Source organism: Chryseobacterium camelliae, assembly GCF_030818575.1.
Lineage (GTDB): Bacteria > Bacteroidota > Bacteroidia > Flavobacteriales > Weeksellaceae > Chryseobacterium > Chryseobacterium camelliae_A.
The window spans coordinates 3,459,906-3,690,591 of record NZ_JAUTAL010000001.1 but is presented as its reverse complement, the minus strand read 5'-3'; the positions used below and the strand labels follow the sequence as shown (position 1 = coordinate 3,690,591).

226 protein-coding genes, 6 tRNA genes and 4 pseudogenes (2 of these 236 only partly in view) are annotated in these 230,686 nt (G+C 41.9%); 135 read left to right on the top strand and 101 right to left on the bottom strand.

Going from position 1 to position 230,686, the window contains the following annotated elements; translation table 11 throughout:
- From secA to msrA, 10 genes and pseudogenes are all read left to right on the top strand, one after another.
- On the top strand, positions 1–1,943 hold the 3' portion of the coding sequence (secA, locus tag QE404_RS17000; protein ID WP_307452497.1) for a preprotein translocase subunit SecA. 1,132 nt of this gene lie to the left of the window's left edge; the window shows 1,943 of its 3,075 coding nt (coding positions 1,133–3,075); its start codon lies beyond the left edge, outside the window; it ends in the stop codon at positions 1,941–1,943.
- 149 nt (positions 1,944–2,092) lie between these two features.
- Positions 2,093–3,226 carry a PepSY-associated TM helix domain-containing protein gene (locus QE404_RS16995; protein ID WP_307452495.1) on the top strand — a complete coding sequence of 378 codons (1,134 nt, stop codon included), beginning with the start codon at positions 2,093–2,095 and terminating at the stop codon, positions 3,224–3,226.
- Entirely contained in the window at positions 3,223–3,399 is a 177-nt protein-coding gene (locus QE404_RS16990) for a hypothetical protein (protein ID WP_307452494.1), read from the top strand. The genes QE404_RS16995 and QE404_RS16990 overlap by 4 nt, the downstream gene beginning before the upstream one ends.
- Entirely contained in the window at positions 3,396–5,570 is a 2,175-nt protein-coding gene (locus tag QE404_RS16985) for a TonB-dependent siderophore receptor (RefSeq protein WP_307452492.1), read from the top strand. Before QE404_RS16990 ends, QE404_RS16985 begins: the two co-directional genes overlap by 4 nt.
- A 24-nt stretch (positions 5,571–5,594) precedes the next feature.
- Positions 5,595–7,793, top strand: a complete 2,199-nt coding sequence (locus QE404_RS16980; protein WP_307452490.1) for a TonB-dependent siderophore receptor — start codon at positions 5,595–5,597, stop codon at positions 7,791–7,793.
- A gap of 43 nt (positions 7,794–7,836) precedes the next feature.
- Positions 7,837–9,042 (top strand): PepSY-associated TM helix domain-containing protein, encoded by a 1,206-nt coding sequence (locus tag QE404_RS16975; RefSeq protein ID WP_307452489.1) that lies wholly within the window; start codon positions 7,837–7,839, stop codon positions 9,040–9,042.
- On the top strand, positions 9,039–11,156 hold the full coding sequence (locus tag QE404_RS16970; RefSeq protein WP_307452487.1) for a TonB-dependent receptor: 2,118 nt from the start codon (positions 9,039–9,041) through the stop codon (positions 11,154–11,156). Before QE404_RS16975 ends, QE404_RS16970 begins: the two co-directional genes overlap by 4 nt.
- 50 nt (positions 11,157–11,206) lie before the next feature.
- Positions 11,207–12,419 (top strand): annotated as a pseudogene (locus tag QE404_RS16965) (PepSY-associated TM helix domain-containing protein).
- A gap of 82 nt (positions 12,420–12,501) precedes the next feature.
- Positions 12,502–13,473, top strand: a complete 972-nt coding sequence (locus QE404_RS16960; RefSeq protein WP_307452484.1) for an ROK family protein — start codon at positions 12,502–12,504, stop codon at positions 13,471–13,473.
- Between the two features lie 694 nt (positions 13,474–14,167).
- A complete protein-coding gene (gene msrA, locus QE404_RS16955; protein ID WP_307452483.1) occupies positions 14,168–14,719 on the top strand; it encodes a peptide-methionine (S)-S-oxide reductase MsrA in 552 nt (183 codons plus the stop codon).
- 48 nt (positions 14,720–14,767) lie between these two features.
- On the opposite strand, the gene QE404_RS16950 is transcribed toward msrA, so the two are convergent.
- The 3 genes from QE404_RS16950 to QE404_RS16940 form a co-directional block, all read right to left on the bottom strand.
- Complete coding sequence (locus tag QE404_RS16950) at positions 14,768–16,759, bottom strand: BCCT family transporter (RefSeq protein WP_307452482.1); 1,992 nt, start codon at positions 16,757–16,759, stop codon at positions 14,768–14,770.
- Between the two features lie 217 nt (positions 16,760–16,976).
- On the bottom strand, positions 16,977–18,734 hold the full coding sequence (locus QE404_RS16945) for a RagB/SusD family nutrient uptake outer membrane protein (protein WP_307452480.1): 1,758 nt from the start codon (positions 18,732–18,734) through the stop codon (positions 16,977–16,979).
- Between the two features lie 14 nt (positions 18,735–18,748).
- Positions 18,749–21,793: a SusC/RagA family TonB-linked outer membrane protein gene (locus QE404_RS16940; protein ID WP_307452479.1), complete on the bottom strand. Its 3,045-nt coding sequence runs from the start codon at positions 21,791–21,793 to the stop codon at positions 18,749–18,751.
- A gap of 321 nt (positions 21,794–22,114) precedes the next feature.
- Here QE404_RS16940 and QE404_RS16935 point away from each other — a divergent pair, with 321 nt between their 5' ends.
- Positions 22,115–23,122: a phosphatidylinositol-specific phospholipase C1-like protein gene (locus QE404_RS16935; RefSeq protein ID WP_307454021.1), complete on the top strand. Its 1,008-nt coding sequence runs from the start codon at positions 22,115–22,117 to the stop codon at positions 23,120–23,122.
- 844 nt (positions 23,123–23,966) lie between these two features.
- Here QE404_RS16935 and QE404_RS16930 read toward each other — a convergent pair.
- Positions 23,967–25,757, bottom strand: a complete 1,791-nt coding sequence (locus tag QE404_RS16930; RefSeq protein ID WP_307452475.1) for a metallophosphoesterase family protein — start codon at positions 25,755–25,757, stop codon at positions 23,967–23,969.
- A 75-nt stretch (positions 25,758–25,832) separates the two neighbouring features.
- The gene (locus QE404_RS16925) at positions 25,833–26,606 is read right to left on the bottom strand and encodes a hypothetical protein (protein ID WP_307452473.1); all 774 of its coding nucleotides are present in this window, start codon (positions 26,604–26,606) and stop codon (positions 25,833–25,835) included.
- Positions 26,607–26,976: 370 nt separating this feature from the next.
- Between QE404_RS16925 and QE404_RS16920 the strand changes: the two genes are divergently transcribed.
- The 17 genes from QE404_RS16920 to QE404_RS16840 all read left to right on the top strand — a co-directional run bounded on the left by QE404_RS16920 (position 26,977) and on the right by QE404_RS16840 (position 37,173).
- On the top strand, positions 26,977–27,189 hold the full coding sequence (locus QE404_RS16920) for a hypothetical protein (protein WP_307452470.1): 213 nt from the start codon (positions 26,977–26,979) through the stop codon (positions 27,187–27,189).
- Between the two features lie 66 nt (positions 27,190–27,255).
- Entirely contained in the window at positions 27,256–28,914 is a 1,659-nt protein-coding gene (locus QE404_RS16915; protein ID WP_307452468.1) for an ATP-binding protein, read from the top strand.
- Between the two features lie 11 nt (positions 28,915–28,925).
- On the top strand, positions 28,926–29,588 hold the full coding sequence (locus tag QE404_RS16910; RefSeq protein ID WP_307452467.1) for a response regulator: 663 nt from the start codon (positions 28,926–28,928) through the stop codon (positions 29,586–29,588).
- A gap of 100 nt (positions 29,589–29,688) precedes the next feature.
- On the top strand, positions 29,689–29,856 hold the full coding sequence (locus QE404_RS16905) for a hypothetical protein (RefSeq protein ID WP_307452465.1): 168 nt from the start codon (positions 29,689–29,691) through the stop codon (positions 29,854–29,856).
- Positions 29,857–30,016: 160 nt separating this feature from the next.
- The gene (locus QE404_RS16900) at positions 30,017–30,682 is read left to right on the top strand and encodes a response regulator (protein WP_307452464.1); all 666 of its coding nucleotides are present in this window, start codon (positions 30,017–30,019) and stop codon (positions 30,680–30,682) included.
- A gap of 120 nt (positions 30,683–30,802) precedes the next feature.
- Entirely contained in the window at positions 30,803–31,066 is a 264-nt protein-coding gene (locus tag QE404_RS16895; protein WP_307452463.1) for a hypothetical protein, read from the top strand.
- Positions 31,035–31,319, top strand: coding sequence for a membrane protein insertion efficiency factor YidD (gene yidD, locus QE404_RS16890; protein WP_307452462.1), 285 nt, complete (start codon positions 31,035–31,037; stop codon positions 31,317–31,319). The genes QE404_RS16895 and yidD overlap by 32 nt, the downstream gene beginning before the upstream one ends.
- Positions 31,320–31,323: 4 nt before the next feature.
- Complete coding sequence (locus QE404_RS16885) at positions 31,324–31,662, top strand: YegP family protein (RefSeq protein ID WP_307452460.1); 339 nt, start codon at positions 31,324–31,326, stop codon at positions 31,660–31,662.
- Positions 31,663–31,665: 3 nt separating this feature from the next.
- Positions 31,666–32,733, top strand: coding sequence for a type I restriction endonuclease (locus QE404_RS16880; protein WP_307452458.1), 1,068 nt, complete (start codon positions 31,666–31,668; stop codon positions 32,731–32,733).
- 11 nt (positions 32,734–32,744) lie between these two features.
- On the top strand, positions 32,745–33,257 hold the full coding sequence (locus QE404_RS16875) for an SH3 domain-containing protein (protein WP_307452456.1): 513 nt from the start codon (positions 32,745–32,747) through the stop codon (positions 33,255–33,257).
- A 5-nt stretch (positions 33,258–33,262) separates the two neighbouring features.
- Entirely contained in the window at positions 33,263–33,715 is a 453-nt protein-coding gene (locus QE404_RS16870) for a PH domain-containing protein (protein ID WP_307454019.1), read from the top strand.
- Positions 33,645–33,887 (top strand): SHOCT domain-containing protein, encoded by a 243-nt coding sequence (locus QE404_RS16865; protein WP_307454017.1) that lies wholly within the window; start codon positions 33,645–33,647, stop codon positions 33,885–33,887. Before QE404_RS16870 ends, QE404_RS16865 begins: the two co-directional genes overlap by 71 nt.
- Positions 33,884–34,114 carry a TM2 domain-containing protein gene (locus tag QE404_RS16860; RefSeq protein WP_307452453.1) on the top strand — a complete coding sequence of 77 codons (231 nt, stop codon included), beginning with the start codon at positions 33,884–33,886 and terminating at the stop codon, positions 34,112–34,114. The genes QE404_RS16865 and QE404_RS16860 overlap by 4 nt, the downstream gene beginning before the upstream one ends.
- Complete coding sequence (locus QE404_RS16855; RefSeq protein WP_307452451.1) at positions 34,111–34,509, top strand: DUF6804 family protein; 399 nt, start codon at positions 34,111–34,113, stop codon at positions 34,507–34,509. Before QE404_RS16860 ends, QE404_RS16855 begins: the two co-directional genes overlap by 4 nt.
- Positions 34,510–34,513: 4 nt before the next feature.
- Positions 34,514–34,921 carry a hypothetical protein gene (locus tag QE404_RS16850; protein ID WP_307452450.1) on the top strand — a complete coding sequence of 136 codons (408 nt, stop codon included), beginning with the start codon at positions 34,514–34,516 and terminating at the stop codon, positions 34,919–34,921.
- 27 nt (positions 34,922–34,948) lie between these two features.
- Complete coding sequence (locus tag QE404_RS16845; protein WP_307452448.1) at positions 34,949–36,268, top strand: coiled-coil domain-containing protein; 1,320 nt, start codon at positions 34,949–34,951, stop codon at positions 36,266–36,268.
- Positions 36,269–36,279: 11 nt separating this feature from the next.
- Positions 36,280–37,173 (top strand): hypothetical protein, encoded by an 894-nt coding sequence (locus tag QE404_RS16840; RefSeq protein WP_307452447.1) that lies wholly within the window; start codon positions 36,280–36,282, stop codon positions 37,171–37,173.
- Between the two features lie 50 nt (positions 37,174–37,223).
- Here the strand turns inward: QE404_RS16840 and QE404_RS16835 are convergent, their stop codons facing one another.
- The 3 genes from QE404_RS16835 to QE404_RS16825 are packed head-to-tail and all read right to left on the bottom strand — an operon-like array spanning position 37,224 to position 39,114.
- Positions 37,224–37,676 carry a GNAT family N-acetyltransferase gene (locus QE404_RS16835; protein ID WP_307452445.1) on the bottom strand — a complete coding sequence of 151 codons (453 nt, stop codon included), beginning with the start codon at positions 37,674–37,676 and terminating at the stop codon, positions 37,224–37,226.
- Positions 37,669–38,292, bottom strand: coding sequence for a ribosome biogenesis GTP-binding protein YihA/YsxC (gene yihA, locus QE404_RS16830; protein ID WP_307452443.1), 624 nt, complete (start codon positions 38,290–38,292; stop codon positions 37,669–37,671). The genes QE404_RS16835 and yihA overlap by 8 nt, the downstream gene beginning before the upstream one ends.
- A gap of 60 nt (positions 38,293–38,352) precedes the next feature.
- Positions 38,353–39,114, bottom strand: coding sequence for an alpha/beta fold hydrolase (locus QE404_RS16825; RefSeq protein ID WP_307452442.1), 762 nt, complete (start codon positions 39,112–39,114; stop codon positions 38,353–38,355).
- A gap of 267 nt (positions 39,115–39,381) precedes the next feature.
- On the opposite strand from QE404_RS16825, the gene mraZ reads away from it, so the two are divergent.
- The 17 genes from mraZ (at position 39,382) to QE404_RS16740 (ending at position 57,822) form a co-directional block, all read left to right on the top strand.
- Entirely contained in the window at positions 39,382–39,843 is a 462-nt protein-coding gene (mraZ, locus tag QE404_RS16820) for a division/cell wall cluster transcriptional repressor MraZ (RefSeq protein ID WP_307452440.1), read from the top strand.
- Positions 39,844–39,875: 32 nt separating this feature from the next.
- Positions 39,876–40,769 (top strand): 16S rRNA (cytosine(1402)-N(4))-methyltransferase RsmH, encoded by an 894-nt coding sequence (gene rsmH, locus QE404_RS16815; protein ID WP_307452438.1) that lies wholly within the window; start codon positions 39,876–39,878, stop codon positions 40,767–40,769.
- Positions 40,770–40,808: 39 nt separating this feature from the next.
- Positions 40,809–41,174 carry an FtsL-like putative cell division protein gene (locus QE404_RS16810; protein WP_100076206.1) on the top strand — a complete coding sequence of 122 codons (366 nt, stop codon included), beginning with the start codon at positions 40,809–40,811 and terminating at the stop codon, positions 41,172–41,174.
- Entirely contained in the window at positions 41,158–43,149 is a 1,992-nt protein-coding gene (locus QE404_RS16805) for a penicillin-binding transpeptidase domain-containing protein (RefSeq protein WP_307454015.1), read from the top strand. The genes QE404_RS16810 and QE404_RS16805 overlap by 17 nt, the downstream gene beginning before the upstream one ends.
- A 66-nt stretch (positions 43,150–43,215) precedes the next feature.
- Positions 43,216–44,676, top strand: a complete 1,461-nt coding sequence (locus QE404_RS16800; RefSeq protein WP_307452435.1) for a UDP-N-acetylmuramoyl-L-alanyl-D-glutamate--2,6-diaminopimelate ligase — start codon at positions 43,216–43,218, stop codon at positions 44,674–44,676.
- A 31-nt stretch (positions 44,677–44,707) separates the two neighbouring features.
- Positions 44,708–45,067, top strand: coding sequence for a four helix bundle protein (locus QE404_RS16795; RefSeq protein ID WP_307452433.1), 360 nt, complete (start codon positions 44,708–44,710; stop codon positions 45,065–45,067).
- 52 nt (positions 45,068–45,119) lie between these two features.
- Positions 45,120–46,361 (top strand): phospho-N-acetylmuramoyl-pentapeptide-transferase, encoded by a 1,242-nt coding sequence (mraY, locus tag QE404_RS16790; RefSeq protein WP_307452431.1) that lies wholly within the window; start codon positions 45,120–45,122, stop codon positions 46,359–46,361.
- 82 nt (positions 46,362–46,443) lie between these two features.
- Positions 46,444–47,772: a UDP-N-acetylmuramoyl-L-alanine--D-glutamate ligase gene (murD, locus tag QE404_RS16785; protein ID WP_307452429.1), complete on the top strand. Its 1,329-nt coding sequence runs from the start codon at positions 46,444–46,446 to the stop codon at positions 47,770–47,772.
- Between the two features lie 74 nt (positions 47,773–47,846).
- Positions 47,847–49,088 carry an FtsW/RodA/SpoVE family cell cycle protein gene (locus QE404_RS16780; RefSeq protein WP_307454013.1) on the top strand — a complete coding sequence of 414 codons (1,242 nt, stop codon included), beginning with the start codon at positions 47,847–47,849 and terminating at the stop codon, positions 49,086–49,088.
- 34 nt (positions 49,089–49,122) lie between these two features.
- Entirely contained in the window at positions 49,123–50,220 is a 1,098-nt protein-coding gene (gene murG, locus QE404_RS16775) for an undecaprenyldiphospho-muramoylpentapeptide beta-N-acetylglucosaminyltransferase (protein WP_307452424.1), read from the top strand.
- 18 nt (positions 50,221–50,238) lie between these two features.
- Entirely contained in the window at positions 50,239–50,715 is a 477-nt protein-coding gene (locus tag QE404_RS16770; RefSeq protein ID WP_307452423.1) for a hypothetical protein, read from the top strand.
- A 15-nt stretch (positions 50,716–50,730) separates the two neighbouring features.
- Positions 50,731–52,110, top strand: a complete 1,380-nt coding sequence (gene murC / locus QE404_RS16765; RefSeq protein WP_307452421.1) for a UDP-N-acetylmuramate--L-alanine ligase — start codon at positions 50,731–50,733, stop codon at positions 52,108–52,110.
- 61 nt (positions 52,111–52,171) lie between these two features.
- Positions 52,172–53,137, top strand: a complete 966-nt coding sequence (locus QE404_RS16760) for a cell division protein FtsQ/DivIB (RefSeq protein WP_307454012.1) — start codon at positions 52,172–52,174, stop codon at positions 53,135–53,137.
- 54 nt (positions 53,138–53,191) lie between these two features.
- A complete protein-coding gene (ftsA, locus tag QE404_RS16755) occupies positions 53,192–54,574 on the top strand; it encodes a cell division protein FtsA (RefSeq protein ID WP_307452417.1) in 1,383 nt (460 codons plus the stop codon).
- Positions 54,575–54,673: 99 nt separating this feature from the next.
- Positions 54,674–56,509, top strand: coding sequence for a cell division protein FtsZ (gene ftsZ, locus QE404_RS16750; RefSeq protein ID WP_307452415.1), 1,836 nt, complete (start codon positions 54,674–54,676; stop codon positions 56,507–56,509).
- Between the two features lie 87 nt (positions 56,510–56,596).
- The gene (locus tag QE404_RS16745) at positions 56,597–57,043 is read left to right on the top strand and encodes a GatB/YqeY domain-containing protein (protein WP_307452413.1); all 447 of its coding nucleotides are present in this window, start codon (positions 56,597–56,599) and stop codon (positions 57,041–57,043) included.
- A gap of 368 nt (positions 57,044–57,411) precedes the next feature.
- Positions 57,412–57,822 (top strand): BrxA/BrxB family bacilliredoxin, encoded by a 411-nt coding sequence (locus QE404_RS16740; RefSeq protein ID WP_307452412.1) that lies wholly within the window; start codon positions 57,412–57,414, stop codon positions 57,820–57,822.
- 140 nt (positions 57,823–57,962) lie between these two features.
- Here the strand turns inward: QE404_RS16740 and QE404_RS16735 are convergent, their stop codons facing one another.
- Positions 57,963–58,844, bottom strand: a complete 882-nt coding sequence (locus QE404_RS16735; RefSeq protein ID WP_307452410.1) for a cupin-like domain-containing protein — start codon at positions 58,842–58,844, stop codon at positions 57,963–57,965.
- Between the two features lie 607 nt (positions 58,845–59,451).
- Between QE404_RS16735 and QE404_RS16730 the strand changes: the two genes are divergently transcribed.
- The 10 genes and pseudogenes from QE404_RS16730 (at position 59,452) to QE404_RS16685 (ending at position 71,430) form a co-directional block, all read left to right on the top strand.
- Positions 59,452–62,169, top strand: coding sequence for a TonB-dependent receptor (locus tag QE404_RS16730; RefSeq protein WP_307452408.1), 2,718 nt, complete (start codon positions 59,452–59,454; stop codon positions 62,167–62,169).
- Between the two features lie 205 nt (positions 62,170–62,374).
- Positions 62,375–63,133 carry a GEVED domain-containing protein gene (locus QE404_RS16725; protein WP_307452407.1) on the top strand — a complete coding sequence of 253 codons (759 nt, stop codon included), beginning with the start codon at positions 62,375–62,377 and terminating at the stop codon, positions 63,131–63,133.
- A gap of 82 nt (positions 63,134–63,215) precedes the next feature.
- Positions 63,216–64,151, top strand: coding sequence for a GLPGLI family protein (locus QE404_RS16720; protein WP_307452405.1), 936 nt, complete (start codon positions 63,216–63,218; stop codon positions 64,149–64,151).
- A 134-nt stretch (positions 64,152–64,285) separates the two neighbouring features.
- Complete coding sequence (locus QE404_RS16715; protein WP_294209521.1) at positions 64,286–64,540, top strand: FeoA family protein; 255 nt, start codon at positions 64,286–64,288, stop codon at positions 64,538–64,540.
- Positions 64,540–66,574: pseudogene (feoB, locus tag QE404_RS16710) on the top strand (ferrous iron transport protein B). Before QE404_RS16715 ends, feoB begins: the two are co-directional and overlap by 1 nt.
- On the top strand, positions 66,574–66,726 hold the full coding sequence (locus tag QE404_RS16705; RefSeq protein WP_307452399.1) for a hypothetical protein: 153 nt from the start codon (positions 66,574–66,576) through the stop codon (positions 66,724–66,726). Before feoB ends, QE404_RS16705 begins: the two are co-directional and overlap by 1 nt.
- A gap of 76 nt (positions 66,727–66,802) precedes the next feature.
- Complete coding sequence (gene glmM, locus QE404_RS16700) at positions 66,803–68,185, top strand: phosphoglucosamine mutase (RefSeq protein ID WP_307452397.1); 1,383 nt, start codon at positions 66,803–66,805, stop codon at positions 68,183–68,185.
- A gap of 41 nt (positions 68,186–68,226) precedes the next feature.
- Positions 68,227–68,802, top strand: a complete 576-nt coding sequence (locus tag QE404_RS16695; protein ID WP_307452395.1) for a Crp/Fnr family transcriptional regulator — start codon at positions 68,227–68,229, stop codon at positions 68,800–68,802.
- A gap of 67 nt (positions 68,803–68,869) precedes the next feature.
- Positions 68,870–69,844 (top strand): quinone oxidoreductase family protein, encoded by a 975-nt coding sequence (locus QE404_RS16690; RefSeq protein ID WP_307452393.1) that lies wholly within the window; start codon positions 68,870–68,872, stop codon positions 69,842–69,844.
- Between the two features lie 206 nt (positions 69,845–70,050).
- Entirely contained in the window at positions 70,051–71,430 is a 1,380-nt protein-coding gene (locus tag QE404_RS16685; protein WP_307452391.1) for a tetratricopeptide repeat protein, read from the top strand.
- A gap of 45 nt (positions 71,431–71,475) precedes the next feature.
- Here the strand turns inward: QE404_RS16685 and QE404_RS16680 are convergent, their stop codons facing one another.
- The 3 genes from QE404_RS16680 to QE404_RS16670 all read right to left on the bottom strand — a co-directional run bounded on the left by QE404_RS16680 (position 71,476) and on the right by QE404_RS16670 (position 73,437).
- Positions 71,476–72,357 carry a DMT family transporter gene (locus QE404_RS16680; protein ID WP_307452389.1) on the bottom strand — a complete coding sequence of 294 codons (882 nt, stop codon included), beginning with the start codon at positions 72,355–72,357 and terminating at the stop codon, positions 71,476–71,478.
- Positions 72,344–72,997, bottom strand: a complete 654-nt coding sequence (aat, locus tag QE404_RS16675) for a leucyl/phenylalanyl-tRNA--protein transferase (RefSeq protein ID WP_307452388.1) — start codon at positions 72,995–72,997, stop codon at positions 72,344–72,346. Before aat ends, QE404_RS16680 begins: the two co-directional genes overlap by 14 nt.
- 62 nt (positions 72,998–73,059) lie before the next feature.
- Positions 73,060–73,437 carry a DUF3127 domain-containing protein gene (locus QE404_RS16670; protein WP_307452386.1) on the bottom strand — a complete coding sequence of 126 codons (378 nt, stop codon included), beginning with the start codon at positions 73,435–73,437 and terminating at the stop codon, positions 73,060–73,062.
- A 175-nt stretch (positions 73,438–73,612) separates the two neighbouring features.
- Between QE404_RS16670 and QE404_RS16665 the strand changes: the two genes are divergently transcribed.
- The 4 genes from QE404_RS16665 to QE404_RS16650 all read left to right on the top strand — a co-directional run bounded on the left by QE404_RS16665 (position 73,613) and on the right by QE404_RS16650 (position 74,259).
- Positions 73,613–73,694: transfer RNA gene (locus tag QE404_RS16665), tRNA-Leu, on the top strand.
- Between the two features lie 6 nt (positions 73,695–73,700).
- Positions 73,701–73,776, top strand: a tRNA-Gly gene (locus QE404_RS16660).
- A gap of 6 nt (positions 73,777–73,782) precedes the next feature.
- Positions 73,783–73,866: transfer RNA gene (locus tag QE404_RS16655), tRNA-Leu, on the top strand.
- A 310-nt stretch (positions 73,867–74,176) separates the two neighbouring features.
- Positions 74,177–74,259, top strand: a tRNA-Leu gene (locus QE404_RS16650).
- Positions 74,260–74,399: 140 nt separating this feature from the next.
- Here QE404_RS16650 and QE404_RS16645 read toward each other — a convergent pair.
- Together QE404_RS16645 and QE404_RS16640 are read right to left on the bottom strand one after the other, a co-directional pair.
- A complete protein-coding gene (locus QE404_RS16645) occupies positions 74,400–74,894 on the bottom strand; it encodes a GNAT family N-acetyltransferase (RefSeq protein WP_307452384.1) in 495 nt (164 codons plus the stop codon).
- A gap of 124 nt (positions 74,895–75,018) precedes the next feature.
- Complete coding sequence (locus QE404_RS16640; RefSeq protein ID WP_307452382.1) at positions 75,019–76,704, bottom strand: hypothetical protein; 1,686 nt, start codon at positions 76,702–76,704, stop codon at positions 75,019–75,021.
- 210 nt (positions 76,705–76,914) lie between these two features.
- Between QE404_RS16640 and QE404_RS16635 the strand changes: the two genes are divergently transcribed.
- The 10 genes from QE404_RS16635 (at position 76,915) to QE404_RS16590 (ending at position 86,114) form a co-directional block, all read left to right on the top strand.
- Complete coding sequence (locus QE404_RS16635) at positions 76,915–77,625, top strand: response regulator transcription factor (RefSeq protein WP_307452380.1); 711 nt, start codon at positions 76,915–76,917, stop codon at positions 77,623–77,625.
- Positions 77,626–77,627: 2 nt separating this feature from the next.
- The gene (locus tag QE404_RS16630) at positions 77,628–79,031 is read left to right on the top strand and encodes a sensor histidine kinase (RefSeq protein WP_307452378.1); all 1,404 of its coding nucleotides are present in this window, start codon (positions 77,628–77,630) and stop codon (positions 79,029–79,031) included.
- A gap of 169 nt (positions 79,032–79,200) precedes the next feature.
- Positions 79,201–79,695: a hypothetical protein gene (locus QE404_RS16625; RefSeq protein WP_307452377.1), complete on the top strand. Its 495-nt coding sequence runs from the start codon at positions 79,201–79,203 to the stop codon at positions 79,693–79,695.
- Between the two features lie 34 nt (positions 79,696–79,729).
- Positions 79,730–80,560: a YoaK family protein gene (locus QE404_RS16620; protein ID WP_307452375.1), complete on the top strand. Its 831-nt coding sequence runs from the start codon at positions 79,730–79,732 to the stop codon at positions 80,558–80,560.
- Between the two features lie 204 nt (positions 80,561–80,764).
- Entirely contained in the window at positions 80,765–82,543 is a 1,779-nt protein-coding gene (gene mutL / locus QE404_RS16615; RefSeq protein ID WP_307452372.1) for a DNA mismatch repair endonuclease MutL, read from the top strand.
- A 3-nt stretch (positions 82,544–82,546) separates the two neighbouring features.
- The gene (locus QE404_RS16610) at positions 82,547–83,284 is read left to right on the top strand and encodes a rhomboid family intramembrane serine protease (RefSeq protein ID WP_307452371.1); all 738 of its coding nucleotides are present in this window, start codon (positions 82,547–82,549) and stop codon (positions 83,282–83,284) included.
- An 11-nt stretch (positions 83,285–83,295) separates the two neighbouring features.
- Positions 83,296–84,309, top strand: coding sequence for an endonuclease/exonuclease/phosphatase family protein (locus QE404_RS16605; RefSeq protein ID WP_307452369.1), 1,014 nt, complete (start codon positions 83,296–83,298; stop codon positions 84,307–84,309).
- Between the two features lie 57 nt (positions 84,310–84,366).
- Complete coding sequence (locus tag QE404_RS16600) at positions 84,367–85,341, top strand: endonuclease/exonuclease/phosphatase family protein (RefSeq protein WP_307452368.1); 975 nt, start codon at positions 84,367–84,369, stop codon at positions 85,339–85,341.
- Between the two features lie 5 nt (positions 85,342–85,346).
- On the top strand, positions 85,347–85,694 hold the full coding sequence (locus QE404_RS16595) for a hypothetical protein (protein ID WP_307452366.1): 348 nt from the start codon (positions 85,347–85,349) through the stop codon (positions 85,692–85,694).
- A 42-nt stretch (positions 85,695–85,736) separates the two neighbouring features.
- A complete protein-coding gene (locus QE404_RS16590; RefSeq protein ID WP_307452364.1) occupies positions 85,737–86,114 on the top strand; it encodes a hypothetical protein in 378 nt (125 codons plus the stop codon).
- 32 nt (positions 86,115–86,146) lie between these two features.
- Here the strand turns inward: QE404_RS16590 and QE404_RS16585 are convergent, their stop codons facing one another.
- From QE404_RS16585 to lepA, 17 genes are all read right to left on the bottom strand, one after another.
- Positions 86,147–87,661, bottom strand: coding sequence for a GH3 auxin-responsive promoter family protein (locus QE404_RS16585; RefSeq protein WP_307452361.1), 1,515 nt, complete (start codon positions 87,659–87,661; stop codon positions 86,147–86,149).
- A gap of 171 nt (positions 87,662–87,832) precedes the next feature.
- Entirely contained in the window at positions 87,833–89,563 is a 1,731-nt protein-coding gene (locus QE404_RS16580; protein ID WP_307452360.1) for a hypothetical protein, read from the bottom strand.
- A gap of 213 nt (positions 89,564–89,776) precedes the next feature.
- On the bottom strand, positions 89,777–90,529 hold the full coding sequence (locus QE404_RS16575; protein ID WP_307452358.1) for a metallophosphoesterase family protein: 753 nt from the start codon (positions 90,527–90,529) through the stop codon (positions 89,777–89,779).
- Entirely contained in the window at positions 90,526–91,074 is a 549-nt protein-coding gene (locus QE404_RS16570; protein ID WP_307452356.1) for an RNA 2'-phosphotransferase, read from the bottom strand. The genes QE404_RS16575 and QE404_RS16570 overlap by 4 nt, the downstream gene beginning before the upstream one ends.
- A 6-nt stretch (positions 91,075–91,080) precedes the next feature.
- Positions 91,081–91,551, bottom strand: coding sequence for an ADP-ribosylglycohydrolase family protein (locus QE404_RS16565; protein WP_307454119.1), 471 nt, complete (start codon positions 91,549–91,551; stop codon positions 91,081–91,083).
- A gap of 52 nt (positions 91,552–91,603) precedes the next feature.
- Positions 91,604–92,023 (bottom strand): ADP-ribosylglycohydrolase family protein, encoded by a 420-nt coding sequence (locus QE404_RS16560; RefSeq protein WP_307454010.1) that lies wholly within the window; start codon positions 92,021–92,023, stop codon positions 91,604–91,606.
- Positions 92,023–92,709 (bottom strand): SIR2 family NAD-dependent protein deacylase, encoded by a 687-nt coding sequence (locus tag QE404_RS16555; RefSeq protein WP_307452352.1) that lies wholly within the window; start codon positions 92,707–92,709, stop codon positions 92,023–92,025. The genes QE404_RS16560 and QE404_RS16555 overlap by 1 nt, the downstream gene beginning before the upstream one ends.
- Positions 92,706–93,293, bottom strand: a complete 588-nt coding sequence (locus tag QE404_RS16550; protein WP_307452350.1) for an SMI1/KNR4 family protein — start codon at positions 93,291–93,293, stop codon at positions 92,706–92,708. Before QE404_RS16550 ends, QE404_RS16555 begins: the two co-directional genes overlap by 4 nt.
- Entirely contained in the window at positions 93,293–93,799 is a 507-nt protein-coding gene (locus QE404_RS16545) for an O-acetyl-ADP-ribose deacetylase (protein WP_307452348.1), read from the bottom strand. The genes QE404_RS16550 and QE404_RS16545 overlap by 1 nt, the downstream gene beginning before the upstream one ends.
- 9 nt (positions 93,800–93,808) lie before the next feature.
- On the bottom strand, positions 93,809–94,444 hold the full coding sequence (locus tag QE404_RS16540; RefSeq protein ID WP_307452347.1) for a DUF4291 domain-containing protein: 636 nt from the start codon (positions 94,442–94,444) through the stop codon (positions 93,809–93,811).
- Between the two features lie 219 nt (positions 94,445–94,663).
- Positions 94,664–94,849, bottom strand: coding sequence for a hypothetical protein (locus QE404_RS16535; RefSeq protein ID WP_307452345.1), 186 nt, complete (start codon positions 94,847–94,849; stop codon positions 94,664–94,666).
- A 10-nt stretch (positions 94,850–94,859) separates the two neighbouring features.
- A complete protein-coding gene (locus tag QE404_RS16530; protein ID WP_307452343.1) occupies positions 94,860–95,066 on the bottom strand; it encodes a hypothetical protein in 207 nt (68 codons plus the stop codon).
- Between the two features lie 30 nt (positions 95,067–95,096).
- The gene (locus QE404_RS16525) at positions 95,097–96,095 is read right to left on the bottom strand and encodes an adenylosuccinate synthetase (RefSeq protein WP_307454009.1); all 999 of its coding nucleotides are present in this window, start codon (positions 96,093–96,095) and stop codon (positions 95,097–95,099) included.
- Positions 96,040–96,189 carry a hypothetical protein gene (locus QE404_RS16520; RefSeq protein ID WP_307454007.1) on the bottom strand — a complete coding sequence of 50 codons (150 nt, stop codon included), beginning with the start codon at positions 96,187–96,189 and terminating at the stop codon, positions 96,040–96,042. The genes QE404_RS16525 and QE404_RS16520 overlap by 56 nt, the downstream gene beginning before the upstream one ends.
- Entirely contained in the window at positions 96,186–97,043 is an 858-nt protein-coding gene (locus QE404_RS16515) for a hypothetical protein (protein ID WP_307452340.1), read from the bottom strand. The genes QE404_RS16520 and QE404_RS16515 overlap by 4 nt, the downstream gene beginning before the upstream one ends.
- A 403-nt stretch (positions 97,044–97,446) precedes the next feature.
- The gene (locus QE404_RS16510) at positions 97,447–98,142 is read right to left on the bottom strand and encodes an NUDIX hydrolase (protein WP_307452339.1); all 696 of its coding nucleotides are present in this window, start codon (positions 98,140–98,142) and stop codon (positions 97,447–97,449) included.
- Positions 98,143–98,284: 142 nt separating this feature from the next.
- Entirely contained in the window at positions 98,285–100,081 is a 1,797-nt protein-coding gene (gene lepA, locus QE404_RS16505) for a translation elongation factor 4 (RefSeq protein WP_307452337.1), read from the bottom strand.
- A 274-nt stretch (positions 100,082–100,355) separates the two neighbouring features.
- Between lepA and QE404_RS16500 the strand changes: the two are divergent.
- Positions 100,356–102,646, top strand: a pseudogene (locus QE404_RS16500) (GH92 family glycosyl hydrolase).
- Positions 102,647–102,679: 33 nt separating this feature from the next.
- On the opposite strand, the gene QE404_RS16495 reads toward QE404_RS16500, so the two are convergent.
- From QE404_RS16495 to QE404_RS16480, 4 genes are all read right to left on the bottom strand, one after another.
- A complete protein-coding gene (locus tag QE404_RS16495; protein WP_307452333.1) occupies positions 102,680–103,699 on the bottom strand; it encodes a hypothetical protein in 1,020 nt (339 codons plus the stop codon).
- A 113-nt stretch (positions 103,700–103,812) separates the two neighbouring features.
- Positions 103,813–104,319 (bottom strand): hypothetical protein, encoded by a 507-nt coding sequence (locus QE404_RS16490; RefSeq protein WP_307452332.1) that lies wholly within the window; start codon positions 104,317–104,319, stop codon positions 103,813–103,815.
- A gap of 7 nt (positions 104,320–104,326) precedes the next feature.
- A complete protein-coding gene (locus QE404_RS16485) occupies positions 104,327–104,860 on the bottom strand; it encodes a hypothetical protein (RefSeq protein ID WP_307452330.1) in 534 nt (177 codons plus the stop codon).
- A 17-nt stretch (positions 104,861–104,877) separates the two neighbouring features.
- Entirely contained in the window at positions 104,878–105,429 is a 552-nt protein-coding gene (locus QE404_RS16480) for an RNA polymerase sigma factor (protein WP_307452327.1), read from the bottom strand.
- Between the two features lie 292 nt (positions 105,430–105,721).
- On the opposite strand from QE404_RS16480, the gene QE404_RS16475 reads away from it, so the two are divergent.
- From QE404_RS16475 to porW, 4 genes are all read left to right on the top strand, one after another.
- Complete coding sequence (locus QE404_RS16475) at positions 105,722–106,471, top strand: Rossmann-like and DUF2520 domain-containing protein (protein WP_307452326.1); 750 nt, start codon at positions 105,722–105,724, stop codon at positions 106,469–106,471.
- Entirely contained in the window at positions 106,461–106,979 is a 519-nt protein-coding gene (locus QE404_RS16470) for a KdsC family phosphatase (RefSeq protein ID WP_307452324.1), read from the top strand. The genes QE404_RS16475 and QE404_RS16470 overlap by 11 nt, the downstream gene beginning before the upstream one ends.
- A gap of 3 nt (positions 106,980–106,982) precedes the next feature.
- Entirely contained in the window at positions 106,983–107,537 is a 555-nt protein-coding gene (locus QE404_RS16465; RefSeq protein WP_307452322.1) for a Maf family protein, read from the top strand.
- Positions 107,538–107,622: 85 nt separating this feature from the next.
- Complete coding sequence (gene porW / locus QE404_RS16460; RefSeq protein WP_307452320.1) at positions 107,623–110,229, top strand: type IX secretion system periplasmic lipoprotein PorW/SprE; 2,607 nt, start codon at positions 107,623–107,625, stop codon at positions 110,227–110,229.
- 52 nt (positions 110,230–110,281) lie between these two features.
- Here porW and tsaB read toward each other — a convergent pair whose 3' ends face one another.
- The 8 genes and pseudogenes from tsaB to rpiB form a co-directional block, all read right to left on the bottom strand.
- Complete coding sequence (gene tsaB, locus QE404_RS16455) at positions 110,282–110,968, bottom strand: tRNA (adenosine(37)-N6)-threonylcarbamoyltransferase complex dimerization subunit type 1 TsaB (RefSeq protein ID WP_307452319.1); 687 nt, start codon at positions 110,966–110,968, stop codon at positions 110,282–110,284.
- Between the two features lie 50 nt (positions 110,969–111,018).
- Positions 111,019–111,774: an SDR family NAD(P)-dependent oxidoreductase gene (locus tag QE404_RS16450; protein WP_307454005.1), complete on the bottom strand. Its 756-nt coding sequence runs from the start codon at positions 111,772–111,774 to the stop codon at positions 111,019–111,021.
- 93 nt (positions 111,775–111,867) lie between these two features.
- Positions 111,868–112,239 (bottom strand): YraN family protein, encoded by a 372-nt coding sequence (locus QE404_RS16445; protein ID WP_307452315.1) that lies wholly within the window; start codon positions 112,237–112,239, stop codon positions 111,868–111,870.
- Between the two features lie 115 nt (positions 112,240–112,354).
- The gene (locus tag QE404_RS16440; protein WP_307452313.1) at positions 112,355–112,705 is read right to left on the bottom strand and encodes a DoxX family protein; all 351 of its coding nucleotides are present in this window, start codon (positions 112,703–112,705) and stop codon (positions 112,355–112,357) included.
- 2 nt (positions 112,706–112,707) lie between these two features.
- Entirely contained in the window at positions 112,708–113,643 is a 936-nt protein-coding gene (locus QE404_RS16435) for a S66 peptidase family protein (protein WP_307452312.1), read from the bottom strand.
- Complete coding sequence (locus QE404_RS16430; RefSeq protein WP_307452310.1) at positions 113,603–114,325, bottom strand: LysE family translocator; 723 nt, start codon at positions 114,323–114,325, stop codon at positions 113,603–113,605. Before QE404_RS16430 ends, QE404_RS16435 begins: the two co-directional genes overlap by 41 nt.
- Positions 114,326–114,532: 207 nt before the next feature.
- A pseudogene (gene rnr, locus QE404_RS16425) lies at positions 114,533–116,690 on the bottom strand (ribonuclease R).
- Between the two features lie 401 nt (positions 116,691–117,091).
- Complete coding sequence (gene rpiB, locus QE404_RS16420; protein ID WP_307452308.1) at positions 117,092–117,526, bottom strand: ribose 5-phosphate isomerase B; 435 nt, start codon at positions 117,524–117,526, stop codon at positions 117,092–117,094.
- A 558-nt stretch (positions 117,527–118,084) separates the two neighbouring features.
- On the opposite strand from rpiB, the gene QE404_RS16415 reads away from it, so the two are divergent.
- A complete protein-coding gene (locus QE404_RS16415) occupies positions 118,085–119,275 on the top strand; it encodes a phosphoglycerate kinase (protein ID WP_307452306.1) in 1,191 nt (396 codons plus the stop codon).
- Positions 119,276–119,636: 361 nt separating this feature from the next.
- Here QE404_RS16415 and QE404_RS16410 read toward each other — a convergent pair whose 3' ends face one another.
- The 6 genes from QE404_RS16410 to QE404_RS16385 all read right to left on the bottom strand — a co-directional run bounded on the left by QE404_RS16410 (position 119,637) and on the right by QE404_RS16385 (position 128,385).
- Complete coding sequence (locus tag QE404_RS16410; protein WP_307452305.1) at positions 119,637–120,458, bottom strand: class I SAM-dependent methyltransferase; 822 nt, start codon at positions 120,456–120,458, stop codon at positions 119,637–119,639.
- A 101-nt stretch (positions 120,459–120,559) separates the two neighbouring features.
- Entirely contained in the window at positions 120,560–122,422 is a 1,863-nt protein-coding gene (gene mnmG / locus QE404_RS16405) for a tRNA uridine-5-carboxymethylaminomethyl(34) synthesis enzyme MnmG (protein ID WP_307452303.1), read from the bottom strand.
- A 149-nt stretch (positions 122,423–122,571) separates the two neighbouring features.
- Entirely contained in the window at positions 122,572–122,976 is a 405-nt protein-coding gene (ybeY, locus tag QE404_RS16400; protein ID WP_307452301.1) for an rRNA maturation RNase YbeY, read from the bottom strand.
- Positions 122,977–122,980: 4 nt separating this feature from the next.
- Positions 122,981–125,140, bottom strand: a complete 2,160-nt coding sequence (locus QE404_RS16395; protein WP_307452300.1) for a patatin-like phospholipase family protein — start codon at positions 125,138–125,140, stop codon at positions 122,981–122,983.
- Positions 125,141–125,142: 2 nt separating this feature from the next.
- Positions 125,143–127,587, bottom strand: coding sequence for a bifunctional UDP-N-acetylmuramoyl-tripeptide:D-alanyl-D-alanine ligase/alanine racemase (locus tag QE404_RS16390; protein ID WP_307452298.1), 2,445 nt, complete (start codon positions 127,585–127,587; stop codon positions 125,143–125,145).
- 204 nt (positions 127,588–127,791) lie between these two features.
- Positions 127,792–128,385 carry a thymidine kinase gene (locus QE404_RS16385; protein ID WP_307452296.1) on the bottom strand — a complete coding sequence of 198 codons (594 nt, stop codon included), beginning with the start codon at positions 128,383–128,385 and terminating at the stop codon, positions 127,792–127,794.
- A gap of 60 nt (positions 128,386–128,445) precedes the next feature.
- Between QE404_RS16385 and QE404_RS16380 the strand changes: the two genes are divergently transcribed.
- From QE404_RS16380 to fabG, 3 genes are all read left to right on the top strand, one after another.
- Positions 128,446–129,873 (top strand): hypothetical protein, encoded by a 1,428-nt coding sequence (locus QE404_RS16380; RefSeq protein ID WP_307452294.1) that lies wholly within the window; start codon positions 128,446–128,448, stop codon positions 129,871–129,873.
- Between the two features lie 2 nt (positions 129,874–129,875).
- Positions 129,876–130,550 carry a 16S rRNA (cytidine(1402)-2'-O)-methyltransferase gene (gene rsmI / locus QE404_RS16375; RefSeq protein WP_307452293.1) on the top strand — a complete coding sequence of 225 codons (675 nt, stop codon included), beginning with the start codon at positions 129,876–129,878 and terminating at the stop codon, positions 130,548–130,550.
- Between the two features lie 207 nt (positions 130,551–130,757).
- Entirely contained in the window at positions 130,758–131,501 is a 744-nt protein-coding gene (gene fabG, locus QE404_RS16370) for a 3-oxoacyl-[acyl-carrier-protein] reductase (protein ID WP_307452291.1), read from the top strand.
- Between the two features lie 55 nt (positions 131,502–131,556).
- Here fabG and QE404_RS16365 read toward each other — a convergent pair whose 3' ends face one another.
- From QE404_RS16365 to QE404_RS16355, 3 genes are all read right to left on the bottom strand, one after another.
- Positions 131,557–132,597, bottom strand: coding sequence for a GMP reductase (locus QE404_RS16365; protein WP_307452289.1), 1,041 nt, complete (start codon positions 132,595–132,597; stop codon positions 131,557–131,559).
- Positions 132,598–132,748: 151 nt separating this feature from the next.
- Positions 132,749–134,089 (bottom strand): hypothetical protein, encoded by a 1,341-nt coding sequence (locus QE404_RS16360; protein WP_307452287.1) that lies wholly within the window; start codon positions 134,087–134,089, stop codon positions 132,749–132,751.
- 12 nt (positions 134,090–134,101) lie between these two features.
- Entirely contained in the window at positions 134,102–135,451 is a 1,350-nt protein-coding gene (locus tag QE404_RS16355; RefSeq protein ID WP_307452285.1) for a hypothetical protein, read from the bottom strand.
- Between the two features lie 289 nt (positions 135,452–135,740).
- On the opposite strand from QE404_RS16355, the gene QE404_RS16350 reads away from it, so the two are divergent.
- The 3 genes from QE404_RS16350 to QE404_RS16340 all read left to right on the top strand — a co-directional run bounded on the left by QE404_RS16350 (position 135,741) and on the right by QE404_RS16340 (position 138,214).
- The gene (locus QE404_RS16350) at positions 135,741–136,529 is read left to right on the top strand and encodes a prolipoprotein diacylglyceryl transferase (protein WP_307452283.1); all 789 of its coding nucleotides are present in this window, start codon (positions 135,741–135,743) and stop codon (positions 136,527–136,529) included.
- Positions 136,501–136,743, top strand: a complete 243-nt coding sequence (locus QE404_RS16345) for a hypothetical protein (RefSeq protein ID WP_307452282.1) — start codon at positions 136,501–136,503, stop codon at positions 136,741–136,743. Before QE404_RS16350 ends, QE404_RS16345 begins: the two co-directional genes overlap by 29 nt.
- 67 nt (positions 136,744–136,810) lie before the next feature.
- A complete protein-coding gene (locus tag QE404_RS16340; protein WP_307452280.1) occupies positions 136,811–138,214 on the top strand; it encodes a radical SAM protein in 1,404 nt (467 codons plus the stop codon).
- A 74-nt stretch (positions 138,215–138,288) separates the two neighbouring features.
- Here the strand turns inward: QE404_RS16340 and QE404_RS16335 are convergent, their stop codons facing one another.
- The 3 genes from QE404_RS16335 to QE404_RS16325 all read right to left on the bottom strand — a co-directional run bounded on the left by QE404_RS16335 (position 138,289) and on the right by QE404_RS16325 (position 139,980).
- Positions 138,289–138,945 (bottom strand): GNAT family N-acetyltransferase, encoded by a 657-nt coding sequence (locus QE404_RS16335; protein WP_307452278.1) that lies wholly within the window; start codon positions 138,943–138,945, stop codon positions 138,289–138,291.
- Positions 138,935–139,714 carry a 5'/3'-nucleotidase SurE gene (surE, locus tag QE404_RS16330; protein ID WP_100076122.1) on the bottom strand — a complete coding sequence of 260 codons (780 nt, stop codon included), beginning with the start codon at positions 139,712–139,714 and terminating at the stop codon, positions 138,935–138,937. The genes QE404_RS16335 and surE overlap by 11 nt, the downstream gene beginning before the upstream one ends.
- 71 nt (positions 139,715–139,785) lie before the next feature.
- Complete coding sequence (locus QE404_RS16325) at positions 139,786–139,980, bottom strand: hypothetical protein (RefSeq protein ID WP_307452275.1); 195 nt, start codon at positions 139,978–139,980, stop codon at positions 139,786–139,788.
- A 171-nt stretch (positions 139,981–140,151) separates the two neighbouring features.
- On the opposite strand from QE404_RS16325, the gene QE404_RS16320 reads away from it, so the two are divergent.
- Positions 140,152–142,281 carry a carboxy terminal-processing peptidase gene (locus QE404_RS16320; protein WP_307452273.1) on the top strand — a complete coding sequence of 710 codons (2,130 nt, stop codon included), beginning with the start codon at positions 140,152–140,154 and terminating at the stop codon, positions 142,279–142,281.
- Between the two features lie 55 nt (positions 142,282–142,336).
- On the opposite strand, the gene QE404_RS16315 is transcribed toward QE404_RS16320, so the two are convergent.
- Positions 142,337–142,840, bottom strand: a complete 504-nt coding sequence (locus tag QE404_RS16315) for a superoxide dismutase family protein (protein WP_307452271.1) — start codon at positions 142,838–142,840, stop codon at positions 142,337–142,339.
- A 175-nt stretch (positions 142,841–143,015) separates the two neighbouring features.
- On the opposite strand from QE404_RS16315, the gene QE404_RS16310 reads away from it, so the two are divergent.
- The 9 genes from QE404_RS16310 (at position 143,016) to QE404_RS16270 (ending at position 151,238) form a co-directional block, all read left to right on the top strand.
- Positions 143,016–143,918, top strand: coding sequence for an AraC family transcriptional regulator (locus QE404_RS16310; protein ID WP_307452269.1), 903 nt, complete (start codon positions 143,016–143,018; stop codon positions 143,916–143,918).
- 213 nt (positions 143,919–144,131) lie between these two features.
- The gene (locus tag QE404_RS16305; protein WP_307452267.1) at positions 144,132–146,354 is read left to right on the top strand and encodes a TonB-dependent receptor; all 2,223 of its coding nucleotides are present in this window, start codon (positions 144,132–144,134) and stop codon (positions 146,352–146,354) included.
- A gap of 93 nt (positions 146,355–146,447) precedes the next feature.
- Positions 146,448–147,095 (top strand): hypothetical protein, encoded by a 648-nt coding sequence (locus QE404_RS16300; protein ID WP_307452266.1) that lies wholly within the window; start codon positions 146,448–146,450, stop codon positions 147,093–147,095.
- A 139-nt stretch (positions 147,096–147,234) separates the two neighbouring features.
- Positions 147,235–148,548, top strand: coding sequence for a 2TM domain-containing protein (locus QE404_RS16295; protein ID WP_307452264.1), 1,314 nt, complete (start codon positions 147,235–147,237; stop codon positions 148,546–148,548).
- An 18-nt stretch (positions 148,549–148,566) separates the two neighbouring features.
- Complete coding sequence (locus QE404_RS16290; protein ID WP_307452262.1) at positions 148,567–148,887, top strand: 2TM domain-containing protein; 321 nt, start codon at positions 148,567–148,569, stop codon at positions 148,885–148,887.
- A 12-nt stretch (positions 148,888–148,899) separates the two neighbouring features.
- Entirely contained in the window at positions 148,900–149,469 is a 570-nt protein-coding gene (locus QE404_RS16285; RefSeq protein ID WP_307452260.1) for a methyltransferase family protein, read from the top strand.
- 378 nt (positions 149,470–149,847) lie between these two features.
- The gene (locus QE404_RS16280) at positions 149,848–150,141 is read left to right on the top strand and encodes a 2TM domain-containing protein (RefSeq protein ID WP_307452258.1); all 294 of its coding nucleotides are present in this window, start codon (positions 149,848–149,850) and stop codon (positions 150,139–150,141) included.
- A 25-nt stretch (positions 150,142–150,166) separates the two neighbouring features.
- Positions 150,167–150,442: a 2TM domain-containing protein gene (locus tag QE404_RS16275; RefSeq protein ID WP_307452256.1), complete on the top strand. Its 276-nt coding sequence runs from the start codon at positions 150,167–150,169 to the stop codon at positions 150,440–150,442.
- A gap of 52 nt (positions 150,443–150,494) precedes the next feature.
- Positions 150,495–151,238 carry a LytR/AlgR family response regulator transcription factor gene (locus QE404_RS16270; protein ID WP_307452254.1) on the top strand — a complete coding sequence of 248 codons (744 nt, stop codon included), beginning with the start codon at positions 150,495–150,497 and terminating at the stop codon, positions 151,236–151,238.
- A 97-nt stretch (positions 151,239–151,335) separates the two neighbouring features.
- On the opposite strand, the gene QE404_RS16265 is transcribed toward QE404_RS16270, so the two are convergent.
- Positions 151,336–152,229, bottom strand: coding sequence for a hypothetical protein (locus tag QE404_RS16265; RefSeq protein ID WP_307452251.1), 894 nt, complete (start codon positions 152,227–152,229; stop codon positions 151,336–151,338).
- Positions 152,230–152,342: 113 nt separating this feature from the next.
- Here QE404_RS16265 and QE404_RS16260 point away from each other — a divergent pair, with 113 nt between their 5' ends.
- Entirely contained in the window at positions 152,343–153,071 is a 729-nt protein-coding gene (locus QE404_RS16260; RefSeq protein WP_307452249.1) for a glycine-rich domain-containing protein, read from the top strand.
- A 15-nt stretch (positions 153,072–153,086) separates the two neighbouring features.
- Entirely contained in the window at positions 153,087–153,431 is a 345-nt protein-coding gene (locus QE404_RS16255) for a hypothetical protein (RefSeq protein WP_307452248.1), read from the top strand.
- A 191-nt stretch (positions 153,432–153,622) separates the two neighbouring features.
- Here QE404_RS16255 and mnmA read toward each other — a convergent pair whose 3' ends face one another.
- Both mnmA and QE404_RS16245 read right to left on the bottom strand, forming a co-directional pair.
- Positions 153,623–154,810 carry a tRNA 2-thiouridine(34) synthase MnmA gene (gene mnmA, locus QE404_RS16250; RefSeq protein WP_307452246.1) on the bottom strand — a complete coding sequence of 396 codons (1,188 nt, stop codon included), beginning with the start codon at positions 154,808–154,810 and terminating at the stop codon, positions 153,623–153,625.
- A gap of 229 nt (positions 154,811–155,039) precedes the next feature.
- On the bottom strand, positions 155,040–157,571 hold the full coding sequence (locus QE404_RS16245) for an ATP-dependent Clp protease ATP-binding subunit (RefSeq protein WP_307452244.1): 2,532 nt from the start codon (positions 157,569–157,571) through the stop codon (positions 155,040–155,042).
- A 151-nt stretch (positions 157,572–157,722) separates the two neighbouring features.
- Between QE404_RS16245 and QE404_RS16240 the strand changes: the two genes are divergently transcribed.
- From QE404_RS16240 to QE404_RS16220, 5 genes are all read left to right on the top strand, one after another.
- A complete protein-coding gene (locus QE404_RS16240; RefSeq protein ID WP_307452242.1) occupies positions 157,723–157,953 on the top strand; it encodes a uroporphyrinogen decarboxylase in 231 nt (76 codons plus the stop codon).
- Positions 157,946–159,037: a glycosyltransferase gene (locus QE404_RS16235; protein WP_307452241.1), complete on the top strand. Its 1,092-nt coding sequence runs from the start codon at positions 157,946–157,948 to the stop codon at positions 159,035–159,037. Before QE404_RS16240 ends, QE404_RS16235 begins: the two co-directional genes overlap by 8 nt.
- 124 nt (positions 159,038–159,161) lie before the next feature.
- Positions 159,162–159,584: a SufE family protein gene (locus QE404_RS16230; RefSeq protein WP_100076103.1), complete on the top strand. Its 423-nt coding sequence runs from the start codon at positions 159,162–159,164 to the stop codon at positions 159,582–159,584.
- 6 nt (positions 159,585–159,590) lie between these two features.
- Positions 159,591–160,565 (top strand): glycosyltransferase family 9 protein, encoded by a 975-nt coding sequence (locus QE404_RS16225; RefSeq protein WP_307452239.1) that lies wholly within the window; start codon positions 159,591–159,593, stop codon positions 160,563–160,565.
- A complete protein-coding gene (locus tag QE404_RS16220) occupies positions 160,562–161,446 on the top strand; it encodes a glycosyltransferase family 2 protein (protein ID WP_307452237.1) in 885 nt (294 codons plus the stop codon). The genes QE404_RS16225 and QE404_RS16220 overlap by 4 nt, the downstream gene beginning before the upstream one ends.
- A gap of 32 nt (positions 161,447–161,478) precedes the next feature.
- Here the strand turns inward: QE404_RS16220 and QE404_RS16215 are convergent.
- From QE404_RS16215 to QE404_RS16205, 3 genes are all read right to left on the bottom strand, one after another.
- A tRNA-Val gene (locus QE404_RS16215) sits at positions 161,479–161,553 on the bottom strand.
- A gap of 33 nt (positions 161,554–161,586) precedes the next feature.
- A tRNA-Val gene (locus QE404_RS16210) sits at positions 161,587–161,661 on the bottom strand.
- Between the two features lie 42 nt (positions 161,662–161,703).
- Positions 161,704–162,948, bottom strand: coding sequence for a bifunctional folylpolyglutamate synthase/dihydrofolate synthase (locus QE404_RS16205; protein ID WP_307452235.1), 1,245 nt, complete (start codon positions 162,946–162,948; stop codon positions 161,704–161,706).
- A 98-nt stretch (positions 162,949–163,046) separates the two neighbouring features.
- Between QE404_RS16205 and QE404_RS16200 the strand changes: the two genes are divergently transcribed.
- The 5 genes from QE404_RS16200 to QE404_RS16180 are packed head-to-tail and all read left to right on the top strand — an operon-like array spanning position 163,047 to position 167,272.
- Positions 163,047–164,393, top strand: a complete 1,347-nt coding sequence (locus QE404_RS16200) for a TolC family protein (protein ID WP_307452233.1) — start codon at positions 163,047–163,049, stop codon at positions 164,391–164,393.
- Position 164,394: 1 nt separating this feature from the next.
- Positions 164,395–164,985, top strand: coding sequence for a SprT-like domain-containing protein (locus tag QE404_RS16195; RefSeq protein ID WP_307452232.1), 591 nt, complete (start codon positions 164,395–164,397; stop codon positions 164,983–164,985).
- A gap of 2 nt (positions 164,986–164,987) precedes the next feature.
- Complete coding sequence (locus QE404_RS16190; protein ID WP_307452230.1) at positions 164,988–166,070, top strand: mannose-1-phosphate guanylyltransferase; 1,083 nt, start codon at positions 164,988–164,990, stop codon at positions 166,068–166,070.
- Between the two features lie 28 nt (positions 166,071–166,098).
- Complete coding sequence (locus QE404_RS16185; RefSeq protein ID WP_307452228.1) at positions 166,099–166,770, top strand: hypothetical protein; 672 nt, start codon at positions 166,099–166,101, stop codon at positions 166,768–166,770.
- Positions 166,730–167,272 carry a GNAT family N-acetyltransferase gene (locus tag QE404_RS16180; protein WP_307452227.1) on the top strand — a complete coding sequence of 181 codons (543 nt, stop codon included), beginning with the start codon at positions 166,730–166,732 and terminating at the stop codon, positions 167,270–167,272. The genes QE404_RS16185 and QE404_RS16180 overlap by 41 nt, the downstream gene beginning before the upstream one ends.
- Before the next feature lie 24 nt (positions 167,273–167,296).
- Here QE404_RS16180 and bcp read toward each other — a convergent pair whose 3' ends face one another.
- The gene (gene bcp, locus QE404_RS16175; RefSeq protein ID WP_307452226.1) at positions 167,297–167,746 is read right to left on the bottom strand and encodes a thioredoxin-dependent thiol peroxidase; all 450 of its coding nucleotides are present in this window, start codon (positions 167,744–167,746) and stop codon (positions 167,297–167,299) included.
- 33 nt (positions 167,747–167,779) lie between these two features.
- Here bcp and nth point away from each other — a divergent pair, with 33 nt between their 5' ends.
- Entirely contained in the window at positions 167,780–168,400 is a 621-nt protein-coding gene (gene nth, locus QE404_RS16170) for an endonuclease III (protein ID WP_307452224.1), read from the top strand.
- A 314-nt stretch (positions 168,401–168,714) separates the two neighbouring features.
- Here nth and QE404_RS16165 read toward each other — a convergent pair whose 3' ends face one another.
- Together QE404_RS16165 and QE404_RS16160 are read right to left on the bottom strand one after the other, a co-directional pair.
- A complete protein-coding gene (locus QE404_RS16165; protein WP_307452222.1) occupies positions 168,715–169,167 on the bottom strand; it encodes a DinB family protein in 453 nt (150 codons plus the stop codon).
- Positions 169,168–169,230: 63 nt separating this feature from the next.
- A complete protein-coding gene (locus QE404_RS16160) occupies positions 169,231–171,027 on the bottom strand; it encodes a DUF885 domain-containing protein (RefSeq protein ID WP_307452220.1) in 1,797 nt (598 codons plus the stop codon).
- A 166-nt stretch (positions 171,028–171,193) separates the two neighbouring features.
- On the opposite strand from QE404_RS16160, the gene QE404_RS16155 reads away from it, so the two are divergent.
- The 4 genes from QE404_RS16155 (at position 171,194) to QE404_RS16140 (ending at position 173,870) form a co-directional block, all read left to right on the top strand.
- Positions 171,194–171,655 (top strand): hypothetical protein, encoded by a 462-nt coding sequence (locus tag QE404_RS16155; RefSeq protein WP_100076089.1) that lies wholly within the window; start codon positions 171,194–171,196, stop codon positions 171,653–171,655.
- A gap of 144 nt (positions 171,656–171,799) precedes the next feature.
- Entirely contained in the window at positions 171,800–172,507 is a 708-nt protein-coding gene (locus tag QE404_RS16150) for a MotA/TolQ/ExbB proton channel family protein (RefSeq protein ID WP_307452218.1), read from the top strand.
- A 57-nt stretch (positions 172,508–172,564) separates the two neighbouring features.
- Positions 172,565–172,963 (top strand): ExbD/TolR family protein, encoded by a 399-nt coding sequence (locus tag QE404_RS16145; protein WP_307452216.1) that lies wholly within the window; start codon positions 172,565–172,567, stop codon positions 172,961–172,963.
- 28 nt (positions 172,964–172,991) lie between these two features.
- On the top strand, positions 172,992–173,870 hold the full coding sequence (locus tag QE404_RS16140; RefSeq protein WP_307452214.1) for a ferric siderophore ABC transporter substrate-binding protein: 879 nt from the start codon (positions 172,992–172,994) through the stop codon (positions 173,868–173,870).
- A 14-nt stretch (positions 173,871–173,884) separates the two neighbouring features.
- On the opposite strand, the gene QE404_RS16135 is transcribed toward QE404_RS16140, so the two are convergent.
- The 10 genes from QE404_RS16135 to QE404_RS16090 form a co-directional block, all read right to left on the bottom strand.
- Positions 173,885–174,277, bottom strand: a complete 393-nt coding sequence (locus QE404_RS16135; protein ID WP_307452213.1) for a hypothetical protein — start codon at positions 174,275–174,277, stop codon at positions 173,885–173,887.
- Between the two features lie 11 nt (positions 174,278–174,288).
- Complete coding sequence (locus tag QE404_RS16130; protein ID WP_307452211.1) at positions 174,289–175,020, bottom strand: ATP-grasp domain-containing protein; 732 nt, start codon at positions 175,018–175,020, stop codon at positions 174,289–174,291.
- Between the two features lies 1 nt (position 175,021).
- On the bottom strand, positions 175,022–176,425 hold the full coding sequence (locus QE404_RS16125; RefSeq protein ID WP_307452209.1) for a nucleoside recognition domain-containing protein: 1,404 nt from the start codon (positions 176,423–176,425) through the stop codon (positions 175,022–175,024).
- Between the two features lie 149 nt (positions 176,426–176,574).
- Positions 176,575–177,087, bottom strand: coding sequence for a DUF6973 domain-containing protein (locus QE404_RS16120; protein ID WP_307452207.1), 513 nt, complete (start codon positions 177,085–177,087; stop codon positions 176,575–176,577).
- 54 nt (positions 177,088–177,141) lie between these two features.
- Positions 177,142–177,996: an acetyl-CoA carboxylase, carboxyltransferase subunit beta gene (gene accD / locus QE404_RS16115; protein ID WP_307452205.1), complete on the bottom strand. Its 855-nt coding sequence runs from the start codon at positions 177,994–177,996 to the stop codon at positions 177,142–177,144.
- Positions 177,997–178,074: 78 nt separating this feature from the next.
- Complete coding sequence (gene fbaA, locus QE404_RS16110) at positions 178,075–179,145, bottom strand: class II fructose-bisphosphate aldolase (protein WP_307452204.1); 1,071 nt, start codon at positions 179,143–179,145, stop codon at positions 178,075–178,077.
- A gap of 70 nt (positions 179,146–179,215) precedes the next feature.
- Positions 179,216–180,082, bottom strand: coding sequence for an NAD kinase (locus QE404_RS16105; protein ID WP_307452203.1), 867 nt, complete (start codon positions 180,080–180,082; stop codon positions 179,216–179,218).
- 1 nt (position 180,083) lies between these two features.
- Positions 180,084–180,734, bottom strand: a complete 651-nt coding sequence (locus tag QE404_RS16100; protein WP_307452201.1) for a CBS domain-containing protein — start codon at positions 180,732–180,734, stop codon at positions 180,084–180,086.
- 186 nt (positions 180,735–180,920) lie between these two features.
- On the bottom strand, positions 180,921–181,451 hold the full coding sequence (locus tag QE404_RS16095) for an RNA methyltransferase (RefSeq protein WP_307452199.1): 531 nt from the start codon (positions 181,449–181,451) through the stop codon (positions 180,921–180,923).
- Between the two features lie 74 nt (positions 181,452–181,525).
- A complete protein-coding gene (locus tag QE404_RS16090; RefSeq protein WP_307452197.1) occupies positions 181,526–182,404 on the bottom strand; it encodes a bestrophin family protein in 879 nt (292 codons plus the stop codon).
- 368 nt (positions 182,405–182,772) lie between these two features.
- Between QE404_RS16090 and QE404_RS16085 the strand changes: the two genes are divergently transcribed.
- The 3 genes from QE404_RS16085 (at position 182,773) to QE404_RS16075 (ending at position 186,772) form a co-directional block, all read left to right on the top strand.
- Positions 182,773–183,642 (top strand): cupin-like domain-containing protein, encoded by an 870-nt coding sequence (locus tag QE404_RS16085; protein WP_307452196.1) that lies wholly within the window; start codon positions 182,773–182,775, stop codon positions 183,640–183,642.
- Between the two features lie 148 nt (positions 183,643–183,790).
- A complete protein-coding gene (mutS, locus tag QE404_RS16080) occupies positions 183,791–186,382 on the top strand; it encodes a DNA mismatch repair protein MutS (protein WP_307452194.1) in 2,592 nt (863 codons plus the stop codon).
- Between the two features lie 18 nt (positions 186,383–186,400).
- Entirely contained in the window at positions 186,401–186,772 is a 372-nt protein-coding gene (locus tag QE404_RS16075) for a ribosomal maturation YjgA family protein (protein ID WP_307452193.1), read from the top strand.
- A gap of 6 nt (positions 186,773–186,778) precedes the next feature.
- Here QE404_RS16075 and QE404_RS16070 read toward each other — a convergent pair whose 3' ends face one another.
- Positions 186,779–187,696 carry a YARHG domain-containing protein gene (locus QE404_RS16070; protein ID WP_307452191.1) on the bottom strand — a complete coding sequence of 306 codons (918 nt, stop codon included), beginning with the start codon at positions 187,694–187,696 and terminating at the stop codon, positions 186,779–186,781.
- On the bottom strand, positions 187,693–188,331 hold the full coding sequence (locus tag QE404_RS16065) for a DUF2306 domain-containing protein (RefSeq protein ID WP_307452189.1): 639 nt from the start codon (positions 188,329–188,331) through the stop codon (positions 187,693–187,695). The genes QE404_RS16070 and QE404_RS16065 overlap by 4 nt, the downstream gene beginning before the upstream one ends.
- A gap of 89 nt (positions 188,332–188,420) precedes the next feature.
- Between QE404_RS16065 and QE404_RS16060 the strand changes: the two genes are divergently transcribed.
- A complete protein-coding gene (locus QE404_RS16060) occupies positions 188,421–188,570 on the top strand; it encodes a hypothetical protein (protein ID WP_307452187.1) in 150 nt (49 codons plus the stop codon).
- A gap of 94 nt (positions 188,571–188,664) precedes the next feature.
- Here the strand turns inward: QE404_RS16060 and QE404_RS16055 are convergent, their stop codons facing one another.
- Positions 188,665–189,888 carry an NAD(P)/FAD-dependent oxidoreductase gene (locus QE404_RS16055; protein WP_307452185.1) on the bottom strand — a complete coding sequence of 408 codons (1,224 nt, stop codon included), beginning with the start codon at positions 189,886–189,888 and terminating at the stop codon, positions 188,665–188,667.
- Between the two features lie 215 nt (positions 189,889–190,103).
- Between QE404_RS16055 and QE404_RS16050 the strand changes: the two genes are divergently transcribed.
- Both QE404_RS16050 and thiL read left to right on the top strand, forming a co-directional pair.
- Entirely contained in the window at positions 190,104–190,595 is a 492-nt protein-coding gene (locus tag QE404_RS16050) for an acyl-CoA thioesterase (RefSeq protein WP_307452183.1), read from the top strand.
- A 98-nt stretch (positions 190,596–190,693) separates the two neighbouring features.
- A complete protein-coding gene (gene thiL / locus QE404_RS16045) occupies positions 190,694–191,755 on the top strand; it encodes a thiamine-phosphate kinase (protein ID WP_307452181.1) in 1,062 nt (353 codons plus the stop codon).
- A 68-nt stretch (positions 191,756–191,823) separates the two neighbouring features.
- On the opposite strand, the gene QE404_RS16040 is transcribed toward thiL, so the two are convergent.
- Together QE404_RS16040 and pepT are read right to left on the bottom strand one after the other, a co-directional pair.
- Positions 191,824–192,111: a hypothetical protein gene (locus tag QE404_RS16040; RefSeq protein WP_307452179.1), complete on the bottom strand. Its 288-nt coding sequence runs from the start codon at positions 192,109–192,111 to the stop codon at positions 191,824–191,826.
- A gap of 361 nt (positions 192,112–192,472) precedes the next feature.
- On the bottom strand, positions 192,473–193,720 hold the full coding sequence (gene pepT / locus QE404_RS16035) for a peptidase T (RefSeq protein ID WP_307452177.1): 1,248 nt from the start codon (positions 193,718–193,720) through the stop codon (positions 192,473–192,475).
- A gap of 186 nt (positions 193,721–193,906) precedes the next feature.
- Between pepT and QE404_RS16030 the strand changes: the two genes are divergently transcribed.
- Entirely contained in the window at positions 193,907–194,755 is an 849-nt protein-coding gene (locus tag QE404_RS16030; RefSeq protein ID WP_307452175.1) for a hydroxymethylglutaryl-CoA lyase, read from the top strand.
- A gap of 75 nt (positions 194,756–194,830) precedes the next feature.
- Positions 194,831–195,667 (top strand): sulfurtransferase, encoded by an 837-nt coding sequence (locus QE404_RS16025; RefSeq protein WP_307452173.1) that lies wholly within the window; start codon positions 194,831–194,833, stop codon positions 195,665–195,667.
- 57 nt (positions 195,668–195,724) lie between these two features.
- On the opposite strand, the gene QE404_RS16020 is transcribed toward QE404_RS16025, so the two are convergent.
- The 5 genes from QE404_RS16020 to QE404_RS16000 form a co-directional block, all read right to left on the bottom strand.
- Positions 195,725–196,051 carry an SUF system Fe-S cluster assembly protein gene (locus QE404_RS16020; protein ID WP_307452171.1) on the bottom strand — a complete coding sequence of 109 codons (327 nt, stop codon included), beginning with the start codon at positions 196,049–196,051 and terminating at the stop codon, positions 195,725–195,727.
- A gap of 1 nt (position 196,052) precedes the next feature.
- A complete protein-coding gene (locus QE404_RS16015; protein ID WP_307452170.1) occupies positions 196,053–196,757 on the bottom strand; it encodes a 3'-5' exonuclease in 705 nt (234 codons plus the stop codon).
- Positions 196,758–196,791: 34 nt separating this feature from the next.
- A complete protein-coding gene (locus tag QE404_RS16010) occupies positions 196,792–197,139 on the bottom strand; it encodes a tRNA-binding protein (protein WP_307453423.1) in 348 nt (115 codons plus the stop codon).
- Positions 197,139–197,642 carry a hypothetical protein gene (locus tag QE404_RS16005; protein ID WP_307452168.1) on the bottom strand — a complete coding sequence of 168 codons (504 nt, stop codon included), beginning with the start codon at positions 197,640–197,642 and terminating at the stop codon, positions 197,139–197,141. The genes QE404_RS16010 and QE404_RS16005 overlap by 1 nt, the downstream gene beginning before the upstream one ends.
- A gap of 80 nt (positions 197,643–197,722) precedes the next feature.
- Entirely contained in the window at positions 197,723–198,484 is a 762-nt protein-coding gene (locus tag QE404_RS16000) for an MBL fold metallo-hydrolase (protein WP_307452167.1), read from the bottom strand.
- A gap of 99 nt (positions 198,485–198,583) precedes the next feature.
- On the opposite strand from QE404_RS16000, the gene QE404_RS15995 reads away from it, so the two are divergent.
- The 4 genes from QE404_RS15995 (at position 198,584) to QE404_RS15980 (ending at position 203,203) form a co-directional block, all read left to right on the top strand.
- Positions 198,584–198,913 (top strand): winged helix-turn-helix transcriptional regulator, encoded by a 330-nt coding sequence (locus QE404_RS15995; RefSeq protein ID WP_307452165.1) that lies wholly within the window; start codon positions 198,584–198,586, stop codon positions 198,911–198,913.
- 615 nt (positions 198,914–199,528) lie between these two features.
- On the top strand, positions 199,529–199,750 hold the full coding sequence (locus QE404_RS15990; RefSeq protein ID WP_100076060.1) for a hypothetical protein: 222 nt from the start codon (positions 199,529–199,531) through the stop codon (positions 199,748–199,750).
- Positions 199,751–199,926: 176 nt separating this feature from the next.
- On the top strand, positions 199,927–201,459 hold the full coding sequence (locus QE404_RS15985) for a YifB family Mg chelatase-like AAA ATPase (protein ID WP_307452162.1): 1,533 nt from the start codon (positions 199,927–199,929) through the stop codon (positions 201,457–201,459).
- 127 nt (positions 201,460–201,586) lie between these two features.
- A complete protein-coding gene (locus QE404_RS15980) occupies positions 201,587–203,203 on the top strand; it encodes an AMP-binding protein (protein WP_307452161.1) in 1,617 nt (538 codons plus the stop codon).
- A 59-nt stretch (positions 203,204–203,262) separates the two neighbouring features.
- Here QE404_RS15980 and QE404_RS15975 read toward each other — a convergent pair whose 3' ends face one another.
- Positions 203,263–203,739: a YdeI/OmpD-associated family protein gene (locus QE404_RS15975; protein WP_307452159.1), complete on the bottom strand. Its 477-nt coding sequence runs from the start codon at positions 203,737–203,739 to the stop codon at positions 203,263–203,265.
- 73 nt (positions 203,740–203,812) lie between these two features.
- Complete coding sequence (locus QE404_RS15970; protein WP_307452157.1) at positions 203,813–206,020, bottom strand: S46 family peptidase; 2,208 nt, start codon at positions 206,018–206,020, stop codon at positions 203,813–203,815.
- Positions 206,021–206,105: 85 nt separating this feature from the next.
- Between QE404_RS15970 and QE404_RS15965 the strand changes: the two genes are divergently transcribed.
- The 7 genes from QE404_RS15965 to QE404_RS15935 all read left to right on the top strand — a co-directional run bounded on the left by QE404_RS15965 (position 206,106) and on the right by QE404_RS15935 (position 212,018).
- Positions 206,106–206,540: an META domain-containing protein gene (locus QE404_RS15965; RefSeq protein ID WP_307452155.1), complete on the top strand. Its 435-nt coding sequence runs from the start codon at positions 206,106–206,108 to the stop codon at positions 206,538–206,540.
- A 141-nt stretch (positions 206,541–206,681) separates the two neighbouring features.
- Positions 206,682–207,908 (top strand): GTPase HflX, encoded by a 1,227-nt coding sequence (gene hflX / locus QE404_RS15960; protein WP_307452153.1) that lies wholly within the window; start codon positions 206,682–206,684, stop codon positions 207,906–207,908.
- Positions 207,905–208,534: a DUF4919 domain-containing protein gene (locus QE404_RS15955; RefSeq protein ID WP_307452151.1), complete on the top strand. Its 630-nt coding sequence runs from the start codon at positions 207,905–207,907 to the stop codon at positions 208,532–208,534. Before hflX ends, QE404_RS15955 begins: the two co-directional genes overlap by 4 nt.
- 13 nt (positions 208,535–208,547) lie before the next feature.
- Positions 208,548–209,825, top strand: a complete 1,278-nt coding sequence (locus tag QE404_RS15950) for a cation:proton antiporter (RefSeq protein WP_307452149.1) — start codon at positions 208,548–208,550, stop codon at positions 209,823–209,825.
- Between the two features lie 2 nt (positions 209,826–209,827).
- Positions 209,828–210,547, top strand: a complete 720-nt coding sequence (locus QE404_RS15945) for a DNA alkylation repair protein (protein WP_307452147.1) — start codon at positions 209,828–209,830, stop codon at positions 210,545–210,547.
- 2 nt (positions 210,548–210,549) lie between these two features.
- Positions 210,550–210,882, top strand: a complete 333-nt coding sequence (locus QE404_RS15940) for a DUF6122 family protein (RefSeq protein WP_307452145.1) — start codon at positions 210,550–210,552, stop codon at positions 210,880–210,882.
- Positions 210,883–210,947: 65 nt separating this feature from the next.
- The gene (locus tag QE404_RS15935; RefSeq protein WP_307452143.1) at positions 210,948–212,018 is read left to right on the top strand and encodes a calcium:proton antiporter; all 1,071 of its coding nucleotides are present in this window, start codon (positions 210,948–210,950) and stop codon (positions 212,016–212,018) included.
- Here the strand turns inward: QE404_RS15935 and QE404_RS15930 are convergent.
- Positions 212,015–212,395 carry a group III truncated hemoglobin gene (locus tag QE404_RS15930; RefSeq protein ID WP_307452141.1) on the bottom strand — a complete coding sequence of 127 codons (381 nt, stop codon included), beginning with the start codon at positions 212,393–212,395 and terminating at the stop codon, positions 212,015–212,017. The genes QE404_RS15935 and QE404_RS15930 overlap by 4 nt on opposite strands.
- A gap of 120 nt (positions 212,396–212,515) precedes the next feature.
- Here QE404_RS15930 and QE404_RS15925 point away from each other — a divergent pair, with 120 nt between their 5' ends.
- The 3 genes from QE404_RS15925 to QE404_RS15915 all read left to right on the top strand — a co-directional run bounded on the left by QE404_RS15925 (position 212,516) and on the right by QE404_RS15915 (position 214,403).
- Entirely contained in the window at positions 212,516–213,484 is a 969-nt protein-coding gene (locus QE404_RS15925; RefSeq protein WP_307452138.1) for an ion channel, read from the top strand.
- Positions 213,484–213,972: a YkgJ family cysteine cluster protein gene (locus QE404_RS15920; RefSeq protein WP_307452136.1), complete on the top strand. Its 489-nt coding sequence runs from the start codon at positions 213,484–213,486 to the stop codon at positions 213,970–213,972. Before QE404_RS15925 ends, QE404_RS15920 begins: the two co-directional genes overlap by 1 nt.
- A gap of 116 nt (positions 213,973–214,088) precedes the next feature.
- Positions 214,089–214,403 (top strand): hypothetical protein, encoded by a 315-nt coding sequence (locus tag QE404_RS15915; protein ID WP_307452134.1) that lies wholly within the window; start codon positions 214,089–214,091, stop codon positions 214,401–214,403.
- 169 nt (positions 214,404–214,572) lie between these two features.
- On the opposite strand, the gene gdhA is transcribed toward QE404_RS15915, so the two are convergent.
- From gdhA to QE404_RS15900, 3 genes are all read right to left on the bottom strand, one after another.
- Positions 214,573–215,931 carry an NADP-specific glutamate dehydrogenase gene (gdhA, locus tag QE404_RS15910; RefSeq protein ID WP_307452132.1) on the bottom strand — a complete coding sequence of 453 codons (1,359 nt, stop codon included), beginning with the start codon at positions 215,929–215,931 and terminating at the stop codon, positions 214,573–214,575.
- A 190-nt stretch (positions 215,932–216,121) separates the two neighbouring features.
- Positions 216,122–217,138, bottom strand: coding sequence for a DNA-processing protein DprA (gene dprA / locus QE404_RS15905; protein ID WP_307454003.1), 1,017 nt, complete (start codon positions 217,136–217,138; stop codon positions 216,122–216,124).
- Between the two features lie 128 nt (positions 217,139–217,266).
- Positions 217,267–218,034, bottom strand: coding sequence for a rhomboid family intramembrane serine protease (locus QE404_RS15900; RefSeq protein ID WP_307452128.1), 768 nt, complete (start codon positions 218,032–218,034; stop codon positions 217,267–217,269).
- Between the two features lie 254 nt (positions 218,035–218,288).
- Between QE404_RS15900 and QE404_RS15895 the strand changes: the two genes are divergently transcribed.
- Positions 218,289–219,215: a DUF3078 domain-containing protein gene (locus QE404_RS15895; protein ID WP_307452125.1), complete on the top strand. Its 927-nt coding sequence runs from the start codon at positions 218,289–218,291 to the stop codon at positions 219,213–219,215.
- A 65-nt stretch (positions 219,216–219,280) separates the two neighbouring features.
- Here QE404_RS15895 and sufD read toward each other — a convergent pair whose 3' ends face one another.
- The 6 genes from sufD to QE404_RS15865 form a co-directional block, all read right to left on the bottom strand.
- Positions 219,281–220,588: a Fe-S cluster assembly protein SufD gene (gene sufD, locus QE404_RS15890; protein ID WP_307452122.1), complete on the bottom strand. Its 1,308-nt coding sequence runs from the start codon at positions 220,586–220,588 to the stop codon at positions 219,281–219,283.
- A gap of 147 nt (positions 220,589–220,735) precedes the next feature.
- Positions 220,736–221,479, bottom strand: coding sequence for a Fe-S cluster assembly ATPase SufC (gene sufC, locus QE404_RS15885; protein ID WP_307452119.1), 744 nt, complete (start codon positions 221,477–221,479; stop codon positions 220,736–220,738).
- 116 nt (positions 221,480–221,595) lie between these two features.
- Complete coding sequence (gene sufB / locus QE404_RS15880) at positions 221,596–223,044, bottom strand: Fe-S cluster assembly protein SufB (RefSeq protein ID WP_307452117.1); 1,449 nt, start codon at positions 223,042–223,044, stop codon at positions 221,596–221,598.
- Positions 223,045–223,075: 31 nt separating this feature from the next.
- Positions 223,076–223,219: a hypothetical protein gene (locus tag QE404_RS15875; protein ID WP_307452114.1), complete on the bottom strand. Its 144-nt coding sequence runs from the start codon at positions 223,217–223,219 to the stop codon at positions 223,076–223,078.
- Positions 223,220–223,274: 55 nt separating this feature from the next.
- Positions 223,275–223,457, bottom strand: coding sequence for a four helix bundle protein (locus tag QE404_RS15870; RefSeq protein WP_307452111.1), 183 nt, complete (start codon positions 223,455–223,457; stop codon positions 223,275–223,277).
- Positions 223,458–223,499: 42 nt separating this feature from the next.
- Positions 223,500–223,829 (bottom strand): HesB/IscA family protein, encoded by a 330-nt coding sequence (locus QE404_RS15865; protein WP_307452108.1) that lies wholly within the window; start codon positions 223,827–223,829, stop codon positions 223,500–223,502.
- Between the two features lie 147 nt (positions 223,830–223,976).
- On the opposite strand from QE404_RS15865, the gene QE404_RS15860 reads away from it, so the two are divergent.
- Entirely contained in the window at positions 223,977–224,813 is an 837-nt protein-coding gene (locus tag QE404_RS15860) for a GLPGLI family protein (RefSeq protein ID WP_307452105.1), read from the top strand.
- A gap of 59 nt (positions 224,814–224,872) precedes the next feature.
- On the opposite strand, the gene ypfJ is transcribed toward QE404_RS15860, so the two are convergent.
- A complete protein-coding gene (gene ypfJ / locus QE404_RS15855) occupies positions 224,873–225,721 on the bottom strand; it encodes a KPN_02809 family neutral zinc metallopeptidase (RefSeq protein ID WP_307452103.1) in 849 nt (282 codons plus the stop codon).
- An 87-nt stretch (positions 225,722–225,808) separates the two neighbouring features.
- Here ypfJ and QE404_RS15850 point away from each other — a divergent pair, with 87 nt between their 5' ends.
- Genes QE404_RS15850 through QE404_RS15840 form a run of 3 tightly spaced genes read left to right on the top strand, consistent with a single transcriptional unit; the run spans position 225,809 to position 227,607 of the window.
- Positions 225,809–226,135, top strand: a complete 327-nt coding sequence (locus QE404_RS15850) for a hypothetical protein (protein WP_307452100.1) — start codon at positions 225,809–225,811, stop codon at positions 226,133–226,135.
- A gap of 2 nt (positions 226,136–226,137) precedes the next feature.
- A complete protein-coding gene (locus tag QE404_RS15845) occupies positions 226,138–226,470 on the top strand; it encodes a hypothetical protein (RefSeq protein ID WP_307452099.1) in 333 nt (110 codons plus the stop codon).
- Between the two features lie 3 nt (positions 226,471–226,473).
- The gene (locus tag QE404_RS15840) at positions 226,474–227,607 is read left to right on the top strand and encodes a glutathionylspermidine synthase family protein (protein ID WP_307452096.1); all 1,134 of its coding nucleotides are present in this window, start codon (positions 226,474–226,476) and stop codon (positions 227,605–227,607) included.
- Here QE404_RS15840 and QE404_RS15835 read toward each other — a convergent pair.
- The 3 genes from QE404_RS15835 to QE404_RS15825 form a co-directional block, all read right to left on the bottom strand.
- Positions 227,597–229,675 (bottom strand): LTA synthase family protein, encoded by a 2,079-nt coding sequence (locus QE404_RS15835; RefSeq protein WP_307452093.1) that lies wholly within the window; start codon positions 229,673–229,675, stop codon positions 227,597–227,599. The genes QE404_RS15840 and QE404_RS15835 overlap by 11 nt on opposite strands.
- Positions 229,676–229,849: 174 nt before the next feature.
- Positions 229,850–230,368 carry a 6,7-dimethyl-8-ribityllumazine synthase gene (gene ribH / locus QE404_RS15830; protein ID WP_307452090.1) on the bottom strand — a complete coding sequence of 173 codons (519 nt, stop codon included), beginning with the start codon at positions 230,366–230,368 and terminating at the stop codon, positions 229,850–229,852.
- 4 nt (positions 230,369–230,372) lie between these two features.
- Positions 230,373–230,686, bottom strand: the end of a protein-coding gene (locus QE404_RS15825) for a tetratricopeptide repeat protein (RefSeq protein WP_307452087.1). It continues 394 nt past the right edge of the window; the window shows 314 of its 708 coding nt (coding positions 395–708); its start codon lies off the right edge, out of view; its stop codon occupies positions 230,373–230,375.

Below are 230,686 nucleotides of genomic sequence, written 5' to 3'. Positions count from 1 at the left end.
CTAAAAACAGGCAGCTGATTAAATTCCTGTCTGAAAGCGGGAACCGTGCGTTGCTTCAAAAAGTGGAGGCACAATACATGCAGGATAACAACCGGGACATGCCGATTGTAGATAAAGACCTTTACTTCGTGATCGAAGAAAAGAATAATCAGGTAGACCTTACCGATAAAGGGGTTGAATATATGTCTCAGGGGAACTCTGACCCTAATTTCTTCGTTCTTCCGGATATCGGGACAGAAATCGCCGAAGTAGAGGCAAAAAACCTTTCCAAAGAAGAGGAATTTGAAGCAAAAGAAAGATTATTTGCAGAATTTGCAGAAAAATCTGAGCGGGTTCATACCATGAGCCAGCTCCTTAAAGCCTATACCCTTTTTGAAAAAGATGACGAGTATGTGGTGATTGACGGAGAAGTGAAAATCGTGGACGAGCAGACAGGACGTATCATGGAAGGAAGACGGTACTCAGACGGTCTTCACCAGGCGATTGAAGCGAAAGAAAACGTAAAGATCGAAGCAGCTACCCAGACTTTTGCTACCGTTACCCTTCAGAACTATTTCCGTATGTACAACAAGCTTGCCGGGATGACCGGTACGGCTGAAACGGAAGCCGGTGAGCTTTGGGAGATCTATAAACTGGATGTAGTAGTAATCCCGACCAACCGCCCGATCCAGAGAAATGACAAGCAGGATCTGGTTTTCAAAACCAACCGCGAAAAATATAATGCCGTAATTGAAGAAATTGAAAAGCTTACTGAAGCCAAAAGACCGGTACTGGTAGGTACTACATCAGTGGAGATTTCCCAGTTACTGTCCAAAGCACTTCAGCTGAGAAAAATCCCACACCAGGTACTCAACGCTAAGCTTCACAAGAAGGAAGCGGAAATTGTTGCCGGAGCAGGACAACCTGGCGTAGTAACCATTGCTACGAACATGGCAGGCCGTGGTACGGATATCAAGCTTTCCAAAGAAGTAAAAGAAGCAGGAGGTCTTGCCATCATTGGTACGGAACGACATGATTCCAGGCGTGTGGACAGGCAGTTAAGAGGTAGGGCCGGCCGTCAGGGAGACCCGGGAAGCTCTCAGTTCTATGTATCCCTGGAAGATAACCTGATGCGTTTATTCGGTTCTGAACGTATTGCCAAAATGATGGACAGGATGGGCCATAAGGAAGGTGAAGTAATTCAGCATTCCATGATTACCCGATCTATTGAAAGAGCCCAGAAAAAAGTGGAGGAAAACAACTTCGGGATCAGGAAAAGGCTGCTTGAATATGATGACGTTATGAACAAGCAGCGTGACGTGATCTACAAGAGAAGAAAGAATGCATTGTTCGGGGATCACCTGAAATATGACATTACCAATATGATCTTTGACGTGGCTAATTCTATCGTAGCCAAAGGAAAAGCATCCGGAAGTTATAAGGATTTCGAATTTGAGATCATTAAGAATTTCACGATGGAATCTCCGGTTTCAGAAAATGATTTCGGTAACAAGAACGTAAAAGACCTTACAGAAATCGTGTTTAAGGCTGCTCAGGAAGATTATCAGATGAAACTCAACCTTCTGAAAGAAAAATCATTCCCGATTATTGAGAATGTATATCAGAACCAGGGATCGATGTTTAAGATGATTCAGGTTCCTTTTACAGACGGACATAAGACCCTGACTATCGTAACAGATCTTAAAGAGGCTTATGAGACGCATTGTGACAGCCTGATCAATGATTTTGAAAAGAATATTACTTTATCCATCATCGATGAAAACTGGAAACTGCACCTGCGTGAAATGGATGATCTGAGAAGATCTTCGCAGGGAGCTGTTTACGAGCAGAAAGATCCGTTGGTTATTTACAAACAGGAATCTTTCCATCTGTTTACAGATATGATCGATAAGATGAACAAAGAAATTATTTCATTCTTGTACAAAGGTGAAATTCCCGCGTAAGAAATAACTTTAAATAAAAAAACCGCTTCAGTCTTTACTGAAGCGGTTTTTTTTATCCTGACCCCAATATTATTTATTATGATAAATATCAAGGATTTTATTTATTTAGAACAGTTAAAAATAATATATTTGCAAAAAAATAAGGATTCATGAAGCTAAAAACAGCAAAACGCTGGTTTAATTGGCATAAATGGACAAGTCTCATCTGTACCGTTTTTCTGCTGTACCTCTGTATTACAGGGCTACCGTTGATTTTTCATGAAGAAATTGAACATCTTTTACAGGGCAATAAAGAAGCCGTAGTACAAAACCACGCAAAAATGAGCCTGGACAAACTTGCTCAGATTGCGGAATCCAAATATCCCGGAGAGAAAGCAAGATATGTTTTCTGGGATGAAAATGAAAAGAATAAAGTCCTTTTTGATATTGTAGACAGGCCGGATGCACCGTATGAAAAAAGCAAATACCTGGTGCTGAATGAATATACCGGAGAAATTCTGGGAGCTCCGAGAACAGACGGAATCATGAATGTTATTCTTAAGCTTCATACCGATATGTTCCTAGGCATTCCTGGAAAACTTTTCCTGGGCATCATGGGCATTTTATTTATGATTTCCATTATTTCAGGCATTGTGCTGTATGGTCCTATCATGAAAAAGTATGACTTCGGAATGGTCCGCAAGAACAGATCCAGCAGACTCAGGTGGCTGGATACCCATAACCTATTGGGGATTGCCATTACTGCATGGATGCTTGTGGTGGGGTTTACAGGGGTCATCAATACCCTTTCAGATGTTATCGTTGGATTATGGCAACAGGGCCAGCTGGCCGAAATGACAGCTCCTTACAAGAATCAGAAACCTATTTCAGGAAAACTGAGTTCTTTGGATGATGCCAAAAAATCCGCAGAGAATGCCATTAAAGATATGAAGGTAGCCGTGATCGCATTTCCGGGTACCGATTTTACCAGCAAACATCACTATGCGGTCTTTATGAGAGGAAATACAGAGCTGACCTCCAAATTACTGAAGCCGGTACTTATAGATGCCGCAACTGGTACTGTAACTGATTCAAGGGATATGCCGTGGTATGTTAATGCCCTTTTCATTTCGGAGCCTTTACATTTTGGAAATTATGGTGGTATGGTCCTTAAAATTATCTGGGTGATATTTGATGTATTCACCATTCTGGTACTCATTACAGGCCTCTATCTATGGATTGCCCGCAGAAAAGCGGAAAAACAGCAACTCCAGCTCCTCATTCCAAAAAATTCCAAAGCATGAAAAATACATTCCTGAAACTCTGGGGCATGCCTATTCTTCTGGCTCTGTTATCTGTGTTCGGATTGGTTGCAGCCCTGAATGGTGACGGGATCTGGGACCTGTTAGGATGGCTGTCGCTGTCCGTCCCTTTATTTTTAATTATTAAACATTATTATAAAAATCCTATACGATGAAAAAGATGGTACTTAGTGTGGCGATGCTTTCGGGTATTGCCGTTGCAGCGCAGGTAAAAGATACTGTAAAATCGAATGATATCGAGGAAGTTATTGTAGATGCCTACATCAAGAAAGATACAGAATATACCAATAAAATGCCTCTGAAGGCTATTGAAAACCCTCAGGTATATTCGTCAATTGATAAAACAGTCCTGGAAAACCAGCTTATCTTCACAGCGGATGACGCATTGCGTAATGTTCCCGGGGTACAGAGAATGTGGAGTGCTACCAACAGAGCCGGTGACGGAGGTGCCTACTACAGCATGAGGGGGTTTGTTTCCAACAATTCTTTAAGAAACGGCCTGGTAGCTCCGGTGACTACTTCTATGGACGCAATCAACCTGGAGAAGATCGAAGTGCTTAAAGGACCATCAGCTACACTTTTCGGAAGTACGGTTACTTCCTATGGAGGGCTTATTAACAGGGTGACAAAAAAACCATACGAAAATTTCGGCGGAAATGTATCGCTGATTGGCGGAAGCTATAATTATTACCGGGCACAGGCAGACATTAATGCTCCTGTCACCAATGATAAAAAACTACTCTTCAGAGTCAATACTGCCTATACCAACCAGGGAACATTCCAGAAGAAAGATGCTAAAAATTCCTACTTTGCATTTACACCGTCATTAACATACAAACTTAATGATCAACTGAGCTTCAACCTGGAATATGAAATGTTTGAAACCAGGGCAACTCCTGAACAATCCTTCTTTTATCTTTCAAAAGCCAGTACAGGATTCGATAATATGAAAGACCTTGAAAAAGCCGGCCTGGACTATAAGCAATCCTATACAGGCGATGACCTTTATACCACTGCCAAAGTAAGGAACCTGTTCGGACAGATCAATTATCAGATTAACAAAAACATCCGTTCGACCACTGCTGTAAGCTCAGCGTACAGTTACTCAGACGGGTTCAATCCTTATTTTTCCGTAATAATGAATCCTGCAACAGCAGCACTGAATGTCGTGAGATCTGACCAGTCTACTGTAGACAGTAAGAAAAAATTCTTCCAGGTACAGCAGAACTTTAATCTGGACTATTCCTTTGGCGGAATGAGAAACAGAACCGTGGCAGGATTCGATTTTATGCAGACCAGGGACCGCCAGATGTTCATTTTCCCTGCATCGGGCAGCTTTGATATGGTGCCGTTAACAGGATTTGATTATTCAAATATGAACGGCCAGACGGTTGGAAATTTTTACCAGACAGGAAATGTCAGTGATTATGCCATTACAGGAGACCTTAATACCTACAGCGGTTATATTTCCAATGTATTCACCCCGGTTTCCGGGCTGAACATTATGGCTTCCGTGCGGTATGAAAACAATGACTTCCAGGGCGGCAAAAGCGGAACCCTGGATACAGATCCTTACAAACAGTCAGCATGGTCTCCTAAATTCGGGATCGTGTATGAAATTGTGAAGGACAGATTCTCCGTTTTCGGGAACTACCAGAACAGTTTCAGGAGCAACGGGTACTATATGACCGATGCAGCAGGAAATATGGCATTATCTGCCCCGGAAAGAGCGAACCAGTTTGAAGGAGGATTCAAAACCAATCTTATCAACGGAAGGATCAATGCCAGTTTAAGCTATTATAATATTGATGTAAAGAATACTTTGCTAACGCTGGGTTATGTAGGAGCAAGAGCCATACAGACCCAGGCTGGAGCACAGACCAGCAAAGGTGTGGAGCTTGAAGTGAATGCATACCTCGTAAAAGGTTTCTCAGTGATCGGAGGAATCAGCTATAACGATTCCAAATTTACCGAAATGGACAGTGCACAGCAGAATAGAATAGGTTTAAGGCCAGATACTGCAGGATCACCATGGCTGGCCAATTTCAATGCCAGCTACCAGTTCCTTGAAGGCAACCTTAAAGGTTTAGGATTCGGTATCGGAGGAAATTATGCCAGCGGCAATAAAATATTGAATACCCCGGACTCAAGCTTTACCCTGCCTAAATATTTTGTGCTGAATGCCAACGCTTTTTACGATGCTAAAAAATTCAGGATCGGAGTAAAAGTGGACAACTTTACCAATCAGCACTACTGGATAGGATACACCACCGCAAACCCACAGAACTTAATCAATGCACTAGGAAGCATTACTTATAAATTTTAGACTACACTACAAAGGACTACCTGAATGAGAAAAATTACAATAGCCGCTGCATTTCTTGCAACGACTCTGGCATGGGCCCAAAACAATGACACCATTAAATCGAATGACATCGAAGAAGTTGTTGTAAATGGCAAATACTATAAAAAATACGTTGAAAAAGAAGGTTCTTCCTCCATGCGACTGGATGAGGAACTGATTAAAATTCCTCAGAATATTTCCATCATTACCAACAGGGCACTGGAAGATCAGCAGGTAACCACTATGAGTGACGGTGTGCTGAGAAACGTAGCCGGAGCACAAAGGCTGGAACACTGGGGAGATATGTATACCAGGGTCAATATGAGAGGTTCAAGGGCAGCTGCTTTCATGAACGGAGTCAACGTTACGTCCAACTGGGGACCGTTAAGCGAAGATATGTCTTTTGTAGACCATATTGAATTCATCAAGGGACCGTCAGGATTCCTGATGTCCAACGGGGAACCGAGCGGGATTTATAATATCGTTACCAAAAAACCGACCGGGCAGTCCCTGAATGGTTCCGCAAGGGTAACCCTCGGCAGCTTCAACATGTATCGCGGTGAAACGGACATTGATACCAAAATCACCAATAAAGTGGCATTCAGGCTGAACCTGATGGCACAGAACAGAAACAGCTTCAGGGATTATGAATTCAATGACCGCTATATCATCAATCCTTCCCTTAAAGTAAATCTTACGGATAAAACTACTTTAACGGCTGAGTACATTTATCAGAAAGCTAAAATGTCTGAAGTAGGCTCTGCCTATGTTTTCAGCTATGACGGATATGCTACCCGGCCGGTATCATACACCGCGACCGATCCGAGCATTGAACCTACCAAAGTGGACAATAATACGGTGAACATCAATTTGCAGCACAAATTCAATGAGAACTGGAAACTGACATCCCAGCTGACCTACGTGAATGAATACACCATGGGGAGCAACCTCTGGCCAAGTAGCTTCGTCGGAAACTACATGATACGCCGCCTGGGCTACTGGGAAGCAGATAATACGATGAAATTCGGACAGATTTTCCTGAACGGATATGCTAAGACGGGCATCGTTTCCCATAAAATCTTAGCCGGACTGGATTTAGGAAGCAAAAAATACATGGCAGACTGGTCCCAGGGATATAATCTGGACAAATACAATGCTACTGACGATTATAGTGCGCCCGCTGATTACAGATACTGGTATAATCTGAATACCAATAATTACGATATCAATACGGGAGCCTATTACGGTTACAATAATACCCAGGCCTTCGTTTCTTTTGACGGAACGACTAAAACGCTTACAGAAAGAGCCGGGACAGGCAGCATGCTGAATCAGAACTATACTGGTTTATACTTACAGGATGAACTCGGTTTTCTGGAAGACCGTCTAAGGCTGACTCTTGCTGCACGATATACTACTGTGAAGGAAAGCAATTACGGGACTAAGATGGAAGCCGATAAAATAACACCTCGGGTGGGGATCAGCTATTCCATAGATCAAAACCTGTCTGTTTATGGTTTATATGATCAGTCATTTGTGCCGCAGGCAGCCATTTTCAGGGATGGCAGTACCGTAAAACCAATTACGGGGAACAATATGGAAGTGGGTGTGAAAAAAGACTGGCTCGGAGGAAAGTGGAACACTACTTTATCCGTATATAATATCATTAAAAATAATGCAACCACCAATGACCCTACCAATACAGGGAATGAACAATTCTCTATCCTGCTTGGAAAAACAAGGGTACAGGGAGTAGAGTTTGATCTGAAAGGGGAAATTGTAAAAGGATTCAATGCTATTTTTAATTATGCCTTTACCGAGAATAAAGTGACAGAGTCTAATGACCCTGTAAACAATCCTGTAGGGATGAGAGTTCCCGGGTACGCTAAGCATACCGCCAACGGATGGCTTAATTATACATTCACAGGGGGGACCCTTGAAGGTTTCGGTGTTTCTTTCGGAGGGACGTACCTGGGTGACAGAAGCACCTGGAACTGGGCCAACACCGGGACACAGAAGAATATGGGCGATTATGTAAAATTTGATGCCGGCCTTTCCTGGGAGGATACTAAGTTCAGGGTAGGCTTAAATGTATTCAATGTATTTAACCGGTACCTGTATTCAGGCTCACCATACGGAAACTACTACTATTATCAGGCAGAAGCTCCGAGAAACTTCAGGTTATCCATCGGATATAAATTCTAACCCTATATTACCAAATAGCCAGCCTCAAGGCTGGCTTTTTTTCATGAGAAAAAAACATCTTCATAAAAAGAAACCTTCATGGGGCAAACGATGGTCTGCAAAGCTGCATCTGTGGCTGGGCCTTTCTGTGGGTAGTATTATTTTCATCGTTTCGCTTACAGGAACCCTGTATGTTTTTAAAGACGAAATTCATGATGTCATGAGAAAGGAGGCCATGTATGTGAAAGCGGAAACCATAACTCCGGCTCCTCTATCCATTGAAGTACTGAAGGGCAAAATTTCATCGGAAATCCGTGAAAAAGTTCCCATTAGTTCCGTAGAGATTTACCTGGATAAAAACCGCTCTTACGAATTCCTGTATTATGAAAGAAATAAAAAAGCATGGAACTATTTTGATGAGGTAAAAGTCAATAAGCTGGTCTATGTCAATCAGTATACCGGAGAGATCCTGGGGGTGTACAATGAAAAATATGACCTCTTCCCTATCCTGAAAGCCATCCACTGGAGTTTGCTCCTTCCCACAGACTGGGGTAAATATGTGGTGGGGATCCCGACTGTACTCTTCATCATCATGCTGATCACCGGGATTGTATTATGGTGGCCAAAGAACAAAAATGCCAGGAAATCACGCTTCAGCTTCAGCTGGAAAAACGTAAAGGGCTGGAAGCGGAAAAATTATGACCTTCACAATATTTTAGGGTTTTATGCCTCATTCATTGCCCTTATTGTGAGCTTAACCGGGATTTATTTTGCTTACCCATGGGTAAAGAATGCATTTAACTATTCCCTCTCCGGAACTGCAGAACTTCCGAAAGACAAAGAGATTAAATCCCCGGACTCGCTGACAGCAAGAAAAGAATATCTATTTGACCTTACTGCCCAGCAAACTCAGAAATTATACGGAACATCCTCCAGCTTCAGAATTTCGCTCAACGGAAAAAACAAAAAGGGCAAGGAGCTGAAAAATATTCCGGTAACCGTCTATGGTGAAGACGGCAGGTATGCTATCAGGCACCAGCTGGTTTTTGATCGGTATTCAGGAAAAATATTATCCAACAAACCTCACCATACCTTAACCAACGCAGAACAGTATGCCCATGCCAATTATGATATCCATACAGGATCGTATTTCGGGCTCTTGGGTAAGATCCTCTGGTTTGCCACAGGACTGATCTGCACCTCACTGCCTGTTACCGGATTTCTGGTATGGCAGGGCAAACAAAAAAAACAAAGAAAAAAGAATCAATGAAAAAAACATTTACAGCAATATCTTTCCTGGCCGCTACCATGGCTTTTGCCCAGTCGAATGACAGCTTAAAAGTAAACAATGTGGACGAGGTAGTGATGACAGCCTCCCGGAAAAAGGAAAGCATCAAAGAAATTCCGAGCTCAGTAACTATCGTCGGCGAAAAGCAGATCCAGTCGCAGCTGACCATTAATTCAGATATCAGCAATATCCTCCAGTATACGGTACCCAGCCTTGCTACAAGCTCGGGAACCACCACCAACAGCGGCCAGACGCTGAGAGGGCGCCAGGTCCTTGTCCTGATTGACGGGATTCCTCAATCTACCCCTTTGAGAAACGGAGCCAGAGACATCCGCTCCATCGATCCTTCGGTAATCGAAAGGATCGAGGTGATCAAAGGAGCGTCATCCATTTACGGGAACGGTGCAGACGGGGGAATCATCAATTATATTACCAGAAGGAGCCGAACCAATCAAAAGATTTCGGGTATTTCTCAGATCGGTATAACCGGTCAGCCTTATGGCGGTACCCTGGGTATCAGGGCTACACAGCTTTTATCAGGTAAGCTATCCGATAAATTTGATTATGTGGCATCCCTGACCTATGAAAGGACAGGCTATATGAAAGACGCAGATGGCGTTTACCTCAGCCCTACCTACAGTACTGCAAAAATGGATAACTACAACGGCTTGCTGAAGTTGGGATATAATATCAACCAGAATCAAAGGATTGAAGCATCCTATATCGGGTACGCCTCAAAGTCTGATCTTGATCTTGGCCTGAAGACGGGAAAATACGGCATCACGCCTACCATTGCAGATGGGGCAGGAAAAAACCTGGCTACCACACCGCAGGGAACGCCCAGGAACCACAACTACAAATTAAGCTACGACAATAAAAACCTGTTCTGGAATACAGCCCTGAATGTCAATCTTTATTATCAGGATTTCAGGACCGTTTACGGATACAGCGATACGTTCCTGAACGGCGGACAATCCAATGTTATATCAAAAAAATCCGGGTTGAGAGCCAATCTTGACACCCAGCTGTGGAACACACAAAATTCCCAGGGAGAGGTGATCTACGGCCTTGACGTGTTGAATGATAAGACCGCCCAGAAACTGGAGGATGGCCGCTACTGGACACCAGATATGGATATGACCAACATTGCTCCTTTTCTGATGGTAAAAGTAGACCTGCTTAAAAAGCTGACGCTGAAAGGAGGCTTACGGTATGAAAACATCAAGGTAAAAGTGAGTGATTTCAATACGCTGTCCACGATTAAAAATGACGGCACATTTACCAAAAGTATCTTTGTGAAGGGAGGCGACCTGGAATATAATGCCCTGGTAGGAAACATTGGACTTAGATACAACATCCAGCCTTACTTGAATCTTTTCGCAAGCTTTTCACAATCATATTCCATTAATGAGCTGGGAAGGATTCTGAGGACCTCTACTTCAGAAACCATTGCCAACCTGGAGGCCAAGCCGATTATTGTGAACAATTATGAACTCGGAGCTACAGGACAGATCGCTAAATGGCTGAACTATGAAATGACGTCCTATGTAAGTACATCAAAACTCGGTGCCTCTTTCGTACAGAGCCCGGACCGTTCCCTGACGATCCAGCGGGCTCCGGAAATAGTTTATGGCGTGGAGGGATACCTGAACTTCACTCCATTAAGATGGCTGAATTTCGGAGGAAGCTACAGCTGGATGGAAGGGCTTACGTCCCTGAATGATAACGGGGATTATTCAGCCAAGATCAATAACAGCAGGATTTCAGCGCCGAAAGTTCTTGCTTATGTGCAGCTAAGGCCGGTACAGGCACTTTCCATTGGGATTGATATGCTGCATGGCTTCAGGCAGAACCGCTTTGACCCGAATCCCAAAACCGGATTGTATTCATATGGAGAAGGAACCGTACCTGATTATACCGTATTCAATTTCAGGTCTTCTTATGATCTTAATTCCAACTGGAAGCTGTCCCTCGGCATCGAAAATGTCTTTAACAAAGTGTATCAGCCGGCGATTGCCTGGTGGGCAGCCCGTGACAGTGATTTCGTGAATGCATTAGGGATGAGAGGAACTTTTATGGTGGAATATAGATTTTAATTAATCTAAATAAAAACATTACACTTATCTTTGTAAAACTTTTCAGAGACATGAGGAAAAAACATCATCATAAAAAAAAGCCGGGTGTATTTAAAAAATGGACCGGAAAACTGCACTTGTGGCTGGGGCTTGCTGTAGGCTTCCTGATCTTTATTATTTCCATTACAGGAGCACTGTATGTTTTTAAGGATGAAATAGAAAATTTCACCAGAAAAGATGTCATCTACCATCATGAGCAGGGCATTGACCGGAAAGAAGTTCTTCCGATCCGCATGCTCGAAAAAGCTGTTGTGGAACAGGTGAAAGAGAAATATCCTGTCCACTGGGTCAATATCCCGGTGGACAAGAAGCTTTCCTACCAATTCTACTGGTATGAGCATAATCCGGAAGGCTGGAACTATTTTGATGAATTTCCGATTTATAAAGTTGCGTATGTAAATCCGTATAATGGAAAAGTCCTGAGGACGTATGACGAGAAGAACGGCTTTTTCCAGATCGTCAAGATGATCCACTGGAGCTACCTTCTGAAACAATCCTGGGGAACGTATCTGGTAGGGATCCCAGTGATTATTTTTGTGATCATGCTGATTTCCGGAATCATTTTATGGTGGCCCAAGAACAAGGCTGCCAGGAAACAGCGCCTTTCCTTTAAATGGAAAAACGTAAAAAATTGGAAACGGAAAAATTATGACCTCCACAATATCCTGGGCTTCTATTCTTCCATCTTTGCGCTGATTTTCGCCATTACAGGCTTGTTCTACGCGTTTTTCTTCGTACAGGCGGCAATTTATTTCACGTTCTCCGGAGGAGAAACGAAATATCCCGATTTTTCATCCATCACGACAAAAGCTCCGGCATCAATGAGGACGGAAGGAACACTGGATAAGATCAGCAATACGGTAAAGGCAAAATACCCTGATGCCTATGGATTTTCCATTGATCTGGGACATGAGCGATATGGATGACCATGCCCATCCGAATTTTGAAGTATACGTAAAGCATCTTTCCTACTCTTATCATAAAAGCAGCAGCCTTATATTCGATGAAAACTCCGGGGAACTGCTCCATACCCACGACCCGAAAGACAAAAACCTGGGCGAAAAAGCCGTAGCGGCCAACTATGACATCCATGTCGGGGCTATTCTCGGGCTTCCTACCAAAATCATCGCCTTCGTAGTCAGCCTCATTTGTGCTTCGCTGCCGGTGACCGGATTTATGATCTGGTGGGGCCGAAGAAAAAAGAAGACGGCAAAAGCAGCATAATTATTCAAATAAATGTTTCGTTAATAATCCATTAATACAATCTTTTTTATAATTTAGACCTTTAGAATTTTTTACAAAAGAAATGTCATTAATAGATTTATCAAAAAATGTTGCCTTAGGAATTGATATTGGCGGCACCAACACTAAATTCGGTGTGGTAAACCACAGAGGAGAGGTTCTTGAAAAAGGCAGCCTTCGTACGGATGCTTACCCTACTGTTGAAGGATTCATTGACGCATTGCATGAACAGGTCTACCCTTTCATCGAGCGTTACGGAAAAGAAAAAAACTTTGACGGGATAGGAGTAGGTGCTCCTAACGGAAACTATTATAAAGGGACCATTGAACTGGCCCCAAACCTGCCCTGGAAAGGTATTGTACCTTTCGCTGAGCTCATGACGAATAAATTCGGCCTTCCGTGTACCGTGACCAATGATGCCAATGCTGCTGCATTAGGCGAAATGCTCTTCGGGGCGGCCAGAGGCATGAAGGACTTTATCATGATTACCCTGGGAACAGGGGTAGGAAGCGGAATTGTAGCCAGCGGAAGCCTGATCTACGGACATGACGGATTTGCCGGAGAACTGGGACATACCATTGTAAAACCGGGAGGAAGAAAGCACTGGAGCACAGGCTCTGAAGGGAGCCTGGAAGCCTATGCCTCGGCAACCGGAATTTCAATTACGGCTAAAAAAATGAGGGCTGAATTTGCTGAATCCATGCTGAACCAATACCCTGAAGAGGAAATCAACTCCAAGACCGTCCATGAATGTGCCCTGAAAGGAGATCCCATCGCCATCGAGGTATTCCGGTATACCGGACAGAAATTAGGTGAAGCCCTAGCCAACTTTGTGATGTTTTCTTCCCCGGAAGCGATCCTGCTTTTCGGAGGCGTGATCAAAGCGGGTGAATTTATCCTGAAACCTGCCAAGCTGCATATGGAAAGAAACCTGCTCCCGATTTTCAGGAACAAGGTAAAACTGGTTTTCAGCGAGCTGGATGAAGCCGATGCGGCGATCCTCGGTGCCAGTGCCTTAGTGTGGGAGAAAAAATAGACAATACCATCTATACCATTAATACAAAGCATCCTTTTCGGATGCTTTCTTGTTTGATTTCTTAGAGAACTTCAAATTCAGCAGTTTATTTGGTCATGGATCTATCAACCTTATCAGGGTTTGAAGCCCTGACAAGGTTCAGGCTTAAAACAAATTTAGAAATGAAAGAAATGATATGCAGCATCAAATGAAAATCAAAGATTTTCATAAATTTATGTGCTCTTTTGTTTTCAAAGCGCTTCTCTTCATACTTCTAATGTGTCAAAACTTTTGCGACTATTGTGGTTAAACTATCTGACATGCATATTCTAATTGTGCCAGAGCTATAGAATCACCCCTATTTTATTCTCGTATATCAGCAGATCACGCAGATCTTTTTTCAAGCATTCAAAAATCGTAGATTTTTAAAAAACTTATGTGTCCTTCTGTTTTCAAAGCTTTTATCTTCATGATTCTAATGTGTTAAAAAATTTTGTCATTGTTGTGGTTAAAACCTGATCCATACAATACCCTTCCTTCAGCGATCAGAATTGGTACAGATCATGGTTTCATGATTGGCAAAAACAATCAATGTGATTTATTTTTGAATGCCTGTATACTGTACAGACTGCAAAACTTTTCCTATTTTTGATTGGTTTTTCTCCTGTTCCATTTCCGGGAGAGATCAGAATTTTAATACAATAATCAATTTACAATGGATAACAATAATTTAGAACAGATTACCTTTGGTGGAGGCTGTTTCTGGTGTGTGGAAAGCTGTTTTAATATGCTGAAGGGAGTGGTTTCCGCCGTATCGGGGTATTCCGGAGGGCATACAGATAATCCTACCTACAAAGAGGTCTGCACCGGGGAGACCGGGCATGCGGAAGTCGTGCAGATCACTTATGATCCGTCGGTCATCTCATATGAACAGCTGATGGATGTTTTCTTTTTTCTTCATGACCCAACCCAGCTCAACCGTCAGGGAAATGATATTGGCACCCAGTACCGTTCTGTCATCTACTATAAAGATGATGCGGAAAAGGCCAAAGCGGAGGCAGCGGTCAAAGCTTCACAGGAATCCGGCAGATGGCAGGGAACCTATGTAACGGAAGTAACGAAATTCGACAAGTTCTGGCCGGCTGAGCAGTACCATCAGGGATATTACCACGAGAACCCTGACCAGCCGTATTGCAGCGCAGTAGTAGGGCCTAAAATACAAAAGTTCAGGAAGCATTTCGGGGAACTGGGAATGCTAAATGCATAAGCAATAAAAAAGCGAAGGAACAATTTTTCTTCGCTTTTTTAATCGTGTTTATCTTTTTCCAGCATTGATGCTGATGAACATTTCATTGCCTTCATCTGAAATGATTTCCAGGAACCTTTCATAATGCTTCAGGACATCCGAAATCAGCTCATCTTTGGTGAAGTACTGAACATCGTACCCTTCACGGGCATCCCCGAAATAGGCTTTGGGATAATAGGTTTTACTTTCATCAATATCGGGAAGGTTATCATCCTTTATTACAGACTCGGATATGGTTTTTGAGTGACTCTTGACTCCGTACACAAAGTTGTTGACCACATCATGCCGGATTTCGATCTCAACAGCTGCCGGATCATCCCAGGTATTGAGCTTCGCTTCAATCCCGTTATTCATGAATTCGTCTTTGAGTTCCGTAAATGCGGACTTTACAGTATGATGTATAAAATGTTCCACGGCAGGCAGGTCCTTAAAGGAAACAATCTGCTTGAGCCTCTGTTTCCAGATGACCCCCGTCCAGGGAATGGAGGAAGCGGAAAAATCCTTTTCATAATAATTCCGGTCGATTACCAGCGCTTTCATCAGGCTGACAATAAATACAATCATGATAAGGGCAAAAGGCAGAGCTGTGATCAGTGTCATGGTCTGAAGGGCTTTCAGTCCTCCGGCATTCAGCAGGAGGAGCGCCAGTGCAGCCAGCAATATACCCCAGAATACCATCTGCCATTTCGGGGATTTCGGCGCATTTTCAGTGGCAATGCTGTTCATGACAAAAATTCCTGAGTCTGCGGATGTCACGAAAAATATGATGATGATCCCAATTACGACGAAACTGATCAACGTCGTGAGTGGTAAATAATCCAGGAACCTGAACATCAGCATGTCCGGATTGGAAGCCAGTTGGCTGAGTGCCCCCTTAGCTGTGGTAAGATCAAACCAAATGGCACTGTTCCCGAAAACCGACATCCATATAAAATTAAATACCGTGGGCAATACCAGGACAGCCATGATAAACTCACGGATAGTCCTCCCCTTTGAGATCTTGGCAATAAACAGCCCTACATAGGGCGACCAGGAGATCCACCATGCCCAATATAAGATCGTCCAGTCATAAAACCAGGGCAGAGTATCCTTTTCATAGATATGCGTATTGAACGTAAGGCTGAAAAAACTGTTGATATAGTTGCCCAGTCCTTCCGTAAAGCTTGCAATAACATACACGGTAGGCCCCAGAAACAAGACAAAAAGCAGAAGGCATATCACACTGATGATATTAACATTGCTCAGGATTTTAATGCCTTTATCTACCCCGCTTACGGCTGAGAGGACAGAAAGCGAGACCAGGACGGCAACAATAATGACCTGATAAGTGAAGCTGTTTTCGGGAATCACATGCAGGATCTGCAAACCGGAATTGATCTGAACGACGCCGAAACCCAGCGTGGTGGTAATCCCGAAAAAAGTACTGCATAAGGCAAACACATCGATAGCATTGCCCCAGTTTCCGTTGATCTTATTTTTCAGCAGAGGATAAAAACAGCTTCGGAGTGACAACGGAAGACGGTAACGGTAGGTAAAGTACGCCAGCGACAGTCCTACAACAGCGTAGATAGCCCATGCATGGATGCCCCAATGGAAAAAGGTATACAGCTGGGCATTCTTGGCGCGATTGATATAATGTCCTGAGGCAAAAGCTTCGGAAGAATAATGCTGCATGGGTTCCGCAACCCCGAAATACATCAGCCCGATGCCCATTCCTGCAGCAAACAGCATGGACATCCATGAAAAGAAAGAGTATTCGGGCTTGCTGTCATTCCTGCCGAGTTTTATTTTTCCATAATCACTGAAGGTGAGGTAGACCAGGAAAATAACAAATATTGTTACGGACCAGATGTAAATCCAGTTCAGGTTGACAAATATGAATTGTTTAATGCTGTTCAGCAGCTGCTCAGTTACCTGAGGAAAAAAAACGGATATGAATGAAATCCCCAGAATAAAAATAAGACTTGGAAAGATAATGCCTTTTTTTAATGTTGTTACCATAGTGTCACGTCATTTCTTTTATGTGCGAATGTGTTTTCCCGGAAGCAGTTCTCTCATCCGGAAATGCTTTTCAGGAAAATAAACCTACCTAAGATAATAAAAAAACGGGGAAGTCCTATTCTGCAGCTGATACAATGAAAGCATGCAAACATAAAGCGGAGCACAAATGCGCTCCGCTTTTCAAATAATAATAATCAATTGTAAGTATGAAGATTTTCTAGTATCCGGGATTTTGTGAGAATTCTTTCGACGCGTCCAGTGTTGCCTGTGGAATCGGGAAAATCCTCCTGTAAGGCTGTGAAGCAGGTTTTGCTGTTCCTGCAAGATCAAATTTCCCAAACCTGATCATCGCCTTTCTGCGGTACATTTCCCAATAAAGCTCGTACCCCGATTCTTTAAAAAGCGTATTCGCATCAAGAGAAGCAATGGCTGAGCCAGGTGCGTTGTTGAACAATGCTTCACGGGTCCTGCTGGTCCTCAGCTTATTGACATCTGCCAACGCTGCCGCTACATTTCCGCTTCTGAAGAAAGCTTCAGCCCTCATCATATAGATTCCGCCGAGCCTGTACAGGGGAACGTCCATCCCGCTGGTTCCGTTATTGCCATACCCGGGATCGAATTCAAACTTGAAATTTCTCACGCCACGATTGATCTGGGCCTGCGTGAATACTGCTTCCGAGGGATTGTCAAAATTCAGTTCAGGCGTAAAGTCTGCGGCGAGTGTAGTATTTTTTTCCGTGAATAATTTATACACTTTAATCCTTCCGTCAGCAGTCATGTCAAAGTTTCCGTTTACGATTTTAGGGCCATACTGCTGTCCTACCTGGAGTCCTCTGTTGAAATGGAACCATGGTTTACCTGTCCCTCCCACTTTGCTGGTAGAGGGTACACTTACATCCGTTCCGTTATTTCTGAACCAGGTTCCGTCATCATACTGATAGTACCGGTGAAAACGGGGATCATCGAAATTTCCATTCCAGGAATAATAGAATTCAGGAGTGATGCACGAAGCATTGGTACCCCTGTTGTCCGGTGATGGCTTCTGGATCCTCTCCATCGACATATACGCCAAATCATTATCCGCATTTCTGTTGGAATTCTTTTTCTGTACGATACTGAAGATCATTTCCTTGCTGTTATCGTTATTGATATCAAAGTTGTGGAAATAATTGGATTCCAGGCTGAAAAGAGGATTATTGATCAGCATATTGGAATACTGGATTACCTTGTCCATATCCGTTCCGCTTCCGTTAACAGCCTGCTCGGTAAAGTTGAAGGTTCCGGCCGTTTTGTTTTTGATCACGGCTCTGTTCAGGTACATATCTGCCAGCAGCGCATAAGCAGCCTGTTTGGTAAACCTGCCGGCATGGGTATTCTGGGTTTTGAGGTCTGCCAGATTCGGGATAATGCCTTCTACTTCAGTGATCAAAGCATCAATCGTAGTTTCCGCTTTCCTGATTTCGATGGGTGCATTGAGGTTATCCGGGTTCCTGTACGGCGCCTGCCCGAACAGGTCGATGGTCGTGTAGGTATAGTATGCCAGTAGTCCTTTGGCTTCTGCCAGGAACAATGCTTTATTATTAATGTTGCTTTTGTTGATGCTTCCTATCGCAAACAGGGATTTGGTAATCCCGAAATTCAGCTGGTTCCAGGTATTTTTCACCACATCGCTGTTGGCGTCCCAGGTAAACTCGTGCATCGCCCTCCATTTTCCTCCGTCTCCCCAGTCGCTTCCGCGGGTGGGTAATATGGCTTCATCGGTAGAATACTCCTGCAGGGCAAAAACACCTCCGTGATCCACAAAAGTACCGTCACCCAGCTGCCCGTATGCTGCGGCAAGGGAGGCCTCAGGATCTGCATTTTCGGTGGAAGGGACTTCGTCCAATAGTTTTTCATCCAGGTTGGTGCATCCCACTAAAGCTAAGGCTGCTGCGGATAAGATGATGGTATTGAGATTTAAAAAACTGATTTTCATAACTTTTTACTTGATTAAAATTTAACGGTAGCTCCCAGAATAAAGGTTTTTGCAGACGGATAGGTAGTGTAATCAATTCCCAGTGACTGGTTTCCGCCCACAGCCTTGCTTGTATCGACAAGCGGATCATAACCGGTGTAGTTGGTAATGGTGAACACATTCTGTGCACTGACGTACAGGTTAAGGCTCTTCAGGAATTTAAGCTGGTTCATGTCAAAAGTATAGCCCAGCCTTAGATTATTAAGACGGATAAAGTCAGATTTTTCCAGGTACAAAGAAGACAGTTGTGGCTGATTGGTAAAACTCGCGCCGGAATCGTAGAAGTTTTTCAATACGTTCCTGTCTGAAGCCAGGTTATTGATATTCAGATCGAGTGCCGTATTGTTCACGAGGTAACCGCCGGTCTGGCCGATGAAGGAGAATGCAAAGTCAAACTTTTTGTATTTCATATAGGAATTAATCCCGAATGTAAAATTTGGAATGGCTCCCTGAAAGACCTTCCTGTCACTAGGATCAATTTTCCCGTCGCCGTTCAGGTCCTCATAGATGTATTTCCCGTTGGCATCAATCCCCTGGTAATTGTACATATAGAAAGAGCCGGCTTCATATCCGTTGGCATAAATATTAGCGGTAACCCCTGAGAATCCTGGCCCCGAAACCTCTCCGGAGTAAATGGCTGAAACCGGAAGGCCTTTCACCACATTATTCACGGTGGCTCCGTTTACATCTAAATTCCAGGTAAAATTTTGATTTCTGATAATTTCCGAGCCTAAAGTGACTTCAAATCCTTTATTGACGATCTGTCCGTCAGCATTCCTCCACATCATGGCGGTAGAACTCAACGCCGGTGCAGGAATATACAGAATGGCATCTTTGGTTGTCTTATAATAATATTCCACTGAACCATACAGCCTGTTCTTCCATAAACTGAAATCAGTACCTATATTGGATTGTTCTACGGTTTCCCATTTCAGGTCCGGATAGGGAGTCCTGTTGATCAGGATCCCGTTGATCAGATTCAGGTTGTCATACATATAATATCCTGCGGACTGTGCCAGGGAATAACTTGCCTTGGTAATTTTATTCGGCACCTCCTGATTACCGGTCTGTCCCCAGCTTCCCCTGATTTTCAGTTCATTGATCCAGGGTAAATCCTGCAGGAAATTCTCATTGGAAACGGTCCATCCTACGGCTACGGAAGGGAAATATCCGTATTTGTTGTTATCTCCAAACCTGGTGGAACCGTCCGCCCTTAAAGAAGCGGTCATCAAATATTTTTTATTGAAGTTGTAATTGACCCTTCCGAAATAGGATTGCAGCTCATTTTCCTGAGCGAATCCCGGTGCAGGAATAAATGGATCCCCGGAAGAGCCCGGATTGATATCTGGGGTAATGGGTGATCCCTGGTCAGCAATATTCCTTACGCCGAAATATGTTCCTGAATTTTTGAATTTCTGATAGGAAAATCCTCCCAATACGCTGAAATTATGCTTATTCAGACTGAAATCATAGGTCAGATAATGTTCGAGAAGCACATTATAGGAATCCAGGTTCGCCTGTACGTAAGCTCCTTTGGGTGTCCGGTCGGTAAGATTGGGGAACATGGTGGTATTCCTTTCAGACATCGTTTTATCAATTCCCAGATTGAATTTATAATTCAGTCCCGGTAAAATCCTCAGTGTTGCTTCAGTATTACCCAGCACCCTGAAAGTGCTGGTTTTATCATTATAAACGCTTAGCAGGTACAAAGGATTATAGTGAGCATTCATATTGAAATTTGTGTAATTTCCGGTATCATCGTAAACGGAACGGGTTGGGTTAGCCATTAAGGCATGAATAATCACCTGTCCGTCTGATCCGGCATTGGCACCATTAGGAATCCCGGTTTCCTTGATGTCGCTGGCGGTAAGGTTCAGCTTTACCTTCAGCCTTTTATTATCGAAGAAAGATTCTTCAGCATTAAGGCGCGCTGTCGTTCTTTTAAAGCTGCTATTCAGGACGATCCCGTCCTGGTCCATATGGGAAAGCGAGGCGAAATAATTTCCGGTTTCAGTTGCTTTCGAAAAGGAAACGGCATGATTGGACGATACGGCATTTCTGTAAATCTCATCCTGCCAGTCGGTATTTCCACCGTGGTCATATAATTTGTTGATACCTGCATTCCTGTACTCATCCGCAGTAAGAAGATCCAGCTTTTTGATGACCGAAGAAAAACCTAAATAAGTATCATAGGTGAACATCGGTTCTCCCCTTTTCCCTCTTTTTGTGGTAACCAAAACAACCCCGTTAGATCCCCTGGCTCCGTAAATGGCAGCAGCAGAAGCATCTTTAAGTACTGTGATGGATTCTATATCAGAAGTATTTAGAAAGTTCAGCGGGTTTTTAGCCTGGGTATTCCCCAGTCCGACATTCGGGCCGGATGCACTCACCGGATCATTACTCAAAGGTACTCCGTCTACAACGAATAAGGGTGTGCTTCCGCTTCTAATGGATCCGATCCCACGAATAGAAACATTCACTCCTGCTCCCGGCTCTCCGCTCGTCTGAACGATCCGCACACCGGCCACTTTCCCCTGCATCAGGTTATCTACGGAAATATTCATCCCTTCCTTGAAATTCTCCGCCTTCAGCTGGCTGATTGCTCCGGTAAGATCAGATTTTTTCTGTGTCCCGTATCCCACCAGGGTTACTTCTTCAATGGAAGTTGCTCCTTTTTTTGATTTAAGGCTGACGGCAACAGGAGATCCCGTTACTTTTATATTCTGTGTCTCATATCCGTTATAGGAAACCGATAAGGTCTGCCCTGCAACTGCCTGTATGGTAAAATTTCCGGAATCATCGGTCGTCGCTGTAGTTCCGGTTTCCACCACGGTTATGGTAGCTCCTGCTACAGCTGATCCGTCCTGATCCGTTACCGTCCCCGAAATAGGCTCCTTCACCTGTGAAAGCGAAACATGCACAGGACGGATGTGTTCTGCGGAAACCTGGCCGGCCATCAGGAAAATAATGGCTACCGGAATAAGCTTTTTAAATGTAAATGCGTTAATTTTGTGGTACATATCATTAAGTAAAATAAGTCAGTTTTGCTTGAAGAAGAGCCGCTGTTGTTGCCGCAACAGTGGTTTTATTTTGTCCTTCAGGCTTTTATTTTAAGCGCTACAAAGTAACTTCATTTACTTTCTAACTACTTTAACATAATATTATGTTAAAATCAACACTATATAAAATATACTGTAAGCAGAGTGCACACCTACTATTCATTATCAACAACTTACAAACGCATCCAATTCAGGCTGTTCACAAACGTTTAAAGGACGCTTAATACAACAGATACGGTCCGGAAGCAGCGGTTTTTTAATTTCGCTCCACAATTCTTTCCTATGTACAAACTGTTTTCAACCATTGCGGTATCTTTTACCTGTTTAGTATCTGCCCAGAATCTCGGCACATCCAAAATCAATGAAATCCAGGTGATTGGCTCGCACAACAGCTATAAAAAAGCCATACTTCCGGAAGTCTACGCCTACCTTTCCAAGAAAGATACCCTCAATCTTCTTCCCAGAATTCAATATGAACACATTCGGGTTCCTCATCAGCTGGATCTCGGCCTGCGCAATCTTGAAATTGATGTATATGCCGACAGCAAAGGCGGGAAATACGCCCATCCGAAAATCCTTGATCTTGTACCCACCACTCAGCCATTCGATCCTGAAGGGAAAATGAAAAAACCCGGCTACAAGATGATCCACATCACGGATATCGATTATCAGACCTGGTACTATACGCTGGAAGACTGCCTGAAAGATCTCAAGAAATGGTCTGATGCACATCCTGACCATGATCCCGTATTCATTACGCTGGAACCTAAAGACGGAAAAGCCAACGCATTCGGAACCGAACCGGAACACTATACGCCTCAGCTTTTTGATGATCTGGATGCTGAGTTGCAAAAATATCTCGGCAAAGGCAAGATCATCACTCCGGATGACATCAGGGGTTCATATAAAAACCTTAACCAGGCCATCCTGAACAACAACTGGCCGACCGTGCAGCAATCCAAAGGCAAATTCCTGTTTGTCCTGGATAACAACAGCGAAAACCGGGATCTGTACATCCAGGGACACCCGTCATTACAAGGAAGGATGATCTTCACCAATTCCGCACCCGGAACTCCTGAAGCAGCGGTTGTATTCATGAACGATCCGAAAGATCCGTCTATCACAGACCTGGTAAAAAAGGGCTACCTAATCAGGACCCGTGCCGATGCCGATACCATGGAAGCCCGGAAAGAAGACTACTCCAGGTTTGAACAGGCCAAAGCCAGCGGAGCCCAGATTATTACCACTGATTACTATCAGCCCAGTAAGCTTTTCAAAATCCTCCTATAAAGTCAGTTTTGAAAACAATACGTATGAGCGGAAAAATCCTGTTACAGGTGGTTCGGAAGGGGCAGCTGCCGGACACAAATAATAAGGTTAACCACAATAGTTACAAAAGTTTTTTTGACACATAAGAATCTTAAGAAAAAAGCTTTGAAAGCAGAAGAGCACATAAGTTTCTAAAAACCTGCGGTTTTTAAAATGAATGAGATAGGATCTGCTTAATCTGCAAATCTGCGATTAGAAGACCAAACTGAACATCGGTTCACATGGATAAGGATAAACCACAACAGTCACAAAAGTTTTTTTTACACATAAGGATCTTAAGAAAAAAAGCTTTGAAAGCAGAAGAGCACATAAGTTTCTAAAAACCTGCGGTTTTTAAAATGTCTGAAATAGGATCTGCTTAATCTGCAAATCTGTGATTAGATGACCAAACTGAACATCGGTTCACATGGATAAGGATAAACCACAACAGTCACAAAAGTTTTTTGACACATAAGAATAATGAAGAAAAAAAGCTTTGAAAACACTAGAATACATAAGTTTCTAAAACCTGCGGTTTTTAAAATGAATGAAATAGGATCTGCTTAATCTGCGAGATAATAAAAAGCAATAACATTTTTTAACTCAATAGAATCGTAAAGAGAACAGCTTAAAAGTAGAAGTGCAAATAAGTTTATGAAAAATCAAAGGTTTTCATCTCATACTGCTTATTATTTCTTTTACTGCTGAATGTTCTTTTACGACTGAACCTTGTCAGGAGTTCTGACCCCTGACAAGGTTGATAATTTAACTGTTTGGATTTGTAAAATCAGTGGTAAATTTCAATTAAGAATCCTGTACACCATCCCTAATCCTGCAATCTCTTGATCTTCTTTGATTTCAGGTTTATTTCAAAATGATCCGCAGGATCGGCATGCGATAACAGGGACAAGATTTTGAAAACCAACTTTAGCTGCTTAACAAAGGCATCGCCGGTCGTCTGTCGGACATACAGTTGCTCCAGGATGGCATAGTGTTTCAGCCGCTTTTCCGGAATATCCCTTCCGGCCAGCTCATCTGCCGACTGGAATTTATACAGGTCCAGCAAGAGGTCTTCGCCAGTCCAGTTCCTGAATGCTTCAGGAGGAATTCCACTCAATGGTTTATCCGCATGAACAAGCCGCAGAAGATCCTCACCTGTCATTGCAGATATTTTTTCAACGAAATCTTTCGGCCAATCGCCGGGAATCATCCGTAACCGGACCAGTTCCTTGAGGTGGAACTGCATAAAATCATGGTAAGATTTTGTTTTCAAAATGTCTTTATTCCAAAGCATCTCCGGCTTTGTCGCTTTTAAAGTTGCATACTCCTTTTCGTACAGCGGAAAAAGGTCATCAAAATGCGGAACTTCATTCAGGGTTTCGGTCTGAACTTCCAGCCGTTCCGGAGCATGGATGGTCAGGATTTTATATCCGGGAAGATAGGCCGCCAGGGACGGCACCTGTACATTGACCAGCATCTGGTCTCCCGATTGATACAATCCGGTATCATTGATGTGCATATGACCGGCAAAGTGAACCTGCAATCCGGCTTCTGCAAAAGTCCGGGCAACGGGTTCTTCCGGGACCCGTTCCAGCTGCCACTTTTTTTCTCCCAGCAAAGTTTTGATGCTTCCTGTAGCCCCGTCGTTGAAGTCAACCATAGGATAATGCGTGAATGCAATGAGTACTTTATGGTTGGCTTTGGCCTGTGCGGCCAGTTTTGCAACCCAACGGACCAAGTGTTTTTTATGGCTGAGAACATTGTTGTATCCTATTGACGCACCGTGATAATTTTCCGGATCTTTGGGATCGCCCTGGATATTTTTGGGGATATAGGTATTGCCGTCAATGGCGATCATCCATACGCCGCTTACCGGCTCCACGACATAGCTGAGGTCCGGAACAGTAAATCCTTCCGATACTTCGTACATCCTCTTACTATACGATGCATTTTGCAACGCCTTTGAATAAGCATAGTTCCTATAATCTTCTGTATCGAAAGGCGTGCTCCAATACAGGTCCTTCTGATCCGGATAAAAGCCGAAACCTTTAAGCTCATCCAGGATTTCAAGGTATCCGGACTCGGCAATATCACGGGTGATGATCTTATTTTTTATGTTTCCGGTATATTGTGCACTGTAAATGCCCAGCGGCCTGCCGTCTGCACCCAGAAAATCATCTTTCCCGCTTTCCTGCCGGACCGGACCGACTGGATCATGATTTCCGGTAGTCAGGTAGAAGCGGATGCCGTATTGCTGATGGTAACAGTCCAGGACTTTCCTGAGCCCGCGAAGGTTGTACGCCTGACCATCATCGGTGAAATCTCCCGGCATGGCGACGATCCGTATTCCTTTTGCGGCGATATCATCAAGTGCTTTCAGAAAGGCGAAGTAATTTTCATTGAATACCCGGGTGGAATGCAGCTGCGAATCCATCGTCCTGAGGATGGTGGGTTTTCCCGTTTTCGGATTGATGATGCCTTTAAAACTGTTGTCCGAAAAGCTTCCGTACAGATCCTGGAAATGCACATCCGAAAGAAATGCAATCTGCACCGGTTTCTGCTGGGCCACCAGAAGAGAGCTGATACATACCAGAAATAAAAATATTCCTTTATTCATCGTATAAAAGCACGAAAATAAAGGAATATTGTGTCAATTGTTTTACGGCAGTTTTAAATAATTGTGAAAGAGTACTTATTCTTCATAAATTCCTGCGTATCTGGTTAACATGTATTCAGTTGCCTGCTTAAGACCCTTACCATTATTTGGATTAATACCGCCCATAGTAAAAAATTCTACTTCGTTATCCTTTTTTGAATAATAGGTATTTCCCAATGCATTATCAATTGTCAAAGTATCTGGTCTTGTTATTTTTTTAAAATATTTGAGCCTTATTGTGTCTACTGGTAACAATTGTCGATTTGGGTTCTTATCACCTTCAGAAGTTAATTTATACTCATTGCCGTCCCAATACATTAAGTTTTTATCCTTCAATATATCCTTAAAATTCATCCCTAGTACAAGAATTAGTGACATTAACCCTATTCCAATTCCGTTCTTCGCTAACTGCGGAACATTGAAGATTGGTGTATTTGTTATGTTAATGATGATTTTGGAAAGCTTTTCTGAAAGAGATTCTTCATCATGATCAATCTTTAACTGAATCTGTGTATCGCCTCTATCTCTTTCAATAACATAATTATCACAGAAATCTTCAAAATTTTTATATCCAATATACCAACTCAACTGATCTAAAGTTATTCCGTCAATATCATAATCTCTATTTTCTTTTATCAATCTATCATAGTATCTCACAAAGGTCCTTGCATCTTTTGATTCTCCAAACTTTTCTTCAAGCTTTAAACTCAAAAATCCGAAAATAATACTCTTATTATTTTTTTCCTCTTTGATCTCTTTTTTTGCTCTTTCATATGCTGTTTTTAACAGCAATTTTCTTTTTTCAAACATACAATTTTAATAAGTGGGTTATATGTTGTCCAAATTAGACAAATCTTGGACATTAAAATTGCGGATAACCGTAAATAACAGCACTTTATATACTTATTCTGTCCACTCACTGTCTTCAGTAGGACATCCTACTATCGGATATTTGTAAAAGAAATCAGGGACAAAAAAATAAGAAAAAATCTGATTTCAAACTCGCCAGATAAAACGGAAGAAAATATCCGGGTTGGGAAGCAGATGTTTCTCTTCCGTTTTAGAAGGTTCACTTCCCAAAAAATTTAAGAAGCGCTTCAAAATTTTTACCGTGTACCACTGCCTGCGATCTGTTTCGCAGGGAAGAACACGAATGCTTTAACAATTAAATTTTTTGACAATGATCCAATTTATTTTAATGCTATTCGGCTTAGCATTCGGAAACCATAATTCCAATACATCATGCAATAATAACGGCGATACCACAACCATTCAGACAGCTGATAATCCAGGATCCGGGATTACGCCAGACCCGGGAACGGGAGAACCCGGTGAAGGAAGTGGACCAATTGGAGGTAACACAGGACAATTACCTCCACCACCTAGACCATAGTAAAAATAGAAAGGGCAAACTTTAAATAGTTTGCCCTTTTTTATTAATTTGCACAAAAAACTAACCATGCGAAAATTAATATTCTTTACCACTTTTATTATTTTATTTTCATGCAAAAATAAAAATAAGCCTATAAATATTATCGATAATAATATCAATTACAAAAAAGCTAAAGTATTTAGGGATGCCAAAATATCTGATTCGGCCTTCTACTATTTCAACATAGCTAAAAATGAATATTTAAAAAACAATGATTCACTAGGTGTTGCCAAATCATTAGTTAATATGGCTATGATTCAGACCCGCAAAGAAGATTTTTTTGGAGGAATTGAATCCTCTTTAGAAGCAAACCGTTATCTTAAAAAAGACAATGACAGTACAGTAAGAAGTACATTAGCTATAAATTATAATAATATTGCGATAGATTTCAATTATCTCAAGAATTATAAAAATGCATTTGAATATTTTAATCAAGCATTAAAATTCACAGATAATCACGACGCAAAATATTTATTTTATAATAATATTGGAGATGTTCTAATAAATGAAGGTGAACTTGAATTAGCAAAAAATTATTTACGGAAAGCAATTCTTTCGACAGATCAAAGTTACTATGCAATGGCTTTAAACAACCTAACTAAAGCTGAATATCTAAGTAATCCATCTTATGATCCGGTACCGAATTTATTAAAAGCTCTAACCATCAGGCAGAATGAAAATGATAGTTTAGGACAAAGCTCTAGCTATTCCACTATAGCTGATTATTATTATGACAAAAATAAAGCTCTCTCGCTAAAGTATGCTAAGATGATGTTACAGAAGTGCATACAGAATAAAAGTGCAAATGACCAACTTGAGGCATTACAGAAAATAATAAAGTTAGATCCTAAAAATTATCTTAAAAATTTTTCTCAATTCAAAGAATTAGATGACAGTTTACAATTGGAAAGAAATAGAGCTAAAAATCAATTTGCATTTATCCGCTATGATTTAGAGGGAAAAAATGCAGAAAATGAAATATTGAAAACAGCTAAAGTTGAAGATGAAAACAAACTCCTGCAATTATCAATTATTACTTCTGCTATTGTTTTTGCTTTAATTATTACTAATGTGTGGTATCGCAAGAGGCAAATCCGATTGAAACAAGAAAAAGAACTCGAGGTAAAAAATACCCAGCTACGGTTATCCAAAAAAGTCCATGATGTAGTCGCTAATGGTATTTACCAGGTGATGACCAAAATTGAAAACCAGGAACATTTCGACCGGGATACCGCTTTGGATGAACTGGAATTCGTGTATGAAAAGTCAAGGGATATTTCATATGATAAAGCTGATGAGGAACAGGAATTCAGCAAGAAAATTTCAGAGCTGATTGCTTCCTTCAATAATGATACAGTAAAAACCTTTACGGCAGGCAACAATCCGGCATTATGGGAAACCATCAGTCCGTTAGTAAAAGACGAAGTCTTCCAGATCATCCGCGAGCTGATGGTGAATATGAAAAAACACAGCCAAGCCAGCCATGTCGCCTTCAGGTTTGAAAGGACGGAAACGTCCGTGGAGATCCAGTATAAAGACAACGGCATCGGCATTCCCGGCGATCTTATTTACAAAAACGGGTTACGGAATGCGGAAAGCCGCATGGCTGCTATCGGCGGAGCCATTATTTTTGACACGGAAATTGAAAAAGGGCTAAAGGTAAATCTTTCAGTTCCTGCTTCATAAACGTTGTAACCATGTTCAAAAAAATTTTAATTGCCGAAGACCAGCAGGTTATGAATCTGGGAATTGCCAAGACCATCCAGGAACTGACCATTCCGCACTTCGATTTTGTAACCTATTGTGATTCCGCATTCAACAAAATTAAAAAAGCTGCCGCAGAGCATATGCCTTATGATCTTCTGATCACTGATTTATCGTTTCAGAAAGACCATATCCGGCAGAATATACATTCCGGCCAGGAGCTGATCCGGGAAGCAAGAAAAATACAGCCGGATTTAAAGGTGATTGTTTTCTCTATTGAACACAGGACCAAAATTATTTATGATCTGTATGAAATGTATCAGATCAATGGTTACGTGAGTAAAGCCAGGAATGATGGCAAAGACCTCAAAAATACTATCACTAAAGTATTTCAGGGAGAGCGGGCTTTTCCCCAGGAGATCCTGAATGCCATGCGCCATGTATCTTTTGATTTTACCGATTATGACCTGAAACTGTTGGAACTCCTTTCCAAAGGCTGGAAACAGAATGAAATAGAACAGTTCTTTAAAAAAAACAACATCAGTCCCCACAGCAGACGATCCATTGAAAAAAGACTGAATGATCTCCGGGAAAGCTTTAATGCCAAAAACAATATTGAGATGATCGTGATTTGCAAGGATATTGGACTGATATAAAGATTTTCACCTCTATTATTTTTCACTTTTACGTGAACCCGTAAGGAAAAGATGGTAAAGCGTTATACTTTTGAAATGTTAACCCTTTAAATCATTTACAATGAAAAAACCATTAGGAACAAAAGCAAAAACAGGTGAAGACTGCCCGGAATCTGGGGTATGGAAAGTTGTTGGAAGTCCATCGACTACTGCTCCAATTTCAAAAGGTAACAGAATGCCCCCTTACAATGGACAGGCTGTGACTTGGGAATTGATCCAATATGCCTAACTTTATCCTGTGCTTGCTTATTGAGCAAGCACAGGTTTTAACGTACATACCAATCAAAAATTATATAAGATGATTTGGGTATTGTGATATTCCTTTATTGATAAATAAGTAAATGAATGACTTGACTAATACCATATCTTATCTCTAAAAAAACCTAACCATGTTTAAAAAAATTTTAATAGCAGAAGATCATGAAAGTGCGAATATTTCAGTACAGAGAACACTGGAAGAGCTGAACATCAGCAAAGTAGATTATGCATATTACTGTGACGACGCCCTGGGAAAAATACAAAAATCCATCCGTGAAAAAGAACCTTATGATCTTATGATTACCGATCTCGAATATGAAGAAGACCATCGGGAACAGCATATCAAAAACGGCCAAGAGCTTATTGAAGAGGTACGAAAACTTCAGCCAGCCCTTAAAGTCATTGTTTTTTCTGCGGAGCATAAATCCGGTGTCATCGATTCCCTTTTTACCAAATCAGGTATCAACGGATATGTAAGAAAAGCGAGAAACGATTCAAAGGAGCTCAAGAAAGCGATTACCGCCGTAGCTCAGAATGAAAATTATCTCTCGCTTGACCTGAAGCAGGAAATCAAAAAGCTGAACAGCTACGAATTTTCTGACTATGATATTACGCTGGTGTCTCTGATTTCTCAGGGTGTGCTACAGAAAAACATACCCGTTTATCTCCAGAAGAACCATATTACACCCAACAGTTTAAGCAGCATTGAAAAACGGCTGAATGCCCTTAAGGAAGCCCTGCAGGTTAACAGTAACGAACAGCTTGTCGCCTTCTGCAAAGACCTTGGCATCATATAATTTCATTTCACTTTAATAAGAAACCTTTCATTCTCTGAAAGGTTTTTTTGTTTTTACGGAAAACCGTAAGGATGGCGATATTAATGACTTTACTTTTGAAGTATTAAAAAATTAATAATTATGGAATATAAAGTACTGCCTTTTGTGGCTAGCATTAACATTCATGAGCAAGGTTCGGAAGCTATTGCAAAACAATTAGACCAGCTCATCAAAGATCAGTCCCAGCAAGGCTGGAAATATTTGAGACTGGAAAGCGTTTCCACCTACATCCAGCCTGTTGAAGGATGCTTTGGAAACACTGAGAAGCAGGGTTATATGACCTCATACCAAATGGCTGTTTTCATAAGATCCAATGATGAAATACTTGTTGATCATCATCATTAAACTGTACTGGAGTTTAGTCCCTCCCCACAGAAGAAGAATGTGTTTATTTAAAATGAGCTGCTCCAAATATGTTTATCAGGAAACTTTAAATAAGGGTTTTATCAATGGACTTAAAGCATTCAGATACCGATTCAGCAATTGCAGGGCAGGTGCAAAACTTATTAAAAACCCTATTAACAATCAACTTCAGCTCATCCTGCCTAATACACAAATTATTGAAGAACATGAAATTTCAGAACGATTTATAAAATAAAATTATGGGAAAATTTATTATTACACAGAGAGTCAACAAAGAGTATCAGTTTAATCTGAAAGCCGGTAACGGAGAGACCATTTTAACCAGCGAAGGCTATGTCCAGAAAGCATCCTGCCTGAAAGGAATCGAATCGGTAAGGGTTAATTCAAACAATGATTCAAAATTTGACCGACGCATGTCTACCAACAGCAAACCTTACTTTGTGCTGAAAGCCGGAAATGGTGAGATCATTGGCAAAAGCCAGCTGTACAATGACAGTTTTTCAATGGAAAGAGGCATCGCTTCTGTGAAAGCCAACGCACCAATGTCCGAAATAGTTGATCAAACCCTTAATCCTTAAACCATGGATCTTAAAATTAAACTTGAGCAGCTGCATCAGAAAGTCATGGGGCTGAAAGACCAGATCGGCACCGAAGAAGCCACAAAAAATGCATTCGTTATGCCTTTTATTCAGATTCTGGGTTACGACATCTTCAACCCTACGGAAGTCATTCCGGAACATGTATGTGATATCGGGACCAAGAAAGGAGAAAAAGTAGATTACGTCATCCGTCACAACGACCAGCCGATTTTCATTATTGAATGCAAACACTGGAAAGAAAGTGCCGATGCCCACAATTCACAGCTCCACCGGTATTATCATGTCTCCAAAACGCGCTTTGGCGTGCTGACCAATGGGATTGTCTATAATTTCTACACAGACCTGGAGAAACCCAATATTATGGATGAAAAACCTTTTTTCACCATTGACATCGAAGATCTTAAAGACAGTTCAATTAAAATCCTGGAGAAATTCACCAAAAAGGACTATAACCTCGAGGAAATCCTGGATTCGGCAGAAGCTCTGAAATACATTAAGGCCATCCGCAAAGAGTTTGAGAAAGAGATTGAAAGCCCTTCCGATGAACTGGTAAAACTGTTGGTCAGTCGTTTCTTTGAAAAGTCGATCACCGCAAACAGAATGGTTTCGTTTAAGGAGTACACCAAAAAAGCATTAACTACCTCGATCAATGAATCCATCAGCTTCAGGCTGAAATCTGCGCTTAGCATTAATGAGCAGATTGAAAAACAGGAAGAACCGGCAAAAAATAATCCTATCGATGACAATAGCGACCCTAAGATTGTCACCACTGAAGAAGAGATGGAAGGTTTTCAGATCGTTAAGGCGATCCTCAGGGAAAAGATCCCTTCTCCAAGGATCGCGTACAGGGATACCCTTTCCTATTTCGGGATCCTGCTGGACGACAATAACCGGAAACCGCTTTGCAGGCTGCATTTCAATACATCCAATAAGTATCTGGAGGTCTTCCATAATGGTAAGGAAGCAGGAGAAAAAGTCCTGTTGAACAATCTTGATGAGATCTATCAGTACCGCGAACAGTTGCATAAAACCCTTGAACTTTACACTTAAATCTATTAACCATGAAAACTTTTATTTCTATTATCCTGGTATGCCTGGGAACTGCATTCACACACTTATGGAATCCTGATTCTGGTACAATTACGGAGCACTCCCGGGGTTGTACCGGCAGTCCAGGCTGTACGGCCTGTACAAATTGCTCAGGATGCGGACACTGTGCCAGAGACGGAGGAACATGCGGCGCGTGCAGCAGGCGGCCTTCAGAAAGCGATTCCCGGAGATCCAGACATGGCTCCAAAAGGAATACTTCCGGAAAATCCAAATCATCGCGCACCACGATCTCCCCGAAAATCCAGATTGATGCCATTAACATCAATACCAATAACAGGTATATGGCAGATCTGGCAGTGATAAAAGTATATGAAAAGCCTTCGCTTACTGCCAAAGTCATCACTAAAGTTTCAAAAAATGAAAAACTGAAGCCTTTGCCGAATCATCCGAACTGGTTTACAGTATTGCTTAAAAAGACTAACAGGATAGGATATGTATATTATAAAGATGTAAAACAAAAATAACAATCATGAATTTAAGACAATTTTTAAACGAGGAGCAGGACCCTAAAGCGGTCGAAAAGCTTCTGGTGAGAATCAACAGCTTACTCACCTCAAAGGAATTTGTAGAATATATTGCCGTTCAGAAAAAACCTGCTTTAAACATTTCTCCGGACTGTATTGCTCTTACCAACAGGAGGATTATTTTCTGCAGACCCAGGAATTTCGGTTTATCGATGGATTTCCAGGATTATGGCTGGCAGGATGTTCTTGACTGCCATATAAAAGAGGGAATCATAGGATCTGCTTTTACTATGCGTACGGTTAAGAATTTCAGTAATATGATGGATTATCTGCCCAAAGCACAAGCCAGGAAACCTGTATCAGTTTGCTCAGGAAATGGAAGAACAGATGAGAGGAGTACGGAGAGAAAAAGACCTGGAGACCAGAAGAGCTTCGGCAGGAGGAGTTACCGTAAATAATGCAACGCCCATTATTGCCCAGCCACAGGCATTTCCACAGCAGCAGCCTAAGCTGATAGAATCAGAAGATCCTTTTGCCGTTTTGCAAAAACTGAAAAGCCTGTTTGAACATGGGATTATTTCTCCGGAAGAATTTGAAACTAAGAAAAACGAAATACTGTCAAGAGTATGAAATCAAAATTTACTACTGCTATGCTTGCCCTGATTTCAGGCGGGCTGGGAATTCACAGATTCTATTTGGGTCAGAATATACGGGGACTATTTTATCTTCTTTTTTGCAGGACTTTAATCCCCACTATTATCGCATGTTTCGATTTCTTCTGTTTCATATTAATGCCTGAAGACCATTTCAATATGCATTATAATATGAATACAGTATTTCAAAAACGGCATTTATGAAAGCTCTTCTCATCCTTTGTGCCACAGCCTGCTTTCTTGCCATTTATAAGCTCCCTATAGAATACTATACCTTTCTCAGGACACTTGTTTCCGTAGGCGCATTGATTATCATCTATAATGGCATCATTGCAAGGCAGTACTACCTAAGCGTTATTTTTGCGGCGGTGCTTATGCTATTTAATCCTGTTTTCCCTATATACCTGTATAGAAAAAGCTTATGGATTCCGATTGATACCATTACAGGCATACTCTTTTTCTTAATTGCTTTTGCCGACAGAATTAAAGCCGCTGAAAAACAGGAAGAGAAGAAGGAAGAGCCTTCCCATTCACACTATACGCTGATTACACACGCCAGAGACATGATCATGAACCCTAAAAAACCCAAAGAACACTGACCGTATGGAACATACTCCGATTACTGAAAACCTGAAAGCCCACTTTTTAAGACTTTACCAGATGGCCATCTGTGACGATGACTTCAGTGCACTGGAACTTAAAATGCTGTACCAATGTGCTGAAGAAAGAGGAATATCCTCCAAGAACCTTGACGAAATCCTCCTGAATCCTATCAATATCAAATCACTCCTTCCTAAAACAATTGAAGAAAAAGTAGAGTATCTCTATGATCTTACCGTAATGATCTGGGCAGACGGCGTGGTAACGCCAAATGAATATGCTGCTATGGAAAAGTATGTGCTGATGTTTGGGTTTCTGGAAGAAAATGCAAGGCCTATAGTAGATTACCTTATTGAATCTGTACAGACCGGAAAATCCAAAACCGATATTTTATATGAACTTAACAATTAAACCAACATGACACCAAATATTAAAAACTTGTTTAAACTGAAATCCCTGCCCGTTATTGCTCCGGAAGAGCCGGAGGTACCGGAAGAAAAGCAGGAACAGGATGCAGAGTCTGCTGAAGAAAGCAGAAAAAGAACCTACCATGAGGCCGGCTACAGAGATAGCGCAAGAACATTCGGCAACCACTCAACCCTGTCCATATGTCTGGATGCTGTGTATTCCAAATTTCAGAATGAAGAAAAGGAGATGGAGGAAAAGCAGGGCAAACTGAAAGAATCCTATATAAATGAACAAAAAAACCGGGAAACCGAAATCAAAGCCCTCAACGTTTCCCAGGATACGAAAGAAGAACAGCTCAGGAAAAAAGAAGATGAAATAAAAGAGGTTCAGAAAACCATTGAAACCCTCAACGAAGAAATCATAGATCTTCCGCGAAATCCTGAGAAGTACAATGTGAAAGCTACGCGGGGAGCTTCGGCTAAATTCTGGATCGGCCTTATCCTTCTCATTCCGATTACCCTCTATCTTTTCACATTTTATATTTCCACCTCTTATTCAGCATTTTTCAGGGATTTCGATCCCAATACAACCATCATCCAGAATGTGCTCGATGCCAGAGCGTTGAGCAAAGCATGGAATGACGGACTTCTGGAAGGTGCCTTTGTTACCCTGATTCCGTTTGTATTTTTAGGTTTGGGCTTTCTGATCCATATGTTCGGTGAAAATAAAAACAGGACTAATTACATTAAACTGGGCCTCCTGTTTGTTGTTACTTTTGTATTTGACGTCATTCTGGCCTATGAAATTGAGTCCAAACTGTACGATCTGAACAAGACGTTCCAGACACCGCCTTTTGACCTTAAAATTGCTTTTACCAAGAATCAGTTTTGGGGAATCATCTTTGCCGGCTTTATTGTCTATATCATCTGGGGACTGGTTTTCGATTTTGTAATGAAGGAACACCGCGAACGGGATAAGATCAGAAATGAAGTGGAAATCCGGAAGAAAAACATTGTATTCCTGACCGAAAAGATCAGTATACTCAGAAAAGAACTGGAAGAGATTACGGCCGCTATCAGCAATGTCAAAGAACTGGTCATTAAGACAAAAGGCCGCGTAGAGGAGCTTCAGAATATCATCGACGGGGTCATCATTCCTACCAAAGATTACAAGCTCTATGCCTCAGAATATGTACAGGGCTGGATCACCTATATCGGTGAAAAGATTGCCGTTTCCAAAACGGAGAAACAATCCTTGATTGAAAGCTGCATTGAAACTTACAACACCAACCTTGACCTGGTTGGCGCCAATGAGAAAAGCCAGAACTCCGTCTATATTTCCGCTTTATAAAATTCAGCCTTATGAAAAAAATACTATACTTATTTATTGTTTTATTTCTATTCTCATGTGGTAAAGAAAAAAAGATTGAAGGTGGGAAAGATGATAAAGAAGATTCAATAATTGTAAACCCAAATGATTTAAATGTCAGCATACTCATTGATCTTTCCGACAGGATCGATCCTGTGACCAATCCTAATCCTACGATGGAATATTATCAGCGTGACCTGGAATATATCAAAGCGATCAACAAAGGATTTTTAAGCCATATTGAAAAGAAAAAAGTCATCCGCCTCAATGATCAGATGCAGGTATTTTTCAATCCTGAACCTTCCGACCCTAAAATTAATGATGTCACCAAACAGCTGAAGGTCGCATTTGACAAACATACGTCTGAGGATAATATGGATATGATGGCCAAGAACTATTCCACCCTGCCGGTAAGCATTTATGAATCTGCTATTAAGGACGGAAGCTATGTCGGCTCGGATATATGGGAGTTTTTCAAAAACAAAGTGAAAGATTACTGTATAAAAGAGGACCACAGGAACATTCTTTTCATTCTCACAGACGGCTACATGTATCACGAAGACTCTAAGTTCTCTGAAAAAACAAAAACGTCATACCTTACTTCAAAGCTGATCCAATCTCTTAAACTTAATAATTCAGATTTTAAGGAGCAGATTCAGAAAGGTAATTTGGGGTTTGTAAAAGCCAATGACAACCTCAAAAATCTGGAAGTGATTGTTTTAGGCATCAACCCGGAGAAAGGAAATCCTTTTGAAGAAGCGGTCATCAAGGAATTTTGGGAAAACTGGTTCAAAGATATGGGCATTACCCGCTATCAGATCAAATCTGCTGACCTGCCCTCCAATCTGGAACCCATTATTATCAAAGCCATTACCAACAAAAACTAATACCATTCTTTATATCAAACAGGGAGATCCAATATTGGATCTCCCTGTTTTTATGATCTTCGTACCATTTCCGTATGCGGAATATCGTCTTCCAGATATTTTTTTCCGGTATCCTCAAATCCGAATCCGCTGTAAAATTTCAGCAGGTAATCCTGCGCTGAAATGCGGATTTCCGGCGTATGGAAGCGGTTTTCAATAGTTTGAACGGCATATGCGATCAGCTGTCTGCCCAGGTTTTTCCCTCTGGCCTGCGCTGTAGTCAGCACTCTTCCTATGGAAGTTTCATCATATTTGATGCCTCTGCCGAAGATGCGGCAGTAGGCCAGCACGTTACCGTCTTCTTCAGCCCACAGGTGAACGGCCTGCTGGTCATAATCATCCAGCTCAGGATAAGGACAATCCTGTTCCACCACAAATACATCTACCCTGGCTTTGATAACGGCATACAATTCCGGGATGGTAAACTCATCAAAACTTTTGATTTTCCAGATTATATTACTCATCAAAACTAACTTTATTGTTAATTAAAAATGCATTGGTTTTTTCTATAAATTTCAGGATCTCGTCACCGCCTTCCTTTTTTTCGGCTGAAGTCACATACAGTTCCGGCAGGTCTTCCCAGGTTTTGTGAAGCTCGGCCTTGTAATCTTCAACATTTTTAATGACCGCATTCGGTTTCAGCTTATCTGCTTTGGTGAATACGATAGAAAACGGCACGCCGCTTTCACCACACCACTGAATGAATTCCAGGTCGATTTTCTGTGGAGTATGGCGGGAATCCACCAGCACGAAAAGGTTCACCAGGTTCCTCCGGTTGAGGATGTAGTTGGTGATCAGCTTTTCAAAATCCTTTCGGATAGACTTGGAAACTTTTGCATAGCCGTATCCCGGTAAGTCGGTCAGGTACCAGCTTTCGTTCACCAGGAAATGGTTGATCAGCTGGGTTTTCCCCGGTGTCTGTGAGGTCTTCGCCAGGTCTTTATGATTCATCATGGCATTGATGAGTGATGATTTGCCAACATTGGATCTTCCGATAAATGCATATTCCGGGATATTGGGTTCCGGACAGTCCTGCCACTTTCCGCTGCTTTTGACAAATGTTGCTGTTTTAATGACCATTGTGAATGATTTAGAAAAATAAACCATTAAGAAAAGTCTTAATGGTTTGTATTGTTATTGTTAAACTTTATCTTTTATCCAGTTGTAGAGGATTTCATTGAACTCATCCGGTTTTTCCATCATCGCAGCATGCCCGCAACGATCAATCCAGAAGAGATCTGAATTCGGGATGAACTTATGCATGTCTTCTGCCACTTCAGGAGGCGTCACATTATCCTGCTTCCCCCAGATCAGGCAGGTAGGGCAGGTAATTTTAGGAAGGTCATGCAGCATATTGTGCTTGATGGCACTTCTGGCCAGCATTACGGTTTTGATGCCTTTCATCCTGTCATTCACGACATTGAAGACCTCATCTACCAGGTCTTCTGTAGCTACGGCAGGATCATAAAAAACTTCCTCAGTCTTTTTCCTGATATAGGAACGGTCGTTCTTCCTTGGAAAGCTGTCCCCGAATGTCCTTTCATAAAGGCCCGAGCTTCCGGTAAGCACCAGGTTTTTAACCAGGTCCGGCCTTGCCAGGGTAAGGATAAGGCCAATATGCCCTCCCATTGAGTTCCCCACAATTGAAACCGGCTCAGAAATATGACTTTCTATAAACCGGATGATATATTTTGCAATGGTGGTAAGATTGGTATTGAGTACCGGCAAATCGTAGATCGGCAGCTGGGGAACATAGACTTTGAATCCCCGGTCTGAAAAAAAAGCCACCATTTTGTCGAAATTACTCAAACCGCCCATCAGTCCGTGCAACAGAACCAATGGACGTCCTTCCCCCGCTTCCACAAAGGTATATTTCTTTTCTTTTTTTGTACTGAATATCATAATGCTAATCTAAGCCTTGCAAAAATACAAATTAAACCTCAAAAATATTTTGATCCCTCTAATTTAAACTAAAAATAACATACCAGCTTATATCTTAGGGTCTTTTTTCATTGGCTTTTTGCTATGAGGTGAATAATAGTCTTCCAACAAAATAAAGGCCAAGAGACCGCAGCCTTACTAAGCCCCTGTGTCAAAACTTATTAACATTAAGTCAAAAAGTGGGAAAAAGTGGGAAGTTTTGGAAATTATTATATAATTTTGTCCCAAATGAAGAATTTCATTGGAACATATGAGTGCAAAATCGATGACAAAGGTCGGTTAAAGCTTCCCTCTTCTTTAATAAAACAGATGGAAGACTTTGATAATAAGACATTTGTGATCAAACGTTCTGTGTTCCAACCCTGCCTGGAAGTGTATCCTATGAATGTGTGGGACAAGCTGATGGGCAAGATTAATAAACTGAACCGATTCATTAAAAAGAATGCTGATTTCATCAGAATGTTTACGGCAGGCGTAAAAACAGTGGAAACGGACAATGCAGGAAGGCTGCAGATCTCCAAAGACCTCACGCATTTCGCACATCTTCAGAAAGATATTGTGATTACCAGCGCAGGGGAATTATTTGAGATCTGGGACAAAACGGCATATGAACAGGTAATTTCCACCAATGAAGAAGATTTTGCAAGTCTTGCCGAAGATGTTATGGGCAGTGCTTTTGATGAGGAATAACCGCTGTAAAGCATAAAAACACAAACTAAGGTATGTATCATAATCCCGTTTTGTTAAAACAAAGTGTTGATGATTTGGTGACGAATCAGGACGGAATATATATAGACTGTACCTTCGGCGGCGGGGGTCATTCAAGGGAGATCCTGAGCAGGCTTTCCGAAAAGGGCCGGCTGTTCAGTTTTGACCAGGACCTGGATGCCCTTAATAATACCATAGACGATCCCAGGTTTACTCTAATCAATCAGAATTTCAGGTTTTTGGAAAACTCCATGCTGATGTACGGCATTTCCCAGGTAGACGGAATCCTGGCTGACCTCGGCGTATCCTCGCATCAGTTCGATGAAGCGGAAAGAGGGTTCTCCACCAGAAGCAATGCCCCACTGGACATGAGAATGAACGTGATGCAGAACCTGGATGCCAGACGGGTTATCAATCAGTATGAAGAAGAAGAGCTGGCAGATATTTTCTACCACTACGGAGAGCTGAGGGAGGCGCGCAAACTCGCGAGGGAAATAGTGCACCACAGAAAGAACAAGGCTATAGAAACTACAGAGGACCTTAAAAAGCTGTTCAGCTATATTCCCCAGCATAAAGTGAATAAGTTCTATGCGCAGCTGTTCCAGGCCATCCGGATAGAAGTGAACCAGGAGTTGGAAGTGCTGAAAGAAATGCTGGTGCAGGCCTATAAAGTATTAAAGCCCGGCGGCAGGCTGGTGGTGATTTCCTACCACTCCCTGGAAGACCGTCTGGTTAAAAGATTCCTGAAAAACGGAATGTTTGAAGGAGAGCCGGAAAGGGACATCTACGGAAACTATAAAAAAGCGTTTGAACTGCTGAAGAGCAAAGCTATTGTTCCGGATGACCAGGAAATTGAGGAAAACTCAAGGGCCAGAAGTGCTAAGATGAGAACCGGGATTAAAGTATAAACGGATGAATCGTCAATAGTAATCAACAAAACCAAAGCTGTGGCAAAGAAAACAACATATCGCCCTCAGAAGAGATTAACTTTTATAGATATTATAAAAGGAAATTTTCTGAACCGTGATGAGATCAAGATACATTACAAGTATTTTCTGCTGTTGTTTGTGCTGATGATGGCCATGATCTACAGCAACCACCTGGTTAATAAAAAAATAAAAATCGTCAACGCCTTAAAGGAAGAAACGGAAGAATATAAATCGAGAAACGCTTACGCGCAAAGTAAGCTGATCAAAGTAAAAATGGAATCGGAGTTGGGGAAAGAGGTTGCCCGGGATTCGCTCATGACCCTGGAAAGCCACCCTCATAAATTGCTAATCAAACTGGACAGTACCGATGCAAAAGCAAAATGAATATGATAACAAACGTAAAAAAACGTTACGATGGGGCTACCTCTTTGCAGTGGTAGCTTTGTGCGTGTTTGTCATGTTCCTTGCCAGGATCGTCGTTCTGCAGAACACCAACGTTCAGGAGATCAAGGATGATTACATCAATAAGAACTACCGTGAGGCCACTCTGAAAGCAGCACGAGGAAACCTGTTTGCGTCAGACGGATCCATCCTGGCCACAACGGTTATGCGCTATGATATCTATCTCGACTTCAAGACCATGAAAGATACGGTCTACAGCAACAATATCGGTGCGCTTACAGATTCCCTGAGCAAGATGTTCGGAAAGCCGAGAGCAGAATTCAGGAAACGCTTTGATGAACAAAGGGCCAAGAAGAACCAGTATTATGCACTCGTAAAAGGGCTGGATTTCGATGAATATGACCGCATCAGGAAATTCCCGATCTTCAGGAGAGGAAAAAACAAAGGCGGATTCATCGTCGACAGAAACTACAAAAGAGAGCTGGCCACATCGGAAATCGGTGCCGGAACCATAGGGATGGACAACGGTGAATACAGCTCCGGACTGGAAGGAGCTTTCTCCAAGTACCTTACCGGAACCAACGGGAAAAGGCTGGAGCAGAGGATCAATTCTTCCCAGTGGAAACCTATTGATTTCTGGAAGGTTCAGGAACCTGTGGACGGCCAGGATGTATACACCACACTGGACCTCAGGATTCAGGATATTGCCCACTCCGCACTGGAGAAACAGCTGATTAATTTTGAAGCCAAGCATGGAACAGTTATCGTCATGGAAGTTGCGACAGGCAAAGTACGCGCACTTGTCAATCTCAAGAGAACGGAGTCCGGCGAATACATCGATTCATACAATTATGCTCTGAAAGACAATATAGAACCCGGTTCCACCTTTAAGACAGTATCGCTCCTCGCTGCGATGGACGATGGTTTTATTGACGAAAATACGACGGTTAACGTAGGCAACGGAGTGTGGGTTTACGCCAAACAGAGGATTTCTGATGGACATGGCGGAGGAACCTATGACATCAGTGATGTGCTCGCCAAATCCAGCAACGTGGGAACCGCAAAACTCATCACCAAATACTATGCGGAAAAACCACAGATCTTCCTGGACCACTTAAAACGCTGGAAACTGTTTGATAAAATGGATATCGAACTTCCGGGCATTACCAAACCGAGGTTTGTAACTCCGGAAAGCAAAAGATGGAACCCTGCGGCACTCGCCTCTCTGGGATATGGTTATGCATCCAACATTAACCTATTGCAATTGACTACCTTCTACAACGGTGTTGCCAACGGAGGAAAAATGCTTAAGCCCCTGTTCATAGATAAAATCATGAAAGATGGCAAGTTGATCTATCAGGCCAAACCTGAAGTCATGGTGAGTAAAATGGCTTCCGAAAAAGCCATTAAAATGATGACCAATGCGCTGACCAAAGCCGTGGAAAAAGGAACTGGAAAGAGCATCTTCACCCCTAACCTGAAAATGGCCGGAAAAACCGGGACCGCAAGGTTTGAATACTGGCTCCCGGGACCTATGAAATACAGGGCCTCATTTGCCGGATTCTACCCTGCCGACAATCCCAAATATACCTGTTATGTAATGGTGAGCGAGCCCAATACAGCAAAAGGCTTTTACGGAGGAACGGTAGCAGCACCAGTATTCAAGGAAATAGCAGGGAAAACCTTCCTGAAAACACCGCAGAACATTGAAAAAGAAATGCTGGTAGACAGGAAAGTCAACCTCAATACGATGGTTGATCCTAATGTGAAAGTCACCGTAGAAGGTAAAAGGATGCCTAATATAGTAGGATTAATCGGTAAAAATGTAATTCCACAGCTGGAAAACCTGGGCTACCGGGTTGATTATAAAGGCGTAGGAAGAATCAAGGACCAGTTCCCTACCGAAGGCACCATGATAAGCAAGAACCAGAGGATTTATTTATCCCTGCAGAATTAAACGGGCCGGAAGCCGAGATTTCCGGAACAATATAAAATTAAATAAAGATAAAGACCACAGCATAGAATGGTATTAACAGAATTATTGAGCAGGATTCCCGTATTGGAAATCCACGGCGAACAGAACCGCGAGATTTCCGGATTGGTTTTCGACAGCAGAAAAGCTGCCGAAGGCACGCTGTACATCGCCGTAAAAGGAACCGTGGCAGATGGCCATACCTATATTGCCTCTTCTGTTGAAAAAGGTGCAGCAGCCATCGTATGCGAAGAACTTCCTGAAACCCTCGATGAAAACGTTACTTACATCCAAGTAAAAGATTCTTCAAAGGCATTGGGGCACCTGGCATCCAACTTTTACGGAAATCCTTCGCAAAAGCTGAAGCTCATCGGTGTTACCGGAACCAATGGGAAAACATCCGTTTCCACTCTGCTGTTTGACGTATTCAGCAATCTCGGTTATGATTCTGCACTGCTGTCTACCGTTGAAATAAGGATCGGCGAAAAAGTAATCCCGGCTACCCATACCACACCGGATATCATTACCATCAACAGGATTTTGGCGGAAGCCCTCGAAGATGGCTGTGAATTCGCCTTTATGGAAGTCAGTTCCCATGGGATCGCCCAGAACAGGATTGAGGGACTTCATTTTACTGTAGCAGGATTTACCAATCTTACGCACGATCACCTGGACTATCATAAGACATTTGACGAATACCTGAAGACCAAAAAAAGGTTTTTTGACGGCTTGCCGGAGACGGCTGTAGCCATTACCAACGCAGATGATAAAAACGGCAGCGTGATGCTTCAGAATACCCGTGCCCTGAAAAAGACGTACGCCATGAAAACCATGGCAGACTACCATGGAAAACTTCTGGAAGTGGATTTCAATGGCATGTTGCTGAATTTCAACGGAAAAGAATTCTGGACTACCCTTACCGGAAAGTTCAACGTCTATAATCTTCTGCTTGTTTTCGGCATTGCTTCCGAACTGGGCTTCGGGCAGGATGAAATCCTTCAGGCGATCAGCGTCCTGAAAAGAGTATCCGGCAGGTTTGAAACCTTCAAATCCGATGGAGGTATCTTCTTCGTGGTAGATTATGCCCATACTCCTGATGCCCTGGAAAATATCCTGGACAGCATCAATGACATCCGGACTAAAAATGAACGACTGATCACCGTTTTCGGCTGCGGAGGAGACCGGGATCATTCCAAAAGGCCTGAAATGGGTAACATCGCGACCAGGAAATCAACGCTGGCAATCATCACGTCCGATAATCCAAGGACTGAAGACCCGGCGCAGATCATTAAAGAAATTGAGGCTGGCGTAGAACCCCAGAACTTCAGCAAATATACTTCAATCCCTGACCGGAAAGAAGCGATTAAAATGGCTATCAAGTTTGCAGAACCCAGAGACATTGTCCTTGTTGCCGGCAAAGGTCACGAGAACTATCAGGAAATCAATGGTGTAAAGCATCATTTCGATGATAAAGAAACCATTAATGAGCTGTGGAGATTAATGAGCAAGTAAAATATAAATGATTATTGATAATTGATTATTGATGGAAAATAATTACAATCAGATTTTTGCTAAGAGGACAAAAGCTTTGGCAATAAAAATAATCAATGATTTATCAGAATTGCCATATTCTGATAAGGTATCTGTAATCAGAAAACAAATATTTCGTTCCGCAAGTTCCGTAGCAGCAAATTACAGAGCCATGTGCAGAGCGAGATCAGATAAAGAAAAGTATGCTAAAATTTGCATTGTTGTAGAAGAAGCAGATGAAACTGTTTTCTGGCTGGAAGTAATTGAAGAAATTAGTTTAGTTTCAAAGGATAAGATTAGCGAACTTATGAGAGAATCCTTAGAAATTTTAAAAGTAACATCAACTTATAAAAGTAAATTAAGCAATAAGTAGATAATATTACTCAGCCATCAATTATCAAACATCAATTATCAATAATAAAGAAATGCTATACTACCTATACGAATATCTCACCAACCACGGGATCCATATTCCCGGACTGGGAATGCTGAAGTACATTTCCTTCCGTGCGGGAATGGCGGTGCTGTTTTCCCTGACCATTGCACTGGTGTACGGGAAAAGGATCATCAACTTCCTGAGGAAAAAACAGATGGGCGAGCTGGTACGTGACCTCGGGCTTGACGGACAGAAGCAAAAGGAAGGCACTCCGACCATGGGAGGCCTCATCATCATTATTGCGACCATAATTCCCGTTTTGCTCTTTACCAGGATCATGAATGTATATATTATCCTCCTCCTGGTATCCGTGCTCTGGATGGGAGCTATAGGTTTCCTGGATGATTATTTGAAGAAGATCAAAAAAAATAAGGACGGCCTGAGCGGAAAGTTCAAGGTAGTCGGACAGGTAGGACTGGGACTGATTGTAGGCATCACCATGTATTTCCATCCTGATATCACGGTGAAAAGGAAATATTCGGATGCTAAAGTGGTCAACCGGAACAATGTGGAGCAGAATTTTATGCCTACGGAAAAAATCACCGTTTCTACAGTTCCGTTCGCCAAGAACAATGAATTTGATTACAGCGGGATCCTGTTCTGGATGAATGATAAAGATGCCCATGAATGGGCCTGGATCGTATTCATCCCGATTGTAATTTTTATTGTGACAGCGGTTTCCAACGGAGCCAATATCACAGACGGAATAGACGGCCTGGCAGCCGGAACCAGCACGGTTATCCTGCTGGCGCTTGCGTTTTTCGCCTATGTGTCCGGGAACATTATTTTTGCGGATTACCTTAACATCATGTTCCTGCCTAATATGGGTGAGACCACCATTTTTGTGGTGGCCATGGTGGGAGCCGTGATCGGGTTTTTCTGGTATAATACATATCCCGCCCAGGTATTTATGGGCGATACCGGAAGCCTTATGCTTGGAGGGGTTATTGCCGTCCTAGCCATCATTCTGAGGAAAGAGCTGATGATCCCTATACTGTGCGGGATTTTCCTGATCGAAAACATTTCTGTAATGCTTCAGGTAGGCGTCTTTAAATTCAGAAAAAGAAAATACGGGCTGGAATATGCCCAGAACAACCGGTTATTTAAAATGTCGCCCCTGCATCATCATTACCAGAAAAGCGGTTTTCATGAGAGCAAGATTGTGAACAGGATGATTATTATCGGGGTGATGCTGGCTATCATATGCCTGATTACATTGAAAATGAGATAAGAAATAATTTAAAAATTGAAGTATTTAAACATTTAAAAAATCTTTGAATCATCAGATTTTTAAATCATTAAATCAAAAAAATATGAAAGTAGTTGTTTTAGGAGGTGGAGAAAGCGGTTGCGGTGCTGCTTATTTGGCAAAAAAACAGGGTATGGAAGTTTTTCTTTCAGACAAGGGAGCCATTAAGGATCACTATAAGCAATTTCTTACAGACAATGATATTGAGTTTGAAGAAGAAAACCACGACGAAGAAAGAATTTTAAGCGCAGACTGGATTGTAAAAAGCCCCGGGATTCCCAAAAAGGCAGATATAATTCAGAAAATCCAGGAGAAGGGCATCAGGCTCTCTTCTGAAATAGAATTTGCCTCAGAATTCACCAATGCCAAAATCATTGCCATTACCGGAAGCAACGGAAAGACCACTACAACATCCCTGATCTACTACATCCTGAAAAATGACGGACTCAATGTAGGTCTGGGCGGAAATATAGGGCAAAGTTTCGCCAGGCAGGTAGCAGATGAAAACCATGAGTATTATGTGCTTGAGGTAAGTTCTTTCCAGCTGGATGATATACAGAACTTCAGGCCGTATATTTCCCTGCTGCTCAACCTGTCCAAGGACCATCTGGACCAGTACAACTACAACTACGAAGAATATGCCCTGGCTAAGTTCAGGATCACGGAAAACCAGGAAAATGATAATTTCTTCATCTACAACAAAGACGACGAAATGAGCAAAAGCCTGCTGGAAAAGCTGGAGATCAAAGCCAGGATGATCCCTTTTTCCACCAAAGAACCACTGCCGGAAGGAGGTTTTGTAAAAGGTGAAGATACCATAGTGGTTAAGCTGAAAGATGAGTTCTCCATGAAAATTGATGAATTGTCACTGATGGGGAATCATAATGTAGCCAACAGCCTGGCAGCGTCTATCGCAGGTAAAATACTGGAAATCAACAACGAAAGCATCAGAAACTCACTGATGACCTTCCAGGCCGTGGAGCACAGGCTGGAGCTGGTTTCCGAGCAGGATGGCATAAAATACATCAATGACAGCAAAGCTACCAATGTCAATGCCACCTATTATGCTCTGGAAAGCATGAAAACCCCTACGGTATGGATTGTAGGCGGAGTGGACAAAGGCAATGATTACTCGGAAATCGAGGATCTGGTAAAGAGAAAAGTGAAGGCAATTGTCTGCCTGGGAATCGACAATCAGAAAATCATCTCCTATTTCAAAGATAAAAAGGAAATGATTTATGATACTTCAAGCATGGAAGAGGCCGTAAAGACAGCAAAGGCCCTGGCTAAAAAAGGCGATACGGTATTGCTGTCCCCATGCTGTGCAAGCTTTGATCTATTCAAAAGCTATGAAGACCGCGGACGGCAGTTTAAAGAACAGGTATTAAAATAATGGTCCTATGTAAAGGTATCGGGAATATGATTTCCTATATGAATACACCTTACATAAATACATGAATACAGTATATGAGCGAACAGACCACAGAAAGCAGATTTGAATTTCTAAAGGGCGATAAAGTACTTTGGATGGTTATCCTTGTGATTTCCATTTTCTCTATTTTCCCGGTATATTCAGCGAGTTCAAATCTTGAGTACATCGTTAACAACGGGACCACGACCGGCCACGTTATCAAACATATGTTCTTTGTAGTATTGGGTCTGGTCATCATGAGGCTGGTAGGAACCATAAAATACGAGCACATCGGCAAGCTCAGCAGCATCCTGCTCGGACTACTGATGATCATCTTACTGATTATCACCATGTTTACAGGACAAACCATCGACGGTGCAAGTGCCTCCCGATGGCTGAAGATTCCGGGAACCCCAATCTCGTTCCAGCCTTCCTCATTTGCTTTTTTAATGCTGATCATTTACCTCTGCAGGTATCTGACCAAAAAAATAACCCGCGAACGGCTTCCGATAGAAAATATCATGTATATTTTCGGGCCTATCCTCCTGGTTTTTGTCCTGGTAGCCAAAGACAACGGTTCTACAGCTTTGATGATCCTGATGGTATCTGTGATCGTCCTGATTGTAGGTCAGTTGAACTGGAAATATATTGCCGGCTTCATCTCAGCCTCCTTCGTGGCTATCGCACTGTTCCTTCTGGTAGCACTGAATACCAATTTAATTGGTGGGAACAGGGTACATACCTGGATGAGCCGTGTAGAGACCTTTACATCCAGCAAGGCAAAATCTGCCGATGTGGATGACGAAAGTGTAAAAGCCAAAAACTACCAGGTCATGCAGGCTAAAGCTGCTATTGTACATGGCGGGATTACAGGAATGGGTCCTGGAAAAAGTGCCTTGAAGCAAATGCTGCCACAGTCTGCATCCGACTTTATCTTTGCCATCATTGTGGAAGAATACGGGGTAATAGGGGCAGCATTCCTGATCAGCATGTACCTCATCATGATCATCAGGATCGTCATGATTGCCAGCAAGATGCCGGCCTTTTTCGGATCGTTGCTGGTACTCAGCCTGGGAGTGATGATTTTTATACAGCTCTCGGTAAACATTGCCGTGGCAGTCAACCTGATCCCGGTAACCGGACAGCCGCTGCCGCTGATCAGCTACGGGGGAACCTCCATGCTGGTGACCTACCTCCAGCTGGGGATCATCCTTAATATCAGCTCGAGGATACAGATTTATGATGAAGAAGGCATGGGGAAAAAACAAAGCATTGCAGAGATCAATGACATTGCATAATATAAGATAATAAACAGGGAAATCCTGATAAAGTATGAACAGAAAACTAAAAGTATTGCTATCCGGCGGAGGAACAGGAGGACATATCTTCCCGGCCATTGCCATTGCAGATGAAATCCGCAAAAGATTTCCTGATGCAGAGTTTCTGTTCATCGGGGCCAACGGAAAAATGGAGATGGAGAAGGTTCCGCAGGCCGGTTATATCATTGAAGGGATTGATATTGCAGGGATCGACAGGGGCAACCTGTTATCCAACCTGGGGCTGCCTTTTAAAATCCTGAAAAGCCTTTCCAGATCCAGGGCCATCATTAAAAGGTTTGCTCCGGATCTTGCCATCGGTACAGGTGGTTTCGCCAGTGGTCCGGCCTTATACGAAGCCGGTAAGCTCGGTATCCCTATTTTTATTCAGGAGCAGAATGCCCATGCAGGAGTAACGAATAAGATTTTAAGCAAGAAAGCCAAAGCGGTTTTTACAGCCTACCCGAAAGTGGATGGTTTTCCGGCTGATAAAATACACTTCCTGGGAAATCCCATCCGTTCCAATATTGTTTCGGGAATGAAAGATACGGTGGCGGCTAAACAGGAAATGGGGCTCGCCCCTGATAAACTGACCATTCTTTCCGTAGGCGGATCTTTAGGCTCAAGAACCCTGAACAACGCCTGGAAAGCCCACTTGAATGACATCATCAGCAAAGATTACCAGCTGATCTGGCAGACCGGAAAGCTGGACTATAAAGAAATTGCTGAAGAGACTAAAAGCATCAGCGGCGATAATATCCGCATCCTTGAATTTATAAAGGATATGGAAACGGCCTATTCGGCTGCGGATGTCATTGTTTCCAGAGCCGGAGCCATAGCCATTTCAGAACTGGCAGTAGCCCGGAAACCAGTCCTGCTGGTGCCCTTCCCTTTTGCAGCGGAAGACCATCAGACCAAAAATGCCATGACCCTGGTAGAAAAGAATGCTGCTAGAATGGTTAAAGATTCTGAAATGCAGGAAAAATTCTGGACTGCATTATCAGAGATCTGCGAAGATGAAGCTTTGAGAAAGGAAATGTCTCAAAACCTGCAATATTTTGCCAAACCGGATGCTGCCAGGGAAATTGTAGAAGAAATCATTAAAAAACTGTAATCACAAATATCAATACATATGAAAACAAGATTATTTACAGTACTGTTGATTTGCTTTTTTGCAAATTTTTTGAGCGCTCAGACGCTTGTGAAGCCGGCAGAAATTAAAACTTCATTGATTGCCGATTACCTAAGAGGTAAAGGATATACTATTGTAGAGCAGCAAGAGACTTATGTTAAAATAGCAAATAAAGAAAAAGCTGTTTTATTCATGGATATCGACAGCCAAAAGAAATATATTAACATGAATGTTAATGTTCTTTTAAAAGAGGGTGCGGATAAAGATAAAATCGATAATCTATTGCTTGGCATCAATAGCCTGGCAATGGTAAAGGCAGGCTATCTGCCTAATCAGAATTCGATCAGTTTTCAGTATTTTTTCTGGATTACCAACGGATTCACTTTAGAGACCCTGGAAGATGCCGTTGCAGAATTCTTTTTGTATCAGGGGGACGCTTACAGCCTGGATAAAGAAAAGATTTTCAGTTACAAATAATATTGAGATAGAAAAATGAAATTATTGGAAACATATCAGAATTTTTACTTCGTTGGGATCGGAGGCATCGGCATGTCTGCTCTGGCACGCTATTTCCATGCTTCCGGCAAAAAAGTTCTCGGGTACGATAAAACCAATACCAAACTGACCCGGCAGCTGATGGAAGAAGGAATCGATATTGTTTTTGAAGACCTGATCGACGAAAGGATCACTGCCCTTAATCAGGAGCAGACTTTAGTCATCTATACCCCGGCAATTAAAACGCTGGGTATTCTGGATTATTTCAATGACCATGGTTTCGAGGTTAAAAAAAGAGCCAAGGTGCTGGGCCTGATCACAGAAAATACAGACTGCATCGCTGTGGCAGGTACACATGGTAAAACAACCACTTCTACTCTGGTTTCACACCTGTGTAAAGAGGCTGACCTTCCGTTTTCGTGCTTCCTGGGAGGGATTTCTGAAAATTTCCGGTCCAATTTCCTCTATAACGGAACCAAATATTCTGTGGTGGAAGCTGATGAGTACGACAGAAGTTTCCTGAACCTCTCCCCCGACTGGGCTGTCATCACCTCTATTGATGCAGACCACCTGGATATTTACGGTGACAAACATACCATTGAAGAAGGATTCAGGCAGTTTGCCACCCTGGTACCAAATGACAGGCAGCTGTTCGTGAGGAAAGGTATTGAAATAGGACGGGATCACCGAACCTATGCCGTAAACGAAAAAGCAGATTATTATTCGGATAACCTGCGCATGGAACACGACAGGATTTATTTTGACTTCCATACACCGGAGGAAACCGTACGGGATTTCGTATGGGAGATTCCGGGTATCCATAATGTTGAAAACGCCACGGTGGCTCTAGCGATCCTTCACAATCTAGGGGTGGATTTCCAAACCCTGAAAAAAGCCATCGCCAGTTTTAAAGGCATCAAAAGAAGATATACCAAACACATCTATCCAAACGGTAAAATCTATATTGATGATTATGCGCACCATCCTACTGAAATCAATGCGGTACTGGGATCGGTAAAGACATTTTACCCGGATAAAAAGCTGCTGGTCGTATTTCAGCCGCACCTGTTCAGCCGTACCCGGGATTTTGCAGATGGTTTTGCAGAAAGCCTGAGCCAGCCGGATGAGCTGATTTTGCTGGATATATACCCCGCAAGGGAACTCCAGGAAAACTTTGAAGGTATCACCTCCCAATGGCTGCTGGAAAAAGTAACGTTAAATAAAAAAGAGGTATCGTCCTTAGTCGATGCCTTCAGAAGGATAAAAGAGAAAGATTTTGATATCCTTCTCACGATAGGCGCAGGGAATATTGATACCCTGTATGATCCTGTCTGCGAGTGGATGAATGCTTCTGCGCAAATTGCAGGGGAAGAATAAAATAACACGTAAATAAAAGAATTACATTGTACTTTTTACAGTATACAACCGGACATCTATTATGAAAAATAAATACAGAATACTAAAAATTGCGGTCACAGTGATCATTCTGGGATTCCTGCTGAGCTTTTCACTGAAAAGGTTCAGCGGTCAGAAGATTACGGATAACAAGATTTCTGTAAAACTGAGTGAAAAGACTCCGGTATATTTTATCGATGAAAAAGATATCCTTGATATTGTAAAAAAAGAAAACCCATCCGGGAAAGTCGGCGACCTCAATATCCCGGTCCTGGAAAAGAAAATCAATGCGCTGCCTGCTGTAGACAGTGCAAATGTGTATCTGAACCTCAACGGAAAACTGAACCTGGATATCAGGCAGAGGGTTCCGGTTTTCAGGCTCAATACCAACGGCAGGGATTTTTATGTAGATGATAAAGGCGTGGAATTTCCGATTTCCAAAACCTATTCCCATCCTTCCATGCTTGTCACCGGCGATGTGAAGCCTGATGAATACAGGAAACTGGCAGAACTGGTTGAAAAGATCGATAAAGATGATTTCAGTAAAAAATTCTTCATCGGTATTTCAAAAATTAAAGAAAATTATTATCTTCTTACCAGCGAAGGGAATTATAAGGTTGAAATCGGGGATCTGGACCATATTGAGTTCAAGGTAAAGGGCTTTAAGACCTTTGTAGAGAAATACCTGGTGTACCAGGACCCGGAAAAGTACAGTATGGTTTCCGTGAAATACCAGAACCAGATTGTCACCACGCTTAACCCATACTTCAAGGAAAACGACAGCATCCTAAAGGCTGGTAAGCTGGAGCTGGCCAAAATTCCCGTCATTGTTCCGCATACGGAAAAAAAGGCGGAAGTAAAACCTAAAGAGGCAGACAGGAAACCTTCACAGCCTGTCAAAGCAAAGACAGCGGCAAAACAGAAAGCGAAAGCAAAAGAACAGCCGAAGAAAACAAAAAAGCAGGAAGCGGCAAAGCCGAAAACAAAGGCTAAAGTAAAAATAGAATAGATGCGGAATGAGAACCGCTTAAGAGAATAAGGAAAAATCAAATCGATATAAAAAATGGAAAATCAAGAGTATTCAGTAGGTCTGGACATCGGGACAACGAAGATTGTCGCGATTGTCGGAAGGAGGAATGCACATGGGAAAATAGAAGTTCTCGGTGTAGGGAAGGCAAAGAGTCTTGGTGTTCACAAAGGAATTGTGAATAATATTTCGCAAACCATTAATTCAATCAAAGCTGCTGTGGCTGAAGCACAGTCTAGCGCTGGAGTGCCAATCCGTAAAGTAACGGTAGGTATTGCAGGAAAGCACATCCGCTCCCTGCAGCACTCTGATTATATTATGCGTGAACATCCGGATAAGTTTATTACAGATGATGATATTGAAGCCCTGAAAGACCAGGTCAAGAAACTGGTCATGCTTCCTGGAGAAGAAATTATCCATGTACTTCCACAGGAGTACAAAGTAGATTCCGAAGGTGAGATTCAGGAACCTATCGGCATGCACGGAAAACGTCTGGAAGCCAACTTCCATGTTGTGGTAGGCCAGATGGGAAGCATCCGCAATATTGCACGGTGTGTAAGAGAGGCAGGCCTGGAAATGGAAGCCCTTACCCTGGAGCCTCTGGCCTCTTCGGAATCCGTTCTTACCAAAGAGGAGAAAGAAGCCGGTGTAGCTATCGTGGACATCGGAGGAGGAACTACGGATATTGCCATTTTCAAGGACAACATCATCAGACACACCTGTGTCATACCTTACGGAGGAGGAATTATCACCGAAGATATCAAGGAAGGATGCTCTATCATAGAGAAGCATGCTGACCAGCTGAAAGTTAAGTTCGGCTCAGCCGTACCGGAACTTGAAAAAGACAGTACCTACGTAACCATTCCCGGGCTTCACGGAAGGCCGGATAAGGAAATCTCCCTTAAAACCCTTGCCCAGATCATCAATGCAAGAGTGGAGGAAATCCTGGAAATGGTAAATACTGAACTGAAGGCCTATGGTGCCTTTGAACAGAAGAAGAAACTGATCGCAGGAATCGTGCTTACAGGCGGAGGTTCCAACCTGAAACACCTGCGCCAGCTGGCCAATTATACAACCGGTTTCGACAGCAGGATCGGCTTTGCAAATGAATATATTGCAAACGATAAAAATCAGTATCTTAAAGGCCCGGAATTTGCTACTTCTATCGGCTTATTGATGGAAAGCTTAAAAATCCGGGATAAGAAGCAGAATGCCGCTTCGCAGGAGCCCGTAGAGGAAGAAAAACAGCCGGAAGCTTCTGCTGCCCCTGTTGAAGTTCCTCAGATGGCACAACAGGAACAACAGCCTGTCCATGAGCAGCATATGAGCAATGAGCATCATGACAGCAGGAAGGCAAAACTGACCTTCGGACAGTCGCTGATGGAAAAAGTAAAAAAATTCTTTGAAGAAGTAGAGTAAATATAAATGATAACTGAGCAATGATTTTCTTCATGCGTAAGGGCGCCAAGCAGTCATTCATCAGTGAATAGTAATCAATTGTTAAAAAAAATTGTAGGTATGGAAAATTTAGGGACACAGGGGTTTTCGTTTGACTTGCCAAAGGGAAATTCATCCATTATAAAAGTTATCGGTGTCGGAGGCGGTGGGAACAACGCCCTTAAGCACATGTACGAGAAAGGAATCCATGGAGTGGATTTCGTGGTATGCAATACGGATGCACAGACATTAGACAATAACCCGGTTGCCAATAAGGTTCAGCTGGGAACTACCATTACTGAAGGCCTGGGTGCCGGAGCAGATCCCGAGGTAGGGGAAAAATCCGCTATTGAAAGCATTGAAGACATCAAGGCTGCCATGGGGCAGAATACCAAGATGGTCTTTATTACTGCAGGGATGGGCGGTGGTACCGGTACCGGGGCAGCACCAGTTATTGCCAAAGTAGCGAAGGACATGGGCATTCTTACCGTAGGGATCGTTACTGTTCCGTTCAGCTTTGAAGGTAAAAGAAGGCTGGAACAGGCGGAAAACGGCCTTGATAAACTAAGAAACAACGTTGATTCACTGATTGTGATCAATAACGATAAACTGAGGCAGCAATTTGGAAATCTGGGCTTCAAGCAGGGATTCTCCAAGGCTGATGAGGTGCTTACCAATGCCGCCAAAGGAATGGCAGAGGTGATTACAGGATACTTTGATGTAAACATTGACTTCAGGGATGCCAAATCCGTGCTTCAGAACTCCGGAACGGCCCTGATGTCCACCGGAATCGCTTCAGGCGAAAATAAGGCAGAAGAAGCCGTTAAAAAGGCCCTTGACTCTCCTCTATTGAACGACAATAAGATTACCGGTGCCAAAAATGTGCTCCTATTGATCCGAAGCGGTGTAGAAGAGGTAACCATGGATGAGATTGGTGTGATCATGGATCATATCCAGAAAGAAGCAGGGAATACCGCAGACATTATCTTCGGGGTAGGTTCTGATGAAGAGCTTGGTGATTCTGTAAGCGTACTGGTTATTGCTACAGGATTCTCCAATGACAATAAAAAATTTGCAGGGCCTACGGAAAAGATTAAAATCAGCCTGAACGATACTTTTGAAACCCCTAAGGAATCGCCATTCAAAACAAGGGAGGAAAGACAGTCGGCTCCTGATTCTTCGCAGGATTTCAGCGGAAAGAACCTTTTCAGGCTGGATGACGACCATGACTTGCCTCAGTTCAGCATTACTTCCACCGAGAAGAAGATGATCCTGGAAGAGGAAGAGGTGAAAACTGAAGTGAAATTCTTCGGGCGTGATGAGGAAACTGAAGACCATCCTGCCCAGGAATGGAGAAATGATGAAGAGTCCGGCGAAAAATCTTTCGTATTCTCCTTTGATGACGATAATGATCCCAACGACCTTGAGATCCAGTCGTTCTCATTTGAAACTGAAGAAAAAAAAAATAAGCCTGCATCCGGCAGTTCATCTGAGGAAAAACCTGTAGAGTTCAGTTTTTTCGTTCACGAACCCATCGATGAGCCTAAAGCGGATTCCGAACAACCTAAAGCGGAATTAACCGTTACAGAAAAGCCTCAGGAACAGCCAAAGGAAGAACCTCAGGCGGAAACCAGACCTGAAATCCACCATTCTGAAGAAACCGGATTCACATTTGTAAGCAAATCTGTAGATCAGGAAAAAATCGTGGAAAGGAGAAACAAGCTGAAAGAATTCAACTCACGGTACCAGAATTTTGACAGCAGCAATGAATTTGAATCTGTCCCTGCCTTCAAGAGAAAGAATATTTCCATTGACGGGAACAATGCTTCAGAACAGAACATCAATACGTACCTGTCTGAAAACAACGGTTCCGTAAACATCAGGGAAAACAGGTTTTTGAATAAGGATGTTGACTAGGATAAATGCAACAATATATCAGCATAACAATTAGATTAACGGGATATTGGTAAACTGATACATTGCTACATTATTAAATTATTGAATATGAGTTTAGAAAATACCATCAACGAAGCCATAAAAACAGCCATGAGAGCAAAGGACAAAGTTGCCCTGGACTCTCTGCGGGCTGTGAAATCGCAGATATTACTGGTGAAAACGGAAGCCAGAGGCGCAGACGTTTCTGCAGAGCAGGAAATCGCCATCCTTCAGAGAATGGTGAAGCAGCGTAAGGATTCTTATGACCAGTTTACAGCACAGGGAAGAAATGATCTTGCCGAAGTGGAGGAAGCACAGATGAAGGTCATTGAAGAATTCCTTCCCAAACAGCTGACAGCAGAGGAACTGGAAAATGAAATGAAGAATATCATTGCTGAAACCGGCGCTGAGTCTGTTAAGGATCTGGGAAAAGTAATGGGCGTGGCCTCTAAGGCACTGGCAGGAAAGTCTGACGGAAAAAGCATTTCCGAAATGGCTAAGAAACTGCTGTCATAAACGTATCCTATTGTCCCTTTATTAGGATCATACTCTACTTAATGCCTTGATCCGGGCTATACAAACAGGATATTTAACCTTTGCATATCGATTTGATTAAGAAATCCGGAGCTTGAGAGCTCCGGATTTCATTTTTTTTCGTGGCTCACAGCTGATGATGCTGTAATTACCTGGCGAGGGAATTCTCTAAAACAATTTTCATGGCTATGTTTCTAGAATCTTACCAAATATAATAATAAATTTTCATATATTCATCAAGTTGGGATTTAGAATCTGGATTTATTCTCTTAACGAATGCCCACGATAGTTTTTATGTATTGAACGGAAGGATGTAATTGTTTATCTTTGCATGGATAAAAAAGAACATTATGTATCCAACAGATTTAGTAATGCCTATGAAGGCTGAACTTACAGATAAAGGCTTTGAAGATCTTACAACACCTGCTCAGGTGGAGGAAGCTTTAAAACAGTCAGGAACTACCCTGCTGGTCATCAATTCCGTATGCGGATGTGCTGCAGGTGCAGCGAGACCAGGTGTGGTATACTCTCTTACCGGAGATAAGAAACCTGACCATTTGACTACTGTTTTTGCAGGATTTGATACAGAAGCCGTAATAGAGGCCAGAAAACACCTTGCGCCGTTCCCGCCAAGCTCACCATGTGTGGCATTGTTTAAGGACGGGGAATTGGTGCATATGCTGGAAAGACACCATATTGAAGGAAATCCTGCAGGAGCCATTGCCGCAAATCTACAGGCGGCTTATGACGAATACTGCTAGTCTTCTTTCTCCATAGCAATACAATATCATTTATACTAAAGAACCGCCTGCATGAGCAGGCGGTTCTTTATGTTGTTACAGGGCCATAATAAAAGGGTTACCGCCTTAACGCTAACCCTTTCTCTATAGGTATGTGTTTATTATTTGGGAAGGCCCCTCTTTAGAGCAAGTTCAGCCCTTTTAATAGCTATCTTCTCCTTCCAGTCCATATATTTCTTCCTGAACCTGGACTTCATAATATCATCAAATTTGCGCTGTACGGTAAGGTTCCAAAGGGAATGTGCTTTTACAGCCCACGACTTATCCCAGGCACGGAGGGAAATGGAGAAACTGCCGTCCAGGTATTTCATCCAGTGCCACCATCCAGTAGGCATAAACAGGGTATCACCGTGCTCCAGGAAACATTCGATCCCTTCCACACCGTCCAGTGCAGGGAACTTTGTAAAATCAGGATGCTCGATATCATAATCTTCAAGGGCATAGGTCGCATATGGAATTTGATAGAGCCTTTCCCTCCATTTATAATCAAACAGGAGGATGTGTTTCCTGCCGTTGAAATGCGTGTGGAAAATATGGGCCATGTCTATATCAAAATGAAGGAACGTTACAGAACCTTTTCCCCCGAAAAACATATTGGGATATTTATCCAGGAAACCGCCCATCAGCTCTTTCGGAGAAATATAATCTTCCAGGAGCTTAGGCGCATATTTAATAGGGTCAAACAGGAAAATCCTGAGATCTGTAGGTTCTCTCCTGATCAGATCAATATAATCCCCAAACTTCATCTTGGCTGCTGAAGCATTGATAGGAGCTGAAGGATCAGCCTTAGAGCTGTCATACAACGGAACCTCTACATCTCCAACGACCTCCTTCATATAGTCCATGGTCCATTTCTGGTATGCTGGCCATTTTTTTGCCATGTTTTTAATGACAACAGGTTTCCGTGGTTTCAGATATTTCCGGATAAATTCTTCCTGGGTAATATCATCAACAACATCTATAGGCTTTAAAATAATTCCCATTGTATAAATTTTATTTTACAAAATTATTAAATTAATATATACTTAACATAGTTTAAGTTTTTTTTAATCTATGATACAAATCACTTTTGCCTATTTATTCTAAATAAATTTAGCAGATCTGGTGTACTATGCAAAAATACCAAATCCTTCGGGAATCTAGGCGCAAGCAAGATCATATAATCTTGTAAACGAAGTTTTTTTATCCGTTGATAAGAGATGATGTCCCTTACGAAGAGCTAAAATTTTGCCCGAAAACACCTCAAAAATTTCCGTCCGTTTAGGGATGTCCTTTGATTTGATACCACTGCTTTCATTTTCCCAGTTTGTATAGGTATCCCTGTCCAGTCCCAGCATATCGGCAATCTCCTGTTGGGAAGTTTCGTCTTGCTCCTGAGCTTCTTGAGATTCCTAACCCCATATGTTGACTTTTATACAAATCTGTAATTTTCCTAAAAGCAATAATGATGAAAAGAAAAATTTGTCAGTTCAAAATTATAACTATATTTGTAGTGATAAAAGCTAGTTTTAACCTTTGTCATTAAAAAACATCTTTATACAAGTGTAACAAACCAGACTGTTGTATAACTAATTACTCAAATAATAAACTATGAAAAAGAATGTCTTTCTGTTTCTGATGCTTCTCTTATCTGCGCTTACCTTTGCCCAGAAAACGGTTTCGGGAAAAATTACGGATGAAGACGGTGTGGCTATTCCAAGTGCCAGTGTAACGATTGAAGAGCCGGGCAAAGATGCCATTCTGGCGTATGCCATCACCAATTCCAAAGGAGAATATAAAATTTCTTTCACGTCTTCGGAGCCTAATGTGGATCTTAAGGTGAAGGCATTTAACCAAAAATCAGTAACGAAGCAGATCAGCAATACAGATCAGACACTCAGCTTTAAACTGGAATCCGAGGCAACGGAAATCAAAGAGGTCAAACTGAAAACCCGGATGATTACAGCGCGCGGAGATACCATTTCCTATGACCTTAAAGCTTTCGACAGCAAGAGTGACCGCACCCTGGCGGATGTAATGAAAAAAATCCCGGGTGTGGAAGTGAATGCAGACGGAACCATCCTCTACCAGGGAAATGCCATCAATAAATTTTATGTGAACGGAAAAGACCTTATGGAAGGCGGATACGGGACCATCAACAATTCCCTTCCGAAAGATGCCGTGCAGAAAGTAGAGGTTCTGGAAAACCACCAGCCGGTAAAAATCCTGCAGGATAAAGTGCCTTCCGATCAGGCAGCCATCAACATCAAACTTAAAAATTCCGTAACCATGACCGGGCGCGGGGAAGTGGGAACCGGGTTTGGCGATCCGTGGCTGTGGAATGTAAAGCTTACTCCTATGTTCTTCGGGCAGAAAAGCCAGTGGGTAGTCAATTATAAGACCAACAATACCGGCGAACAGGTGGAAAACGAAGGAAATATTCTGGCTTTCGGAAACAGGTATGAGGGAAGAAGGATCAACGCGTCTCAAAACGATTGGCTGAATGTAGAGAATGCCAGCACGCCCAATTTACCGGTAAAAAGATATCTGATGAACAGCGTACATTATTTATCTGCCAATTACCTTACGAATATTGACGCGAAAAAAGAATGGGAACTGAAAGCAAGTGCCAACTATACAAACAATGCTGTAGAAAGGGAGTCATACAGCCAGACAGACTATTTTTCTACGCCACAAAGGCCAATTGCATCAAGGGTAACGCAGAATATATTTAATAACTTCTATACCGATAAAGCAAAAGGGGAACTGATTTTCACAAAAAATGCGAAAAAAGGATTCTTTAAAAATACAACCAGCTTTTCCCAGTACTGGAATGCTGACAGGGCCGTTGCCAACAGAACAGATTCACAAGCGAATTCCTTGAGAACGGCTAATGAAGCTATAGAGTCACCGACAACATCTTTTCAAAACTCATTGAGTACCATCGTGCCATGGAAAGAAAAAATGGTTAATGTCCTTTCTTACATCAGTTATCAGACAGACAGGCAGACACTGGATGTATCTCCTGCTACATACTTAACGATCCCAGGGTTTACTACAGCAGCCGGAGCCGATTTCGTACGCCAGAATTTGAGATTAAAAACATTTGAGGCCAATCACTCAGCGAATTTAGGTTTTACAACAAAAGGCTGGACTTTTACCCCTGAAATTGGATTCAATTTCAAGACCACAGATTTGGTTTCGGACCTGTTCAATATAACCACCATCCCTTCAGCAAATCCTATTAACCAAACCCCGGCATCTGCTTACAGCAATGATTTAAGTTATACAACAGCAACTCCTTATGGAAGCGTTGGTGTCAATTATAAGAATGATTCATGGATGCTCTATGCGAATTTCCCTGTTAATTCAAATAACATCAAAGCTGATGATCCTGTTAGAAACGTTTCTAAATCAGTCAATAAGGTTACTTTTGAGCCTAATATTTTTGCACAGTACAGTTTCGCATCTTTCTGGAAAACTTCAGTAAATGCCAATATCAATAATAATTTTGGAGAGATCAATACAGCCTATTCCGGTTTTCTGATGACTTCGCCTAACGGGATTAATGCAATGGACATCAATAATCCTATTCCTCAAAACAACAACAAGTCTGCGGGAGCCAGGATTGAATACAGAAACCCATTGAACAATTTATTTTTTAATGTCAATTACAGACTATCAGATGCCAAAAGAAATTTAATTTCTAACCCAATTATTAACAGCGCGGGATATACGACCATGCAATATATTGAACGGGATAATCATGTGCTTACTAACAGCTATAGTGCAGAAGTGGGTAAGTATTTTCCTAAATTCAAAACCAATGCTTCTGTTAGTTACAGCAACAATACTTCTAAATCTGACGCTTTTCTTGATAATATCTCTTATACCAATAAAAACAACAGCCAGTCGTATGGTTTCAAGTTTAATAACACATACTTCAGCTGGATGAGTATTGATTACAATGCAAGTATTTCGAGGACCAAACAGATCAATAGCGGTGAATTGAATACCAATACAGCCAGAAAAGGCTTTACCCATAACCTTGGAGTATTCTTCTACCCTATTGAAAATCATACGGTAGGATTTAACTGGGATCAGGTAAATACAAGTGCCGGAGACCAAAAATACAATAATGGCTTTTATGATGTCTCTTATCAGTTTACCTGGGCTAAGAAGAAAATCGATTTTGAACTGAAATGGCTGAATATAGCCAATAAAAAGGTATTTGAAACCTATGATATAAATACCAATAACATCTCTTATACAAGGATCCAGCTTCGCCCGAGCCAGGTCATGTTTACCGTAAAATTCAACTTTAAATAATTCACTTTTTTTCATTATACACCAGCCTTAACAGGCTGGTTTTTTGTTTAAGAGTCTTGGAAACTGCGTTCAGGATAACGGGAACAGGAAAGTATAACCCTAGAAAAATGGTGTACTGACCATACTTCGGAAGGAAACATTAATTTATCGCAACAATATTGCATTATTAGATTTCTTTAGTATTTTTGTGCCCTAAAATTTATCTATGAAAAAGAAATTGACCGTCTTTCTCTTCTGGGGAGCCCTTATGAATGCACAAAATACACCCTGCACAACCAATCTGGGTGGTGACATAGATCCTGGATTCATTACCATAAGGATCAATAATACGACTTTCAATCACGATACATTTGCTGTACTAACAAGCTTTTACCATGAATACCCGGCTTCCGGACAGACCACAGCAACCCTCACAGCAGGACAATCCTATTCACTTTACACTTCCACTTCTTCGGAAGCTGTGATCGGTCTCTGGATGGATTACAACAATAACGGAACCTTTGAAAGCAATGAATTTACACCTTTGGTGAATTCCATGAACACTCAAAACACCACCACACTGAATATCCCGGCCAGTCTTCCCTCAGGAGCACTCAAAATAAGGTTCAGAACAAGGGCCTACGGAAGCTCCATCAACGGCGGCAATGCCTGCTCAAGTTTCGGCTCGGGAGAAACCAGGGATTATACGCTTACGGTTGTCAACAATGCGCTGTCAACACAAGACATCAGAAAAGAAGCGCAATTGCAATACTATCCAAACCCTGTGAACAATATCTTCTATATTGAAAACAGCATCCCGATAAAAACCATCCGTGTTTTTGATCTTTCCGGAAAGCTTTTGATCAGCCTCCAGCCGGAACAGAAAAAGACCGCACTGGATATGTCTGCATTGCCAGCGGGAATATACATGATCCAGACTGAAACGGCTTCGGGAAAACGGAATGTCAAAGTACAGAAAAAATAGGATTCAACGTACGCGCCAAAAATAAACAGAAAAAAGCTGTAACATATTCCTGCTTTTGCTAACTAATTAGTAAAAAATTAAAATGAAAAAACTATTTTCAATTCTATTGATAGGTCTTTTTACTTTTGGTATGGCACAGGATTCAAAGGATGCCAAGGAAACAGCTAACCGTTTTTTTTATGAGCTGACTTTTAAGCCTAAAAAGGATTCTGCCAAAATTGAAAAAGTACTAACGGCCCTGGACATTGTGAAAGACAGATCGGTATACCGGGACTATACTGTGATCGGCCAGGATTCCATCATTAAAGTGCAGGTAGAAGCGATGCAGAAATCCGGCGTATTCAAAGATATGAGCAAGTCCATCAGGATGCCTAAATTTTCTGCAAAGATCGTGAAGCATTATCCGGATATGAAGATCCAGTATATCGAAAGGATTTCCAGTGGTTTCACCACAATGGCGATCGCCTATAATGAAACCCCGAAATTCAACTGGAAAATTCTGAACGAAAAAGAAAAGATCGGCGCTTATAATGCCCAGAAAGCCACAACTGAATTTGGGGGAAGAAAATGGACGGCATGGTTCAGCACAGACCTTCCGTTCCAGGACGGCCCTTACAAATTTTCCGGACTTCCAGGACTGATCGTAAAAATAGAAGATGAGGCCAAGGACTATTCCTGGATACTTCAGGGCAACAAAAAGGTCCCTAACTGGGAAGAGCTTTCCTTTGGGGAAAAGATTTCAGGAATGAGCCTCAAAGTGACCGAAATGCCAAGGGAAAAGTTTGAAAAAACTTTTAATGAGTTCAAGAAAGATCCTTTTGCCACCGTTAGGCCTATGCTGACGCAGGATATGATGTCCAAAACCATTCCGGGAATGGACGGAACCGTTGGTGATATGTTGAAAAAACAGGAAAAGATGTACAAGGATTTTTTCAATTCCAACGACAATCCTATTGAGCCGCCATACCAGAAACTTGACGTAGGACAAGTGGAAAAGGTAGGAAAAGAAAAGAACTAACACAGTCATTCATTACCATTATATACTCTATTCAACCCAAATGCTTCCAGGTATTTGGGTTGATTTCTTTTATACAATATTGTTATTTAGATTAAATTTAAATAGCGTATATTTGCATCACAAAAAGTAGTTTTTTGAAACAGAAAGATTTACATAAGCTGAGCGGATTTCCCAGAAACAGGACGGGAAAGATATTGGGCTATGATAACCATCAACTGAAAATGCCTAATAAGATCATAGAAATGGGACTTCTTCCGGAAACCATTTTCAGAATATTGTATCAGGCCCCGTTCAATGGCCCGATGTACGTGGAGTTTGGAGAAGAGAGAAGCCGGATCGCCCTTCGTGAAGAGGAGGGGGATTTTATTATTGTTGAACAATTGAATTAATGCAGGAAAATAAAAAAAAACAGATCCTCCTCGTGGGAAACCCCAATGTAGGAAAATCAACGGTTTTTAATACTTTATGCAATAAGAAACAGAAAACCGGGAACTATGCCGGGGTTACTGTAGCCAGTCATTCGGGGCACTACAACTATAAAAGTGAAGTTGTTGAGGTCATCGATTTACCCGGATCATACAGCATTTATCCGAGTTCCGAAGATGAAGCCATCTTTTCTAAATTCCTTATCGAGGAACAGCAGAACTATGCCGGGGTCATCTATATCCTGGAAGCACTGAGCCTGAAAAGAGGGCTGCTCCTGTTCCAGCAAATCCAGGACCTTGGAATCCCCATGATCCTTGTGGTTAACCAGATTGACCAGGCAGAAAGAAGGGGCATCACCATAGATATGGAAAAGCTTTCCCGCTCTTTAGGCATCACCGTCATACAGACCAATGCCAAAGAAGAGATCGGAATAGACAACCTTAAAGAAGCTGTCTTTAAGAACAACTTTGTAAAATCTGACCGTATATCTTTTGATATTCCATCCGAACATAAGGATTTTATTCAGAAAGTAGCCGCTCATCACGGCATGGACAATGAATATAAAGCCTGGATCGACCTTTCCCTGGGAAAAGAACCTGAACGCATACAATCCGCCATGGAGCTGATGAATGAACCGGATGCTAAGAGCCTGGTTCCTAAAAGGCTGCAGGTACAGGAAACGGTAAGAAGATATCAGACCGTAGACAGGATTCTCGCAGATGTCATCTCCAAAAAGCCGCAGTTTAAAGAACTGCTTACCGAAAAACTGGACAGAGTGCTGGTTCATAAGTTCTGGGGTTATGTGGTATTCATGCTGATCCTGCTCATCATCTTCCAGAGCGTTTTTTTCCTGGCAGAATATCCGATGAACTGGATCGATGAGTTCTTTGCCTGGCTGTCTGCCTTCAGTGCTGAGCACCTTCCCGAGGGCCCTATCAATTCACTGGTGTCCAACGGGATTGTACCTGGTGTCGGTGGGATTGTCATTTTTGCCCCTCAGATCGGGATCCTTCTGTATTTCCTCTATCTTTTGGAAGATTCGGGATACATGGCACGGGTTGTTTTCCTGATGGACCGCCTCCTGAGGCCGTTCGGATTGAACGGGAAAAGCATTGTTCCCCTGGTTTCCGGGACCGCCTGTGCAATTCCTGCTGTTATTTCAACCCGGAATATTGAAAACGTAAAAGAAAGGCTGTTGACCATTCTGGTCACTCCCTTCATGACGTGTTCCGCAAGGCTTCCGGTATACAGCATCATTATCGGGCTTATTATTTCAGACGGCACCTTTTTAGGCATAAAATATAGGGCTTTGGTCCTGATGAGCATGTACCTCCTGGGATTTGTTGTAGCCCTGCTTTCAGCAGCGATCCTGAAAAGATTCATCAAAAATCAAGGCAAAACCTACCTGGTTATGGATCTTCCAACCTATAAAAAACCGCTGTTCGGATATGATTTTAAAATGGTGCTCGGGAAAGTCTGGGACTTCATTACCGGAGCAGGAAAAATCATATTTATTGTCAGCATCATCATCTGGTTTCCTGAGTTATTTCGGCCCGAAACAGAATCCCGGTGAAATGGTGGCAACGAACGTGAAGCTTGATCATTCTTACCTGGCCAAAATGGGCAAAGGCATAGAACCGGTGATTGCCCCTCTGGGATACGACTGGAAAATGGGGGTAGGAATCTTAACCAGCTTTGTGGCCCGGGAAGTCTTCGTAGGCACAATGTCTACTCTGTACAGCCTGGAAGATGATGCGCCCGAAGTGAAAGTTATTGATAAGATGAGACGCGATGTAAAGCCTGACGGCCAAAAGGTATTCAGCTTTGCAACAGGAGTTTCCGTACTGCTGTTTTACGCGTTTGCAATGCAGTGTGTTTCCACACTTGCAGTAGTCTACAGGGAAACCAAAAGCTGGAAATGGACCGGCTTTCAGGTAATCATGATGACCGGTTTGGCATACTTTGTGGCGATGTTCGCATACCAGATTTTAAAATAATGGACCTTTCGTTAATCATACAGTATATTATTGTCCTCCTAATTGTAGCATTTGCCTGTTACGCGCTGTTCAGGATGCTCAGGAAAAATTTTGCACCCAGGAAGTTCAGCTCCAAAAGAAATGGCTGCGATAAAGACTGCGGATGTTCATAACTTTCTGTGGCGACATCACAAATAATATTTAATTTTGCCTGATATCAATAATCAATCAGAATTAAATAAACACAGAATGTCACTAATAAAAAGTATTTCAGGAATCCGCGGAACAATCGGAGGAAAAGTAAATGACAATCTCACCCCGCTGGACGTGGTGAAATTTGCCTCTGCATTCGGGACCTGGCTCCAGAATAAAAACAATAAAAAAGACCTTACGCTGGTTATCGGCAGGGATGCGAGAATATCCGGACAGATGGTTTCCTCTCTGGTAACCTCTACCTTGCAGGGACTCGGAATCCATGTGGTTGACCTCGGCCTGTCTACTACCCCTACGGTAGAAATCATGGTGCCCGAACTCCATGCTGACGGCGGCATTATTCTTACTGCTTCCCATAATCCTAAACAGTGGAATGCCCTGAAGTTACTGAACGAGAAGGGTGAATTCATCAGCGGGGAAAACGGTGCTGAAGTTCTGGCACTTGCTGAAAGTGAAGACTTCAACTACGCAGAAGTAGACGACCTCGGAAAATACGAAACCAGAGACGATGCCTTCGACATCCATATCAAGCAGATCCTTAACCTGCCAATGGTAGACGTGGAAGCCATCAGAGCAAAAAAATTCAAAATCGTCCTTGATGCCGTGAATTCCACAGGAGGAATTGCCATCCCGATGCTGCTGGATCAGCTGGGCTGTGAAACCATACTGCTGTACTGCGATCCGACCGGTGAGTTCCCACACAATCCAGAACCGTTAAAAGAGCATCTGGGTGATATTTGCGCACTGGTAGAAAAAGAGAAGGCTGACTTAGGAATTGTGGTAGACCCTGATGTGGACCGCCTTGCGCTGATCGATGAAAAAGGAGAAATGTTCGGGGAAGAATATACCCTGGTTGCCGTTGCGGATTACCTGCTGAAAAACAAAAGCGGCGCAGCCGTTTCCAACCTTTCATCCAGCCGCGCATTGAGGGATGTGGCCAGAGGCCATGATTCGGAATATTTTGCCAGTGCAGTCGGCGAAGTGAATGTAGTTACTTTGATGAAAGAAAAGAACGCAGTAATCGGCGGCGAAGGAAACGGAGGAATCATTTATCCGGACCTGCATTACGGAAGAGACTCATTAGTAGGTATTGCCTTGTTTTTGACCCACTTGGCAAAAGAAAACAAAACGGTTTCTGAGCTGAGAGCCGGATACCCTGAATACTTTATGGGCAAAAAGAAGATAGAGCTTACCCCTGAAATTGATGTGGACGGCATTCTTGCCAAAATGGAACAGGAATACCAAAACGAAGAAGTATCAACCGTAGACGGTGTAAAGATAGATTTTGAAAACAACTGGGTACACTTGAGGAAATCCAATACGGAACCAATCATCAGGATCTATACGGAAGCCGCTACCCAGGAAGAAGCAGACCGCTTAGGTGACGATATCATCACAAAAATAAAAAGTTTGATTTAATCAACCGGAACGGAGACAAGGCTCCGTTCTTTTTTTACAGCATGTTTGAACATATACAGAACAGGTTCTCTTTCCCGAAGGAAATCCAGGCTCGTTACAGAAGAAACTTCACCAGGATCTCTGTTCCAGCAAAAACCATCCTTTTAAAGGAGAACCAGGTTTCAGCCATAGCTTACTATATTGAGAAGGGTATTGTAAGAGCCTCGTACAACCACGACGGAAAAGATATCACCTTGCAGTTTTTTATGGAAAATACCATGTTTTCTTCTCTGGAAAGCTTCAGAAAAGGACTGCCGAGCATGCTTTCATTCGAGACTGTTGAAGCATGCATCCTTTGGAAGATCGATAAACCGACTGCAGATAAGATCCTGGACGAAATGTATGAAGAGGCGGAACTCAGGAATGCATTCATGGATTCTATTTTTGAAAGGATGTTTGACTATATGAAGCACTTTTTCTCTTTCATCAGAGACAGTCCGCAGGAACGTTACCTCAATCTGTGCAGGGACAATCCGGACATTATCAAAAGAGTTCCGCAACATTATATTGCTTCTTACCTGGGGATTACTACGGTACACCTGAGCAGGATCAAAGCTAAAATCCTGAATAAAAAATAGCAACCGATAACAAATGTTATTGCCTGCCGGAATGCTTTAAGGATAATTTTGCTTAAAATAAACAGCAATGAAAGCAGCAGTTGTATTCAGAAAAGGGGAAATCCCTCAATACGCAGAATTTCCTGATCCGGTGGTTAAGAATGACCACGAGTCATTAATAACCGTAAAAGCGGCCTCAATCAAGCATCTTGACCGGGCAAGAGCCAGCGGGAAACATTATTCCACGGAAAACATCGACCAAAAACCAGCCATTATAGGCAGTGACGGAGCAGGCTTGCTGGAAGACGGCTCAAGGGTTTACTTCTTCAGCAAAGAAGGCACGGTGGCGGAGCTATCGGTCGCAGATAAAAAAATGACGGTTCCAATTCCCGACGGACTTGATTTCCCGACTGCCGCGGCATTGCCAAATGCCGTCATGGGCTCTGCCATGGGATTCCGTTTTAAAGCCGGTCTACAGGAAGGGGAAACCGTTTTAATTAATGGAGCTACAGGAGTTACAGGAAAAGTTGCCGTACAGATCTCCAAATTACTGGGAGCCAAAAAAGTGATTGCTACCGGAAGAAACGAAAGCGCTTTACAATCCCTCTCTGCCTTGGGAGCCGATAGCATTGTTTCTCTGACTACCAGTGATGAAGAATTTAAGCGAAACATCTCAGATATCCATGCTGAAACGCCGATTGATATCGTGTTAGATTACCTTTGGGGCCATTCGGTGGAAAATATCTTATCTGCCCTAAAAGGGGACGGGCGGTTTTCCCATCCTACAAGGCTGGTTTCAGTAGGAGGAATGAGAGGCGACACCCTCCAGTTGTCTTCCCAGATTTTACGCGGAACGGATATCCACATATCGGGGTCCGGACTTGGAAGCTGGTCAAAGGAAGAGATGAACCTGCTTATTTCCGAGGTAATTCCTCAAATGTTCACAGCTGCAGTGGACGGAAAATTAAGTATTGAGACAGAAACCATTGCCCTGGAGCACATAGAGGATGCATGGAAAAAAGATATTGCCGGAAGGAAGCGCCTGGTTGTGTTAATAGGATGATAATCTGCTCTTTTTATCCACAATTCTTTCATACTAATATTCTTTTTACTATCTTTAAAATAGAAATTTACTAAGGATAAATGTCAAAAAAAAATCGCAACTTTGCACAGATATTGAAATGTAAATTTCAGAAGTAATATTAATTTAAGAAGTTTGTCGAGGTTTGTAAGCACATTCAGACATTGGCCGACAAAGGAAAACGAGTATTGGAAGAATATTTTGAAAATGAACTGGTAAAACGGTTCGAAGAAATGATGGAGAATCAGGATGAATTCTATTTCGATACAGAAGAACTGGAAGACATCATTGTTTATTATCTGGAGCTGGGTGATTTCAATTACGCGGACCAGGCAGTGAACTACGGGCTTAAGCTTCATCCCAATTCCCTGGATATCAAAATAAAGAAACTTGAGATCCTCCTGGAATGGGAAGAATATACTCCCGCCAAAGATCTTATTGACGAGCTGAAAGGTTCCTCTATGGAAAATACGGATTTCCTGGTTTGTTACGCGAAGTACTATTCAAACCTTGGAAATCCAAGAAAGTCCATTGAAATCTGCAAAAAAGCACTGGAACTGAAAGAAGAGGAAAATTTCCTGAATAACTTTATCGCAGACGAATACGTTAATCTCGGGGATCCGTTCAATGCACTTAAGTATTACAAAAATGCCTTGAAAGAAGATCCTACCGACGATTATGCGCTGGAAAACTGTATGCTCTGCTACAGTGACCTGAACAAGAGTGATGAGGCGATAGCCTTCCTCAATGAATACCTGGATGAATTTGCCTATTCCGAAACCGCATGGCTGGAATACGGTCAGTTTTACTTTAACAGGAAGAATTATGAGGAAGCCATCCGCGGATATGATTATCTGCTGGCAATCAATTCTAGCTCAGTAGGCGTTTATGCTAATAAAGCAGCCTGTTATGAAGCTTTGGGACAGTATAAAAAAGCGATTGAGATCTATGCGGAAATGCTGGAGCTTGAATACACTAAAGCATTCACCTTCTATAAGATCGGCTTATGCTATAAAGCTCTTAAACAGCCTATTATGGCCCTCAATGCTTTTCAGAAGTCCCTGAGGGAAGATCCGCAGTTCTACCTGTCTATGATGGAGCAGTCTTATCTGTATGAAGAAATGGGCGGCATGACAGAAGCCCTGCATTTTGCCCGTGAGGCTACGCACCTGAACGAGAATAACCTGGACTACCAGAAGCGTCTAGCCTTTCTTTTCATCGACTCCGGAAAATTTGAAGAAAGCCTTTCGTGCCTGAAGAAACTTGTGGAGGCTGAGCCATCACGGTTTTACAACTGGTACGCCTATTCTGAAGTACTGATGCTGTTAGGGGAATATGAAGAAGCTGTTACCGTACTTCAGGAGGCTTTAAGGAACCACCACAGGGCCGAGCTGTATTATCAGCTGAGCAACTGTTATTTTAATCTTAAAAATCAGGAAAGAGGGGCAGAATCCCTCAACAGGGCATTAGACCTTGACCCTTCCCTGGTTCAGGATATGCAGAAAAAATATCCTTATCTGAAAGATGAGATTAAAAAAGGGAAAACCAAAGCGAAAAAGAAAAATTAACCTTGGTTTATATAATTTACTATAGCCTGCCTTTGTGGCAGGCTATTATTTTTTATCTGATTTTGTCCTTAAAAAGATCAGACCCGCCAGAATGATTCCTGCCCCGGCAAACTGAAGGAAACTGAGTTTTTCGCCATCCAGTATTCCCCAGATGATTGCAACAATCGGCATCAGCAGAGTTACCGTAGAAGCAAAGAGGGGCGTTGATACCTTTAGCAGCCTGTAATTCATCATCATGGCCAGTCCGGTCCCGAATACAGACAACAAACTCACAAACATAAGCCCCAGCATCGTATCTTTCGTAAAGCTAAAGCCGGAGAAGAATCCCGTAAAGGTTAAGGCAACGAGCGACGGCAGAAACAGGATATAAGAGAATACGAAAGCAGATAAAACCGTAGAAGAAACTTCCATCAGCTTGGATTTTACCGTTGTGGTACTCAGGGCATAACATAAGGTAGCCAGCAGCAGGAGTACAATTGGAAACAGCTTGAACTCTGTCCCTTCCTGTCCTCCGAAGGCCAGCAGACAAACCCCGGCAAAGCTGATCAGCGTGCCTATAATCTGCTTTTTGGTGGTGTGGAACTTCCATACCAGTGCCCCGACAATAATGACAAAGATCGGCATCATGGAATTGATGATTCCGGCAATGCTGCTGCTTACCTCTGTCTCTGCAATGGGAAAGAGGAACATCGGAATGAAGTTTCCTGTAAATGCGGCCAGCAAAAGCCATTTCAGGTGGTGTTTCGGAAACTTTTTATATTTTGATATGGCAACCGGCATAAGGATGATACCTGCGATCAGAACCCTTAAAGCTCCAACCTGATAAGGGCTGAAATGTTCCAGGGACTTTTTGATAAGAATAAATGAGGAGCCCCAAATGAGACTCAGTACCGCGAGGAGAATCCACTTTTCTTTATCTTCGTTCATTATTCTGGTATAAAATGGTTAAAAATTCTTTTTTTGAAATCATTTCCGCACCCAGGCTTTCCAAGTGGTCTGTATGTGACTGGCAGTCTATGATGTCCAGCTCATTCCTATGCGTTTCTACAAAATGGATAAACCCCGCTTTGGAAGCATTGCTGACTTTAGCAAACATGCTTTCCCCGCAAAATACTCTTCCCATCTGGATTCCGTAGAACCCTCCCACCAGTGCTCCATCCTGCCAGACCTCAACACTCTTGGCCAGGCCATATTCATGAAGCTGGATGAATGATTGCATGAGTTCATCTGAGAGCCAGGTTCCCGACTGATCTCTCCTCCGGATCTGCTGGCAGTTGCTGATGACGGCCCTGAAATCCTGATTTTCCGTAAAAGTAAACACATTCCGGTTCAGAATCTTACGCATGGATTTGGACACGTGCAGGCGGTCGGGGAATAATACGAACCTGGGATCCGGGCACCACCAAAGGATTTCCTCATCCGGATTGTACCAGGGAAAAATGCCTAAAGTATAGGCAAACCAGACTCTTTCCACGGAAAGGTCACCGCCGAAAGCAATAACGCCCTCATGCCCGTCGTATAAAAGCGGATCCGGGAATGAAATCTCATGTTCATCGAGTCGAACCATATGATTACGGGAAAAAAAATCCCACTTAAAAAGCAGGATTGAATTTTTCTGATTGTATCTGATTAAAAAGGTAAATCGTCATCATCATCCCCTGCAAAAGGATTCTCGTTGGAAGTTTGGGACGAAGATGATGAAGGTGCAGCCTGGATAGGTTCTGAACCGTTATCGGAAACTTTTTCCAGCCTCCATCCTGTGATGGAATTGAAGTATTTTGTTTCGCCCTGTGGAGAGACCCACTCTCTTCCTCTGATGTTGATGCCCACTTTCACGTTCTCGCCTTCTCTTACATTATCCAGCAAACTGATCTTGTCAGACAGAAATTCTATATTGATAGGCTGCGGATACTGCTCCTGCGTCAGAATAACCATTTCTCTCTTTTGAAATCCGCTTGCAAACGTTTGGGTTTCAGTGATTTTCTTTACCGTTCCTTGTAATTCCATAACATAATTATTAACGATGTAAAAGTAAGAAAATGAAATGTAATAATGGAGCATCCGGAAAAAAATTGCAGTTTTTTTATTTTTTTCCTGCAAAAGTTTGGAGGCAAAGAAAAATGTCCTATATTTGCACTCACAAAAACGAGACAAGATCTTTAAAATACGACTTAACAAAACTGCGGATGTGGTGTAATTGGTAGCCACGCCAGACTTAGGATCTGGTGCCGTGAGGCGTGGGGGTTCGAGTCCCTTCATCCGCACAGTTTGCGAAAATAGCTCAGTTGGTAGAGCACAACCTTGCCAAGGTTGGGGTCGCGGGTTCGAATCCCGTTTTTCGCTCCACGCCATGCCCTGGTGGTGGAACTGGTAGACACGCAGGACTTAAAATCCTGTGCCTCTTTTGGCGTGCGGGTTCAAGTCCCGCCTGGGGTACATAAAAAAAGCTGATAATTTTACATTATCAGCTTTTTTTGTTTTCAGTATGCATGGATAATGAATTTACTCACTGATAAGATTTCACTTTTTAAGAAAACAATCCACCTTGTCACGGCCTAAAGACATGTCAGGGTTTCTCTACTTATAATCCCGCACAGCATCAGAAATTTAAAAAGTTGATTTTAAACCTACTATCCATTTTTCTGGACTGTGGCATAAAATTTACACTATCTGTCTTGAAATTATTCTGAAAAACGCGTATATTTGTCCTCACAAAAAGGAGTTCTTTATCATACAACCTTAAACTGCGGATGTGGTGTAATTGGTAGCCACGCCAGAATCAGGATCTGGTGCCGATAAGGCATGGGGGTTCGAGTCCCTTCATCCGCACAGTCAGGAAACATTTTCAGCATACATATATATCTGATTTCGTTTCACTAAAAACCAACCTCCGCAATTGGATTGCGGAGGTTTTTTGTTTTAATAAGCCTGGTGGTAGAAACTGACCGGTTATTTAAAATCTGTATTGATTATGAAGCATCGAGTTCCATGATCATCCATACTGTACATGAACCATGTCCTGAATCTCCCAAAGATTTTTCGAGCAGCGTAAAGCCCATTTTTTCATACATGCTTACCGCTTTGGCAAACTCAGGAAGACTTTCTAGGTAAATCCTTTGATATCCAAGTTCTTTCGCACTGCGGATACTTTGATTCATTAAAGCCTGGCCAAGGCCTTTTCCCCTTGCTTCCGGGCGAAGGTAGAATTTCACCAATTCCGCACAGTCTTCGGGTAGCCCCTGGGTAGGATATATCCCGCAACAGCCGGCAATATGCCCATCCAATTCCCCTACCCAAAGCACAGAACCCGGTGTTTGGAAAAGCTCATGCAGCTGATCCGTTGTGGGATCCGAAAAAACAGTTCCTTCCCGAGGAGCATCATGTTCTTCAAACGTATCTTTAATGAGTTTCGACAAAGCCTTATTGTCTGTTGGCTCAACTTTTCTTATGATCATTTTTTCCATAGCATGATTATAGATTCAAGATAGTGTTTTTCCCTGAAATACGCTTTATTACTGCACTCTTTCATGGAAATTACATTTTTTTTATTATAAGCTGATGCTTATGCTAAGCTTCTGTGACCACAGATTATTTCCCGAAAAGCTTTTTAAAGAAGCCGCCCTGCTTTCCCGTTTGTTCCCGGGCAATTTTCAGGTTATCCTGTGCAGTCTGGGAAAAATTCAGATTAAGGGATTTCTGCAGGTTTTTTGCCGCCTGTTCATAATTTCCGAGGTCAATCTGGGCCGTTCCGATATGCTCATAAATCTCTGCCACAATATCATTGGAAATACCATCCTGTTGAGGCAATACAGCTAATGCCGATTCACCGTACTGTACCGTGGCTTCATCTTCCCTCAGGTTATACGCACAATGTACCGCCCAGTAATAACACCAGAAATCATTGTTGCCTGCCTCTATGCTCTGCCCGAAACTATCAAGGGCATCATCACTTTCTTTCAGATATACTTCCTGAATATATCCTTTGTTGTACAGGGCTACCTGTACAGATCTTTCCATCCCTTTCTCGATCCCGAAATAGATGGCCTGCTCATAGCATTCCAGTGCTTTCTCCCATTGCCCTTCTTTTACAAAAGTGTCTGCCCTGCTGATCATCAGGCTTGGGTTGTCCTGCATTGTTTCCAGCAGCTGATCTGCTTCCCTGGCATTTTCAGTATGGTCCGTATCGATATCCAAGGCAGCAACAGCCTTGGCCCTGTTAATGAAAAAATTGGTAATACATCGGGTCATTTCCGCATCCTGCAGGATAGGTTCTGACGGATTGATCTGATCATAAATTTCCAGTCCTCTGTCTGCCCATTGGAGGGTTTCCTCATAGTTTCTGAGTTCGAGGCAGCTGATGCAGACAGTATCTACCACACTGAGAAAAGAAATGATGTCCATCTGGTCTGCATACTCATCCAGAAGCTGCTTCCCATCCATAATGGCCTGTTCAGGCATTCCGGCATACATATGGTTGCTCATTCTGTTCATGAGGATGACGAGAAACGGACTCTGTTCAATACCCTCGGTTCCGATGGCAATGGCTTCCTGATATCTGCCTTCATGGCTGAGCTCCCCCGCCAGATTATTGCAGCACATAGCGAAAGTATGGGGGTCATCATTCAGGTGATCACCGGCCCTGTGCACAACGGCATCTTTATAAAGCTGATAGGCTTTTTCGTACAAATGCTTTTTCAGTGCAGTGATGCGCTGCTGTTCTGTTTCCGGCATGTCAGGATACTGTATCAGGATCCGGTTGAGTTCTACACCGGCATTGTAGGCTTCCATTCCTGATCCGGTACCATCGGAAAGGATAAGCCCGGAAAAATCCGGATCCTGCTGATCCTGATTTCGGATGTTGAACATGCGGATCTGGAGCACCGGTGATGGCTGTATGCTATGGGCTTTCTCGTAATACGACAGTGCCTCCGGGCCGCTTCCGAGCCAGTACAGCGCTGATCCGGCATTGCGGCTGCACTGATAATGGAGAGGATCTTTTTCAAGTCCCTGGTGGCTCCACTGAAGGCACTGGATAAGGGCACTTTCCCTGTCTTCATCAAAAATATCATTATAGTCAAGGGCGATGAGGCCGAGGATGGCGCAGAGATCCGGATGGTGCTGTGCTGTATTGAGGGTGTTCACATGCTGAAATATGCGTTCCAGCTCATCATCATCATCCGGAAGGCCGTACCCGTCCACCCAATATTTTGCGGCTAAGGGATAATTATTGTCCATAAGCGCATTCCACGCTTCCTGGTTCAGGGATTGTTTCATAATATTCGTTTTGTTTCAACTTCGGAGTATAACAAGATTACTCATTTAAGAATAAACCGGCACAAACGAATTCATATCCGGCAAACCTGTGTTGATATCCTGTTTACTGTAGTTACTGTACGGAACGGCCGCGATGCCACGTATAGAACTGATCGCCTGTAGCTGCTACTCAGATTTATTTCCTATTTTTGTGTTATTCGCATACTGCCCATGAAGAAAATCATCCTTATTGAAGACGAAACCAGCGTAGTCTCTTTCATCAAGAAAGGACTGCAGGAGAATGGCTACGAAGTTTCTGTCGCCTTCGATGGAAAAACGGGGGTAAAACTGGTCCAGTCTAATGACTTCGACCTGGTGATCCTGGACATTATGCTGCCAGAAATGAACGGGCTGGATGCCTGTAAAGAGATCAGGAAAACAAACCCGCATGTTCCGATCCTGTTCCTAACCGCCCTGGGCACGTCCGAAAACATCGTGCTGGGCCTGGAAAGCGGTGGTGATGATTATCTGGTGAAACCATTTAAGTTCATTGAACTGGTAGCGCGCATAAAATCTTTGCTCAGGAGAAGCAATGCCCATAATGGCATCCAGGAAACAGCAGAGCCGGAAGCAGATAAGGAATATATCTTCCGGTTTTCAGACCTTGTTGTCAATGACTATACCAAGACAGTAACGCGGGGCGGGGAAGAGGTTTCGCTGACTTCCACAGAATATAAGCTTCTGCTGTATTTCATTAATAATCCTGAAAAGGTCATCTCCCGAGCTGAAATTTTAGAGGCTGTTTGGGGCGTTAATTACGAACTTGGGACCAATGTCGTGGATGTGTACGTTAATTACCTGAGAAAAAAACTGGATTATCAGGAGGACCAGAAGCTGATCCATACTGTAATCGGTATGGGATATGTCTTAAAAAAACCATAGGAATGTTCAATAAAGTAATGACCAACCAGACCAAAACCATGGTGCTCCTCATGATGGTTTTTACAGCAATCATCCTGCTTTTCAGCGGCCTGGTTTACTTTTCGATTGTTAACTTTTCCCATCAGCGGTTTTATGAGCTCCTGAAGATCCGTACAGCAACCATCATTCAGATCGAAAAAGGCAAAGAACACCTTGACCTGCCGGAAAACCATATCCTGAACCGGCTGAATGATGAGGAGCTCCCCATGGAGCGGGATTATGTTTTTGCAGTACCTTCAGATTCCAACTTCAGGAAAATATCTCAGGAAGTACATATCCCTTCTTCCTTTTTTAAGAATATAGTGAAGCAGGGGGAAGCTAACTATAACGACAAGGAGTTCTACTATATCGGCCAGACTTTCAGATATGGCAGCAAGGACTATATTGCCATTGCTTCTGCCAAGAACCATTACGTAGTGTATTACCTCGGGTTTTTAAAAAGGACACTGATCACGTGTATTGTGCTGTCCCTGTTTTTCAGTATGATCTTCTCTTTTTACCTGTCCAAAACGTTATTCAGGCCTATCCTGAAAATCACCGGAAAGGTAAAGGAAATCAGTTCCGAGAACCTGCATCTCAGGCTGGAACCGCAGCCGGACAATAAAGAACTTAATGAGCTGGTGGATACCTTCAACGATATGCTGAACCGTATTGAAACCTCATTCGAGACCCAGAATCACCTGATAGGCAATGTTTCGCATGAATTAAGGACACCGCTTACCTCTATTATGGGAGAAGCAGATGTAGCTCTTTCCATTACACGGACAACAGGAGAATACCGCGAAACTCTTGGCATCATTCTGGATGAAGCGGAAAAACTGGACAGGAAGATCAAAGCTTTACTGATGATCGCCCAGACCGGTTTCGACGGAAAAATCCAGAAGATGGATAAGGTCCGAATGGACCAGCTGCTATGGGATGTAATTGAGACCCTAAGGAAAATTGATGCCCGCAACAATATTTTTCTTGATACCAGCATGCTGCCGGATAATCCCAAAAAACTTAAAGTACAGGGGAACGAGCAGCTGTTGCACCTTGCTGTGGCCAATATCATCAGCAACGGGTGCAAATATTCAGATTTCCAGCAGGTTAAAGTTTCTCTGGGAGCCACAGACAATGATGTTTACCTGATTGTGAAGGACAATGGCATCGGGATTCCGCAACAGGAAATGAATAAAATTTACGACCCCTTCTTCAGGGCCTCGAATACCGACAATTATGAAGGGTACGGGATCGGCCTTCCGCTGGCCAGGAATATCGTGAGGATGCACCACGGTGAACTGCTGGTTACCTCACATGAAAATTACGGAACCACCGTACAGATCCGCTTCCCTAATTTCTACAGCATGCAGAACGAGGAAGTATAAACATCACCTGTTGCTCCTACCCCTTTACGAATCAGCCTCGTCATTATTTTTCCATTTCTAATCCCATTTTAATCTCCTTAATGACATTTTAATTTCATTCCAAAGCTCTTCTAATACTGTCGTTTTAGTTTTGTACTATCAAAAATAAGATAACACAAAACCTAAAGATATGAACAGGACCATTTTAATTGCCACAGACTACTCGCTGGAGTCCCTGAATATTTTGAAAAAAGTTCTCAAAGAAAAAGATGAGTCGGGAGACCAGCATCAGTACCATATTCTTTTGGTTTCGGGTTATGATACCGGCGATTCTATCAGGGACCTGCTGTTCAATACGAAAGGTACGATCTTCAATAAAATCAGGCCCAAAGAATTCTGCGAAGCATACAGCATCATCAGAAACAAATATCCTCACCTGATCAGTAAAATCACCTGTGATATTTTCACCGGCAGTTTCCAGCGTACGTTTAACCAGTATGTAAAATCGAATTCGATTGATGAAGCCTATTTTTCTCCATCTGTCAGAAGTAAGGAAAAGGGAATGTTTGATATGATCCCTTTTATCAAGAAAAACAAAGACTTAGAATCGCGCGAGATTTCGCTGGATATCCGCGAGAAACTTCCTGAAAGAGGGAAACTCGCTGAGATCTTTGTTGAGGTATGATGATTTGAAAAAACACTTTAAAAAAAATTAGAACATGTTAAGAAAATACAGTAACAGCAGAACGTTGGGAGATAATATAAGGCTGGGGACGCTCACTGCTTTTACCGCAGGAACCATCAACATTGCCTCGTTGCTGATCTTCCTTTCCTTTACTTCCAACGTAACAGGGCATTATGCCATTTTTGCAGCAGAAATCAGCAAAGGCAACTGGTCACAGGTTGCCGTAGTGGGAGGATGGATTTTCCTGTTCTTTTTCGGGGGTTTTGTATCCAACTTCATTGTGATCAACTTTAACCAGAAGAGCAAGTACTTTGCCCACGCCATGCCGATCGTACTGGAGATTATATGCCTGATGTTTGTAGGGGTTTACGGACAAATATACTACAGACAGACGCTCGGAGAAACCGAAGCACTGGTTGCACTCATGCTGTTCGCCACAGGACTTCAGAACGGACTTACGGCCAGCATTTCCAACTTCTCCGTTAAGACCACCCACCTTACGGGGACCACAACGGACCTCGGAATCCTGTTTTCCATGTTTACGCAGAAGAAATTCAGGAGCAATCCGGAGCTTACCGCGAGAGCTAAGCTTCTGATGAGTATTATGGTCTCGTATGTTATGGGAGCCATCTTCTCAGGCCTTACCTATTACCATCTTGAATTCAGGGTATTCTATGTCATCAGTGCCTGTCTGCTGGTAGTGATTGGGTATGACGCCTATAAAATCCATTTAAGGCATTTCAATACGCAATACCGCTATGCAAAAATTTATAAGAAACCGAATATGGTCGCTTACCTGTATGATAAAATCCATGGAGAGCGTCCTGAAAAAAAGGAAAAAAGGAAACTCGTCTTCGATAAATAATAAAAAACAATATCAGTATTAATTTTGTGTAAACTTAGCTGAAGCAATCCTCTAATTCTACCTGCAATTAGGGGGTTGTTATTTTATCCACATCAAAGACCTTGATAAAACGTTCTTAATTGTTGATAATTAAATCTTAATTCACGGCTGTAATGTTTTAATTCCCGTTTTCATTGACTATTTTTGTAAGTTGATTTACGTTTTATGTCAGATATTATTCAGCTTTTACCGGATCATGTAGCCAACCAGATTGCCGCAGGAGAAGTAGTGCAGAGACCTGCATCTATTGTGAAGGAACTCTTGGAAAATGCGATTGACGCAGAGGCTACCAAGATAGAACTGATCGTCAGGGATGCAGGCAAGAACCTCATCCAGGTGGTAGATGACGGCAAAGGAATGTCTGAAACAGATGCCCGAATGGCTTTTGAACGGCATGCCACTTCCAAGATCAAAGGAACGGAAGATATTTTCAAGATATCCACCAAGGGATTCAGGGGAGAGGCCCTGGCTTCCATTGCTGCCGTTTCCCAGGTGGAACTCAGGACCAAACAGCCTGGAGCGTCCATCGGAACCAATATCTACATTGAAGGCGGGGTATTCCAGTTCCAGGATCCTGTACAGACTGCTGAAGGCTCCAATTTCCTGGTTAAGAATCTTTTTTATAATGTTCCTGCCAGGAGAAAGTTCCTGAAAAACAATAATATCGAGTTCAGGCATGTCATTGATGAGTTCCAGCGGGTCGCTTTGGCCCATGAAAACCTGGAGTTTTCCCTCTACCATGACGATGAAGCCGTATTCAGGCTGAGAAAGGGAAGCCAGATGCAGCGTATCGTGGATATTTTCGGGAGGAAGCTTCAGCCGCAGCTGATCCCCATCAGGGAAGATATCATCTGGTGCCAGCTCCATGGCTTCGTAGCCAAGCCGGAGGGTGCCAAAAAAACCAGGGGCGAGCAGTTCCTGTTCGTCAACGGCAGGTATTTTAAAAGCGCGTATTTCAATAAAGCGGTTCAGGAAGCCTTTGAAGGACTTCTCCTTCCCGGCTATATCCCTACATTTTTCCTATACCTGGAACTTGATCCTGAGAAAATCGATGTCAATATCCATCCTCAGAAAACAGAAGTGAAATTTGAGGACGAGCACCTTATTTTTGCCCTGATCCGCTCTACCATAAAAAGATCCCTGGGAATCTATAATGTGGCTCCCAGCCTGGATTTTGAAAAGGATCCGAAGATCGATGAGATCATGCAGAAGTCATTCCCGAGCAAAGCGAACAGCGGAACAGTGAAGATGCCTGAAATCATTGTGGACCGGGATTATAATCCATTCCTTCAGGAAAGGGAATTTAAGCAGACGGAAATCCAGAACCTGGCAGATATGTACCATCAGAATATCTCAGCCGAACCTTCCAAGATCAATCTTTTCGAAGATGAAGATTTTGATGAGGACCTGATGAGGCTCCCAAGCGGGTACTGGCTGTTCAACAAAGGTGACAGGACCCTGATGCTGGACCTGGGCAGGATGCACAGGCTGGTAGTGGCAGAAAGCACCAGACCTACCAAAAAAGGCGTACCCAATACGCATGCCCTGCTCTTCTCTTTAGAGTACCATATGAATGAAATTGAAAAGAACAAATATAAATCCATCAAAAAATTTCTCCCGGAATTAGGCTTTGACATGAAAATTGCTCATGAAAGCGTACTGAGGATCGATGCAGTGCCGGAAGGACTGAAAGAAACCCAGGTTATGAAATTCCTTGAAGATCTTTTTGAAGTGCTGGAATACCGTACGGAAGACGAATTCATGCACTTCTACCAGAACCAGTGGAATAAAATGCAGTCCAAATCCAGATTTGATTTTATTTACAAGAAGGATGCGGAACAACTGATCAGGGATTTTACGGCACTCGGTTTTCCGGAATTTCTGCCTAATGGTAAACGGTGTTTCTATGAGGTTCCTTTCAATGATTTTAAATCCAAATTTTAAGCAATGTTTAATACGCTACCTCCGATTACCCGGAATATCATCATCATTAATGTTATCGTGTATGTGATAACGGCGTTCATATTCCCGCAGCTTAATGAGACGCTTGCAGGATATTACCCTTTTTCTCCTAATTTTCATTCCTGGCAGATCATTACGCATATGTTCATGCACGGAAGCATCATGCATATTTTATTCAATATGCTGACTTTATGGAGTTTCGGACCGATCCTGGAGCAGAGCCTTGGTGAGAAACGGTACCTGATCCTGTATTTTGCCAGCGGCATAGGGGCATTTATCCTTTTTAATCTTTGGAATTTTATCGAGGTCCAGCAAATTGTTTCCGGACTGGAGCACTTGGGGCTCAGTGCCTCGGAAATCTATCCTAAGGCAGCCATCGGCTATTCCGGAGACCTGCAGATCAGTGCCAAGACACCTGAAGGACAGGAATTGTCACAACAGCTTTATATGGCACTCAGGGTTCCTATGGTAGGCGCATCGGGAGCCATCTTCGGGGTTATTGCAGCTTTTGCCACGCTCTATCCTGATGCGAAGATCATGATTATGTTTATTCCCGTTCCGGTAAAGGTAAAGTTTATCCTGCCGGTCATCATTGTTGTTTCCATATTTCTTGGGGTGTCCGGAAATGTGGGTGGAATCGCTCATTTTGCCCATGTAGGAGGAGCCCTGGTAGGCTGGCTACTGGCTAGAAACTGGAGAAAGCACCTGTATAGGTTTAATTAAAAAAAACATTTGTGAAGATTGTCCGTTTTATTTTGCTGATCGCTCATGTAGGGATTCTTATGCTGTTATCAGCCATGCTGCTCAACGATTATATTTCGCCCAAGACTTTTTCCTGGCTTAATCTGCTGTCCCTGGGTTTCCCCATCTTAATGGTTGCTTATATCATGCTAACAATGATGTGGATTGTGCTGTGGAAGAAAAGAGCCATTGTATTTCTTTTGTTTGGCCTTCTTTTTTTTAATGCAACAATCCGCTGGGTCAATTATACGCCGGTCAACAAAAAAACACCGGATGTGAAGATCATGTCTTTCAATATTAAAGCTGGTAAATACGGCCAGGATGAAATTCAACAATACATCAGTCGGTGCAATCCGGACATCGTGCTTTTGCAGGAATGTTCTGATGTGAGCTATTTTAAAGGCTTTCCGGAAAAAAAAGCCAATGCCGTAGTGTCTATCCTATCAAAGTATAAAATCATCAGCCAGAAGGAGCTGATTGAAAATGAGATCGGGAACGGAGACTCAGAAAATGCGTATGCCACACAAAATGATATTGAGATCAAAGGAAATATCTACCGGATCATCAACGTCCATTTACAGTCGTATTATTTTGAAAAGGAAAACCTGAAGCTCAATGGTAACGAACAGGAAGATAAATTAAAAGTAAAAAATGTCCTGGGCAGGCTGCTGTCTACTTTTAAAATACATCAGGAACAGGTGGAGCTCATCAGGAAAGCTGCTGAAAAGTCCCCTTACCCGGTGATCGTAGCCGGAGACTTCAATGCGGTTCCGAATTCCTACGAATATTATCATATTGCCGGATATCTGAAAGATGCCTTCGTAGAGGCCGGGCGAGGAAGCGGTACCAGCTTCCATGACTATAAATTTCCCATCCGTATTGATTATATATTCACTTCAAAAAATATAGAAGCGGTCACCTACCACGTAGACCGGTCCGTTAATTTATCTGATCATGATCCAGTACTTGCCACATTCAGATTAAATGCCAAAAACTCCCAAAATTAGTTAACAAATGCGTTACTGGTAAGATTTTTGCTGAAAAATAGCGGATTATATTGCTTCATGAAACTGCCACGGATTTTATTAGGGATTCATATCACCGTAATTATTCTGCTGCTGTGTACCTTAGGGAATGCATGGATACCGCCTAACATTCTTTCCAACCTGAACTTCCTTTCTCTCGGATTTCCTTATCTCATTGTTTTGCATATTATCCTGACGCTGGTATGGATATTTAAAAGGGAAAAAATCGCATTGGCATTCGTAGCGGTGACATTCCTGTTTTATAATCCTATACGCCGATGGATCAACTTTTCTCCCGATAAGGAAGATGTAAAGTCAATGCGCAACATTAAAGTACTGACCTTCAATGTAAAATACGGCTTTTTTGGCTGGGATAAAGTTAAAAAATATATCGAGGACCAGAAAGCAGATATTATCCTGGTTCAGGAGAAAGATACCAACAGGGCTTTAAGAAGAGACATGGTAAAATACCCTACGGTTATTTTAAAGACCAAGCACAGGATCATCAGACAGGAAGAGCTAATAGAAGACCGTTCCAGAGGCAATTCCTTCTATGCGGATATCGATATCAACGGAAAGATTGTACGGGTAGTTAATGTTTACCTGGAACCTTTCAGGCTCCATAAATCTATGCTGCAGTTTGATGGCATCGAAAAGGAAGGAGGCAAAATCAACGCCCTGCTTTCCCATATGACCCCCACGTTCAAAGCACATGAAGAACAGATCAAGAAAATAAGGAAAGCCGTTGACCTTTCCCCCTATCCTGTCATCCTGGCGGGAGACTTCAATTCTGTCCCAAATTCCTATGAATACTTTAATCTGGGTAAAGATCTTCAGGATGCTTTTTTAACTGCGGGAAACGGAAGTTCTACCAGTTTTCACGATTATAAGGTCCCGCTGAGGATCGATTATATCTTCACTTCAAAATCCATTATTGCCCTGAGTTATAAAGTGGACCATTCTGTAAAATTATCGGATCATTATCCTGTAATTGCAGAATTTCTGCTAAATTAGCTTTCATGAAAAATTCAGTTTTTGCTCTCTGCGCTTTAGGTACAGTATTTCTGTCGTGCTCAAAGAAAGAGCCCGCTGATCTGTACCCACAGTACAGTGCCAAAGCGGATTATGATACTGCGGCGGTAGACTCTTTTTCTCAGGGAGCCACTTCCATAGATGTAATAAGGCAGATCAGGATGTCTTCCAAGCAGTACCAGGATTCTGTTAAAGAAGCATCAAGGCTTCAGGCAGAGAAGGAACGGATCGCCAGGGAAGTGGAAAAGGAAAATAAGCAGAAGCTGGAGGAAGAAAAGAAAAAAGCAGCCCGGGAAAAGCAACAGGCGGAATCCCCCGCACCGGCCGCCAACTAAGGTGTTTGGTTTTATAGAATTAACCTTTAAAAAATATACAATATGAAAAAACAAATTTTAGCAGGATTGCTGATTTCAGCCCTGGTAGCCTCATGTACCAAATCAACGACTAAAACAGAGCAAGTGGAAAATCCTGACGGATCTGTGACAACAACGACTACAGTAACGGAAAGCACAGGACTGGTGGATACATCAAAAATCAATCAGGCGAAAGAAAATGCCCAAGTAAAAGCGCATGAGACCGGCGAAAAGATTGATGCTGCTGCACAAAAGACCAAGCAGGACCTTAAAGAAGCAGGAAAAGATATCAAGGAAGCAGGAAAGGAAATCGGGAACGATGTGAAAGATGCAGCCGCCAAAGGCGCTTCAAAAGTGGAAGAAGGGGCCAGGAAGCTCAAGGAAGATCTTAAAAAAAAATAGTCAATTAAAAACCGCAGTTGCCTGCGGTTTTTTTATTTGTTCATTTCCAGTAAAGGATCCATATATTCCCGGTCATTGCACAGTCTTGGGACCTTGTTCTGCCCTCCGAGTTTACCCTTGGACTCCAGCCAGCAATAGAACAGGTTAGGGCGTGCGATATGCACTACCGGCCGTTTAAGGGTGATGTTATTGTATCTCTTGGCTTCATAATCCGAATTGATGGATTTCAGATGGCTGTCAAATACATCTATGAAGCGGTCCAGGTTATCCGGCTGCCGGCTAAACTCAAAGATCCATTCATGTGCGCCGCTTTCATTCTCTTTCATGAATATCGGGGCCCCGGTAAATTCCGTGATATAGGCATTGGTTTCTTCACAGGCTCTGGAAAGCGCAGATTCTACATTGGTGATCATCAGCTCTTCCCCGAAAGCATTGATGTAATGTTTGGTCCTGCCCGTAATTTTGATCCGGAACGGATTCACAGAAGTGAAAATCACCGTATCCCCGATCAGGTACCTCCAAAGCCCTCCGTTAGTGGTGATGACCATGGCATAATTCTTCCCGATCTCCACGTCTTCCAGGTTCACGACTTTCCGGTTGGAGGAATGAAACTGGTCCATTGGAATAAATTCATAGAAGATCCCGTAATCCAACATCAGCAGCATTTCATCGCTGTCTGACCGGTCCTGGATCCCGAAAAATCCTTCCGAAGCGTTGTAAATTTCGTAGTAATTGATCTTTTTGCCGATGATCTGTTTATACTGTTCCCGGTAGGGCTTGAAGCTGATCCCTCCATGGAAGAATACCTCAAGATTTGGCCAGAGTTCGGAGATGCTGCTGATATCCTTTTCATGTAGAATTCTCTGTAGCAGAACCATCATCCAGCTTGGCACTCCAAGGATACTGCCTACGTCCTGGTGTTTTACCTCGGAAACAATTGCCTTAAGCTTGCTTTCCCATTCAGACATCAGTGAAACTTTTTTGCTCGGAGTCGTGGTAACTTCCACCCAGAAAGGAAGATTATCGATTAAGATGGCCGAAAGGTCACCGAATTTGGTATTGAAGTCCGCGTACAGCTCTGAGCTTCCGCCCAGACGCAGGTTTTTATTGGTGAAAAGCTGGTTTTCAGGATGGTTATTGGCATAAATGGATACCATATCCTTTCCGGCTTTCATATGGCAGTATTCGAGGCTTTCTGCAGAAATGGGAATAAATTTGCTCTTGGCATTGGTGGTACCGGAAGATTTTGCAAAATGCTTAATGTAGCCCGGCCAGCTGACATCTTTGCATCCCTGCCGTGCCTTTTCTATGTAAGGCTCCATATCTTCGTAGCAGACCACCGGAACCTTATTCTTAAAGTCCTGATAGCTGGAAATGGAGTTAAATCCGTACTTTTTTCCGTATTCTGTATCTTCAGCATGAAACAGCTGAGAAAACAGGATACCTTTCTGAGTCTCAACAGGATGGTCGATGAAATTCTGGATCTGATCGATTCGCTGACGGATGAACCAGTTGACCACCGTATTAAAGAGTGCCTTTGTTGCCATTACAACAAATATAATGATATTTGAATTTTCGGAGAATTTTTTATGGTGTTTTTAAAGTTGCCATAGACTATTTTTAGTACCAAAGGCATCCCTTGCAGTATCAATGAGCTAAGTTTCTGACTCTAATTTACTTAAAAATGATCAATCAGCAGATTTAAATCCGGGCATTCGTTATTGCTGCAAGACCCTGTACACCGGATACTGCCGGAAGGTTTTCTCCTCAAAATAGGGCGAATTCCTGTAGATCCAATCGAGCTGAGCAGTGCCGTCTTCTGCAAATTTAGGATCGGAAGCTTTCTTAGCCTCAAACTTATGTTTCAGATCCTGATCTTTTTTCAGGAGCTCTGCAGCGGTATCCTCGAAAATATAAGCTGAATAATATTCTTTCTGTGCTAAAATGCCGTCAAAGAAATTCCAGTTGAAGAAAGAGTCCAGTGCTTCCGGCTCCAGCGTTTCAATGATGTATTTTACCCCTTCCTGACGGGTGGAAACGAGATAATCCCCTGCCGCAAAAGCAATGGTTCTGTCTGACGGCTCCACAGTAGTGTCAAAGTGCAGGTAATGCCCTTCATATGGGTTTTTAACGGTTTTAAAATCATTGATTTTATACGCTTCCACAGCAATAGTGCTGTCCTTCCGCATCGGCTTTATCTGAATATTATTTCTCCTGAATTCATCGATCACACGGTATTGCGACTGCGGAATGACGTAATATTCAGGAATGGTAATGTAGCCGGTAGGTACGGCAGTTGTAAACAGCTTTATGTTTTTTGTAAACGGTTTGTTGCGGTCATAGTACAGCCTGGGCTTTCCTGAGATGTCACTGGGCTTATATTGCCCTTCATAACCTTTGAAATCCATGGTGGTATACTTTGTTGAATCAATTTTCCAGCGGATTCCGTAACGGCTTCCAGGCTGGTATTGCTTCAGGTTTTCCAGGCGGAGCTGCCTGATTTTCCTGTACTCCTGATCTAAATTCTGGAGGTTGACCAGCATGTACTTATAGGTTGCATCCACCCTTTTATCGTAGGGTTTCAGCATATGGGTTTCAGGAACGGTCCCCAGTGTATTGAACAGGGTGGTATACCCGGTGGAATACCTTGGCGAATCTTCAAAGGCAGCGAATCCCACTTCGGGAATATCCCCGTGAATATTGACATAGGGCGTGCTTTCATATCCCAGCTTTTTCAGGTCTTCCAGGTTTTTTGCCTGGTAAGTCGTGTAAAAATAATTTCCGAGTACAGTTCCCAGACGCTCCTTGAATGTAGAGATATAGGTAAAGGTGTACTGGTAATCGGCACCGTTGCTGACGTGGTTATCAATGAAAACATCAGGCTTCAGCCACTGGTAGATTTGCTGGAAGCTCCTTGCATTCTTCGTATCAGCTTTAATAAAATCCCGGTTCAGATCGTAATTCCTTACATTGCCCCGGAATCCGTAAGCTTCAGGGCCATTCTGGTTGGCTCTGGAAAACGAGCCTCTGTTCAGCATTCCGCTGACATTGTAAGCCGAAATAGCAGCCACGACGAAATTCTGCGGACGCCTGATTTTTCCTGTTGCAAGATCCCGCATCAGCATCATGGTAGCATCAATGCCATCCGGTTCGCCGGGATGGATTCCGTTATTGATGAAGAGGACCGCCTTTTCTTTTCTTAAACGGTCCACATTTTTTTCAGGGAACGGATTATACAGGACTACATAGATCGGTTTACCGTTGTCATCCTCCCCTTTTTTCAGGTATTGGATGGTGTTGAAATTCTTTGCGAGGTTTTCATACCAGGCATTCATTTCGTCATAGGTTACTGTCCGGTTGCCATCGCCTTCTTCAAAAGGCGTTTTAAAACCGTTCTGCCAATACAGCAAGGATGAAGCAAAAAGGAATAAAAAGATATTCAGTTTCATTGATGGAAATTTCAGACTTTAAAATTACTTAAACTTTTTGGAAGAGGATTTCACTTTCATTAAGGCATTTAACCTCATCGAAATACGATCTTTCCGGTGGTTGCTATCTATAAAATCGCTGATCACTTACTCTCCGGCCCCGGACAACATCTACTACTGAAAAGGAGAGGAATTTTGCTCTGTACATAATATGAATCCAATTCTAATAAGAAATTACCGTATCATTTTAACAGCATCTTTATTCCGTCCTTTCTCATCAGGATATAAAGCAGGAAGCGGGTCGCTCTGCCAGAATTCTTTGGTCTTGATATCCATTATAGTTAGTGATCCGGTGAAAGCAGCTCCTGTATCTAAATTCCATATATTGGCTTTGTTCATTGGCTCCGTACTTTCCAGATGTAAAGTCGGGGTATGGCCAATAAAGATTTCTTTGTAAAGAAGCAGTCTTTTAGGATATGATATGGAATTTTTGGACAACTTTTTATCCATGGCTACGGCAGTTTCCCAAAGAGTTCTGTCCCAGCGGTAATTGGTGGAATATACTTCTTTGTCCGGGCCATGCATGGAAGAATACCCCGCATGGATAAACAGTCGGTTTTCCTCATCCACATGATAGTTTTTCATCTGCCGGAAAAATTCCAGGTGCATTTCCAGTTCGTCCGGAGAATAACCAGTATAACTTTCAACTGTACTTTTTCCACCATTGGACAGCCAGATGTCTTCATTCTTTCCGAAGAAAAGCCAGTCTTCGCACCAGGCATCATGGTTCCCTCTGATAAAGATACATTCCTGACGTTCTGCAACTTTCATTAAAAAATCAATCACTTTGGCAGATTCGCTCCAGCCGTCTACATAATCCCCCAGAAAGATCAATGCATCATCTTTTGTTACTTTTGCCCTTTCCAGGACTTGTTTCAGCGCTTTAAATCCTCCGTGGATGTCACCTATTGCTAATGTTCTTTTCATATAGTCGAAATGTATTCGGGATTTACAAAATCTGTCAGCCAGACATTATTTTCCGAAAGATAAAACAGAATTCCGTCTTCCTGCATTTTTCCTGTTTGTATGGTTAAAATTACAGGTTTACCATGGCGCATTCCTACTTTAGTGGCAGTTTCTTTATCCTGACTTAAATGTACGTGCTGCCGGCTCCGCTTTTCAATTCCGTTTTCAAGGATTGACGGAACATTGACTTCTGCCGTTCCATGGTACAGGAATTCCGGCGGCTGTAGTGGCTGTAAAGCCAGGTCGATGGCTACAGAATGTCCCTGATTTGCCCGGATTTTCGTTTTATCTTGATTAAAAATAAACCGTTGTTTATCATTGGTTGCCACTATCTCATCGAGTTCTTCGAAAGTAAAGCCCTGATAAGAATCTCTTCTTGATTTTGTGATTAATTCATCAACATGTGCCCAGCCGTTTTCATCCAGATTCAAATGGATGGTTTCAGGTTTATGCCTGAGCACGAGGCTTAAAAATTTGCTGATCTTCTTTTTCTGTTGTTCATTCATAATGTTTTATTTCATCAATTGATCTTTTAATTTCCTACACAGCTTCTCAATATCCTCTTTCCTTGCCAACACTTCAATCCACTCTTCAGGAATACCTTCAAAGCCGTAATACAGTCCTGCCAGTCCACCGGTGATTGCTCCTGTTGTATCGGTATCCTCACCTAGATTAACGGCTTTCAGAACTGATTCGGAATAACTTCCGGAATTCAGGAAACACCATAATGAGGCTTCCAGGCTGTGAAGGACATAACCAGATGAACTTATTTCGTTTTCCGGATATTGTGAAATATCATTACATAAGATCCTTGCAAAAAGCTGAATCTCTTTTGGATTAAAGCGCTGACTTTCTGCAAATTCCAAAGCCATCCTTTGTGTATAAATATATGCTTCTTTTTTGTTTTTTCCTTTGATTAATTCAATCGCAAAGACCACATAAACAAAGCATGCAAATACGGAACGGAAGTGCCCATGAGTAATGGATGAAACTTCTTTTACCGTCTGGTATAAACTTTCGATATTTTCTTCGTCCTTAAGATAAAAAAGCTAATGGAAGGATTCTCATCAAAGAGCCATTTCCATTATCAAACTCAGAATATCCTCCACATAAAGTTGGAACAATCCCTTTGCCTATTCTCTGAATAGCTTGCGAAGTGGCGATTCCAATGTCGAAAACCCTGCCATAGGGTGTCCAGATCTCTTCATTGTACCACTGTAAAAACTTTAGTGCCATGTCTTCCAGATCATACCCTTTGCAAAGGCTGTCTGTAAGACATAGGGTTAATGAGCTATCATCGCTCCATGTTCCGGCCGGTTGACGATGGCTTCCCATTGACCTCATAGTGGTAACCGGAGAACGTTTCAATTGCTCTCTGCTCCTGAATTCCACCGGCACGCCTAGTGCATCGCCAATGCAAATTCCGAAAATTCCGGCTTTTACAGTATTTTTCATCAGGCAAGATTAACCAGTTGATCAAATAAAAGTTTCATTCCACAGGTTGCGGTTTCTTTCATTACCACCGCTCTTTGACCGTAGCCGAACCCCGTTTCGTTGGGATTGATGACGATCAGAAGACAGTTATCTTTAATATCATGAAGCAATCCGGCAGCCGGATATACCTGTAAAGAAGTTCCGATCACCAGGAAGATATCGGCTTCCTTAACTATTTTCATCGCTTCCCTCATTAACGGAACTTCTTCCCCGAACCAGACAATAAAAGGCCTTAACTGAGCACCGTCTTCGGCTTTATCACCGATATTGATGTCGTTTTTATGTTCATAAATCAGGTTTTTATTATTGCAGGAACAGGATTTGAATAATTCTCCATGCAGATGCAGAATATGGGTAGAGCCGGCCCGCTCATGCAGGTCATCAATATTTTGCGTAATGATCTGCACCTCGAAATAGTTTTCCAGTTCTGCCAATAACCTGTGTGCCTCGTTAGGCTCTACTTCATGAAGCTGGCGCCGCCGCTGGTTATAGAATTCCAGGACCAGTGCCCGGTCCTTCCGCCATCCTTCCGGACTGGCCACATCGGTGATGCTGTGATTTTCCCATAGCCCGTCTCCGTCCCTGAAGGTCTTTATTCCGCTTTCGGCACTGATTCCGGCGCCGGTTAATACGGTTAGTTTTTTCATTTGTTTACAATTTTTTCTTTTATAACCTGAAAGGCCAGAATTGTTAAGACAGCAATAGTTATCGGTAAAGAAATAATGTATAAGGGAATATTTTTAATGTGCTGACCCATACTGATTCCATATTTCTCTCCCGTTTTATGATTAATAAATGATACAAAATCATCTTTTTCTGTCACCTGTTTCTGAAAAGCATTCCATCCTTCATTGATACAAATTTCATCAAGGAGATATAGTTTAGGATTTTTTGCATCTTCATACAAGTTAAAAAACAGGTAAGATTCAAAATTTCTCTGAAAATAGTTACAATAATAATTATCTTTTCTTAAGCAAAAAACATTTTTATTTTCAGGCAACTCCAGCTGCTCTAATTCTGCCCTCAACTCCTCCTGGATTCTTTTTAATTTTTCAGAATTACCTTCAACGGGAAAAACATTTGAGTTCTTCCCTGCAGTCTGAAGATACAATTTATAAGCTTCCGGAAATTTCAGGTTTAATTCTTTTTGAAATACATTAATTTCATCAGTGGTTAATCCTATATTTTGATTTTCTGGATCATGTACAAATCTGAAATTATACTTTTTCATTATGCTAAAAGCCTTTTATAAATCGCTTCATTTTCATCATCAAAACAGACGAAAATAATTTTTTCAATACTGTCTGACCGGAAGTTCTTTACAGTCTCCACCGCAATTTTTCCTGCCAGTTCTTTCGGAAAGCGATAGACTCCGGTACTGATGTTAGGAAAAGCTATGGTTTTTACCCCCAGGCTTTCTGCCAGTTTCAGTGAATTGTTGTAGCAGTTCTCCAACAGAGAAACGCACTCTTTCTCATCCCCATTCCAGACCGGGCCAACGGTATGAATGACATATTTCGCCGGAAGATTTCCCGCTGTAGTTACTACTGCTTCCCCGGTATTGCATTTTCCTTGTTTATTTCTGATTACGATACATTCATCAAGGATCTGCTTTCCGCCTGCCCGGTGAATGGCCCCGTCTACCCCACCGCCGCCCAACAAAGAGGAATTGGCCGCATTGACAATGGCGTCTGCTTGTATTTTGGTGATATCGCCTTTTATTAATTCTACTTTCATTGTCTCAGATTATTTTAATCTTAATTTTTTATTTAAATCCTCATCATCAAACAGCAGCATTTTTTCTTCCGGAGTGACAAGGTTATCCAGATCATCATTCAAAACACACTGATGTTGTACCTGTACAAATTCCGAAATATCTTCAATTAACAGAATATCATCCTGAGCAAAAGATTTTATCAGATTATTTCTCAAACCGATCTGGATCGCCCTTCTGTCCAGTTTTGCCCCGAAAGGATCGTGATCCGGATCCCACTGCAGCCTTGCAGAAGACTCCCTTACCTGGTTCTGCCATACTTCTCTGGATATTCCCAATCTATCGTTGTAGTCAGAATAAATGGCATTTTCCAGGTATTTCCTAAAAGCATCCATTTTCAGATGAATGGCCAGCACATATTCCTGCCCTTCTTTTTTGCCCCAGCCATTGCGGTACATCATCCAGAGAAAATTCGGTTTGATCCAAGTCATCCTTTCCAAACTGAAAAGACCTCCGAAGTACTGATTCTGAACAGCAAACTCACTGATTTCCTTACGGTATGATTGGTATACAATAATTTTTTCGTCATCATATTGTGCCATGAGGTGATATCCTTCCTGTGGCCAAACCTGTAGTTGTTCTTTATAATTTTTTAATTTGAGTTTCACTTTTTAATTTTAATAAATTCTCTACTGATGCATTTGCAGCTTCTTTGAAGTCTTTGCCAACAAAGACTTTGGTCACATCAATCTTTCCGATAATCGCTCTGTTGAAATCTTCCAGATCCTCTGAAGGAACCCAAAGTTCATTGTGGTTTTTGGCACCTACGTTTTGTGATGGATATTGACTGACCCATTCTTCCTTAACTTCAAATTTTGTAACAAACCCTAAATAATTTCCGGCTTCATCACGGGTATTCCATTTTCTGCAATCTCCGAAGCGTATTCTTCATTCAAAACGGGATAAAAAATAGGCTGCCATTCCAGTCTCGGAGGAAATGCTTTATAACCACTTTCGATAATTAACAGCATTTCTTTTTCTCCGACCGGCCTATATAATGTTTGTGTTTTCATATCCTTAATTTTATTCAAAATCATACACGAAGACCTTCACTTGATTGTTCAATAAAGTCCGCTCGATGAGCGGGTCTATTTCTTTCCATTTTCCCGAAATGGCCATAACAAATCCCTTTCCCAAGCCTCCTATATCTTTGAAGATATGGGCGATAATATCATTCCCTGCGAATGCAGGTTTTGTAGCATCGCCTTTTTTATATTCTAGGATTTTCATACTGATGGTCTCCTGGTCATGTAACAATCCTTACTCCTGTTTCAAAAAAATGGCGTCAATTCTTCTGAATGCATTTGAATACGGAGCATGAGACCCAAATACCGCGTCAAACTTTACCTCCAATTTTTCAAGCTTAAACGGTACATCCAGCTGGTCTAGACAGGTAACTACCAGATTCTTCCGATCTGAAAATCTATACCCTTCATCTACTTTCAGCGCGTAATTCAACAGTTCATAATCCAGATACCCAGTCCTGAAGACTCCCTGATATTCATTAAAGATACAGGTTTCTTCTTCATTGTTTTGCAATGAAAGTTCTTTTTCACTGCTCATCCAGCCGTTTCCGTGGCGTGTCGCATAACTTCTGGTCACATAATACATTTCTATTTGGTCAATTCCGATTTGTTTGCATACCTCATGCGCATTTTTTGAGGTGGTGTGGGCATAGGTTACGTTCGGAAATACTCCGTGGTCCATATCGAGCAGGATTCCCTGACTGCCTTCAAAAATCAGATGGTCAAATGTATTCAGATACTTGTAGCCCTCAATTTTCCATTCCATCTGATCAATAGCATACAGAAAGTCATCCAGAGCCGCCTGTATTTCTTCTCCGTCTGAAAAACCATAGTAGGAGGCAATCCCTTTCAGCTTTTCAATCAGCATGGATCTAGGAGCGATCAGATCAGCCGCAAACAGCCGGTACGGACTTTCATGTCTTTTCATCGTAGCACCAACCCCTTTCCCGCAGGTCCCATGCTCAGTATTTCTTACATCTTTCCTGTTATGAAGGACATCAAAAGGAGTGGTTACTTTAGCCAGCGGATGGATATGGAGGCTGGTATTCCCGTTCTTACTTTTCAATTCTTTCCATTCATTATACATAAAAACAGGATGAATCGTGCAGTGCTCGGTGAAATAAGAAGGCAGTCCACGCAATGCCCCGCTGCAGAAGCTGGAATGGATATGCTTCCTGTCATCGATCATAACCGTGTGTGCCGCCTGCTGCCCTCCAGAAAACCTGATGACCACAGCATCGGGATTCCGGGGCTGCCAGAAAATCCGTGGTAATACCTTTTCCTTCGTCCCCGAATCCCAAACCTATGATGATATCTGCTGTTTTCATTTCAGAAATCTTTGAATTATTCCGCTCCATCCTTCTTTATGTTCGTTTTCAGCAGACCTGCGGGTCTTGCAAACAACTTCTTTAATCACGTACGGAACATCTCTGTAATCTGTAATCGAAATGCAATTCTGACCCAATAAATCCTTCCATCCGCGGTCTGCACTTACCGCCTGATCTGAATGCAAAACATTGATGTGATACACTTCATATTTCCTTTGAGCTTCGGCCAACAATTCCTTATGGCTGAATGTCTGTTGGCCGTTTCCCATGATCTCCCTGATAGCAGAGGCCGGAAGAGTCTTGAGACAGGGTTCATCACCGACTGTAAACAGGATTCCTTTCTGATTTCTTTTCTCAAAGGCATCTGTCCTGGTATGGAATGCGGCAAAATACCACGCTAAGAGATAGCTTTCCCCGCCGTTCCCGCCGCCGCCTGATTCAATATAGGTTCTAGTAAGCCACATATCCAGCTCTTCATCCCCGGATTCAAACTGCCCGACCTGTAACGGATAACTGTCGCATTCATGGTCTCCGATTCCCATAAACAGTAATGCGGCGTCCGGAACTCCTCCCTGTATAATTCCTCCCATAAGTTTTGGAAGCCCTTCCTGGATCAGATTATATGGGATATGGCCCATACTTCCGGTAACGTCCAGTCCTAAAATAATCGGAAATGATTCCGGGTGTACAGATGAATCCCTTGCTTCCCTGAAAAAGACGCCGTTTGGATTCATAGATTCATGTGCCATTCTCTTAGCATTCTGAGTGAAAATTTCACCTGCACTTTTAGATGCATAACCCATCTTTCTTGCTCTGTCGAAACGAGCGTCCATGTCGTATCTTGTACTTCCCATAACTTAAATTTTAGTTAAAGACTTTTTATTATTGTTTGATCAGGTCCTGATTGGTTTCCAGAAGAGTATGGACATTCATGGTTTAGTTTTATAATTTCAATACATATTTTTACTATAACAGTGAATGAAACAATCATCTTCTTATCAGATCAGGTCGCCAATTATTTTACTTTTATTTTCTTACGCAATTGACTATTGTGTTATTTTTACACAAATTTAAAAGAATATAATTCTATCTGCCAAATTAATTTGTGTTAATTTTACGCTAAACAAATTAAGTATTTGATTTTCAGATATAAAAAAAATACTTTTATTAAGAAGCTTCTAATAAAGTCGAATTATCTCAGCTGTGGCTGACTGATAATGCATTATTATATGCAGGATGAATTTAAACTAATTATGTTTATTTTATTTCAAAATAGAATCCCTGTTCTTCCAGCTCTTTGTACTTTTCCTGATTAAAAGTGAACATTTTTCCCGGCCTGCCACTGCCTTCTTTCTTAAAGTTATTGGTTTCATTCAGCAGTCCGTAACTCATGATTTTCTTCCGGAAATTCCGCCGGTCGATCTCCTGGCCGATAATGGTTTTGTACAGGTTCTCCAGGTCTGAAAAAGGAAACTCGTCATTCAGCAGATTGAATCCGATCGGTTGGTACTGTATCTTCGTACGAAGCCTTTTTAGAGCTAGATCAATGATAGTCTGGTGATCAAAAGCCAGTGCCGGCAGCCTGTTGACACTGAACCATCGAGCATCATCTGCATCAGAGTCGGCAGACAATTCATGATAGGAAGGGTTCACAAGCCCCAGATAAGCCACAGAAACTACCCTATTCCGCGGATCACGGCCTACATTACCAAAAGTATAGAGCTGTTCCAGAAAATCAGGGTTTATGCCTGCTTCTTCGTGGAGTTCCCTTTTAACGGCATCATCCAGGTTTTCATCGTCAAGCACCAGCCCGCCCGGAAGAGCCCATCCCCCTTTAAAGGGTTCAATATTCCTTTTGATAAGGAGAATTTGCAGGTCTTCTTTATCAAAATACCCGAAAACAACTGCGTCTACCGCTACTTTTATATCCTGTAATTTCTTTGGAGTGTTCATTACCCTGATTTGCGTTGTGAGTACACAAAGTTACGGTTTAGATGATATTAAAAAAAGGATTTGCGTCATAAACAGGAAATCCGCAGAAATATATCTGCGGATTTACTTTATTATTTGCTATTTTACCGGCTTATGAATTCAATTAATCATTCAGCTTCAGTACAGCCATAAATGCCGACTGTGGCACTTCTACCCTTCCGATCTGCTTCATTTTCTTCTTACCTTCCTTCTGCTTTTCAAGGAGCTTTCTTTTTCTGGAAATGTCTCCTCCATAACATTTTGCGGTAACGTCTTTCCGTAATGCCTTAATGGTTTCCCGGGCAATAACTTTCGTTCCCAGTGCAGCCTGAACTGCAATATCAAACTGCTGTCTCGGGATCAGCTCACGGAGCTTCTCACACATCTTCTTACCGATGTGATACGCGTTAGAATCGTGAATCAATGAAGACAGGGCATCTACCATATCACCATTGATCAGGATATCCATTTTTACGAGCTTGGAGGCCCTGAATCCGATCGGGTGATAATCGAAGGATGCATATCCTTTTGAAATTGATTTCAGCCTGTCATAGAAGTCGAAAACAACCTCTGCCAGAGGCATATTGAAGACCAGCTCCACTCTTTCCGAAGTCAGGTAGCTTTGGTTAACGATTTCCCCCCTTTTCTCGATGCATAAAGTCATTACCGGACCTACAAAATCAGATTTCGTAATGATGGAAGCCTTGATGAAAGGCTCTTCTACCCTGTCCATGATCGATGGATCCATCATTTCAGAAGGGTTATTGATCAGGATCGGAACTTCAGGTTCCTTTTTAGAATACCCGAAATAGGATACGTTTGGTACCGTTGTGATTACGTTCATGTTGAATTCGCGGTCAAGGCGTTCCTGTACGATTTCCATGTGAAGCATTCCCAGGAATCCGCAACGGAATCCAAAGCCTAATGCTGCTGAACTTTCCGGTTCGAAGACAAGGGAAGCATCATTCAGCCTCAGTTTTTCAAGGGAGAACCTCAGTTCTTCAAAATCTTCAGAATCAATAGGATAAATACCGGCGAAAACCATCGGCTTCACTTCTTCAAATCCTTCAATCGGCCCTGCGGCCGGTTTATCAAAGGATGTAATGGTATCTCCTACTTTTACCTCGCGTGCGTCCTTAATTCCGGAAACCAGGTAGCCCACATCACCGCATTCAACGGTTTTCTTGGGAACCTGCTTCAGTTTCAGTGTTCCTACTTCATCAGCGCCGTATTCCTTGCCGGTAGCAAAGAACTTGATTTTTTCATTTTTGGAAATGCTTCCGTTAACGACTTTAAAATAAGCTTCAATACCTCTGAACGGATTGTATACCGAGTCGAAAATCAAAGCTTGGAGCGGTGCATTCGGATCGCCTACCGGAGCAGGGATTCTTTCTACAATCTGCTCAAGCAGATGGTGTACCCCTTCTCCTGTTTTTCCGGAAACCCTTAAAACATCTTCATAATCACACCCGATCAGGTTCATAATTTCGTCCGTCACTTCTTCAGGATTGGCTGACGGAAGATCAATTTTATTCAGTATCGGAATAATGGTCAGGTCATTTTCGAGAGCCAGGTACAGGTTACTGATGGTCTGGGCCTGGATGCTCTGTGCTGCATCCACAATAAGAAGTGCCCCCTCACAGGCTGCAATGGAACGGGAAACTTCATAGGAAAAATCCACGTGTCCCGGGGTATCGATGAGGTTTAAGATATATTTTTCTCCTTTGTATTCATAATCCATCTGGATCGCATGGGACTTGATGGTAATCCCGCGTTCTTTTTCCAGATCCATATCATCCAGGGTCTGAGACTGCAGCTCTCTCTGAGTAACGGTATTCGTGTACTCAAGAAGACGGTCTGCCAGGGTACTTTTACCGTGGTCAATATGGGCAATTATGCAAAAATTTCGTATGTTTTTCATTTAAGAACCTTGTAATTGGCAAAGATAATAAATTGAAAGGTAATTCCTCATTCTTAATCTGATGGAGCAAAAAATTATTTTAACCGGAATTTCAGGATCTCTTTTTATTTCCGATTAAAATCAATTATAAGGTTAAAATCCGGGCGGAAACTAATTTTATTACATCATTTCAGTCATTACCATTTATGACAACAGCAAACCTATTCGTATGTTATAAATATTTTTTACCTTTTCACTGTAAATATTTAAAACAAGCCGAAATCCATTTTTATCAATGAAAAAACACCTCCTGCTTATTGTTATTTTCTCTTTTATTGCCCTAAAATCGCAATGGGTTGAAAATGCCGTACCGAATCCTGAAGAACTGGTCAACCCGCTTATCGGCACACTTTCAAAACCATCGCTGTCCAACGGAAATACGTATCCGGCTGTAGCTGTTCCGCACGGCATGAACTTATGGACGCCACAGACCGGTAAAAACGGAAACGGATGGCAGTATACTTATGATGCCGATAAGATCCGGGGGATTAAACAAACGCATCAGCCTTCACCCTGGATGAATGACTACGGCATGTTTTCCATCATGCCTATTACAGGAAAAATGCGGTTCAGTGAAGATGAAAGAGCCAGCTGGTTTTCCCATAAATCCGAAATATCAAAGCCTTATTATTACAGTGTTTATCTGTCTGATCACAATGTAAAGGCTGAAATCACACCTACAGAACGGGCAGCCCAGCTGCGCCTGACCTATCCGGATTCTAAAAACTCCTGGTTTGTTGTGGACGCTTTTGACAGGGGTTCTGCTATTACTATTATTCCTTCACAGAATAAGATTACTGGATATTCAACACGGTATTCCCGGGGCAAGCTCACCGGTTTTAAAAACTATTTTGTGATCTATGCAGACAAGCCATTTACCAGATATTCTGCATGGAAAGATAAAGATTTTGTACAGGGCGCACTGGAGATCACAGGCGATCACTGCGGTGCAGTCGTAGGTTTTGCAACGAAGAAAGGTGAAAAGGTTCACCCTCAGGGTTGCTTCTTCATTCATCAGCCTGGAACAGGCAGAACTGAATTTACAGAGGGAACTAAATAAAGATTCTTTTGATGATACGTACACGAAAGCAAAATCGGCCTGGAATGAAAAGCTGAAAAGAGTGGAAGTTGCCGGCGGAACTATCGACCAGATGCGGACGTTTTATTCCTGCCTCTACCGGATGCTTTGCTTTCCGCATAAAATGTACGAAATCGATAAAAACGGAAAAGTGGTGCATTACAGTCCGTATTCAGGAAAAACAGAAGCCGGATACCGTTTTGCGGGCACAGGCTTTTGGGATACCTTCAGGGCACTCTACCCTTTCCTCAATCTGGTTTATCCCGGCATCAATGTAGAAATGCAGAAAGGATTAATCAGTGATTATAAAGAAGGCGGCTGGCTGCCGGAATGGTCAAGCCCTTCCTATTCCGATATCATGATCGGCAACAATTCGGCTTCTGTAGTTGCTGATGCCTACGTGAAAGGCCTCAGGTGGCTACGATATTGAAACTTTATATCAGGCCCTGCTCCATGGGGCGAATAATGAAGGGCCACAGGCTACCGGAAGGCTTGGAATTGAATACTATAAAAAACTGGGGTATGTACCGTACGATGTAAAAATCAATGAAAATGCTGCAAGAACACTGGAGTATGCCTATGATGACTTCGCCATTGCCCAGCTGGGAAAAGCATTGGGAAAACCAGAAGCTGAATGGGGCGAATATTACAGGCGTTCCCAGAATTTCAGGAAGGTGATTGATCCGCAGACAAAGCTGGCGCGTGGTAGAAACCGCGATGGAAGTTTCCAGGCACCTTTCAATCCTTTTAAATGGGGCGATGCTTTTACAGAAGGAAACAGCTGGCATTATACCTGGTCCGTATTTCAGGACATCGAAGGCTTAGCCGGACTGATGGGTGGAAGAAAGGAGTTTTCTAAGAAGCTGGACTCTATTTTTGAAATGCCACCGGCATACGATGACAGTTACTATGGCTCAACCATCCATGAAATACAGGAAATGGTGAATGCTGATATGGGACAGTATGCCCACGGAAACCAGCCGGCCCAGCACATCATCTATTTATATAATTATTCCGGGGAGCCCTGGAAAACGCAATACTGGGTTCGAGAGACCATAGACCGTTTGTATCAGCCTACTCCCGATGGGTATTGCGGTGATGAGGACAATGGCCAGACCTCAGCCTGGTATGTGTTCTCAGCACTTGGCTTTTATCCGGTTACCCCGGCAACAGACCAATATGTGCTTGGAGCTCCATTGTTCAGAAAAGCTGTGATCCATCTCGAAAACGGAAAGACCATTGAGGTCAAAGCGGACCTCAACAATAAGGATCACAGATATGTACAGTCATTGAAGATGAACGGACACACATATTCCAAGAACTGGCTAAGCCATCAGGAACTGATGAAAGGTGCTACCCTGAAGTTTAAAATGACTGACAGGCCCGACAAACAGCGGGGAACGGACGAAAAAGATTTCCCATATTCCTATTCCAGCCAACAACCATAAAAAAGAGACAGCTTCCGGCTGTCTCTTTTAGGATTATCTGTATTTACCGAAATCTTCAGGTAAGATATAGTTGCCGGTTAGCGGATCGATGTATACTTCAGATCCGGGAAGCTTTCTTCTTTGCTTTGATGAGCTGACATCAATGACTGCACCAATCAGGCCACCGACCAATCCACCGGTTGCACCACCGATCTGGGCATAGCTTGTATTACTTGCCGGAAATAATTCTTCCTTTTTAGCCTCAATAAAAAGTCCTTTATCATTTCTTAAAATTTCAGCATACCCTACAGGAATGACTTTGTAAGCCACACCCTGGTAAACAAATGCATAGAAATTCCTTATGGGAGTTTTCTCCTCTCCTTTTACTGCTTTGGTAATAATACCTTTATCATTGGTCTGCAAGACCAAACCGGGTTCTGGACTGTGTGTAAAAAAGCTGTAATAGTCTTTGTAGACCCCTTCTTTAAGGCTGTCGGCTTTAAGAATATCAAGCTTATCGCGCAATAGGGAAGCATAATCGGGAAGATCATTTTCCTGGATGCTTAGGTTCCAGGGATTTCTGGTATAAGATGTTTTCAGGAGCTCTGTAAAAATAAGGGTTATTTTCTTGGCCAGGCTCTGTGCCATATATGGCGTGTTGCGGGATGATACCGAGGCTACCGTATCTTTCCTGTACACAAAATGGTATCCGTCGTCTTTCTTAATAAAAGTACTTGCGCGAAGTTCGAGTTTTCCGACAGAATATTTCTCCTTCCTGTCTTCGGATACAGTAAGGTTCTCCAATAAAAAAACCATATCATTACTGCCTTTTCCTGGATTATACTTGTAGAACCAATCTTTGATATCCTGGGAGGCCGTATGTTCAAACATGATTTGTACAGGATCCTCATGATACATCACTGACCCCACCTTCTGGTCCGGCCTCTGATCTATCACGGTAAAGCTTCCGACTGAATTTTTACTGTCTTTCACAGATTTTGAAAGGTCTATAACTTCCGTTTTCTGGGCAGATGCTATCACGGAGAACAGGAGAAGGATACCTATTTTTTTCATATCCCTAATGTAAGCAAAAAAAAGATTTAATCCTTCAGAAATGAATAATTACAAATCAAACGACTCTCACCATACGAATGATGAGAGTCGTCCAACATTAAAAAAATAAACTATTATGGGTTCTGCCTGGGCCCTGTAGCATTGTTCCGTGAAGATTTCCTTTCATTCATTTTATCACGCATCATCCCTTCTGTCTGGAACAGCTTCAGAACTTTCTGGCAGGGAATAATCTGCTGCATTTTATCAGCATATTTTTTACGGTTATCCAGTAACTTCTGTCCTACTTCAAAGCTTTGCTGCAATTTGGCCTTTGCTTCATCATCCGATAATGTTTCAGGATCAAAATTAGGATTGAACTGGCTTTTGATCTGTTTCTGGTTTTCCAGGTATTCATCATACAGCTGGGTAAATTCCGCTTTGTCCTCAGCATCAATATCCAGATTATCGGTTACCATATTATTCCTGAATTTTTTAAGAAGATCTTTTCTTTCCTCAGGAGACAGGTTATTGATGATTTCTTTCCTCTGCTTTGGGTCCATCTTCTTCCAGTCATAATCCGTCCTTTGGGCATTCAGTCCAAAACCGTATATTACAAAAAGCGTGAATAATATTTTTTTCATGTTCCTCTTAATTATACAAATCCAGATAGACATCCTGGGTTGAATTATTAGCCAGCTCACTTATTTCAGCGCTGGAAAATGAATCCAGGTATTCGTTCATCTGAGCTTCTGTCTGTTTGGAAACAGTTTTTACTGTCTGTGGTTTTTTATTGCTTTGATCTGTCACAGCTTGAGCATAGCCGGAATTATTTCCACGATTTTCACTTGTTTGATTATTTTTTTCAACAGAGGTTAAATCAGATTGTAATACTTCATATGCTTGTTCACTTTCTCTGGCAGGCGCAGCTTCTGCTGCATAATTTTTTGTGGTACTGGCTGTATCGTTCACCGGATCATCTCCACCTGAATTCAATACAAATGTAGCACCAAAGACCAAAGCAATTGACGCCGCTGCCGCATAAGCCCAGTTAAGTTTGAAAACAGGGGCTTTCCTGCGTGCTTTTACATCATTCATTACGTTGTCCTGGATATTTTTAAACATATCCTCAGGAACTTTGTAAATATTTTTACGTTCTAATTTTTCTATATCGAACTCTTTCATCTTGGTCATTTCAAAAATTATCTCTCGTAATTTTCTTTTATATATTCCTCTATCTTTTGTTTGGCATAATGATAATTGGTTTTAAGCGTCCCTACGGACATATCCACTATTTTGGATATTTCTTCGTAAGGCAGATCATCATAATACCGCATGGTAAATACCAGTTTCTGCTTTTCCGGCAGGCTTTGTATAGCATTCTGCAATAATATCTGTATCTCCTCTGCGTCACCTTCCACATTATCTGCAACAAGGTTCTGCATATAATAATCCGGATCTTCGTCAGTCTTCTGCATTTTTTTCAGTTTATTGATCTGCTGGAGTGCTTCATTGGTAGCAATCCTATACAGCCAGGTGTACAGCTGGCTATCATTTTTAAACTGATGAAAATTCTGATAAGCTTTTATAAATGTCTCCTGCAAAGTATCCTGAGCAAGGTCTGCGTCCACAATAATCCTTCTTATGTGCCAGTACAATCTACTCTGATAAGCATCCATGAGTGCGCGTACGCCTTTTTCATGCGTCCGTGGGTCCTGCATCATTGAAATAATCTCCGCGTCCTTACTCTTCATAAGATGCTTTCATTGTTTTGGATTACAAAAATAACTGAAAGTTAAATTACTTATTCAATTTTTAATCCAATATCCGATAAATATAAGAATTCTCCCTCTTTCCATAGCTACATCTGCCCCACAACAGCTCAGAAATTTCATGGACCCCGTGTTGACCTGAAACCTACGCATTTGCATTCTGCGTTTTAAAACAATCCGTAAATGCTATGCCTGAGAACTTTACAGAAATAAGAATTAAAGACAGCATATATCTCCCTACTGATAACTGAAGCGAAAACATTATCTTTGTTATATGCAAATTGTAATCATCGGATCCGGAAATGTGGCTTTTCACCTTGCAAAAGCATTCATGCTTAGTCAGATCCCTGTTGCACAGATTTTCGGAAGAAATGAACAGGAATTAAAAAGCATTTCATCAGCATTGAATATCCCTTTTTCAACAGAGCGTCTTGAGAAAGCGGACCTGTACCTCATTTGTGTCAGTGATAATGCCGTAGAAGGTGTTTCGGACATAATAGAAGAAAAAAACTGCCTGGTTGCCCATACTTCCGGTTCTCTCCCTAAAGAAATCCTGAAAGGGCAGTACCGGAAAGCAAGCTTTTATCCCCTGCAAACCTTTTCAAAGGCCAAAGAGCTGAAGTATTCTGAAATCCCGTTTTTTATTGAGGCAGAAAATGCAGAAGACCTGACCATTTTATCGGGCCTGGCTTCCCGTATTTCCGGTCATGTTATGGAAAGCACTTATGAAAAGAGAAAATACATCCACCTGACGGCTGTGTTTGCATGCAATTTTGTAAACCACCTTTTTTCCAGGGCCAAAGAGATTTCAGATTCCCAGGAAATCCCCTTTGATTACTTCCTTCCGCTGATCGATGAAACTGTGCAGAAAATCCACTCGGTAGAGCCGAAAAAGGCACAGACAGGTCCGGCGGTACGGAATGACAGAAGGATCCTGGAACTGCATGAGGAGCTATTGCAGGGCGAAAGCCTGGAAATCTATAAAACAATGAATCATTCTATTCAGAAAATGTATGAGCTATAAAGAGAAATTAAAAGATATCAAGGCCTTTGTATTTGATGTAGACGGTGTGTTTACAGATGGAAGCGTATACCTGCTTCCGGGAGGCAATATGTGCCGGGTAATGAACGTACTGGACGGATACGCCGTCATTAAAGCCCTTAAAAACAATTACCGAATCGGCGTTATTACAGGCGGCAATGACGAAATGGTGAAACACAGGATCGGTTATCTCGGCATTGAAGACTATTACCCTAAATCCCATGATAAGATGGTTGATTTTGAAGACTTCAAGAAAAAATACAAGCTTAAAAACGAGGAGATCCTCACCATGGGAGATGACATCCCGGACCTGCATATCATGAAGCATTCTGCCATCGGTGCCTGTCCGCCGAATGCCGTTGCCGAAATCAAGGAGATCGCAGACTATATATCACCAAAACCCGGAGGTACCGGTGCAGTACGCGATGTGATCGAACAGGTAATGAAGGTCCAGGGAACATGGAAAGATGATCACACCCAATCCGTATAAGCCATGAAATTACTTTTAGCCTCGCAGTCGCCGAGAAGGAAGGAACTGCTTTCAGGATTAGGATTCGATTTTGAGGTGGTGTCCATCAGCTGTGATGAAATTCTCCCGGAGGGAATTGCCATAGATCATGCAGCTGCTTACCTTTCCAAGCTGAAAGCCGGTACATTCAGAAACCTTACCCTTGATGAAGTACTCCTCACTGCAGATACAGTAGTAGCTTTTGACAATACCATACTTGGAAAACCTGCTGATGAAGAGGAAGCCTGGGCTATGATCAGTCAGCTATCGGGCAGAAGTCATACAGTATATACCGGCATCACGGTAAAAACTCCTGAAAAATCCATCACCATGACAGATGCTGCCGAAGTTGAACTGGATACCATTTCTAAAGAAGAAGCGGATTATTACATCCGGAACTACAGGCCTTTTGACAAAGCCGGAAGCTATGGCATACAGGAATGGCTGGGCATGGCCAAGATCAGAAAGATAACGGGAAGCTTTTATACCATTATGGGGCTGCCCACCCATCTCGTTTACAAAATCCTCAAAGAAATATAACCATTTCCCAACATAAATTTTATTATTTTTACAAAATTATCAACCTGCTTATAATAAAAAGCAGATTAGTGAGTTATATTGAATAATGAAAAAGAATATCTTCTTCCTTTTAGCATTTTGCCTAGTCGCTTCCTGTGCCACAAAAACCAAACGGCCGGAACAGCGATCCAAATTCATGAAAGGATTTTCTACATATTACAATACGCTGTTCAATGCGAAAGACGCATTACACAGTGAATTTGAAAGCCGGGATAAGAACCATAAGGATAATTTTTATGCACCTTTTATTCCCATCCTTACGTACGAAGACCAGCCCCTGGGCAGTGACCTGGGACAGTCCGCCGCTTTTGCGGAAAATTCCATGAAGATGGCGGAAGTTAACAACCGGCAGCCCGCCAATAACAGCGGCAGGGGAGCACCGGGAATGCCTCCGCAGATGCCACAGGGAATGCCGGGAGGACCGGGAGCACCCGGGATTACAGCAGGCAATTCCATTTCACAGGATCCTAATCAGCCGGAAAAGAAGGGGGCATCCACACTTCAGATTGCAGAAGCAAAAGCCTTAAAGGCGATCAATAAATATTCGGTCATCAAAAACGGAGAAGAAAAAAACAAACAGATTTTTGATGCTTACATGATCCTGGTACAATCGAGGATTTATCAGAATAAGCCTTTGGAAGCACTGGATGCATTGAATTATGTCTTCACCCATATGAAGGATGACAAGAGGGCTCCGCTAGCCAAAATTTACCAGGGCGTAGCCTATAATGAAATGAAGGATTACCACCGGGCTCAGGAGATCTTTGAGAAGACCCGGGCAGAAGGGGTAGATAAATCACAGGATAAACTGCTGAGTATTTATTATTCTGAATCGCTACTGGATGCAGGCAAAAAACAGGAAGCTGTAAAAGAGCTTGACCGTGCCTTTGACCTGAATACCGACAGGAAGCTGAAAAGCAGGATCGCATTCCTGAGAGGGCAGGTGCTTGAAAATCTCAATCAAAACGATAAGGCGAGGGAAAGCTTCCTTGCCGCATATAAATATGCCAATGATTTTGAATTTGAAGTAAAATCGCAGATCGAAATCGCTAAGACCTTCAATGGGACAGGGGATTACAACGGAGCGAGGGCCTATCTGGAAAACATCAGCAGTAAAGGCACTTATGCTTCCAGGAAAAACGAGTTTTATTACGCATTGGGATTAATGGCGAACAAAGCCGGTAAGAAAGATGAAGCCCAGCAGTTTTTCAGGCAGTCCCTGAAAGAAAAGGTTTCAGACCCTCAGGTACGCGGACTGGCTTATTACGAAATAGGGAAGAGCTACCTGGATAAAAATGATTACATCGGTGCAGGAAGCTATTATGATTCTGCTCTGGCAGTCATGACGTATGAACCTTCCAAGATCCTTCTTCAGGATCAGGCCTTATACATCAAAAAGATCTCTAAAAACTACTACCTGATTAAGAAAAATGACAGTATTCTTGCTTTAGCCAAAATGAGCGAAGCCCAGAAAACCGACTTCTTTTCAAAATACATTGCCAAACTCAAAGCTAAAGAGGAAAAAGAGGAGCTGGAGAAAAGACGTGCAGAAAGAAATAAAGGCTTCGATACAGGAGACTATAGTGCCAATTCGATCTTTGCCAACAGCTCAAATTCTTTCGAGGATTTCGGAGTTGCTGCCAAAGGGTTTTATTTCTCAAATACGGGTACCGTGAACAAGGGTTCTTCCTCATTCAAACAGGTGTGGGGAGACCGGGCACTGGTTGATAACTGGAGGTACTCCAAAAAGATGACGACGATTGAAGACATGAAGAGCGAGGCACTTGGCGTAGCCGCAGCACCTAATCCTAGACGTTATGAACCTGCCTATTATATTGAGCAGATTCCTACAGATGCCGGCAAACTGGATGGGCTGAAAAAGGACCGTGACACCGCTTCGCTCGGACTGGGAATTATGTACCAGAATTACTTCACGAATACCCCGCTGGCCACCAAAACACTCTATGACCTTGTAGAGGTAAAGCCCGAAGAAAAAGTAATGCTGCAGGCTCTGTATGAAATCTTTGCCATGAATTATTTAAAGAACCCACAGGCAGCAGAAAGGGCAAAACAGATCCTCCTGAAGGATTATCCGTATACTTCTTATGCAGAGTTCGCAAGAAATCCCAAGAACAGTACATTTGTAAAATCATCTCCGGAAGTTGAGAATGAATATAAAAGAGCCTATTCATTATTTGAATCCGAAAAATTTGCAGAAAGCAGGGATATCCTGGACCAGACGATTCAGAAATACCCTAAAGATGCGATGGTTCCGAAGCTATATCTGCTGAATGCTTTCAATGCCGGAAAATCAAGCGGCAAGGAGGTAATGATCCTTCAGCTGGAACAGATTGCCCTGAACTATTCCAAAACCCCGGAAGGTGTCAAGGCAAAAGAAATGCTCAACTACCTGAAAAGTGATCTCAGCTTTCAGCCTACGGATAACAGGGGGAATCCGATGCCGCAGAACCAGCAGGCAAACAGGATCCCGGGCCAGCCGGGAACCGCCCAGAATGTGAATGCCGTTTTAAACGGTCCTCCGGTGCAGCAGAATAACAATACGAACCAGCAAAAAAAACCCGGCCTCAATAACAACAGTCCACAGCAGATGCGAATGCAGAATTCCGGCAACGTGCCTGCAAAACCTCAATAATAAAAAAGGCGAAGATGATCATCTTCGCCTTTTTTATTCACTATTTTTTAGGTCAAACCGGATCGGACGGTTTCTTTTTCTTGACGCCATGAAAATCTTTCAGGTAGAAAGGTTCAAAATAGGCGATATCTTCAAATTCACTTTTTCCGGTTTTCTCCAGTGTTTTGCGGATCAGGTACTGCGCGGAAGGGTAGATGGTATCGTTGAACACGGCATCCGGAAGCTGCAGCACGTCTTTGGCTTTTTTGGCTCCATCGCCTACGAAGACTACTTTTTTATCCTTTAATTCAATAAAAGAATTTTCATCGAGTACCTTTGCTTCGGTAGGGAAAACCTCATGTCCTGTTGTACCATCATAAACAGCCGTATATACTTCCATCCTCCTCGCATCGATCAACGGCACTATAAAGTCATAGTTTTGACCTAAAAAAGGCTCTATCATGCTTTCCATTGAATTCACAGCAACCAACGGAACCTTGAGACCATAGCAGAAGCCTTTGGCCGAAGAAGATCCGATCCTAAGGCCGGTATAGGAACCCGGACCTTTTCCCAGAGATACTGCTTCAATTTCTTTCAATGATATTCCGGCTCCTTCCAGCGCCCATTCGACAAAAGTGTGAAGGCTCTCCGACTGTTTGTAGTTTTCTGAAACTTCTTCACACAGGCACAGCAGCTTCTCATCATCAGATACAGCTACCGAACAGTTCCTGGAAGAGGTTTCAAGGTATAATATTTTCATTTTAAATGTAACCGTTTTACAATAGGCAAATGTAAGCCATTATTCTGAGACTATTTTCTGTAGATCGTTCTGGGCTCTGCCTGGGCAGAAGGGTAAATGGTCATATCAGAAATGCAGACATGTTTCGGCGCATTCACACAGTAGGCAATGGAATCAGCTATATCTTCAGCTTTGAGGGCTTCGTAGCCTGCATACACGGTGGCTGCACGTTCCTGGTCTCCCTTGAACCTTACCAGCGAAAAATCGGTTTCCACAGCTCCAGGCTGGATATTAGTCACCCTGATTCCGAATTCGGTCAATTCAAGTCTCATTCCATCTGAAATAACGTCTACGGCCTTTTTCGTAGCACAGTAAACGACACCATTGGCGTACGTCTGCCTTGCCGCTACTGAACTGATGTTGACGATATGCCCGGAATTCCTTTCCTTCATCCCCGGTATTACCATTTTTGAGACGTACAGAAGCCCTTTCACGTTACCGTCGATCATAGAATCCCAGTCCTCCGTTTTTCCGGCCGATAGCGGATCAAGCCCATGCGCATTGCCGGCATTGTTGATCAGTACATCAATCGTCCTCCATTCTTCAGGTAGTGTTCCGAATGCCTGTTCAACTTCTTCAAGGTTCCTCACATCAAACCTGAGTGTAAAAAAAAAGACTTCCGTAAAGGCAGATAGGCGTTTTTGTTCCTCTTCTAGTACAGCAGACCTTCTCCCGCAGATGATGATTCTGTTTCCCTGTGAGGCAAGAAGCTCTGCCGTTGCTTTCCCGATTCCGGAAGTGGCTCCGGTCACTAATATCGTTTTCATAAGTTCTATATTTAAATTGAACGTAACATTTTTATTTATATATCCTTAATGGTTACATTGTTATATTGGTACATTATTAAATTGCTATACCTGCTAATTCGCATCAAATGCATCAAAAGCATGGATGATATGCTCAACTACTAAATTTTTCTGCTCGTCAGGAAGCACGGTAATAATATCAAACCTGACTTCCTGATCCCTGTTGTATTCTTCAAGATAATGGTCGGCAGCAGAAACGATCAGTTTGATTTTTGATTTTTTAACCGCCTCCTGAGGAAGCATGAAGGCATCTGTGGAACGTGCTTTTACCTCAACGATAATAATTAAATCATCTTTTTCAGCAATAATATCGATTTCCGCTTTCTGGAACCGGAAGTTCCTTGACAGGATCCTGTAACCGTTCCTGAGAAGATGCTCAACCGCCAGATTTTCTGCTTTTTTACCGAAATCATTATGTGTTGCCATCGATTTTTGAGTTTTAGGGTAGGAGGTTTCCTGAGTTTGAGAGTTTATTTTAAGCTGTTAATTTTATGATCAGTATTCTCTTGAAAAGTACAGGATGGTAGTCCTCATTCTTCTTTTACTTCCGGAACTGCCATGCCCACCAGATCAGGACGATCTGTAAAGGCAGTCTCAGAACGGTCAGCCAAAAGTATTTGTGCTGGATCAGGTAGAACTTTCTTGCCATCTCAATATTGGCAGGAAACACCGCTATGAACAAAGCTATACAAAGATAGGCACCAAACTTCTGGGTCGCCGGGAACAGGAGAAGGATTCCACATACCATTTCCGCTATCCCGCTGATGTATACCATAGGCAGGTGAAACGGAATATAACCGGGCATGATTTTCAGGTAGGTTTGCGGCTTAACAAAATGCATGATTCCGGCTGCTACCAGTAAAAATGCCAATATGTACTTTGAATACAGCATGATTAATTCTTAAAGTGTAATGAAACGGTTTCTCCCACTTTCAATGATGCCTGCCCGCCTATAATCAATGGCCTGTTGTCACGGATATGCCCATTCGGAAAACCGAATGCAACGGGAAATCCATATCTCGAAACCTTTTCAGAAATGATCCGGTAAGCCATTCCGTCAAAGCTTTCCTGATATTGCGGATTATCTTTTTCATCACCCATATTGGTCATGCCTCCTATGATCAGTCCTTTGATCTTTTTAAAAACGCCGGCAAGCTCAAGGCTCATGATCATACGGTCCAGTGCATAGAAGTTTTCTCCGATATCTTCGATAAAAAGAATGTTATTTTTGAAATCAAAAGAATATTTCGTTCCCAAAAGAGCATATACCAAGGCAAGGTTTCCTCCGATCAGCTTTCCCTCTTCTTCTCCATATCGGTTCAAGGAATGGGGAAGAAGAGTATATTCCGGAAGGTTCCCGGCAAGGATACCGAATATCCCATCATAGCTTTCTTCCGTTACCCCAAAGCTGGATGTTTTCACCGTCTGCCCGTGGACAGAGGCATAGCCCTTCTTCATCAGATAGCTTTGGATCACGGTATTATCCGAATATCCGATGTACCATTTCGGATGGTTTTTGAATGACTTGATCTTTATCTTCCGGAGCAGGTGCTGACATCCGTATCCGCCTCTGGAAGCCCAGACTGCTTTAATATCTGGATCATTGAGGGCATTGTTGAGGTCTTTCAACCGTTCTTTTTCGGTTCCGGCATAGGAATACCCATTTGAGAATTGGCTGTAAAGATGTGTTCCCAATACAGGTTCAAAACCTCTGTTACGGATCATCTGCAATCCCTGTTCCAGCTGCGCAGGATTTACAGAACCGGCAGGGGAGATAATGGCAATGGCATCACCGTTTTTTAACGGTTCCGGAAGTATTATTTTGCTCATGGTGTTTTTGATATTTTACTTCTTTCTTTTCAGCCTCTTCCAGCCTTTTATCAAACTGGTTGAATTTTTTAAAGCTCTGTAAAAAGATAAAGAAGCTGAATACTATTAAAATTCCGCCTACAATTCTCCTGATCTGGTTGGCCAGTTTCTGGGTCAGCTTATCGTGGAACTGTTTGGCAAGAAATATTTTAGCAAGGTCTATGCCCAGATAGGTCGCAATGACAATGCCGATATATAAAATAAAATTGCCGGTATCCGGATACTGATTTCGTACCGAAATCACCGTTACCAGCCAAAAAAGAATGACTCCTACGTTCAAAAGGTTGAAGAAAAATCCGTTGGCAAACGTCTTGACGTAATTCTGACTGATAAATTTCTCCTCACCGTGCATGTGCATCTTGGTTTTGGTGACCATCATTACGATTCCGTAAGCAAAGATGAGGATGGAAGTAATGCGGTAAAACCCGGGATGCTTGTCAATCAGCGTTACAATGTCTGCACTTGCATAATAAGCAGCGACAATACATAACAGGTCTGCTGAAATCACTCCGATATCAAGAGCTAAAGCATGTTTTGGACCTCGGGAAAAACTGGTTTCAATCAACAGGAAAAAAATGGGTCCTATGAAAACCAGGCTCAGCATAAATCCCAGTATGATGGCAGAAATTATTAATTCAAACATTTATAATTTGTTTCAAAGCCAAATTTAAAGATTATATTTTTATTTGAATTAAATCTGCCTTTTGAGTTTGAATTAAAAGAAAAGAAAAAAGACCACAAACTGTGATCTTTAAACTATTGCTATTGGATTAAGCCTTCTAGAGCTTACATATTCTTAGTCAGAACAAATTATCCTGATAGGGATTTTGATTTCCAGCTTTTATTGTAATTAATCAACAATCTTGAAATCCAGCTGTTTCTGTATCAGGTTAGCTTTAACCACCTTGATCTGAACCTGATCTCCCAACTGGTATCTTTTTTCTTCCGTGCCTGTTTCCGTACACCGCATGGGTTTTGGCATCATACGTATAGGAATCATCCACAAGATCTCTTAGCTTGATCAGTCCTTCGGCACCGTTCTCAGGGATTTCAACCCAGAATCCGAATTCCGCCACACCGGAAATTACGCCGGTAAATGTTTCACCCAGATGTTTTTCCATGAACTTGACCTGCATAAACTTGATGGAATCCCTTTCCGCATCGGCAGCTAATCTTTCCATGGCACTGCAGTGTTTCGCTTGTTCCTCCAGAGCATTCTTATCCGGGGATTTGCCGCCGTTAAGGTAATGCTGGAGCAACCTGTGGGCAATCAGGTCGGGATAACGACGGATCGGAGAGGTAAAATGACTATAATAATCAAATCCCAATCCGTAATGTCCGATCGGTTCCGTAGAATAAACCGCTTTGCTCATGCTGCGCATGGCCAGGGTTTCAATCATGTTTTCTTCTCCTTTACCTTTTACATCATGCAATAACTGGTTCAGTGATTCCGCTACTTTTTTCGTATTCGCGAGGTCCATTTTATATCCGAAAGTAGATACAAAATCTCTCAGGGCTTCCAGCTTTGCCGGATCCGGATCCGCGTGAACCCTGTAGATAAAGGTATTCTGTGAGATATCTCCTTTTTTGTTCAATGATATAAATTCGGATACTTTTTTATTGGCCAACAGCATGAATTCTTCGATGAGGTGGTTTGAATCTTTGCTGATCTTGAAGTATACACCTACCGGTTCATTGTTTTCATCCAGATTAAATCGCACTTCGCTACGGTCGAAGGTAATGGCCCCTTGGCGGATCCTTTCTGCACGCATGATTTTAGCCAACCTGTCCAGTACATTGATTTCTTCCTGAAGATCTCCCTGCTGGGTTTCAATTCTTTCCTGGGCTTCTTCATAGGTAAACCTGCGGTCTGAGTGGATCACTGTCCTCCCAAACCACTGTTTGTGGATCTTGGCATCGTCATCCAGCTGGAAAACTGCGGAAAAGGTAAATTTATCTTCATTCGGACGTAGTGAACAAACATCATTACTCAGCACTTCCGGAAGCATGGGTACCACACGGTCTACCAGATATACTGAGGTTGCCCGCTGATATGCTTCGTCATCCAGTTGGGTTCCCGGAATTACATAATGTGATACATCTGCAATATGAACTCCGATTTCCCAGTTTCCGTTGTCCAGTTTCCTGATGGATAATGCATCATCAAAATCTTTGGCATCTTTAGGGTCAATGGTGAAGGTACATACATCACGCATATCCCAGCGTTTGGCTACTTCTTCATCACTGATGCTGCGGTCAATTTTATCTGCGTCCCGTTCCACTTCCTCAGGAAATGTGTAGGGTAATCCGTATTCAGCAAGGATGGAATGGATCTCAGTTTCATGTTCCCCCGGTGCTCCCAAAACCTGGATGATCTCTCCTTCAGGATTTTTATCTCCCGGCCTCCATTCCGTCATTTTTACGATCACCTTATCTCCATTTTCCGCTCCTCCGAATTTACCTTTCGGAATGAATATATCAGTATTGATCGTTTTCTTGTCACAGACCACAAATCCGAAGTCCTTGTGAGGAACAACCTGCAAGGTCCCTACGAATTCCGTTCTGGTTCTTTCCAGAACTTCCAGGACGGAGCCTTCCAGCTTTTTGCCTTTATAAGTATAAGTAACAATTAAAACTTTATCACCTTGTAGCGCATCTTTTACATTTTTGGAATGGATAAAAATATCATCTTCGATACCTTCTACGCTCACATAGGCATTACCCGACTGGTTAAAATCGATGGTTCCTGTCAGGGTTCCTTTAATGTTAAGGTTAACGATGTATTTTCCTTTTTCAGATTCTTTGATCCTGTCTGAGGCCTGCAATTTATGCAGCGCCTGGATTACAAGTTCTCTCTGCCTGGGATTCTTATAATCGATTCCGTCTGCAATCTGTTTGTAATTATAAACTTTTGTTGAGTTTTCGTTCATATAACGGAGAATCAGCTTTCCGATCTCCCGGAGTTTATGGTCATTTTTCTGACTTATATATTTTCTTTTTTTTGGCATTTTAAATTCTTTTTATAAATCGGATGGCTCCGATGATTAATATGATCCGGATGATTACATAATATCATAATTCTTTTCCAGATCCTGTTTTTTACATTCTACTGCATTGGATTTTTTTATTCACCATAATCCGGAATAAAAATACACAAAGGTTTTATTTCAAATGTAATATTTGTTTTACAACATCAATTTTCTTTCCAACTGCCGGATAACAGAAGCCTTTAGTTGATATAAATATACTATAAAATTGGAGAAGGGAAATAGAAAACCGTTAACAAAAATGCTGATCGGCATCATGCAGGTTATATGGAATTGACAGACTGGTACATTCTGTCAGACGCCGCAAATATACGAATAAAAAATAAATAAGGCTTGCAAATTGATTTACAAGCCTTTATAATTTAACAGAATGCAATTTTATCTACTCTGGTCTGGTGTCTTCCGCCTTCGAAATCGGTAGACAGAAATTTGTCTGCAATTTCTATGGCCAGCTCCTTGGATATGAACCTCGCCGGGATGGATATCATATTCGCATCGTTGTGCTGTCTTGCCAGTGCTGCGATCTCCGGCATCCAGCATAATGCACACCTGATCTTTTGATGCTTGTTCGCTGTAATCTGTACTCCGTTTCCGCTTCCGCAGATCAGGATGCCCAGCTCGTTTTCTCCATTTTCTACAGAGGTCGCTGCGGGGTGTACAAAGTCCGGATAATCCACACTGTCTGTGGAAAACGTTCCAAAATCCTGAACCTCAAAGTTTTCTGAAAGAAAGTTCTTAACAATTTCTTTGTACTCAAAACCAGCGTGGTCAGCCGCAATAGCGATTTTTCTTTTCATAACAATTTTATTAAGTCTCTTTTTGATCTATTTCTCTGCAAAGGTAAGAATATTCACAAAGTTTGTTAGCCGTTCGGGGATTAATTGTTTAAAGCTTTGTTAGTAAGTGTGGATAAGTCCCGTAAAATAAATGTTTCGTAACATTGAAAAAATTTGTAATAGAAATCCTTTTTATATTTTTCATGAAAATGTTCGCAGAACTTTCCTTCAGAAATTCTCCGGCTTTTCCAGAAATCAGTTATTCATAAAGGAAATTGGGGAAAAGTTATCCATATTTGTTAATAAGTACCTGAAAAAACTGATTTCCAAAAAATTATAATGTAAATAAAATGTGAATTGTACCTCCAAACAAATGTTATGAAGTATTTCCTGAAAACTTATCCCCTAAATTCACAACACTCAACAACAGTAACATTATTTTTTTTTATAGAAAAAGAAATTGTTGGTTAGTGAGTGTTGGGTGTGCGGATTAATTTTTCTGAAAACTTTTATTTGTTCCGATTCGTTCCCAGATTTTAAAATCTTACATTTGTGAAAGAGAAAATTCTACGATATTTTATGAAAACAATCAAAGATTTTAATTTTAAAGATAAGAAGGCCCTTGTTCGGGTTGACTTCAATGTTCCGCAGGATGAGCAGCTGAAAGTAACAGACAATACCAGGATTGTCGCTGTGAAGCCAACCGTTGACAAAATTCTGGCAGATGGGGGTGCTGTAATCCTTATGGCTCACCTGGGTAGACCCAAAGGTGAAGTAAAAGATGAGTTCTCTTTGCGTCATATTGTGGACGAAGTGTCCAGCGTTTTGGGAAAGGAAGTCAAATTTGTTGATGAGTGCGTAGGGGAGAAGGCTGAACAGGAAGCTCAGGCGCTTCAGCCCGGCGAAATCTTATTGCTGGAAAATCTGCGCTTTCATAAAGAAGAGGAGAAAGGGGATGAAGGTTTTGCCGAGCAGCTTTCAAAACTTGGAGATGCTTATGTAAACGACGCATTCGGGACCGCGCACCGTGCGCACGCTTCCACTGCAGTTATTGCTAGGTTTTTTCCATCAACTAAGTTTTTCGGTTTATTGATGGCTAAAGAGCTTCAGGCTATCGACAAGGTATTAAAAAGCGGGGAGAGACCGGTAACAGCTATTTTGGGTGGATCTAAGGTGTCAACTAAAATTACCGTTATTGAAAATATACTTCCGGCTGTTGATAATCTGATTATTGGTGGAGGGATGTCCTTTACCTTTATTAAGGCTTTAGGCGGAAAAATCGGAAATTCGCTCGTTGAGGATGATAAGCTTTCTCTAGCCATAGAAATCCTTGGGAAAGCAAAAGAGCATAATGTAAAAGTTTATTTGCCTTCAGATACGATCGTTGCTGAGAGCTTTAGCAATGATGCAGAAAGAAAAGAAGTTGATATTTATGCTATTCCTGACGGATGGATGGGAATGGATGCAGGAAATAAATCCAGGGATCAGTTCAATGATGTATTGCTGAACTCCAGAACCATCCTTTGGAACGGGCCGATTGGTGTATTTGAGATGCCTAATTTTGCTGAAGGAACCATTGCTTTAGGAAACAGCATTGCAGAGGCAACCAAGCTGGGTGCTTTTTCCCTGGTAGGAGGAGGCGACAGCGTTGCGTTTGTAAAACAATTCGGTTATGCAGATAAAATGAGTTATGTGTCTACCGGTGGCGGTGCGATGCTTGAAAGCCTTGAAGGACTTGAACTTCCAGGAGTAGCTGCTATCAATAAGTAAAAAATATTTTTTATAAAAGAAGAGGTCCTCTGAATTTTCAGAGGACCTTTTTTGTTTTATGACTGTTTATACTTTCATGCTAATTTGTCAATGGCTAACCAGATCAAAATTTAAAGCGTATCAAGAATACTCAAAGAAATTAAGTTTTTTAATTTTTATATATTCAATTAAATCAAATGACAGATTTCTATCTTCTTATAATTTAAAAAAATTCAAATCATCAGGGTAGGGTAGCCATCAAATTTTTTTGCTCTTTGATTAATAAGGAACAATTATTTTACTTCTGATTACTCTGAAAAAACAAAAATTTATAGAAGAATACGAAAAATTGGCTTTCAGAAATAGCCCAAAAATCGATTTTCTATCTTTTTTCGATAATGTATATCAAACTTGAAAATTCGTTCGAAAAAAGGGCTTTTACGTTAGAAATCGTTCCGTGAACTACAGCTTTTACCCAAAAAAACGGTGATTTACGGTATTTTTCGCTGAGCATGGAGATGTAATAGGAATCAAGCACCAATGGTTTTATTTTTCGCAGTTTCCATCCTGATTTCTTTCTGATTAAATTTTCCATTCCGTTTTTAGAGAAATGAAAGATATGTCTGGGTACATCATACGCTGCCCAATACGGCCCGTAATGTTTTGCATCATAAGACGTAGGATTAGGAACTGCTATGATGAGCAGTCCTTTGTCCTTTAATTTTTCATGAAACAAGTGGAGCATTTCATCCTGGTTTTCTATATGCTCAAAAACATGCCACAAAGTGATAGCATCTAAAGTTCCATCTTCAATATTTCTTATATCATTAACCAGCGATGCTTTTTTTAGTTTTGCTGCAGCTGCTGTACGGGCATCCGGATCCGGTTCAAATCCTAAGGTTTCAAAATCATTTTCGATAAATTTCACAAATTGTCCGGCACCACATCCGTAGTCTAATACCTTTCCACCTTTGGAAATCCTGTCCAGTAGAATTGTCTTTTTGTATTGCAGATTAAACGACTGAAGGAATTTATACAGTTTTTCCTTCAGGCTCCCTGAATCCTGATGATGGGAAATGTAATCCTCACTTTCATAATATCTTGACAGATCAGATGGAATAGGGGAGGTTTTAAAAACTCCCGGAGTTTCCGTTTCTTTAATATCAAAAATTTCCTGCGAGAGAAAATGATCTTTTATTTTCATTGAATAAGCATAAATCGTTATTAAAAGCTATGAATTGTGGATAAGTTGAGTATAACTTTTAATTTTTTATTTTGATATGTTTCACGTGGAACATCTTCATCTTATCTTCCTAAATAAACCAGCAAAACATTGATATCTGCCGGTGAAACTCCGCTGATTCTTCCTGCCTGAGCAATGGTTTTAGGACGGACACGTGTCATTTTCTGTTTAGCTTCTGCGGACAGACTGGATAGTTTCGTAAAATCGAAATCTTCAGGGATTTTGATATTCTCCAGACGGTTCAGTTTTGCCACATTTTCCTTTTCTTTTTCAATATAGCCTCTGTATTTGATGTTGACCTCTGCCTGTTCTCTTACTTCGTCGTTGTATTGCGAAAGAAAATTACCGATAGATTCTATGGATTCAAGCTTTTCCAGTGTCATATTAGGTCTGGTAAGGATCTGAGAGGCTCTGTAAGCCTGATCCACAGGACTGCTTTCAATGGATTCCAGGATAGGATTAATTATACCCGGTTTTAAAGAAGATTCCCTTAAAAATGACTCCAGTTCTTCGCTCTGAGCCACTTTCTTTTCTACTGCTTTCAGTCTTTCTTCTTTTGCTAAACCTAAATTGTAGGCTTTTTCCGTTAGCCTGATATCTGCATTGTCCTGTCTGAGAAGAAGGCGGTATTCTGCTCTGGATGTAAACATCCTGTAAGGTTCTTCGGTACCTTTTGTAATAAGATCATCAATAAGAACTCCGATATAAGCTTCATCCCTGTTCAGAATAAATTCGTCTTTTTCATGAACTTTATTATGCGCATTAATACCTGCTATCAGTCCCTGACCGGCTGCTTCTTCATATCCAGTAGTTCCGTTAATCTGTCCGGCGAAATATAAATGATCAATTAATTTTGTTTCCAGTGTATGCTTTAACTGGGTAGGAGGGAAGTAATCATATTCAATGGCATATCCCGGACGGAAAACTTTTACATTCTCAAACCCCGGAATGTGTTTCATTGCTTTGATCTGAACATCTTCAGGCAACGAAGAACTGAAGCCATTCACGTAGATTTCAACAGTTTTCCATCCTTCAGGTTCTACAAAAAGCTGATGCCTGTTTCTTTCTGCAAACCGGTTGATCTTATCTTCGATACTAGGGCAGTATCTTGGACCTAAACTCTGGATCGTTCCATTGAACATTGGACTTCTGTCAAATCCTTCGCGTAAAATATCATGTACCGTTTCATTGGTATATACAATATGGCAGCTTAATTGTTTTGTTAATTTAGGTGTATCAAGATAACTGAACTTTTGAGGATTTTCATCTCCTTTTTGTTCTTCCATTTTAGAATAGTCCAGGCTTCTTCCGTCTACGCGGGGTGGGGTACCGGTCTTCATTCTTCCTGCTTCAAACCCTAAAGAAACCAGTTGTTCTGTGATTCCGAAAGCTCTTGGTTCACCCATTCTTCCACCTCCCAGTTGTTTATCGCCCACATGGATCAATCCGTTCAAGAATGTTCCATTGGTTAAAACAACAGATTTTCCCTTTATTTCAATTCCTAAAGAAGTTACTACTCCTTTTACGGTATTATTTTCAACGATCAATTGTTTTACCATATCCTGGAAGAAATCCAGATTAGGTGTATTTTCAAGGGCGAGCCTCCATTCTTCAGCAAAAAGCATCCTGTCGTTTTGTGTTCTTGGAGACCACATGGCTGGTCCTTTGGAGAGGTTAAGCATTTTGAATTGTATGGCGGATTTATCTGCCACAATTCCTGAATATCCGCCCATCGCATCAATTTCTCTTACAATCTGCCCTTTGGCTATTCCACCCATGGCAGGGTTGCAGCTCATCTGTCCGATGGTCTGCATATTCATTGTAATCAACAGGGTTTTTGAACCCATATTGGCAGCAGCGGCAGCGGCTTCACAACCGGCATGTCCTGCACCTACTACAATTACATCATAAACTTCTGAAATCATCTTTATATGCTCTTTAAAGCGCTAATTTTATTATTTTATCTAAAATGTTTCACGTGAAACATTAGTTGAGAATAGGTGTTTAAAAGCCCTGATAGACGATGTTTTAACCCTATTGATTAAAGCAGATTATAGATATTCTTTAATAAACTTTAATATTGATTCAGATAAAAATCTTCTTTGCTTCTCATGAGCTTTTCTTCTTCTTCAGTCTTGTCTTTATAGCCGGATAAATGAAGAATCCCATGGGCTAAAACCCTTCTGAGCTCTTCTTCATAATCTCTGGAAAGGGTAGAAGCATTATCTGAAATACGCTGCAAAGATACGAAAATCTCCCCGTTTATGGTTTTGCCTTTTACGTAATCAAAAGTTATGATATCCGTATAATAATCATGCTGAAGATAGTCCTGATTAATTTTGAGAAGATATTCATCATCACAAAAAATATAATTGATTTCACCGGGCTTTTTACCTTCTGAAATAATAATGGATTCCAGCCATTGTATATAATCTGAATTTACAGATTCCGGTTGAGTTTCATAAAAAAATTGTATCATAATTTTAAAACCAGTGTCCTAATATTACACTGAAAATGCCTTTTTGATTATTCCTAAGTGAATGGCTGAAGTTTATCTTTATCTGTCCGAAAGGAGACTTGTATCCTGCCGTAATACCCAGTGAACTGTAATTAAGTTTTACTGCCTCTTCTACAGAAATAGAATCTGAAAGATTGGCAAATGTAAATGTTCCGGTAATAAAATAATTCTTATTGAAACGGAACTGGAGGTCATTGGATGCCATCACAACATTATTCGTAGCCATCTGTGCAAAATAGAATCCTCCGAAGCTCTTGAAATTAATTACATTCTGTTCAAAGATGCCTCCGAGCCTGTAACGATAGTATTCCGGCAGTTCTTCTCCGATGGTTATCCCACCATACAAGTTCAAGTGATAAGAAAATTGTTTTGAAATAGGAATATGGATGCGGATGTCTGCCTGTACCTGTACCGGTTTATCCTTCACTTCTGAACTTAGAACATCTATCAGCTTTCCTTCCGCAGACATATAAAAACCTTTAGTGGGGAACTCTTTATCATTCTGGGTATCACTCTTCACAAATACATACGGATTCAGGAAGCGGCTGTAGCGCTTATTTGTTCCGTTCATATTGGCTTCAAAGTAATCATGGCTGATTCCTCCTCCGATGGCAAATTTATCCTTCCAGATAGATTGGATGTAAGCTTCATTCCTGAACCATTCCCAATTGTCGATTTCATTGTTTTCCTGATCCCTCAGATCGAAATTCATTCCTGAGGAATAGATTCCCAACCCTGGAATATAACCGTTATCGATAAAATAGTTCAGGTAATATCTCGGCTTATCTCCCACAATAACGTCCAGTGAAAGGTTGGTATTCCGGAATAATAGTCTTTTGGCAGAATAATTCAGCAATAATCCTGTTTTAAAGACCTCATCATAATGCAACCCGAATTTTAGAAAATGGCGGGTATCATCTTCAGTAACGTACAGCTTAAGATAGTTGCTGTCATTTTGGGTCACGATATCATAATTGATGAACCGGTAATTATTTGTTGCGATCAGTTTATCAATCATTTTATTTATACTTCCGTAAGTCTGCATGGAGGGCAGGCGAAGACCCATTTTTCCTAGTACGTAGTTTTCACCGTAGATCCTGCTTCCGATCAGTTCTATGCTGTCTATCTTATAGACATTGGAATAGATTGGGTTCATAGGCTGTCTGAGATGGTCATATGTCCTTTTGGGAAGTTCATTGAGAATAGCTGAATATTTTTCGCCTTCAACATAGCCGCTGTCCAGTATTTTTTTCTTTTCATCATAGCTGGTAGCACTCATTCCCGTAAGGTTTGGTTTAATATTGATATCCGTATATTCATATTGTTTTTTGGTATCTCTCCTGATGCCAAAATCAATGATCTGATTCAGAATGGCAATAATGCTGTTTAAATCTTCTCTTTTGGAAAGATCCTGGTTAAGGTCCACTCCGATAACAATATCAATTCCTTTATCCTTTAAAGGCTTTGAAGGATAATTGACAGACATAGCTCCATCTATATAAATGCTGTCACCCACTTTTACGGGATCCATAAGAGAGGGGAAGGCAGAACTCGCCATAATGGACTGCACAAGATCTCCCTTTTCAAATATTTTCATGTCACCGCTCTCGAGATTAGTAGCAACGCACATAAACGGAATCGGCAATTTTGAAAAATCATTGATGTTGGAAACGTTCTTGAGGAGTTCTTTCAGAAGGTAAACATTTTTCTGGCCGGTGCTGATAGAGGAGGGAAGTGTAATCTTACCATTTTTCAAAGGGATCGAGAGAAGGTATTTATCCACTGATTTATTAAAGAAGGTGGCTTCCTGCCGGGACTTAGGATCCAGGATCAGTGAATAAAAGTCTGTATCCATGACGATCTTTTCAATATCTTTCGCAGAATAGCCGGAAGCATATAAACCTCCTACAATGGCTCCCATGCTGGTCCCGGCAATATAATCTACTTTTACGCCCAGGGAATCCAGGACTTTAAGGACACCAACGTGAGCAAATCCTTTAGCTCCGCCACCAGCCAGTGAGAGACCGATCCTGGGATTTTTCGGGATCTTAAGATCTTTTCGGACCTGTGCACCCATCAGATGCAATAAGAGAAAACAGAAGAGTAACAGAAATTTTTTTTTCATATTTAGTCTTTTATGTAAATCCGCTTCACACGGGGAGCAATGGATGTTAATACTTCATAAGTGATGGTGTTGCAGTACCCTGCGAATTCTTTCAGGCTTGGCTGTCCATTAAACAGGATTACCGGGTCGCCCTCTTTTACATGCGGAATATCATCGATATTAATCATCATCATATCCATGCATACATTTCCTACTATTGGCGCCAGTTTTTTGCCAATGCCTACTTTTCCGACCTGATTTCCGATAAGACGCGGAATTCCGTCCGCATAGCCCACTGGGATAGTCGCTATTTTTGCCGGATGGTCGGCTTTGTATCTCCGGCTATACCCTACAGATTCTCCTTCCTGTATTTGCAGAATCTGGGAGATTACCGTTTTAAAACTTACAACAGGACGAAGCTGTTTTTTTATATCACTATTTTGTGATTCTCCCAGCATTCCGATTCCGATCCTTACCATGTCATACTGATAATCCGGATATTCTGTAATCCCTGATGAATTGAGGATATGGCGTATAGGGCTGTAGCCTAAATTTTTAATCAGAGTGTCTGAATTTTTCCTGAAAATGGCCATCTGCCGAAGCGTAAATTCTTTTTCAGACGGCATATCTGAAGAGGAGAGATGGCTGAAAATACTTTCTACCCTGAGATTTTTATGGCGAAGGGCTTCTAGTAGAGGTGCAAGATCGGCTTCTTTAAAGCCAAGCCTGTTCATTCCTGTTTCCAGCTTGATATGGATAGGATAGCGTTCATCATATCCTGCCTTCTGTACTGCATCATTAAAAAGTTCCAATACCCTCAGGCTATAAATTTCAGGTTCAAGGTTGTATTCAATAACCGCTTCATAACTGTGCTGTTCAGGGTTCATAACGATAATAGGCGCTGTGATTCCTTTTTTCCGGAGCTCAACACCTTCATCGGCATAAGCTACCCCCAGATAATCGATGTGGTGGTGTTGCAGGAATTCAGCGATCTCGTAGCTTCCCAACCCGTATGCATTGGCTTTTACCATGGCCATCATCTTAGTTCCAGGGTTCAGGAGCGATTTGTGATAATTGATATTATGAAGGACGGCATTCAGGTTGACCTCAAGAACGGTATCATGTTTTCTGAGTTCAAGAATATCTTTAAGTCTTTCAATACCAAATTTTCTTGCTCCTTTGAGCAGGATGATCTGATTATTGATTTCAGTAAGCCGCTTGCTGTCAATCAGTTCCTGAGTATTATTGAAAGTGAATATTTCGGATGTAAATAAATGGCTGAACCGGGTAATCACTTCGCCTATCAGGAAAACAGTATTGAAATGCTGTTCGTTAACCAGGTCTGCAACTTCAGTGTAGAGCTCTTCAGCATTGGAATTGACGCCCACAATATCCGTAAGCACAAGAGACTTTTGAGGTTTATTATATTCCTTCAGGAACTGTAATGCTGTTTTAAGGGAATCCAGGTCAAGATTGAAAGAGTCATTGATGATGATGTTGCTCTTGATGCCCTCAATAGCTTCCAGCCTCATCTCTATGGATTTTAACGCATTGATTTTCTCAATGACTTTTTCATTGGAAAGATTCAGTTCCTTCAGCACTGTAATTAAAGCCAAAGCATTGGTAAGCGTTGCTTCATCCCTCTGATGGGCCGGAAAACTAAGCTCCTCTCCGAAGTACTGAACAATGAGGTCTTCATCTTTTACATTCTTTTGGAGATAAACCTGATTGGAAGCGCTGAGTCCGTATGAGATTAATTTCTTACCTGAGTAAAGGTCTTTTATCTTTTTGTCAGTCAGTATATTATCTCCATTATAGATAATCACCTCCGAATTTTTAAACAGGATGACTTTCTCCTCAATAAGCTGCTGTTCAGACCGGAAGTTTGCTGCATGAGCATTTCCGATATGCGTCAGGAGACCAATCTGAGGATGAAATATCTGTTCCAGCTTCTGCATTTCGCCCGGCTTTGAAATTCCCACTTCAAAAATGCCCAGTTCATGAGAATCATTGATCTGCAGCAGAGATAGCGGAAGGCCGATCTGTGAGTTGAAACTCTTCGGGCTTTTTACGGTTGAAAATTCATTCCAGAGGCATTGGTACAGCCATTCTTTCAGGATGGTTTTTCCGTTGCTTCCCGTAATGCCGATTGATTTGATCCGTGCATGTCCGAAATGATAGGCAGCCAGCTGCTGAAGGAAATCAACAGCATTCTCTACGATGATCCAGGTGACCTCTTCAAACTGAGGATAGTGATGCTCAGAAATAATCACCCGTATTCCTCTGTCTACAGCAGATTCAATGAATTTTTCACCGGAATTTTTATGGGTATTGATTGCGATGAATGCTGTATCCTGTATGGAATAAATGGTCCTGCTGTCAAAAGCAATGTTTCTGATCCTCAGTTTTTTATCTCCAATGGATCTGGATTGTGTAATGGCTGATATTTCCTGTACTGTATAATTCATAGACGCCCCTTTGTGTGCTGTAGGTTTAATGATAAAGGCGCAAAGTGTTTTGCTTTAAATTCCTTCAGGATCAGAATTACAGAAAGAAGTCATTTTTTATCTCTGAAATTTCCTGTCATGAAGCAGGTTATCATCCTATTTTGCGTCTTTGTACTGATTAAAATCCGGGTAATATCTGCATATCCCCGGATCAAATTTAAAAATTTATTTTCTTCTTTGCTTGGAAAGCACTTCATCAATGAAAACACGGCGGCTCACTGCTTCATAACTTTCCGTTTCACCCAGCTCTACCAGATCATTTCCTTGGGAAGTTCTCATTGAATAATTGGCCAGGTTTCCGGTCCGTCTGCAGATGGCATGTACCTTGGTAACATACTCGGCTGTAGCCATCAGGTTAGGCATAGGCCCGAAAGGGCGTCCCAGAAAGTCCATATCCAGGCCTGCAATCACTACTCTTATTCCGCTATTGGCCAGGTTATTGGCAACATCTACGATGCTTTCATCAAAAAACTGTGCTTCATCTATCGCCACCACGTCACAATTGGAAGCCAGCAAAAGGATTTCACCGGGATAATCTACTGCTGTACTTCGGATTTTATTCTGATTATGGGATACTATATCTTCCTCAGAATACCGGGTATCCATTTTAGGTTTAAAAATTTCTACATTCTGTCCTGCCATTTCTGCCCTCCGCAATCTCCGGATCAGTTCTTCGGTTTTTCCCGAAAACATAGAGCCACAAATAACTTCCATCCAACCACTTTGTTTGGAATGATTAATTGTATTTTCTAAAAACATTTGTTAAATTAGCCGTATATTTCTAAGACCAAAAGTAAGCAATTTTAACAACAATCTTCTATGCAGAACATCCAAGATTTAAAGGAAAAGATTTTTTTCGAATCCAGGAATATCATTGGTATTTTGGATAAAATCAACCACGCAGCCGAACTGGCTTCCTGTCAGGATCTTGTTAATGATCTTGCTGAACGGATTACGTTGCTCAATTTGCTGGAAAAGCACGTTCCGTATCAGGCAGAAGAAAAAGAGGACTTCCAACCTTTTATGGAAGAGCCAACTGCTTACGAACCCCACGAGCCGGTTACTGAAGAAGAAGCGATCTTCAATAATGAGTTCAATGAAATACCTGAGTACGAAAACCAGGCGTTCAACGGGGTGACCGAAGAGGAGGCGATTTTCAATAACCAGCTTAATGAGATTGTAGAAGGTGAGCTCCACGAGACTGTTGTTAATTTTGTTGAAGAACATTCACAGGAGACCCAGGAAGGCTATCAGGAGGCAGCTCCTGAAGAAAGCCGGAATGAGGGCATAATTTCTGAAGAAACGGGATCAGAGCATTCAGATATTTCCGGAACATCGGCCTTTACGAATGAGCCTATGGAAGAGGAAGCGGTTTTCAACAATCAGCTTAATGAAATTGACGGCTTTGAGAATGAATTTTCTGATGAAGACCGTGCACCTGACAATGATTTTGAAGAAGAGGAGCGGATCCGGGAAGGCTTTGATGCTTCCGGGCATGAAGAAGAAAAAAAAGCGGATATGAAAGCCATCATCCCAAGCATTTTCGATACCGGAATTGAGGAAGATGAAATACTGATCGAGGAAAATGAAAGCGAGCTTCTCAGCAGCAGTTCAACGAACATGGAGCAGGGGGAAATGGTTACGGAAACCTCCAGCGTTGATCATATGCTGAGTGAAATCAAGAATGAACATTCTGAAGAATCCCCGAATGAGAAAGAAAATGTGCTCGCAGAAGTGAATGACAGGAGGAAAATTACCGATATTTTTAATCCCCATGCTGCAGATCACGAATCTGTTGAGCATAAGCCTTCTGATGAAAGTTTTGAAAATCTGGATGCCTACCAGCAGGAAAAGAAGATCAGGTTGGCCCATATCAAAGGAATAAAGGCAGTACAGAGCCTTTTTGATGATGACCATCTTCACCATAAAATTCCTGAGGACAAACCTGCCGGAATAAAACCTGATACAGGAAGCATTCTGAAAACCAATATTCCAACCGATTTCATGGAAGCTGAAAAGTCAAGACCGGAATTCAAACTTGATCTGAACGACAGGATTGCATTTACCAAAACCCTGTTTGCAGGAAGCCAGACGGACCTGAATGAAGTGATCGGCAATTTAAACAGCTTCAAAACCCTTGAAGAGGCCAAAGAATATTTGAGTGACCTCTACTACGAAAGGAAGTGGAACAAGGTTGACGAATATGCCCAGAGGCTCTGGATATTGGTGGAAAATAAATTCATATAATTTTGAGCGGAATCCTATATTTTGTTCCCACACCGGTAGGGAACCTGGAAGATATGACCTTCAGGGCAGTGAAGGTACTGAAAGAAGTAGATTACATCCTTTGCGAAGATACCCGGACATCCGGCATCCTCCTGAAGCATTTTGAAATTTCAAAACCTCTGAAATCATATCATCTGCATAATGAGCACCAGGCTACTGAAAAAGTGATTGCAGACCTTAAGAGCGGACAGAATATCGCCATCATAACCGATGCAGGGACACCGGGGATTTCAGATCCCGGATACCTTCTGGGGAAAGCCGGAGCAGACCATAACATCGAAATGATCTGCCTTCCCGGAGCGACAGCGCTGATACCGGCTTTAGTGGTTTCGGGGCTGCCTAATAACGAATTCCTTTTTGCAGGCTTCCTTCCGCAGAAAAAAGGAAGGCAGACCAAGCTGAAGCAACTGGCAGAAGAGAAGAAGACCATTGTCCTGTATGAAAGCCCCCATAAGATCAATACAACGCTGGAACAGATCAAAGAGTTTTTCGGCGAAAACACCAGGGTGAGCTTAAGCCGGGAAATTTCCAAAAAATTTGAAGAAACAAGACGCGGAACCATTACTGAACTGATTGAGTTTTCAAAATCAAAAACACTTAAAGGCGAAATAGTCCTCATTGTCAACAATTCAATTTAATCCATACTCTTTTCCAATAGTTACTTATTGTGGCTGTTTACCGTGATAAAAAACAGGTAAAAAATTAACTAATTTGATGATTTAAAATGTGTTAAATAGCAAATTAATAATATCTTTGCGGACCCAGTTTTCCATAGTAGTATGGTACAACTGTTCAGATCAGACACTGCTGAAAATTAAATCATTTAAGAAATAATTGTCATATATATGAAACTATTAGAAGGAAAGGTAGCACTGATTACGGGAGCTACACGAGGAATCGGAAAAGGGATTGCTGAAGTTTTTGCACAGCACGGTGCAAAAATAGCATTTACCTATGCAGGTTCTGTAGACAAAGCTAAAGAATTGGAAGCCACTTTAAGTTCTGTAACACAAATTAAAGGGTATCAGTCTGATGCATCGGATTATGATGCTGCCCAGAAATTAATTGATGAGGTAATGGCAGAATTTGGCCAGATCGATATTCTGATCAATAATGCAGGGATTACCAAGGATAATCTTTTGCTCAGAATGTCTAAAGAAGACTGGGATGTAATTATGAGAGTAAACCTGGATTCTGTATTCAACCTTACCAAGGCTGTTATTAAGCCTATGATGAAGGCTAAATCCGGATCTATCATCAATATGACTTCAGTAGTGGGAATCAGCGGAAATGCCGGCCAGGCGAATTATGCCGCATCCAAAGCCGGTGTTATAGGATTTACCAAATCCGTAGCACTTGAATTAGGCTCCAGAAACATCCGTTGCAACGCTATTGCGCCCGGATTCATTGAAACGGAAATGACTGCCGCACTGGATGAAAAAACTACTCAGTCCTGGAGAGAAGGTATTCCTTTGAAAAGAGGCGGAAAACCGGAAGATGTAGCGAATGCCTGTGTATTTTTAGGAAGCGATATGTCAGCTTATGTTACCGGACAGACCCTGAATGTAGATGGAGGGATGTTAACTTAAGTTACTGTTAAATAGATATATAAAACGCCGGATGAGATGTCCGGCGTTTTTATTTCTAATCTTTAAATACCTGGTTTTCCTGCTCCTGTACCCTGATAAATGTAGTGCGCTTAGATAGTTCCTTTAATTTTGAGGCACCTACATACGTGCATGTGGATCGTACCCCACCCAGAATATCCTTTACCGTTTCGGCAACCGGGCCTTTGTAAGGTACTTTAACGGTTTTGCCTTCCGAAGCCCTGTATTCTGCCACTCCTCCGGAATGCTTATCCATAGCTGTTTTAGAACTCATTCCATAGAACAGCCGGAATTTCTTGCCGTTTTCCTCTACAATTTCGCCTCCGCTTTCATCATGCCCGGCAAACATACCGCCCAGCATCACAAAATCTGCACCGCCGCCAAAAGCCTTGGCTACATCACCCGGAACCTTACAGCCTCCGTCGGCTATGATATGGCCTCCCAAACCATGGGCTGCATCTGAACATTCAATAATGGCCGAGAGCTGCGGATAGCCTACTCCTGTTTTCACACGCGTGGTGCAGACAGATCCAGGCCCGATACCTACTTTAATAATATCGGCGCCAACCAGGAGAAGTTCCTCCACCATTTCCCCGGTCACCACATTTCCGGCGATGATAATCTTATCGGGAAAACTGGCCCTTGCAGCCTTCACAAAGTCTACGAAATGTTCAGAATAACCATTGGCAACATCAATACAGAGAAACTCGATTTTAGGATGCTTTTCGAGGATGTGGCGGATTTTCTCTTTATCAGCGCTACCGGTACCTGTACTCAGTGCAATATATTGATAAATGCTTTCCGGCTGGCTGGCAAGGAATGCATCCCATTCTTCCGTAGAATAATGTTTGTGCACCGCGGTGATGATTTTCTCTTTTGCGAGCTCTACCGCCATTTCAAAAGTTCCTACCGTATCCATATTGGCAGCAATAACCGGAATTCCTTTCCATTTCTTTTGGGTATGCAAAAAGGTAAATTCCCGTTCCAGGTCTACTTCAGACCTGGATTTCAGCGTGGAGCGTTTGGGACGGAACATCACATCTTTGAACCCCAGCTTTATATCATATTCTATTCTCATAACATTGGAAATTTAAATAAAAATAGCAAAAAGATTCAAGGTAAAAGAATTGTACAGGCACTTTAACCATATCTGACCCTTATTTTACGTTTCATCCTGATGGCTATTTAATATATTCCGATATAGATCGCTCTGCCATAAGCATATTGCCTTATAGTGCCGTATCATCCCAAAAGCGGATGATAGTACCATTGGTGTCCATTTTAAGAATTAAAAAGTCAGAGGAACCGTTAACCGGGCCTGCTATATCGCCATCATTCGAGCTGCTTCGTCCCGCGATGGTATAGCCATTCTGGCTGCGCGTTACAGCAGCGGCTGAATCATTGAGTGTTCCTCCCAAAGCTTTCTGCCATACTAAGTTTCCTGTGGTACTGAGTTTTACCACCCAGGCATCCAGTCCGCCATGATTTCCGGAAACATTTCCGTCATTCGATCGGGTATCTCCAGCCACTATATAGGTTCCATCGGTATCCTGAAGCATGGCAAAAGTATTTTCATTACCACTGCCACCCAGTGTCTTCTGCCATTGTAAAGTTCCTGAATTATCAAGTTTTATCACCCAGGAATCATACATTCCCTGGTTTCCGGATACATTCCCATTATTTGAAAGTGTATATCCGGCCAATGCAAATCCTCCGTCCGCCGTCTGGATAACAGCATTGGCAATGTCTGTATCTGTACCTCCAAAAACTTTATGCCATTCTACATTTCCTGTGCTGGACAGTTTAATAATCAAATAATCCTGATTTCCGTTATTTCCGACTGCATCTCCGTTAGTTGAATCGCTGTATCCGGCTACGGCGTATCCTCCATCCGTAGTCTGGATGATTGACTGCGCACTTTCAGTGCCCGATCCTCCTAATGTTTTCTGCCACTGCAAGGTTCCTGAGTTATCGAGTTTTACCACCCAGAAATCAATGCCTCCCAGGTTTCCGGACACATCTCCACTATTTGAAGCAGCATATCCGGCTACTGCGTAACCGCCATCCGAAGTCTGTACAATGGAATATGCATTTTCGTCTGCAGGCCCTCCAAATGTTTTCTGCCATTGTAATGCCCCGGAACTGTCCAGCTTTACGACCCAGAAATCGTTCCCACCATGATTGCCGGATACATCTCCATTAGAAGATGCAGTAACTCCTGCAATAGCATATCCTCCGTCCGCAGTCTGGACTATTGATCTTGCTTCATCATAGTCTGATCCTCCCAGTGTTTTCTTCCATTGCAAATTTCCTGAACTGCTGACTTTTAGAATCCAAAAATCCGCACTTCCGTTGTTTCCGGACACGTCACCGTTGGATGAGGAAGAATATCCTGCGACTGCATACCCGCCGTCCGTGGTAGCAACTGCCGATCGGGCTACATCACTTGAACTTCCGCCGAATACATTTCTGTTTTCCTTAAGGGACATGATTGGTGTGCCCGGAATTTGTGCTTGTATTGGTATCAGACCTAAAAGGAAAAATAAAAACAGTGTTGAATTGATTTTCATTTCTTTCTGTATTTATAAGCCTCTTACACAATATACATACACCACATTGCCAATGGCCATAAAGGTATACAGCGTATGGGTATTGGCTATGCTTGGATTATTGTTCACATATCTGAAAGTGAATCCGGTTGCTGTAAATGCAGATGTTCCGGAAGCGGTTCCTCTGACGCTTAACGTATACGTTCCTCCATCCTTGATGTTCTGAAGCGTAAAGTTCCCTGCTGAAGCAGAGGTGTATGCCAGATTGCTTTTGCTGTAATCAATAGTGGTGCTGCTCCCTGCATCGTAAGCAGATTTATTGGTCGAAGCTCCATCCACCTCCAGCCTAGAGGCGGGAGACGAAGTTCCTATCCCCACATTCACTACAGAAGATCCTGTGCCTCCTAAAACAAGGCTGTTGCTGGTGCTTACCTTCGCTCCGTAACCGATTGCGGTAGCATTGGTGAGATTGTTGGTATCTGCATCCGCACCTGTTCCTATAAAGGTATTGTTACTTCCCGTACTAATGGTCTGGCCTGCCAGCGTTCCTACAGCAACATTATTGTTCCCTGCAGTGTTGCTCTTTCCGGAACTGTACCCCAGAAACGTGTTGTTACTTCCTGAAGTATTGCTGTTTCCTGCCTGATAGCCCATAAAAGCATTATAGCCTCCGGTAGTGTTGGTATTTCCTGCCCATGTTCCTACAAAAGCATTGGCATCTCCTGTTGTACTGCTGCTTCCTGAATTGTATCCCATAAACACATTTGAATTTCCTGTAGTATTGGAAGTGCCTGAATAGGGCCCAACAAAAACATTGGAGCTTCCTGCGGTGTTGGCAGAACCTGCACTATTCCCTACAAAAACATTCAGGTTGCCTGTTGTATTGACTTTTCCGGCATCAACTCCGAGCGTAAGGTTATCAGAGGCTGCTGTACCGATGTAACCGGCTAAATTATTATTGGTTTTAATGACGAAAGCATGGGCATCAGTTGTACCGATGAAATTGGCAGCTGGATTCGTTCCTGCATTACCGGTCATATTCCAGTTGCTAGCTGCTGCTGTATTGCCTACTTTTTGCCAGAGATTTCCGTCAAAGTAATAGTATCCTTCAGCAGTAATATTAGCGGTCTTGGTATCTGATGAGGTGATTGCCGCGGTAGCGTAAATAAGGGTACCTTTCTGGTCTGAGCCATATTGTGCATTTCCCGCTTTGATCTGATCTCCGGTAAGTCGCGGCGCAAGGATTCCTTCCGGCTTACTTCCGTCTGAGGTTTTGGCCGTAATATCCAGTGTGACTTTCGGATTCTGATTATTAATCCCTACTTGGGAATAAGTAATAATAGATAGCAATAAAGTACTTGCAGTGAGTAGATGTCTAATCATATATAATTCTGTTTATTCACAATTTTCAGACTTTTGCTGAAAAATTGTCGGCGCAAAAGTAAGATTAATTATTGATTAACTATATATCAGTAACCTTATGTAAGATAAATAATCATTAACAAAATGATATATTTTAATGATTCAGGTCCATATTTAATTTAATGTCATATGGTTTTAAGCTTTAACACTTTTTTGATGAAAGTGTATCATATGGAAATTTTGCTTTTATTTTCATAAATAAAATGTCAAACAGGTATTTATTCACTTTTGAAACCTTATTTTTGGTATCATGGATTTTCCTGTCACCTTTCATATTCTCGGTAAGACTATCCTGGCGCATCCCCTGTTTGAAGCTTTGGGGATGTTTATCGGGATGCGGTATTATTTTTATCTTAAAAGGAAGTCGGCGGAAAAGCTGTCTTTCAATACTTCTGCTGCTGTACTGATCGGTGCTACTGCAGGGGCATTAATCGGGTCAAAACTCATTGGAAACCTGGAGAATCCTTTTGTCCTGTTTTCTGAAAAGTTCAGTTTTGCCAGGTTCTGGTCCAATAATACCATTGTCGGAGGGTTGGCTTTTGGGCTGATCGGCGTAGAGCTGGCTAAAAAAATTGTCGGCCACCGGCAAAGTACGGGTGACCTGATTGTTTTCCCGCTGATGCTGGCGATGATCATCGGCAGGATTGGCTGTTTCCTTACCGGAATTTACGAAGAAACTTATGGAATTCCGACCCGTTTTATTTTCGGAATGCATCTTGGAGATCAGTACCTGAGGCATCCTGTAGCCCTTTATGAAATCGGGTTTTTAATTGTGCTTTGGGTCTTCCTGAAAAAAATTCAGAACAGCAGGAAGTACCGGTCCGGATTTGTTTTTCAGATATTTATGATAGCTTATTTCATGTTCAGGTTCTGCCTGGATTTTATTAAGCCCAGGGTAGAACTTTTCTGGGGATTGGGAACCATCCAGCTGGTATGTCTTTGTGTAATTGCCTATTATATTTTTATAATGAGAAACACAAAATCTGTATCTTCACATCAAATATCAACATATGAAAATTCTGACGCTTCTGGAGGTTAATAACTTAGGCTTGGGTGGATTTATAATAATGATCATTCTTGCCATTCTTTTTGTCGCCTTGGTGGTATCGCTTATCATAACCCTGATTGTCAAACTGATCTACGAATCTGGTAACAACAGGACCTTTTCGAAAAAACAGTTTATACAGACCATGCTGATCTGCCTGCTTGTTTTCGGTCTGATCAGCGGTTATATCTGTGGCGGTGGCTTTTAAATTTAATCAGTCTTTATTTTAAAGATGGTTACATGATTACATTGTTGAATACTACATACTCATTATTATGCCGGTAAGAAATTATACTTATTACGATTATACCATTAGCCTCTGCCCGGAATGCCTGAAAAGGGTGGGCGCCAAGATTATTATTGAGGATGATGCGGTTTTTATGACGAAAAGATGTCCGGATCATGGCTTTTTCAAAACCAAAATTGCTTCTGATGTCCATTATTATAAAAACATCAGGAACTATAATAAAGCTTCGGAAATGCCTTTGCATTTCGGGACTGATGTTGAATATGGCTGTCCGTACGATTGTGGCCTTTGCGTAGACCATGAACAGCACAGCTGCCTGTCTATTGTTGAAGTCACCGATCGCTGCAACCTGACCTGCCCGACCTGTTATGCGATGTCATCGCCTCACTATGGCAGCCACCGCAGTCTGGAAGACATTGAAGCCATGTTTGATGTGATTGTAAAGAATGAAGGAGAACCGGATGTCGTACAGATCAGCGGAGGAGAGCCCACGATCCATCCTGAATTTTTCAGGATCATGGATATTGCGAAATCCAAGCCGATCAAGCACCTGATGCTCAATACCAACGGAATAAGGATTGCCAACGACCCCGGTTTTGCAGAAAAACTGGCTACCTATGCCCCGGAATTTGAGATTTACCTGCAGTTTGATTCTTTCAGGCCTGAAGTTTTGCAGGATTTCAGGGGAAAAGACCTTACAGATGTCAGGATGAGAGCGCTGGAAAAGCTAAATGCCCTCAATCTTTCCACCACATTGGTCGTTGTGCTTCAGAAAGATAAAAATATTGATGAAATCGGAAAAATCATCGAGTTTGCCCTTAAACAGAAATGTGTACGCGGCATAACTTTTCAGCCGGTAGAGATTGCCGGAAGAAACAGGGAAGATTCCCCATACGAGAAAATAACCCTCACTGAAGTCCGGCAGGAAATTTTAAATCAATTTCCATTACTAAACAGCGATGATATTATTCCTGTACCATGCAATCCTGATGCATTGGCCATGGGATACATCCTGAAGCTTGAAGGGGAAACCATTCCGTTAACCCGGTATATCAATCCTGCGGATCTGCTGAACAATGAAACCCGGAATACCATTGTTTACGAGCAGGATACAGGACTGCAGATGCAGCTCCTGGATATTTTCAGTACCGGAATTTCAGTAGATAAGGTGCAGCCCAAGGTTAATCAGCTGCTATGCTGCCTGCCGGAAGTTTGTGCTCCCGATCTGGATTATGATAACCTGTTCAGGATCATCATTATGAATTTCATGGATGCCCATGATTTTGATGTGCGGGCAGTAAAAAAATCATGTGTCCACATCGTTAATAAAGACCTTAAGCTCATCCCTTTTGAAACGATGAACCTGTTTTACAGGGATGATAAGATGAAATACCTTGAAGAGCTCAGAAAGGAAGATAAAGTATTATTCTGAAAGTTTTTAGCATGATCATTCATAGAAGAATCATCCGGAATTCATTCAGAAAGGATATAAAGGAATTGTCTTAATTACCTCTTAATACCCCATACTTTTATTTTACCGCGATGGCTGAAGCCAAGCTTTTCATACAGTTTTATGGCACCGGCATTGCCTTCGGCAACGTGCAGAAAAGGGGTTTTGTTATCTTCCTGTATTTTTCCGGAAACATGGGCGACGAGCTGTTTAGCATAGCCTCTACCAAGATAATCGGTATCTGTGATCACAGCGCTCACTTCCGTCATGTCATTCATCTGCATCCTTTCACCGGTAACGGCAACCAGCTTATGATCCTTGAAAATACCAAAATACCTTCCTAATTCAGGCGTTCTGTTTTTAAAATAGTACGGATAAAACTTTGCAATAAAAGCCAAAAGCTCTTCATGATTTTCTTCCCGGAGCTGAATGATTTCTTCCGGGTCATCAAGGATTATCGTCTTTTCAAGAACGTATTGGTCACACACCAGACACGAAAGGTGATGATCGGTCTGAGGCTTTGCTCCGAAAACGAGAAAGTCATCACAGGATTTTGCATAGTCTGTGATGTCCTTCTCTCCTGAAACGTATGCTGATCCGCCAAAAGCAGCCACTTCGGGATTATAGAATTTAGTATCTCCGAAGTTTAAGCAGAACTTTTCATGGAATTCATTAAGAGCATGATAGACAGGATTGTCTAATTTACTGTACATGGTCAAATTTCATTACTTCACTCAGAGTATTCATATATTCATACGCGGTTAAGTCGAACTTCACCGGAACAATAGAAATGTAGCCATTAGCCAGTGCGGTTTCATCAGCATCTTCCGATTCATCCATATTGTTGAAATATCCGGTAAGCCAGTAGTATTTTTTGCCGTGCGGGTTTACCCTTTCATCGAAGCTTTCTTCCCATTTGGCATGGGCCTGCTTGCATACTTTCACACCTTTTATTTCCTCCTTGGAAAGTTTGGGAATATTGACATTCAGGACGATTCCTTTCGGCATAGGTTGCTCCAGAACCCTTTTCACAATATTCTGTATGTATTCCTTTGCCTGGGTAAAATCTGCTTCCCAGCTGAAATCCAGCAGTGAGAATCCAATGGAGGGAAGTCCTTCCACACCGCCTTCCACAGCAGCAGACATGGTTCCGGAATAGATGACATTGATAGAGGAGTTGGCGCCGTGGTTGATCCCGGAAACAACGATATCCGGCCTTCTCGGCAGGATTTTATCCAAAGCCATTTTTACACAGTCTACAGGAGTTCCGCTGCATGAAAAGTCTTTTTGCGGGCCATCCAGGTGAACTTCCTCATAGCTCAGTGTAGAATTGATGGTAATCGCATGGCCTTTTCCGCTTTGCGGTGAGTTAGGGGCAACTACGATCACATCCCCGATTTCGTTCATAAAACTCACAAGATTTCTGATGCCCGGTGCTGTAATGCCGTCATCATTAGTAACCAGAATTAGTGGTTTTTCCATAAGAAATTTTAATTATAGAAAAGGCTGCTTTTATATTTAAAGCAGCCTTATTATTGTCTTTTTTAATTGGATTACGCTACACAACAAGAACTACAATACCAATCACCAAAAACTTGGTCATTTACATATCGATATTCAGCACAGCCACTACTACAGCCAGAATAAGCTTGGCAATTGGAACTACCTATAGAGCTGATTATTTTTTTTCCAGCATTAATAACCTTCAACTCATTTCTTGATAATGCTTTTAAATTAGATTTTTTCATATTTTATATTTTTAAATGTAATCAAATATAAAAAAAATAATTTAAGAACTAAAAATAAAAATATAGGAAATTATATTTAAAGGTATTAAATTTGATATTTTGTAACACAAATTTAATTACGACTACTAATTGTAAAGTAGTTAAAAAAAATAAAAAATATATTATAGATTTATGTGGAAAAATTTTAAACTAAATAAATTTCTACTTTTTATTCCATTAACAAGTCTTATGTTTTGTTTCAATTCACCTAAAAATGATGATGAAAAAATGCAGACGATTATGGTGAGCGTAAAAAATACCCTTTCCTATTTACACTACAGTCCGAAACCTATCAATGATGCTTATGCAAGAGATGTCTATAAGCAATATTTTGAAATGATAGATCCGGCCAAAAGATATTTCCTGCAGTCGGATATGGATGAATTTGCCAAGCATGAAACCAAACTGGACGATTACCTGAATACCGGTGATCTAACCTTTTACAAGCTTACGGTAGACAGGCTTTATCAGAGAGTGGATGAAATTGATAAGGTGACCCAGGATATCTTCAGCAAACCGATTGATCTGAATGAAGATGAAACCCTCACGCTGGAGCCGAAACTGAAGAAAGTACCTTCCAATAAGCAGGAACAGTATAATGATTGGAAAAAATTCATCAAGTACAACATCCTGCAGGAGATAGAATCAATAAACAGCAAGGAAGAAGCCCAGAAAGAGAAGAAAGATTCTGTACAGAAATTTAAACTGAAAGATACCATCAAGCTTGAAATTCTTACTCCTCAGCAAAAGCTGACAAAAGCAACAGGTGAAGTGAAAGATAATACATTTGATTTTCTTAAAAGACTTAAAAAAAGAAAAAAAATGGATTGGTTTACAGTGTATATGAATGCTTACACTGAAGTTTTCGACCCGCACACCAACTATTATTCGCCAAAAGATAAACAGGAATTTGATATGGCTTTTTCTGGAAAAGTCATAGGTATAGGTGCGATGATAGAATACAGAAAAGGAAATCTCTATTTGGGGCCTTTAACAATAGGGGCTCCGGCCTGGAAATCAAAACAGCTTTCAGAAGGGGATAAAATCCTGAAAGTGAAATCCAAGCCTGATGAAGATGCTGTAAATGTTGTAGGGATGATATCTGACGAAGCAGTAAGGCTGATCCGCGGTGAAAAAGGAACGCCGGTTACTCTTACCGTACAGAAGAAAGACGGTACGATAAAAGATGTTACCATGATCCGTGAAGAAGTAGCTATTGAAGACACCTTTGCCAGAAGTATTGTGGTGAATACACCGAACGGTAAAAAATACGGGTTCATCAACCTGCCAAGCTTCAATGCTGATTTTGAAAATGAAAAGGGAAGAAATGCTTCTGATGATATTAAAAATGAGATCATTAAGCTTAAAGCCCAGAACATCGAAGGCATTATACTGGATCTTAGAAACAACGGAGGGGGATCCCTTACCGAAGTAGGAGATATAATGGGACTCTTCATGAAATCAGGCCCATATGTACAGGTAAAAGACAGTAACGGAAAAATTGAGATCCTTAAAAATAAGAATGAAACACCGATCTGGACCGGTCCTTTAGTAATCATGCAGAATGAGCTTTCCGCTTCTGCTTCAGAAATCCTTGCCGGAGTAATGCAGGATTACGGCAGGGCAATTATTGTAGGATCGCCGCAGTCTTTCGGAAAAGGAACCGTACAGAGATTCGTAGACTTGAACAGGTTCCTGGATACAGAAGATGATTTCGGGTCTCTGAAACTGACAATCCAGAAGTTCTACAGGATTACCGGAGAGTCTACCCAGAGAAAAGGGATTGTATCCGATATCCAGATGAAGGACTTCTTTACGTATGCAGACATCGGAGAGCGGTTTGATGATTATGCCCTTGCCTGGGATAAAATTCCGGGAACAAGCTTCCAGAAGCTGAATTATTTCGATATCAAAGCCCTGGAAAAGGCCAGTGCCGACAGAATGGCTAAGAATACCAATTACCAGCTGTTACTGGAATCTGCACAATGGAGGGAAAAGCTGGATAAGGAAGAAACCATTACGCTTAACATCAATAAGTTCAATGAGCTGATGAAGCAGAGAAAAGCGCAGATTGAAAAATTCAAGTCGCTGACTAAATTTGAGAACGGCCTTCAGTTCATGATGTACCAGAACGAGATAGAGCGGGAGAAAAAAGATGAAGCGTTCAAAAAGAAATCCGAACTGTGGATTAAAAACCTTAAAAAAGACCTTTATTTGCAGGAAGCAATGAATATCATAGCTGATATGAATGCTAAAGCTTAATAAATAAATAAAAAACCACTAATAAAATTTAGTGGTTTTTTTATGCTCATTTAATTTATCTGATCTCCACACAGCCCACTCTTCCGCCTGCGTTTCCGGTGGGTTGGGTATGAAAATCATCTTTGTCGGCATGAATGATGAGGCCTTTACCTATAATATTTTTAGATGCATCTTCACATCCCAGACACCATTTATCCGTTTTGAATGTCAGTGTGGCATTTCCGCTCTGGTCTGCGTTAAGATTCCCGATATCTCCCATATGGAAATGTTCGGCACCCCATTGACCATGATCATCCTTGGCAGGGTTCCAGTGGCCTCCTGTTGAAGTCCCGTCGGGAGCGGAGCAGTCTCCTTTTTCATGGATATGTACCGCATGGATGCCCGGAGTAAGATTGGTAACATCCAGCTTCATGATAACTTCGTTCCCTTTTTGGGTGAATTTTGCTGTTCCGCCCGTCTGGGTGTTGCTTTTAGACATCACCTGATAGGTGTGGCTGGTTCCGCAGGAAACAGCAAATACTGATATTCCGGCTAATAATGTTAATGTTTTAAGGTTCATTATACTATGATTTAGTGATTAATATATAAATGTAAAGAAAGATTTACCAAAAAAGGCATAATCAGGTCAGGTTTTTTAGGCAATACCTTTAATTTTAGCAAAAATTCATCAATAGCAAAAAATGACAAATCATTTTTGTCCCGGCTTATTATTTTTGCAGTAAAAATATTCAGAATTGGAAGCGCATAAACACAGCATCGTCAAGGCCATACGGTATATAGAAGAACACCTGGATACGGAGCTTTCACTGGAGAAAGTGTCAGGAGCCGGAGCCTATTCCCCATTTCATTTTCACAGGATTTTCCGGCTGATTACAGGAGAAACCCTACAGAACTATGTAGCCAGAAGGCGGGCTGAAAAAGGGGCCTTTTATCTGGCTATGAGAAAAGAGATGAGTATCACGGATATTTATCATCAGTCAGGTTTTTCCAATCATTCCGCTTTTAATAAAGCATTTAAAAAATATTACGGTATATCTCCTTCAGGATTCCGAAAAGCAGCTCCGGAAAGTTTTCACAGGATTGTTCTTGAAGAAAGCAAGAAAGGACAAATGGATGCCGTTTTCAGCCAGTACATTTGCAATGTAGAAAACCTTTTAAACTGGATGAATATGAATTTAAAAATCAAAGTAGGCCATCTTCCGGAAATGCATCTGGCTGCCGTCATGAGTCTTGGTGTTGCCCATGTTGAACCTTCTTTCGGCACCCTGATAGATTGGGCAAAAGGAAAAAGCCTGTTTCCACGGGAGCAGGTAAAAATGCTTTCCGTGTACCATGACAGCTTCAAAGTGACACCACCGGACAAAGTCAGGATCCATGCCTGTATGCTTTTGGATGAGCCCTTACGAAAACAGGAAGGAGAAGTTTTTCCTGAAACCATTGAAGCCGGAAAGTTCATCATCGGAAGCGGTGAAGTCACATTGGACGATTTTGAACAGTGCTGGGTTTCACTCTTTTTATGGATGAATGAGAATGAGTATTCGGTAAGGAATGCATTTCCTTTTGAAATCTACCACACCAATTTCAGGGAACATCCGGAAGGAAAAATGATCGTTGATTTCTGCATCCCGATTCATTAAACCACTTTTCCCTAATCATTGAAACTACCTCTATAATGAAGGGGTAGTTTACCGTACTTATTAGACCTTAGGCTCACATTTCTTTCCTGGAACGGGTTACTTTTCTGTACAAAGAAATAAAACCAACCGTTCAGGTCCGAAAAATTACCGTTCGGGGACAAAAATTTATCTGCCAAAGAATTTCATCCTACTTTTGAACCGTAATCAACAGCTATGAAAACAAAACTATTATTTCTGTTCTCTTTCTTATCCTGTATACTGAGCTTTGCCCAGATCAAAATATCCGGTAAAGTCACCTATAAAAATAAAGGAGTGGCAGATGTGAACGTTACTTTAAAAAACACTTATGACGGTGCAACTACTGATGCGGAAGGGAATTTCTCTTTTGATACCGCTGAAAAAGGAAGCCAGGTAATAACCTTTACCCATCCGAAATACAATGATGTCGAGAAACCGGTGGAGATCCAGGACCAGGCAATCACGGTAAATGCAGAATTGAAAGAGCAGATCAATGAGATAGATGCCGTAGTGGTTTCCGCAGGATCTATTGAGGCAAGCGATAAGAAAAGGGCTACCGCTTTGCTGACGCCTATTGATATTTATACTACTGCAGGAGCAGACGGGCAGATTTCCTCTGCATTAACCTACCTTCCCGGGGTACAGAAAGTAGGGGAGTCAGAAGGCCTGTTTATCCGCGGTGGAACCGGGGCCGAATCCAAAATCTTTATGGACGGCAGCCTCATCAACAACTATTTTTCCAATTCCGTACCGGGCATAGCAGGAAGAGACCGTTTCAACACCTCTCTTTTCAAAGGAAACATATTCTCCAGCGGTGGCTATTCAGCTTTATATGGGCAGGCACTTTCCGGAGCACTGATGCTGGAAAGTGTGGACCTGCCGGATGAAAGTTCCTATGATTTCGGAATTTCGCCGATATTCATTGACGCAGGATTCCAGCGTTTAAGCAATAACAAGAACTATTCTTATGGAGCAACCGTAGGCTATTCCAATCTTGAACTGATGCAGAACATACTGCATTTCAATACAGACTTTACAGAATCTCCGCGTAGCCTGAGCGGAGACCTTAACTTCAGGATCAGGACAAAATCGGGAGGATTTTTTAAATACTACGGGAAATACGATATGAACAGAATGGCAGTGAAGACAGAAAGCCTGGAACCTCAATACGATGCTTCCCTGGTACGGCTGAAAGGCGCAAATACTTATCATAACCTGTCTTTCAGGCAGAAATTCGGGAAATACCTGCTGAATATAGGGAGCTCGTACTCTTACAACCGTTCAGACCTTAATTTTTCAACGGAGACTGCAGATCAGGAATCTACCCGGACCCGATTGCTGACAGACGGGAATTACATCAATATCAAAACTGTTCTGGAAAGGAAAATCAACAGGATCAGTGCCTTGAGGGGTGGCCTTGAGTTCAATAATTCAGATGAAAAGCTTCATTTTCAGCAGGTAAACAAAAAATATAATGATCTGATCTCCGCTGCATTTTTAGAATCAGACCTGGGCTTCAGCAATCAGCTGTCTGCAAAAATAGGCGTACGGGCAGAGCACTCATCCTTTCTTGATAAAAGTAATATTGCACCCAGGCTTGCCCTTGCTTACCGTCTGGATAAGAACTGGACCAGTTCCATTGCCTATGGGCTTTTTTACCAGAATCCTGAAAGCAGATACATTAATGCGCCTGCAAACCTTGGATTTCAACAGTCACAGCATTATATTTTCCAGATCCAGAGGGCGTCAGAAGGGAGAAGCCTGAGGCTGGAGGCGTTTTACAAAAAATATGACCAGCTGATCAAAACCTTTACCATAAATCCCGGGGAAAGTCAGAACCAGCAGATTCAAACGGCCCTTAACAATGATGGTTATGGCTATGCCAAAGGAGCAGAATTTTTTTGGAGGGATAAAAAAACCTTTAAGAATATCGACTACTGGATCAGCTATTCTTATTTGGATTCCAAAAGGGATTTCATGAACTATCCGGTAAGCCTGAAACCCAATTTTGCTTCAGAACATACGCTGTCTGCAGTCGCCAAAAGATTTATTACGGAATGGAAACTGGGGGTAAATCTGTCCTACACTTATGCTAAAGGAAGGCCATACTATGATATTGTCAGCCAGCAGAATAACAATATCATCCGTAATGAAGGAAGACTAAAGGATTACAGCTCACTAAACCTGAGCTTCAACTACCTGCCGAACCTCGGAAAGAAAGATGCAAAAGCATTTACCATATTTGTTCTCAGCATCTCTAACATGTTAGGCACTAAAAATATCTATGGATATAACTTCTCCGGTGACGGGTCCAGGAGTTCTGCCGTTGTTCCGCCTTCCAATACCTTTGTTTTTGTCGGAGCCTTTATCAGTTTCGGTGTGGATAAGACGGAAGATGCGATCAATAATAATTTGTAAATGATGAATAATCAATATAGGTAATGATTTTATTATATAAATTAAATATATATCTTTGAATAATTATACAGTAACCTTAAAAAAATTGAAAAAATGAAGAAATATTTATTGAGTTTTGCACTGGCTTTTGTAAGCTTGACAGCCTTTGCACAGACTGATTATGAAAAAGTAATGACTGAAAAAGTGGCCAAGATAGAAACGGCTAAAACAGCGGAAGAATTCCAGGCTCTTGCGAACGATTTCCACAGAATCGCTGGAAAAGACGAAAATAACTGGCTTCCGTTCTATTATGCAGCGCTGGCCAACATCCAGAAGGGAAGAGTATTGATGCAGCAGGGTAAGACTCAGGATCTTGATTTCATTGCTGGGCAGGCAGAGAAATACATTGGAGCAGCTTCCCATGTTGCCCCTACCGACAATGCGGAAATCCACCTGTTAAGCAAAATGGCTTATTCCCTGAAAATGATGGTAAATCCTCAGCAGAGGTATATGACCGATGGTGCAAAAGCTGCTGAAGAACTTAAAAAGGCTGAAAAGCTAGATCCGAATAACCCTAGGATTGCCCTGATCAAAGCTGAAGATATTTATTTCATGCCGGAACAGTACGGGGGAAGCAAAGTAAAAGGGATGGAAATGTTTAAAGATGCCCTTAACAAATTCAAATCTTATACTTCGAAAACAGCATTGGATCCTAACTGGGGAAAATCTGAAGCGGAATATTTTGTAAGCCAGGCTAAATAAGCGGTTTGCCATAAATCAAACATAACCTTCCGTTACGGAAGGTTTTTTTATACTATTCAGTCTGCAAAAATGACTGTTCAGGAGAAAATAATTGCCGTAAATACTCTAATAGATTAATTTTGAACCAGGAAAAACATTTATGAAACGCAGGAACCTTATTACCTTATGCTGGATATCACTGGCAACATCCATGATTTTTTTCTTTGGATTTACAGATGAAAAGACGCTGAATAATTTTCTGCTTACCGTTGTTGTATGTTTTATGTATTCCTTTGTGTTGGCTATGGGAAACAGCTATATCAATGATTTCCTCAACAAAAGATTTCCGTGGTCTGAAGCCACTACCAGGAGGGCCATTATAAGCATTGTATCGATTCTTATCGCGAATACCATAATGGTTTATTTCTGCAACTATATGAATTTTGTCGTTTTTCAGAAGGCTGCGACTACCGAAGAATATTTTTCGGGAAAGTTCAGCTTCATCAACTGGTTTACGATTAATATCGCCCTTCTTATTTCAGCGTTCCTGCATGCCAAAGGATTTATGGAGGAACTGAAAAAAACTTCGCGCAAGGAAGTTGTAGAGCAGAAGCTCATTGCCAAATCAGCCAATGCGCAGTTTGAAAGCTTAAAGAATCAGCTGGATCCGCATTTCCTGTTCAATTCTCTGAATGTTCTGAGTTCCCTTATTGATGAAAACCCAAACCAGGCCCAGAAGTTTACAGTCTCAATGTCAAAGATTTACAGGTATGTTTTAGAGCAGAAAGATAAAGAGCTGGTCACGGTGGAAGATGAGATTGAATTTGCCAGGACATATTGCGAGCTGTTGAAAACCAGGTTTGAAGACAGTGTAGATTTTATATTTGATGTAAGAAAAGAAGATTACCGGAGATTCGTGGTTCCGCTCTCTTTACAGCTGTTGCTGGAAAACTGCATCAAGCATAATTTTGCCACCTCATCAAGGCCGCTCATCATTAAAATATTTTCTGAAAATGATACACTCTGCATTGAAAACAATCTTCAGGTCCGGGAGCAGATCAAGGAAAGCTCAGGCATTGGACTGGCTAATATTGTCCAGCGCTACTCACTGCTGACGAAAAGAAATGTATTCATTGAAAAATCAGAAGACTATTTTAAAGTTAAACTTCCGGTGCTGGTCAGTAAACCTAATGAAATCAGTATCAAAACGGATACTTCAGATAAAGCTTACGAAAGGGCACAGAAGCGTGTAAAGGAACTGAAAAGTTTTTACAGCAACCTTACTTCCTATTGCATTGTAATCCCGTCACTGGTTATCATTAACCTGATTACGAGCCCGAACCACCTTTGGTTTTATTATCCGATGTTAGGATGGGGGATTGGCGTCGCCGCTCACGGAGTGAGTGCTTTTGGCCTGGGTAAAAGATGGGAAGATAAAAAGATCCGGGAAATTTTAGAAAAACAGAATAAATAATCATTAAACACCAAATTTATGGAAGAGATCAGCCAGGATGATATCCGCTACAAGCAGGCAGAAAAAAGAGTGAAGCAAATCAAGAATTTCTACATTTTCCTCTTTGTATATCTCGTGGTGAACATATTCATCTTAATCACCAATTACCGCGAACTGAAACCGGGCCAGACCATCTGGCACCTCAAATATTTCAGCCTTCCGCTGTTCTGGGGAATGGGTGTTTTGGTATGCGGATTGCGGGTATTTGTTCCTAATTTCATTCTGGGAAACCATTGGGAGGAGAAGAAAATCAAACAGCTCATGGACGAGGAAATGGCTGCCCGGAACGGATTAAAATAAAACAGTAAACACATGAATACTTTACAGATTATCTTTGCCGTTTCTATGCTGGCCTGGTTCCTCAGTGAATTCCTGTATAAGAACATTTTAAAATCCGGGGAAACAGACCGGAAAGACAAAGACCGGTCTACCCTGAATTTCCTTTGGATGGCCATTCCGTTTTCTATTATCAGTGCGGTAACCTTGTCTTATTATACCAGGTTTCCAATTGCACATGATATCTGGATCCTGTACCTGGGAGAAGCATTGATTCTGATTGGAATTATTGTCCGGTTTATCATCATCCGGTCATTGGGTAAATACTTTACCGTTGATGTAACGATCAGGAAAGACCACACCATCAAAAAAGAAGGATTCTACAGGTATCTGAGGCATCCATCCTATACATTTTCCCTGCTTACTTCTTTAGGCCTGGGACTATACCTCAACAACTGGCTGTCATTGGCTTTTGCATTTATTCCTCCGTTCATCGCTTTCAGCTACAGGATTAAGATCGAGGAAGATACGCTTATTGAGCAGTTCGGGGAAGAATATCTGGAATACAGGCGCAAAACAAAGAAACTGATTCCTTTTGTATATTAAAAATTTAAATCGGATATTTTTCATCAGATTAATTTTTTCAGCTCCGCAATGGATCTTTTTGATAGTTACTTGTGTAGAGAAATTATAGTCAGCATTTTCAGCCTTTGAACACTTATTTTAAGCTAATACTTTTTGCCATTAAAATGATCTATTGTATGCCCTGCCTGCAATAGATCATTTTATAATCCTCAATACGGCTCTTTAAGAAATTCCTCTGCTTATCTTGTCAGCTTCATAAATGCTTATACGGATTGACAGCCATTTTCACCGTTCGGCATTCATTTTCTACGGTTCGGTCAGTTAAAATTGATCCGGAGGTGAACATTGACCTACATTTGTCTCAACAAAAACAAACAGTTTAATCTAAACAATAAAAAAATGGAAACATCATTCAACACAGAAAGCAGGGCATACGAGAAGGCAGCCCGAAGAGTGAAAGAAATCAAAGGCTTTTACAGCAACCTGACTTCTTACTGCCTGGTCATCCCTTTCCTGGTCGTTTTAAACCTGCTGACTTCCCCTGAGAATCTCTGGTTTTTCTGGCCGATGCTGGGATGGGGAATAGGGATCGCTGCCCATGGAGTAAGTACTTTCGGGATCGGGAGAAACTGGGAAGAAAAGAAGATCAGGGAACTGATGGACGAAGAGCAAAAACAGGCAAAAACTTTTTAATTATACAACCGTAAAATAAATTATCATGGATTATTATCACGCACAACAACGAGTAAAAGAGCTGAAAAGGTTTTATAAAAGCCTTCTATGGTTCGGTATCGTCTCCATCGTTATTTTTTCCGATGACCTATTTAAAAAAGGAATTTTCAATATTTCACACTGGGATGGATCAGTTATTCTTTTGATCTGGGGAATTATTCTGACGGTAAAAGCCGTAAAGTTATTTATCTTTGATGCCGACTGGGAAAGAAGCATTGTAGAAAAAGAAATGGGTAAACATAAGGACCCGGTTAAATTTTAATATGCCGGAACTTTCAGTCGCTTTTAATTCAGAAATCAAACAGAGATAAACAATGATCAAAACGGTTATTATTGAAGATGAAAAACCGGCTTTAAGAAAGCTTGAACGTATGCTGGGTACTTTTCCCGATATCGAAATCGTGGCCAGGATAGAATCTGTGGAAGAGGGCAAACAGTGGTTCTCTGAAAACGAACATCCTCAGCTTATTTTTTCTGATATTGTGCTGGGAGACGGATTATCCTTCGATATTTTTCAGGAATTTCCCACCAGAGCATTCATCATTTATACAACCGCCTTTGATCAGTATACGCTGAAAGCTTTTAAGCTGAACAGCATCGATTATCTTCTGAAGCCCATCCTGGACGAAGACCTGGCCGGTGCAGTGGAAAAATTCAAATCCTTTATTCCCTCCGGAAATGCAGTGAGTTCACAGGAAATAAAACAGCTGATCAAGGAAGATAAAAGTACTCTTTCCAGGATCCTGGTCAAGATCGGGTACAACCTGAAAATTGTCCAGACCCATGAAGTAAGCTGTTTTTTCAGTGAAAATAAAATCGTCTATCTTCAGACGAAGGAACGTACCTATCCTTCAGATTTTACCCTTGATGAACTGGCGGATGTGCTGGATGACAATAAGTTTTTCAGGGTAAACCGGCAGTTTATCATCAATTCAGACCATATCAAAAATATCCATACGTCTCCATACTATAAAGTGGAGCTCGAATTTCAGCCTGAAGATGAAATTACTGTCAGCCGTGACCGGGTGAAGGATTTTAAGGATTGGCTGATGAGGTAAAGGTTAAGATGTCAGATAGCAGGCATCAGATTTCAGACAGGATTGTAAGGATGTAAGACCGGACTTAGGCATTGTGATGTGCTCTGTCGTTTAAGGCTTATTTAAAGTCGATCCTGTTCGCTTCGGTATCTTCAAGCTGCTGTATGATGGATTTTGGGATTTCATCGCTGTCAATAGGAAAGCTGGTGGAATCCGGAACGAAGTTTTTCCGGTCTGCCTTCTGGAAAATTTCAAACAGGGCAATAGGCTCCTGGTTAAAACTGATACATGTACTTATAAAATGCAATTCATGGAACTTATACTCTGGGTTTTTCAGCTTTTCATGGCTGTCTTTTACTCTTGAAACAAAATGCCGCTGCCGGATAAACGTATTGCTGTTCATGATGATGAAAATATAATCTGAATAGGCGGTTACCTTACCGAAATACTTATGCCGGTCCCCGCCGCTTCTCTCAATGAAGTATTCTCCGGTAGTTTCCGACTTATAAATTTCAGTGGCGGACCGCCAGATTCGATTATCCTTTGTCTGAGACGGATTTTCCGGAAGGTTCCGGTTGTAAGAATACCAACAGCCTACCATACGCTCCAGAAGTGCTGTATTTGGCGTTACATTCTGCATATCGATCCGCAGGTCGTTGAAGTTGAACGATTCCGTATTGGAATTGATAAAATCGATGTAATTGGCATATCCCAATGCCTTGACAATGAGACTAAGTTTAGCCAGATTAGGTTTGCCGATCCGGGCATGTTGATTCTGATGGTATTTCTTTAATTTATTGATGATCAGATGCTCATACAGGTAATTAGAACCTAAGAGATCCGGCTTCTTCCGAATATTTTTCTCAGAATTTTCTTTAACGATTAACTCATTAAGCTCATCAACAATATAAGACCATTCAGTTTTAGAAATGTCTTCCCAGCAGGCTTTCTTTAAGAAATGCCGGCCAAGATAGTTGACAAGTTTTTCAAGGTGCACAATATCCTCTTTCATTGCCCTATAATTCTTAAGACTAATATAAGACTATTTTAAGATCTAAAAATGCTTTTGTAAGACTTTTATATTGACCGGATAAAAGATATTTGAGTGAATATAAAAATCTAACAATGGAAACACAGAATGTTCTGCAAAACGATACACTTTGGAACAGGCTTCAGAATTTCTCACTGGATCAACACGGGGCCAGTTTCCCGTTCTCAAAAAAGCTTGCGAAAGAAGAAAAGTGGACAATTGAATTTACCATAAAAGCCATACAAGAATATAAGAAATTTATCTACTTGTGCTGTGTGCTGCCGGAAGGTGCCTCGCCCAGTGAAACGGTGGATAAAGTCTGGCATATGCATCTGCTGTATACTAAAATTTACTGGGATGTTTTCTGCCCGCAGATCCTGCGGCGGAAACTCCACCATCACCCATCGCAAGGAGGTATTTCTGAACACAGGAGACACAAAAAATTGCTGCAGGGTACTTTGGACGCTTATAAACGGGTTTTTCAGCAGGAGCCGCCGGCAGATATATGGTCAGCTTCGAAAGGCTTTCAGTTCAGTAACAGGAAATTTGGGGTGTCCATCAGATTGATATCCTTACTATTATTTTTATTGATATTAAGCTCATGTGCAGATAATTCCGATGCCTTGCAGGAAATCATTTTTATAGCATTGCCGCTGATATTCTTCTTTTCAGTGATCTTCAGGAACAGGAATGGCGATAACGATCGTCATAACAATGGGGGAGACAGTAGCTTTGGTGGGTCATGCAGTGGCGGAAGTTCATGCCATAGCGGTTGTGGAAGTTGTGGAGGTTGCGGGGGATGTGGGGGATGTGGGGGCGATTAATTAAAACATGAGGTTATGAAAAATACGACTATTCAGGCTACATCCTTGCTTATCAGCCTTCTTTGGATTGGATTGATGCATCAGACTTTAAATCCGTTTGCCTTAAAAGGCCCTGAATTTCTCAGTTTCTATTCCATATTGCTTTTTGGATGGTACATTACCCTGCTTTTCGCAAAGTTTTATAAAGGATCCTTTTCCAAAACCACCGTTGTTTTTGGTGTTTTTATTTTTATCTTCGGGGCAATTAAATTTGTGAAAGGAGTTTACCTTGGAAAACCTGTAGGGCTTCTGATACTAATGCTGATAATCCAAGTCATTGTCTTTACAGCCATCATCAGGATATATTCAAAAGAAAGCTGAAAAATAAGATATGAGAACCTTAATCTGCTTTTGATCAAAAAAATAAAAACCGGAACAAAAATGCTCCGGTTTTTGGGATATTAAAATAAGTATCTTCGATCATCTTTTGGAGGTTTTCCTCCGACTTTTTGATCAACTGTAACTAATAAGTACGTTTAACGATTCAAAATCTGTTACAGGACGATCATTCTTTATGAAATCACTCCGCTTCCCAGAAGCTCGTCATCCTGGTACCATGCAGCAAACTGTCCTTCTGCAATAGCAGACTGCGGCTCTTCAAATTCAATATATAAACCACTTTCAAACTGATGCAACACCGCTTTTTGCAAGGGTTGCCTGTAGCGGATCCTCGCCATCACATCTTTAGACTCGCCATTTTTCAGGGCCAGATCTTCCCGGACCCAATGCACTTCCGAACGATCAATTTTCAGGGCCCTTCTGTATAATCCGGGGAAACTGTGCCCTTCGCCTACAAAAAGGATATTGTTTTCCATATCTCTGGAGATGATAAAACAGCTTTCTTTATGGCCGCCGATACCAAGGCCCTTGCTTTGTCCGATCGTGTAAAACTGGGCTCCCTGATGCTTTCCGATTACTTTTCCGTCAGACTTTTGGTAATGGATTTTGGTGCTTAGAAAAGTCAGTTCCTCCTGCCGGGAGGAAAACTGAGGAACTTCCTGCGCAAACAGCGGAGCATCCCTGAAAACTTCTACAATTTCACCCTCTTTAGGAACCAGCTGCTGCTGAAGAAATTGCGGAAGGCTTACTTTACCGATAAAGCATAACCCCTGGGAATCCTTTTTATCAGCGGTTACCAGGCCTATTTCCTTAGCGATTTCCCTTACCTGAGGCTTGGTCAGCTCACCAATCGGGAACAGTGCTTTCGATAGCTGGTCCTGACTTAGCTGACACAGGAAATATGACTGATCTTTGTTATTATCCTTGCCTGCAAGAAGATGGAATATTTCTTTACCATTTTCATCAAAAGTCGAAGTGACCCTTGCATAATGTCCCGTGGCTACTTTATCCGCTCCCAGTGACATCGCCGTTTTCATGAATACGTCAAATTTCACCTCCCGGTTGCACAGGACATCCGGGTTCGGAGTCCTTCCTTTTTCATACTCGGCGAACATATAATCTACGATGCGCTCTTTATACAGGTCGCTCATGTCAATGACCTGGAACGGAATCCCCAGTTTCTGGGCCACCATCAGGGCATCATTGCTGTCCTCAATCCAGGGACATTCATCCTCCAGCGTTACTGAAGCATCATTCCAGTTTCTCATAAACAGAGCCACCACCTCGTGGCCCTGCTGCTGGAGCAGGTAGGCGGTCACACTGGAATCCACGCCTCCTGATAATCCTACAACTACTTTCATCTGATTCAATTTTACGGAACTCTTAACGGGAGTCCTTAGTTTGATGCCGCAAAAATACAATTAAATAGAGTCGTAAAAAAGGGATGATATTAAACATCGATAAAAACGATAAATCTTAACAGAATATGATGATTAAAGTACAGGTTAAAATTATTTGATAACCTTATAAAACAGCAAAGCACCGGAAACTTCCGGTGCTTTGCCTATTTTGAGTTAAGTTAATCTTTTATTAAGAAGATTTCTCCGCTGCAGATTTCTTAGACTTGGAAGTTTTTCCTGCCAGTCCATCTTTAGCTTCATTCAGATCAAGAATTACAGTTTCGCCTTCATTCAGTTGTTTGTTAACCAACATTTCAGCTAACAGGTCTTCAATATACTTCTGAATGGCACGTTTCAGTGGTCTTGCACCGAAATCTTTGTCCCAGCCTTTTTCTGAGATAAAGTCTTTGGCTTCTTCAGTCAGTTCAACTTTATAACCCAGTTTCTCCAATCTGCTGTATAACTTGTTCAGTTCGAGATCAATAATTCTCTTGATATCATCTTTTTCAAGCGAATTGAAGATGACGATATCATCGATCCTATTGAGGAATTCCGGTGAGAACGCTTTTTTAAGGGCATTTTCAATCGTACTTCTCGCTCTGGAATCAGAGGTTGTTTTCTTCGCCGTAGTTCCGAATCCTACACCATCCCCGAAATCTTTAAGATCTCTCGTTCCGATGTTGGATGTAAGGATAATAATCGTATTCCTGAAGTCGATCTTTCTTCCTAAGCTGTCTGTAACGTGACCTTCATCAAGGATCTGTAACAGAATATTGAATACATCAGGATGTGCTTTTTCAATCTCATCCAGAAGCACCACAGCATAAGGTTTTCTTCTTACGGCTTCTGTGAGTTGTCCCCCCTCTTCATAGCCTACATATCCCGGAGGCGCACCTACCAATCTTGATACAGCGAATTTTTCCATGTATTCACTCATGTCAATCCTGATCAGAGATTCATCGGATTCAAACAATTCCCTGGCCATTACTTTCGCCAGCTCGGTTTTACCGACACCCGTTGTTCCCAAGAATATAAAGGTACCGATAGGACGGTTCGGGTCTTTAAGCCCGGCCCTGTTCCTCTGGATTGCCTTAACGACTTTTTTCACCGCATCTTCCTGGCCGATTACTTTCCCGTTCAGGTTTCCGTCCATTCCGGCTAACTTATCAAGCTCGTTTTTACCTACTTTGGTTACCGGAACACCACTCATCATAGAAACCACTTCCGCTACATTTTCTTCGCTTACGGTTTCTTTTTTCTCCTTCACATCTTTGTCCCACTTATCCTGGGCAGAATTAAGTTCCATCTGTAAACGCTCTTCCTCATCTTTCAGTTTTCTGGCTTCCAGGTAATCCTGAGCTTTTACTGCTTTCTGCTTCAGTTCCTTGATTTCTTCAATTTTCTTTTCAAAATCAATGATCTCAGTAGGGACTTTCATATTCTTAATGTATACACGGGAACCAGCCTCGTCCATGGCATCAATAGCCTTGTCCGGTAAAAAGCGGTCCGTAATATATCTTGATGTCAGGTTTACACAGGCTGCAATGGCTTCCGGAGTATAAATTACATTATGGTGCTCTTCATACTTATCTTTGATCTGATTCAGGATCTGAATGGTTTCATCAATAGAAGTCGGTTCTACCATTACTTTCTGGAACCTCCTTTCTAATGCACCGTCCTTCTCAATATACTGACGGTATTCATCCAGAGTAGTGGCCCCGATGCATTGGATTTCTCCTCTTGCAAGTGCCGGCTTGAACATATTGGAGGCATCAAGGCTTCCGGTAGAGCTTCCTGCGCCTACAATAGTGTGAAGCTCATCAATGAACAGGATCACATCACGGTTCTTTTCAAGTTCCGTCATGATCGCTTTCATTCTTTCCTCAAACTGGCCTCTGTATTTTGTTCCTGCTACCAGGCTGGCAAGATCCAGGGTAATTACCCTTTTGCCATACAGGACTCTAGATACTTTTTTCTGCTGAATCCTTAAAGCCAGTCCTTCTGCAATGGCAGATTTACCTACTCCGGGTTCACCGATAAGCAGAGGGTTGTTTTTCTTTCTTCTGGAAAGGATCTGAGAAACCCTTTCGATTTCTTTCTCACGGCCGATAACCGGATCCAGTTTTCCGTCTCTGGCCAGGGAAGTAAGGTCCCTTCCGAAATTATCCAGCGTAGGGGTTTTGCTTTTTCCTGAACCCAGGTTTCCGGTAGGTTTTCTCATCTGTTCAAAATCTTCCCTCTCATCGTCATCATCATATGCACTCATTTTTGGTGCCTGTCCGGAATTCTTTAGCATCGTCTGATACTCTCTTGAAACTCCTTCGTAGTCAACGTCATAGGCTCCCAGGATGCTGGAGGTTGGGTCCTCATATTTGTACAGAATACCGAGAAGCAAATGAACGGTATTGATTTCATTGCTTTTATACTGCCGGCATTCCAGTTCTGCACGTTTAACGGCATGATCTGCCATCTTGGTGAAGGAAATATTACTAACCTCCTCGGAAACAGGATTAAGACTTGCTGTATTTAGAGTTTCAATTTTTCTTCTGATCTGTGTTAAGTCCGCATTAAGGCCCTGAAGGATTTCTTTTGCAGAGTTTTCTGTTTTTATAATCCCCAAAAGCAGATGTTCTGTATTAAGAAATTCACTTTTCAGCCTCTTCGCTTCGCTCTTGCTTTGTTTGAACACTTGGCTCAAACCTTGTGAAAACTTATAATCCATAGTATGTCTCAATTAGAATAAAGGTAGAGGTACCATTTATCCGATATCTAAATTACAAATATTCTACCAAAAAACAATTAATGACTTTATGGCAGAAAAAATTTTATTATCTTGCTGAAAATGATTAAGTTTGTGGCCCAAAATTTTGATTATGAATCCCGAAACGGCAACCTATATCGGATATTCAGCTTCGCTGTTCATCGTGCTGAGTTTTATACTGAAAGATGTAAGAAAGATCAGGATCGTTAATCTGATAGGATGCATCTGTTTTGTGATCTACGGGATATTCAGCGGAATGCTCTGGCCTGTGATCATTCCCAACGGGCTGATCTGCTTTATCCAGCTGTATCATCTAATGGCAGGAAAGAAAGCCGATGCGTAAGAAATTGATCATTTCAGCATTCAGTAACCTGTATACCGATCAGCGTATAGAAAAGGTCTGCCGGACGCTTCATGAGAACGGGTACGATATTGAACTGATCGGAAATACTTGGAACGGCGCCGAAGACATGTCCCGGCCATATCCTTTTTCGAGAATAGAGCTGGCCTCAAAAAGCCTTAAAACCGCTTACTTTGAATTCAACTGGAAACTATACAGAATCCTGAAAAAAAAAGCATCCCCGAATGTAATTTTATATGCCAATGATTTGGATGTCCTGGTTCCCAATTATATATTGGCCGGAAAACTGAATATCCCCCTGGTTTTTGACAGTCATGAAATATTTTCCGAAATGCCTGCCATACAGGGCAAAATGTCACAGAAATTATGGCGGTTCACCGAAAAGGCCATCCTTCCCAAACTAAAATTGATGTTGACCGCCAGCGGAAGCTACGCGCAATGGTTTCAAAAAAAGTACGGTGTGAATTCTATAGTCATCCAGAATGCACCCCGAAGAATAGATTTCAATTCTGAAATACCGGAAAACAATCCGAAAATTTTGCTATATCAGGGGGCGATCAACCCGTTCCGTGGCATTGACAAAGCAATCCTGGCCATGCATCATCTTGATGGAGTTATTTTTAAAATAGCTGGGGATGGACCAAGGAAGCATGAGTATGAACAGCTGGTCATAAAAGAAGGCCTTCAGCATAAAGTACAGTTTTTAGGTAAACTGAAACCGGAAGATCTCCGGCTGATCACTCTTACCGCAGACTGTGGGATGAGTATTGAAGAAAACGGCGGCGAAAGCTATTTTTATTCCCTGCCGAACAAGGTCCTCGACTGTATCCAGGCACGCGTACCACTGATCATGTCACGTATGCCTGAAATGGAGAAGATTAAAAATCAGTTTGATGTAGGTGAAATTATTGAAGATCACCGCCCGGAAAATATTGCCAAGGCGGTCCGGAAAATACTGACTAAAGGACGTAAAAGCTTTCAGAATGAACTGGAAAAAGCAGCAGGAGTACTTTGCTGGGAAAATGAAGAAGCCAAACTGTTGCAGATTTTTGAAAAAATACGATAGCCTTATAGAGCGGGTATAAATCAGGTTAAAAGGATGATTCAGGGAGGTTTAAGCGTATATTTATGTTAAATCGATACCCAGATATCTTCCTAAAATTGGCTATCTTTGCATTAGAAATAAATTTATGAAAAGCATCAAAGAAAAACAGCAGGAAATAATTGATGAATTTGCCTTTCTTGAAGACTGGGAACAGAAATATGAATATATCATTGACCTTGGGAAAGAGCTGAAAGGTTTGCCTGAAGATAAAAAGTCTGATGAAAACCTCATCAAAGGCTGCCAGAGCAAAGTATGGATCGATGCTGAGTTCAGGGATGGAAAACTGTATTTCGATGCAGATTCAGACGGGATACTGCCGAAGGGTATTGTTTCATTGCTTACCAGTATTTACAGCGGCCATTCCACGCAGGAAATCTTGGATTCTGATTTCGATTTCATTTCCGAGATAGGATTGCAGGAATTTCTCTCTCCGTCCAGGGCCAACGGACTGATGGCTATGACAAAACAGATTAAATTTTACGCTGTAGCGTACCAGTTGAAGGCATAATCAACCGTGACAAGAATTTTAGCATACCGTTTTTCAGCATTTGGTGACGTCGCCATGACGGCCCCGGTTTTCCGTGATTTCCTGGAACAGAATCCGGATGTGGAAATTATTATGGTGTCCAGGAAAAATTTCGAAAGCCTGTTCTCCGGGATTCCCCGTGTTATTTTCAAAGGGATAGACCTGGATGATTATAAGGGGTTTTTCGGTCTGCGAAGATTGGCGCATGAACTGATCAAAGAGTTCCAGCCTGATATCATAGCCAATCTCCATGATGTCATCCGTACAAAAGTCCTGGACAAGATTTATGGCAGGAGGGGACTGAAAGTATTTAAGATTGATAAAGGAAAAGAAGAGAAAGAACATTTAACAGATATCTGGAACCTGGATAAAGTACAGCTAAAGAAAACAGTGGAGCGCTATGCCGATGTGTTCCGGAAGATGGGGTTTCAGGTTGAACTTTCGCATGCGTTACGTCCACAGGTAACTCTTAAATCAGGCATCGGTTTTGCTCCTTTCGCCCAGCACAAAGGCAAAATGCTTTCTCTGGAAAAATCGTATGAACTGGCCCGGATCCTGGCACAGAAAAAAAAGATTTATTTTTTCGGGGGAGGTCCTAAAGAAACGGAGACCCTTAACCAATGGGAAAAAGAGATTCCCAATACGGTAAGCCTGGCCGGCAAGCTGAGCTTATCTGAAGAACTTAAGACTATTGCCGGGCTTGAGCTTATGATTTCCATGGATTCTGCCAATATGCACCTGGCCAGCCTCGCAGGAACCCGTTGTGTCTCCGTCTGGGGGCAGACGCATCCGTATGCCGGATTTTTAGGGTTCGGACAGAGTGAAGATGATGTGGTTGAGGTTAAGGACCTTACTTGCAGGCCGTGCTCTGTTTTCGGCGATAAAGAATGCTTCAGGGGAGACTGGGCATGTCTTGGGGAACTCAATATTCAGAAAATTATCGATAAAATTTCTTCGGAATGAAAATTTCCGTCTGCATTCCGGTATACAATTTCGATGTCAGGGAGCTCGTTGCTGCGCTCAACAGGGAAATTTATGTATATACGCTGGATGCAGAAATCATCCTGATAGATGATGCATCAGAAAATTCGTTCAGCGAAATCAATAGGGAATTGGTAGGCAAGGTGCATCATTTTGTCTTTCTGAAACAGAATATCGGGCGTTCCAGGATCAGGAATCGGTTTATACAGTATGCCGTTGGAGACTATTTATTATTCCTGGACTGTGACGTCAGGATCGACAACCCTGCCTTTCTGCGGAGATATATTGCTGAACTCAGGCAAAACCCGGTACCGGAGCTTATTTACGGGAACTTTAAAATCTCGGAACAGCATTCCGGAAGCCTCAGAAACCGCTATTCCGTTGCAAGGGAAATCTTCTCCGGGGAAAGATCTTCTGATATTTCAATTTTTAAAACCGTCAATTTTGCCATTAAAAAAGAGGTGCTGATACAGTTTCCATTCAATGAAGACCTTACCGGGTATGGGTATGAGGATTATGTCTTTGCCAAACTTCTGGAAAAAAACGGAATCAGCTTTCTGGCTTTTAACAATCCTGTTATCCATGTAGATGATACGGATAATGCTGTTTTCCTGAAGAAAACGGAAGTAAGCATGGATACTCTATACGGATTGATGACGAGTGCAGAAAACAGCCCGTTCATTCAGGATATCCGCGTGTATCGGGCAGCCACGAAACTAAAGAAGCTTAAACTGGATGCTGCATTTCTGGTTATGTACGGAATAGCCGGGAAGATACTATACCGTAACCTGGTATCAGAAAACCCCAAAATCAGGCTCTTGGACATTTATAAGCTGGCATTGCTCCTGGGAAAAATGAAATAAAAAAATCTCCCAGAAACCTGAGAGATCTTTTGTGGGTCCTGAGGGATTCGAACCCCCGACCCTCTGGGTGTAAACCAGATGCTCTGAACCAACTGAGCTAAGAACCCGAATTTTTTTGAAAGGTTTCGTTTCCTTTTCTGTGGGTCCTGAGGGATTCGAACCCCCGACCCTCTGGGTGTAAACCAGATGCTCTGAACCAACTGAGCTAAGAACCCTCTATACTTGTTTTCTCGTTTAGAGTGGTGCAAATATACGACTTATTCGGAAATCTCCAAATTTTTTTCTAAAAATTCTCCCACTACAAAATTACTCCCCCCAATAAAAATCATTTCATTTTTCATACATTCCTGTTTAGCAGAAAGATAGGCTTCCTGTACAGAATTGTAAATTTTATAATTTATTTTTGCCGCTTTCAGGAGGTCTTCATACTCTTCCGGGTGCCTGCCTCTGTGGATGGACGGTTTTGCAAAATAGAAAACTGCATTTTCCGGAAGAAGGCGCATGACTTCATCAATCTTTTTGTCATTCACAAATCCAAGGATAACGTGCTTACGGCGGTCTATCGAATTCAGCTGTGCAAAAACCTGCTCTAGACCTGCCTGGTTATGGGCGGTATCGCAGATGGTCAGCGGATCTTTGGAGAACTCAAACCATCGCCCTATAAATCCGGTATTCTGATGCACGTGCATCAGACCGTGCTCAATATGCGCTTCTGAAATCTTTACGTTTTGTTTTTGCAGCTCATGGATAATCCCTAAAACTACCCGGATATTCTTTTTCTGATAGTTTCCTTTAAGGTCAGATTGCAGGTTTGTTGCTATCTCGGTAGCATCTGAAAAAGGGGCATTTTCCTGCTTTGCCTTTTTCCTGAGGATGTTTTTGACCGAATCCTGCTCATCTCCTGATATCACAGGGATTCCGGATTTGATGATTCCGGCCTTTTCGGCAGCGATTTCTTCAATAGTGTCTCCAAGGATATTCTGATGGTCTAGCTGTACATTTGTGATGGCTGAAACCATGGGCAGGATGATGTTCGTGGAGTCCAGCCGGCCTCCGAGACCCACTTCAATAATGGCAAAATCCACCTGCTTATGGTAGAAGTATTCAAAAGCCATAATGGTGGTAAACTCAAAAAAGGAGGGTTGTATATCTTCCGGCAGTTGCTTCAGCTTCATAATAAAATCGTACACGAAACTTTTGTCGCAGTTTTTACCGTTTACCTTAATCCGCTCCGTAAAATCGATAAGATGGGGAGAATTGTACAGGCCTACTGAATACCCGGCTTCCTGGAGCACGGAGGCCAGCATATTGCTGATAGACCCTTTTCCGTTGGTCCCTCCGATATGGATGCAGCGTATTTTTTCCTGAGGATTTCCAAAGAATTCACAGAGGCGGATGATATTGTGCAGCCCGGGTTTATAAGCTTTCTGCCCGTCAATCTGGTAGTTGGGCGCCTGTACAAATAGCCATTCAACGGCTTCGCGGTATTGTTCTGCTGTCATGGTGCAAAATTCTCAAAAGTTTTTTTAAAAAGGAATATTTAATTGTACGGAACTGTAACTTTTTTATATTTGAGGCGTCTAATCAGGTAAAAATTAGCATGAAAAAAGTTTTGATAATTATTCTGGGACTGTCTTATCTGGGAGCTAATGCCCAGAAAAAGTGGTCTTTGAGGGAATGTGTGGATTATGCGGTACAGCATAACCTGCAGGTGATCCAAAATGAATATTCAAAACAGATTCAGGATGCCAACCTCAAGATGGCTAAAAGGGAATACCTGCCTTCGGTTTCAGGAAGCATCAGCAATTCGGCAAGTTTCGGGCAGACCCAGTTTATCAATACCAGTATCAGGAATGATAACTTCAGCAACAGTGCCAATGTAGGGGCCAATATTACCGTATTCAACAACGGAAGAATAGAGAAAAATATCCGGAAGACGGAATATGATGTACAGGCCAGCCAGTATGATATAGAAACAGTAAAGAATGATATATCGCTTCAGATCGCCCAACAATATCTGACGACCTTGCTGAATAAGGAAATCGTTAAAATCTCTGAGGCAGCCGTTGAAAATGCGCAAAAACAGTACGACAGGGCGAAAATCACCACTCAGGTAGGAACGACTGCCCAGACTGTACTTGCAGAAGCAGAATCCGGACTGGCGAGGGAGAAACAAAACCTCAAGACCGCCGAGATCAATGTCGGCAGAAGCCTGTTTGCCCTGGCACAGCTTTTACAGCTTAAAGAATATCGGGATTTCGATGTGGAAGATGTGAATGTCCCGGATCAGTTGGCTCCTCAGCTTCAGTCTGTGGAAGAGGTTCTGGAAACCGCATACCAGACGCAGCCCCAGATTAAAGCTGCAGAAAGCAGAATACGGTCTGCAGAAGCACAGACGGAAATTACCCGGACATCATTCTGGCCTACCTTGACGGCAAGTGCAGGCCTGGGCAGTTTTTACAATAACCGTTTGAACACCAATATTACAGGTGTTGATATCAACGGTATCCCGGTTGTTGAACGCAGTTTCTTTCAGCAGTACAAAGATAATTTCGGCCAGCAACTGGCGCTTTCACTGAATGTACCATTGTTTAACAAGGGGATTACGAAACTGCAGGTAGAACAGTCCAAAATCAATGAAAATGTTGCTAAAAATTCCCTGGAACAGCAGAAACAGGCGGTAAGGCAGAATGTTCAGAAGGCCCAGTTTGATGTGGATGCCAATTATGAGGCCTATCTTGCTGCGGTAGAGGCCGAGAAAAGTACCCGCTTATCCCTGGATTTTGCAGATAAAAGCTATGCAGCAGGAAGGTCGACCATCTATGATGTGAATGTTGCCCGTAATAATTATGCCAATGCGCAGGGCTCCGTAGCACAGGCAAAGTTTAATTATCTCTTCAGCCTCAAACTGCTGAACTTCTATGCGGGAATTCCGTTAAGCCTGTAAAATGTCTATTCATAACCTCGAAAAATATTTACCTCCCAATACACTTCAATACCTGAAAATCTGGTTTTCAGATTATTATATCCATATCAAAATTACCCGTGACCGGCATTCAAAACTTGGAGATTACAGAAAATTGCCGGACCGGTCGCATGAGATAACCATCAATTCCACATTAGCCCCTCAACTTTTTTTCTTTGTCCTTACGCATGAGCTGGCCCATCTGATTGCCTTTGAAAAATATGGGAGAAGGATTTACCCGCACGGGCCGGAGTGGAAAGATACCTTCCGGAAAATGCTCCTGGAAAGCCTGGAAGTGTACGAGCAGGATCTGAGGCCTATCATTACACGATTCTCCAAATCTCCCAAAGCCAATTTTATGTCCAGCCCGGAGCTAGTAAGATATTTCCACATCGGAAGGGAAGAAGATGACCTCCAGTTTATGGAAGAGCTCAAAAAAGGAGATTCCTTTATGTACCGTAACGAGAAGTATTTATTGGAGGGTCTGATCAAAAAAAACTATCTTTGCAGGAACCTGGTTACCGGAAGGCAATACTCTTTCAAGCCGTTGGCCAGAGTGAAAAAATGTAGTTAAAGATGGTAAGATCAGATCAATACTGTGTCATCATGGCAGGAGGGATAGGAAGCCGGTTCTGGCCGATGAGCACGCAGAAGTTTCCCAAACAGTTTCAGGATATCCTGGGTGTAGGACGTACGATGATTCAGCAGACCTACGACAGAATCCGCAAAATTGTTCCGGATGAAAACATATTTGTCATTACCAATAAAGAATACGTAAGTCTTTCCCATCAGCAGCTGCCGGAAATTCCGGAGCAGAACATCGTAGGGGAGCCTTTAGCCAAAAATACGGCTGCATGTAACCTTTACATGGCCAATAAAATTGCTGAAATCAATCCTGATGCACAAATGATTGTTTTACCGGCAGATCACCTTATCCTGCGTGAGGAAGTATTTCTTGAGAAAGCAAGTTTAGCTTTTGAAATTGCTTCGAAAAACGATTATCTTATTACGTTGGGCATTACACCCACAAGACCTGATACGGGATACGGTTACATCCAGTTCGTTGATAAAAAAGGATCCGAATATTTTAAAATAAAAACATTCACGGAAAAACCTATCCTTGAAATCGCCAAATCATTCCTGGAGAGCGGCGATTTCCTCTGGAATGCGGGTATTTTCGTGTGGAGTGTAAAATCCATACTTTCTGCGTTTGACAAATACCTCCCTGAAATGACCCAGCAGTTCATGGCCTGCGAATACAATGCCGATGGGGAAGAAGGGTGCATAGAATTGATTTATCCTAAGCTTCAGAAAATATCCATAGATAACGGGATCCTGGAAAAGGCCAAAAACGTATATGTCATTCCTTCCGATCTGGGATGGAGCGACTTGGGAACCTGGACGTCCGTCTACGAAAACACGGAAAAAGATGAAAATCAGAATGCCGTCAAGCAAAAACACGTCCTCACATACCATTCCAGTGGAAATATCGTTCATATAAAGAACAGCAATAAGGCTGTGGTGATAGACGGGCTTAAAGATTATATCGTAGTGGATACCGATAAGGTACTGATGATCTGCCCGAGAGAACATGACCAGCTGATTAAAGATTATGTGCTGGATTTAAAAAACCTCAAGAAAGGGGATAAATTTATTTAACAGGACAGGCTTACAGCCTATTTGAAGTATGACCAATACCATCAGGAAAAATATTGTCTGTATTTTTTTATTTCTGGGCGTATGCATTACAGCTCAGGAAAAAAAACAGTTGGGCAGCATTCCACAGATCCTTCAATCCATCATACCCAATGACCGGACAGATTTCTGGGTCTTGGTTCATAATCATTATGGAAAAAATGAGGAGCTGAAAATTTCCGGAGTGAAAAAAGAGTATATCCCGCAGTCTTCCGGATTCAATCTTTTCCCTGAAGAAGACAGCTTCTACTATATTGCTTATTCAAGAGCGGGAAAAATTGACTATATAACGGATCTTTCAGGCCTTAAAACATTTATCGGGGCTATTGATAATGTTGAGGAAGCGGTTATTGACGCAACAGCGGAAGGCTATTTTATCGACGAGGAATTCAAAAATGTAGCCGGGAATTACTATCAGGATGCCTCAAACTATTACATTGACCTGGGAAAGCTGACTTCAAAGGAGTGCCCGTACCAGAAAACACATTTTACACTTACGGTTAACAAGTCCAGTGGAAAAGTAACCAATGTAAAGGATAATGGAACGTATATCGAGTTATACAATAAGAAGTGTGTCAACAATCCGAGGCTTTTAAAAATAGAAAAAAAAGAAATGCCGGCAGATGAACCTAAAAAAGCAAAACAACCAGCCCGAAGAAAATAGCTTTTACGAAACCGAAAGGCTTATTATCCAGCCGGTTTCATTAGATGATGCCGCCTTTATCCTGGAATTACACAACAGCCCGAACTTTATCCGGTACATTGGTGACCGTGGATTGAGAAGCATTCACGATGCAGAGCAGTATATCAATAAAAGATTTATTCCCCAGTTTGAAAGATCAGGTTTTGGGAATTACGTCATAACAGAAAAATACGGAGGTAAAAAGGTTGGGGCAGTAGGAATCTTTGAACGGGAAGGGCTTGATGTTGCCGATATAGGATTTTCCTTTCTTGGGGAATTTGAAGGTAGAGGCTATGGTTTTGAAGCGGCCACAAAAGTAAAATCCGTTGGCATGGTAGACTTTGGACTGACCAAATTATCTGCGATTACCACAAAGGACAATTTTGCTTCCCAGAAATTAATCGGGAAGCTGGGGCTCAAATTCAAAAAGTATGTAACGATCCCTAATGATGATGAAGAGCTGATGTATTTTGAAACAGAGTAGAGCCCTAATCCCGGCCCTTCCGTTTTACCCTTCCAGGATCTGCGCTGCGGCCGTTTTTGAAGTAACTTTATCAATAACCCTTACACAAATCCCTTTTTCATCAAAAATAAAAGTGGTCCTTACAATTCCCATATAGGTTTTCCCAAAATTGTTTTTTTCCTGCCAAACCCCGAATTTTTCAACGATATCATGATTCTCATCGGCAATCAGGTCATAAGGAAATGCAAATTTACTGTGGAAGTTTTTCTGTTTTTTTACAGAATCCGCACTGATTCCCAGTAATGTATATCCGGCTTTCTCGAGCTCTGAATAATGGTCGCTGAGGTTGCATGCTTCTACCGTACAGGTTGGTGTATTGGCCTGAGGATAAAAGAATACCACCAGTTTCTTACCGATCAGTTCAGATGAAGCTATGGTTTTGCCGTCCTGATTGGTGCCTTTAAATTCTGGTAAATGGTCTCCGATTTTCAACATAATATTTTAATTTTGTTCAAATTTAATAGTTACATGACAAAAAAGCAAAGAGCCGAGCTCGTTCAGCGCGAATTAGAAAAGTTATACCCTCAGGTGCCTGTTCCCCTGGATCATACCGATCCTTTTACGCTGCTCGTAGCAGTAGCCCTTTCTGCACAGACCACAGATAAAAAAGTCAATCAGGTAACGCCTGATCTCTTCCGGGTAGCCGGGACACCACAGAGGATGGCACGGCTGGAGGTTTTTGAAATTAAGGAACTGATTAAAGAAATAGGGCTTTCCAATCAAAAAGCCAAGAACCTGAAAAGAATGGCCGAACTACTGATAGAAAAGCACGGCGGGCAGGTTCCTGCTACGTATGAAGAGCTGGAAGCTCTGCCGGGAGTAGGGCATAAAACGGCTTCTGTGGTGATGAGCCAGGCCTTTGGATTTCCTGCCTTTCCCGTAGATACCCATATCCACCGCCTGATGACTTTATGGAAACTGACTTCCGGAAAAAATGTGGTAGAAACTGAAAAAGATGCCAAGAAAATTTTTCCTGAAAGCGCCTGGAACAAGCTCCACCTCCAAATCATTTATTACGGGAGAGAGTATTCCCCGGCACGTGGAAAAGGAGAAAAGGATTTTATTACGAAAATGATGTTTGAGAAATAATTCAATTATTTTAGTGCTATGTTTGCTGGTCTTTTATAAAAACTACTTTGAAATAGCTCGCGAAGCACTTCGTTTAGCAAAGGCATTATTTTCCTAGCTAATAATACATATTTGAAATGTGTTTTTCAGATTAAAAGCTTGATAATAAATATGATACTAATGGTAAAGTAGGATGAAAGACTTGTAGACATCCTGATTCTGAATTTTTGCCTGGACGGTATTTATAACAAAAGTATTGCCACCTTTGTTTTCCAGAATTTTGAGAATTTTATTTTCAAAATTAATTATGTTGATATGAGTCGTGAATAAGTCATTCATAATCGATTATCCAACAATCTTCTGTGATAATTGATCTGCCCCAGATGATAGCCCAGATGAGTAAGCAGATGGATCAGGAAGTAATCGGTTGTCATTGCACTTTCAAAAACAACCAATGGATATTCTTTTTTCAGGTCTTCATCAGACAATTGAGAAAGTACTGAATCTATCATTGCAGCAGTCGCTTTCACCTTTTCAATAAGCTCCGCTTTGGGAATATCCTTCAACGAAAATTCAAGGTCACGCTGTCTTACATATCCTGTGTTTCCAAGCTGCGCTCCGATAAAATGATTAAGATTTCCCACCAGATGAAGGACGAGGTTACCCGTAGAGTTGGCAATATTTTTATCAGTTTTCCAAAGATTTTCTTCGTTTTGATAAGCTTCCAGCTCTGTTTTTAATTTATCTAAATCTCTGTTGTAAAGAGATCTTAGACTTTCTGTGATCATATCAGTTTTTTTTATAAAATTAAAAAGGGTACTTCGTTTAATTGATACCCTTTTTAAGTCTGTTTATTTTTGCTTTTTTGCCCAGAGTTCCATCTTCCTGTTAAGAACATCCAGCGGAAGGCATCCCTGGTTCAGTATTTCATCATGGAACTTGGCCAGGCTGAATTTTTTTCCTAATTCTTTCTGATACTGTTCCCTTAGCTCACGGATCCTTAAAGATCCGATTTTATACCCCAGCGCCTGTCCGGGCATAGCCATATAGCGTTCCACTTCTGCCGTTGCACCGGCTTCGTCATAGGCAATATTGTTAAGGAAATATTTGATGGCATCCTCACGGGTCATTTTTCCGGTATGCAGCCCGGTATCCACCACCAGCCTCACCGCTCTCAGCATCTGGTCGCTCAGGTAGCCCATTTTCTGGTATGGGTCTGTATAAAGCCCGAATTCAGGCCCTAAAGTTTCGCAGTAATGCGCCCAGCCTTCGCCATAGGCACCGAACCAGCCAAATCGCATGAACTTGGGAAGTTTGGTGTTTTCCTGCTGAAGAGAAACCTGGTAATGGTGCCCGGGAATTGCTTCGTGAAGAAACAGTGATTCCATGCCGGATGTAACATTGAACTTAGACGGATCAGGAAGCGGCACATAAAAAATACCAGGCCTCTTTCCATCTGCCGTACCCTGGATATATTCGGCACTTGCACTGGCTTCCCTGAATTTTTCGGTCTGCCTGATTTCAAATTTTGTTTTCGGGGTTACGCTGAACATGGTTTTCAGCTTAGGGGTGATCTTGGTTAAGATCGCATTGAAGGCATCCAGCACCTCTTTGGAGGTTTTATACGGCATGGCTTTCGGGTCTGTCTTTACATAGCTGATGAACTCTTCAAGCGTTCCCTTAAAACCTACCTGCTGTTTTACCTTCTCCATCTCAGCGCGGAGCATGGCAACCTGCTGAAGGCCTGTTTTATTGATCTCTTCAGGGGTGTATTTAGTCGTTGTCCAGCTTTTTACATAGTACCGGTAAATATCGTTCCCATTAGGAAGGCTGTTGTAACCGTCCGTATCTCTGGCTTTAGGCAGGTATTCCTTTTCGAGGAAATCACCCATCCTGGTATAAGCCGGAATGATGTTTTTGGTAACGGATTCTTTATAGAGCGTAGTGTACTGATCCTTCTGTGCCTTTGTAAAGCCTTTCGGGAAATTATTGATCGGTCCGTAGAAAATATTCGTTTTAAGATCAATACTGATGATTTCCGGAGCCCTCATCTGAGGGATCATTTTAATCACAAGTTTCTTGGGCAGCACCATTTTGCTGTTTATTCCTTCCCGGAAATTTTCTGTGGCAGCATTCATCCATTCCGGGAATTTTTCCATTCTTTTCAGCCAGTTATCGTAATCCTGGGTCGTCTTAAACGGCTGAGGACCCTGTCCGCTCCCGTATAACGGAAAGGTAAGCGGCAGGCCTGAAAACTGCGTAAAGGGGATGTATTCAGGATGATAAGCATAGGCTTCTATCTTATCCTGCAGAGTATAATCCAGGACATCATAAACCGTCTTGCTTTCATCGGAAAGCTTTTCATAATCCACATTCTCCAGCTGTTTCTGAACCGAACTGTAAAAAGCGACCTCTCCGGAAATAAAATCTTTATCAATATTAATCGGAAGCTGGTCATTGTATCTGGTGTCTCCCTGCGAAGTTGCATCCAAAGGATACAGTTTAAGGTACTGTTCATAGTAATTGGAGGCAATAGAGTCCAGGTTGGATGGCGTAACCTTTGTCAGGGGAGAATCAGATTTCCTACAGGCAGTAATACCTGCCAGCAGGCCCAGGCTGAGGATGCTTTTTAAGATGATATTTTTCATTTCCGGATCTTTAACGCAAAAATAAGTATTATTAAGATATGACCGGATTTCTGAAAAGGTTGATTTTTAAAAAATAATTTTCAAAACATTTTACACATTCAGCCAATTTTCTATCTTTGTTGAAAACATTTAGCAATCATATTATTACAGCTCTTTTTAAGAAATAATGAAAGGGATTTTAAAAATTTACCATCCGGAAGAAACGCTGAAATACAATATCAGAAATACATATTGTAAAGCGGTCTACAGCAACCAGCAACATTTTTTAGAGGTTGAAATCATTACGGATGACGGTCTGGATCATGTAGAAGATGATTCTTTGCAATACAATTTTCCGCAGCTATCACTTGAAATCATTGATTTTCCTATTGAATCTGCCGAGATAGAAGGGAAAACCTTTACCATCACAGATTCTGATGAGGAAACCTACACGGAAGTAGACCTTTATGATGATGAGGACGCTTATATCTATGATAATGAGCTTTTATTTGAAAAAAATGAAGAGGGTGAGCTGCAGGTGATCTGGAAAGGAACCATTGATGATTTCTATACAGGATCTGATACACCTATTCCTTTCAGGCTGAAATGCGAGTTTAAACAGGACCAGATTGAGATAGACGAAGACTAAAGATCTTTCGCCATTATACCATCCATAAATTTCTTTTCAAATCTTTTTTGAAGGGAAATTTGCTGTTTTTAAGCAAATTTTAAGAGAACGATTCATAATATTCCACTACATTTGTCGTTACAACTTTTATAAAAATACACATTAATGCTGTTAACGGAACTTACTCAGATTTTATTCGCACAGGTTACAACATCTGCAGTGGCAGAAGCACCTAAAAAAGTATTTTCATTTTGGGAAATCATGTTTCACGGAGGCGTATTCGCAAAAATTGTAATGGTTACCGTGTTACTGCTCGGGGTATTTTCTGTATACCTTTTCTTTGAGCGTTTTTTCTTTATCAAAAGAATGGTCTCAAAGACAGATCCCGACTTTATGAATAACATCGAGGATTTTATCCGGGAAGGAAAAATTGAATCTGCTGCAGACTACTGTAAAAGGCAGCATTCCCCGGAAGGAAGGATCCTTGAAAAAGGAATCTCCAGGCTTGGGCGCCCGGTTTCGGATATCGTAAGTGCCATGGAATCACAGGCGCAGGTAGAGGTGGCCAATATGGAAAAAAACCTGAACCTTCTTGCTGTAGTACCAAGTATTGCTCCGATGCTGGGGCTTTTGGGAACGGTAATCGGGATGATAATTGCTTTCTTTGACCTTTCCAATATGGAAGGTGCTTTCTCCCCAAAAACCCTATCGGAAGGTATTTACACGGCATTGGGACAAACGGCGGTGGGTCTTGCAGTAGCTATTCCGGCCAACTTTTTCTACAATATCCTTCTTACCAGAATTGACAAATTCGTGCTGCGAGCGCAGAATATGTCCGGAGAATTCTTAGATCTTATCAACAAACCTTTATAAATCTTTGGTATGAAACCGCAAGGTTCCGTCTGATCCATTTAAACAAACAGTCAACAGATGAAAATTCAGAGAAAAAATAAAGCACGCCCGGAATTCAGTTTAGCTGCGATGACAGACGTTATCCTGCTGATGCTGATCTTCTTCATGATCACTTCCTCCGCAGCCAATCAGAGCGCTATTGATGTGAAGCTGCCGAAAACGGGGGCGGTGGATGATAATATTCCTAATCCGCTGACCGTAAGCATCAAGCCGGACGGATCCTATTTTGTGGATGATGTTCCTGTCAACAGGGCAGATCTGGAACATGCCATCGTAAACAAATTAACCTCGCAAACCAATAAATCATTTACCATACGTGCCGATGAAAGCACGCTGCATAAAGATGTGGTTTTTGCCATGGAAATTGCTGAAAAGCATAAGTTTAACATTGCCATAGCAACCGTTAAAGATAAATAACGGTCCACGGCCGGAAAATTGAGACCGTATGAAAAGCCATACCATAGACAGAAGAGAGGAAAACAAGGACAGGATTAAGAGCGTATTGCTTTCAGTCCTGATCTGGTCTGCCATCCTTCTGTTTGTTTTTTTATATAAACTGACCCCAAAACCTGCAGAACCGGAAAAAGAAGTGGTAACCACCATGCTTGTGAATTTCGGGGACAACAGGAATGGAAACGGGGAAGAGGAACCTGCTGACCAGCCGGGAAGCTTAGCCGCCGCAACTGAAGAAGTTACCGCTGACCCTGTGGAAACGGCGGTTCCCGAGACCAAAACAACCATCGAACCTCAGCCGGAAACAAAAAAATCCGAAGCCAAGGAAAAAATCATTACCGGAAATAACCCCAAGGTTACGATACCTAAAAAAGAAGAATCAAAAGAGAATAAGAAATCAGCGGCCAGTACCAGCGCTTCAAAAAATACCAAAAAATCCGGAGCTACCACAGCCAATTCCAAAACCGGAAATGGTGATGGCAAAGGAACGGCAGCAATCGGAAACCTTATCCGCGGGAGAGGAACCAAAGCAGGAAGCCAGGGTGACGGAAACGGTATAGGAAATGCAGGTGACCCTTTGGGAGGTGACGGAAACGGAGACAGCAAAGTGGGGATTGACAGGAAGCTTGTTGGGTTCATTCCCGGAACTATGGGAAGGGGAGGAGCGCAACCAGCGAATAACTGCACTGCCAGCGGAACCATTACCATTGCTTACACGGTAGATAAAGCCGGAAATGTAGTTTCTGCCAGGAGGTCGGGAGGCACTTCAGACCCCTGCATCAGTTCTACAGCGGTTTCATGGGTGCGGAAATATGTTAAAGCTGAAAAATCCAGTGTTTCTTCCACAGGATCTTATAAAATTACCTTCTAAACGGACAAAGCACTTTATTCAAGTGCTTTTTTTATTTCATTAATCCTGTTGATGACCGGGAGAGCAAAAATACCGCTGGTCTGCAGGTACAGCTCATAAAATGTTTTGGCCTTATCCAGAAAGTCATTGTTCTGTTCAGTCTTTCCTTTAAAGTAAAAAAGGTTGCCCAGCATTTCATAGTAATCTTTATGATCTCTTTCCTGTCTTTCGTTAACGATTGCTATAAGGCCTTCTTTGGTTGTAGAGGAAATCTCTGTGAAACTCATTTTAAAAATGTCCCGCATCAAAGAATCAAAATCCAGTTCTTTCTGCATTAAACTTTCTTCAGGTTTGTCCAGGATCAGTTTTTCGAGTGCCTGGGAAAGCTGACGGATGAGTCGCAGTGTAAATTCTTTATCTGTAATCATAAGTTTTTTCTTTAAAAGTTTAAATAATCTTCCGTAGAAGTCAGTTCACTCCATCTCGCGGAAAGGAATTTGGCATAATTCAGAGCCGAGATCCCGTAAGTACCTAATGAGTGGCCATCATTTACTTCAACCAATACCGTTTCGTTGTTATTATTCAGTCCGAAATCCATCGCAAAGGCTCTGGGTCTTGAAGTGAATGCTTCTAATGCTGACTGAACGGTTTTCACATCAAATGCCGTATCCCATGCTCCTTTGTACCTCCTGATATCCAGAATCTCTCCGTACCGGATAAAACAGCGCCATTCTGTTTTGAAGTTCATCAGTTCGGAACACCATATTTCAGTATCACGATCATCGCTGATGATTCCAAGAAAGTCTTTTTCATCAGCAACAATTTTGCCTGCAAATAATTTGGTTTCTGTTTTGATAAAGATATTCCATTTATCCTTATTTTCAAACAAGGTATTGATGGTTGAGGACCATATTTTCCTTTTTAAAAAAGGCTTCAGTTCTTCAGGGTAGTCAATTTCCTTTTCCGGATGAAAAATCTTTAGATGGCGTAATCTCTTTCTTACATTTCCAATACCGCCGACAACAATGTCTTCCGGATGGAAATCGATAAGATCATCAGCATCAATATACTTTTCAGTCTCAAATCCAAAATGACTCAATCCTTCATAGGCAATAAAAGCATTGACATTGTAAAATTCTCCGTTTTCAGAAGTCTGTATATATGCTTTCATATCACGCAAAAAATAAATAAGCCAGCGCAATGGAAGTGATAATCCCAACGAGATCCGCCAGAAGCATGGCAACAACCGTGTATCGGGTGTTTTTTACAGCTACAGCCCCAAAATATACGGCAATAACGTAAAACGTCGTATCTGAGCTTCCCTGGAGAACGGCTGCCAGTTTGCCCTGGAAGCTGTCGGCACCGAAAGTACTCATGGTATCCACCATCATTCCCCGGGCTCCTGAACCGGATAACGGCTTAATCAGAGCAGTCGGCAGTCCGTCAACAAACCTTGGATCCACATTGGCCGCATTGGCCACCCATTTCATCCCGTCAATGATCACATCAAAAACGCCGGAAGTCCTCAGCAGGGAAATTGCAATCAGCATTCCGACTAGGTATGGGATGATTTTAACGCAGGTCCAGAAACCTTCTTTTGCGCCATCGATAAAAGCATCAAAAATATTGATCTTCTTGTAGGTGGCGCCCAGGACAATGGCCAGGAAAATAAACAGAATAAGGCCATTGCTCACCACTTTGCTGAAACCATCAAGCTCGTCTTTACTTAGCTGTACCAAATACAGCACCAGCAGGGCAATAATTGCTGAAATACCCCCTACATAGGCAATGACGACAGGCCTCAGGAGATTGATTTTCTGGTATGCGGAAACAATCACCATAGCAGCAAGTGTTGCCGTAAAAGTGGCGATCATGCACGGAAGGAATATATCTGTAGGCGTTTTGGAGCCCATGGATGCCCTGATGGCAATAATGGAAACGGGAATAAGGGTCATACCTCCTGCATGCAGGCAGAGGAACATGATCTGGGAATTGCTGGCCGTATCTTTGTTGGTATTCAGCGACTGGAGGCTCTCCATAGCCTTTAATCCGAAAGGAGTGGCCGCATTGTCCAACCCAAGAAGATTGGCACTGAAGTTCATCAGCATGTGCCCGAAGGCAGGGTGGTTTTTGGGGATTTCAGGAAAAAGCTTTGAAAAGAATGGCTGAATCAGCCGGCTGAGAAGATTAATCCCTCCTGCCTTTTCCGCAATGCTCATAAAACCCATGAACAGGGTCATGATACCAACCAGCCCAAGGCATATTTTTACGGCTGTTTCAGAGGTGCCGATTACACCATCAGCTTCCTGTACCCGGTATACTTTTACATCCTGTTTTACAGAATCGGTCTTATAATGGATCCTGCTGTCTGCAAAATCCGGCTTTCTCATCAGGCTGTCGCGTACTACAGGAGAGAGGGCACTCATTTTCTGTGTTGCAATCTGTACCGTATCACCGCCTTTCCCTACCACCATATCATTGAAAATAGTTTTGTAGTGGTCTGATGAAATGTATTTTATACTTGCGATAGCAATAGCTACTATGATAAATGCGGACCAAATTCTGCTGAGAACCATCGGATTGAATTATGTTGGGTTAAACTTATCAAAAAAACTTCAGATTACAAAGGATGCCGTCATCAATGGTAAATTTATAATACGTCTTAAAATTCACTTGCGGAGCAACATTGACTAGCAGAGCGAATTGACTATTCACAATTATCAACCTATTCCTCATCCAGATACACCAGGAAACCATCAAACTCATCATCCAGGCTTTTCAGCACTTTGGCGTCCTTCATTTTCTTTTCCAGACCGTCTATAAAAAAGCTTTTCTCGAAGAACTGGCGATGGGTTCCGGGGAGGAGTTCCATGAAGTAATCCATTCCGATTTTGTTGTTATGGAGGTCCATTTTGGTTTCCAGAGGTTTATTCGGAAAAAGCTCCTCGTGCAGATCCGTAATTCTTTTGCAGAATTTCAGGGCTTTTTCAGGCGAGGATATTTTACAGCAGTACATCATGATCAGGCAGCACCATAAAGCATGCCTGAAGGAATTTCCGATGCCATTATTTGAGGCGGTTTTCGGGAACTTTTTCTGAGCGATGCTATACGCTTTAATGGTAGCATAAAAGCTGAGTATGGAGAATAAAGGGTGCGGCAGCACAAGAGACAAAAGACGGAAGATCTTTTTAAGGCTCATGCTCCGGATGGTATTGAAAAATATACTGAAGGTCCTCATAGATAAAAAAATCTCTCCCGGTATGAGAGAGATTCAAAAATATCTTAATTAGTTTTATGCATGTACTGTTAACAGATTGACTGTTTTGGATACCACATCTTTAATTTCTGTTCTCTTGACGATAAAATCAACGAAACCTTTTTCCTGAAGGAATTCCGAAGTCTGGAAGCCTTCCGGAAGGTCTCTTCCGATGGTCTCACGGATTACCCTAGGGCCGGCAAACCCAATCAGTGCTCCCGGCTCAGCCATGATAATATCGGCTGTCATGGCGAATGATGCTGTAATACCTCCGAAAGTAGGGTCACAAAGATAAGCGATGTAGAGAAGCCCGGCCTCTGAAAGCTGTGCAAGTTTAGCCTGCACTTTAGCCAGCTGCATCAGGGAATAAGTCGCTTCCTGCATTCTGGCACCTCCTGACTGGCAGATGATCATGTACGGAAGTTTCTTCTCTATACAGTAATCTACCGCTCTTCTGATCTTTTCACCCATCACAGATCCTAGAGATCCTCCGATGAAAGCGAAATCCATACAGGAAACCACCATCTCAGTTCCTTTTACGGTTCCTACGGCATTTCTGATGGAGTCAGTAAGCTTTGTTTTAGCTTTTACCTCTTTCAGACGGTCTGCGTAAGGCTTGGTATCTTTAAAGTTCAGGATATCAATACTCTCAACATTTGCATCGAGTTCAGTGAATTTTCCTTCATCGAAAAGAATATCGAAAAATTCCGCACTGCCGATTCTTACATGAAATCCGTCTTCCGGAGAAACATAGTTGTTTCTTCTCAGCTCATCATGCTCCACGATCTTTCCGGATGGTGTCTGATGCCAAAGGCCTTTGGGAACATCCTTCTTTTCATCAGTAGAAGTAGTAATATTCTGTGCTTTTCTTTTAAACCAGTCGAATGCCATTGTGCTTGTATTAATGTATAATGTAAAATGTATTCATGCGGGGTATGGTTTCCTTTGCATGAATACATTTACAGTTTCTTATTTTAAAGTGTTGACGTTATTTAAATCTTCAAATGCCTTAACCAGTCTTGCAGAGAAAGTTTCTTCTCCTTTTCTCACCCATACTCTAGGATCATAGAACTTTTTGTTAGGCTTTTCTTCTCCTTCAGGGTTTCCGATCTGGGATCTCAGGTAGTCGATATGGTCTACCATATAATCTCTGATCCCCTCTGTATAGGCAAACTGAAGGTCGGTATCAATATTCATTTTGATTACTCCGTAGTCGATAGCTTCCCTGATCTCCTCGATAGTAGAACCTGATCCTCCATGGAATACAAAATTTACCGGTTTGGCAGCCGTTCCGAACTTTTCCTGAACATATTTCTGAGAATTGTCAAGGATTTTCGGGGTCAGTACCACATTCCCAGGTTTGTAAACCCCATGCACGTTTCCGAAAGCTGCCGCAATCGTGAAATTCTCGGAAATGGCTTTTAGCTTTTCATAGGTATAGGCAACATCTTCCGGCTGAGTATACAGCTTGGAGTTGTCTACATCAGAGTTGTCCACTCCGTCTTCTTCTCCTCCGGTAACGCCGATTTCCACTTCCAGGGTCATCTGCATTTTAGCCATTCTTTCAAAATACTTCGCAGAGGTTTCAAGGTTTTCCTCCAGAGATTCTTCTGAAAGGTCAAGCATATGGGAGGAATACAATGATTTTCCGGTTTGTCTGAAGTAGTCTTCATTTGCCTCCATCAGCCCGTCGATCCAAGGAAGCAGTTTCTTGGCACAGTGGTCTGTATGTAAAATAACAGTTGCTCCGTAAGCTTCAGCTAAAGTATGGATATGTTTCGCGCCGGCAATTGCACCCAGAATGGCCGCTTTCTGCCCTTCATTGCTCAATCCTTTTCCTGCATTGAAAGCAGATCCGCCATTAGAAAACTGGATGATAACAGGAGAGTTCAGTCTTGCAGCGGTTTCCATAACTGCATTTACGTTGCTGGATCCGATAACGTTTACAGCAGGCAATGCAAACCTGTTTTCTTTGGCATGCTGGAAAATATCTGTCACTAGCTGTCCTGTGGCAACTCCTGCCGGGAAAATTCTGCTCATATCTTAATTTTTAATGAATGTATTATGTATTTAAATAAACCTTGTAAAGGTACTAATTTTTGATGAATTACTAATTTCTTTTATCTCTTCCCCAAAGCAGCTTCTGGCGGATGGTTTCATAAAAGCTCAGGTTGTTCGGCTGCACCAGGAGAATCTGGAATGCTGCTTTCTTAATGATGATCTCCTTATCCGTTTCTATATGGATCAGCCTGGAATCCAGGGAAAGAGAGTATTGAGGCACACGGCTTTCCACTCTGAATTTAATTTCCACCTTATCATTAACAATCAGTGGCCTCACATTCAGGTTGTGGGGTGCAATCGGAGTGATGACGAAATTTTCGTTATTGGGAGAAATAATCGGTCCCCCGCAGCTTAAAGAATATGCTGTTGAACCGGTAGGTGTTGATATAATGACTCCATCTCCCCAGAAAACATTGAGGAATTCATTATTGATGTATGAATCCACGGTAATCATGGAGGTCGTTTCCTTCCTGGAAATGGTAACATCATTCAGCGCATACGGGAAAAAACCTTCAAGTCCCTCGGAGATCACCTGAATAACCGCTCTTCTGCTGGTTTTCACGTTGCCTTTCAGAATGGAATCCAGCTCATTGAATGCCTCTTCTTTAGTGAAGCTTGCCAGGAAACCGAGCCGGCCGGTATTAACTCCCACAATCGGAATCTCAAGATCTTCCACGAAAATAAGGGAATTTACGATGGTACCATCGCCCCCGAATGTGAAAAATAGGTCTACCTCCTTATCAATAAGGTCCTGTTTGCCGTTGAATGTCTCAAAGATTTTCGAGAACTGAAGTGCTTCAGCCATTTCATCATATAAAACTGATTTTACCCCTCTGTTTTCAAGTTCTGAAATAAACTTGCTCAGATATAAAAAAGTATCAAGATCTTTTTTCTGAGAGTATATGGCTGCCTTCATGCTATATTTCTATAAATTTTTGGAAAAATCCGAACCGGTCCTTAAAGAGATCCGATTTATCGTCGGAATAATACTTTTCTACGATCCTGTAATCATACCTGTCAAAAGTAGCATCCACTGAAGACAGGTTTTCGTTGCTGATCTTAATGGTGACATGAATGACCTCGTCAGACATAAAGCTGATAAATCCACCGTAAAACTTGGAATTATTGCTTTCCACAATATTGGCAATTTCCGTCATGGAATATTTCCTTGCCGGGGTTTCTACCGTAAGGATAGCTCCGGATTCTGAAAACAGTGGATATTTGGACAGGTCCTGGAAAATATCGTCACAGCAGATGTATCCCAGGTATTTCTCATTTTTGTTGATCACCGGGATTACATTCGCACTGAATGTGTGAAATAAGCGAATGCTATCCATGATATTATGATCTTCAAGGATCGCAAACCGCTCAATCTGGTGTTCCAGGTCTTTCAGGAGGCCGTCTTCCTCATACAGGAAATCCTGTGCAATGGCACCGTAAAAAAGATTGGATTTTTTAATGAAAATATGGGAATATCCGAAGTCCTCTAATGTATTTCTTGCCGATTCAATAGAATCAGTGAGGTTGAAACACGGGAAATCTTTTGAGATATAATCCTTGATAAACATGATGCTAATTTATAAAAAATAAAATAAAATTATTTCCGGACCCATGACTTTTTTTTCTTACCAACGAAAAAAAAGCCTTTTTAAAATTTGTTTGTGATGAAAAAAGAATTACCTTTGTAGCCTTTCATTTTTACTTTTTATTAGATTTATTTCAAACTGCACTGTCAAAAAGACATATGCAGTTTTTTATTTTAAGGCCTTGGCAAATTCCCACATAACAATCCCCCCGCACACACTTACATTAAGTGAATGCTTCGTTCCCAGCTGCGGAATCTCGATAAACGAATCCATATGCTGAAGGGCATCATCACTGATGCCATCTACTTCGTTTCCTAAAACCACCGCATATTTTTGTTTCTTTTCAATCTCAAAATCAGAAATCTCCAGGCTATTGGTCGTCTGTTCCACTCCTATGATGCGGTAACCTGCGCTTTTTAAATCATTAACTGCTGTTACGGTATTCTTTTCATATGACCAGTCTACACTTTCCGTAGCACCCAGAGCCGCTTTATGGATCTCCCGGTGCGGCGGCTGCGGAGTGATGCCGCAAAGGATGATTTTTTCAATAAGGAAGGCGTCAGCAGTTCTGAATGTGGCTCCTACATTGTGCATACTCCTGATATTATCTAAAATAACGGTCAACGGAATCTTATCCGTTTTTTTGAAGGTCTCTACATCAATCCTGTTCAGCTCCTCCAGCTTTAATTTCTGTACCAAAGTATTTGTCTCTTTTTTTATGCGTGGTTTATATTTATGTACGATTCTATAAGTAAATCGGATTTTACAGCAGATTATTTTGTGTCCATAATCTGATGGACGTTTTTTTCAATATTTTGTGCAATGGTTTCCATTGGGATATCATTTTCATCATTGTTAAAAGGATCTTCAATTTCTTCTGCAATCAGCTCAAGGCTCATCAGGACGTAATATACAAAAACGGTCAGCGGAATCATGAACATGCCAATATTAATAACGTATGCTACGGGCAGGGCAAGGACATACAGGATGATGAACTTCTTCACAAATGAAGAATAAGAATAGGGAATGGGTGTATTTTTAATCCGCTCACAGGCGCCACAGACGTCGAGGAAGCCTGAAAGCTGGGTATCGAGATAGATCATTTCAACATCCGAAATCTTACCGTCCTTTTTCAGCTGATGCAGCTTGTGTGACAGCAGTGTGATGATTTCACTGGGGCCATGTTGCTTTAGGGATTTTTCGATTTCCGAATAATCTTCATCCAGGGCCAATCTGGTAGATTCCTTAGACAGGTGTTTCGCCAGAAAGTGCGGGAAAAATTTCAGGTATCTAGCAATCTGGTGGATGTCTTTAGTATTCCCTTCCAGCAGGATCGTTACTTTAATAGCAAAATTTCGGGTATCATTAACCAGTTTCCCCCATAGTTTACGACCCTCCCACCAACGGTCATACGCCGTATTCGTCCTGAATACCAATAAAAGCGAAAGCACAAAGCCCAACAAGGAATGGATGAGTCCTACATTGCTTACCTTGGATTTTGAGTTAAGATGCAGGTACTCCAGTTCCAGATAAGCGATTCCGTAAGAATACAACCCTACGAGAATCATTGTAGGAAACAATATTTTCAGGGTGTCGCTTTTGTGTAAGCTGAACAGGATTTTCAGGAAATTCTTGGTGTTATAAGCCCTCATAATAGTTGTTCGTGTACAAATATAAATGATTTCATGATATATCCGTCTTACGGAAAGCCGTAAAATATAGAAGCCGTTCTTCTTTTTCTTTGCATAAAAAAGATGGGATATTATAGAAAAGGTCATTTCAGGAAAAGCGGAAAATGGGTCAGCGGACATTATGTAAGCTCATTAGGCAGGAGGAAAACCAGGTTTAAGGGTCCGCAGGGCTGTGCGGTGCTGTTTTTTTGCGGAATCATAACGGTTGTATGGTATGCTTTTCATTGAGGCTCATCTAGTGCGATGACAGATGATAAGTGATTTCAGGATGAAAATTTTTCTGAAATTCAAAAAAACTGTATTTTTATTCGCATTAAAAATAACACCAAATGATCCTTGAAAATGTAGATACCGTAACCGATATCAGTAAAGAAGATTTCCAGAAAAATTATTTTAAAAGGCATAAGCCGCTTCTGATCAAGAATTTTGCAAGCAGATGGGACGCTTTCGATCAGTGGAACTTTGATTTCATCCGTGAAAAGGCAGGAGATCAGGAAGTTCCCCTGTATGATAACAAACCCGCTGATGCTTCCAAGAGTTCCGATGCTCCTGTAACGCATATGAAGATGCGTGATTATATAGACACCATTACAAGTAAACCATCAGACCTGCGTATCTTCTTTTATATCATTACAGACCGCCTGCCGGAACTGCTCAAGAACTTTACGTATCCCGATCTCGGAATGAAATTTTTTAAGCGTCTGCCGACCCTGTTCTTCGGAGGAAGCGAAGCCCATGTGCTCATGCATTATGATGTAGATCTTGGAGATTTTATCCATATTCATTTTCAGGGAAAGAAGAGGATTCTGTTATTTGACCAGAAACAGTCTGCATTTTTATATAAGGTACCGCTTTCTGTACATACCGTTTATGATCTCGATTACGAAAATCCGGATTATGAAAAATTTCCCGCTCTTAAACATGCTAAAGGCTTTGAGATTTTTATGGAGCACGGAGATGCTTTGTTTATTCCCGGAGGATTCTGGCATTTTAACCGGTATTTAGAGCCTGGTTTTTCCATGTCGCTCAGGGCGCTTCCGCATCGGCCGGGTGTTTTCTTTAATATGCTTTACCATGTTTTCATCATGAGATATACGGATAAACTGATGCGCAGGATCTTTAAGGCAAGATGGGTAAATTACAAACAGCAGTGGGCACATCAGAAGAGCTCCGAGGCACTGAAAAAACATTTTATATAAATCCTGCTGATCAAATTTTTTACGGATACAATGAGTATACTGCTGCAAAAGGCCTGTTCATTACGGAGCATGAACTAGTTTGGGCAAAGCCTTTACTGCTTTTATTTTATTTCATACTTTTACCGTCCCAATTTTAAGACAGATTTTAATGGCAAAAACGAAGAAAGAGACCCCGCTCATGACGCAATACAATACCATCAAGGCAAAATATCCTGATGCACTTCTGCTGTTCAGGGTAGGGGATTTCTACGAAACTTTCGGACAGGATGCCGTTAAAACCTCCCAGATTCTGGGAATTGTTTTAACCAAAAGAAATAATGGCGAAGGCCACGTAGAACTGGCAGGATTTCCCCACCATTCTATAGATTCCTATCTTCCAAAACTCGTCAGAGCAGGAATGAGGGTAGCCATCTGTGATCAGCTGGAAGATCCCAAAATGGTTAAAGGCATTGTCAAAAGGGGAGTGACGGAATTGGTAACGCCAGGAGTTACCTTTAACGACCAGGTCCTGAATTCCAAAAAGAATAATTTTCTGCTTTCTCTTCATAAAGAGAAAGAGAAATATGGCATCGCCCTTGTGGATGTCTCTACCGGGGAATTTCTGGTAAGCGAGGGCAACCTTGATAAACTGCTCCATATTGTCAATACATTCGATCCCAGCGAGATTATTTACCAGCGCAGTGTCCAGATGCCGGACCAGCTGAAAAACAGAAGCGCTTTTAAGCTTGAAGACTGGGCCTATCAGCATGCTTTTGCCTATGAAAAGCTGACCAACCACTTTAAAACCCAGTCGCTGAAAGGGTTTGGTGTAGATCACCTGCCACTGGCCATCACGGCTGCCGGGGCGATATTTGCGTATCTGGTAGAGGATACCCACCACAACCTGCTTTCACACATCACCAAAATCTGTATCATCCCTCAGGATGATTACCTGATGATGGACCACTTCACACTGAGGAATCTTGAAATCGTATACCCGAGCCATCCCCAGGGAAAATCCCTGCTGGATATTATAGACAAAACCTGTACTCCTATGGGTGGGAGGCTGCTCAGAAGAAGGATCATCCTTCCGCTGAAATCCGTGAATGAGATCAGCAGAAGACTTGCACTGATCGACTTCCTGAATGAGCACGACCAGCTTAAGTATGAAATAGGGCAATTGCTGAAATCGATTTCCGACCTGGACAGGCTCATGGGAAAACTGGCTGCTGAAAAGCTTTCCCCCAAAGAATTGGGTTACCTCCGCCAGAGCCTGATCAACATTCATAAAATAAAAGGGCTTCTGCATCCGCATGCAGATGTATTAGCATGGCTGGAGCCTTTGTATGACCTTGAACAACTGATTGTTTTCCTGCAGAACCACCTTAATGAAGAACTGCCGGTAAGCATCGCGAAAGGCAATATCCTCAAGGAAGGTATTTCTGAAGAGCTTGACCGCCTGAGAAACCTCCAGAGCAAGGGACGCGGCTTCCTGGACGAAATGTGCCAACGTGAAGTAGAGCGCACAGGAATTACCAGCCTTAAAATTGATTTCAACAATGTTTTCGGATATTATATTGAAGTACGGAATACCCATAAGGACAAAGTTCCGGATGACTGGGTAAGAAAACAGACGCTGGTGAATGCAGAACGATATATTACCGAAGAGCTGAAAGAATACGAAAACCAAATCCTCGGAGCAGAAGAAAAAATAGGCGTGCTGGAAAATGAGCTGTACAGAAATGTGTGCTCTGAGACTATGGTATATATCGACCAGATTCAGGAAAACTCAGGCATCATCGCACAACTCGATGTTGCCGTAGGCTTTTCGGAATTGGCCGTGTCGGAAAGTTATACAAGACCAGTATTGAACGAGAGTTTTGCCATCGACCTGAAAGAAGCCCGGCACCCGATTATTGAAAATGCACTTCCTCTGGGTGAAAAATATATTCCGAACGACATTTTCCTGGATAAGGACACCCAACAGATCATCATGGTGACCGGTCCGAACATGGCCGGTAAATCAGCCATCCTCCGCCAGACGGCTATTGTCTGCTTACTGGCCCAGATTGGCAGCTTTGTTCCGGCAAAACATGCTGAGATCGGGATTTTAGATAAGATCTTTACCAGAGTAGGGGCTACGGATAATATTTCTGCCGGAGAATCGACTTTCATGGTGGAGATGAATGAAGCAGCCAATATACTTAACAATATTTCCGAAAGAAGCCTGATCCTTCTGGACGAAATCGGACGCGGAACCTCTACTTATGACGGAGTTTCCATCGCATGGGCTATTGCGGAATACCTCCATCAGCATCCTACACAGGCCAAAACCTTGTTTGCCACCCATTACCATGAGCTGAATGAAATGACGGTGAATTTTGAGCGGGTAAAAAATTTCCATGTTTCCATCCAGGAGAATAAAGGGAATATCATTTTCCTAAGAAAATTGGTTCCGGGAGGCAGTGAGCACAGCTTTGGTATTCACGTCGCCAAACTCGCCGGGATGCCATCCAAAGTGGTGAACCGGGCCAACGAGATTTTAAAAACCCTGGAATCAAGCCGGAGCCAGGGTGGAAGTTCTTCTTCTGATACCATTAAAAGGGTTACGGAAGAAAATATGCAGCTTTCGTTTTTTCAGCTTGATGACCCGGTGCTGGAAAATATCCGTGAAGAACTGACAAAAATAGACATCAACACCCTAACTCCGATTGAAGCCTTGATGAAGCTGAATTCAATCAAGAAAATGATTGGAGGATAATCAGTTCTGTAGTTTTGTATGTCTATACAGTTCAATTACCGCTATGGTATAGCCGCCATCCTTCTCTTTCTGGTTGAGGTGTTTATTGCAACCATATTAAAAGATATTTTCTTTGTCAGGGCCTACCTGGGAGATGTGCTGGTTGTCATATTGCTGTATGCATTCGTTCGTAGTTTCATCTGTATGGATGAAGTCAGGCTGATCCTGGGCATTTTTTTATTTTCATGCATGATTGAAACAGCCCAATACTTCAATATTGCAGAAAGGATGGGTTTTGAGCGTGGCAGTATCATGTATATCATTATAGGAAATTCCTTTTCCTGGATTGATATCGTCTGCTATGCAGCCGGATGCATGATCCTGTATGGGGTTGCCAAACTGAAAAGCTAGGCACCGCTATCTTCCGAACGTTCCGTATTTGTCTTCAGCATACTTAATGAAGCGGTTCAGGAGCACTACATTTTCTTTTTCCATTGGAGAAAGGTCATTGTCTACGTTGTCTGATACCGGTATGTACCATTGCGTCTGCTCAAAGAAGTTCCTGAAGGTAGGTTTCTTAAAAGCGTATCCATGCCGTGCGAAAATAGAATTTTTGATGATTTCAAGGTCCAGTTTACGGAGGTTTTTAAGCTCATTTTCAGTTAGTTTCTGTTTGGAGCCGTTCAAAGTAAAGACTGCATCAGAGGCAATCCTGTTTTTCTGGGTGGTATAGCTCTCTGTTTTACCGGTAGATTCATTCGTGTATTTTTCAACAAATTCCTTCGGGTTGTTCCAGTCAATAAGCTCAGAATCCTTATCCAGCATAAAGTTCGGGTTGTAGACAAATTCTTTTTTCGCAAGCTTTACCGTTTTTACAGGAGATTTTACCGCTTTGCTATTAAAGGCATCCCACTTTCCGTTCAGGCTGTCTTTACTAAGTTTAACTTCAAACCGCCCGTCCGTTTTATCATTCCCCGGTTCATCTAGGATAAATGATTCGGAACTGCTGTTAAAAACCCCTCTGAACGGGCGCTGATTGCCGTCTACAATACTCTGTCCGTATACGCTGTCTTTGGTAATGCGGTTGATTTTTAAAGAAATCCTTTTGTATACTTCGCCTTCATATTCCGTACCGTCGGTTTCATCCAGCATCTTCTCTTTTCCGATAAAGTTTCCACTGTAAATGCCGTAGTATTCTTTATGTATCTCCTCAACTTCAGGAGATTTTGCCGCAGACAGGCTGTCTTTTTGTTTACTGGTACCTTCAGACTCTTTTTTACATCCTGTAGCCATTACGGCAAGAAAAGCAAGGAATGTTGGTTTTAAATTTTTCATATCTGTTTTTTTGCGATTAAATATTCAATTAATAAGATATTGGGTACCCAGCCGAGCCATGCGATGATCTGGTAAACGTCCATGGGATTTGGGTGACATAAATATACGATAATTACCTTCCACATTCTCAGGGTAACGGCAGATAATGTCAAGGCAAAGCTGCGCCACATCCATTGTTTATGTTCCCTGAATTTTCTCTGTGTAGCAAAACGGTAAGCTCTAAACGTGGAAAACCACCACAGACAACCCAACATAACGAATGCAATTTTCGAAAAAACCCCTCCATTGGCAAAAATGCCCATATAGATTCCTGACGGAGCGGCAAGCAGCAGGATCAGGAAAATATAAGCCTTTCCTGCATTCCTATGGAAGTTTTTGATCCCGAAATCTCTTCTGATAATACTTAAAAATCCGGACAACAAAACAAAAATGCTGGTATAAACATGGGTATAGAAAAAGCACAGGTACTCTGGCCGGTGCCACACTTCCGTCTGTTTGATCATCAGGAAACTGACGTCGGTTCTCAGCGGAACATATTCCAGGGTAATTTGCAGCATCAGCCAAAAGAAATATCCGAATCCCAGGATCAAAAGGATTTTAAGGACATCCGAAATATTTTTTCTAACGGTATGCATGGTCTTACAGATAACATTCTTTACAGCAGTCTTAAAGCTGTTTTACATACAGAAATGTAAGCAAAAATATGAACTAAATATAATAAAAAATGGCAACTACAGATGAAATTCTTTTGGAGAAGGGATGGCAAAACCCGCAAAGCTCTGAACAGTATATTTCACAGGAATGCATCGCCATAAGTTTCTATACCAACAGGATAACTTCCTTTTTATGCAACCGGCAGAAAAATACTCAATAATTATAGATCAGGCTAAGATCAGTTTAAACGCCAAAAGCAGCTACAAATTATTTCTTTAAATAATCTCGCTTTCCATCTAAAAATCTATGATCTATTAGTTTATCATCTGTTTGTCTCTTTTCAGATTAAGATCCTGTGCAATCAGCCATGCTTCGCTCCAGCATGCCTGGAAATTAAAGCCTCCGGTCACTGCATCAATATTCAGAACCTCTCCTGCGATATAAAATTGCGGCAACAGCTTTGATGTCATGGTTTTAAAGTTAATTTCCTTTAAGTCAATGCCTCCGGCGGTAACAAACTCATCTTTGAAGGTTGATTTTCCCGTCACTTTCATCTTTTTCCTACACAGGTTTTCAATGACAGTCTGCATTTCTTTCCCCGAGAGATGGGCGACCTGTTTATTGAGATCGATTTTTGAAACTTCTAAAATCCTTTGCCAGAAACGGTTGGTGATATCAAAAATTTTTGACTGTCCAATGGTCTTTTTAGGATTGGACTGCTTGAAATCCATGAACATTTTTTCTGCTTCGTCTATCGGTTTTGAAATGAAATTGACTTCAATTTCAAAATGGTATTTCATCTTAGCCAGACTGATTGCTTCCCAGGCTGATATCTTAAGGATAGCAGGGCCGGAAAGACCCCAATGGGTAATCAGCAGAGGGCCGCTTTCTTCCGTTTTCAGCTGCGGAATAGAGGTTTCTGCCATTTCAAAACTCGTTCCGGCAAGATCTTTTAGCAGATCATCTTTAATGTTGAACGTAAAAAGAGAAGGAACGAGATCAATAATCTTATGGCCGAGGTTTTCAATGATTTTCAGTGATTTGGGTGAGCTTCCGGTTGTGTAGATGACAATGTCTGCTATAAAATCGCCCAGGCTGGTTTTGATCAGATAAGCCGCATCCAGCTTTTCAATTTCCTTTACTGAACATTTGGTCTTTACCTCAATATTTTTTTGCTGTATCTCCTGCGTCATGGCGTTAATGATGCTCTGTGAAGAATTGCTTTCCGGGAAAACGCGGTTATCCTGTTCAATTTTCAGCGGAACATTCCTGCGTTCAAACCAGTCCATGGTATCTCCAGGCTGAAATTTAGTGAAAACACTTAGCAGTTCCTTATTCCCACGGGGATAGAACTGTACGAGCTCCCTAGGATCAAAGCAGGCATGGGTAACATTGCAGCGTCCACCTCCGGAAACCTTTACTTTCTGAAGGACATCCGAGTTCTGTTCCAGGATGGTGATATGATATTGGTTTTCGTCCAGGTTGGCGGCACAGAAAAACCCGGCTGCTCCTCCTCCGATAATGATAATTTTCTTCATGATTTCTTAATCTTATGCGCAAGATTACTTTTGCAAAACTACAATTTTTATAAACCATCTTATTTGAGTAATTTTGATGAATATAATTTTTTGATTTTAATCGAAAAAAGACGCCGCAAAAGGGATGAAGTTTCAGTTGTTTCAACAAGTAAGGCAATTGGTTCAATATTTTTCGCGGCAGGATAAGTTAAATTTTATATTTAAATACATCTTAAATGATTTACTACCATACCTTTGAAGTACGCTGGAGCGACCTTGATGCCAATAAACATTTAGCCAATTCATCTTACGTGCAGTACTGCGCACAGGCCAGGATGGCTTTTATGACCAAAGAAAAAATGGGGGTTACCCAGCTTAGCAGATGGGGGATAGGGCCCGTGATCCTTCATGAAAGGTATTCTTTCTTCAAGGAAATCTATGCGGATCAGACCGTTATCGTGAGTGTGGAAATCGATGGATGTTCAGATGATTCCTCCATTTACAGGTTTGTACATAAGTTTTATACTCCGGAGGGGATTCACTGCGCCACAGCAGAAGCCACCGGCGTCTGGATCGATATGATGCTGAGAAAGATGACGACTCCTCCGGATGATGTGGTAGAAGCCATGAACAAATACAAATCTCCGGAAACCGCAGTATTAACAAGAGAGGATTTCAAAAAATTACCTTTCCATCCGCATAATATCAATCCGGAGGTATTCCAATAAATATATGGTGGATGATCAGTGATACCTGATGATCCAGGTGATTACAAAACACTTATTGCTCATTACCTAACCTATTACGCATTACTTATACATAAATTATGTTCGAAGATAAATCACAGGAATTAACGCCGATTTCCAAGTTGGGCGAATTCGGTCTTATTAAACATTTAACGCAATATTTTCCTTTATCCAACGAGTCTTCAGAACTTGGTGTGGGAGATGATGCGGCAATCGTTAATCCGGGTAACAGGAAGATTGTCCTTACTACGGATATGCTTGCAGAAGGTGTTCATTTTAATCTGGGATATGTGCCGCTGAAACATTTGGGTTATAAAGCAGTGGTGGTAAACCTCAGCGATATTGCTGCAATGAATGCAACTCCTGCACAGATCCTGGTTTCCCTTGCTGTTTCCAACCGTTTTCCGGTGGAAGCGCTAGAAGAAATTTATGCCGGAATTCAGGCAGCTTGTGCAAGATACAAGGTAGATCTGATCGGTGGCGATACTACGAGTTCTAATGCCGGGCTTGTGATGAGCATTACCGCTGTTGGAATGGAGAACGGGGAAAAAATGGTTAAGAGAAGCAATGCAAAGCCCAATGACCTGCTGGTCGTAACCGGAGATTTGGGAGGAGCCTACATGGGTCTGCAAATCCTGGAGCGGGAACATGCAGTATATTTGGCAGATCCTAATATGCAGCCCGAAATGGAAGGCTATGATTATATTCTTGAACGCCAGCTGAAGCCGGAGGCGAGAACAGATGTTAAAGGAATTCTGGAACAGCTGGATATCCGGCCGACTTCCATGATCGATATTTCAGACGGCCTGGCTTCAGAAATTTTGCATCTTTCAGATCAGTCGGGAGTAGGTTTCAGGCTATACGAGGAGAAAATCCCGATGGACAACCTGACGATCACGACAGCGGATGAATTTAACCTGAATCCGGTGATGTCTGCTTTAAGCGGAGGCGAAGACTACGAACTGCTGTTCACGATTTCCCCGAATGATTTCGATAAAATTAAAAACCATCCGGATTTTACCATCATCGGCCATGCCGTTACCAAGGAAGACGGTAATTTTATGGTCGCAAGAGGATCTAACCAAATGGTCGCATTAACTGCGCAGGGTTGGGATGCTTTTTTGGGGAATCAGCAAGAATAGGTTACCTTTTATATCGTAAAAAAACCACTGCAAAGGCGGTGGTTTTTTATGTCTTATTTTTTCTGTAATTACTCTTTTTTAATATCTGCTTTTGCGTCCTGATAGGTTTTATCTACTGCTTTTGCTCCCTTCTTGGCTGTTTTCTTAGTCCATTTTGCTGCGTTTGTTACCCCTTTTTTGGTAGCGTCATAGCCTTTTTCAGTTGTTTTGCCGGTCCATTCTGCGCCATCTTTAGCTGCTTTACCTACTGTTTTAGCATCTTTTTTTATTTCCTGCTTTACGGAATTTGTTTTTTGTGCTGATATGCCGATTCCGAATAAAAGAATCACAGCAACTGAATATAATCTCTTTTTCATTGTAAAATTTTGTTTTAATGATTTTCAAAAATCAGACCATTAATTTATAAAAATTTGGGATATTTTATAATATTGGATGTATAGTAATTTTGTATTGTTAAGGAAATTTAAATGTTCAAAAACCATTGTACTGATCAACAATCCTGGATTTTCGTAATTTCCATTGATGACTTTTTAACGTTTTAATCTGCTTTTCGTTTACTGAATCTATTGCCAGCCATTCTTCTTTATCTACTTTTGGTTTTGGGGATTTCCTGCAATGAATAAGGAAATATAAGAGAATATGCTTACAATATTCCTTTTGCTTTTGAAATTCAAAAGCCAGCTCAATCGAGCTGGCTTTCTATCTGTATGTTAAGGTTTATGCTTTGGCAATATTCAAAATTACCTCCATGGCTTTCTCCATACTTTCCAGCGCTACGTATTCATACGGGCCGTGGAAATTGATTCCTCCTGCGAAAATATTCGGGCATGGCAGTCCCATGTAAGATAACTGCGCTCCGTCGGTTCCCCCACGGATGGCTTTAATCTTCGGCTCAATTCCTGCTTCTTTCATCGCTTTGGCAGCAAGATCAACGATGTGCATTTTACCTTCAAACTGCTGCTTCATGTTCCGGTATTGCTCTTTAATCTCAATTTCAGCCGTTCCTTCGCCGTGCTTCTTATTAAACTCAGCAACTTTTTCTTCCATAAATTTCTTTCTGGCCTCGAACTTATCAGCATCGTGGTCACGGATGATATACTGCAGTTTGGCTTCTGAAATATCGGCATTTAGGTCCATTAAATGGTAAAAACCATCAAAACCTTTGGTAGTAGCGGGAGTTTCATTGGCGGGGAGCATCTGCGCAAATTCCGAAGCAAGCAGTGCGGCATTCACCATTTTTCCGTATGCATATCCAGGATGAACACTCAGCCCGTGGATTTTTACCACGGCTCCTGCTGCATTGAAGTTTTCGTATTCCAATTCTCCTACTTCGCCTCCGTCCATGGTGTAGGCAAACTCTGCCCCGAATTTTGCTACATCGAATTTATGGGCTCCTCTTCCGATTTCTTCATCAGGAGTAAATCCAACAGCGATTCTTCCGTGTTTGATTTCCGGGTGCGCGATTAAATATTCAGCAGCCGTTACTATTTCTGCACAGCCGGCTTTATCATCAGCACCTAAAAGGGTATTTCCGTCCGTGGTAATTAAAGTCTGCCCGGTATATTTTCTTAAACTTTCAAATTTAGCCGGTGAAAGCGTAAATCCGGTAGTCTGGTTAAGGACCAGGTCATTGCCGTCATAGTTTTCCCAAACCTGAGGATTGACATTTTCCCCGCTGAAATCCGGTGAAGTATCGTAATGGGAGATAAACCCTATTGTTGGCTTTTGGCTGTTTTCCAGATTAGACGGAACATAGCCCATGATATAGCCGTTATCATCTATCGAAACATCTTCAAGGCCTATGGTTTTCAGCTCTTCTGCAATATACTTGGCAATATTCCACTGTTGCGGGGTAGAAGGGGTTGCTTCACTTTCTGCATCACTGGTTGAATATATCTTTACGTAGCTTAAAAAACGGTTCAGTAACTTTTCCTTCCACAAAGGGTTGAATTCTATTGTACTCATCTGATGGTATAAATTTCAGCAAAGTTAGCAAATTTGATTTTCAGAATGCATTATCTGAACCAGAAGCTCAGGGAATGAAAAGGGAAGTCTATTTTAAAGGGATGTAAATCAGTGTTTTGTAATTGTTAGCAATATCATGGCTGTTGTTGTTTAGTTTTATTATATTTGAAAAAATCAAAAGTAAAAATGTTTCTTACCGAATGTCCGCGAGATGCCATGCAGGGTTGGGGAAAATTTATTCCTACACACCAAAAGATAGATTACATTAATTCTTTAATGGAAGTGGGCTTTGATGTGCTGGATTGCCTGAGTTTCGTATCTCCGAAAGCGATCCCGCAGATGGCCGATTCACACGAAGTTGCGGAGAATATAGACAAGTCATTGTCCAACACTAAAATTTCTGCGATCATCGGAAATTACCGGGGGGCAGAAAAAGCACTGAAACATCCGTCTGTGGATATTCTGGGCTTTCCGTTTTCTATATCAGAGACCTTTCAGCACAGGAATACCAATAAAAGCCAGGAAGAAGCCTTCAATGAAATCATCAGGATGCTGGAACTGGTAAAAACTGAAGGAAAGCAGCTGAATATTTATTTTTCCATGGCCTTTGGAAACCCGTATGGTGAAATGTGGAAATGGGAAGATGTGGATTTCTGGGCACAGCGTTTTTCAGACATCGGAGTCAAGGATATTTTGCTGTCTGATACTACAGGAGTAGCCACACCACAGACTATTACGCTCTTATTTGAAAAAATCCCTGCCCAATATCCGGAGATTAATTTCGGAGGGCATTTCCACAACCGGTATGAAGATTCTTACTCTAAATTAAAGGCGGCATACGATCAGGGATGCAGGAGATTTGACAGCGCCATCAAAGGAATCGGCGGCTGCCCGATGGCCAAGGATGATCTGGTAGGAAATATGCCTACCGAACAGGTGATCAATTTCATGAGCGTGGAAAAAGCACACCATAAACTGAACCTGCTGAACTTTGAAAGTTCTTATAATAAAGCGAAAGATATTTTTAATTTTTAGGATATCCGGAAAGCTTACCATTTCAGGTAAGAATTACTTATGAAAGCTGAGCAATTTAAAACAAAATTCAATACCATGCCCGCAGTAATTTCTCCATCAGAACTAAATGAAATTCCATCTGGAAGCCTTATTATCCTTGATGCCAGGGTAGGAAAAGAGAGCTATCAGAATTACCTTAACAAGCATATTAAAGGGGCACGGTTCATAGATCTGGACCGGGATCTGGCGGAGATCGGAGAGGATGCTGCATTCGGAGGAAGACATCCGCTTCCCCGGATTGAAAAATTCGCTGAGACCCTTTCTTGCCTAGGTGTGTATGAAGGAGCGCACATTGTTGTATACGATGATAAAAGCGGAGCTAATGCAGCAGCGAGAGCCTGGTGGATGCTTAAAGCTTTTGGATTTGACGGTGTGAGTGTTCTGGATGGTGGATTTCAAAACGCTGAAAAAGAAGGGTTGGAATTTTCATCAGGTGAAGAGCTCTTTCAAAAAGCTGAAGTTATTAAAAAAGAGGGTTGGCTTCTTCCGGTGTCGTCACTGGAAATGGTTGAAAATGAATTAGTAAACCGTTCTTCGGTTGTGGTTGATGTACGGGATGCCTACCGGTACAAAGGAGAATCTGAACCGATTGACTTAATTGCCGGACATATTCCCGGAGCCATCAATATTCCTTTTTCCGAAAACCTGGATGAAAACGGAAATTTTCTGAAGCCGGAGATACTGAGAGAAAAATACAGGAATCTGCTACAGGGCAAACCACAACACCTGATTATCCATTGCGGATCCGGTGTAACTGCCTGTCATACTATTTTGGCCCTGGATTACGCAGGCTTTGGAATTCCATCCCTTTATGTGGGTTCCTGGAGCGAGTGGAGCAGAAGGGAAGGGAAAGAGATTGCAAAAGACATTTAAAGATACAGTAAAGGCTGCCAGAGACTGACAGCCTTGTTTTATTTTTTACTCTTTCTGTTAAAGCATTCCGAGTTCAAATTTCGCTTCTTCACTCATCATATCTTTATTCCAGCTGGGTTCGAAAGTAAGCTCAAGGTCTACGCTGTTCACATGTTCCACTTCTGCCACCTTATCCTTCACTTCCTGAGGCAAGGTTTCCGCTACTGGACAGTTAGGGGTGGTAAGGGTCATGATAATTTTAACATCGCCGTCATCGGAAATCTGTACGTCATATACCAGCCCGAGTTCATAGATGTCTACCGGAATTTCGGGGTCGTATACGGTTTTAAGCACTCTGATGATGTTTTCACCTATATCAGCAATCTGATCGTCTGTAAATTTCATTTTAGTCTAAATTGATATACCTTTTCAATAAATCCTCCTGACGCATGCGCCGGAAAACGTTGGCCAAAGTTAAGACATCTTTTTCACAATAGTCTACTATTCGCTGCAAGTCTTTCTCTATGTAGTAAATTGATGAAACCATTGATCCGTCAATGTCATCCTTCGGAGTCGGAATTCCGAACACATGTGCCAGTAATTCAAGGGAAACAAAGGTTTTATAATCACCGAATTTCCATAACTCCATCGTATCAATATGGGGGATTTCCCAGGGCTTCTTGCCGAACATCTGAAACGGTACCGGTGGCATCAGTCCGTTGATCAGGAATCTTCTGGCAATCCACGGAAAATCGAATTCCTTACCGTTATGGGCACATAATATGACATCCCTGAGCCTCGGACTGTTGAAGATCTCCCCGAATTCAAGCAGCATCTTCTTTTCATTGTGGCCGGCAAAGCTTTTAATTTTCAGGGTATCGTTTTTTTCCAGCATTCCGATCGTAATGCAGATAATCTTGCCGAATTCTGCCATAATTCCGCCTCTTTCCACATAAAAATCCCCGGCTTCAACATCCTCTTTACGTTGGAATCTTGTCTTTTTATCCCAGAGCCTTTGCTCTGCTTCCGTAAGGTCTTCCCACAGAGCTGCTCCCGGAACGGTCTCAATATCAAGGAATAAAACTTTATCTAAAGGAATGTGCTGCATCATATATTTGTGTTTAACTGTATTCCGTTATCTCTGGTCAGCCTACCTGCAGGCCGTTTTTAACGGGTAATGAAGGTGTAAGAAGGGTTACCTCTTTGGTATCTTCTCCATATATGCCCAGGACAAGGCACTCACTTAAAAAATTGGCGATCTGTTTCTTGGGAAAATTGACTACGGCTAAGATCTGCTTGCCCATCAGGTCTTCTTTGCTGTACAATGCGGTGATCTGCGCAGAGGATTTTCTGATCCCCAAGGGTCCGAAATCAATTTCCAGTTTATAAGAGGGGTTTCTTGCCTTCTCAAAATCCTGGACTGAAATAACAGTTCCTGTCCTGATGTCGATCTTTTCAAAGTCCTCCCACGATATTTCAGGTTTTACCATCATCATAAATATATTAAATGTTCTATTTCAGCTTTCTGTACGGCATATTTCTGTTGAAGTTCAGAGCCTTCTCCCATTCTCTTGTAATATTCCAGCGCCTTATTGCCAAAAAATCTTTTGTGGTAGTCTGATACTTCAGGGATCTGGGGGAAAACCCGATGAAAAAGCATTTCATAATAAGCCTGGAATTCCCTCTCATTTTTATCCTCTACTATATGGCCATGAGCTTTCTGTCTTACATGCAGCATTTCGTGCGCAAGCATATTCAGGACGAGGTGAAGATCAAAGTCAAACAGATTCCTCGGAATCATTACTTTTTGAGGCTTGCCCAGTGGACCTTCTGCCGTAAGGAGTAATGAATTGGGTGAAAATTCTTCCCTGAAACCGAATCCTGCAAAATTCTCATGCTCCAGCTGAAAGGAGCGGATCAGGTATTCCGCAGCCTCTGCAATCTGATTATGCCTTTTATAAGCATCGAGATGGAGATGGATCTGCTCGAAGTTCATTGTGCCGTTTTAACAAATGTATTAAAAATGCATGAATGTGATGTAGGTTTGAGTGCAAAATTTACTAAGGCAGATTCTGATTAAAATGTAAAAACATCACCATCATCGGGGATAATGACTCGATTTACCATGTTATGATCAGATAAGAATTGTATAAGATCCTTTCTGCTTTCTTGTGAAGGGCTTACCGATTCGAGGTGTACAATAGCAATCTTATGACCGGGATAATATTCTAAGAGAGTTTTAATATCAAATTTATCCATGGTAACATGTTGTCCGATATTGAATTTCGCACCTCCACCATTGATGATTATAAAATCAGGGCTGTATTTATCTAATGAATCAATAACGTCATCACACCAGATGGTATCGCCTGTAAGGTACAGTGTTTCTTCTTGGTATTGTATAACATATCCACTTACTTTGCCCATTAAATCACCTATTTCTCCCAAACCGTGTTTTCCTTTTGTCCTTATTATTGTGATACCTTCAAAGATTACAGTATCGTTTACCGGGGTTAGATTGGTAAACTTCTGCCTGTTAAGTTCAGGCATATCTTCCGGTTGACAGTAGATAGGGATTTCTCTGGACAAAATTCCCTGAGCTTTGGAATCCCAATGGTCAGGATGCATATGAGTAAGTAGAATTGCATCTGTTTGCTTAATTAATATTTGTAAATCCCTTTCTGTTAATGGAAGATCTACTAAAGGATTTTTAAGTTTACTGTCAGTCCATGGAAACTTTCCAAAAGAGCCTTTAGGCCCTAACATAGGATCTACCAGTATTCCTTTTTTATTGATACATATAAATAAAGTAGCATTTCTGATCAGTCTGATGTTCATGATAGATTATTTTTAAATTTGTTTTAGCGAATGTAGGTCGTATGGGTCTTACCAACAAGAAATTAACTTTAATGTCAACTGTTCACAAAATTGTAACCTATGAATTATAAAGAAATTGAAAACTGTCCGTTGAATGTTTTCTTGAAGTCTTTCTCGGGAAAATGGAAACCGATCATTTTATATTGCTTTTTCAAGAATGGAAACATGCGATTTACAGATCTTTGGAGAGCAATCCCTGCTGTTTCTAAAAAAGTTTTATTACAACAATTAAAAGAACTGGAAAAATCTGAAATCGTACAACGCACTCAAATTAATACTTTCCCTCCTGAAGTGTTTTATGGACTTTCAGGAAAAGGAGATTCGTTACTGCCTGTTATTTTGATTATAGAAGAGTGGATTACAATCAATAAATATCAGAGTGAACCCTAGTTGAAATTGAAGAAGTCTTATTTCTCGCTTTGTAATTAACATGTGTTCCCCTCCACACAATGTCTTACATGGTTGTGGTACTTTTTAATATTAATCGTTAAAAAACTTTCGAATATTCTCTATAGCCCCGGACTGCTGGAAAAATTCTAACCTGATGATTATTATAGTAGCAATTGGATAATTATTTTGTGGCAATTATGCACATGGTGAATCTCTAAATACAGAGATCATCAGTTTTGTATATGGTCAAGAATTTGATGGCGGATCAGATGTTAATACTTAGGTATTTAATACTCACATTTCTATATCTAAACATTTTCCAAAAACATTTTCAAACACGTCAACTTTTGTCGCTGGCCTGTTTCATCTTTGCATCAGAGAAATCAAATGAAAAATTAAAAGGCACATCTTATAATAAACTATTAAAAAAATATTTTTATACATTCTGTTGCAACTGCATAATGTTGTTTAATGCAGAGCTAATAAGGCATTGAAAACCTAAACATTATGATAAGCAATGCTAATATTTGAAATTTTATTAAAAAATGATAAATATTGGTAAAATTGGTTAAAAAATTGCATAAGCATAAAATATAACAAATTAAATCAACAGCTATGAATATTTCTTACTACGACTTTCAGAACTTACCGGATCAGCAATCCAAATACAACTTTGTGATCAATCAGGGTCGCATGATGAACGAAAAAACAATTAATAATTTAAAGTATGCCTTGTATGAGGTATCCTGTTTTTCAGTAGAAATCATTTATAATACCGATAAAAATAAAGTGGCAGGAATGAATGTTTTTCAGAACAGATCGGTTTATGCTAATTGATTAGCATTTCAGGATTAGCTGTTTAATAAATACATCGGTTACACGTTAAAAGAGCCGTCTCGTTTTCGAGGCGGCTTTTCTAATTCTGCAGGTTCAATAAGCAAAATAATGAGAATAGGTAGGGATCACTTTGATATGATTGGTTTTCTTATTACATTTACCATAAAACACATTGTATGCTGATCAAAATTTACGGAAGTGCCATTCATGGTGTGGCAGCTCAGACCATTACCATAGAAGTTAATGTGGATACGGGAATCGGATATCACTTGGTAGGGCTTCCCGATAATGCCATCAAAGAAAGCAGTTACCGCATTTCTGCCGCGCTTAAAAATGTGGGCTATAAAATTCCGGGTAAAAAAATTACGATCAATATGGCTCCTGCCGATCTCAGGAAAGAAGGTTCTGCCTATGATCTCAGTATTGCCGTGGGCATTCTTGCGGCATCAGATCAGATCCTTGCAGACCGTGTTCAGGAATACATCATTATGGGCGAGCTTTCGCTCGACGGAACTCTTCAGCCTATCAAAGGCGTATTGCCAATTGCCATTCAGGCAAGGGAAGAAGGCTTTAAGGGGATTATTCTTCCGAAACAGAATACCCGGGAGGCAGCGATCGTCAGTGGCCTTGAAGTCTTGGGTGCAGAAAATATCAAAGAGGTGATCGACTTCTTTAATGAAGGCAAGCCGATAGAGCAGACCATACTTGATACCCGGAAGGAATTTCAGGAAAAAATCAACAATTTTCCGTTCGACTTTTCAGAAGTGAAAGGACAGGAAACCGCTAAGAGGGCGATGGAAGTGGCAGCAGCCGGCGGACATAATATCATCCTGATCGGTCCTCCGGGAAGCGGAAAAACGATGTTGGCCAAAAGGCTGCCCAGTATCTTGCCGCCTCTCACGCTAAAGGAAGCACTGGAAACGACTAAGATTCATTCTGTAGCCGGAAAGATGGGGACAGAAACTTCACTGATGACCATCCGTCCGTTTCGTGCCCCGCACCATACGATTTCAGATGTCGCCCTGGTTGGCGGTGGCGGTTACCCGCAGCCGGGAGAAATTTCGCTGGCGCATAACGGTGTCCTTTTCCTGGATGAAATGCCGGAATTTAAACGAACGGTGCTGGAAGTCATGAGACAGCCGCTGGAAGACCGGGAAGTTACGATTTCAAGGGCAAAGTTCACGGTAAATTATCCGGCCAGCTTTATGCTGGTGGCTTCGATGAATCCAAGCCCAAGCGGGTATTTCCCTGATGATCCCAACAATACCTCGTCTACGTACGAAATGCAACGCTACATGAATAAGCTTTCAGGTCCGTTGCTGGACCGCATTGATATACACGTCGAAGTCCAGAAAGTAGAGTTTGAACAGCTGGCTGAACGAAGGAAAGGCGAGAGCAGCGAAAATATCCGGCAGCGTGTCCTTAAGGCCCGCGCGACACAGCATGAGCGGTATAAGGATCTAAAAATCAGCTACAACGCCCAAATGGGGCCTAAGGAGATTGAGCAGTTCTGTGAGCTGGATGAAACTTCTTTCAGCCTGATCAAAACGGCCATGGAAAAACTGAATCTATCTGCAAGGGCTTACGACAGGATCCTCAAAGTAGCCCGGACCATTGCCGACCTGGAAACCTCTGAACGTATTTTATCCTATCATATTTCTGAAGCCATACAGTACAGGAGCCTGGACAGGGATTTTTGGAATGTATGATCAACACAGTTTCTAAAAGGTGTCAGAAAAAGTACTGAATTCATTGAAATCAGGCATTAGTATCTGAAAATATCCATAATTTTATATCTGCTTTTTATTAAAGCATGTTTAATTCAAAAAAATGAAGATGAGCAATACACTTTCTTATGTACATGGAGCCTCCGATATCCCTCTTTTAGGCGAAACCATTGGTGAAAACCTGAAGCGCACTGCTGAAAGATTCCCCAATCAGGAAGCCCTGGTATGCAGCCACCAGGATTACAGGGCCACGTACAGCCAGTTTTATCAACAGGTGAGAAAGGTTTCCAAAGCGCTGATCCATTTAGGTGTAAAAGCAGGAGACAGAGTAGGAGTCTGGTCCCCGAATACCTATCAATGGGTATTGCTGCAGTATGCAACGGCAAATATCGGGGTCATCCTTGTCAATATAAATCCGGCCTATCGAACCAGCGAGTTAATCTTTGTGTTGAACCAGTCTGAAATTTCTTATATGTTTTCTGCACTTGAATTCAAGTCCAGCAACTACAAAAAAATGATTGAGGATGCGAGGGAATTTGCTGCTGTTCTTAAGAATGAAATTTTCTGGGGCGAAAGTTGGGACCGTTTTCTGAACGGAGCAGACTCTGTTTCCGACGAACAGCTTGTAGACCGGGAGTCCGCGGTTCAGTTTGATGATCCGGTGAACATCCAATATACTTCCGGTACTACCGGTTTCCCTAAAGGCGTGACACTTTCGCACCATAATATTCTGAACAACGGATACTTCATCGGCATCCGGCTTCATTATTCCGAAAAGGACCGGGTGTGTATTCCCGTGCCTTTTTTCCACTGTTTCGGAATGGTCATCGGAAACCTGGCCTGCACTTCCCATGGCGCAACTATGGTAATTCCGAATGACAGTTTCGATCCTGTAAAAACATTACAGGTTGTGGAAAAGGAAAAATGCACTTCCCTGTATGGTGTTCCTACAATGTTTATTACGATGTTGAATGAAATGCTGTCACAGGATTTTAATATGCAGTCTTTAAGGACAGGTGTGATGGCCGGTTCGGTCTGCCCGCCTGAGATCATGAAAAAAGTAGGGAGTCTGATGAATATGAAAGAAGTCACAATCTGTTACGGAATGACGGAAACGTCACCGGTATCTACCCAGACAAAGATCGGAACACCGTTTGATAAGCAGGTAAATTCTGTAGGAACGGTCCAGGACCACATTGAAATCAAAATCATCAATCCTGAAACCGGAGCGGTAGTACAACGAGGGGAACACGGCGAATTATGCACGCGTGGCTATTCTGTTATGCTGAAATACTGGAATAATCCTGATGCAACCCGGCAGGTCCTGGATGAGCAGCGATGGATGCATACAGGTGATCTGGCTATGATGGATGAAGAAGGCTACATCAATATCTCGGGAAGGATCAAAGACCTTATCATCCGTGGAGGAGAGAATATTTCGCCAAAAGAAATTGAAGATTTCCTGTATCAGTATCCCAATATATTGGATGCCCAGGTAATAGGGGTGCCGAGTGAAAAATTCGGTGAAGAGGTTATGGCATGGATTAAGGTGCGTGAAGGCTACACAATTACAGAAGAAGAACTGACAGATTTCTGCAAGGAACGGATCGCCCATTATAAGGTGCCGAAATACTGGAAGTTTGTCGAGGAATTCCCAATGACCATCTCAGGAAAAATCCGGAAAGTGGAAATGCGGGAAATCTCAATTAAAGAACTGGGGCTTTGATGTTTTTATTTTGCGTTTAAAACCTGCCTGTCGGCTGGAATTTAAGTGATCATCATAGATCAGATCCCCTTTTTTCCCTCCAGAATCATTTCAATCATTTTCAGCATCCTCCTCTCCCTGGTCTCAGCTTTCTTGGCTTCTTCAATCCAGCGGATGTATTCTTTCCTGTGCGTATAACTCATGGCGTCAAATAAAGCTTTTGCCACAGGATTTTCATTCAATACGGAAGCAATATCTTCTGCAATAGAGACGGTTCTTTCCTCAAGGTCTTCGGTAAGTGAAACCAAAACTTTATCCCCGAATGTTTTGCCAAGCTGTTTCCTGATTTCCTGCGTAAGGCCGAGAAGATGCTGCTCAGACTTCATTTTGGATAGGCTGCCCCGGTATTCTGCATGACCATCAAAGATCGCCCTGATTTTTACCTGTCCTTTCCTTCCGAACAGTTCCTGCACAGAAAACGGAAATTCAACATAGGCAGCGTTCATATTGCCTTGCTGCTGAATGATGGCTGTAAATTGGATGGGCTGTGTTTCCATGAGATATTCTTCTGTCCAAAAATAAAAAAACCGTGAAAGAGATTCACGGTTTTATATCAATATTTAAAAAAGATTATTTCTTCTTTTTACCTGTTGTCGTTTTACGTTCAGCTTTAGGAGCTTTAGTTTTCGTGTCGGCAGGAGTATTTTCACCTCTTACCAGTTGAAGTTCGTCGATCAGTCTTCTGGCACCGGCGTATTTGTCGATGGTCCAAAGAACAAAACGAACGTCTACGTTGATTGTTTTCTGCCATTCCGGTTCGAAAACGATATCACCGCTTAATGCTTCGCTGTTTCCGTCAAATGCAATACCGATAAGGTTTCCGTCTCCGTCAATTACCGGAGAACCGGAGTTACCTCCTGTGATATCATTATTGGAAAGGAAGTTTACCGGCATGTATCCGGCGGCATCAGCATACTGTCCGAAATCTTTCATGTTGTAAAGATCGATCACACGCTGAGGAAGGTCAAACTCTTCATCCCCTTTTTTGTATTTCCCAACAAGGCCGGTCATATCCGTGTAATAATTATCCGTTACCCCGAAATAATTTCTATCACTTCTGATCGGTAATTTGTCTACGGTTCCGTATGTAAGTCTCATGGTTGAGTTTGCATCCGGATAGAATTTCTTCTCCGGCATCGATTTCATCAGACCCGCTAAGAAGAGCCGATTATTTTTAGCAAAGTTATCGTCTACTTTAGAGTATTTTTCGGCAGCCAGCTTCTGGTCTTCCACCAATCCTTTGGCGATCTTCCAAAGCGGATCTGCATCCAGCTTCAGGCGGTCAGGATTCAGAATGAAATTCGTCGCTGAAGTCTTATTGGCAAAAATCGAAGAATAGGCTACGTTGGAAAGGTTTTTGGCATCCAGTCCCATAATCGTAGGGGAAGCAACCTCTTTTTTCACCCTCGTCTGGTAGAGGTTGACCATAGAGTTCAGCATTTCACCTTCCAGCTGCGTATTGAAGTTTTCATAAGCTGCTTTGATGGCGGCATCTACTTTCGGTTTCATAGTAAGCCTTCCCTGCATATCCTGTGCTGCATAAGCATTCAGTACAGACCCCACCTGTAGGGCAAGAGTGATATATTTCGCATTTCTTGAGAGCTGGCTCATATAATTGCGCTCCACATTTCTGTCTGATACCTGCTTGTAATATACTTCGATATCATCAAGAACTCCGTCATACTCTGTATTTCCGGGAAGGATAGACCACTTTCTGTAGATATCTTCAATTTTTTGCTTATCGGTAATCGTTCCGTTTTTTATAACGGCATCAATGGTTCCCTGTCTGTTTTTCCAGTAATTGGCAACGGAAGCATACTGCGAAGCGTAATTAAGCTGGGTAGCTTTATCCTTGTCCATGTATTTCTTCATAACATCCATAGCCAGTTTGGAAGCTTCCACCCATGCCGGATAGTCTTTATTCACCATCTGCTCGATTCCGTATGAAGTCAGGTAACGGTTGGTTCTTCCCGGGTATCCTAAGATCATAGAGAAGTCACCGGGCTTAACTCCCTTAAGGGAAACCGGTAAGAAATGCTTAGGCTTTAAAGGTACATTGCTGGGAGAAAACTCTGCAGGGTTTCCTGCGGCGTCGGCATATACTCTGAAAACAGTGAAGTCAGCCGTATGTCTTGGCCACTCCCAGTTGTCGGTATCACCACCGAATTTTCCTAATGAAGAAGGCGGAGCACCCACCAATCTGATATCTTTATAATCCTGGTATACAAAATAATAAAACTCATTTCCGTTAAAGAAATCTTTTACTACAACGGTATATTTCCCGTTTTCAGAATTCTCTGCCTGGATGGCTTTGCTTTCAGCATCAATAACAGCTTTTCTTTGTTCGGCGGTCATTGAGTTGTTCAGTTTGGAATTGATTCTCTGGGTAGCATCATCCATTCTTACCAGAAACCTTACATACAGGTCCTTGGCATTGAATTCGTCTTTTTGTTTCATGGCCCAGAAGCCGTTCTTAAGGTAATCTTTTTCCGGTGTGGATGCCGCAGCAACAGCTCCGTAACCACAATGGTGGTTGGTAAAAATAAGTCCCTGGCTGGAAACGATCTCTCCGGTACAGAATCCTCCGAAGCTTACGATAGCGTCTTTCAGGCTGGAATTGTTAACGGAATAAATTTCTTCAGGAGTCAGATGAAGACCTTCTTTTTGCATATCAACACCATTAAGCCTTTTGATGAGCATTAGAAGCCACATCCCCTCGTCCGCTCTCATCTGAACAAAGCTCAGCAGGAAAGTGAATAATAGAACTATTCTTTTCATTATATAAATTAATTTTGTGTCGCTAATTTACTAATTTTTATGGGATTCAGTCCCGGGATGGTATAAAAATGGCACAATTAGCACCATGAAGATCCTGATTTATATACTTTTTATCATTTTGCTGCCGGAATCAGTCATCAGCTGCAAGGTTGCAAATGCCGGGAAACAGCAGGTCCAGAGGGAGTGGATGCTGGTCTCTTTCGGAACTTTTTCCAAAGAAGAACTCACGAAAAGCAAAGCAGCGATTAACCTCACGGCACCGGAGAAGAACGGGAAAATACACGGAGGTGCCTTTATGGGGTGCAACAGGATGTTTTTTACTGCAGAATTTGGCAGTGGGAATAAGCTTACTATTTCTGATGTTGGCGGAACTATGATGGCTTGCAGTAATATGCAGCTGGAAACTTCTTTTGCTGCATTTTTCAAGAAAATGAACCGTTACAGGACAGAAGGGCAGTATCTTATTTTATCTGACGAAAATGGTGATTCTATGAAATTCATTGCTGCGGATTGGGATTAACGGGAATGATTGATCTCTCAGGATAACCCTTTGTGCCGATACACTATAATCTAATCAGAAAAAACATTTTCAGAAAGACTTTTTTTGGAGTTTCCTCCTAAAAATAGTATCTTGTAAATCTCACAATACAGACAGAACTGAATGCTAGACAAGAAAGAACATAACTATGAGAAAGCGGTCTTGGTAGGATTGGTAACCAAAGACCAGGATGAAGAAAAGTTAAAGGAATATATGGATGAGCTGGAATTCCTGGCTTATACCGCGGGAGCTACCGTTGAAAAAAGGTTCACTCAAAAAATGTCCCAGCCGGATTCCAAAACATTTGTAGGGAGCGGAAAGGCTCAGGAAATCCGGGATTACGTTAAAGAATATGAAATAGGAACCGTCATTTTTGATGACGAACTCTCTCCGTCACAGCTCAAAAACCTGGAACGTGAACTTGAGGTTAAAATACTTGACCGTACGAACCTTATCCTTGATATTTTTGCCCAGAGGGCTCAGACCTCTTACGCAAGGACCCAGGTAGAACTTGCTCAATATGAATATCTTTTGCCCAGGCTGACCCGGATGTGGACCCACCTTGAGCGCCAGCGAGGGGGTATCGGGATGAGGGGACCAGGGGAAACGGAAATTGAAACCGACAGGCGTATCATCCGCGACCGGATCTCCTTACTGAAGGATAAGCTTAAGACCATCGATAAACAGATGGCAACCCAGAGAAATAACAGGGGCAAGATGGTCCGTGTATCATTGGTAGGATATACCAACGTTGGAAAATCTACCCTGATGAACGCACTCTCGAAATCCGAAGTATTTGCAGAAAATAAACTGTTCGCAACGCTGGATACTACCGTGAGGAAAGTTGTTATCGGGAACCTTCCGTTTTTATTGACAGATACCGTAGGGTTTATCCGTAAGCTGCCTACCCAGCTGGTAGAATCATTCAAGTCTACGCTTGATGAGGCGAGAGAAGCGGATCTCCTTATCCATGTGGTGGACATTTCCCATGAAAGCTTCGAGGACCACATCGATTCGGTCAACCAGATCCTGCAGGAGATTGATGCCCACAGGAAGCCGATGATCATGGTATTTAATAAGATTGATGATTTCAGTTATGAGAAGAAAGAAGATGACGATCTTACGCCCTCAACGCGTAAGAACATCTCTCTTGAAGAATGGACGAAGACCTGGATGGCCAAATCAAAGTACCCTACCGTATTTATTTCGGCGCTAACGAAAGAAAACTTTCCTGAAATGAAAAAGATGATTTATGATGAGGTGATGAAAATACATATTTCGAGATTTCCATATAACGATTTCCTGTTTGAATATTTCGATAATGATGACGAAGAAAATAACGGTTCATGAAAAATTACTTCTTCTTCCTGCTGATCCTGTGGCCTGTTTTCGGCTTCAGCCAGAAATCAGGAATCGATTTAAAATCGATTGATAAAGACCTCAAAGATTCAGCTTCCCCATATTTTTATGAAAAGCTGATTTTTAAGTATAAGGGCTTTACCGAGTCCCTAGACAGCCTTGAGGCACAGCACCTTTACTATGGAAGGAATTTCAGTAAGGATAGGATTTCTACTACAGATGAAAGGTTTGAACAGCTTGCACAGGCTTTTAAAGATAAAAATTTCGATGAATGTATTCGTCAGGGCAAGGTTTTATATGATAAGGACCCTACCAACCTGGACGTGCTTCTTATTCTGCTAAGAGCCTACGATGCCAAGCAGGACAAAGATAATTTTATCTATCATCTGAGTCAGTTGCGGTCATTGACGGGAGCCATCAGAAGTTCTGGGGACGGGAAATCTGAAAAGACAGCTTATCTGGTAAATTCAGTAGGAGATGAATACATCCTTCTGAATATGCTGAATATCGGGCAAGGATATACCAAAGCCTCAAAATCCTCCAAAGACGGAATCATGGATATTTGGGAGAAGGAAAACAATAAAATTTATATCAAAGTATTTTATTTAAATTTATAAAAAACACATATTAGTGGAATTATATTATTCATTTTCAGCCTTAATAGTCCTGGCATCCATATTTGCTTACCTCAATTACAGATTTTTAAAACTTCCGAGTACCATCGGAATCATGGTTATAGCCATTGTGGTATCCATTTTTCTAGTGCTATTTGGTGAAACTTTTCTGCCAAGGACATTCGGACACCTTAATGACCTGATGAACAGCATCGACTTTACCGAAGTACTGATGGGTGCGATGCTTAATTTCCTTCTGTTTGCAGGAGGAATACACATCAATATCGATGATCTTAAAGAACAGTTCAGGCCCGTCGTTATTTTTTCTACTGCGGGAGTGGTCATTTCAACATTCGTTGTCGGTTTCGGAACCTATTATTTATTGCCACTGGTAGGGATTGAGCTGCCGCTGATTTACTGCCTTGTTTTCGGGGCTCTTATTTCGCCTACCGATCCTGTGGCCGTATTAAGTATTCTTAAACAAGCCAATGTTTCCAAGTCCCTGGAAACCAAGGTTGCAGGAGAATCTTTATTCAATGATGGTATGGCAGTCGTGGTTTTTACAGTTATACTGCAGCTGGCCATCGGGCAGGAAGTCGACCTCAGTCTCGAAAGTATAGGAATGCTGCTGCTCAAAGAAGCCGGCGGAGGATTGCTGTTGGGAGTGGTGTTGGGATGGGTTACTTCCAGGCTGATGCGGGAAGTGGACGACTATATTATTTCTGTTCTGGTAACCCTGTCTGTTGTGATGGGAGGATATCTTATTGCAAGGCAGATGCATATTTCCGGGCCGTTGACCATGGTGGCTGCTGGACTTTTTATGGGGAATTTCAATACCAAATTCAATATGAAATCCATCACCCAGGATTACCTGATCAAGTTCTGGGAGCTTATTGACGAAATCCTGAATGCGGTCCTGTTCCTCTTCATTGGTTTTGAGCTTTTGATGATCAAAGACCTGAAGTATTTCATGATTCCGGGTCTCATTTCCATCATCGTGGTTTTGCTGGCGCGGTTTATTTCCATCTGGGTACCTACGAAATTCATGTCCCTGAGAACGAGGTTTAATCCACAAACGGTAAAAGTCCTCGTATGGGGAGGAATACGCGGAGGGGTATCGATCGCCCTGGCTTTATCTATTCCTAAAAATGAATACAGCAACACCATATTAAGTATTACCTATTGTGTGGTCGTGTTCTCTATTGTAGTCCAGGGTCTTACGATTGCAAAAGTAGCTAACCCTAAAAAGATTGTGAGTGAGGAGAAAGAAGCCGTTATCATAGATGAAAATTAATAATGAGCTCAGTCGTTACCGATATCCGTGAAGCACTGGCTGCACTGGCTGTGCCCGGTAAAGCCCTGGATTATCAGAAATTTTTCAAAACCGGTATAGGAGAGTACAGTGAAGGTGATGTTTTTCTGGGCATATCGGTTCCGGATCAGAGAGCAGTAGCCAAAGCCTTTTATCTGAATATTTCATTAGATGAAATAAGCCTCCTTCTTTCATCGGATTATCATGAACACAGGCTTACAGCTTTGCTGATGATGGTAAACCGGTTTCGGAAAGCTAAATCTCAGGCAGAAAAGAATGAAATCGTGGACCTGTACCTGTCACATCTGCAATATGTAAACAATTGGGATCTGGCGGATTCCAGTTCCTATACGATACTCGGCTGTTATGCCTATGAATATGATAGAGCGGACCTGCTGCGTTCATTAGCCCTTTCCGATCCGATGTGGCATAAGAGGATTGCAGTAGTTGCCACTTTATACCATATAAAAAAACACTCGTTTGAACTGACCAAAGAGCTGGTCTCCAACAATCTGGAGCACCCGCATGACCTTATGCATAAGGCAAACGGCTGGATGCTGAGAGAAATGGGAAAGAAGGCTCCCGATGATCTGATCCGTTATCTCAACCGGCATTACCAGGATATGCCAAGGACCTGCCTCAGGTATGCCATAGAGAAACTGGACGAACCGTTGCGCCAGAAATACTTAAAAGGACAAATATAATTATGCAAGACTGCTTCTTCTGGAAAACCATTGTTCATTATTTCCTGCACCTGATCTTTCCGGTTTTTATTGCCCTGATATTCTACAGGAAGACCTGGTTCAGAACTTATCTCATCCTTCTGGCAACCATGCTTGTAGACCTGGACCATCTTTTCGCTGATCCTGTCTTCGATCCTTCACGGAACAGCATAGGGTTTCATTTCCTGCATTCCTACTATGCCATCGCAGTGTATATTTTAATGCTCCTCTTCAGAGGAAATATCAGGATAATTGCTATTGGCTTGCTGCTGCATATGCTCACGGATTTCCAGGATTTTAATTTCTGGTGTCATTAAAAAATAATTAATATCCTCTTTCATTATTTTAAAAATGATAGATTTTTTGTATTTTGTAGACACTTATGAAACCAAAAGAATTTTTACATTACACCTATATTTTCCCCGTAGTAGCGGTCCTGTATTATTTTTCAGGACTTATTGGCCATGGGGTTCTTTATGATGTGATTGCCGGAATCCTGCTTACCGGAAGCGTTCTTTCGGCTGTCCACCATGCAGAAATGGTGGCTCATAAAGTAGGAGAGCCTTTCGGAACGATTATTCTGGCACTTTGTATTACGATTATCGAAGTAGCCCTGATCATCTCACTGATGGTTGCAGGAGGGGATCAGGCCATCACATTGGCAAGGGATACTGTTTTTGCAGCAGTAATGCTTATTTTAAACGGTATTCTAGGAATCTGTATCCTCGTGGGAGGCGTGAAATATTATGAACAGTTCTTTGCCCGCAGTTCAGCGACTACTTATCTCGTAAGTATTGTTTCCATACTGATCCTGACACTCGTCCTTCCTAATTTTACCTCAAGCGTTAACGGTCCTTTTTATAATAATGCACAGCTTATTTTCGTCTCTATTGCCTGCCTGGTGATTTACGGCATTTTCCTGATGGTACAGACCGTGCGCCACAGGAGCTATTTTGTAGTACCGGATGAGCACCCGGCTGAACATTATGTTCCTTCTATGGGCAAAACCATGATCAGTTTCGTATTCCTGGTGATCTGCCTTGCTATTGTGGTCATGATGGCCAAAGGGCTCTCTTCTACCATAGAAGATATGGTACAGAGTGTCGGTGCACCGAAATCTTTGGTTGGGGTAATTATTGCAGCTGTGGTTCTGCTTCCGGAGGGACTTGCGGCTATCCGTGCGGCGAGGGGAAATCAGATCCAGTCGAGCCTGAATCTGGCATTGGGTTCTGCATTGGCAAGTATAGGATTGTCTATTCCTGCAGTGTCCATTGTCTGTATCCTGTACGATATTCCGTTGGTCCTTGGGCTGGATAAAAAAGATATTATCCTGCTTTCACTGTCTGTGTTCATCGTAATGCTGTCATTAAGCAGAGGGAAAACCAATATTCTTTATGGCACTGTACTGCTGGTGAATCTGGCCGCGTACATATTTACGGTAATCGTTCCTTAAAGGCGCCGGGCAAGTTCCATTTTAAAAGCCATAAGCTTGGCTATATTCTGAGCTTTATATACCGCCATATCAGCATTTTCCCCGGTAAATTCCTCTTCAATGGTGCTGATCCATAATTCAAGCCACCGCTCAAAGTGTTGCTTTTCCATTGCATGAACCTCGTTAATGGGAAAGTGGGCACCCATGGGATTTCCTTTATACGTCATCTGCCCGAACAGAACTGATTCCCAGAATGCATACATTTTAGGAAGATGGTTATCCCAGTTTACTTTGGCCACGTCATTGAAGAAAAAACCGATGGTTTCATCATGCACTACTTTATCATAAAATGAGTTGACAAGGTGTTCAATATCCTGTCTGGTCTCCAGTTTTTTCATACGTTAAAGTTAGTTTAAAATCAATTTAAAAATTCGATGGGGCTGTTGATAAATTTCATGGAAACAATATTTTATCTTTGCAGCATATTTTCCTGTTGATATAAAATTTCAGGCATAGGGATGGCAAACGGTTTCAGAAAAAAGATTCTTCAGAAAAGCACGGAAAACAGTGGCTTTGGTGACAGTGCATCCGGACGGTTCATCAAAAAAGACGGACTGCCCAATGTAGAGCGCAAAGGAGTTTCAATGCTCAACCGTTTCAGCTGGTACCATACCATGCTTGAGCTCTCCACGTTCAGGTTCCTGTCTTACCTGGTTATTGCCTATATTCTGGTTAACCTGATCTTTGCTCTGATCTACTACCTTATCGGAGTAGAACATCTTACAGGCATTGATAAAAGGGATGCGGTCAATGAATTTATTGATGTCTTTTTCTTCAGTTCACAGACTTTTACTACCGTAGGTTACGGGAGAATAGCTCCGGTAGGCTTTATGGCAAGCCTGGTCGCTACTTTTGAGGCATTTTTGGGACTGCTTACTTTTGCGATAGCCACAGGGCTCTTTTACGGGCGTTTTTCCCGTCCGAGAGCTTACCTTACATTTTCGGATGTGGCTCTGGTTGCTCCCTTCCATAATGCTTCTGCTTTGATGTTCAGGCTGGCACCTTATAAAAATAATTCGCTGACGAATGCGGATGTTATTGTTTCGGCAGCTATCCAAGTTCATGAAGACGGAAACCATAAAAGTAAATTTTATAGCCTGAAAACGCAGCTAAGCCATATCAATACGCTGGCTCTGAACTGGACTATTGTGCATGCCATAGATGAAGATTCACCTTTTTACGGATTTACAGAGCAGGATTTTAAGAGTACGGATATAGAAATCATTGTACATGTCCGGGCTTTTGATGAAGTTTTTTCCAATACTGTCGTTCAACGCACTTCTTATGCCTCAGATGAGATTATATACGGAGCCGTATTTACGCCGATGTATTATCCCTCAAAGGATAAAAGATCCACAATTCTTGACCTTGAGAAAATCAATGAATATACAATGGCAGAAATACCTGTTTTAAGAGATGAAAAATAATGGATATAGAATTGTATAAAAAACAGGCGCTTCAGAAACAGAATGAGCACCGTAAGTTTCTCGAAGGGCTGAAGAAGAAACCACCCAAGAACCTTGATTACATCGTTCAGGAGGTTCATGAAGAAGTCTTTGAGACCATCGATTGCCTCAGCTGTGCCAACTGCTGTAAAACTACCGGGCCCCTGTATACCGAAAAAGATATTGAACGCATTGCTAAACACCTGAAAATGAAACCGGCAGATTTTGAGGCTAAATTTCTGAGGGTTGATGAGGATAATGATAAGGTATTACAGCATTTACCATGTTTTTTTCTGAATAACGATAACACGTGTTCGATTTATGATGTCCGCCCTAAAGCCTGCCGTGAATACCCTCATACAGATCGTAAAAAGATATATCAGATTAATAACATTATGATAAAAAATACTGTTATCTGTCCGGCAGCTTACGAATTTGTAGAGAATATGACTAAAAGGCTAAAAAAATAAACTTTAATCCCAATTAGTCACAAAAGGTTATAATTAAAGTTAAATAAAACCCATTACCATACTTTAGTATAAAACTTGTCGTTTTTAATATAACCAACACCATAAAATATTATATTATGAAAAAGTTATTTTTAGCAATGGCATTTGTAGTAGGAGGATTAATTACTGCTTCGGCGCAGGTAACTCCACAAACCAAAACGGACACTTCCGGCACGGGCACACTGACACCACAGCAGCAAAGTGACCGTGACCTGAATAATGGTACCAATAATACCACCAACGGGACATTGAACAATGGAACCAATGGTACCTTGGATAATAATGGCATGAATAACACACGTTCCAACAGTACTACTATAGATACTGCAAGAACAGATGGTTCAAGAGATGCCATAAAGGAAACTAAAAAATCCAAGAAGAAAACGAGATAATTTATCTTGGATAAATTAGAAATCCTGGAAAGACTTGTCTTTCCAGGATTTTTTATGGCTAAAAAAAGCATTGAATTATTCAATGCTTTCTCCTTTCACTTTTTACTTTTTCCCATTCTCCCGGGACAGGCTATATTAAAAAAAGCCGGGAGATTCTCCCGGCTCTATATTATACCACACCTTGTGCAAGCATTGCTTCTGCTACTTTCACGAAGCCGGCGATATTGGCTCCCTTTACATAGTTTACATAGCCATTTTCTTCTTTTCCATAGTCCCTGCAGGCTTTATGGATTCCGATCATGATCTCTTTCAATCGTGCATCAACTTCTTCAGAAGTCCAGTTCAGACGGATCGAGTTTTGGGTCATTTCCAATCCTGAAGTTGCAACTCCTCCGGCATTGGATGCTTTCCCCGGAGAGAACAGTACCTGATTGTCTAGGAAATAATTGATCGCATCCAGAGTAGAAGGCATATTGGCTGCTTCAGTTACGCATACACATCCGTTTTCAACCAGTATTTTAGCATCTTCAAGATCCAGTTCGTTTTGGGTTGCAGAAGGGAAGGCTACATCACACTTCACATCCCAAGGGCGTTTCCCGGCATGGAATTCAGCAGACGGATATTTTTTAGCATAATCTTCCGCCCTGTTATTCCCTGAAGATCTCAGCTCAAGCAGATAATCGATCTTTTCACCGCTGATCCCGTCTTTATCATAGATATAACCATCTGGTCCGGAAATCGTTACGACCTTTGCTCCCAGTTCTGTCGCTTTTTTAATGACTCCCCAGGCTACGTTTCCGAAACCTGAAACCGTTACGATCTTATCCTGGAAGGTCTGTCCGATGGTCTTAAGCATCTGCTCTGCAAAATAAACAACCCCATATCCGGTAGCTTCAGGACGGATCAGTGATCCTCCGTAAGCCAGACCTTTTCCGGTAAGCACGCCGGTAAACTCATTTCTGATTTTTTTATATTGCCCGAACAGGTAGCCGATCTCTCTGGCTCCAACTCCGATATCTCCAGCAGGAACATCCGTTTCAGGGCCGATATGCTTGCAAAGCTCCGTCATGAAAGCCTGGCAGAAACGCATTACTTCCATATCAGATTTCCCTTGAGGGTCAAAATCAGACCCACCTTTACCACCGCCCATAGGAAGGGTAGTCAATGAATTTTTAAATACCTGCTCAAAAGCAAGGAATTTCAGAACGGAAAGGTTTACGGTAGGATGGAAACGGATTCCTCCTTTATAAGGCCCAATAGCAGAATTCATCTGGATTCTGAACCCTCTGTTAACCTGAATCTCACCTTTGTCATCAACCCATGGAACTCTGAATATAATGATTCTTTCGGCTTCAGCCATCCTTTCAAGCAGCTTCATACCGTTATATTCTTTCTTGGTAGCAATAAACGGAATCACAGTTACAGCCACTTCTTTTACCGCCTGTAAAAATTCCGGTTCGTTAGGATTTTTTGCTTCTATCTTAGCAATAAACTCCTGAATTTTCTGCTCAATATTATATTGTTCCATATATTAAGGTTGAATATTATTGCCAACAAATTTAAATTTTTTTTCAAGATTCACAATACCTTATCCAATGATTGTTTATAATTTAATAAAATTATGACTTAATATTGTTAAATTGATAATTTTTATACAAATATTGCCAAAAATTAAATGTTATCTGTTAAATAATGCAGTATTAAGAAATAGTTAATTATCAGATTGCTGTAAATTGTCTCCCGGAAAGCGTTTTTATCTTCCCCAAAAGCTCCAGTTCAAGGATTACGGGTAAAATTCTGTAGGGCGGAAGCTCTGTTGAGGCAGCCATATCGTCTAAAGATATCTGTTGGTTTTCTTTGATGCACTGATAAATGAGTTCCTGAATTTCGTTTAACTGAACATGTATGGCACTATAAGGAAACAGTTCTTCCATATGTTCTCGGGAACCGTTGAGTCCAAGTTGTTCGATAAGTTCTTTAGTCGTGGAAATAACAGACGCTTTATGTTGGAATATCAAATGGTTACAGCCCTGGCTGTAAGGGTCTGTAATTTTACCGGGAAGGGCAAATACGTCACGGTTATATTGATTGGCAAAGGTAGCTGTACTTACTGATCCTCCTCCGAAAGCGGTTTCAACCACCACCGTTGCAGGGGAAAGTCCGGCAATGATCCTGTTCCTCTGAATGAAGTTTTCACGGTCCGGCTTCCGGGAAGAATTGAATTCTGTGAGGAGTGCTCCTCCATGATCAAGGATTCTTTCCGACAGCCTCCTGTTTCTGAAAGGATATAATGTATGGAACCCATGGGCAAGTACGGCTACGGTAGGAATATTAATGTTCAGTGACTGTTCGTGGACTTCTTTATCTACTCCGAGCGCCAGTCCGCTTACAGAACTGTACCTGCATGACTGGGTTTCCTCAAAAAAAGTATGGATAAAAGATTTTCCGTACGGCGTCATATTCCGCGTTCCTACAATGCTTACCGTTTTTAGCGTATTGTCAATTTCGCCTTTCTGATAGAGGATGGCCGGCGCATCATCGCATTCATTTAAAAGTGGTGGAAGATCACGCAGATGCCTTAATTTAATTGTGATGTTATCTCTTTCGCAGAACTTAATTTCTTTTTCAGCAAACCTCAGGTAATCCGGATTGCCGATATCTGCTACTGCCTTACGCCCGATTCCCTCTACGGCTCCCAGCTCCCGGGCGTGCTTTTTCCCAGGCAAGCTTTGCATTGCCGAAGGTTCTTACAAGCTTACTGAAATTAATATCGCCGATGAGACTGCACTCGCGGAGTGCGATGGCGTACAGGTGTTCTTCAGAAATCATAGGTGTTTTTTTATCAAATGTAACAAATTAAGATTTATTTCTTCCTTAATTCGTCCAGATGATCCCAAATGTCATCTTTTTTCTTGTAGGGCAATTCAGAAAAATCTTCAGGATGATTTTCTTTGTACTGCTGCCAGAGCTTATCATCTCTTTCACTGTAATAATTAGGGAATTCCCAGATGTATTTCTTCTTCTTTTCACCTACATTTTTAAAGGCAAATGCAATAATGCTTCCTACAATAGCTCCAGCCAGGTGTGCCTGCCACGAAACTTTACTCGGTGCCTGAAGATTGTAAAACAATTCTTCAGGAAACATCCCCCAAACAAGGCTTCCGTAGTATAAAACGACTAGGAGAGAGATGGTAAGGAGTTTAACATTCCACCGGAATACACCGCTGAAAAAAAGAAAAAAAGCAAGGACATAAACAACTCCGCTGGCCCCTATAGTACAGGTGTACATATATTCTCCCGTGAGGATATCTACGGGAGGCAGCAGCCACAGCAGTAGCCCCGTCGCCAGCCAGCCGATAACAAAAACCTTATTGGCAACCAACGGATAAAACTGATACAGCAGGAACATCAGGATGGCTATCGGGATAGAGTTGCCAATAATATGATCCAGATTGCCATGCAGCAAAGGTGAAGTAATTACACCCAGCAGGCCTTCCGGCAACAGGGGAATAATAGCTCCGAAGCAATTTTCAAAAAAGCCGGCCATCTGCAACAGATAGCCCAGCCACATCGCAGCCAGCATCAGTAAAGGATAAATAACAGCTTTTCTGGAAATTACATTTTTTAGCATGGCTAGATTACGTCAAACGGGAAGCCAAGAATAAATTCCGGAAATTTTGGCGAGGTTTTCAGGAGATGAGTTCTTTTTGAGACAAAAAGTAGATTTTTCAGAAAAATATATCCTAAAATGAAAATATTGCCCCAATCCTATCTTTTTATATCATTTATTCTTAATGATTTGATTATAAAATGAGTATTCATCACATAAAGCAGGAAAACGGCAAAATTTATATTTTTATTTTTGTATCAAAATTTTTTTGAAATATGGGAAAACTTGTATTCGCGATTGCTGTAACTCTTGGAATATATGCTCATGCTCAGGAAGAAAAGACTGATGAGCAGCCGGTATCTGATACGGTGAAGCATTGGTCGGTTCTTGGAAAAAATACATTGCTGGTCAACCAGACCGCCTTTTCAAAGTGGGTAGGAGGGGGAGCCAACAATGTCGGCTGGCTCGCCGGGGCTAATTATAACCTCACCTACGAAAAGGACAATGACCTTTGGGAAAACATCATTATTTTAGACTATGGGCAGAATAATACCAAAGGGTTGGGAACGCGAAAAACACAGGATCTCATCAATATTTCCACCAATTACGGGAGGAAGTTTTCTAAAAGCTGGTATATGTCAGCAGGTGCCGGATTACAGACCCAGTTTTCTGCCGGTTATGAAGACGGAAACAATCCCCAAGCTAAAAAAATCTCCAATTTCATGGCTCCGGGCTACCTGAACTTGGGTCTCGGGATCACTTATAGGCCGAATGATAATATTACTGTAAACCTCAGACCAACCAATGCCAGATGGACTCTGGTATTAGATAAGGAACTTCAGACAGCAGGGACATACGGCTTAAAACAGGACGGTGATACTTCGCTTTTACAATTTGGTTTCCTGGGTACCGCTTTTTATAAGCTGAAAATTATGGAAAATATTAATCTTACAAATACAGCCTCTATATTTTCAAATTATTTGGACCATCCGGAAAGGCTTGTTCTGTCCTATGGTGCCATCCTCAATATGAAAGTGAACAAATTTATTTCTACCAACATAACGGTGGATGTATTATATGACCATAACCAGATCCAGAAAACCCAGCTGAAACAAACCCTGGGAATAGGATTTGCCTATACGGTGGATAACGGTGTGAAACGCTCCAGCCGTCAGGACAGTCAATGGTGGATTAAAAAATAATATATCTTTTAACCCAAAAAAGCACTTCATTATGAAGTGCTTTTTTGATATTGGGAAACATGTTCCTAAAATTCTATGTCCACTTCCAGCTTTTCAACCAGAAGTTTGGAGATTTTTTCCTTTAGGGCTTCAATGTCAATATTCTGCATGGCATCATTAGCAAATGCATAGAGAAGCAGTGCCTGAGCTTCCTTTTTAGAAATCCCTCTTGCTCTCAGGTAGAATAATGCATCCTCATTCAGCTGGCCTACAGTACATCCGTGAGAACATTTAACATCATCGGCAAAGATTTCAAGCTGAGGCTTGGTATCGATAGCGGCTCCCTCACTCAGTAAAACATTGTTATTTTGCTGATAGGCATTGGTTTTCTGGGCTTCTTTATCCACGAAAACTTTTCCGTTGAATACGCCATGCGATTTGCCGTCAAAAATCCCTTTATAATTCTGGTAGCTCTCACAGTTCGGGAAATTGTGGTGAACTGCTGTATGATGGTCAACCAGCTGGTCTTTACCAATAATGGTAATCCCGTTCATGAAAGAATTAATGTTTGATCCGTTGTGTATGAAATCCAGGTTGTTCCTGACGAGTTTCCCACCGAATGAAAATGTATTCACAGTGGTTAAACTGTCTTTTTCCTGCCTGGCAAAAGTACTGTCAACAAGATACGAAGTATCATTGTCGTTCTGCAGTTTATGCCAGTCAGCTTTTGCATTCGCATGCGTGAAAATTTCCGTTACCGAATTGGTAAACACGTAAGACGCATCGAAGTTATGGTGACTCTCTATGATTTCCACCTTGGCACCTTCCTCAACGATCAGCAGGTTACGGGTATTGTAAAATGTATTCTCTTCCTGATTCTGGGAGATGTAAAAAACATGGATCGGTTTTTCGATCACTACATTTTTAGGGACTTTAAGGAAAAATCCGTATTTGCAGTACGCCTGGTTAAGATTTGTAAATGCAGAATCTTTAGAAGCGATTGTATTGAAATACTGATCGAAGATATCCCTGTGCTTTTCATCATTCAGGGCATGATTGAACGAAAGGAACTCTACGTTTTCAATGGAAACTTTGGATAGTTCCTTATTCAGTTTACCGTTAACGAACGTGATCCAGTCAAAATTCTCCTCCCCCAGATGCAGCTGGTCCAGCTGTTCTTTGGTGATGGTATGAGGTTCTTTCGGGAAAAAGTTATATCCTTTCTCAATGATTTCCTTTAGGTTGGTATATTTATATTCTTCGTCTTTCTTGGATGGAAAACCTTTCTTTTCGAATCTTTCAAGCGCTGCTCTACGGTCATCATCAAGGAATCTATGACGAAGACTTTCCAAAAACTCATTGTGGTTTTCTGTAATCTGTTCTTTTAATGCCATTACTGGTATATCTGTGGTTCGCACCATTTTTTTCTTTTTATTAGGCTGAATTGCTATTCCGCAAAATAGACTCATTTGTATATCTGAGACCATGACTCATCACTGTTATAACAGGAGAATCACTCACTGAAGCTCAAAATTTCAATCTTAATTTAAAAGCCAGTCGTATCCTTTTTCTTCCAGTTCAAAGGCAAGGGATTTGTCTCCTGTTTTGATGATCTTTCCGTTGGCCAGTACATGGACGAAGTCAGGCTGGATATAGTTCAGTAATCTCTGATAGTGGGTAATCAAAAGTACGGCATTGCCTTCATTCTTGAAATGGTTCACGCCGTCTGCCACAATTCTCAATGCATCAATATCCAGTCCGGAATCCGTTTCGTCAAGGATTGCCAGTTTAGGATTCAGCATCATCATCTGGAAAATTTCGTTTCTTTTTTTCTCTCCACCGGAGAATCCTTCATTTAATGATCGGGAAAGAAAATCTTTTTTTATGCCCAACTGCTCAGATTTTTCACGGATCATAGCAAGCATTTCCTTAGCAGGCATTTCTTCCATACCGTTGGCTTTCCTGTTTTCATTCAGGGCCGCTTTAATGAAATTGGTTACAGAAACCCCGGGAATCTCCACAGGATACTGAAATGAAAGGAAAATTCCTTTATGCGCTCTTTCTTCAGGAGCATCCTCGTTGATCAATTCTCCGTCGAAAATAATCTCTCCTTCTGTGATTTCATAGTCTTCCTTACCTGCAATAACAGAAGATAAGGTAGATTTACCGGCACCGTTCGGCCCCATGATGGCATGGACCTCGCCCGGCTTGATTTCGAGGTTAATTCCTTTTAATATTTGTGCGCCGTCTTCAATTCTGGCGTGAAGGTCTTTAATTTGTAACATTCTTGCTAACTTTTCTTTTTATAATTCTATTAAATTCCTCTGTATGCAGAGTATTCATAAGGTGGCCAAGTGATCGGAACACAATCATATTCTGTTCTGTATTCCTGATTGAAATATTATCCTACTGAGCCTTCCAGTGAGATTTCCAGAAGTTTCTGGGCCTCAATGGCAAATTCCATTGGCAGCTTATTGAGGACTTCTTTGCTGAACCCGTTTACGATCAGAGCAATAGCTCTCTCTGTATCGATTCCTCTCTGGTTACAGTAGAAGATCTGATCTTCACCGATTTTTGAAGTGGTCGCCTCATGCTCCAGTTGTGCGGAAGGATCTTTAATTTCAATGTATGGAAATGTATGTGCTCCGCATTCATTGCCCATCAGCAAAGAATCACATTGGGAAAAGTTTCTTGCCCCTTTGGCCGAAGGCATTACTTTAACGAGCCCACGGTAGGAGTTCTGCGATTTTCCTGCAGAAATTCCTTTTGAAATAATAGTCGAGCGGGTATTTTTCCCGATATGGATCATTTTAGTTCCCGTATCTGCGTACTGATGGTTATTTGTTACTGCGATAGAATAGAATTCACCGATAGAACCATCACCTTTTAATATGCATGACGGATACTTCCATGTCACTGCAGAACCCGTTTCAACCTGTGTCCATGAAATCTTTGCCTTTCTCTCGCAAAGCCCTCTTTTCGTTACAAAATTGAATACCCCGCCTTTTCCTTCTTCATTACCAGGGTACCAGTTCTGAACCGTCGAATATTTAATTTCAGCATTGTCCAGGGCAATCAGCTCAACGACAGCTGCGTGCAGCTGATTCTCGTCTCTTGACGGTGCAGTACATCCTTCAAGATAAGATACATAACTGCCTTCATCAGCAATAACAAGTGTTCTTTCAAACTGCCCTGTTCCGGCCTGGTTGATCCGGAAATAGGTGGAAAGCTCCATCGGGCATCGTACGCCTTTAGGAATGTAACAGAAACTGCCGTCTGAAAATACAGCGGAGTTCAGGGCGGCATAAAAGTTATCGCCTCGCGGAACCACTTTCCCGATGTATTTCCTCACCAGATTCGGATGATGCTTGATCGCTTCAGAAATAGAACAGAAAATAATCCCTTTCTCGGCCAGTGTATCCTGGAACGTTGTCTTTACGGAAATAGAGTCCATAACGATATCAACGGCTACTCCGGAAAGCCTTTTCTGTTCTTCAATATTAATGCCCAGCTTTTCAAATGTTTTGATCAGCTCAGGGTCCACTTCGTCCAGGCTGGCCAGCTCCGGTTTCACTTTGGGTGCCGCATAATATCTGATGGCCTGAAAATCAGGCTTCTCATATTTGATGTTGGCCCATTCCGGTTCTGTCATCTTCTGCCAGACCCTGAATGATTCCAGACGCCATTCCGTCATCCATTCCGGCTCTTCCTTCTTGGCGGAAATGGCTCGCACAATATCTTCATTCAGGCCGATGGGGAACTCCTCGTAATCAATCTGGGTTTCCCAGCCGAATTCGTATTTTTTATTTTCTAGATCAACCCTTAGGTCGTCTTCTGTGTATTTACTCATAATGTATTCAGAGATTCAGAGATTAAGAAATTCAGGAATTTCTAGAATCTAAATTGCTCTTTTCAAGATATTTTATAAAATGATAAATTTCTTTTGTGATTTCCAGGCACTCATGATTAAGTGCATGAAAAATCTTATCATCAATTTTCTCTAACCGGAATAACACAAACAGCATATTTCTTACTTCAGCACAGCTCCCTTTAGCAATTCAAAGGAATCTGATTAATTGTTTATTTGCTTCCATATTCAGAGCTCTCAGCAATATTGTTGCTTACTGATAATGTGGCTCTTTTCAACTGTTCCTTAAGAGAAAATCCTTTCTGTAAATTTTCATCATCAAGAATTTTAAAAACTTCAACTGTAAATGAAATTGCCTTTTTATAAACCGGGAAATGTTCAAATGAAACAGTCATATAATTTCTAAATTTCTTAATCCCGGAATCTTTCAATAGCCTTTACAGGCTGAAAGACTCCCCGCAACCGCATGTTCTGGCTGCGTTTGGATTGTTAAAGACAAATCCTTTTCCGTTAAGTCCTCCTGAGTATTCCAGGGTAGTTCCTGCAAGATACAGGATAGATTTTTTATCCACTATGATTTTAATCCCGTTATCTTCAAAAATCTGGTCTGCATCTGTTTTCTGGTTGTCAAATTTCAGTACATATTCCAGACCGGAGCATCCGCCGCTTTTTACACCTACCCTTATATAATCTTCAGAAGCGTCAAATCCATCCTCCCTCATGAGCAGTATGGCTTTCTCTTTTGCGTGATCTGATACTTTTATCATTGTATTTATTTAGAATGATTTAATTAGGCAAAAATACGAACAAAAATCAGGATATAAAAATCGGCAATTTTATTTTATCAATTTTTATCATCGATGGCTTTAACTTTGATAAGCTTTTGAAATCCAATCTATAAATCAGGCTAAGAAATGAAAAAATTAGGCGTTATTGCTTTTATGCTTCTGATGCAGTCCATTGCTGCACAAACCAACAGATTCGTATACCAGGTGACCATGAAACCGGATGCTTCCAACAAGAATGACATCAAGACGGAAAATGCATATCTGGATATCTCTAAAGACAAATCCATGTTTTATTCTGAGAACAGGCTCAAAAGGGATTCCATTTTTCAGCAAGCTTTTCAGGGCGGCGGAGGAAGAGGCATGATCAGCAGGGATCAGATGGAAAGCCTGAGATCGAATATCAATTATTCCATTGAAAAAGATAAAACCAGCCAGAAAACCTATTTTAAGGACAGGATAGGAAGGGATATTTATACGTACGAGGAAGACCGTCCCATGAACTGGAAGATTTTTCCGGAAACTACCAAGATAGGGGAGTACAAAGTACAAAAGGCAGAAACCGATTTCGGCGGTCGCCACTGGACAGCATGGTTTACTGCAGATTTGCCTTATCAGGATGGTCCCTACAAATTCACCGGACTTCCAGGGCTTATTGTGAAAGCAGAGGATGATAAAGGGGATTATTCCTTTGACCTGATGAAAAACTATAAACTGGCTGAACTTCCATCCCTGAATCAGTTTGGAAATACAATCAAGGTAAAGCGTGCAGATTATATTAAACAGCAGGAACGTTTCGCGGCAGACCCTATGTCATTCATGAATTCAGGAGGAGGGCAGATGAGAATGATGACAAGAGGCGGAGAAGGTGGCCCGCCAACACCACCTGCTGATGCAAGAAAAAGAATGGAAGAGAGAATCAAAGATGAAGCAAAGAGAAACAGCAATCCTATAGAATTGAAATAAATTAACCGGGCTATGAAACTCATAGCCCGGTTTTATTTTATGGTGAGAGGAGAATAAAGTTATTTTAAAAGCTCGTCAAAAGTATTTCCCTGTTTGATATCTCCGGTATTATACCCTTTCATAAACCATTCTTTACGTTGTGCTGATGAACCATGGGTAAAACTTTCCTGGTTTACATATCCTTGGGAACGTTTCTGGATGTTATCATCACCAACGGCTTCCGCTGCGCTGATTGCCGCATCTATATCTCCCGGTTCAAGAATATGCTCCCTGTTATCCGTCTGCTTGGCCCAGACTCCTGCATAGAAATCTGCCTGGAGTTCTGTCGCAACGGAAACACGGTTCATCTGCGCTTCCGAATACTGGCCGCTTCTCCTCATTTCATCTACTTTCTGGGTGGTGCCCAGTAAAGTCTGGACATGGTGACCCATCTCGTGGGCCATTACGTAGGCAATCGTAAACTCTGTTACCTGAGCGCCGAACTGCTCCTGCAGTTCTCTAAAAAAACTCATGTCCATATAAACGGTCTGGTCTGCAGGACAGTAAAATGGTCCCATAGCCGATTGCGCAGTTCCGCACCCGGATTGGGTTGTATTTTCAAAAAGCACAACCTTTGCAGGACTGTATTGCATATTGTTTTCAGCAAAGATTTTGGTCCAGGTCTGCTCATTTTCAGCCGTAATCATCTCTACAAACTCTCGTACTTTAAGCTCTTTGTCATTCAGTTCCCTTTGCTCCGTAGGGGCAGAAGTGCTGCCGGAAGAAGAAAGAATGGATGAAGGATCTCCACCCAGAAAAAATACAATTGCGGCTATAATCAGCGTTCCTAGCCCGCCGCCAACCACGGCGCCTCCGCCCAGCCCCCGCCGGTCTTCAACATTGCCGCTCCTGTCGTCTGTCCATCTCATAGTCAGTAATTTTTGTGTTAGTAAATGTAAAGATTTAAAATTAATGTCTTTATTAAATGAGTATTTTTGTGCAAAATTGTAACCAAAGTGAAAAAATTCAGAAGTTATCTTTTAATGACAGCTCTGGCAGCTTTCGGGGCGTGTAATGACGGAGAGTCCAAAGCAGATGAAGTGAATACGGTAAACAAAAAAGCAGCTGTGGAAACAGAACTTTCCGTTCAGCATGCGGACTCTGTGGATATTCTGGTCACCCGGCACAAGATCTGGAAAGACCATAAGCTTGTTAAAGAACTTATCAAACGCGATACGATTCCAGCGCTGGGAGATACCCTTCAAACGGTTGAGGATAACCATGGGAATAGTCGTACAGCCAACATTAAGAAAGATTACGAATTTTATATAACCGTTCAGTAATCATGAAAAAATCAGATTCCATAACACTGCTTTTCGTAACGGGTCTTCTTGCGGCCTGTTCCCAGGAGAAGCCCCAGTCGAAATGGCAGAATGAAAAAAAAGTTTATATGCGTTCCGATACCACTGCGTCCTATACCAGGAGCCATGGATTCGTGCCCGGATATTTTTGGTATCATGCATTCCGTCCATACGGAGCCTATACCAATGGCGTTTACCGCCGCGCCGGCTATTACAGTGATGCGATAAGCTCGAAGTCCAATATCGGGAGAAGCACATACAAAGGCAATGTAACCAGAGGATTATTAGGCAGAAGCGGATTCAGGGCTTCTTCATAAATTATGGAAAGAATACAGACGGAAATACGTAAGGATTGGGAAAATAAGCTTGAGGGCCTTGGATTCGGGTATCATTCACTGGAAGGCCTGTACTGGGATGAAAGTCATTATTACCAATTTACCGGAAGCGAAATCGAAGCTATTGAAAATGCTACAGCCGAACTCTGGCAGATGTGCCTGGAGGCAGTAGACCATGTGATTGCTGAAAATCTTTGGGAGCGCTTCAACATTCCTCAACACTTCAGGGATTATATAGTGACCAGCTGGGAAGAAGATCATCCCTCAATTTACGGCAGGTTTGATTTCGGATTTGACGGGAAAAATCTGAAGCTCCTCGAATTCAATGCGGATACCCCGACTTCTTTATACGAAGCTTCGGTAATCCAGTGGTACTGGCTTCAGGACATGTTTCCTGACCGGGACCAGTTCAATTCCATTCATGAAAAGCTGATCGACTACTGGAAATATCTTACCAAATACATGAATCCGCGCCATATTTATTTTACTTCGCTTACGAATATTGAAGATGTGACGAATGTGGAATATATGCGGGATTGTGCCACACAGGCGGGTTTTGAGACAGAGTTTATTCCGGTCCAGGATATTGGGTGGGCAGACGATATAGAAGAATTTATCTCGGGAGACCAGACCATTATGGAATACATCTTCAAACTTTATCCTTACGAATGGATTCTGGAAGACGGATTCAGCGAAAAGCTTGTAAAAAATGCATTCCGTTCGCAATGGATAGAGCCAGCGTGGAAGGTCCTTCTTTCATCCAAAGCGATCCTGCCGGTGCTGTGGAAACTTTATCCGGATCATCCTTATCTGCTCGAAGCATACTTTGACGGGCCCAAAGACATGAAAGATTATGCCAGAAAGCCGGTCTTTTCACGTGAGGGAGCCAACGTAACCTTATACCAGAACCGCGTAGCTGTTGAGCATAACGAAGGAGGGTATGAAAAAGAAGGGTTCATCTACCAGAAACTTTTTAAACTTCCTGATTTTGACGGGAACCATCCCGTTATCGGCAGCTGGGTGATTGGGCAGGAGCCTGCCGGAATCGGTATCCGGGAAAGCGTTCACCTGATCACCAATAATCAGAGCAGGTTCATTCCGCATCTTATCAGCGGGTAAGCGCATTGGTTTTTACCCAGTATGAAGTGGACTGATAAGCGGATACCGCATCATTCACCAGCTTCTGCTCCGGTTTTTTAAGAAGATTTTCTTTGTAATAGATATTGAATTCAGGGGCTATTTTTCCTGTTTCCGGTGTTAGGGAGTATTGTTTTACCTTTTTTACCGGTGAAAGGATGGTAAGGGAGTTATCCTTAACCAGCCCTAAATCCTGATAGGTAGCAATATAGGCTTTCGGTTGGAATTCTTTCGTAAACACATCCTGGCCGAGGAATTTAGAGGTATAGTTGAAATGAAGCAATCCGAACACTGTAGGCATTACATCGATCTGGGACATCAGGCCGTCAAATTTCTGCGGCTGGATGAATCCTTCCGAAAAAACTATGGCAGGAATCCTGTATTTATCCATAGGAAGTTCCGTATCTCCGGCACTGGACGCGCAATGGTCTGCAATGATAATGAATACGGTATTGCTGTACCAGGATTGCTTTTTGGCCATCTCGAAGAACTTCCGGAGAGAGTAATCCGTGTATTTAACACCGCCTTCACGGGATTTTGCATCTCCCGGGATATCAATCCGTCCGTCCGGATAAGTAAACGGCCTGTGGTTGGAAACCGTCATCCAGTGGTTAAAGAAAGGTTTACCGGATCTTGCTTCTGCATTCATTACCTGTATCGCTTTTTTGGCCATATCTTCATCAGCGACTCCCCAAACATTGGCAAAGGATATTTCTTCAGGCTTGAAATTGTTCCGGTCTACAATGCCGTAACCGTTACCGGCAAAGAAATCCTGCATATTGTCGAAATAGCTGTAGCCTCCGTATAGAAATTTAACATCATATCCTTTTGATTTGAACACGCTGCCGGTAGTAAACCTGTTTTTATTGTTCTCCCTTTTGATAATACTTTCGCCTGCTGTAGGAGGGATGCATAAGGTAAGTGCTTCCAGTCCTCTTACTGTTCTGTTTCCGGTAGCATACAGATTGGTAAACATCAGCGAACGGTCTGCAAGGCTGTCCAGGAAAGGCGTAATTTTCTGGGTATTTCCATAATGTTCCAGGAAGTCTGCGGACAAGCTTTCTACCGAAATCAAGACTACATTCTTCTTTATTTCCGGCTGAGCAGATGCTACAGGCCTTGATAAAGAAGGCTCGGCATACTGGCTCAGGAAGTTTTTTTCTGCCTGTTTTTCATCCATTTGGATGTAAAACTGGAAATAGTCCAGTTCATTATGGGTAAAAGCCCAATAAAATTTAGGCAGTCCGTTGGAACCAATCTCATCGGCAAAAACATTGGTAGATTTAATCTGCATCATCACCGGAAGGGTGAGAAGGCTGATCGCTACCAGTACGGCAAAAGAACCCAACAGGATCATTTTCTGCCTGAAATCGGGCAGGTTCTGAAGCTCATTTCTGGTTTTCCGGTAGATCAGTAAGGTAATGGCAAGCGTAATGATGAAGATGCCACTGAAGAGCGGCACTACAGGATAGCTTTCCATGATATTGCCGATCACTTCATTTGTATAGATCAGGTAATCCACGGCAATGAAATTGTACCGTACACCGAATTCATTGTAAAAGAAATATTCACTTACTGCATTGAAAACGATGAGCAGAACATATAAGAACAGGGTAATGAAATACAGTACATTCCTTATTTTGATCCTCTTCTGAGGAAAGAAAAACATCAGGCCAAAAAGAAAGGCTTTCAGTCCAACAAAGATCAGGACTATTTTTGTTACGGAACCTCCGTACTGCTTGAAAATATTATTCGGGACAATGAGAATGTACAGGAAAATAAGGACCAGCAGGGACAGGATCAGCGGACCGTAAGGCTTTTTATATTTTGAATCAGACAGAAATAATAAGTACAATGCCAATACAGAACTTGCCAGGATAAAAACGAATACATCATTGGCAATACCGATCACCAGTACCTTTAAAACTTCAGACAATGTAAAATCCGCTGAAGTAATCGGATGAAAGAAGAAAATAATCCTGGTAATAAAGGATATGATGAGATAAAATAGTCCAAGGTATAAGAATGGCTGTGTTTTCTTTAAATCCATGAGAGAATCTGTATTGAGCTGCAAAGATAAATGATGTGAACAATTTTTGAACACATTATTAAATAATTTAAAATTTTTTTAAGAATTGTCTCTTAAACACCAATTGATTTTCAGGATATGTTAATAAAAAAAGGAGGCAAATTGCCTCCTGAAATATTTTTTGCCTCCAGTTTTTTAAGAATGTCCGAAACCGATATTGCCTTTTTTAACTGAAAGATTCTTTTTAAAATCAATCATCCTCAGGGCGGTTACTGCTGCTTCCACTCCTTTATTGCCAAGGTTACCGCCGCTTCTGGCTATAGACTGTTCCTTATTATCATCTGTCAGCACACAAAAAATTGTGGGTGTGTCGGTAAGGATATTACAGTCCTTGATTCCCTGGGCAACTGCTGAACAAACATAATCGAAATGAGGCGTCTCTCCCCGGATCACGCATCCGATTGCGATGACGGCATCATACTTCCGCTCTTTGCACAGCTGCATGGCAGCATAATTCAGCTCAAATGCACCCGGAACTTCAAAAAGCCTGATGTTTTCATGTTTTACCCCTTCTTTTTCAAGGATTTCCAAAGCGGCATCACGGAGGTTGTAGGTTACAAAATCATTCCACTCAGAAAAAACAATGCCGATAGAAAACTCATCGGCATTAGTAATATTCAGTGGCTTGTAATCGGAAAGATTAACTGTTGCCATTATTTTAGTAGTATTTAGTCATTTCAATGTAAGAATCAGACATTCCGTTGTCATAATCCTGGTATTTTTCGTCAATAACAGAGAAATATTTTTTAGCCTCTGCTTTCTTATTTAATCCTAAAGCTACGATACCTGCTTTTCTGGTAAAATAGTAGGTTGTATAAGGATCATCAGATGCTGAAGCTGCTTTGTCCAATAACTGTAAAGCTTCATCATTTTTATTAAGCCCGGACTTGGCATCTGCCATAGCTCCATACTTCATAGCAGTCATGGTCTTATTATCAGAAGAGAACTTATCTAAAAGATCGTAAGCTTCCT

Bases quoted from the DNA above. Each gene is read 5' to 3' on its own strand.
- QE404_RS15985 (WP_307452162.1), top strand. From the start codon at position 199,927: ATGCTGATCAAAATTTACGGAAGTGCCATTCATGGTGTGGCAGCTCAG.
- QE404_RS16745 (WP_307452413.1), top strand. From the start codon at position 56,597: ATGAGTTTAGAAAATACCATCAACGAAGCCATAAAAACAGCCATGAGA.
- QE404_RS15970 (WP_307452157.1), bottom strand. From the start codon at position 206,020: ATGAAAAGAATAGTTCTATTATTCACTTTCCTGCTGAGCTTTGTTCAG.
- QE404_RS16725 (WP_307452407.1), top strand. From the start codon at position 62,375: ATGAAAAAGAAATTGACCGTCTTTCTCTTCTGGGGAGCCCTTATGAAT.
- sufB (WP_307452117.1), bottom strand. From the start codon at position 223,044: ATGAGTAAATACACAGAAGACGACCTAAGGGTTGATCTAGAAAATAAA.
- QE404_RS16470 (WP_307452324.1), top strand. From the start codon at position 106,461: ATGAGCTATAAAGAGAAATTAAAAGATATCAAGGCCTTTGTATTTGAT.
- QE404_RS16870 (WP_307454019.1), top strand. From the start codon at position 33,263: ATGAATTTAAGACAATTTTTAAACGAGGAGCAGGACCCTAAAGCGGTC.
- QE404_RS16195 (WP_307452232.1), top strand. From the start codon at position 164,395: ATGTCTATTCATAACCTCGAAAAATATTTACCTCCCAATACACTTCAA.
- QE404_RS16695 (WP_307452395.1), top strand. From the start codon at position 68,227: ATGTTTGAACATATACAGAACAGGTTCTCTTTCCCGAAGGAAATCCAG.
- QE404_RS16465 (WP_307452322.1), top strand. From the start codon at position 106,983: ATGAAATTACTTTTAGCCTCGCAGTCGCCGAGAAGGAAGGAACTGCTT.
- QE404_RS16120 (WP_307452207.1), bottom strand. From the start codon at position 177,087: ATGAGGACCTTCAGTATATTTTTCAATACCATCCGGAGCATGAGCCTT.
- QE404_RS16255 (WP_307452248.1), top strand. From the start codon at position 153,087: ATGAAAAATACGACTATTCAGGCTACATCCTTGCTTATCAGCCTTCTT.
- yihA (WP_307452443.1), bottom strand. From the start codon at position 38,292: ATGGTCATTAAAACAGCAACATTTGTCAAAAGCAGCGGAAAGTGGCAG.
- QE404_RS16140 (WP_307452214.1), top strand. From the start codon at position 172,992: ATGAAAAGCCATACCATAGACAGAAGAGAGGAAAACAAGGACAGGATT.
- QE404_RS16205 (WP_307452235.1), bottom strand. From the start codon at position 162,948: ATGACAGCAGAACAATACCGCGAAGCCGTTGAATGGCTATTTGTACAG.
- fabG (WP_307452291.1), top strand. From the start codon at position 130,758: ATGAAACTATTAGAAGGAAAGGTAGCACTGATTACGGGAGCTACACGA.
- QE404_RS15875 (WP_307452114.1), bottom strand. From the start codon at position 223,219: ATGCTGTTTGTGTTATTCCGGTTAGAGAAAATTGATGATAAGATTTTT.
- QE404_RS16265 (WP_307452251.1), bottom strand. From the start codon at position 152,229: ATGAAAGAGGATATTGTGCACCTTGAAAAACTTGTCAACTATCTTGGC.
- QE404_RS16435 (WP_307452312.1), bottom strand. From the start codon at position 113,643: ATGAGCAAAATAATACTTCCGGAACCGTTAAAAAACGGTGATGCCATT.
- QE404_RS16600 (WP_307452368.1), top strand. From the start codon at position 84,367: ATGAAACTGCCACGGATTTTATTAGGGATTCATATCACCGTAATTATT.
- porW (WP_307452320.1), top strand. From the start codon at position 107,623: ATGAAAAAGAATATCTTCTTCCTTTTAGCATTTTGCCTAGTCGCTTCC.
- QE404_RS16245 (WP_307452244.1), bottom strand. From the start codon at position 157,571: ATGGATTATAAGTTTTCACAAGGTTTGAGCCAAGTGTTCAAACAAAGC.
- QE404_RS16075 (WP_307452193.1), top strand. From the start codon at position 186,401: ATGTCTATACAGTTCAATTACCGCTATGGTATAGCCGCCATCCTTCTC.
- QE404_RS16945 (WP_307452480.1), bottom strand. From the start codon at position 18,734: ATGAAAATCAGTTTTTTAAATCTCAATACCATCATCTTATCCGCAGCA.
- QE404_RS16445 (WP_307452315.1), bottom strand. From the start codon at position 112,239: ATGGCAACACATAATGATTTCGGTAAAAAAGCAGAAAATCTGGCGGTT.
- QE404_RS16550 (WP_307452350.1), bottom strand. From the start codon at position 93,293: ATGAAAAAGTATAATTTCAGATTTGTACATGATCCAGAAAATCAAAAT.
- QE404_RS16970 (WP_307452487.1), top strand. From the start codon at position 9,039: ATGAAAAAAACATTTACAGCAATATCTTTCCTGGCCGCTACCATGGCT.
- pepT (WP_307452177.1), bottom strand. From the start codon at position 193,720: ATGAGTACAATAGAATTCAACCCTTTGTGGAAGGAAAAGTTACTGAAC.
- ftsA (WP_307452417.1), top strand. From the start codon at position 53,192: ATGGAAAATCAAGAGTATTCAGTAGGTCTGGACATCGGGACAACGAAG.
- QE404_RS16520 (WP_307454007.1), bottom strand. From the start codon at position 96,189: ATGAAAACAGCAGATATCATCATAGGTTTGGGATTCGGGGACGAAGGA.
- murD (WP_307452429.1), top strand. From the start codon at position 46,444: ATGAAAGTAGTTGTTTTAGGAGGTGGAGAAAGCGGTTGCGGTGCTGCT.
- QE404_RS16345 (WP_307452282.1), top strand. From the start codon at position 136,501: ATGAAAATTCTGACGCTTCTGGAGGTTAATAACTTAGGCTTGGGTGGA.
- QE404_RS16150 (WP_307452218.1), top strand. From the start codon at position 171,800: ATGCTGTTAACGGAACTTACTCAGATTTTATTCGCACAGGTTACAACA.
- QE404_RS16125 (WP_307452209.1), bottom strand. From the start codon at position 176,425: ATGGTTCTCAGCAGAATTTGGTCCGCATTTATCATAGTAGCTATTGCT.
- QE404_RS16770 (WP_307452423.1), top strand. From the start codon at position 50,239: ATGAAAACAAGATTATTTACAGTACTGTTGATTTGCTTTTTTGCAAAT.
- QE404_RS16165 (WP_307452222.1), bottom strand. From the start codon at position 169,167: ATGATCACAGAAAGTCTAAGATCTCTTTACAACAGAGATTTAGATAAA.
- QE404_RS16570 (WP_307452356.1), bottom strand. From the start codon at position 91,074: ATGAATGAACAACAGAAAAAGAAGATCAGCAAATTTTTAAGCCTCGTG.
- QE404_RS16900 (WP_307452464.1), top strand. From the start codon at position 30,017: ATGTTTAAAAAAATTTTAATAGCAGAAGATCATGAAAGTGCGAATATT.
- sufC (WP_307452119.1), bottom strand. From the start codon at position 221,479: ATGTTACAAATTAAAGACCTTCACGCCAGAATTGAAGACGGCGCACAA.
- QE404_RS16805 (WP_307454015.1), top strand. From the start codon at position 41,158: ATGCAAAAGCAAAATGAATATGATAACAAACGTAAAAAAACGTTACGA.
- QE404_RS16480 (WP_307452327.1), bottom strand. From the start codon at position 105,429: ATGAAGAGTAAGGACGCGGAGATTATTTCAATGATGCAGGACCCACGG.
- mutL (WP_307452372.1), top strand. From the start codon at position 80,765: ATGTCAGATATTATTCAGCTTTTACCGGATCATGTAGCCAACCAGATT.
- QE404_RS16630 (WP_307452378.1), top strand. From the start codon at position 77,628: ATGTTCAATAAAGTAATGACCAACCAGACCAAAACCATGGTGCTCCTC.
- QE404_RS15870 (WP_307452111.1), bottom strand. From the start codon at position 223,457: ATGACTGTTTCATTTGAACATTTCCCGGTTTATAAAAAGGCAATTTCA.
- dprA (WP_307454003.1), bottom strand. From the start codon at position 217,138: ATGCAAAGCTTGCCTGGGAAAAAGCACGCCCGGGAGCTGGGAGCCGTA.
- QE404_RS16305 (WP_307452267.1), top strand. From the start codon at position 144,132: ATGAAAACAAAACTATTATTTCTGTTCTCTTTCTTATCCTGTATACTG.
- QE404_RS16585 (WP_307452361.1), bottom strand. From the start codon at position 87,661: ATGGCAACAAAGGCACTCTTTAATACGGTGGTCAACTGGTTCATCCGT.
- QE404_RS16825 (WP_307452442.1), bottom strand. From the start codon at position 39,114: ATGATATTCAGTACAAAAAAAGAAAAGAAATATACCTTTGTGGAAGCG.
- QE404_RS15860 (WP_307452105.1), top strand. From the start codon at position 223,977: ATGAAAAAATTAGGCGTTATTGCTTTTATGCTTCTGATGCAGTCCATT.
- QE404_RS16925 (WP_307452473.1), bottom strand. From the start codon at position 26,606: ATGTTTGAAAAAAGAAAATTGCTGTTAAAAACAGCATATGAAAGAGCA.
- QE404_RS16635 (WP_307452380.1), top strand. From the start codon at position 76,915: ATGAAGAAAATCATCCTTATTGAAGACGAAACCAGCGTAGTCTCTTTC.
- mraY (WP_307452431.1), top strand. From the start codon at position 45,120: ATGCTATACTACCTATACGAATATCTCACCAACCACGGGATCCATATT.
- QE404_RS16315 (WP_307452271.1), bottom strand. From the start codon at position 142,840: ATGAACCTTAAAACATTAACATTATTAGCCGGAATATCAGTATTTGCT.
- QE404_RS16320 (WP_307452273.1), top strand. From the start codon at position 140,152: ATGTGGAAAAATTTTAAACTAAATAAATTTCTACTTTTTATTCCATTA.
- QE404_RS16285 (WP_307452260.1), top strand. From the start codon at position 148,900: ATGAATACTTTACAGATTATCTTTGCCGTTTCTATGCTGGCCTGGTTC.
- QE404_RS16190 (WP_307452230.1), top strand. From the start codon at position 164,988: ATGGTAAGATCAGATCAATACTGTGTCATCATGGCAGGAGGGATAGGA.
- QE404_RS15915 (WP_307452134.1), top strand. From the start codon at position 214,089: ATGAAAAAGTTATTTTTAGCAATGGCATTTGTAGTAGGAGGATTAATT.
- QE404_RS15980 (WP_307452161.1), top strand. From the start codon at position 201,587: ATGAGCAATACACTTTCTTATGTACATGGAGCCTCCGATATCCCTCTT.
- QE404_RS16025 (WP_307452173.1), top strand. From the start codon at position 194,831: ATGCCCGCAGTAATTTCTCCATCAGAACTAAATGAAATTCCATCTGGA.
- QE404_RS16450 (WP_307454005.1), bottom strand. From the start codon at position 111,774: ATGAAAACGATATTAGTGACCGGAGCCACTTCCGGAATCGGGAAAGCA.
- QE404_RS16235 (WP_307452241.1), top strand. From the start codon at position 157,946: ATGCGTAAGAAATTGATCATTTCAGCATTCAGTAACCTGTATACCGAT.
- lepA (WP_307452337.1), bottom strand. From the start codon at position 100,081: ATGAAAAACATACGAAATTTTTGCATAATTGCCCATATTGACCACGGT.
- QE404_RS16280 (WP_307452258.1), top strand. From the start codon at position 149,848: ATGGAAACATCATTCAACACAGAAAGCAGGGCATACGAGAAGGCAGCC.
- QE404_RS16880 (WP_307452458.1), top strand. From the start codon at position 31,666: ATGGATCTTAAAATTAAACTTGAGCAGCTGCATCAGAAAGTCATGGGG.
- QE404_RS16625 (WP_307452377.1), top strand. From the start codon at position 79,201: ATGAACAGGACCATTTTAATTGCCACAGACTACTCGCTGGAGTCCCTG.
- QE404_RS16835 (WP_307452445.1), bottom strand. From the start codon at position 37,676: ATGAGTAATATAATCTGGAAAATCAAAAGTTTTGATGAGTTTACCATC.
- QE404_RS16275 (WP_307452256.1), top strand. From the start codon at position 150,167: ATGGATTATTATCACGCACAACAACGAGTAAAAGAGCTGAAAAGGTTT.
- ypfJ (WP_307452103.1), bottom strand. From the start codon at position 225,721: ATGAGATGGACAGACGACAGGAGCGGCAATGTTGAAGACCGGCGGGGG.
- QE404_RS16535 (WP_307452345.1), bottom strand. From the start codon at position 94,849: ATGAAAACACAAACATTATATAGGCCGGTCGGAGAAAAAGAAATGCTG.
- surE (WP_100076122.1), bottom strand. From the start codon at position 139,714: ATGGAAAAACCACTAATTCTGGTTACTAATGATGACGGCATTACAGCA.
- QE404_RS16085 (WP_307452196.1), top strand. From the start codon at position 182,773: ATGATCCTTGAAAATGTAGATACCGTAACCGATATCAGTAAAGAAGAT.
- mutS (WP_307452194.1), top strand. From the start codon at position 183,791: ATGGCAAAAACGAAGAAAGAGACCCCGCTCATGACGCAATACAATACC.
- QE404_RS16200 (WP_307452233.1), top strand. From the start codon at position 163,047: ATGAAAAAAGTTTTGATAATTATTCTGGGACTGTCTTATCTGGGAGCT.
- QE404_RS16895 (WP_307452463.1), top strand. From the start codon at position 30,803: ATGGAATATAAAGTACTGCCTTTTGTGGCTAGCATTAACATTCATGAG.
- QE404_RS16800 (WP_307452435.1), top strand. From the start codon at position 43,216: ATGGTATTAACAGAATTATTGAGCAGGATTCCCGTATTGGAAATCCAC.
- QE404_RS16090 (WP_307452197.1), bottom strand. From the start codon at position 182,404: ATGAGGGCTTATAACACCAAGAATTTCCTGAAAATCCTGTTCAGCTTA.
- QE404_RS16645 (WP_307452384.1), bottom strand. From the start codon at position 74,894: ATGGAAAAAATGATCATAAGAAAAGTTGAGCCAACAGACAATAAGGCT.
- QE404_RS16555 (WP_307452352.1), bottom strand. From the start codon at position 92,709: ATGAAAAAACTAACCGTATTAACCGGCGCCGGAATCAGTGCCGAAAGC.
- QE404_RS16855 (WP_307452451.1), top strand. From the start codon at position 34,111: ATGAAAGCTCTTCTCATCCTTTGTGCCACAGCCTGCTTTCTTGCCATT.
- QE404_RS16030 (WP_307452175.1), top strand. From the start codon at position 193,907: ATGTTTCTTACCGAATGTCCGCGAGATGCCATGCAGGGTTGGGGAAAA.
- hflX (WP_307452153.1), top strand. From the start codon at position 206,682: ATGCTAGACAAGAAAGAACATAACTATGAGAAAGCGGTCTTGGTAGGA.
- QE404_RS16145 (WP_307452216.1), top strand. From the start codon at position 172,565: ATGAAAATTCAGAGAAAAAATAAAGCACGCCCGGAATTCAGTTTAGCT.
- QE404_RS16040 (WP_307452179.1), bottom strand. From the start codon at position 192,111: ATGAAAAAGAGATTATATTCAGTTGCTGTGATTCTTTTATTCGGAATC.
- QE404_RS16300 (WP_307452266.1), top strand. From the start codon at position 146,448: ATGAAGAAATATTTATTGAGTTTTGCACTGGCTTTTGTAAGCTTGACA.
- QE404_RS16270 (WP_307452254.1), top strand. From the start codon at position 150,495: ATGATCAAAACGGTTATTATTGAAGATGAAAAACCGGCTTTAAGAAAG.
- QE404_RS16295 (WP_307452264.1), top strand. From the start codon at position 147,235: ATGAAACGCAGGAACCTTATTACCTTATGCTGGATATCACTGGCAACA.
- rpiB (WP_307452308.1), bottom strand. From the start codon at position 117,526: ATGAAAAGAAAAATCGCTATTGCGGCTGACCACGCTGGTTTTGAGTAC.
- QE404_RS16355 (WP_307452285.1), bottom strand. From the start codon at position 135,451: ATGATTAGACATCTACTCACTGCAAGTACTTTATTGCTATCTATTATT.
- QE404_RS16240 (WP_307452242.1), top strand. From the start codon at position 157,723: ATGAATCCCGAAACGGCAACCTATATCGGATATTCAGCTTCGCTGTTC.
- QE404_RS16780 (WP_307454013.1), top strand. From the start codon at position 47,847: ATGAGCGAACAGACCACAGAAAGCAGATTTGAATTTCTAAAGGGCGAT.
- QE404_RS16495 (WP_307452333.1), bottom strand. From the start codon at position 103,699: ATGAAAAAAATAGGTATCCTTCTCCTGTTCTCCGTGATAGCATCTGCC.
- QE404_RS16935 (WP_307454021.1), top strand. From the start codon at position 22,115: ATGTACAAACTGTTTTCAACCATTGCGGTATCTTTTACCTGTTTAGTA.
- QE404_RS16155 (WP_100076089.1), top strand. From the start codon at position 171,194: ATGAAAGGGATTTTAAAAATTTACCATCCGGAAGAAACGCTGAAATAC.
- yidD (WP_307452462.1), top strand. From the start codon at position 31,035: ATGATGAAATACTTGTTGATCATCATCATTAAACTGTACTGGAGTTTA.
- nth (WP_307452224.1), top strand. From the start codon at position 167,780: ATGACAAAAAAGCAAAGAGCCGAGCTCGTTCAGCGCGAATTAGAAAAG.
- QE404_RS16865 (WP_307454017.1), top strand. From the start codon at position 33,645: ATGAGAGGAGTACGGAGAGAAAAAGACCTGGAGACCAGAAGAGCTTCG.
- QE404_RS16185 (WP_307452228.1), top strand. From the start codon at position 166,099: ATGACCAATACCATCAGGAAAAATATTGTCTGTATTTTTTTATTTCTG.
- QE404_RS16230 (WP_100076103.1), top strand. From the start codon at position 159,162: ATGAAAAGCATCAAAGAAAAACAGCAGGAAATAATTGATGAATTTGCC.
- QE404_RS16680 (WP_307452389.1), bottom strand. From the start codon at position 72,357: ATGAACGAAGATAAAGAAAAGTGGATTCTCCTCGCGGTACTGAGTCTC.
- QE404_RS16670 (WP_307452386.1), bottom strand. From the start codon at position 73,437: ATGGAATTACAAGGAACGGTAAAGAAAATCACTGAAACCCAAACGTTT.
- QE404_RS16690 (WP_307452393.1), top strand. From the start codon at position 68,870: ATGAAAGCAGCAGTTGTATTCAGAAAAGGGGAAATCCCTCAATACGCA.
- QE404_RS16760 (WP_307454012.1), top strand. From the start codon at position 52,172: ATGAAAAATAAATACAGAATACTAAAAATTGCGGTCACAGTGATCATT.
- accD (WP_307452205.1), bottom strand. From the start codon at position 177,996: ATGGCATTCGACTGGTTTAAAAGAAAAGCACAGAATATTACTACTTCT.
- QE404_RS16885 (WP_307452460.1), top strand. From the start codon at position 31,324: ATGGGAAAATTTATTATTACACAGAGAGTCAACAAAGAGTATCAGTTT.
- QE404_RS16350 (WP_307452283.1), top strand. From the start codon at position 135,741: ATGGATTTTCCTGTCACCTTTCATATTCTCGGTAAGACTATCCTGGCG.
- QE404_RS16850 (WP_307452450.1), top strand. From the start codon at position 34,514: ATGGAACATACTCCGATTACTGAAAACCTGAAAGCCCACTTTTTAAGA.
- QE404_RS16290 (WP_307452262.1), top strand. From the start codon at position 148,567: ATGGAAGAGATCAGCCAGGATGATATCCGCTACAAGCAGGCAGAAAAA.
- QE404_RS15945 (WP_307452147.1), top strand. From the start codon at position 209,828: ATGAGCTCAGTCGTTACCGATATCCGTGAAGCACTGGCTGCACTGGCT.
- QE404_RS16905 (WP_307452465.1), top strand. From the start codon at position 29,689: ATGAAAAAACCATTAGGAACAAAAGCAAAAACAGGTGAAGACTGCCCG.
- bcp (WP_307452226.1), bottom strand. From the start codon at position 167,746: ATGTTGAAAATCGGAGACCATTTACCAGAATTTAAAGGCACCAATCAG.
- QE404_RS16440 (WP_307452313.1), bottom strand. From the start codon at position 112,705: ATGCTGTATTCAAAGTACATATTGGCATTTTTACTGGTAGCAGCCGGA.
- QE404_RS16840 (WP_307452447.1), top strand. From the start codon at position 36,280: ATGAAAAAAATACTATACTTATTTATTGTTTTATTTCTATTCTCATGT.
- QE404_RS16595 (WP_307452366.1), top strand. From the start codon at position 85,347: ATGAAAAATTCAGTTTTTGCTCTCTGCGCTTTAGGTACAGTATTTCTG.
- QE404_RS16105 (WP_307452203.1), bottom strand. From the start codon at position 180,082: ATGAAGGCAGCCATATACTCTCAGAAAAAAGATCTTGATACTTTTTTA.
- QE404_RS15975 (WP_307452159.1), bottom strand. From the start codon at position 203,739: ATGGAAACACAGCCCATCCAATTTACAGCCATCATTCAGCAGCAAGGC.
- fbaA (WP_307452204.1), bottom strand. From the start codon at position 179,145: ATGAGCAGAATTTTCCCGGCAGGAGTTGCCACAGGACAGCTAGTGACA.
- QE404_RS16920 (WP_307452470.1), top strand. From the start codon at position 26,977: ATGATCCAATTTATTTTAATGCTATTCGGCTTAGCATTCGGAAACCAT.
- QE404_RS16160 (WP_307452220.1), bottom strand. From the start codon at position 171,027: ATGAAAAATATCATCTTAAAAAGCATCCTCAGCCTGGGCCTGCTGGCA.
- QE404_RS16735 (WP_307452410.1), bottom strand. From the start codon at position 58,844: ATGGGAATTATTTTAAAGCCTATAGATGTTGTTGATGATATTACCCAG.
- QE404_RS16365 (WP_307452289.1), bottom strand. From the start codon at position 132,597: ATGAGAATAGAATATGATATAAAGCTGGGGTTCAAAGATGTGATGTTC.
- QE404_RS16530 (WP_307452343.1), bottom strand. From the start codon at position 95,066: ATGAAAATCCTAGAATATAAAAAAGGCGATGCTACAAAACCTGCATTC.
- QE404_RS15920 (WP_307452136.1), top strand. From the start codon at position 213,484: ATGGATATAGAATTGTATAAAAAACAGGCGCTTCAGAAACAGAATGAG.
- QE404_RS16580 (WP_307452360.1), bottom strand. From the start codon at position 89,563: ATGAAACTGAATATCTTTTTATTCCTTTTTGCTTCATCCTTGCTGTAT.
- QE404_RS16985 (WP_307452492.1), top strand. From the start codon at position 3,396: ATGAAAAAGATGGTACTTAGTGTGGCGATGCTTTCGGGTATTGCCGTT.
- thiL (WP_307452181.1), top strand. From the start codon at position 190,694: ATGTTCGAAGATAAATCACAGGAATTAACGCCGATTTCCAAGTTGGGC.
- QE404_RS16620 (WP_307452375.1), top strand. From the start codon at position 79,730: ATGTTAAGAAAATACAGTAACAGCAGAACGTTGGGAGATAATATAAGG.
- QE404_RS16180 (WP_307452227.1), top strand. From the start codon at position 166,730: ATGAACCTAAAAAAGCAAAACAACCAGCCCGAAGAAAATAGCTTTTAC.
- QE404_RS16385 (WP_307452296.1), bottom strand. From the start codon at position 128,385: ATGTTTTTAGAAAATACAATTAATCATTCCAAACAAAGTGGTTGGATG.
- QE404_RS16410 (WP_307452305.1), bottom strand. From the start codon at position 120,458: ATGAAAATAAAAGATCATTTTCTCTCGCAGGAAATTTTTGATATTAAA.
- QE404_RS15835 (WP_307452093.1), bottom strand. From the start codon at position 229,675: ATGGATTTAAAGAAAACACAGCCATTCTTATACCTTGGACTATTTTAT.
- QE404_RS15990 (WP_100076060.1), top strand. From the start codon at position 199,529: ATGAATATTTCTTACTACGACTTTCAGAACTTACCGGATCAGCAATCC.
- QE404_RS16860 (WP_307452453.1), top strand. From the start codon at position 33,884: ATGAAATCAAAATTTACTACTGCTATGCTTGCCCTGATTTCAGGCGGG.
- QE404_RS16795 (WP_307452433.1), top strand. From the start codon at position 44,708: ATGGAAAATAATTACAATCAGATTTTTGCTAAGAGGACAAAAGCTTTG.
- QE404_RS16975 (WP_307452489.1), top strand. From the start codon at position 7,837: ATGAGAAAAAAACATCTTCATAAAAAGAAACCTTCATGGGGCAAACGA.
- QE404_RS16875 (WP_307452456.1), top strand. From the start codon at position 32,745: ATGAAAACTTTTATTTCTATTATCCTGGTATGCCTGGGAACTGCATTC.
- QE404_RS15965 (WP_307452155.1), top strand. From the start codon at position 206,106: ATGAAGATCCTGATTTATATACTTTTTATCATTTTGCTGCCGGAATCA.
- QE404_RS16590 (WP_307452364.1), top strand. From the start codon at position 85,737: ATGAAAAAACAAATTTTAGCAGGATTGCTGATTTCAGCCCTGGTAGCC.
- QE404_RS16335 (WP_307452278.1), bottom strand. From the start codon at position 138,945: ATGTACAGTAAATTAGACAATCCTGTCTATCATGCTCTTAATGAATTC.
- QE404_RS16005 (WP_307452168.1), bottom strand. From the start codon at position 197,642: ATGAACTTCGAGCAGATCCATCTCCATCTCGATGCTTATAAAAGGCAT.
- ribH (WP_307452090.1), bottom strand. From the start codon at position 230,368: ATGGCAACAGTTAATCTTTCCGATTACAAGCCACTGAATATTACTAAT.
- QE404_RS16100 (WP_307452201.1), bottom strand. From the start codon at position 180,734: ATGTTTATCAAGGATTATATCTCAAAAGATTTCCCGTGTTTCAACCTC.
- QE404_RS16545 (WP_307452348.1), bottom strand. From the start codon at position 93,799: ATGAAAGTAGAATTAATAAAAGGCGATATCACCAAAATACAAGCAGAC.
- QE404_RS16000 (WP_307452167.1), bottom strand. From the start codon at position 198,484: ATGAACATCAGACTGATCAGAAATGCTACTTTATTTATATGTATCAAT.
- sufD (WP_307452122.1), bottom strand. From the start codon at position 220,588: ATGGCATTAAAAGAACAGATTACAGAAAACCACAATGAGTTTTTGGAA.
- QE404_RS16910 (WP_307452467.1), top strand. From the start codon at position 28,926: ATGTTCAAAAAAATTTTAATTGCCGAAGACCAGCAGGTTATGAATCTG.
- QE404_RS15930 (WP_307452141.1), bottom strand. From the start codon at position 212,395: ATGAAAAAACTGGAGACCAGACAGGATATTGAACACCTTGTCAACTCA.
- aat (WP_307452388.1), bottom strand. From the start codon at position 72,997: ATGGTTCGACTCGATGAACATGAGATTTCATTCCCGGATCCGCTTTTA.
- QE404_RS16325 (WP_307452275.1), bottom strand. From the start codon at position 139,980: ATGAAAAAATCTAATTTAAAAGCATTATCAAGAAATGAGTTGAAGGTT.
- QE404_RS16490 (WP_307452332.1), bottom strand. From the start codon at position 104,319: ATGAAAAAAATATTATTCACGCTTTTTGTAATATACGGTTTTGGACTG.
- ftsZ (WP_307452415.1), top strand. From the start codon at position 54,674: ATGGAAAATTTAGGGACACAGGGGTTTTCGTTTGACTTGCCAAAGGGA.
- mraZ (WP_307452440.1), top strand. From the start codon at position 39,382: ATGAAGAATTTCATTGGAACATATGAGTGCAAAATCGATGACAAAGGT.
- QE404_RS16395 (WP_307452300.1), bottom strand. From the start codon at position 125,140: ATGAAAAAAAAATTTCTGTTACTCTTCTGTTTTCTCTTATTGCATCTG.
- QE404_RS16055 (WP_307452185.1), bottom strand. From the start codon at position 189,888: ATGAAGAAAATTATCATTATCGGAGGAGGAGCAGCCGGGTTTTTCTGT.
- mnmG (WP_307452303.1), bottom strand. From the start codon at position 122,422: ATGATTTCAGAAGTTTATGATGTAATTGTAGTAGGTGCAGGACATGCC.
- QE404_RS16260 (WP_307452249.1), top strand. From the start codon at position 152,343: ATGGAAACACAGAATGTTCTGCAAAACGATACACTTTGGAACAGGCTT.
- QE404_RS16340 (WP_307452280.1), top strand. From the start codon at position 136,811: ATGCCGGTAAGAAATTATACTTATTACGATTATACCATTAGCCTCTGC.
- QE404_RS16020 (WP_307452171.1), bottom strand. From the start codon at position 196,051: ATGAAATTTACAGACGATCAGATTGCTGATATAGGTGAAAACATCATC.
- QE404_RS16485 (WP_307452330.1), bottom strand. From the start codon at position 104,860: ATGAAAGAGTTCGATATAGAAAAATTAGAACGTAAAAATATTTACAAA.
- QE404_RS16915 (WP_307452468.1), top strand. From the start codon at position 27,256: ATGCGAAAATTAATATTCTTTACCACTTTTATTATTTTATTTTCATGC.
- QE404_RS16950 (WP_307452482.1), bottom strand. From the start codon at position 16,759: ATGGTAACAACATTAAAAAAAGGCATTATCTTTCCAAGTCTTATTTTT.
- QE404_RS15940 (WP_307452145.1), top strand. From the start codon at position 210,550: ATGCAAGACTGCTTCTTCTGGAAAACCATTGTTCATTATTTCCTGCAC.
- QE404_RS15925 (WP_307452138.1), top strand. From the start codon at position 212,516: ATGGCAAACGGTTTCAGAAAAAAGATTCTTCAGAAAAGCACGGAAAAC.
- QE404_RS16930 (WP_307452475.1), bottom strand. From the start codon at position 25,757: ATGAATAAAGGAATATTTTTATTTCTGGTATGTATCAGCTCTCTTCTG.
- QE404_RS16050 (WP_307452183.1), top strand. From the start codon at position 190,104: ATGATTTACTACCATACCTTTGAAGTACGCTGGAGCGACCTTGATGCC.
- QE404_RS16070 (WP_307452191.1), bottom strand. From the start codon at position 187,696: ATGAAAAATTTAAAACCAACATTCCTTGCTTTTCTTGCCGTAATGGCT.
- glmM (WP_307452397.1), top strand. From the start codon at position 66,803: ATGTCACTAATAAAAAGTATTTCAGGAATCCGCGGAACAATCGGAGGA.
- QE404_RS16995 (WP_307452495.1), top strand. From the start codon at position 2,093: ATGAAGCTAAAAACAGCAAAACGCTGGTTTAATTGGCATAAATGGACA.
- QE404_RS16060 (WP_307452187.1), top strand. From the start codon at position 188,421: ATGGCAACTACAGATGAAATTCTTTTGGAGAAGGGATGGCAAAACCCG.
- QE404_RS16740 (WP_307452412.1), top strand. From the start codon at position 57,412: ATGTATCCAACAGATTTAGTAATGCCTATGAAGGCTGAACTTACAGAT.
- murG (WP_307452424.1), top strand. From the start codon at position 49,123: ATGAACAGAAAACTAAAAGTATTGCTATCCGGCGGAGGAACAGGAGGA.
- QE404_RS15935 (WP_307452143.1), top strand. From the start codon at position 210,948: ATGAAACCAAAAGAATTTTTACATTACACCTATATTTTCCCCGTAGTA.
- gdhA (WP_307452132.1), bottom strand. From the start codon at position 215,931: ATGGAACAATATAATATTGAGCAGAAAATTCAGGAGTTTATTGCTAAG.
- QE404_RS16960 (WP_307452484.1), top strand. From the start codon at position 12,502: ATGTCATTAATAGATTTATCAAAAAATGTTGCCTTAGGAATTGATATT.
- QE404_RS16640 (WP_307452382.1), bottom strand. From the start codon at position 76,704: ATGAAACAATCCCTGAACCAGGAAGCGTGGAATGCGCTTATGGACAAT.
- murC (WP_307452421.1), top strand. From the start codon at position 50,731: ATGAAATTATTGGAAACATATCAGAATTTTTACTTCGTTGGGATCGGA.
- msrA (WP_307452483.1), top strand. From the start codon at position 14,168: ATGGATAACAATAATTTAGAACAGATTACCTTTGGTGGAGGCTGTTTC.
- QE404_RS15900 (WP_307452128.1), bottom strand. From the start codon at position 218,034: ATGCTAAAAAATGTAATTTCCAGAAAAGCTGTTATTTATCCTTTACTG.
- QE404_RS16130 (WP_307452211.1), bottom strand. From the start codon at position 175,020: ATGAAAGCATATATACAGACTTCTGAAAACGGAGAATTTTACAATGTC.
- QE404_RS16720 (WP_307452405.1), top strand. From the start codon at position 63,216: ATGAAAAAACTATTTTCAATTCTATTGATAGGTCTTTTTACTTTTGGT.
- QE404_RS16415 (WP_307452306.1), top strand. From the start codon at position 118,085: ATGAAAACAATCAAAGATTTTAATTTTAAAGATAAGAAGGCCCTTGTT.
- QE404_RS16475 (WP_307452326.1), top strand. From the start codon at position 105,722: ATGCAAATTGTAATCATCGGATCCGGAAATGTGGCTTTTCACCTTGCA.
- QE404_RS16610 (WP_307452371.1), top strand. From the start codon at position 82,547: ATGTTTAATACGCTACCTCCGATTACCCGGAATATCATCATCATTAAT.
- rsmH (WP_307452438.1), top strand. From the start codon at position 39,876: ATGTATCATAATCCCGTTTTGTTAAAACAAAGTGTTGATGATTTGGTG.
- QE404_RS16560 (WP_307454010.1), bottom strand. From the start codon at position 92,023: ATGAAAAATACTGTAAAAGCCGGAATTTTCGGAATTTGCATTGGCGAT.
- QE404_RS16730 (WP_307452408.1), top strand. From the start codon at position 59,452: ATGAAAAAGAATGTCTTTCTGTTTCTGATGCTTCTCTTATCTGCGCTT.
- QE404_RS15845 (WP_307452099.1), top strand. From the start codon at position 226,138: ATGAAAAAATCAGATTCCATAACACTGCTTTTCGTAACGGGTCTTCTT.
- QE404_RS16015 (WP_307452170.1), bottom strand. From the start codon at position 196,757: ATGATGCAGCACATTCCTTTAGATAAAGTTTTATTCCTTGATATTGAG.
- QE404_RS15895 (WP_307452125.1), top strand. From the start codon at position 218,289: ATGGGAAAACTTGTATTCGCGATTGCTGTAACTCTTGGAATATATGCT.
- QE404_RS16515 (WP_307452340.1), bottom strand. From the start codon at position 97,043: ATGGGAAGTACAAGATACGACATGGACGCTCGTTTCGACAGAGCAAGA.
- QE404_RS16940 (WP_307452479.1), bottom strand. From the start codon at position 21,793: ATGTACCACAAAATTAACGCATTTACATTTAAAAAGCTTATTCCGGTA.
- mnmA (WP_307452246.1), bottom strand. From the start codon at position 154,810: ATGAAAGTAGTTGTAGGATTATCAGGAGGCGTGGATTCCAGTGTGACC.
- QE404_RS16220 (WP_307452237.1), top strand. From the start codon at position 160,562: ATGAAAATTTCCGTCTGCATTCCGGTATACAATTTCGATGTCAGGGAG.
- ybeY (WP_307452301.1), bottom strand. From the start codon at position 122,976: ATGATACAATTTTTTTATGAAACTCAACCGGAATCTGTAAATTCAGAT.
- QE404_RS15840 (WP_307452096.1), top strand. From the start codon at position 226,474: ATGGAAAGAATACAGACGGAAATACGTAAGGATTGGGAAAATAAGCTT.
- QE404_RS15955 (WP_307452151.1), top strand. From the start codon at position 207,905: ATGAAAAATTACTTCTTCTTCCTGCTGATCCTGTGGCCTGTTTTCGGC.
- QE404_RS16575 (WP_307452358.1), bottom strand. From the start codon at position 90,529: ATGAAAAGAACATTAGCAATAGGTGACATCCACGGAGGATTTAAAGCG.
- QE404_RS16135 (WP_307452213.1), bottom strand. From the start codon at position 174,277: ATGATTACAGATAAAGAATTTACACTGCGACTCATCCGTCAGCTTTCC.
- QE404_RS15865 (WP_307452108.1), bottom strand. From the start codon at position 223,829: ATGATAAAAGTATCAGATCACGCAAAAGAGAAAGCCATACTGCTCATG.
- tsaB (WP_307452319.1), bottom strand. From the start codon at position 110,968: ATGAAAATATTATACCTTGAAACCTCTTCCAGGAACTGTTCGGTAGCT.
- QE404_RS16430 (WP_307452310.1), bottom strand. From the start codon at position 114,325: ATGTTTGAATTAATAATTTCTGCCATCATACTGGGATTTATGCTGAGC.
- QE404_RS16705 (WP_307452399.1), top strand. From the start codon at position 66,574: ATGGACCTTTCGTTAATCATACAGTATATTATTGTCCTCCTAATTGTA.
- QE404_RS15995 (WP_307452165.1), top strand. From the start codon at position 198,584: ATGAATTATAAAGAAATTGAAAACTGTCCGTTGAATGTTTTCTTGAAG.
- QE404_RS16510 (WP_307452339.1), bottom strand. From the start codon at position 98,142: ATGAACACTCCAAAGAAATTACAGGATATAAAAGTAGCGGTAGACGCA.
- QE404_RS16065 (WP_307452189.1), bottom strand. From the start codon at position 188,331: ATGCATACCGTTAGAAAAAATATTTCGGATGTCCTTAAAATCCTTTTG.
- QE404_RS16360 (WP_307452287.1), bottom strand. From the start codon at position 134,089: ATGAAAATCAATTCAACACTGTTTTTATTTTTCCTTTTAGGTCTGATA.
- QE404_RS16390 (WP_307452298.1), bottom strand. From the start codon at position 127,587: ATGAATTATACAGTACAGGAAATATCAGCCATTACACAATCCAGATCC.
- QE404_RS16010 (WP_307453423.1), bottom strand. From the start codon at position 197,139: ATGATGGTAAAACCTGAAATATCGTGGGAGGACTTTGAAAAGATCGAC.
- QE404_RS16380 (WP_307452294.1), top strand. From the start codon at position 128,446: ATGCAGAACATCCAAGATTTAAAGGAAAAGATTTTTTTCGAATCCAGG.
- QE404_RS16980 (WP_307452490.1), top strand. From the start codon at position 5,595: ATGAGAAAAATTACAATAGCCGCTGCATTTCTTGCAACGACTCTGGCA.
- QE404_RS16990 (WP_307452494.1), top strand. From the start codon at position 3,223: ATGAAAAATACATTCCTGAAACTCTGGGGCATGCCTATTCTTCTGGCT.